Raw genomic sequence first — 230,686 nt, 5'->3', positions numbered from 1 at the left:
TTTACAATCGTTTTTTAGATTTTAAAATTGATTATGATTTGAATGAAACAGTGTTGCATTTCCCTTGTGGACACACGGTGATTCGACTAGAAGGTGAAAGGATATCAGTAGAATCTATAGTGCAAATGGTGCGTCAAATGGGTTTTGAATGTCAGGTCATGCCTGATACCATTTGCGTTAAAAATTAGAAGGTAATATGTTTAAGAAAGGAAATAATTATTCTGGAATAATTTGTATAAATGGAATAATAAAAAAAGCACCTAAAGTGCTTTTTTTATTATTCCATTTCTGTAACCAGTTGGTCCATGGGTCTTCTTACTTTTTTCAAGTTTTCATTCCAATCATTACCACTATCTCTATATCCAATAGGTAATATAACAGCTGTTTTTAAACCTTTTTCTTTCATGCCCAATATTTGATCGTAAGCTTGTGGATCAAAACCTTCCATTGGAGTTGCATCTACTTTTTGCTCAGCAGCAGCAGCAATTGCCATTGAAAAAGAAATATAGGCTTGTTTTGCAGTGTGAATCGCATGCCATTCTATGCCTAAAGGTTCATACATTCCCCATAGAAGCTTTTTATAATCATCCATTTGTGTTAATGGCAAACCTCTTTCTGATAAAATATAGTTAAACTCTTTTTCAATTTTTTCTAAACTGTAACTGTCCCAAGCTGCCCAAACTAATAAATGGGAACATTGTGTTATTTGTTCTTGATTGAAGGAATAGGGTTTTAATTTTTCCAAAAGCGTAGGGTTGCTGATGACAAAAATTTCATAGGGTTGCAAACCAGATGAAGAAGGAGCTAATCGTGCAGCCTCTAGAATATATTCTATTTTATCTTGAGAGACTTTTTCGCCTGTCATTTTTTTGGTGGCATATCGCCAATGTAAATCATTAATTAAACTCATAGTATTGCGATTATTTTTTTCAAAAGTATAGAATGTTTGTTACTTTTAGTAACTTTGTGTCAAAAAGTAATAGTAACAAAGAGGTAACAAAGTAACATCTGATGAAAGAAACAATTGAAAAAGCAACAACAAACGGTACTTGTTTACTCAAGATAAAAGCCGTTCACGATGTAATATATATAATAGGAGGGAAATGGAAAATATCAATTATTACGTCATTGTGCTACGGAAATAAAAGGTATTCTGATCTTTTAAATGAAGTGGAAGGAATTTCAGGTAAAATGTTAAGTAGAGAGTTGAAAGAGTTGGAGATGAATAAGCTTATTGAAAGAAAAGTGTTGGATACAAAACCAATAGGAGTAGAATATTCTCTAACTGAAATAGGATTATCATTAAAAAAAGTTACAGAAACCATAGCAGATTGGGGAATAGAATATAGAACTATGAGAAGGTTAGATGAAGAATAATTTCAGCTACAATATTCAAAGATTTGGCTACTTAAACTCTGGTTAGAGTTCAGAAATTTGTACCATAAATAGTTAATAATAGAAGTACTTATGGAAACAAAAACAAAAATTGCTCTAGTTACAGGAGGTAGCAGAGGGTTAGGTAGAGACATGGTTCTTAGCCTAGCTAAAAAAGGAAACAACATTATTTTTACGTATCATACGAATACAGTTGAAGCGGATAAGGTTGTTGCTGAAGTGTTGGCTTTAGGTCAAAAAGCAATTGCTTATCCACTCGATACAAGCAAGATAGATACTTTTGATGCTTTTGTTGAAAAAGTGAGCCAACATTTACTGGAGCATGAAGGATCACCTAATTTTGATTTTTTAATTAATAATGCAGGAACTGGAGTGTATGGTTCGGTAACCGATACAACTGAAGAAGCTTTCGATAACATGATGAACATTCATTTTAAAGGGGTTTATTTTTTAACACAAAAATTGTTACCAACTTTAAATGATGGAGGACGAATTATAAATATTTCTTCTGGTTTAACGCGTGTTTCTTTTCCAAATGTTTCTGCTTATGCAAGTATGAAAGGCGCTATTGAAACCTATACCAAATGCTTGGCAAAGGAATTAGGACCCAGAAAAATCACGGCTAATTGCGTTGCTCCAGGAGCAATTGCAACCGATTTTGGTGGTGGTTCTAATAAATCGGATGAAGGGAAAAGAAATGCAATAGCTAGTATTACAGCTTTAGGTCGTGTAGGAGAACCAGAAGATATAGGCGGTGTTGTGGCTTTTATTTGTACTCCAGAAGCAGGTTGGATGAATGGTCAACGTATTGAACTTTCTGGTGGTATGATGGTGTAAAATAGTGTAAATTTGAGTTATGAATGAGCCTAATGTACATCGCGTAAAATCTATCGCGGAATTTCATAAAATGAAAGGACTGCCTGCTCCTCAGCATCCTCTAATTAGTCTTTTTGACTATAGCAAAGTGGAGTGCTCTAAAGAAGTGAATCATAAAAATTTTGTTTTCGACTTTTATCATATCTCTTGTAAAAGAAGTGTAGGAACAAAATACAAATATGGACAAGGTAATTATGACTTTGATGAAGGTGTAATGTTTTTCATTGCACCTAATCAAGTCTTTGGGATTGAGCCTATAGCCGAAATAGCTAGCCCTAAAAGCGGTTGGATTTTAATGATTCATCCTGATTTTCTTTGGAATACTCCTTTGGCACAAACCATAAAAAAATATGCGTTTTTTGATTATGCGGTCAATGAAGCCTTATTTTTAACGGAAAAAGAAGAAATTCTTTTAAAAGGAATAGTCGCTAACATTGAATTAGAATATAATGGAAACTTAGACCAATTCAGTCAAAGTATTATTATCTCGCAAATTGAAACCTTATTAAATTATTCCGATCGATTTTATCAACGCCAATTCCTCACAACAAAAGTAAATAATCATAAGATTTTGGATCAGGTTGAAAAAATGATTGAGGATTATTTCAACGATGAAAATAATATTGGTTTACCAACGGTTCAATATATTGCAGATGCGCTACATATTTCATCTACCTATCTTAGTAGTTTGTTGAAATCGCTTACTGGACAAACCACACAACAACACATTCATGAAAAATTAATTGAAAAAGCCAAAGAAAAACTTTCTACTACGACACTTTCTGTAAGTCAAATTGCTTTTGAGTTAGGCTTTGAACACTCGCAATCTTTTAGTAAACTTTTTAAAGCCAAGACGAGTTTAACTCCAATGATGTTTAGAGAACGATTCAATTAAATCACATTATGCCATAAAAAGATGCGATTTTTTCATTTTTTATTCTATATTTTTGTAATATAAACGATATATCAATGAAAAAAATCTACTTTTTATTTGTAACACTTCTATTTCTTTCTTGTAGTAAGGAAGAAGAATTTAAAAAAATTGAAGTTAAAAATTATGCTTTACAGCTTCCAAGTTATCTTTCTAAGACAAATGATTTAAACGATGACGCTTCTTTGCAATATCAAAATCCTTTTAGGGAATTATATATTATTGTTATAGATGAAAGCAAGCAAGAAGTGGAACAAGCAATTACGCTAAACGAACTTGAAGATATCTATTCCAATGATTTTAACGGATATGTTGAATTACTTTCAACAAGTTTAGAAAGCAATATTGCATTTAAAAATAAAAAAGAAAAAGATACAGTTATTAATTCTTTAGAAGCGAAATTATTAAAATTTGAAGGTAAAATTGAAGATTACGATGTTTTCTATGAAATTGCATTTGTTAACGGTGTTACTAATTATTACCAAATCATGACTTGGACCCTTTTAAATAGAAAGTCTGATTATGAAGCAGTAATGGATAAAATGATATATTCTTTTAAAGTTGCAGGTCAAACTAAAGCAAATTTAAAAGGAGCAAAAAAATAAAATACAGTTATAAATTGATTACCACCCCGTTTAAATCATTTTATATTTTGTAATTTCATAGTGTTTTTCATTTGTATTTAAATTACCTTTTTATAATGAAACCAATAAACTTGTTTCTTCTCTTATTCCTACAACTGAGTTTTGGACAAAAAACGATCCCAGATGTAATTCAACAATTTAATAAAAATTCGGTTCCTTACATCACTGTAGAAGAATTGAAAGGTACAGATGATGTAACTCTTCTTGACGCTAGAGAACCAGAAGAATTCAAAGTAAGTCATTTAGATAACGCGATATATGTTGGCTATAAAAAATTCAATGCTGAAAAATTTCTAATTTCTTTTCCAAATAAAAATACGCCATTAGTAGTGTATTGTTCTTTAGGAGTAAGAAGCGAAAACATTGGAGAGAAATTGTTAAAATTAGGATATACAAATGTTAGAAATTTATACGGTGGTATTTTTGAATGGAAGAATAAAGATAATCCAGTTGTAAATATGAATGGTGAAGAAACAGAAGAAGTACATGCTTTTTCAAAAATGTGGGGGAAATATCTTTTAAAGGGAACAAAAATATATAATAAAAATAAAAAATAAACCATGGAAAAAACGTATTACGATCCTGCTGATTTAAAAAAATTTGGAAAAATCGTTGAATGGAGTGAAGAATTAGGAAATAGTTTTTTTGAATATTATGGTAAAGTATTTGAAGAAGGAAGCCTTTCTGCAAGAGAAAAATCATTAATAGCCTTAGCTGTTTCTCATGCTGTTCAGTGTCCCTATTGTATTGATGCTTACACAGGAGACGGTTTGAAAAGAGGAATTACAAAAGAAGAAATGATGGAAGCAGTTCATGTTACCGCTGCGATCAAAAGTGGTGCCGCTTTAGTTCATGGGGTTCAAATGATGAATAAATATAAAAAACTATCCATGTAGTTTTTTCGTATATATGTAAAATAGCTAACATTTCTCTCGCAAATGTTAGTCTATTTTTGTTTAGATTACACAATTAGAAGAAACAAAAAAATATGTTGAAATCACTTCAAGCCAAAGAAAGTCCGTTGTCTAAAACAGAAAAGCAATTGGAAATACTTTCTAATGGGATTTTTAAGGATGGTTCATTGCCTACTTTTGCCGATCAGATTGCTAAAACGAATCAGTTTCCTTTGCTACCAAAGAAAATTGAAATTCTACAAATTAATGTAGGTTATATGTGTAATCAGGTTTGCGCACATTGCCATGTGGACGCTGGTCCTGATCGAAAGGAAATTATGACCCAAGAAACCATGCAACAAATTTTAGAGGTACTAAAAACAACCGCTGTAAATACATTAGACTTAACTGGAGGCGCACCGGAAATGAATCCTCATTTTAGATGGTTTGTTGAAGAAGCTTCTAAAATTGGTGTTAAAGATTTTATTGTTCGTTCTAATTTAACAATCATTCGAGCAAATAAAAAATATTACGATTTACCTGAATTTTTCAAAAAGCACAACATTCATATAGTAAGTTCTATGCCGCATTGGACCAAAGGGAGAACCGATGTTCAAAGAGGGGATGGTGTTTTTGATAAATCAATTAAAGCCTTACAAGAATTAAATGCTGTAGGCTATGGTATGCCTGGGAGTAATCTAAAACTCGATTTGGTATACAATCCTTCAGGAGCTTTTTTACCTGCGAATCAAATGGATATGGAAAAAGATTTTAAAAAAGCATTAAAAGAAGATTTTAATATTGATTTTCATAATTTATTTGCGATTACCAATTTGCCTATTTCTCGATTTTTAGATTACCTAATTGCATCAGATAATTATGAAGATTATATGTATGCTTTAGTTGAAGCATATAATCCGGCAGCTGTGGCTAATGTAATGTGTACCAATACCATTTCGGTAAGTTGGGACGGTTGGTTGTACGATTGTGATTTCAATCAAATGTTAGGGTTGAAAGTCGCTTCAAAATCAAAACATATTTCTGAATTTAACGAAGAAGAATTGCATCGTAGAAATATTATTATTTCACAACATTGTTATGGATGTACTGCTGGAGCAGGAAGTAGTTGTCAAGGTGTAGTTGTTTAAAGAAAGGATATGATGAGAGATTCAAAAACAGCTATTTTAATTTTTGCTCATTCGGCAGCTTATGAAGCAAAAATAAAAACTTTTCAAAATTCAAAAGCAGTTTTTGAATCCTTGCAAGAGCACACTATGCGATTGGTTCACAATACACAATTGCCTTTTTTCTTATTTACAGAAGACAATCAAATTGGAAATTCTTTTGCAGAGCGATTTGTGAACGCAATTCAATCCGTGTACGATTTAGGTTACGAATCCATTATAACTATTGGAAATGATACCCCACAATTAACGTCTCAACTAATTTTAAAAGCTCATACCGAATTAATAACTAACGATTCTGTTATTGGAAAAGCAAAAGATGGTGGATTTTATTTGTTGGGAATAAAAAAACAACATTTTGATGCGAAATCATTTTTGCAACTGCCTTGGCAAAAAAGTAATTTAAGCATAGCCTTACATCATCTTTTTGAAGCTCATAAAGTAAAAGTATCCTTTTTAGAAACATTATCTGATTTAGATACACTACGTGATGTTGTCTTCTTCATTAATAGCTTTAAAAAGGTCTATTTTTCTTTATTACAATTACTAGTAGCGTTAGTCTTATTTGTAAACCAGATTTCCTCATATATAGTTGAAAAAATAAATTATTTTTTTCAATTAAATACATATAACAAAGGTTCTCCAATAGTAGTATAATTTCTTATTTCTGATGATCAGAATACTATTAATTATATACTACTATTTAAATGAAGCAAATTTATATTTTATTACTGCTCACTTTTTCGTGGGCCAGCTACTCTCAAATTACTGTTAAAGGAAAAGTTACTAGTTCAAATGATGGTGCAATACTACCTTATGTAACTATTACTGCTACTTCAATTGAAGGCACAACCACAGATGAAAATGGAAATTATACTATAGATGTCTCTAATGCCGAAGCAAAACTAACTTTTTCCTATTTGGGTTTTAAAACCAAAACCATTGTGGTAGGTAAACAAACACAAATCGATGTTGCATTGGAGGAAGAAAGTGAGAACTTAAAAGAAGTAGTGGTAACAGCTCTTGGTTTAAAAAGAGAGTCAAAAGAACTGGGTTATACTGTTCAAACCCTTCAAGCCAAAGAATTAGAAGAAGTAAAAACAGTCAACTTTTTAGATAATTTAGCTGGGAAAGTTGCTGGTGTTACCATTACACAAGGACCTACAGGTGTGGGGTCTTCTTCTAAAATAACGATTAGAGGAGAAGCTTCTTTTTCTAATAATAATCCTTTGTTTGTTGTTGATGGAATTCCAATAAATAATGAAACGGTTTTTAATTTTACGAATGAAGCAGCAGCTGGTTTTCAAGAAATTGATTATGGTAACGGAGCAATGGAAGTAAATCCTGATGATATTGAATCGGTTTCTGTTTTAAAAGGACCAAGTGCTGCTGCTTTGTATGGTACACGAGCATCTAATGGCGTCATTGTAATTAAAACAAAAGAAGGTCATAAAAAGAATGGATTTAGTGTTCGTTTTAATTCTTCTTTAATGGTAGATTCTGCTTTTCAATTGCCTGCTTTTCAAAATGAATACGGACAAGGAAATTCAGGGCAATTTGCCTTTGTAGATGGATTAGGAGGAGGGACCAATGATTTAATTAGTTATTCTTGGGGACCAAGATTAGACCAAGGTTTGCTCATTCCTCAGTTCGATAGTCCAGTTCAATTATCAGATGGAAATTTTGTTCGTGGAGGTGATACTTCTTTATATGACGGTTTATCTATTACACCTACACCTTTTATTTCGCATCCAAATAATTTAAAAGATTTTTACAGAACTGGTAACACCACCATTAATAATATCGCTTTATCTAATGGATTTGATAAAGGAAATTACCGCTTGTCTTTTACCGATTTGAGGAGTGAAGCTATTATACCAGGTGTGAATTTAGACCGTCAAACAGTTGCGGCTAAACTAAATTTTAATCCGTCTGATAAAACCACTGTTTCCTCTTCTATAAATTATGTGCATTCTAGTAGTGATAATAGACCTTCTAATGGATACGGAAGTGAAAACGTTAACTACGCATTGGTGGGTTGGGGACCAAGATCTTTAGACATTCACAGTTTAAAAAAGTATTGGCAACCTGGTCTAGAAGGGATTCAGCAATATTCCTTCAATTATACCTATTTTGATAATCCTTATTTTACGTTGTTAGAAAACAGAAACTCTTTTGAAAGAGATCGAGTTTTTGGTAATCTTTTGGTGCAACAACAAATTGTAGATAAACTTACTGTCACGGTTAGAACTGGGATGGATTATAGTGCAGAAACAAGACAAATGAGGCGTAATTTTAGTAGTAATCGATTTAAAAATGGAGGCTATGCAGAACATGATGTAAAGTACAGAGAAGTCAATACAGATTTTTTATTCAATTACTCTAATTTATTTAGAGATTTTTCTTTTGATTTTTCTTTCGGAGGAAACCGTATGGATAGAACAGCAGTAACAAAACAATCACAAACAGTTAATTTAGCGCAACCTGGAATTTTTAATTTAAATAATGCAGCATCACCTGTTGAGGTATTTCAGTTTGAAAGTAAAAAAAGAATTAACTCTCTGTATGGGTTAGTAAAATTAGGCTACAAAGATTATCTATATCTCGATATTACAGGGAGAAATGACTGGTCTAGTGCGTTAGCAACTCCTTTTTCCGTAAGTGGAACTTCCTTTTTTTATCCCTCAATATCTTCAAGTTTTGTGTTGTCTAATGTAATCGATTTACCCAAAAGTATTTCTTTTACAAAATTGAGAGCGAGTGTTGCTCAAGTTGGGAATGATACAAGTCCGTACCAAACTTCTGGAGCATTTGTGTCACAAACACCTTATAACAGTCAACCCACTTTTAGTAATCAGAATTTTATTCCCAATGCTAATTTGAAACCAGAGCAAACCACTTCCTATGAATTGGGTACAGATATACGTTTCTTTAAAGATCGATTCAATTTTGATATTACTTATTATAATGCCATTACGAAAGATCAAATTATTTCTTTACCCATTGCCATTTCTTCTGGTTACAATCAACAAGTGGTTAATGGAGGAAAAGTAAATACCGAAGGAGTTGAAATAATTTTAAATGCGATACCTGTTCAAACTGAACATTTTAAATGGAGTACAACTTTTAATTTTGCTCAGAGTCGTTCTGTTATCAAAAGTTTGCCACAAGAAGGAGGGCGTTTAACTTTGGCTTACAGTAGAATTTACGATAGTGCCAATCAAACGGTTTGGTTTCAAGTAGAAGAGGGAGGAAGAATTGGTGATTTTTATGGAACAGGTTATTTGAAAAATGAGCAAGGTCAATTTATTATCGACGACAATGGGCGTTACATTGCAGATAATAATTTACAAAAATTAGGTAATTATAATCCAGATTTTACTTTGGGATGGTCCAATAATTTAAACTATAAAAACTGGAATGTTAGCTTTCTTTTCGATTGGAGACAAGGCGGTGAACTAGTTTCAAGAACAAAAGCATTAGGAAATGTAGGCGGTCAATTAGCAGAAACGGTATACAGACCTTCCGATGGGATTGTTGCTCAAGGTGTAACTTCTTCAGGTCAACCTAATTCAGTTGCTGTTTCAGCGGAAAGTTATTACCGTCAATATTATGACAGAAATCACGAGGAAAATAATATTTATGATGCTTCATTTTTAAAACTAAGACAATTTTCAGTAGGCTATACTTTTAAGGTTAAAGAAGGTTTTATGGGCTTAAAAGATGAGGGACAAATAAGCATGTCAATTATTGGTAACAATATATTTGCTATTACAGAAAATCCTCATTTTGACCCAGAACAATTGGCTGTTCAGGGAAGTGGTTTTGTAAGTGGAGTAGAAGATATGAGTTATGCAACTACAAGAAGTATTGGTTTTAAACTTGGATTTAACTTCTAAAAACGAATTAAGATGAAAAAAACGATATATACTATAAATCTATTTTTGTTACTTCTGTTGAATAGTTGTACCAAAGATTTCGAAGAAATAAACACGAACCCAAATGCACCGAATTCCGTACAACCGAATTTGTTATTACGTCAAGTTATATATGATTTTGGTGAAAACATGAGTTATGAAGGTTTTGTAGCTGGAGATTTATTAGCCCAACATAGAACTGCGCTTGATTTTAATCTGTTTGATAGACATGCTTTAAAATCACCTCAATTAGGAGGAAATCCATGGCCCGTTTTTTATAAGAATTTAAGAGATAATGAAATTATTATAAAACTGTCAAGACAAAGTACTACTTTGAAAGTATACGAAGGCCCTGCTTTAATTTTAAAAGCCTATATGGCTGCAGGTTTAACCGATTTATTCGGCGACGTACCTTATTTTGATGCTTTTAATGGAACTGAAGGGGAAGTTACACCCGCATACAATTCTCAAGAGAGTATTTATTTAAACGCTGGTGGTATTTTAGATAATTTAGATAAAGGGATTGAAAAAATAGAAAGTTATTCAGATGCTATTCCTTTGCAAGGTGATATTCTATTTAATGGAAATTTAGAATCGTGGATTAGATTTGCAAAATCTTTGAAAATAAAATATTTATTGCGCATTTCTGCAAAAGTTGATGTAAGTCAAGAGTTGCAAACGTTATTTGACGAAGGAAATTATATAATGATAAATTCTCAAAATGCTATTTTTAATTTTACGAATACAGCTCCCAATAGTTTTAGGTTGGCTCAATTAAGAGTGGGTGATTTTAACAATTTTGTATTGTCGGAAACGATGGAAGATATATTGAACAATTTAAACGACTCAAGAATTGAAAAATTATTTCGCCCTTTTGCAAATTCCACATCTGGAGAGTTTAACGGTTTATTGAATGGAATCGATGCATCAAGTACTTCAGTTGCCTTATCGAATTATTCTTTAGCAGGAACTGTATTTAGAGAAGATACGTCGACATTAGATGCTAATTTTTTAACAGCTTGGGAAGTGCAATTTGCATTAGCGGAAGCCGCTGAAAGAGGTTTAATTACAGCTGATGCACAACTCTTATACGAAAATGGAGTGGCTTTAGCTTTTGAATATTGGAACACACCTTTACCAACAAATTATTTAACAGGTCCAGCTGCTTACAATGCTGTAGGAACTACTCCAATACAACAAATCATAACTCAGAAATGGATTGCTAACATTATTAACGGTTATGAAAGTTGGATAGAATATAGAAGAACAGGTTTTCCTGAACTAAGAACGATAGCTGCCAGTTTAAATAATAATCTTTTGCCAATACGAATGCCTTATCCCGCTGAAGAAGAAGCGTTAAATAGAGAAAATTATATTCTGGCTGCAAATGCAACAAATAATAATAGTATTAATTTCCCAGTTTGGTGGGATGAATAATTGGACGAATGGGAATAATGGATGGGCAATGGATAATTATGATAGTGTCTAGTTTGATACTTTTTTTTCTTTCTCCATTTGCTAAAACAACTGATCAATTTTATAAAGCGATACAAAACCGTAAAGCACCAAATACGATGGTGCTTACTGGGAGCTTAATTATTTCTTGGATTTTTGCCAAAAGCATTACTAATGCTGCCAATCTCGGATTGGAATTTGGAATTCTTGGAGGGTTAGCTTACGCTGCCTATTACTTGTCATTTGCGGTAGCAGGAATTCTAATTTATCAATTGCGTACCAAAGGAAATTACACAAGTATTCATCAATTTTTAATACATAAATTTGGTAAGAAAGCAATGCTGTTATTTTCAATCTTAATTGCTATTCGACTTTTTAATGAAGTATGGAGTAATACTATGGTAATTGGTAGTTATTTTGGGACGCAAGGAAGTTGGAGTTATTATATTGCTATAATTGTATTTACTTTTTTAATATTGGCTTATTCATTAAAAGGAGGATTAAGTAGTTCTATTTTTACAGATGTAATTCAAATGGTGTTGTTCTCTGTATTACTTATTATTATTTTATGGAAAGTTTTTTCAATGGAATCATTTACCGTTACTACAGTAATTCATTCCAGTACTTGGAATTTTGAATTGGGATTGAATCTTTTTTTTGCAGCAATTCTGCAGTCTTTTAGTTATCCTTTTCATGATCCTGTTTTGACCGATAGGGCTTTTATTAGTTCACCTAAAGTAACTCGGAAAAGTTTTATTTGGGCCAGTTTTCTAGGTGGTTTGTGTATCGTTCTTTTTAGTATCATAGGCGTGTATGCTAAAATGCAAGGGATGGTTGGGGATGCCGCTATTGCTGTAGGAAAAGCTTTTGGAGTTCTTGTTTTATTGGTGATTAATTTTATTATGATTACTTCTGCTGCTTCTACTATCGATTCTACATTTTCTTCTTTTTCAAAATTAGCCGCTATCGATTTAAAATTAGGTAAAACAATAACTTTTGGAAGACTTTCAATGGTGGTTTTAGCTGTTCTTGGGACCATTCCTGTATTTCTAAATGCTGAAATTTTATCAGCAACGACCATTTCAGGAACTATGGTAATAGGATTAACACCTGTCTTTTTATTTTGGAAGATGAAAGTCCCATACATTAGTTTCTATCTGAGCGTACTTACGGGTTTGTTGTTTGGCTTTTTATTAGTTTTTAATTGGTTTCCCAATGAATTGCAGTTTACCAATGGCAAATATGCCGATTTATTATGGGTAAACGTATGGGGAATTACTACTTGTATCATTTTATACTGTTTGCCAAAATGGATAAAAAAATAGAAAACATAGGGTTGCTAAAAGGAAAAATATTGCTTTTTGGTGGCGTTTATAGTAATCTTCAAGCTTTAGAAGCGATTGCTGAAATAGCAAAAATTGAGAATATTGCTCCTGAAAATTGTATTTCAACAGGTGATATTATTGGTTATTGCGCCCAACCAGAAGAAACGATTCAGTTCTTTAAGCAATGGAAGGCTAAAAGTATTGCGGGTAATGTAGAACTTCAATTAAGTGAAAATGCCGATGATTGTGGGTGCGATTTTACACAAGGCTCTAGATGTGATAATTTTTCCCAACTTTGGTATCCTTATGCTAAAAGTAAACTCACATATTCTTCTTTGGAATTCATAAAGAAACTACCCGAATTTATTCATTTTAGTTTTGCTAATAAACGAATTACTGTGGTGCATGGCTCTTTTTTTAATACTTCAGAATTTATTTTTAAATCGACTTCTTGGGAAAAGAAACAAGCTAATTTTGATGTAACTCAGAGTGATATTATTGTTGCTGGACATTGTGGTTTACCCTTTCATCAAGAAAAAAATAAGTTGCTATGGCTAAATCCAGGGGTTATTGGTATGCCAGCTAATGACGGGAATACGGCAGTTTGGTATGTTATTTTAGAAGAAAAGAATAATTTAGTAACTTTCGAACATAAATCACTGACTTATAACCATAATTTAACGAATGCATTAATGTTGGAAAACGGTTTGCCAAAGGAATACGCGAAAACCATTTTAACAGGTATTTGGGACAATACCGAAATTTTACCTGAAACAGAAACAAAAATGCAGGGAAACCCCATTACATTTTAAAATGAACGAAAATCTAATTTTAATTTTTACCAGAAATCCCGAACTTGGAAAAGTAAAAACACGTTTGGCCGCTTCAATTGGTCAAGAAAATGCGTTACAAGTGTATATTGAATTGCTACAGCATACCAAAAATGTAGTTTTGGAAACCGATTATGACAAACGAGTTTTATATTCAGATGCCATCAACACCAATGACATGTGGAACAATCATTTGTTTCAAAAAAAAGAACAATTTGGGAAAGATTTAGGAGTGCGAATGTATAATGCTTTTAGAGAAGGGTTTGAAGAGGGCTATCAAAAAATTGTAATTATTGGCTCGGATTTAATCACTTTAGAAGCTAATGATTTGAAAAATGCATTTGTAGCTTTAGATACAAATGATGTGGTTATTGGTCCTGCTGAAGATGGTGGTTATTATTTATTAGGATTAAAAAGCATCCCAGAAAATATTTTTAAAAATAAAGAATGGGGTACGAATACCGTTTTAAAAGAGACCTTAAAAAATATTAAAAATTTAAAATACAGTTTGCTGGAAGAGAAGAATGATATCGATACTTTTGATGATATTAAAGCGATTCCAGTTTTTAAAAAATATATAGAGTAATGACACAAACAATTTTAGACACTGCCACCGCCTTTTTAAAAGAAAAAGGTTTTTTAGAACCTCAAATAGGTATTGTTTTAGGAACTGGTTTAGGCCAATTAGTATCTCATTTAAGCGTTGAGGTTATAATTAATTATAACGATATTCCTCATTTTCCAGTTAGTACAGTTGAGTTTCATTCGGGTAAATTAGTATACGGAACTTTAGAAGGCAAAAAAGTGATAGTAATGCAAGGTCGTTTTCATTTGTATGAAGGGTATGACTTACAAGAAATAACATTTCCAGTTCGAGTAATGAAAGCATTAGGAATTTCAAGTTTATTAATTTCAAACGCGGCAGGTGCTATTAATTTAAATTATAAAAAAGGCGATTTGATGTTGTTAGATGATCATATCAATTTGCAAGGCGGTTCCCCATTAGCTTTTAAAAATGTTTCCGATTTTGGGGAACGTTTTACCGATATGTGCGCTCCTTATGATGCTACTTTAAACGAAAAGATATTGGCAATAGCCAAAGAAAACAACATTGTTTTGCACAAAGGAGTATATGCAGCTGTGGTTGGGCCGCAATTAGAAACGAGAGCTGAATATCGTTATTTAAAAATTATTGGTTCAGATGCAGTGGGTATGAGTACCGTTCCAGAAGTAATTGTTGCGAATCATTTGAATTTACCCGTTATTGCCGTTTCTGTTTTAACTGATGAATGTAATCCAGATGATTTAAAACCGGTTAATATACCTGAAATTATTGCAGTAGCAGGTGAGGCTGAACCCAAAATGATTACACTCTTTAAAACTTTAATTGGTCGAATTTAAAACTAAAGACAAACTAAATAAACACACTATGAGCTATCTAAATGCAACCAACGATTTGTATAAAAATGCAGCATTAACACCAGATGTAGGACTATGTTGTACCACAACTCCTATTTGGAAATTTCCAGGACTTGAAATTCCAAAAATCATGCAAGAAATGAATTATGGATGTGGAAGTACTATTTCTGCTCAGGATTTAATTAATAATCCCAAAGTTTTGTATGTAGGTGTAGGTGGTGGAATGGAATTGTTACAATTTGCTTATTTTTCTCGTCAAAAAGGAGGCGTAATTGGTGTGGATGTGGTTGATGAAATGCTGGAAGCAGCTCGCCATAATTGTAAAATTGCAGAAGAACAAAATGATTGGTTCCATAGTGATTTTATTGAATTGAGAAAAGGAGATGCATTACAGCTACCTATAGAAGATGAAAGTATTGATGTAGCTGCTCAAAATTGCCTTTTTAATATCTTTAAAGCGGAAGATTTAAAAAAAGCCTTGCAAGAAATGTATCGTGTGCTAAAACCTCATGGAAGGTTAGTTATGAGTGATCCTACTTGCGAGCAAGAAATGAATGAAACTCTTAGGAATGACGATCATTTGAGAGCCTTGTGTTTGAGTGGTAGTATACCTATTAAAGACTATATTAAAGCATTAACTGATGTGGGTTTTGGAACAATTGAAATCCGAGGGAGACGTCCTTATCGTATATTAGATACAGTTAATTATCCAACAGATGAATTAATTTATATTGAAAGTATTGAAGTGTGCGCGATTAAGGATCCAATGCCAACTGACGGGCCTTGTGTTTTTACTGGTAAAGCAGCTATTTACTTTGGTAAAGAGGATTATTTTGATGATAAAAAAGGACATATTTTGTTAAAAAACCAACCTTTGTCTGTTTGTGATAAAACGGCTAAAGCTTTAGAAGGTTTAAATCGAGAAGATATTTTTATAAGCGAAAGTACCTATCATTATAACGGAGGAGGCTGTTGTTAATTCATTTTTGAAAGGGGTCTAAATTAAGTTATGTCAGATAGCTAACTTTTTATTTTATTGTTGTATCTTACTTTTATCCCATTCAATAACAAAACTATGAAAGAAACAGCTATTTTATTATTTTTTTGTGTCTTTGGTTGGCACATATTGCAGGCACAAAGTCCTTGGACAAGGGAAAAAGGAAAAGCCTATGTTCAATTGGGATTTACAACCTTGTCTTATGATGCAGTTCAATATGACGGGGAAAAATTAGAAAACATTGGTGATTATTCGGATATTACATTACAAGTATATGCGGAATATGGTATTAGTAATACATTAGAGGCACAAGTTATTTTGCCTTACAAAACGGCAAGCTATGAAAATGTAGGTGTTTCCCAAAGTATATCAGGAATTGGTAATGTTTGGTTAGGATTAAAATACAAACTGTCAGATGCTAATTGGAAAATAAGTTCTGGGTTACTTTATTCGGCTAATTCAATTAAAAAGGATGAAACCTTATTTGTAAGTTCAACAGGAATAAATGCGTCTACTTTTTTACCTTATGTAAGTATTGGTGCCAGTCATAATAAATGGTATTACTTTGGGAATATTGGGTATGGTTATATGGATAATAACTATTCCGATTATCTTAAAGCAACTATAGAAGTGGGTTATAGTATTATTCCTAAAGGACATTTAATGTTTGTTTTAGACACAAGAAATCCTGTCACGAAAGAGGATGCTTATGAAAATGATTCCGTACAATGGGCTTCTCATTTAGACAGACAAACGTATAATGCAATTGGGTTAAAAGCAAATTATGAATTTATAGAAAATAAATGGGGTGCTAATGCTTCTGTTTTTGGCGCTTTTGGAATTGATAATGCACCTTTGGCACCTACCATAAATATTGGTGTTTATACAAAATTATAAAAAATGAATAAGTACAAAGAAGTTGTAATTCAATCGTATTCCGATTATTTCAATTATTTAAAAAATGAATTGATAACCTTACACATAGAAAATTATTTCTATGGGTTAATTATAATTTCTTTACTGGTTTTTATTTTGGAGGTTTTATTTCCTTGGAGAAAAAACCAACCGATTATTCGTAAAGATTTTTGGCTAGATACATTTTATATGTTCTTTAATTTTTTTCTTCTAAATCTCATCGTTTTAATAGCTTTAAATAATGTGACGGCTCAATTGTTCAATGATTTTTTAGGTTTATTTGGTATGAATTTAGAATCCTTGCATTTAATTGACTTGTCTCATGTGCCAAAACCTGTCGCTTTATTAATTTTCTTTGTGGTAGCCGATTTTGTACAATGGAATACTCATCGATTACTGCATCGAGTTGATTTCTTTTGGAATTTTCATAAGGTACATCATTCGGTGAAACAAATGGGATTTGCGGCTCATTTGAGATACCATTGGATGGAACCAGTTGTGTATAAAACCCTATTATATGTGCCTATGGCCATCATAGGTGGTTTTTCTATTCAAGAGGTGTTTATTGTTCATTTTATTGCGATTACTATTGGTCACCTAAATCATGCTAATATTGGTTGGGATTACGGACCTTTAAAATATATTTTTAATAACCCTAAAATGCACATTTGGCATCATAGTAAAGAAATGCCAAGAAAGTATGGAGCTAATTTTGGAATATCGTTAAGTATTTGGGATTATTTATTTGGAAGTAATTATATTCCAAAAGATGGCAAGGATATTGAATTAGGATTTAATGAAGACGAAAATTTTCCAGATTCTTTTATTGAACAAGAATTGTACCCCTTAAAATTAAAAAAAGAAGTATGAAAAAAATATTAGTTATACTGCTAATCAGTATTCAAGGTTTTAGTCAAAATTTTGATTACAAAAATTATGGAAGTCTATTGAATAAATATGTAAGTTCTAATGGGAACGTAAACTATGAATTATTAAAAAAGAATACAGCCGAATTGGATCAAGTCATTAGTGGTTTTGAAAGTAATTATCCTACTAAAAGTTGGTCTAAAGAGGAAATTTTAGCGTATTATATTAATGCATATAATGTGTATACACTAAAGAAAGTTGTAGATAATTATCCAACTAAGAGTATTAAAAATATTAGCAATGCTTGGGATGATAAATTTATTGTTTTAGGGAAAAAGAAAGTATCTCTTTCCTATATTGAACATGGCATTCTTAGAAAAATGAACGAACCTAGAATTCATTTTGCCATCAATTGTGCTTCTTTTTCTTGTCCGCAATTAACGAATGTTCCTTACTTGCCTGCAACATTAGATGCTCAATTGGATAAAGCAGCTAGAAATTTTATCAATGATAGTTCTAAAAATAGTATTACTACAGATGAAATTAAAATATCAGAAATTTTCAACTGGTTTTCTAGTGATTTTAAAACAAACGCATCAGATATAATAGATTATATTAATAAATACGCTACCGTAAAAGTAGAGGCAAATGCTAAAGTACGGTATCTAAAATACAACTGGAGTTTAAATGAGTAAGTAATGATTTCAATTATTATCCCTATATTCAATGAAGAAAAAAATATAGGTAAAGTAATTACTTATTTACTTGAAAATACCAATCCCAAAAATTGTAAAGAAATACTTGTTGTAGATGGAGGTAGTACCGATCAAACAATTCGAATTTTGGAAGAATATAAATCGGTCACTATTTTACATAGTAGTAAAGGAAGAGCAAAACAATTAAATCATGGAGCTTCTTATGCTACTGGAAAAGTATTGTATTTTTTGCATTGTGATTCCATTCCACCAAGAGGATTTGATGAATTAATTTTAGAATCCATTCATAAAGGTAAACTATCAGGCTGTTTTAAAATGAGTTTTGAATCGAGTCATGTGCTTTTAAAAGTGTCCGAATGGTTTACACAATTTAATTTAAAATACTTTAGAGGAGGAGATCAGTCTTTGTTTATTCAAAAAGAGTTATTTGACAAATTAGGAGGTTTTAATACTAATTTTATAGTGTATGAAGACAATGAGTTTATCCATAGATTGTATAAGCAAGCAAGCTTTCATGTAATACAAAAACCAATTATAACTTCAAGTAGAAGATACCAAGAAAATGGATTTTGGAAATTGCAATTTCATTTCATGATGATTCATCTTTTATATCATGTAAAAGTCTGCAATCACCAAGGAATTTACCGGTACTATAAAAAACACATAAAATAAGAAGCTATGGAATTCAAAGGTGAAAACGGAGAATTTTTTCTTCTCTCAACAATAACAAAAGAAACAATTTCAGAAGTAACTCAAGATCAAGAAAGTTATCTTTCTATTTTTTGGAATGCAAAATCAAGTTCTACTTTAATTATAGACAACGTTTCCTATGAATTGAAACCCAATCAAATTCTTTTTTTAACAGAATTGCATTCGGTGGATTTATCTTCAATTGATACTTTAAATGTCATTCGTTTTAACCGTTCTTTTTATTGTTTGGATAACCACGACAGTGAAATAGGATGTAAAGGGCTTTTGTTTTTTGGCGCTTCCCAAGTCCCTATGATTACCTTACAGGAAGAAAATAAGAAAGCCATTCAAATTCTTTGGAACGTTTTTCATAACGAATTCAAAACTACAGATGAAATGCAGGGTGAGATGTTACAAATGCTACTTAAACGCTTTCTAATTTTATGTACCAGAATATTCAAATGCCAGCATAAAATTACAACTGTTCAAGAGACTAAAATGGATGTGATTAGAAATTTCAGTTTTTTGGTAGAAGTACATTTCAAAAAAAAGCACTTGGTTGCTGACTATGCCGATTTAATGAATAAACCAGCAAAATCGCTTACCAATCTTTTCTCTTCACATAGTAATCGGTCTCCTTTACAAATTATTCAAGATCGCATTCTTTTGGAAGCTAAAAGGATGTTAATTAGTACCGAAATTCCTATAAAAGAGATTACTTTTGAATTAGGCTTTGAAGATATGCCTTCTTTTAGTCGCTTTTTTAAAAATAAAATAGGGATTTCTCCCAAAGCGTATCGCGATGTGAAAAATATACAATCAATCTAAATATAATTAAAGAAAACAATTATGAAAAAAATCGTACTTACACTGCTACTAGGAGCAAGCACACTATTAACTAATGCTCAAGAATTTCCTAAAATGGATAAAAGTGTTATGGATGCCTCTTATTTTCCAGATAACGCAACTAAAAGAGCTTTCATTAAAGACAAAGAGAAACAGTTAGAAGCAGAACCTAAAATAAGAGTTTTATACTCGCGTCCTTTAAAAAAAGGGAGAACTATTTTTGGTGATGTCGTAAAATTTGGTGAAGCATGGAGAATTGGAGCCAATGAATCAACTGAAGTTTTATTTTTAACGGATGCTGTTTTTGGCGGAACCAATGTTAAAGCAGGTCGCTATACTTTAATTGCTATTCCAACTGAAAAAGAATGGACTATCAAATTAAATACCGTAAACGATGGCTGGGGAAATTACTCTTATGATCCTGCTTTTGATATTGCAAGTGTAACCGTTCCAACTTCAACTTCGGATGCAGAAATAGAAGCTTTATCCATCGTATTATATGAAAAAAGTAAAAATGTAGTACACATTAAAATAGGTTGGGATAAAACCGTTGCTGAAATACCAGTAACCTTAAAATAAATAGTTTTTAGAAAATTAGAATAAAACTGATAGTGCTTTTTACTATCAGTTTTATTTTTTTAAAAGTTAAAGAAATAAAAGAAGAATAGATTTGAAGTAAAACTTTCGTTTATGATTTATACAGGTCAAATAAATGAATTCATTCGACTAGAAGAAATTACACCACAGAATTGTGAGCTGTTAAAAGAAAAAATAAAAGAAGGCCTCAGTATTATTTGGGCTATCGAAGAAGTACATCTTCTAGTAGATGGTGTTAGTACCGTTTTAAAAGAAAATGAAATCATTTTTGTAACGGAATATCATAACGTAACCCTAATTGAGGTTCAAAAAGTAAGGTTGGTTCGTTTTAACAGAGCTTTCTATTGTATTTTAGACCATGATAGTGAAGTGGGTTGTAAAGGGGTTTTGTTTTTTGGCGCTTCCCATTTGGCTAAAATTCAAATTCCGACTCTTGAGGTGGAGAAATTTGAAGCACTTTGGAAAATGTTTATCATTGAAATGCATTCCAAAGATGAACTTAAAAGTGAAATGCTGCAAATGATGTTGAAACGACTTCTTATTCTATGTATTAGAATTTATAAAGAGCAAACGGAATTAATTGCTTTTGACAAACAACAATTTGATTTGGTTAGAGAATACAATTATTTAGTGGAAGTTCATTTTAGAACCAAACATCAAGTTGCGGATTATGCTACTTTATTACATAAAAGCCCCAAAACCTTATCCAATGTGTTTAAGAAAGTTGGTAAGAAAACACCTTTACAAATCATCCAAGACCGAATTATGCTAGAAGCAATTCGGCTATTGCGATATACTGACAAGTCTATTAAAGAAATTACCTACGATGTAGGTTATGAAGATATACAAACCTTTAGTCGTTTTTTTAAAAAAATAAAAGGCGTTTCTCCTTCTGAATTTAAGAAAAAAGCCTAAAGGGAAAAATAGACAAAACTCAAGGAAATATGGTCTAACCCTTTTTGATAACCTTCAAAAAGGATTAGGATTTGTTCCAAATTTATATGCTTACTTTGCTAAGAATGAAACTGCTTTAGGCGATTATTTAGCGCTACAAAACAGAAAGAGTACATTAAAAGCAAAAGAAAGAGAAGTAATCAACTTAGTGACAAGTCAAATCAACAATTGTCTATATTGTCAATCTGCTCACACCTTAATTGGGAAAATGAATGGTTTTTCTGAGGAACAAATCATCGAATTAAGAAAAGGAACTGCCACTTTTGATTCTAAATTAGATGCCTTAGTGAAATTTGCTGCTTCTGTAGTGGCAAATAAAGGTAAAGCTGCTGTTTCAGCAAAAGAAGCTTTTTTTCAAGCAGGTTATAATGAAGCGAATATGATTGATGTTGTACTAGTAATAGGCGATAAAATCATTAGTAATTACATCCATAATTTGACTGATTTCGCTATCGATTTTCCAATTGCAACTCCGATTGAACAAGAATTAGTCTAAATCATTTAGTTCCATTTGTTTTTTATTTAAAATCCCTACAGCATTCTATTGTTGTAGGGATTTTAGGTATTCTGCTTTTTTTAGAAATTATTTATAAAAACGCTTAACTACATCTAAAGATGGTTTGTTTTGAACCGTATAATCGCTGTCGTTTTCTCCACCTACTTGCTCATTGGCATCAAACCATTTCCATAAAAAACCGCCAGCAAACCAATCTTCATTCCAAAACTCATTATATAAAGCGGTTAAAGCATTGGTTTGAGCTACTAAATTGACTTTTTTTTCTTTAGAAAAATTCCAAGGTTCATGTGTGGTATAATCTGTGCTTTGGTAGCCATATTCAGTAAACAAAACTTTTTTCTTTAGTTTTTCAGCAAAAGATTGCATGCTGCTTTTATGTCTATTCCATTCTTTTTCAAGTAATTCAACTGATGGCGTTTGCTCATTTGCTAAAGGAAAATAGGCGTCTATTCCAATATAATCCAATTTGGTAAAAAAAGGAACATTTTGATACGTATCCCAATTTTCAGCATAAGTAAGTTGCCCTTTGTAAATTTTTCGAATGCGTTGAATCAATTGATTCCAAAATTGAGGTCTTTGGGAAACAAATGAATTTAATTCTGTACCAATACAGAGCAATTCGATATTCTGTTCTTGTGCAATTGCCGCATAAAAAAGAATAAATTGAGCATAGTTTTCTTCAAAAGTTTGCCAATCTTTTTCTGTTTTCATTTCAATATGACCCGTAAAACCTCTGTGAATCCAGATTTGAGGTTTTAGCATGATTTTTATCTTATTGTTATGAAAAATACCACTTGCATGTTCTATGCCTTCTTTTCTTTCACCAATCCATTGCCTTTTAGAGTTAAAATGAATGGTGGTGTCTTGTAAAGATTTCATGAAAGCAAAAGGCATGAGTGTTACCCAATTGGCATTTGTTTCTAAGACAGGAATCACTTCTTTTTGACTCGTTAAGGTATTGGAAGCAACAAAACTAATACCATTGATTTTGTTTTCTTGTGATGCACAAAAAGTAAAAAGAAGAAAGACTAAATAGTATGTTTTTTTCATTTTTAAAAATATTGACCAATACCAAAAACCAATCCTTTAGCTCCATTTTCATTAATGCCAATCCCATAATCGATACGAAAAATGGCATTAAAAATGGTTTTATGTATAAAACGTAATCCAACACCTGGAAAAATTCTAAAATTTTCAGAAGCCACAAAATCATTCCAATTGCCTCCTGGTTTTCTCCATGAACCTAAATCTATAAAAGTGTTGCTTTGGAGCACAAACCATTTTTTTTCATAGAGCGTATACCGATATTCGTTATTCATTACAAAAGAGCCGGTACCTCTATCAATGATATTTCCTACACCTCTTAAATTAATATTATTATCTAAAGCAAAGGGCGCAAAGGGTGAAACATCATTGGAAGCTAATCCTAATCGTATTCGTGTTCCAAAATTTCCAGTTTTTCCAAAACGTTTTAAATATACAAAATCATTCCAACCTATTAAAAATTCATTTTGAAAAGAATTGGTTTGAGTCACAAATTGAAAGTAACTGCTGTTTTTAATACCCTCTACTAAATAAAATTCGTATTTCAAATTGTCATATTGATTGTTCACTTTAAACAGTACTTTGTCAATTGTGAAATCTTGTGGAATTTCGGGACTTGTGGCTCCGTTTATATAGGTATATTTTTCATTAAATAAGGAACTACCAAATTTAATGGTGTTTTTAAAATTAGTTCGATAGACACCTAATAATTCAAACGCTTTATTCGTATATTCATATTTAGCAGAAGCACTATTAAAAAAAACAGGTTCAATACTGCCAATTTGTTGTAAACTGGTTTCTAAACCCCAATTTTCATTAAAAAGATACGGAGCTGCGAATTGTAAGCCAAAGGAATTGATACCATTAAACTGATAAAACCCACCTATGCTTATGTTTTTACCTAATAAATTGAATTCATAAAGTCCTACTCTATAGGCAGCCGGAGCATCATCTGTGGTCCATAAGCTTAAATTGGGAATCAAAGTGTAATTTTCGATGAGAAAAAAAGTAACCTCATACGTTTCATTCTCTTTTTGTTTATCAACCGTGTAGGTTACTTTGGTTATTCCATTCAATCGTGTTAATGCTTGAATATCAGAATTCAACTTTATACTATCTAAAGCTTCTCCAACTTTACTTTGAATAAAACGAGTCATGAAAATTACATCCATTTTTTTTTGTCCTGACCAGTTAATTTTATGAATGCTATTTTCTTGAGAATGTAAAGTAGAGCACCATAAAAGAAGAAGTATATAAAGGTTTTTTTTCATAGTTTTTTTTCAAATATCAATAAAAAAGTGAATCAACTAATACTTTGAGGTAAAATTGCCAACTATATAGGAAAAATAGAAAATTTGTCTCTAAATTTTTAATGTGAAATTTGTTAAAAATGAAAAAGAACAATTAATAAACATAAAAAAAATGCTATGAAAAAACTTTTTTTAACACTTTTTGCTTTAAATCTAGTTCTGATTTCTTGCAATAATGATGATGAGGTAACTACAACATCAGAATTAAAACTAAATCTATCTGGTCTTGAAAATTTGGGTGCCAATTACAAATACGAAGGCTGGATTATTGTAGATGGTAGCCCAGTTTCTACAGGTGTTTTTACAGTAGATGCTACTGGAATGCTTTCTCAAACTTCTTTTATTGTAGATGCTTCCAATTTAGCTAAAGCAACCAAATTTGTTTTAAGTATTGAACCTACCATCGATCCAAGTACAGCTCCTTCTAATACAAAATACTTAGTAGGAGATTTTTCTGGAAAGACAGCAACCGTTTCTACTGCTATTGTAGGAGATTTTAGTAGTACATCTGGGAACTATTTTTTAGGCACACCTACAAATGGCAATGCGAATCCAGAATCGGGAATTTGGTTTTTAGATGATACGAGTGGTTCTGCTATGGCTGGCTTAAATTTGCCTGATTTAGATGCTGGTTGGAAATATGAAGGTTGGATAGTAACTAATGGTACGGTATTAAGTACGGGGCGTTTTTCTTCTCCAAATGGTTCGGATGAAGCGGCTCCTTATTCAGGAAATCAAATGGCTCCTCCATTTCCAGGTGAAGATTTTCTAATGAATGCTCCAGCTGGATTAACGTTTCCTGGAAATTTAAGTGGTTCTACAGTAGTAATCTCTGTTGAGCCAGAACCCGATAATTCTCCCATGCCTTTTGCTTTAAAACCACTAGTACATACTATTGCTAATCCTGCAGTAACGGGTCAAACCATTAGTATGATGACAAATTTAAATACTTTCTCTTCAGGAACAGTAAGTAGATAATTAATCCACTATTGACTTAATTTTAGTTTATTTTTTTACGAAGGGGAATTTGTTTCCCCTTTGTTATACTAATTAATTTTTGTCTCATACAAATGGTGAGACTATTAATATTTACTTGTTATGATAAAAAATGTCCTTATACTTAGTTTTATTTTGTTATTTAATCCTTTGTTTTTGTTTGCACAAGAAGAAGAGGAACTATTCGAAGGAGCAACTAATATTCAAAATTATACACCTTCCAAATTGTTAGAAAAAGGAAAATGGGATATCAAATGGTTTAATAATCTATATACCCAAACAAGAGCTAATGCGAATGGAATAAATTTAGAAGTGCCTCGGTCTACCTTTTTCAATACTTCATTAGAAGTTTTTACAGGAGTAAGTCAGAATAAAAAATGGAATACAGGAGTTATTCTTGAATTTCGTTCCAATACCTTTACTAATCAAAAAGCCATAAGTGTATTTTCTTTTCAAAACGAAAGGGGGAAATCTAGAAGTGGAGTAGCACATATTGCACCTTCCGTTAAAGTAGCTCCATTTTATCGGCTACCTAGATTTTCGATACAGAGTTCATTGTATTTTCCCGTTTTCGACAAAGAAACGAATGAAAATGGATATTTAGCTCAGAAGAGTTTTATTTGGCAAAATCGATTTTTTTATGACTATACGTTTCCTGGTGAGAAGTTTCAATTGTTCTCAGAATTAGGAACGCGTTTATTCTTAGGAAAAAAAAATAAAAATGAAGACGGATCTTTTAATCCGAATGGTGGTTTTGCTAATACTAGCTTAGAAGTAGCTCCAGGTATTTTCTTAAGTTATTTTCCAACTTCTAAATTTACTGTTTTAGGATATGTGCAACATGCACAATTAATAGATTTAGGAAATGAATTTTCTCAAAATTATTCCGCCATAGGTGCTGGAGCCAAATATCAATTATCTCAGATACTAAATATAGAATTATTGTATTCTAAATTCGTTAGAGGTTACGAAAGTGGTCTTGGACAATCTTTTAATATGGGTTTAAGAGCTATTTTTTAAATAAAAGTAAGATTTCTAACTTTAATTAGTAACTTAATAGTCTATTTTTACCCAGTTAAATTTTTGATATGGAACACGTCGTTATAATTGGAAACGGAATTTCTGGTGTTACGCTGGCAAGGCATATTCGTAAAAACTCAGACAAAAGGATTACTATAATTTCTGAAGAATCAGAATATTTTTTCTCAAGAACAGCTTTAATGTATGTTTACATGGGACACATGAAATTTGAACATACACAGCCCTATGAAGCTAATTTTTGGAAAAAAAACAAGATTGAGCTATTGTTTAAAAAAGTAACTCAAGTACTGCCAGAAGAAAATAGTTTGCGATTAAATGATAATACCCTTTTTAAATATGATCGTTTGGTCATTGCTACGGGTTCAAAACCAAATAAGTTTGGCTGGCCAGGACAAGATGCTACAGGAGTATTAGGATTGTATCATAAACAAGACTTAGAAAAATTAGAGTCTTTATCTAAAGATGCAACAGGAGCTGTGATAGTTGGTGGAGGATTAATAGGTATAGAATTAGCGGAAATGCTAGTTTCCCGAAAAATACCCGTTACTTTTTTAGTCAGAGAAACTCATTTTTGGGGTAGTGTTTTGCCTGAAGGAGAAGCAAAATTAATAGGAAGGCATATTAAAGAACATCATATTGATTTGCGTTTAGCAACGAATTTAAAAGAAATTGTTGTTGATGAAACAGGAAGGGCAAAAGCCGTAATTACAGAAGATGGTGAAGAAATACCTTGTAATATAGTAGGTTTAACCGTTGGAGTATCACCTAATATTGATTTCTTAAAAGATTCAGGTATTGAGACTAACAAAGGGGTTTTGGTAAATCGTTATTTGGAAACAAATTATCCGAATGTCTATGCTATTGGAGATTGTGCTGAACAAAGAGAAGCTATTGGTTATAGAAGACCAGTAGAAGCGGTTTGGTATACGGGAAGAATGATGGGAGAAGTATTAGCACAAACCATTTGTGGAAATAAAATGCCTTATACTCCTGGTCATTGGTTTAATTCTGCTAAATTTTTGGATATTGAATATCAAACGTATGGTTGGGTTTGGGCGAAACCTAAAGAATATGAACAACATTTGTATTGGGAACACCCATCTGGTAAAAAAGCTGTTCGTATTGCTTATCATAAGGAAACACATGTTTTTTTAGGTATAAATACTTTTGGAATTCGAATGCGACATGAATTCTTTGATGCCATTTTAACCACTCAAAAAAGTGTTACGTATGTAATTGAAAATTTAAAGAAAGCCAATTTTGATCCTGAATTTTATAAGCATTACGAGAAAGATATTGCGCTTCAATTTAAAAATGATTTATCCACTTTAAAAACAGTCTCATGAAAATATTGAAAACACTACGATTATTAGGATTAGTTGTCTTTATAGCTTCGGTACTTATTTTTATAGGGACTTTATTTATTGGTGGATACACTTTAACTGAAAAAACAATAGAGACTGTTTTTTCTAGTAAAACTGCTTTTGTAGCTACTACTTTAAAAGAAGTTGCTCAAGAAAAAGGAATTTTAAATAAGGAAATTGGCAATGCTTTTGTTTTTACGAACGAAATAGAATCATTGTTACAAAACTATAATACTCAAGTTACTGCTGCAATAGCAAAAGAAAAAGGATTGTCAGAAGAGGAAATAAATCAAATATTTAAACAAAGTATTCAAGGTAATGCAATACTATATTCTAAAGAAATTTTACAAAATGTATTTCCAAATGATGCTGCGAAAGTGAAATTAGTAGATGAAGCAACGAATTGGATGTATGTTGGTACTAAAAAATATGAAAAACCAGCCGATTTTAAAAATGATTTTACTTCTAAAATTTCTGATATTAATAGAAGCAATGCGCAAGAATATTTACTATATCCAAACAAATATACCAAGTTTGACTTAGTGAAAGCTTCGATTGTAGGGCCTTTACAAGAGCATAATTCCTTGTATTTATTTTTAACGTTCGGTTTAGGAATAATAGGTTCTTTAATGTTTATTCTTACGGGTTTGTTTCTAGAACCTATTCCTGGAATAAAAAATAATGGGATTTATCTTTCAGAAGCTACTAATAGAGGTTGGGTTGCATTATTTGTTTTTACTTTTTTAGTTTCTTTTTATATTTTGCTGTATTTCTATCCCTTTTATATCGTTAATTGGACTCGGATTGTAGATCCATTAAAAGGTATTTTTATAAAAGGAGCTAGCGCATCACAATGGTTTCTTTATGGAATTTTATACTGTGTTTCAATGATTGTTATGGGGGTACGAATGTTTATCAAATACAGGCATAATAATTATCAAATTGTACGAACGGCAAGTGTATTATTTTTTCAAATCATTTTTGCATTTCTATTGGTTGAGATCTTACCATTATTTGATTTACCAGGTGTCGATTTGAAGAACGCATGGCCTTTAGATTATAATTTTGTAACCGATTGGAATGTGAAACAACATTTAGAAGCAGGTCATTTAGGGAAATTTATGTTGGTTTGGGGTATTGTTTTAAGTTTGATTGTGGTTCCGGTTATGGTTTATTTTTACGGAAAACGTTGGTATTGTTCTTGGGTTTGTGGTTGTGGAGGGTTGGCAGAAACTTTAGGAGATCCTTACAGACAACTTTCGGATAAACGATTAATAGCATGGAAAATAGAAAGATGGACCATTTATCCTATTTTAGTTTTTGCAGTAATAATGACATTAGTTGTGGGCTACAACACCTATAATATTGTTTACAATCCTTCCAATGTTGGCGATAGTACTTTATTTGGAATTAATGCTTACAAAATTAACGAAATATATGGCTTTTTAATAGGTTCCATATTTGCGGGTGTAATAGGGACTGGTTTTTATCCTATTCTGGGAAATCGTTCATGGTGTCGTTTTGGATGTCCCTTAGCGGCTTACATGGGAATTATTCAACGTTTTAAGTCACGATTTAGAATTACTACTAATGGGGGTCAATGTATTTCATGTGGTAATTGTTCTACGTATTGTGAACAAGGAATTGATGTAAGGGCGTATGCACAAAAAGGAGAAAATATAGTAAGAGCCTCTTGTGTAGGTTGTGGTGTTTGTGCTGCTGTGTGCCCACGTGGTGTTTTAAAATTGGAAAATAGTACAGAGAAAGGTAGAATTAACCCAAATGAAATTTTGTTAGGGAACGATTTGGATTTAATGGATTTGGTAAATCAAAAGTAATTTCCAAAACCAAGGGTGCTTTTTTACCGTATATCCTTATATCTACTTTATTTCTTAGAATACAACTCTAGAATTTATAAAGTAAAATAGAATTCATGCGAACGTTAAATTATAAACCTATGAAAAAACAACTATTATTCTTTATTTTTTTCTTATCTATGTCTTTTGTGTTCGGTCAAAAATCGTACGTTAAGAATTACTATGAAAATGGTCATTTAAAAGAAGAAGGTTGGGTAGAAGGAAATCAAAAAGTAGATTATTGGTTTTTTTATAATGCGAATGGTACTAAAAAAGAGGAAGGTCATTATCTAAATAATCAAAGAGTGAAGTGGTGGATATTTTATGACGGTAAAGGAAAAATTCTTAAGAAAAGTGAATTTGAAAATAATAAACTGAATGGATTTACTATAGTGTATGATAAAAATAAAATAATACGAGCCGAAGAATATACGATGAATAAAAAAACCAACCAATGGGAAAGTGTTGAAGCTTTCAAAAAAGATAATCCGTTTTTATTTTTATGATGACACCTTTAGTTAAAGTAATAATTCCTGCCTACAATGAAGAAAAGGCAATTGTAAATGTTATTCATGAAATTCCTAATCTTGTTTCTGAGATAATAGTAGTTGATAATAATTCTTCAGACGCCACTTCCGCTGTATCTAAAGCTGCTGGTGCAACAGTGCTTTTTGAATCCAGAAAAGGGTATGGATATGCTTGTTTAAAAGGAATGGAATATATAGAGAAACAAAATGTGAAACCAGATATTATTGTTTTCTTAGATGGTGATTATTCTGATTATCCAGAAGAATTATTAAAAATAATTGATCCTATTTGGCATCATAATTACGATATGGTTATAGGTTCACGTGTGAAGGCGTTACGAGAAAAAGGAGCGATGACCCCTCAGCAAATTTTCGGGAATGCTTTGGCAACTTTTTTGATGAAATTATTTTTTAATTCAAAGTTTACCGATTTAGGTCCATTTAGGGCTATTAAGTATGAAAAATTGATAGCTTTGCAGATGGAAGATAAGACTTATGGCTGGACGGTTGAAATGCAACTAAAAGCACTAAAACAAAAATTGTCTTACATTGAAATTCCAGTTCGTTATAAAAATAGAATAGGTGTTTCAAAAGTTTCTGGAACCGTAAAAGGAACCATCATGGCGGGAGTAAAAATTATAGGTTGGATCCTAAAATATAGTTTAAAAAAATAATGGCATACTTACTACTTTCTTATATTATCTTGTTTTTTTATAGCTTAGCCATAGTTTTAATTTTCTTCTATAGTTTAGCTCAATTTAATTTATTACTCAATTACTTAAAGAGTAAAAAAACGAGTATTAGTAGAGAAAAATTCGATTTTAACAATCCTTCTGAAATACCATTTGTAACGATTCAACTCCCTATTTTTAACGAGAAATATGTGGTAGAACGCTTATTACTAACCGTTTCACAATTGGATTATCCAAAAGACAAATTTGAGATACAAGTGTTAGACGATTCAATTGATGACTCTGTTTTAGAAACACAAAATATTATTGCAAAAATTGCCCAAAAGGGAATATATATACAGCATATTAGAAGAGTAAATAGAGTTGGTTTTAAAGCTGGAGCATTGAAAGAAGGATTGAAAACAGCAAAAGGAGATTTTATTGTTATTTTCGATGCAGATTTTGTGCCAAAAAGAGATTGGTTACTACAAACCATACCGTATTTTAAAGATGAAAACGTAGGAGTTGTACAAACACGTTGGGGACATATTAACAGAGATTTTTCTTTATTGACTAGAATTCAGGCTTTTGCACTTGATGCTCATTTTACTTTAGAACAAGTGGGACGTAATTCCAAACAACACTTTATAAATTTTAATGGAACAGCTGGAGTTTGGAGAAAATCATGCATCATTGATGCGGGGAATTGGGAAAGTGATACCTTAACTGAAGATTTAGACTTAAGTTATCGGGCCCAATTAAAAAACTGGAAGTTTGTTTATTTAGAAGATATAGAAACACCCGCTGAACTTCCTGCAGTATTGAGTGCTGCCCGTTCACAACAGTTTCGATGGAATAAAGGAGGTGCGGAAAACTTTAAAAAGATGTCAAAAAAAGTACTTGAAGCACATCATATAAAAGCAAAGACTAAATTTCATGGTTTATTGCATCTTTTAAATAGTTCTATGTTCTTGTGTATTTTTGCAATGGCAGTTTTAAGCGTTCCAGCCTTGTATATTAAGAATGAATTTCCTCAATTAAAAATACTTTTTAATGTTGCCGCTTTTTTTGTAATTACTTCAATCATTTTTTTTATTTGTTATTGGTTTACCTATAAAAAAATAAATGGAGGAGGAGTAGCTAATTTTTTGAGGTATATAAGTATGTTCTTTACATTTTATACGATTGCTATGGGATTTTCATTTCAAAATTCTATTGCGGTTTTAGAAGGTCTTATTGGTAAGAAAAGTGAGTTTGTGAGAACACCAAAATTTAATATTGAAGCTTTGAAAGAAAAGTGGAAAGAAAACATTTATATTTCTCATAAAATTTCTAAGAATACTATTGTTGAAGGTGTTTTAGTGTTGTATTTTTTATTTGGGATTTACAGTGGTTACCATTTGAATGATTTTGGTTTGCTGCCATTTCATTTAATGTTATTAATTGGATATGGTTATGTCTTTATTAAATCTTTTAAATCAACTTAATTTTGAATTTGTCTGATAAAAGATATCATGTTCTTTTTTTTGTAGCCTTATCCCTTTTGGCTTATTGGTTTTTAGGTTATTTGGTGCCAAGAGAAAACTTTTTCTTACTATTCGGATTCTATTCTATAGCTTTTATATCTTTTTATTATTTATATAATGCCTCAAGCATATCGGAAAAGGAACTTTTTGGTTATGGTGTTTTTTTTAGAGGAATACTTCTTTTTTGTTTGCCATTTTGGTCACAAGATGTGTATCGCTTTATTTGGGATGGAAGAGTAGTGTATTCGGGTTTAAGTCCCTACGAATTTAAACCGGATGCCATTATCCATTCAGTGCATTTTTTTCAGTCTCATGAATTATATGAGAAAATGGGGAGTTTGAGTGCATCCCATTTTTCAAATTATCCGCCCGTAAACCAATTTATTTTTCTTATTGCGGCCTTGTTCGCTTCAAAATCCATTTTTTTATCCGTCTTTATTTTTAAAAGTATACTTTTTTTTGCTGATATTGGAATTTATCATTATGGAAAAAAAATGATGGTTGAATTAGGTTTTAGTACTAAAAATATATTTTTATATTTTTTAAACCCATTAATAATAGTTGAATTAGTTGGAAATGCTCACTTTGAAGGAGTAATGCTTTTTTTGCTAGTATTAGGAGTGTATTGTTTTTTTACCAATAAACTGATGTGGTCTGCTTTGTTTATTGCGCTATCCATATCTACTAAATTGCTACCTTTATTATTATTGCCTTTTTTTTATCAAAAATTAGGATTTAAAAAGAGTGTGGTATTTTATGTTTTTATTTTACTAATCAATTACCTGCTTTTTTTACCTTTTGTTTCCGAATCTTTAGTGCAAAATTATTCTCAAACAATTGCTTTGTGGTTTATTAATTTTGAATTCAATGCCAGTTTTTATTATGTATTTAGAGCTATAGGGTATTGGTTTGTAGGGTATAATGTAATAGGAGTTATAGGGAAAATTATTCCTGTTTTTTCTGTTTTAATACTTCTTTATTATGCTTTATTTAGGAATAATGTTTTGCCTCAAATGTTTTTTAAAAATGCTTTATTTGGATTGTTGATTTATTTTTTGGTCTCGACTACCATCCATCCTTGGTATATTGTCAATTTGCTTTTTCTTTCTATGTTTACCAAATATAAATTTATATTGGTTTGGACATTAACAGTAATTTTAAGTTATTTTACCTACAGTCAGGATTCTTTTCAAGAAAATATGGTTCTTATTTTCTTAGAATATACTGCTTTTCTAGGTTTTTTAGTATACGAAATTTATAGAATAAAAAAAGCAGAAAGACCTTTTAAACAAGCAGAATCAATTTAAAAGGTCTTTTATCTATAGTAGTTCTAGTGTTCTTTCTAGAGCCATTCCTCTAGACCCTTTTATTAAAAGGAGGGCATTTTGAGGTTTTTTAGTTGAGAATACATTAGAAAAATCTTCAAAAGTCTTAAAAAATGAAAAATTACTTTGTTTTATTTTATTTTGGTAAAATTCATTTCCTACGAAATAACATTGAATTTGAACTTCATTTTGTAAAGACAAAATTAGCTTTTGATGTTCGATAGCGCTTTCTGCTCCTAATTCAAACATATCTCCAAATACAATTATTTTATTGGAATGTTCTAATTGAATAAAGTTTTCTACAGCAACAGCCATACTGCTAGGATTTGCGTTATAAGCGTCTAAAATAATTTCATTGGAATCTTTTTTTAGTAACTGAGATCTATTGTTAGTTGGAATATAATTTTCAATTGCTTGTTTAATTAAATCAGGAGTAATCGAAAAATAATTACCTATAGTGATTGCGATATTTATGTTGTTAGCGTTATAAATACCGATGAGATGAGATTGAATTACTAGATTTTCATAGGTAACAGAAACCATTGGGTTTGCTGAGATATTTGTGATTTTTACATCACTGTCTTTGTCAGTTGAGAAAGTAAATCTTTTTATATGTCTTGTTTTTTCATTTTGGATAGGGTCCTCTAAATTAACAAAACAAATTTTTTGATTGTTTTCAATGTATTTGTATAATTCACTTTTGCCTTGAATGACTCCTTCAACACCCCCAAAACCTTCCAAATGAGCTTTCCCAAAATTAGTAATATAACCAAAATCAGGTTCTGCTAATTCACATAAAAATTCAATTTCCTTTTTGTGATTTGCCCCCATTTCAACAATTCCAATTTCTGTGTCTTTTGTTAAAGACAAAAGAGTTAAAGGTACGCCTATATGATTGTTTAAATTACCAATAGTTGCAGTAGTCTTATATTTTTTAGAGAGAACAGAATTTATCAATTCTTTTGTGGTTGTTTTTCCGTTACTTCCAGTTAAAGCAATTATTTTTGTGTTTAAAACTTTTCTGTGATAATTTGCTAAAGATTGTAAGGCTTTTAAAGTATCAGGTACTAAAATTGTTTTGTTTTCAATAAAAAAATCTTTATTATCAATGACTACATATTTAGCTCCTTTTTCAAGGGCTTCTTTTGCAAATTGGTTGGCGTCAAAATTAGTTCCTTTTAAAGCAAAAAATAAATCATTTTGCACAATTTTACGAGTGTCAGTTGTAACTGTATTACACTCGAGAAATTTGATGTATAGTTCTTGAATATTCATAAAGCGAATATAATAAAAAAGCCCATTATTTAAAATGGGCTTTTATAGATATGAAAATTATTTTTTTTTAGAATTTAGGATTACCTCTAGGTGTTTTCTTGTTAGATTTTGGTCCAACTTTAGACATTGCATTTCTAAATCCAATGTAATCAGTAGCCATATCTTGTGGGAAATACCTTCTAGATGCAGGGTCTAACCAATATGCTCTATCTCTCCAAGAACCTCCTTTGTAAACACGTACTTCATTATCTACTAAAGTTGTTCTTTTGTCTGATTTATCATATTTTTTTGTCAATTCACCAGATGCACTATCAACAGATATAGAGTGTTTAGGTGATTCATACATTCTTTTAGCATTATCTTCTCCATCCTCTTCAGAGCCAAAGTCAAAGAATCTAGTTGAAGGCTTGTCACCATCTCTATAGTCTCTGTTGTCAGAAGTTGAGAAGTTTTGTCTTAAGTAAGTCTCATTGTCATCAACTGGAACTTGAGCAACTTGTCCAGGGAAATTTCTTGCTAAAATTTTACCATTACTTAAAGTATCATATTTGATATTTTCAGCTGTTACAACTTCTACGATACCGTCTTCACCTATTTTGTTTTTCATGTAAACGTTACCTCTATAATAGTTGAAATCATTTGCTTCATCGTCTACTACAGGTCTGTAAACGTCTGCAACCCATTCAGCAACGTTACCCGCCATGTCATAAAGACCAAAGTCATTAGCAGGATAGCTTTTTACTTTGTTAGTAATATCTGCCCCGTCATCACTCCATCCAGCGATACCTCCATAATCTCCTCTTCCTTGTTTGAAATTAGCCAATTGATCACCTCTTTGTTGTCTTGAACCAGAACGTGTGTATTGACCATTCCATGGATATTTTTTCTGACCTTTATAGATGTTGAACTCTCTGTTTCCTACTAAAGCACTAGCAGCATATTCCCACTCTGCTTCAGTTGGAAGTCTATATTCTGGAAGAATGATACCTGAGTTAATTTGTGCATATACATTTTTAGCTGTATCCGCAACTTCTCTTCTTCCTCCATTCATTTCTCTTTTTAAAAGAATATCTTCATTACCACCATAAGTTTTTGTTGGAGCAGATAAGTATGTATCTGTACTAAAAGTTGATTCAGCTGTTACTTCAGAACCTAATTTAACTTTAGAGTCTTTTTTAAGATATCCATTTTTTTCAAGCATGTTTTCGTTAACACGATCCGTTCTCCATTTACTAAATTCTACTGCTTGAATCCAGTTTACACCAACTACTGGGTATTCAGCATAAGCTGGATGTCTTAAGTAATTGTTGGTCATAGTTTCGTTATAACCTAAACGGTTTCTCCAAACTAATGTGTCAGGAATAGCTCCTGTGTAAATGTTTTTGTAATTTTCTTCTGTTGGAGGGAAAACTGTTTTTAACCAAAATAAGTACTCAGTATACATTAAATTAGTTACCTCAGTTTCATCCATATAAAAAGATTGAATGTGTTGTTGACTCGGAGAATTGTTCCAGTCATGCATTACATCATCTTGTACTTTACCCATAGTAAAAGTTCCACCTTCAATCGGGACCATTCCAGGAGGGGTCTCTTGTTTGGTAAACTTAGAATTGTGTTGGAAGCCACCATTTTTGTCATTAATCTTCCATCCAGTAGCTCTTGAGGCTCCTTTTGTGTTAGAACTTTTGCTACAACTGCTCAAACCAATAGTTATTGACAACATCAATAACGCCTTCAAAGTCATAATTTGCTTAATTTTCATACTCTAGTAGGTAATAAATTTAGTGTCGCAAGATAGTAATTATGTGTTAATTTGCAACATGATTTTTAAAAAATGTAAAAAAAAATTAATTTTATGTTAAAATTGCTCAATTACAACGAATAATTTCTTTTTTTATTGTGCATTAGTCGATATTTAATTTTTTTTATTTCTCTTTGTAATATTAAATTACAAATTACGTTATTCTTCTAATGAAAAAGAAAATTATATATTTTTTTCTGTTGATTAGCACAGTATTACCTGCGCAAAATACAAATTCTATCATTTTAAATTGGAAAGAAGAAGGAATGTTCTCAAATGAGAATTTGGTTTTTAAATATCCAACTTTTGATGGACTTTATTTTTCTTTAGATTTAGGAGCAGAACAAATTTTCTTTAAAAAAGAAACTTTTGTTGCTCAACTTATTGATGAAAACTCGTTAAAAATTACAAACATTTCTTTTCAAACGATAGCTGAACAAGATTTATTGAATTTAAATAAGGATAAAATACCTACTTCTATTCAGGCAAGGATTGAGTCTTTTTATGCTAAAGATCAAGTTGTTTCTTTGTTTACATTTTCTCCAATTATCAAAGATGCCAATGGTTATAAAAAAGTTGTTTCGTTAAACTATAGCTATACTTATAAAGTAAATAATAGTCGCTACACCAATAGAAGAAATATTACAAACTCTGCTTTTGCTTCTGGAAATTGGTTTCGTTTTTATGTAGAAAATTCCGGGGTTTATAAAGTGTCTAAAACTTTTCTTCAAAGTTTAGGTGTTGATGTATCTGTTGATCCAAGGACAATTAAGATTTATGGAAATGGTGGTAGAATGCTGCCTTTATTAAACAGTATACCTTATCCAGATGATATTGTTGAGAATGCGATTCAGTTTGTAGGAGAAGAAGACGGCGTTTTTAATGATAATGATTATATTTTGTTTTATGCCGAAGGTGTGGATACATGGAATACTGAAAGTTTAACTAAAAATAATCTTTTCTCTGATAAATCGTATTATTATGTTACCACTGGTGGAGGTCAAGGTAAAAGAATTCTACCAGCAATTGAACCTACAGATTCCCCTTCGTTAAGCTTTACAAATTATGATGATACAATAGTGTATGAAAAAGATTTAGTTAATGTAGCAAAAGTGGGTAGAAGATGGTTTGGAGAACAATTTAATATTAATAACACTCAGACTTTTGATTTTGCACTACCAAATATTGACACTACTGTTCCAATCGCTATAAAAATTAATATGGCTTCTGTTTCTTTTGGAAATACTTCTTTTGAAATCAGAGCTAATAATCAATCTTTAGGTAATGTTGCTTTTCCTTCTTTGCAATCGAGTAGTACGGCTGAGGGTTTTGAAAATGTTTTGAATACAACGACGCAAGCCTCATCTGCTTTGTCAATAAGTTTAACTTATAACAATGGAGGTGTGCCTTCTTCTAATGGGTATCTGGATTTTATTATGCTAAAATCTAAACGAAATTTACAAGGATTTGGTAAACAATTTGTTTTTTATAATAAAGAGCAAGAAAATAATATTGGTACAGGTCAATACACTATTTCTAATGCTAACTCTATAAGTCAAGTTTGGGATGTTTCTGATATTTATAACGCAGTGAGTTACGTAAATCCGAGTGAGTCTAATTTTTCATTTAAAGTGTATCTTGGAACTGAAAAAAAATATGTTGCTGTTCACGATTCTGATCTTTATACTCCTCTTAAAGAAACAATTACTACAGTTTATAATCAAAATTTAAAAGGTGGCATCTTTAAGGATAATCAAGGGAATTTTCAAGATATCGATTATTTAATTATTGCGCCTGGTTTTTTGGTAAATCAAGCGGAACGGTTAGCTAATTTTCACAGAAATTATTCTGGTTTAGTGGTTAAGGTGGTTAGTTTGGAATCCATTTATCAAGAATTTAGTTCTGGCAAACAAGATGTAGCAGCGATTCGCAATTTTATAAAATATGTGTATTGGAATGCATCAGATCCTTCAAGAAGAGTTAAATATGTGAATCTTTTTGGAGATGCTTCTTATGATTATAAGGATAGAATTTCGAATAATACCAATATTGTTCCTACTTTTCATGGATTTAATCCTAATGCATCTGAAGTTAATAATTCTTCTAATATGTCTCTTTTTACAGCATTTATATCAGATGATTTTTATGGTTTGATGGATGATACTGAAGGGCCAATGACTAGTGGTGTTGACGGTATTGATATTGCCGTAGGAAGAATGATTGTTTCGTCAGTTCAACAAGCACAACAGATGGTGAATAAAGTAATTGATTATCATGACGAGGCTTCTTTCGGGAAATGGCGAAATAATTATATAATTTATTCTGATGATGCTGATTCACAGGGAGATGCGCAATTGCAGTTTGCTTTAGATAAGCTAGCAGATGATTTAACAACAGCTAAGCCCTTTGTAAATGTAAAAAAAATACATACTGATTCTTATGTTCAGCAAGTAGCTGCAGGGGGTGAGCGCTATCCAGATGCAAAAAATGATTTTTTAGATGCCTTACAATTGGGGGCTTTAGTAATAAATTATTTAGGACATGGAAACGAAGAGTCGTTAGCTAGAGAGCGTTTATTTGAAAAATTAGATGCTCAAAATTTATATAATCCTTATCGATACCCGCTTTTTATAACAATTACTTGTGATTTTACAAGGTTCGACGATCCTAATCGTTTTTCAGGTGGAGAGTATTTATATTGGAATGAGCAAGGAGGTGCGGTGAGTTTGATTGCAACAACGAGATTGATTGGAGTGACTACGGGTTTGGTGATGAATGATTTATTGAATGAAAGACTTTACGCTTTTGGTTCCAATGAGTACCCCACTATAGCTGAAGCGCTTCGATTGGCGAAGCTTCAACCTGGGACTTCGAGTAATAGAAGAGTTGTTTTTTATATTGGTGATCCGGCTTTAAAATTAGCTATTCCAAAACCTAAAGTTGTATTGACTGAAGTTAATGATACGCCAATTGACCAATTTACTGGCAGTTTTCAAGCTTTAAGTCTGATGAAAATAAAAGGACAAATTCAAGATCAAAATGATGTTTTATTATCTAATTATAATGGAGATTTAGCAGTTCAGATCTTTGATAAAGATATTAATAGGAGTACCTTAGGGAATAATGGTGTAGTCTCTCCGTCTCCCAGTGGTACAACAATAGAAGGGGTTTATTTTCCTCCTGGTCAAATAATTACGATGAATTTTACTACTTTAGGTGAGACTATTTTTAGAGGTAATGCTTCTGTTGTTAATGGGGGGTTTGAATTGAGTTTTGTGGTGCCTCAAGATATTAAAATTCCAGTCGGTAATGGAAAGATTAGCTTTTATGCAAAACGAAATACACCAGTTTTGGAAGATCAAACTGGATTTAATAGAGCTATCTTAGTTGGTGGTGTGAATACAAATGCTCCAGCTGATAATACACCCCCAACAGTTAGGTTGTATTTAAATGATGAAAGTTTTGTTTCGGGAAGCATTTCTAATTGTTCTCCTATTTTATTAGCCTTTTTAGAAGACGAAAATGGAATTAATACAGCAAGTGGAATTGGACACGATATTGTAGCGATATTAGATGGTGATGAAACCAATCCTTATATTTTAAATGATTATTATGAGACCGAGAACGATGATTTTACGAAAGGTAAAATTCGTTATCAATTTCGAGATTTGTCTCCAGGTATGCATACTATTGTTTTTAAAGCGTGGGATGTCTATAATAATTTAGTCACAGCAGAAATTCAGTTTAATTCTGTTTGTGGAAGTGAGAATATTACTTTAGAAAGAGTGCTCAATTATCCAAATCCATTTGTTAGTTATACCGAATTTTGGTTTACCCATAATAGACCTTTCGAGCCTTTAGATGTTCAAGTTCAAATACTAACAATAACAGGTAAGCTTATAAAAACCATCAATCAACAGGTAATAACAGATGGTTTTTTGTGTAGAGATTTAAAATGGGATGGAAAAGATGATTTTGGTGATAAAATTGGTAAAGGAGTCTATGTATATAAACTAACGGTTCGATCTGCAACTAATGGTAGTTCGGCAGAAAAATACGAGAAACTTGTAATACTATAATAAAATATTATATTTGTCTAATTAATTTACAATAAGAATGAAGAAAATAGCAGTTTTGTTAACTATATTAGTAACGAGCCAATATGTAAAAGCCCAAGAAAGAGTAATTACTACAGGAGTTCCCTTTTTATTGATTGCTGCGGATGCTAGATCTGCTGGTATGGGTGATATGGGAGTAGCGACTTCTACCGATGCTTTTTCTCAACAACACAATCCTGCCAAATATGCTTTCTCTTTAGATAAGCAAGGTTTTTCATTAAGTTATACACCCTATTTGACTAGTATTGCAAACGATATTTCATTAGGTCAAGTTACTTACTTTAATAGAATTAATGAAAGAAGTGCTTTTGCAGGATCTCTGCGTTATTTTGGATTGGGTGATATTCAGTTAACAAATGCACAAGGAGAATTACAAAATACAGTTTCACCTAATGAATTGGCATTAGATGGGTCTTATGCTTTAAAATTAAGTGAGCGCTTTTCTATGGCTGTTGGGGGAAGGTTTATTCGTTCGAATTTAAAAATCGCGACTGAGGGTAATGATGCTACTGCAGCTACCACTTTTGCGGTTGATATTGCAGGTTATTACCAATCAGAAGAAATTGCCTATAATGATTTTAATGGAAGATGGAGAGCTGGATTTAATTTTCAAAATTTAGGACCAAAAATTAATTATGATAATGATAAGTTAGAAGAGAATTCTAACTTTATTCCTTCTAATATGCGATTAGGTGCTGGTTTTGATTTTATCTTTGATGAATACAATAAAGTAGCTGTTTCTGCAGAAATTACAAAATTATTGGTGCCAACACCTCCTGCTAGAGTTCAAGCTTTGGATGCAAATAATGATGGGGATTTCGATGATGATGGTGATATTTCTCAAGCAGATGCTGATACTGCTAATAGTAATGCTATAATTGATTATAGAAAGACAGGATGGGTTAGTGGAATATTCAAATCTTTTGGAGATGCTCCTGATGGATTTAGTGAAGAATTAAAAGAATTTACGTATGCATTAGGTGCTGAATATGCCTACCAAGATTCATTTTCTTTGAGAACAGGTTATTTTCATGAAAGTGAAACTAAAGGAGCTAGGAAATATTTTACTTTAGGAGCAGGATTTAAATACAATGCTGTTAAAATTGATGTTTCTTATTTGTTCTCTGCATCAAAAGTTAGAAATCCATTAGAAAACACACTTCGATTTTCACTATCGTTTAATTTTGGTGATGGTTATGATGAATTATAATAATAAAAAATAAAAAATTAAGTATCCAAATTCTATTCGAGTTTGGATTTTTTTTCCTTATATATGAAGCAAATTACATTTACAACTACATTTTCTGTTTATGATTCTTTAGAAGAGCTTAAAGATCAAGATCAACAATTGATGTTAAAGGCAATAGAAGCTAGAAAAAAAGCGTATGCCCCTTACTCAAAGTTCAGTGTTGGAACGGCTTTGTTACTAGAAAATGATGAAATTATTTTAGGATCTAACCAAGAAAATGCGGCATATCCTTCTGGATTATGTGCAGAAAGGGTAGCTATCTTTTATGCAGGTGCAAATTTTCCTAATACTAAAGTTTTAAAACTATTTATATCGGCAACACCGCAAGATAGAGAGCTGGAAGAGCCCATACCACCCTGTGGTTCTTGTAGGCAATCTATCGCTGAATATGAAATGAAACAGGATGCTAATATTGAAATTTATTTTATGGGTTCCAAAGGAAAAGTATATCATTCTAATTCTTTAAAAAACTTACTACCTTTTCTATTTGAGAAAAAGCATCTATAACGATTTCGTTGATAAAAAATAACATATTCATAATAAATAAAAGAAAATTGATAAGAATTAATTTTTTCAATAAGCTTCTATGTAGTATTTTTGCTTTTTGTAAAATTTTTCAAATTAAGTTTTTATCTTTTTTTGTAAAAAATCCAATTTAATTCATAAACAAATGAAACCAATAACAAAAGAAGTGTACCTGCAATGGTATGAAGATATGCAATTTTGGAGAAAGTTTGAAGATAAACTTGCTGCGCTTTACATTCAACAAAAAGTAAGAGGATTTCTACATTTATATAATGGACAAGAAGCTGTTTTAGCGGGGGCATTACATGCTATGGATTTGTCTAAAGATAAAATGATTACAGCTTATCGTAATCACGTTCAGCCTATTGGTATGGGGGTTGATCCAAGAAAAGTCATGGCTGAACTTTTAGGTAAAGCGACAGGAACTTCTCAAGGTTTAGGAGGTTCCATGCATATTTTTTCTAAGGAACATGGCTTTTATGGAGGTCATGGAATTGTAGGAGGTCAAATTCCTTTAGGTGCAGGTTTAGCTTTCGCAGATAAATACTTTGAAACAGGTGGTGTTACGATGACTTATTTTGGAGATGGTGCAGCACGTCAAGGCTCTTTACATGAAACGTTTAATATGGCTATGAATTGGAAATTGCCCGTTGTTTTTATTGTTGAAAATAATGGTTATGCCATGGGTACCTCAGTAGAGAGAACTGCCAATCATACGGATATTTGGAAATTAGGTTTAGGATACGAAATGCCATGTGGTCCTGTAGATGGAATGAATCCAATTAAGGTAGCTGAAGCAATGCATGAAGCGATTGAAAGAGCAAGAAGAGGTGATGGTCCTACCTTTTTAGAAATGAAAACGTATCGTTACAGAGGACACTCAATGTCTGATGCGCAGCATTATAGAACTAAAGAAGAAGTAGAAGAATACAAAAAGATAGACCCTATAACGCAAGTTTTAGATATTATTAAAGAAAATAATTATGCTACTGAAGCGGAGATTGAAGCTATTGATAACCGAGTAAGAGATTTGGTTAACGAATGTGAGCAATTCGCAGAAGACTCACCGTATCCAGACTTGAATGTAATGTATGATGTAGTATACGAACAAGAAAATTATCCATTTTTACCTCATAAATTATAAGCACTATGGCAACAGTAATAACAATGCCTCGTTTAAGCGATACAATGACAGAAGGAACCGTGGCAAAATGGCTTAAAAAAGTCGGTGATAAAATTGAAGAAGGAGATATTTTAGCTGAAATTGAAACGGATAAAGCTACTATGGAATTCGAATCCTTTAATGCAGGAACACTATTGCATATTGGTATTAATGAAGGAGAAACAGCAGCTGTTGATTCTCTTTTAGCGGTTATTGGTAATGAAGGTGAAGATATATCTAAGGTTTTAAATAATACAAACGAATCAAAATCTGAAGTAGCATCAAACGATGTTAATAAAGAAGAAGTGGCTCCTACTAATGAATCGAAAGGTGAGGCTACTTTGCCAGAAGGTGTCGTTGTAGTTACTATGCCAAGACTAAGCGATACTATGACGGAAGGAACGGTAGCTACTTGGTTGAAAAAAGTGGGTGATAAAATTGAAGAAGGAGATATTTTAGCTGAAATCGAAACTGATAAAGCTACTATGGAGTTTGAATCTTTCAACTCGGGAACCTTATTACATATTGGAGTTCAGGAAGGAGAATCAGCACCAGTTGATAGCGTTTTAGCAATTCTTGGACCTGCAGGAACTGATGTTTCTGGTGTAGTTGCTAATCCTAAAGCTACTGATTCTAGTAGTCCTAAAAAAGAAGAGGTTAAAGAGGAGCCTAAAAACACAACTGTTTCAGAAACCACAACTTTACAAACAACTTCAACTACTTCGAATGGTAGAATTTTTGCATCACCTTTAGCTAAAAAAATTGCGGAAGAAAAAGGAATTAATTTATCTGATGTTAAGGGTTCAGGAGAAAACGGTAGAATTGTGAAGTCAGATGTAGAAAACTTTACTCCAAGTGCAGCTCATTCATCTGTTAGTGCAATTACTTCTTCAGATGCAGTTAAAGAAGCTTCAAGTACAGTAGCTGCTGTAAAACCATTTGTGCCTGCTGGAGAAGTGTACCAAGAAGAAGTTAAAAATTCGCAAATGCGTAAAGTCATCGCGAAGAGATTAGCAGAGTCTAAGTTTACAGCACCGCATTATTATTTAACTATTGAGTTAGATATGGATAATGCAATCGCGTCACGTGAGATGATTAATCGTATTCCAGATACAAAAGTATCTTTTAATGATATGGTTATTAAAGCAAGTGCTATGGCATTAAAGAAACATCCTCAAGTAAATTCTCAATGGAAAGAAGATGCTATGATTTTAAATCACCATGTAAACATTGGTGTTGCTGTAGCTGTTGAGGATGGTTTGGTAGTTCCAGTATTGAAATTTACAGATCAAATGACATTGACTCAAATTGGTGCCAATGTAAAAGATATGGCAGGAAGAGCACGTGTGAAAAAAATTCAACCAGCTGAAATGGAAGGAAGTACTTTTACTATTTCTAATTTAGGTATGTTTGGTATTCAGTCTTTTACATCGATTATTAATCAGCCTAATTCAGCCATTTTATCGGTTGGAGCTATTGTAGAAAAACCAGTGGTTAAAAATGGGCAAATTGTTGTAGGAAATACCATGACAGTTACTTTAGCATGTGATCATAGAACAGTTGATGGAGCAACTGGAGCACAATTTTTGCAAACGTTTAAAGCGTTTATGGAGAACCCAGTAACTATGTTGGCTTAATAAAGCTAAAGTAACTACGTTTATAATTAATATACAAAAGGCGCTGAAAAATTCAGCGCCTTTTGTATATCTAAAATTTAGATAAGTTGTATAACTAACACTTCATGAGGAGTTCTGAGTTTATCTTTGAAGTATTAAATACTACTATTATGAAAAAAAAACTTTTTATTTGGATTCTTAAATTAGTTGCTGTTATCATTTTACTACAAACGTTATATTTCAAATTTTCGGCTGCTCCAGAAAGTGTCTATATTTTCTCAACTCTAAATGCGGAACCTTTTGGAAGAATTGCATCAGGAATTATTGAACTCATTGCTTCTGTTTTAATCTTAATACCAAGGACTACTTTTTTAGGAGCAGTTTTAGGTGCGTTAACCATGTTTGGAGCTATTCTTTCTCATTTAACTCTTTTGGGTATTGAAGTGCAAAATGATGGAGGAGCTTTATTTGTCTTAGCAGTACTTACTTTTATTGCTTGTATGTTGCTTGTATATTTTTACAAAAATGACTTTGTTAAGCTGCGACAATTTAGGATATAATTTTTTCAATTCTTATACTTTAAAATCCTAGTTTTACTGGGATTTTATTATTTTTACGAAAATAAAAATAGGAATGAAAAAAATATGCTTTATTGTCAGCTTAGTCTTATTAGCTTGTAATGGTACAAAGTCAACAGTTTCTAATGAATCCAATAACATTTCTGAAGGTTCAACGGTTGCAAAAACGGATGTTGCTAATCAAGAAGATGTTGCTAAAACACTTCAGTTTTTAACTTCAGATGATTTAGAAGGTCGTAATACAGGAAGTTCTGGAATCGAAAAAGCAAGTTATTTTCTTGAGGACATCTTTAAAAAAAATGGAGTACAGCCTTATTTTAAAACTTACAGAGATACATTGAGTAACTACGATTTGCCAGCATATAATATAGTGGGTTATCTAGAAGGAAATGATCCAAAATTAAAGAATGAATTTGTTGTAATTGGAGCGCATTATGACCATATTGGAAGAATACAAGCTGTAAATGGAGATGATATTGGAAATGGAGCCAATGATAATGCTTCAGGAACAACGGCTGTTACAGAAGTAGTTAAATATTTTGCCAAACATAAAACGAATAGAAGAAGTGTCATTTTTGCCTTCTTTTCTGCTGAAGAAAAAGGATTATTAGGATCTAAACATTTAGCAAAAAAATTAAAGGAGCAACAAATAGATCTATATTTTATGTTCAATTATGAAATGATTGGCGTTAAAATGAATAGAGAGGATATGTTGTTGTACTTAACAGGTTTTGGTAAAAGTAACATGGCAAAAAAGATGAATGAGTACGCAGGAGAAAATTTGATAGGCTATATTCCAGCTGAAACGCAATATCAGTTATTTAGAGCTTCGGATAATTATCCTTTCTATACTGAATTTGAAATACCTGCTCAAACAGTATCTACTTTCGATTTTGAGAATTTTCAATTTTATCACCAGCCAGATGATGAATTTGAGTTAATGAACACTGCACATATGACCAATGTGATTAATAAAACCATTCCTGTTCTAGAGAAAATGATGAATGCGGCTACTAAAGAAATCCAAATGAATAAATAATGAAAAAAGTTATTATTACGGGAACATCCCGTGGAATTGGATATGAAATGGCTTTGCAATTCGCCCAAAATGGACATGAAGTACTAGCGGTTTCTAGGAAAACACCTAAAGTATTTCTAGAAAATCAAAATATAACTTGTTTAAGTATTGATATTGCAAATGAAGAGGAATTACTTCAAGTTAAAGCATTTGTAGAGCATTCTTGGAATAATCAGGTTGATATTCTAATTCATAATGCAGGATTGTTAATTGGAAAACCTTTTGCAGAATTAACCTCAGCAGATTTTGAACAAGTTTACAAAGTAAATGTTTTTGCTGTAGCGGCTTTAACACGTATTTGTATTCCTTATTTAACTAAAGGAAGCCATGTAGTTACAATTAGTTCTATGGGAGGAATTCAAGGAAGTATGAAGTTTCCTAGTTTAGCAGCTTACAGTTCCAGTAAAGGGGCTGTAATTACACTTTCTGAATTATTAGCAGAAGAATATAAAGAGAAAGGTATTGCTTTTAATGTGTTGGCTTTAGGAGCTGTTAATACTGAGATGCTTCAAGAAGCTTTTCCTGGTTATCAAGCACCGCTTTCAGCAGAAGAAATGGCAGATTATGTTTATAATTTTGCCTTAACGGGTAATAAATACTATAACGGAAAAGTATTGCAAGTTTCATCAACTACTCCTTAAAAATTGAGTGACGTTTTACAAAAATATTTACCAGAACACGCAGTTCAACCTTGTTTTGAGTTAATCAAAAACAATCACGTTCATTTGAAAATTGTGAATGAACGGGTAACTCGTCATGGTGATTATAGAAAAGATACGAATGGTTATCATCAAATTACAGTGAATGCGAGTCTGAATAAATACCGCTTTTTGATTACTCTAATTCATGAAATTGCGCATTTAGTTGCCTTTGAAAAATATGGAAGGTATATTAAACCGCATGGGGATGAGTGGAAACTCACTTTTAGACAATTAATGTTGCCTTATATACGACCAGAAATTTTTCCAAATCAACTATTACCATTGTTAGCACGTCATTTTAAAAATCCAAAAGCAAGTAGTGATACCGATGCTACTTTGTCATTGGCATTAAAACAATACGATGAAAAAGAAACTGATAAGAATTATATTTTTGAAATTCCATATGGTGCTTATTTTAGAATTCACAACGGTCGTGTTTTTAAAAAAATTGCACTGCGAGTAAAACGGTATGAATGTATAGAATTACAAACCGGAAGAATTTTCTTGTTTCAACCCAATGCGGAAGTAGAATTAGTAACCAATTAACACTATAAATGAATCTAAAGTTTTGATTTTACTATTTTAATTTCAATTTTTGCAAGAATTTATTTAATTACAGTGTTGCTATTTTTTGGCATTATATTTTTAAGTATATTTAAAGTTATAAAAAGAACCCTTTTTAGGTACATATGAAAAACAACAATTATTACGCAATAATAATGGCAGGTGGAGTAGGTTCGCGTTTTTGGCCAGTAAGTACAACCAATTTTCCAAAGCAGTTTCACGACATGTTAGGAACTGGCGAAACCTTAATTCAAAAAACTTTTTCAAGATTAAGTAAACTTATTCCAGTTGAAAATATTTTGGTTTTAACCAATGAAAAATATAATGATTTAGTTTTAGAACAATTACCCACGATACAACCCGAACAAGTTGTTTTGGAACCAGCAATGCGAAATACAGCCCCTTGTATTTTATATGCTTCTATGAAAATTAAGAAGGAAAATCCAGAGGCTTTACTTATTGTAGCTCCTTCTGATCATTGGATTGAAGATGAAAACGCTTTTGTACAAAACGTGAAACAATCGTTTGATTATTGCGAAACCAATAATGCACTTATGACTCTTGGAATTCAACCTACTTTCCCTAATACAGGTTTTGGTTATATAGAATTTGATAAAACAACAACAACACCCGTTAAAAAAGTCTCTCAATTTAGGGAAAAACCAGATTATGAAACGGCTAAAGCATTTTTAGCAGCTGGAAACTTTTTGTGGAATGGTGGTATTTTTATATGGAGTGTGTCTTCCATTATCGAGGCTTTTGAAAAATTTCAACCCGAAATGAATGCGCTTTTTTTGTCGGGATTTGAAAGTTATAATTCATCAAGCGAAAAAGAATTCATTGCACAGAATTATCCTTTGGCAGAAAATATTTCAATTGATTATGCTATATTAGAAAAAGCGTCTAACGTGTATGTGTTGCCAGCTACTTTTGATTGGAATGATTTGGGAACATGGGGCTCTTTACACGAGAAATTAGGGAAAGATGAAAATAATAATGCAGTTGTAAATGCAACTGTGGTTTTGGAAAATGCATCAAATAATATAATTCGTACTGAAGGGAAAAAACTAGTGGTTATTGACGGTTTAGATGATTATATAATCGTGGATAAAAATGATACTTTGCTTATTTATCCTAAAAGCAAAGAACAAGAAATTAAAAGTATTGTAAGTAAACTACAATAAAACCAATATGGAAAATAATACGTCGTTAAATTTCTCAGAAATAGTAAAACAAATCAAACAATTTGTAGCTAGTATTTTCGATATCTCCAGAGATTCCGATAAAACCAATACTATTGACGATATCAAGGCAGGAATTTACATGAAGGGCGCTGCGGCTTGGGTACTTATTTTTTCAATTCTAATTGCTTCCGTAGGTTTAAATACAAGTTCTACTGCTGTAGTTATTGGAGCCATGTTGATTTCACCTTTAATGGGACCCATTTTAGGTATTGGTCTTTCCTTAGGAATTAATAATATTGATTTATTGAAAAAAGCATTGAACAATTTTGCTGTCATGGTGATTTTAAGTTTACTGACTTCTTTTCTGTTTTTTAGTATTCCTATTTTCCAAAATGAAACTCAAGAATTAATCGCACGAACTTTTCCAGATGTACGGGATGTAATTATTGCTCTTTCGGGTGGTTTATCCCTTATAATAGCCATTAGTCAACGCAATAAATTATTCAATGCAATTGCAGGTGTAGCTATTGCTACTGCCTTAATGCCTCCTTTATGTACGGCAGGCTATGGTTTGGCAACTGGTAAATGGAATTTTTTCGGTGGGGCTTTATTCTTGTTTTCAATTAATACCATTTTTATTGCTTCTGCAACCTTTGTAGTTGTTCGTTTTTTGAAATTCCCTTACGAAGAATATGCTAACTCGAAACGTAGAAAATTGCTTTCAAGAGCAATATCTTTAACCGCTTTAGCAATTCTTATACCAAGTGTATATATGTTTTATCAACTGTATAAACGTTCTGATTTTGATCAGAAAGTAGACACTTTAATTGAAGAATTAAAATCTGAAAAAGGGGTTTTAATTTTAGATGTGAAAAAGGATTATTCAAAAAGACAAATCAATTTTGCCGTCATTGGTAAAAGTCTGTCAAAGAATGAAGTTAAAGAATTTGAACAAAAAATGAGCCAATTAGGATATGCTAATTGTGAATTTAAAGTTTTTCAAGACAATGGGAGTATCGAAACCATGACAAAAATGAAAGATATTGAGCAGTCTTTTTTGTCAAACCAACAATTATTAGTCAAGAAAGATGCTGATTTATTAGATAAAGACCGACAAATATTTGACTTAAAAAATCAATTAACGACTAAAAAAGCAACTATAATGTCTTTTGAACAAATTGCAAAAGAAATGAAAGCTTTAGATACTAATATAGAGGAAGTAAGTTATGCTGAAAAACTAGTAACCAACTTTAGTAAAGTCGATACGATTCCTACTTTTGAAATTAAATGGAATACTAAAGTAGGAGCAAAAACCAAATCAGAAACCGCTCAAAAATTAGAGAATTGGTTAAAGACAAAATTGAAAGTGAAAAAAATGGAAGTTAAAGTCGATTAATTATATATCGTCTTCTAAATACATTCTTCTTACTTTTTTGAATAATTCTGATGAGTATACAAAATCAGTTACCGCTTCATTGTCTGTTTTGAAAATCTCTTTGTTAGAGCCTTCCCATTCTAAGAGCCCATTTTTTAAGAAGACAATTTTATCTCCAATTTCCATTACCGAGTTCATATCATGTGTATTAATGATCGTTGTAATATCATATTCTTCAGTGATCTCTTTAATTAAATTGTCGATTACAATGGCAGTTTTTGGATCTAAACCCGAGTTAGGTTCGTCACAAAATAAATATTTAGGGTTATTCACTATCGCTCTAGCAATAGCCACCCTTTTTTGCATTCCTCCAGAAATTTCTGAGGGCTTTTTCGTATTGGCGTTAATTAATTTTACACGATCAATTACAAAATTGACACGTTCTTTAATTTCTGCAGCTGTTTTTTTGGTAAACATTTTTAGAGGAAAACCAATATTTTCCTCAACTGTCATACTGTCAAATAACGCACTTCCTTGAAAGACCATGCCTATTTCTGTACGAAGCTCTCGTTTCTCGTCGTCTGTTAAATTCGAATATACACGACCATCAAATTCAATCGTTCCTGCTTCAGGAGTATGAATGCCTAATAACGATTTTAAAAACACTGTTTTTCCTGAACCACTTTGTCCAATAATCAAATTCGTCATTCCTGAATCGAAAGTGGTTGTAATTCCTTTTAGTACTTTTTGATCCCCAAAAGTTTTTTCTAAATTCTTTACTTCTATCATGAGCTTAAAAGGAGTTGTGTTAAAATATAATTCATTAAAATGATAACCACCGAAGTCCATACAAAGGCAACTGTACTTGCTTTCCCTACTTCAAGTGCTCCACCTTTCATGTAAAAGCCGTGAAACGAAGGTATAGTAGCTAATATTAAGGCAAAAACAATCGTTTTTATAAAAGCATAGGTAATGTGAAAAGGAATGAATTCCGTTTGAATTCCTTGAATAAATTCGGCACTAGAAGTAAAACCACCATAAACACCCGCAATATAACCTCCAAAAACACCTAAAAACATACTTAATCCAATTACAAATGGATACAATAACAAAGCAATTATTTTTGGGAAAACCAAATAATTTAAAGAATTCACTCCCATTACTTCTAAGGCATCAATTTGTTCCGTAACACGCATGGTTCCAATACTTGATGTAATAAAGGAACCCATTTTTCCAGCCATAATTACCGAAATAAAGGTTGGTGCAAACTCTAAAATTACTGATTGTCTGGTGGCAAAACCAATTAAATATTTTGGAATTAAAGGATTGGTTAAGTTCAGTGCTGTTTGAATGGCTACAACACCACCTACGAAAAATGAGATAAAGGAAACAATTCCAAGAGAATCTATAATTAAGTCATCAATCTCTTTAAATATCAATTGTTTCATCATGCTCCATTTGGTAGGTTTGTTAAAAACCTCTTTTAGCATAATAAAATACCTACCTATTTGGGATAAATAACGAATTAACATCATGGTTTGTAAATATCTGCTAAAATAATAAGAAGTTGCGAGTTGTACGTGATAAGTTGTAAGTTTTTTTGGGCGTTCCCTTTTAGGTCGTGCTGTACACTGTATCTTTTGCTCCATTTCATGTTGCAAAAGGATGTCGTTTCCATCACTAACGCAATCTCTTACATCAATCAAAAATTTTTTCTTTCATTTTTTTCCAGCGATAGTTTCTAATAAATTGCGCTTGATCTGGAGTTACTAATAATTCTTTTTTAGCTGTTTTCGCTTTCCAAAAACCTTTCAAATAATCAATAAATAAAAACGGTTTGCCTTTTCGTAAAGCCAGTTTTAAGGATGCAATAGCAGTTATTAAAAAACCATAACCTAAACTGTAAAATGCTTCTCCTTGTTTGTAACGAGATGCTTTGTTGTAATTGGCTCCGGTAGGTTTTAAATGTTTTACATGTAATGTTTTATCGGTTACTACTTTCCAATTGTAATATTTACAAAGTAATTCGTCAACGGTATCCCAACCCATAGCGGGTTTTAAACCTCCAATTTCTTTAAAGGTGTTTTTTTGATAGGCTTTAAAAGCACCTCTAATGTGGTCTTTATCAGTTAAGTTTTCCAAAATCCATTTTCCATTACGTTCAATATAAGCAAAACCGCCCGCCATGCCAACCGTGTCATCTGCTTCAAAATGTTGAATTATAGTTTCAAAATAATGAGGAGGAAAAATCAAATCAGCATCTGCTTTAACTAAGATATCGTAGTCATCTGAAATAAATTGCAATCCAAAATTAAACGCATTAATTACTTTGCTGCCGGGTAAGTGAATCGCTTCTGATTGTATGGTAACAGACGAAATGATATCCGGATAAGTAAAACAAAATTGATCAATAATTTTTTGTGTACCATCTGTAGAAGTATCATTCACCACCAAAATATTTTTTGGAAGGTGTGTTTGTTGTACTAAAGAATCTAAGGTTAAACCTATAAACTGTTCTTCATTGTGTGCCGGAATAATAATTTGATACTTCATCTCAATTAGATTATATTATTTCACTCTTTCGGCATATACTAAATAATATCTTGGTGTAAAAAAACGTAATATAGGTCTAAAACCTATTTTTTTTACAGGATGCGTAAATTGAATGCGGTCTATAATTTTAAATCCTGTTTTTTCAAGCAACCAATCGAGTTGCCAGTCTTCAAATTCATGATAGTGTCTGTCCCAAGGATCCGTTTTGCTTCTGTATGCTGCTGAAAACCATAATCGCATTGGAATCGAAATTAAAATCTTGTTACAAGTTACATTTTCTAGAACGGTATATGGGTTTAGTAAATGTTCAAAAATTTCAAAAGCGGTAAAAACACTGTATGTTTCATTTTGTAAGGTACTATGATCTTTATCCACATCTTCACCTTTGGTATTGATAACGGTATATCCATTGGCTTGCATAATTTTAGAAAAAGGATTGGGTACTCCTAAATCCAATATGGTTTCAGAAGTAGCGATATGTTTTTTTAGAAATTCTAAAGTAAGTTTAAAACGTTTATTGGGATAGGTTTTCTCGTACATAATTTTATAGGAAACAGTTTTATTCCGTTTTTGAATTTAAAATATTTGTTGTAAAGTTACAAAGAAATCAATGCTTTTAAAATGATTATTATAGCAACTTCTTTTTTTGTATTTTTAAACCTATCAAATACTTCAAAAATGAAAAATATAATTTCTGTTATCTTGCTTTTGACTGTCTCTATTGCATTGGCACAAAATAAAACAATTATACGCTGTGGAAAATTTGTGGATGTGAAAAAAGGTGCAATTTTAAATAATATAAATATTGTTATAGTGGGTGATCGAATTGAAAGTGTAACCGATAAAAATGTAACAGTTGGTAAGAACGACACTTTTTTAGATTTGTCTACGAAAACAGTTATGCCAGGTTTAATGGACATGCACGTGCATTTGGAGCATGAAACGAATCCTAAGCAATATTTAGAAGAATTTACATTGAACGAAGCGGATATTGCGTATCGTTCCGTAGGATATGCAGAGAAAACTTTATTAACCGGTTTTACTAGTGTAAGAGATTTAGGTGGAACCAATGTTAATATTGCACTTAGAAGAGCGATCAATGCAGATTTAGTAAAAGGGCCAAGAGTGTTTACAGCAGGAAAATCAATAGCTTCAACAGGTGGACATGCCGATCCTACGAATGGTTATCGAAGTAATTTAATGGGAAATCCAGGGCCAGAATCAGGAGTAGCTAATGGGGTTGACGAATGTGTAAAGGCAGTAAGACAACGCTATAAAGATGGAAGTGATTTAATTAAAATAACGGCTTCAGGAGGTGTTTTAAGTGTAGCAAAAAGTGGAGAAAATTCTCAATTTACGATTGAAGAGATTCAATCTATCGTTAGCACGGCTAATGATTATGGATTTAAAGTAGCTGCACATTGTCATGGAGAAGAAGCTATGAAAAGAGCAGTTATTGGAGGTGTTCATTCTATTGAGCACGGTACTTATATGAGTGAAGAAGTCATGCAATTGATGAAAGAGCATGGAACATATTTAGTGCCTACCGTAACTGCTGGAAAAGCGGTAGGACAATTTGCTAAAATTCCGAATTATTATCCAGAAATAGTAGTTCCAAAAGCGTTAGCCATTGGTCCAAAAATTCAAAATACTTTTGAACGTGCCTACAAATATGGTGTAAAAATAGCGTTTGGAACCGATGCAGGAGTGTTTGCTCATGGAGACAATTGGAGAGAATTTATTTACATGCATGAAGTTGGGATGCCTTTTATGGAAATTTTAAAAACCGCAACTTTAAATGCATCCGATTTGTTAGGACAATCAGAAAATTTAGGAGCTATAGAAAAAGGAAAATTTGCTGATATTATTGCAGTTGATGGTGATCCCTCTAAAAATATCGAAGTAATGGGAAAGGTTACTTTTGTTATGAAAGGTGGAAAAGTGTATAAAAATGAATAATCAAAAGGGGTTGTAACTAGCAACCCCTTTTTTATTTTTACATTCGATATACAATGGCATTAATATTCATTCCTGCACCTACTGATGCAAAAATAATAACATCTCCTTTTTTTAGTTCATGTCCTTCTAACTGTCCTTTAATAAGTAAATCATATAAAGTAGGTACTGTAGCTACACTTGAATTACCTAATTTATGAATACTCATAGGCATTACTCCTTCAGGAGGTGTTTTTTTATATAATTTGTAAAAACGGTGAATAATGGCTTCATCCATTTTTTCATTGGCTTGATGAATCAATACTTTTTTTACTTCATCAATAGCAATTCCACTTGCCTCTAAACAAGCAGCCATTGCTTTTGGGACATTACTTAAGGCAAATTCATAAATTTTACGACCGTGCATTTTAATGTAACGTACATCAGGATTATGTGTCTTATTAAATGAATTTCCAAAAAATAAATAATACGCTTCGTCATAGGTAAAACTAGCAGTTTCATGTGCTAAAACACCTCCTTCATCCTCTGTGGCTTCAATAATAGTTGCTCCAGCGCCATCGGAATAAATCATTGAATCTCTATCATGTAAATCTACGACTCGTGATAGCGTTTCTGCTCCAATGACTAAACATCGTTTTGCCATTCCCGATTGAATAAAAGCATTCGCCTGAATAACACCCTCAATCCATCCAGGACATCCAAAAAGCATATCATAAGCAACACATTTCGGGTTTTTAATTCGCAAATCAAATTTTACTCTTGTCGCTAAACTAGGTAAGGTGTCAGCTTGTATGGCTCCATTTTTTACATTGCCAAAATTGTGTGCAAAGATGATGTAATCTAAAGTTTCAGGATCTATTTGAGCATCTTCTATTGCTTTTCTTGCCGCAATCGTTGCAATATCGGATGTGTTTAAATCTGTAGTTACATAACGTCTTTCCTGAATTCCAGTAATTTCTAAAAACTTTTGAGCAACCACATCATTGGGGTGTGGAAAAGGAGTTCCGTCGTCATTTAGGAAAACGTGCTTTGCAAAATCAATATTGGATACTATTTCTGTAGGAATATAACTTCCAGATCCAGTTATTTTTATATTCATGGTGATCTATTGGGTTAACAGTACGAAATTATAGATTATTTCTTAAAAAGTATCTAAAACGTTATAGTTATTGTAATAAATTATGAAATTATCAAAATAGGCTTTAAAAATTATGATATTGTTATTGTCATATGGTTTAATAGGTCTATTGTCGGAAAATATATAATTCGTAATGGAACAAAACTTTGGATTTCAGAAACTCAAAACGCATTTTTAAAAGTTTATAGTTAAAAGTAATTCGTCAAAACTGTATTTTTGAAGTAATAAATCGATGAATGAAAAATAAACTACTTTTTTTTCTATTACTAACATATGTCTGCTTTGCACAACAACCTTCCCATATTATAATTGGTGAAGAAGAGTTAGCTGGTGTGAATATATATAGTATCATTCAAGATGAGGATAATACTGTTTGGTTATCTACTAATAATGGTTTGTATCACTATGATGGCTTGCATTTTAATGTTGTTTCAAGTGCAATTGTTAAAGATTTGTCGCTTTTTGGTTTAACCAAAGACAATAATGGAATGATTTATTGTTATAATCTCAGTGGGCAAATTTTTAGAATAGTTAAAGGAAAGTTAGAATTGTATTGGCAAATTCCAAAGGAATATATTTCCAGTGTTATTTACATAAATTTTGATACTGATAATGCGCTTTTAGTGTCTGTGAATGCTTTGTTAAAGGTTAAAAAAGACAAACAAGTGGAACTGATTTATAAGTATCAAAAAGAAAGCGCTTGTCAAATTGCAAAGGATGACAAAGGACAATTGTTTTTTTCAGAAAATGAAAAGCTTTTTCAGTATTCTAATAATCAACTAAAAGTAATTAAAACAGAATTGCCTCAAATATCTAATAACCTATTAAAACCTGAAATTACCTATACGAATGATATCGCGCTATTTGTAAATTTAGAACCGAGAGCATTGGTTCAGCAACAAAAAAACTTTACTCTTGTCAATTTTAATGTTATCAATGATAAGTCAATACATTACTCGGCTATACTTTCTAAAAAGAAGGATTTGGTTTGGCTAACGAGTTCTAAAAACGGGGCATATTGTTTTAATTTAAACGGAAATCCATTATATAACAACAAACTTTTATTTAAAGATTATTTTATATCCTCCTATTTGGAAGATACGGAAGGGAATTTTTGGTTGTGTACATTTGGAAAAGGAGTTGTATTAATTCCAAATTTAAATGTAATCGATTATACAAACAATGATTTGTTAGAAAAAGATGATTTAAAGAAAATCACAAAAAAAGGAAACAACATTTATTTTGGAGGTACTAAAGGAACGATATATCAGCTAAATAAAGATGACATTAAAATTGAACTCAAAAATCAGAAAAAGATTGAGTTTTTAAAATATGTACCCAAGTCAAATTTGTTTTTTGTAAATGGTCAAATTTACGATGGAACGCATCTTAATTTTTTAGCGAGTAATAATTATAATAAATATGATTTTTTTCAAAATCAGCTTTCCGATTCCATTTATTTTGTGACTCGTTCCGGGTTGTATTACTTAGATGAAAAATTAGATGGGAAAAATTTAAATTACAGTGTACGAAGTTATGCAGTATTCAATGATGAAAAAAATAGAATCCTTTGGATAGGTTCTTCTACAGGATTGGAAATTTTTAAAAATAAAGCGTTTTCTAAACTTAAAGTAGATGGACAAACGATTTTTGCATCTCACATAATAGGTGTCGAGAATCAAGTTTGGGTGGCCTCTTCTAGTGGGATTTTAATATTTGAAAATGAACAATTAATAAGGAAAATTACAACTAAAGATCAGCTTTTGTCTAATAATGTATTAAAACTAATCTATGATAAAGATTGGGTTTATGTATCTACTAATGAAGGATTACAGAGATATGATCTGAAAAAAAAGACTTTTAAAAATTTCACTAAATCAGAAGGGTTATTGTCGAATGCTATTTTTGATTTTGAAATTTTGGATAACCAAATCTATGTAATTACTTCTAAAGGAATTCAGAAATTTAATTTTGATGCTATTAGTGTTTCCCGAAATTTACCATCTCTTAAGATTGATAATGTAATTGTAAACGGATTTAAAAAAATTGGAACCAATGAATTTTTGTCTTCTTCTGAAAATACCATAGAATTTAGCTTATTTTCAGTAACACATAAGGATAAAAGAAATTTAAAATATGTATATCAATTGAAAGGATATGATGAAAATTGGTACACAACCGATTATTATAACAATACCATTAAATTTACCAAACTACCTGCTGGGAAATATGAGTTTAGAGTAAAACTTAAAGATGATTCGCAAATTTCCAACCAAATGGAAACCTTTTGTTTTGAAGTGGAAACGGTCTTTTGGAAAAAATGGCAATTTATTGTGGGTGCAATTCTAGTAATCACTTGTAGTGTTGTCATGTACTATAGGTCGCGAATTCGCTATTTGATGCGAAAAAAAAATGAGGAAATTGAGAAAGAAAAATACATACAAGAATTAAATAAATCCAAACTTACAGCATTAAAATCACAGATGAATCCACATTTTATGTTTAATGCCTTAAATAGTATTCAAGAGTTTATTCTGCAAAACAAAAAAGAGTTGGCATCCAATTATTTAGGAGATTTTGCCGATTTAATGCGAAGCTATTTGCAGTACAGTCAAGAAGATTATATTACGCTTAGAGATGAAATAGAAACCTTAGAGCTGTATTTGAAATTAGAAAAAGTGCGTTTTGAAAATGAGTTTGATTATAAGGTTACTTATAAGGAGAGTTTGGATATCGATAGCATACAAATCCCTTCTTTTTTAATTCAACCTTTTGTGGAAAATGCTATTAAACATGGCTTGTTACATAAAGAAGGTGCTAAGCAGATAGATGTTCAGTTTTTATTAGAAAAAGAAGCCGTTTTAAAATGCATTATTACCGATAATGGAATTGGAAGAAAAGCCAGTCAAGAAATTAATAAAAATAGAAAACATAAATCATTTGCAACTGAAGCCAGTCATAACAGATTGCAATTGTTAAATCAAAATATTGGTCAAAAAATAGGACTTGAGATTGAAGATGTATTAGACGAAAAGAGTCAGTCTTTGGGAACAAGAGTTGTTGTGACCATTCCAATTTTAAATTAAAAATAGATTAAAATAAAAGCATAATGAAAGTTGTAATTATTGATGATGAAAGCAAAGCAAGATCGCTTTTGCATACTATTATAAGTGAATATTGCAGTGAAATTGAAGAAATCTTTCAGGCAGAAAATCTATTAAAAGGTATTGAAATCATTAAGAAAGAAGAAATAAGTATTGTTTTTTTGGATATTGAAATGCCCCAACATTCAGGACTTCAGTTGTTTGAGTTTTTAGATATTAATGATATTACTTTTGAAGTTATTTTTACAACAGCATATAGTAATTATGCCATTCAAGCGTTTGAATTTTCGGCAATCGATTATTTATTAAAACCACTTCGTCCTAATAAAGTGAAAGAAGCGGTTGAAAAAGCCAAGAAAGCACTAGAACAAAATCAAGTGCAACAACGTTTAACAGAGCTAAAGAAAGCACTTTCTTCTGAGAAATTTAACAAATTGGCGTTGCCGGTGGAAGATGGAGTATTGTTTGTGAAACTAGAAGATATTTTCCTTTTAGAAGCAGATAGTATGTATACCCAGTTTTATCTTAAAAATGAAAAGAAAATGCTCATTAGTAAACCTTTAAAGTATTTTACAGATTTGTTGGAGAGCAAAGACATGTTCTATAAACCCCATCGTTCTTATTTAGTCAATTTACAATATTTGCAAAAATTAGTTAAGAAAGAAGGAACTTACATTGAACTAGAAAATAAATTTTTAGTGCCAGTGTCTAAAGATAAAAAAGACGAACTTTTAAAAATTATTAGCGAACTAAATTAACCTTACATGAAACACTTTTTTGAGAATAACCGACTTGAAATAACCTTGTTTGTTTTATATACTTGCATCGCTATATTTTTGTTTTCCATTATGTTCTGATGTTTTAGAAGTTGATATACTCCATTCAGAAGTTGACGCTTTTGACAGCATTCATAAGAGATTATTTTTGATGTAAAATTAAATTTACTCGATTATGAAAAAAAGTTTACTATTTGCATTATTCATTACCGTTCAAGTATTTGCTCAAACGCCTTCTTTTGAGTGGGGAAAACATTTGGGAGGGTTAAACGATATTAAAGTTTGGGATAATGCTTTTGATTCTAGTGGAAACGTTTACCTTGTTGGTGAATTTGTTGGGACTATCGATTTTGATCCAGACGCAACAGGCGTTGAAAATAGAACTGCAGCTGGGCAAAATGATGCTTTTGTTTTGAAATTAAATGCACAAGGAAATTTTATTTGGGTTAAAACATTTGGAGGAACAGGAATGGATCTAATCTCTAGAGTGGTTGTAGATGATTTTCAGAATGTATATGTTGGAGGAAGATATCAAAGTGCATCCATTTCATTTGCTCCTGTTGGTACAGCGACAAATTCTGGAGATTATGACGGGTTTTTATTAAAAATGGATACGACAGGAACACCAGTTTGGTATAAACGAGTAGCTAGTGCTAGTACAGATTTTTTTGTGGGTCTGGATGTGGATAGTAATGGTAATGTGTATGCAACGGCTAGTTATAAAGGAGGTGTTGCTGAATTAGGTCCAGGAACCGTATCTAATTATGGAAATGCAGCGCAAGGATTTTATGATTTTTTATTGATGAAGTTGTCTAGTACTGGTGCTACTTTGTGGGCCTATAAATTTGGTGATAATTCTAATGATATTGGTTATAGTGTAACGCTTTCTGATGATGAAACAAAGGTGGCTGTAACAGGTTATTTTAGAGGAATAATTGATTTTGATACGGCTGGAGCTTCAATTTATAATTTAAGTTCTGTAGGCAATGCAGATTCAGGTCTTTTATATGTGGTTGATTCTTCTGCGGGATTTATTTTTGCTAAAGCGTTTGGAAATTCCACAGCTGCTTGTGCTTCTTATGATGCTGCTTTCGATAGTGCAAACAATATCTATGTTACAGGAAGATTTGCAGGAACTTCTGCAAATTTTAGCCCTGGAGTTATCGCGAATTCTAATGGAGGTTCTGGTTTTGATGCCTTTGTAGCAAAATATGATATTGCTGGGAATTATCAATGGGTGAAATCTTTCCAAGGTGTGGGTTCTGGAACAAATGAACAAGGAAGTGGTATCGATGTAGATAATTTAGGGAATATTTATGTTATTGGAACGTATAATAGTTTTGGTGGATTGGATTTAGATCCTTCAGCCAATTCAGTCAATGTGCCAAACTATGGTAGTACTGCAGGAACCAGCGATATTTTTCTAGCAAGATTAGATGCTAATGGTGATTATAGTTGGGGTGCTTCCTTTACCAATAGTAATAATAATGACGATGCTTGGGGTGTACATGTGGATGATAACTATAATATTTTAATTGCAGGACACTTTACAGCTACTCAGTTCGATTTAAATCCGCTTCCGTATGCTGGAGATCAATTGGTAATGGGTAATGTTAACGGAAGTAGTGATGTTTTTATCACAAAATTAGCCCAACCTACCTTGTCTACTGCTTCTTTTGATACTACAGCTTCTTTTGTTTTGTATCCTAATCCTGTAAAAAATAATTTGACTATTGAATCAGTTGAAGCTCTAGATGAAGTTACCATTTATACCCTTACAGGACAAATAATAGTGGCTCCTCAAGTGAATAATACAATCGATATGTCTGAATTACCTAAAGGATACTATTTCGTAAAAGCTACAACCGTAACAGGTAAGATAATGGCTAGTAAGGTAATGAAAGAATAATTTGTTTTTTTAAGTTTAATTTGAAAGCGACTCTTGAGTCGCTTTTCTATTTAGAAGCCCATATAAATCATTCAGAAGTTGGTGCTTTATTTTATTGTTTACCAAAGCTACTTTTGACTTAAAATTCTAAAAACACTTTATTATGAAAAAAATACTACTGTTCCTTTCTTTAGTTGCTTTTTATTTTGCAAATGCACAAACGCCTAATTATGCTTGGGGAAGAATGTTTGGAAACAACCAAAATTTATATGTCTATGATAATGCTACCGATGCCAATGGGAATGTCTATTTAACAGGAGAATATTCTGGTACAGTTGATTTTGATCCAGGAGCTGGAACTTCAAATCAAACGGCTAATGCTACAGGAGGTAGAGATATTTTTATTTTAAAATTAGATGCTTCAGGTGCATTAAGTTGGGTAAAAACCTATGGTGGAACAGGAATTGATTTTGGGCAAAGAATTGCAGTTGATAATTCGGGAAATATTTATGTAGGTGGACGTTTTCAAAATGCCGTAACGTTTACTGGTTTTGGTGGCTTTAGTAGTAATGGTGGTTATGATGGTTTTTTATTGAAAATGGATACAGCAGGAACGCTACAATGGGTGCTAGATCTTTCTGGTGGTGGAACTGAAGGTTTTTTAGGTATTACCACTGATGCTTCAGGTAATCTTTATACAGCTGGCTTCTTTAACACCGCTTCTGCAACTCTTGGAGGATTGAATAGCACATTTACTACCTTAACAAGAGCAGGTGCTTCAGCAAATTATGATTTTTTTGTAGCCAAATACAATGCGAATGGAGAAAGAATGTGGTCAAATACTACAGGAGCTGGTTATGATGAAATTCCTTATGGTATTGCTCTTACAGATGATGATAAAGTAGTAACAGTGGGTAGTTTTATAGGTACCTCAGTAGATTTTAATCCAGGTGCTGCAAGCAATTTATTGTATAGTAACAGTAATTCAACATCAACTGGATTTATTCAGGTATTAGAAGCAGGGAATGGTAATTTTTCTTGGGCAAGATCATTGGGTTCTTCATCAAATGATACTGTTTTAGATGTAGCTTCTGCCAATAATAACATTTATGTAACAGGTTATTTTGCAGGACCTCAAGCTGATTTTAATACAACTGGTTCCGGTGGTGGAGATATATTGAACCGAACTGGAAGTATCGATTCTTTTGTGGCTAAATATACTTCTACTTCCACATTTGTTTGGGTGAAACAAATTAGAGGCACAACGGGTTCCGATAATAGGGGTTCAAGTATTGCCGTAAAAGGGAATCCAGAGCGTGTATACACTACAGGAACGTTTACGAGTTTAGTATATCTAAACCCTACCTCAAGTGCTTCTATTTCTAGTTTTGGAGCGAAGGACTCTTATATTGCGAGTTATGATGATGCGGGAACTTATTTATGGGGTGGTAGTGTAAAATCGATGGATAACGATGATGCTTGGGGAATATCTGTAGACGATAATTATAATGTATATATGTCTGGTTATACGGCTAGTGGAAACTTTGCGATAAATCCTTTTTCAAATAGTACAGTGCCTAATAACAGTACAACAGGGAATGACGTTTATGTTATTAAATTAGAACAACCCAATGCTTGTATTGTAACTATTCCAGATGCCAATTTTAAAAATTATTTAGTTAACAATACAGCCATTAATACCAATGGAGATACTGAAATTCAATGTGGTGAAGCAAGTGCATTTACTGGCACAATTGATTGTTCTTCTAGTTCAATTTCTGACATGACAGGTATTGAAGCATTTACCTCATTAACAAGCTTGCTATGCCACAATAATTCTATTGGAACTTTAAATGTGAGTACGCTTACCGCATTGACTAATTTGGAATGTTTTCAAAATTCTTTAACAACTATTGACTTATCTAATAATACCGCATTAACAACACTTAATATTCGATATAATCAACTTACCAGTTTAAACGTATCAAATAATGCAAACCTAACCTATATTGGTTGTCATTATAACCAACTTACTTCTTTGGATGTAAGTAATAATACGCAATTGACTGAGCTATATTGTAACGATAACAACCTTTCAACATTAAATATAAAGAATACAAACAATAGTAATCTTGTAGGATTTTATGCAAATAATAACCCTAGTCTAACTTGTATTCAAATTGATGATGCTTTTACACCACCATCCAATGGAACTTGGGTTAAAGATGTAACAGCAAGTTATAGTGATAATTGTGCGGCATTAAGTAGTGATGATTTCGAAATTACTACTCCAATTTCGGTGTATCCCAATCCGGTACAAAATAGAGTAACAATTTTGTCTAAGAAAGAATTAGCAAAAATTGAATTGTACACTCTTTCGGGACAAAAAATACCAATGAATGTAATTGATAACAATATGGATATGTCTGGTTTATCAGCTGGTTTGTATGTGTTACAGGTAATAACAATTGACGGTGACGCTATTGTAAAGAAAATAATAAAACAATAATAAGTGATTCATTAAAAACAAGTTTAATTTAAAAATAAATAAAAATGAAAAAAATAATTTTTGTATGGTTTCTTTTGGGATTAATTTTAGTGTCATGTTCTAAAGATGATGATACAGCAACTACTGCTGAAGATTTTTCAAAATACCATGCTACATGGATATTAAGTTCCAAAAAAGATGCAGACGATAATGCAATAGCAATCTCATTATGCGAAAATGGGCGAAATAATATAGTGTTAGATGCGAATGGAAATGGCTCTATTACTCTAGGAAATATGATTTATAATGGAAATGGTTTTATTTGTGGAGAAAACACAGAGACCTATCAATATACTATTGCAAATTCAAAAATAGAATTCAAAAATTCAGATGAGACCTATAAAATGGCCTATGAAATCATAAGTATAAATGAGACAACTCTTGTGGTAAAAAAGATTTCAGTTACAACTAATGGAACAGAAACTACAATTACAAATATCATAACTGAAACGTATACCAAACTAAATCTTTCAAATATATAAATCGAAACGGAAGAATTGTATTGTGTTTATTTTATAGATATGTTTTGAAAAGCAACTCCAATTGGGGTTGTTTTTTTATCCACAAATTGCGATTAGTAATTTCTAAATAATGAAACCATTACAATAAAACTATGTTCTTAGTTAAATTTTATTTTTTTTAAAAATAGTAAACAACAATAAACCAGTTGTTTGATTAAATATAGTTCATTAAAAATGTTAAAACAAGACGATATCGTTAGTTAAAGGTGTTTTTTGGTACATAAATTGTGAAGTTTTGGAGTTATAAACTATAAATTTTAAAAACATGAATTCAAAAAATCAAATTAGTATCGAAATTCCACAGGCGGTAATTGATACAGTAACTCAAAAACTACAAGAGTGTAAAACCGCGTTGTCTCCTTATTTACAAGGTTTAACTATGGAAGAGCGTATTTCTTTATTTAAAATGGGAGACAAAACAGTTGCTACTGTTCAAAAAACAAAATCTTATATAGATACCAATCCAGAATTTGTTCCTTCTTATATGGATAAAGATGAATTTCTAAAAGATGAAGCAGTTGTAACAGTTTTAAATCCTATTGTTAATTTAGCCAATCAATTAGCTGCTGATGTGAATGATACCATGATGTTAGCAGGAAGTGAAGCTTTACAAGCAGCCATGTTGTACTATGGTCAGGTTAAAGAAGCCAATAGCAAAGGGATTGTTACTGCAAAACCTATTTATGAAGACCTAAGTCAACGATTTATTAAACGAGGTAAAAAAGTGAATACGAATAAGGTGGAATAAACATGGCAATTATTCCAAAATAAAGAAGACTCCAATAATTGGGGTCTTTTTTTATGCTTGTCGTAAAAAGCTGTTGTATAAAGTCTAAAAGGTAGTATTGCTAAACTTTTGCTTCATTGAAAGAAGCTAAAAGCTATTCGTTAAAACCTAAAAGCTTTAAAAAATAACTTTTATAATATTCTTTAGAACCCAAAAGGTATTAAAAAGAAGCTTTTTGCTCTAAATTATAATCAAAAAGGTAGTGTGAAGAAGCTAAAAGCTGTTACTTATAACCCTAAAGCTTATAATGATATCCTTTTTGCTAGTAGGTAAAAGCGAAAAGCTATTCCAAAGAAGCGTTGCGGTATTTATGAGGCTACAGGAGCTGCTTTTTTATTACAATTTAATTTGCATTACCGTTGCCATACTTAAAGCATTGGTCTTCATTTGTTCGGCTATTTTTCCTTTAAAATGAGCATCGATAGTTGCATAAAAATGATGCAACCAAATGTCGAAATGGGCTTTTGTAAAGGCCTTTTTCTGATGCACTTCTTTATGTATTTGGAACATGTTGTTTGTATAACCACCTTTCATAAAGAGGGATTGTTCCCAAAAAGTGGCTAAGACTTCAAAATGATGGGGTAAATGTTGGTCAGTGTCTGTTATTTTGGTAAAGAAAAAATTTATTTCATCATCCGATAAAAGCTTGTCATAAAATTGTTGCATAAGGAAGAGAAGATCTTCTCTAGTGGCTATGTCTTTCATATTCATAGTGTAAAAATAAAAAAGGGTAGGGCTAAAAAAAAGTCATTTCGAAGAAAAAGAGTTTCTTATTGGATAAAGAGAACTCAACTTCGTTCGAAATGACAATTATAAGGTTGGATTACTGCCTCTTTAGAAGACAGCAATCCTTAATTACTATATTACATATACGCTTCAATAGGAGCACAGCTACAGATTAAATTTCGATCGCCATACGTTTCGTCTACACGACGTACACTTGGCCAAAATTTATTTTCAGCAATGTATTCCAATGGATAAGCTGCTTTTTCTCTGGTATAAGGTAAACTCCAAGTATCAGCTGTTAACATCGCTAAGGTATGCGGTGCATTTTTTAGAACATTATTAGGTTCTTCAGCTGTTGCTTCTTCAATTTCTTGACGAATGGCAATCATGGCATCACAAAAACGGTCTAATTCCGCTACATCTTCTGATTCTGTTGGTTCTACCATTAAAGTGCCTGCTACTGGGAAAGAAACCGTTGGAGCATGGAAACCATAATCCATTAAACGTTTCGCAATATCTGTAACTTCTATGCCTTTTGCTTTAAATGCTCTACAATCTAAAATCATTTCGTGAGCGGCTCTTCCTTTTTCACCTGAATATAAAATAGGATAGTGTGCTTCTAAACGCGCTTTCATGTAGTTTGCATTTAAAATAGCATATTTAGTAGCATTGGTTACCCCTTCAGCTCCTAACATACAAATGTAACCATAGGAAATTAAACACACTAAAGCAGAACCATAAGGCGCTCCAGAAATAGCAGTAATTGCCTGTTCTCCACCTACCGCTACAAACGGATTGCTTGGTAAGAATGGTAATAGTTTTTCGTTTACACAAATTGGACCTACTCCAGGACCTCCTCCGCCATGAGGAATAGCAAAAGTTTTATGAAGGTTTAAGTGACAAACATCGGCACCAATAGTAGCAGGATTGGTTAATCCAACTTGGGCATTCATGTTAGCCCCATCCATATATACTAAACCACCATTGTCATGGATAATTTGAGTAATTTCTTTAATAGCACTTTCAAATACACCATGTGTAGAAGGATAGGTTACCATTAAACACGATAACTGATCTTTATATTGAATTGCTTTTTCTCTTACATCTTCTATATCTATATTACCGTTTTCCATCGTTTTGGTTACGATAATTTGCATCCCTGCCATAGCAGCAGAAGCAGGATTCGTTCCGTGAGCAGAAGCTGGAATTAAGCATACATTTCTTTCTTTGTCTCCTCGTGAAAGATGGTACGCACGAATTGCCATTAAACCGGCATATTCACCTTGAGCACCCGAATTAGGTTGTAAAGTGGTACCTGCAAATCCAGTGATTACACTTAATTGATGTTCTAATTTTTTAAGCATTTTAGTATACCCTTCCACTTGATCTAATGGAGCAAATGGATGAATAGTATTCCAGTAAGGCATACTTAAAGGTAACATTTCAGCAGCTGCATTCAATTTCATGGTACAAGAACCTAAGGAAATCATTGAATGATTTAAAGCTAAATCTTTACGTTCTAATTTTTTAATATAACGCATTAAACTCGTTTCAGAGTGGTATTTATTAAATACTTCATGTGTTAAAAACGCTGATTTACGGTTCAAATGCATTGGGTAATTATTTTCTAAAGCATATTCGCTCACTTCAAACGCTTCTTTACCAAGTGCTTCAGCAAAAACGGCAATCACTTCATTCACATCTGTAAATAAAATCGTTTCGTTTAATGAAATAGAAATCGTTTCTTCATCTATATAATAGAAATTGATTTCATGTTTTTCAGCAATCGCTTTAACTTTTTTAGCATCTGCTTTAACCACTAAAGTATCAAAGAAAGCAGTATTCGTTTGATAAACACCTAATTTATTTAAGGCTTCTGCTAAAGTAGAAGCCATGCCATGCACTTTGTCTGCAATGTATTGTAATCCTTTAGGACCATGATATACTGCAAACATTCCGGCCATAACAGACAATAATACTTGAGCGGTACAAATATTTGAAGTCGCTTTTTCTCTTTTGATATGTTGCTCACGAGTTTGTAAAGCCATTCTTAAAGCTCTATTTCCATTTGCATCTTGAGAAACACCAATTATTCTACCTGGCATCGAACGTTTGTATTCTTCTTTAGTAGCAAAATAAGCAGCATGTGGACCACCATAACCCATTGGTATACCAAAACGTTGTGTCGTTCCTACTACTACATCTGCACCCATTTCTCCTGGAGGTGTTAATTTTACTAAAGATAAGATATCAGCAGCTACGGCAACTTTTATTTCTTTTTCATTGGCTTTCGTAATGAAATCAGCATAATCATACACCTGTCCATATTTTCCTGGATATTGTAAAATAGCACCAAAGAAATCATTAGAAAAATCAAATTCTTGATGATTACCTACCACTAATTCTACACCAATTGGAGTAGAACGTGTTTGTAAAACAGATAAGGTTTGCGGTAAAATTTCTTCAGAAACAAAGAATTTACACACATTATTTTTCTTTTGGTCACGAGAGCGTACATCAAATAACAAAGCCATTGCTTCTGCTGCAGCTGTACTTTCATCTAATAAAGAGGCATTTGCAATTTCCATTCCGGTAAGTTCAATCACCATCGTTTGGAAATTCAAGATAGCTTCTAATCTTCCTTGAGCAATTTCTGCTTGATAAGGAGTATAAGCGGTGTACCAACCTGGGTTTTCAAAAATGTTTCTTTGAATAGCTGGAGGAACAATTGTGGGGTGGTATCCTAACCCAATATACGATTTAAAAACTTTGTTTGTTCTACCTAATTGACGAATATGATTGGCGTATTCATATTCCGTCATAATGTGTTCCAATTGTAAAGGCTCTTTTAAGCGAATATCATCTGGAATGGTTTCATAAATTAATTGATCTAAGGTTTCAACACCTATGGTTTCTAACATTTTAGGTAAATCTGTCTCTCTTGGACCTAAGTGTCTTAAAGCAAATGAGTCTGTTTTCATTTATCCAAATATAAAGTATGTGAGTTGTGTTTTAATAATAATAATACCTTTAAATACAATTAAAAAAGGAGTATCATTATTTCCTGCAAAAGTAATTATTAATGTTGTAATTTTTTCCTAAATTAAATTGAAAATTTGTGATTTTTTGAACAAATGACCTATCTTATTAACACATTCGTTATTTTTGTTCTATGAAGTATTTTAAAAACCTTCTCGATTTTTATATAGAAAGCAGTCTGCATGTGGCTTTGGCAGTGTATGCTTTGATACGCATTACTTTTTTAAAGTTAAACATACCTTATAACGAAAATGTTGCCTATTTTGGATTTTTTGGAACTATAGTAGGATACAATTTTGTCAAGTATGATGATTTAGCTAGAGTTAAAAAAGTGAAGTTGAATGCTATGTTTAAAGCTATTATTGCATTAAGTTTTGTGTCTTTTTTGGGAGCTTTGTATTTCTTCTTGCAATTAAAAACAAAAACAAAGTTTGTTGGCTTCATAGCTTTAGGTCTTACTATATTATACACGTTACCTTTTTTTCCTAAAAAATCTAATTTGCGAAATTGGAGTGGTGTAAAAATTTATTTGGTAGCTATTGTTTGGGTTGCCGTAACTGTTTTTTTACCTGTTTTAAATGGAAATTATAGTTTTGATAATCTTGTGCTTTTGAAAAGTATACAACGGTTTCTATTTGTTTTTGTATTGATGTTAATTTTTGAAATAATAGATTTGCAAGTAGATGCTAAAAATTTACAAACTATTCCGCAACAAATCGGTATTAAAAAAACTAAGGCATTGGCCTATTTTTTGCTGTTATTATTCCTAGCTTTAGATTTCTTAAAAGAGAATGCTACCCAAAAACATATACTTGCCACATTTTTAATTGCTGCTTTAATTTCGGGTTTTACTTGGTTTGCCAACTCCAAAAGAAATTCCTATTACACCAGTTTTTGGGTAGAAAGTGTGCCTATAATATGGTTGTTAGTATTGCTTTTTCTTTAATTTTTTTGCTATATATCTAAACTATTTTTGTAACAAGATTTGTAGGTATTCGTCTTTGAGGTATAAAAAAAATATTCTTATGAGATTTTTTGGTACTGTATTTCTTTTGTTTTTTGTATATACTGTTTTTTCACAAAATGATGACTCCGATTTCATAGAAAAAGATAGTTTGATTTATATTAAACAACAGCCTAGTAAAGGTTTTTATAATGATTATATTTTATTCATACCTAAAGAAACACCTTTAAATAAAAAAATAGTTTTAATAATAGAGCCAAATAATACAGGAAAAACTTCAGATAGTATTGAAGTACATAAAAAATCTGCCATAGACTTAGCTACAAAGAGTTCTGTTGGAAACAACATAGCAACGTTATTGAAAATTCCTTTATTGGTTCCTGTTTTTCCAAGACCAGCGGCTCAACCAATGTTGTACACTCATGCCTTGGATCGTGATGTTATTTTAGAAGAGGAAGCTACTTATAAAAGATTAGACTTGCAACTGATAGCTATGATAAAAGACGCTAAAAAGCTTTTGAATAATAAAAATATAGTTGTAGATGAAAAAGTATTCATGAGTGGTTTTTCTGCATCTGGGACATTTGTGAATCGTTTTTCATTCATTCATCCAGAAATGATAAAAGCTTTAGCAATTGGAGGATTTAATGGCGAATTAATGTTACCATTAAATAAAATCAATGCCATTACATTAAATTATCCAATTGGAATTTCAGATTTTGAAAAATTATTTACTAAACCCTTTAATTTACATTCTTACGCTAAATTGCAACAATTTGTATACATGGGTAAATTAGATGAAAATGATGCGGTTCAATTTGATGATGCATACAGTAAATCTGAACAAAAAATAATAAATGAAAATATAGGTTATAACGTATATCCAAGATATCTAAAATGTCAAGAAGTTTATAAAAAGCAAGGGGTTAATCCAATTTTTAAATCGTATGATGATGTGGGTCATTGGACTACCTCTGAAATGAATCTTGAAATAGCAAAATTCTTTTTTAAAATTCTTCATTCTGAAATAATAGAGAAGTAATACATTATAACTATGTTTTTTAAAAAAAGAGAATCGAAATTATACAATAAATTTTTAGTTTCAATTTGATTCTTATGATTCGTCTTTAGTAGTTCGAATTAAACTGATTCCAGAACTAAAAAAGACCAACCCTAAAACCGAATAAATAATTAGTGTTCTGATAGCTTGATTGCTATTTCCTCCTGTATTGCTGAATACAACTGCAGCATAAATTAACGCTCCAATCCCTAGTGTGGTTAACACCGCTCCAAAAATTCTTTTTAAGTTCATAACTTTTGAATTTAAGTTAAAAAAATGTTTGAAACAAAATTAAGAACTCTTAAAAAAAAATGGCTTATATTATTTTCAAATTGTGTTGCAATTTTACCATTTCTTGTATGACATTACGTTATAAAACTTTGGAAGAAAAAATATACTATTTTTAACTTAAAATTGCAGATTTGTAAGAAAGTGTACGTATTTATACGTAGGAATTATGTAAAAAATACGTGTAATTACGTATTACAAACCACTATAAATTTTAGTATCTTTATAGATATCATACATGCATACTAATTATAGTATAGTATAATGTTTTGGTAATTAATAATTTATAGTCGCTTATGATGAAAAAAATACTTTTAATAATTGGTTTAGTTGTACTGTCTTCTTGTGCCTCTAAAAAAGAAAAACTAACCTTTTCAAAATTTATAATTAGTGATGTTTCAGGACATACTGAGATTAAAGTGGAAGAGAATGGCACTATATATATTGGTGAAAATTTAATTGGTGTAATTGATAAAGAAGGCATGATAAGTACAAAAAACGGTACTGTTTTAGCTGAGGTGTTGGAAGATGATGTGATTTTAGATGGAGACGGTAAAATGCTAGTTTCTATCGATAAGAAAGGATCTGTAGAAAATAGTGATGGTGAATTTATAACTTGGTCTAATGATGGCGAATTATTAAAAAACGATGAGCCTTTAGGTCTAAGCATTTTTCCTGCTGATGAAAATTCGTATCAAACCGCATCCTTATTACTTTATTTGCACCTAGCTATCAAATAAAGCATATAATTAAAAAGTTTAGATAGATAGAATCAAGTAAGAAGAAAATAACCATTAAGAGAAAGAAAAATGAAAAAAATGAGTTGTATAATTGTATTTGTTATAATGGGAATTGCTTGTGAAGAGAATGAGTCGGATAAGTTGAGCTTTACTAAATTTAAAATAACGGATGCAAACGGTCAGTCTATATTAAAAGTGGATGAAAAAGGTACTCTTACAAAAAATGGAGTGCATGTTGGTTTTATAAAAAAAAGTGGCATTATAGAAGATAAAAAAGAGAGGACCGTTTTACAATTAGCGGAAGGAGGTTCTTTATTTGTGGATGGTGAAGGGAAAGAAGTAATTGAAATTGATAAAGATGGAACTTTTTTATCGTCTTCGGGAGAAGTTATTCACTGGAACGATGCTGGAGAGTTAATGAGAGGTGAAGAAAATACTGGAATTTCCATTTACCCTGTTCAAAAAGAGCTCTTGCAATTTGCATCTGTATTATTGTATATTCATTACGTCATTTAATAAAAGATAAGGTATGATAAAAATGTTTTTTAAACGGTTACTTAATTGGTAATCAAAATTTTAAAAAATATTTTTTCTTCATTTTGAACATAAAAATTTTTTTATAAAAAACGATTTTGTATTTTAGCAGTCCCAAATCTAACAAAATACACCTATGAAAAAAAATCTACTAGCCCTACTTGGGTTTGTTTTCATTTTCTATGTACAAGCTCAAGAATCTGATGTTTCCATTAAATTAAAACAAATTACTAGTATTGAAACCAATACGAAAACGGGAGAATATATTACAAAAAAATATACTTTTCAGGATGGTAAATTAGCTTCTATTAAAACTTCAGATATTATTCAATCGTTTTTTTATAATTCAAATGGATATTTAGAAAGAACAGTACGAGAAAACGAAATGAGCGGTTGGAAAGAAGTAGCGACTTATGAGTATGACAATAGACATAATTTAATTAAATATGTTAATGAATACGAAGAAGGCGGTAAAAGTGTAACCAAAACCATTACCTATAAGTATGACGGTAATAAAATTAGAGCCATTACCAAAAAAAGCAATAGTCCTCTAAAATTTGTACAATGGATTGATTATACTTTGGAAAACGGAAGAATAGTCAATGAATCGGAACGCGATATTAACGAAAAAGTTATTAGTAATAAAAGAATTGATTATATCGAAGGTGATTTAATTGCTTACAAAGGTGTTTTTGGTGACCGCTCTACAGATAGTTATGATTATGACGATAAGCAATCGGCAATGCGATTAGTTGTCCAAAATGTGTTTGGTAAAAATTACAAGACCATCGTTACTTTAATTGCTCCTCACGAGAAAGAATTTCCGTTAGAAAGTATTTCGTATCATAATTTTTTAAAATTTTCATCTACGACACCTTCTAAAAAGGAATATCAATATACCTATACGTATAATGAAATGGATTATCCTAAAACGCATGTGGAACATACTGGACTTCTAAAAACCATAGTAAGTTATGAGTATGAATAATAAAAAAAGCGTCATTTTGAAAATGGCGCTTTTTTAATGGAACTACTTTTAATTTTATATTTTATAAAAGATTCAGCTATTTTTACTACAAATAAAAGACAGGTATTTTTATCTAACTATAGGTGGATTGTACTTATTTGTAAATCAGTTATTTGTACGCTAGTGGTTTCCTGTGTTTAAAAGTAATTTTACCATGTAATATTACAAATGCATAGGTGAAGTTCAGAAATCACATTAAAAAACGAGGCGTAACCTGAAAAGCCTTACGAGTAAGGAAACAAATAAGCAATAATCATGACTGCACAATTTGAATGGAAATTAGAAGCCTACCAAAAACAAGGTAATTTATGGCTGAGATGGAGTACTAATGCTCCTTTTAGAGCTCAACAAGGAAGAATATATGTTTATAAAGGAGGTTTTCCTGCTAACCCAACGGATAACGATAAAAAATGGACTTGGGATACCGATCATAATCATGATTGGGACACGGGTTTAGTTTGGGGAACAGGTTGGAACTGTGCTTATATAGCAGAAGCTCCTAAAAACGGACCTTATGTCTATTTTATGAAATTAACTACGGATGCGAAAATGGGACCAGATGTGGCTAAAGTAGTTGAAGCTAGTGAAGTAAATTAATTTTTTAAAAAGATTTACATTTTAAAATTCCCATGAAATTAAATATTTTATGGGAATTTTTTTAAAACAGGAATAAATGAATAATTATTCTTTTTCTGAAATTCTTTTTAAGATTGTATTTCTATGGATAAGAAAGTTTTTTAAATGTTTTTTTAAAAATAATTTGTCAAATAATTTTCCAAAAATGCCATAAGGGGTTTCATATTCTAAAATATCTTGCATTATTGTTACTCCATTTTGTTCTTCAAACAAATGCGTATGTTTAAAAGTTTTAAAATGTCCTTTTAGTTGTTCATCCACAAATAAAGAAGGATATTTCATTTTACTTATAATACTTTGATGTTTTATATAAAAACCAAAATGTTTCCCTTTCCAGGTTACTGTCTCTCCTAACTCGATTAATCCTGAAGTTTTACCTGCAATGGCTTTCTCTTTTGTATTGGTTGCCGATTGTTGATGAATATCAATATTTCTTGCTATATCAAAAACAATATGGCAAGGTGCTTTAATTCTGGTTGTAAGATGTAAGGTTGTCATATTTATTTTCACTTCTGGATTTAATCACTTTTAAGATGTTATTTTGAATGTCTTTCATAATCCAATTTCCCCAAATGCTAGCATAGGAATTGAATGTGGTCTTCATAGAAAAGTTACTATACAAAATTAATTTATATTGATTTTTTCCTGTCATTTTCAATTCATATGTTCCGTTTAACATATCAAAATATGCACCTCCTATCAAAATATGTTCGTCTAAAGTAGTGGATGGAATTTCGAATGTATTGGCTTTAATTTGAAATGTCATTAATTTTTGATCTTCATATTGAGTTACGGTTTCATTAAAAATTAAACCTCTTTCAAAAATTGCTTTTCTAAAGCCTCCAATGGCTAAAGTGTCTAACTCTGCTTTTACAGGTTTTGGGAAGCCTAATAAAGGAATTAATTGTGAATGGTCTTCATTTTTTTGTATTTCTCGAACCGACGTTACGTTTTGCCAAATTGTTTCTGCATCACTATTTATAATGATTGAAGTGTGTGTAGTATAAATTTCAGGTTTTGTTGTAATACTGTTTTCCAGTGGACCTATTAAAAAGGGTAATACAACAAGAATAGAAATGTTTAAATTCTCCTGTTTTTTCGATTTTCTAATTTTAAAATATCTACCTACACCTCCTCCCATTGAGGAGAAAATAAAGAATAATGGTGAAATCATTAACCAGCAACCCCAACCTTCAAGTTCTATTAAGATAGTAATAGCAATTACGGCAAGAACAAGTAACCATGGGGCAAATAGAGCATATCCTAATAGCTTTGCTTGTTTTAAAGGAGATAAATAAACCATTAATGCACCTAAACCCATTGGAACTGTTATAAAGAAAGTCCATGACATTACTGATACAAAATCGTCAAATATACTAGCTCCAAATAGGATTCTAATGAGTATTACGAATAGAATAGGGATGACTACAATTTTTAGTTTTTTCATTTTTTATTTTTTTAGCCCTGACTGTAATGGAAAGCCTTGAATCTACAAAAGCTATTTTTTCTTAGGATACAAGAGCGACTTAAGAGAAGCTCCTTGTATACTTTTGAAAGAAAGCTTTTGTAGGGAAAGCTTTTAAAGAAAGGCAGGAGTTGCTTTTAATAAAAATTAACCATTAACTACAAAAGTTTGGGTTTTTTGACTTGCTTTTGCTTTTCTTTTTCCTCTAAAAAATAAATATAAGTTTAAAAATAACATGATACCTAAATAAATTGAAAAACCACCTATTTTATGACTTAAGTTTTCTATTAAAGATTGATAGGAATTGTCACTAATGCTCATTTCTAAAATACGAAACGCAAAACCAATATTTAGGAGATAAAAGCCAGTTTCGAAAAGTTTATTAGTTGCTAAAGCAATTTCTTCACGCCCATTAAAGATATCGAGCATATAAATTTTACTGTTTTTGAAAAGGGTTTTCGAAACATAAAAGGTTAAAAACATAACTACTGGGATATAAATAGCGTAGCCAATTAAAATTTTTGAAGTTTCCATAATGTGTAATTTAAATTAAATTTTTAATGAATTTAGTGAGTAAATAAATGTTGAGGTAATGCATTAAAGCAATGGTAATAATGATAATAGCCGATTTTGATGCAATAATTTCAATTAAGTTTTCAAATGAAATTATTTTTTGCCATGAAATAATTGTCATAGCACAATAACCAATATTTAATAGATAATATCCAATGAGCAACATTTGATTGATTCTTTGACAAAGGGCTTCATGATTAGGAATTAATTGGGAAACGTAAATATTTCCGTTATCGTAACATACTTTTCCAACTTTTAGGATAATGAAACATGTAATGCTAAAATAAATTAGGTAGCCAATGATATTGAGATTCATGATGCTAAATCTGAAATTGTTTTTTCTAAGGTATCAAATTGAAATTGAAACCCTTCTTGGAGTAATCGATCCGGAATCACATTTCTACTTTTTAAAACCAATTCCGTTTCGGTACCAATAATTTTGGCACCTAATTTTAATAAGGGAGTTGGGGTAGGAAGGCCAATGGGTATGCCAATACCTTTTTGCAATTGCTTCATGAAGATTTTATTGGGTATCGGTTGTGGACTGACAATATTAATAACACCAGTTAATTGATGTTCCAAAATAAATGCTATAGCGCTAGCAAAATCTTCCTCGTGAATCCAACTAATAAATTGGTTACCTTTTCCTTGCTTTCCTCCTAAACCCAATAAAGCCAATCGTTTTAAAGGTACAAATGCTCCTCCTTTTTTGCCTAAGACAATAGAAGTTCGTAAAGCAGTTTTTAAAGTATTTTTAGTAGGTACTTCAAAAAAAGTTTGTTCCCAAGTCTTGGCCACAGTCATCGAAAAATCATCGCCTATTTCTCCATTACGTTCTGTCATTTGTTTGTCTTCCGAATGTCTATAAATAGTGGCTGTTGACGAATTTAACCAATGTTGAGGTGGGTTTTTGCAACTTAAAACTGCAATATTTAAAATAGCAGTACTATCAATTCGAGAATCTAAAATTTCTTTTTTATTGGCTTCAGTATAACAACAATTTACCGATTTCCCTGCTAAATTAATTAAAGCGGTTGCATTTTCTAATTCGGTTTCCCAACCGGTAAGCGTTTTTGCGTTCCAGTGTACATATTTTATGCTATTTTTAATTCCAGATTTTCCACGCGTTAACACCACAATTTCATCACATTTATGTTTGAAATAGCGAATTAAAACGTTGCCTAAAAATCCAGTTCCAGCTGCTATAACTATTTTTTTCATTTTTTAAAAATTTAATAAGAAGGGTAACGCTAAGATGCGATACAAAATCCAGGTTAATGTTAGGTGTTTTGGTAATTGTAACAGGTTAATTCTTTTGTAATGCTCAAGTATCATGAGATTTACCGTTATTGCAAACCAACCTAGAGCGATGTATTCATGGAGAACTACAAATTGATTTAGAATAAGTATTGGAAGTAAAAGCAAACTTCCCATTACAGAAACAGTAATTAAATTTCCAATATAATGGAGTTGGTCTTGTTTGTTTATCTTACGAATGAAGAGATATTGGAAACCAATTTGCCCTAGAGCTAATGCTAGTTCTTTACCAAAATGAGCATTTGATAAGAAGGGTACTAATTTGGCATAATGGAACAGTATAATGGCTGTAAATAAAGTGGCTAAAACAATGTATAAAATGCGATAAGGAATATTGAAATCAGGGGTGCATTCTAGTTTATTTGAATCGTTTTTTTTACTTGGTGCAATTACTTTTCGATTGTAAGAAATGAATTTGTATAATTTTTTTAAGGAGAAATTGATAGGTTTCCAATTGCCTACTTTTTGAATCCAAGGAAAAGAAGTACCAATTATTTGCAATAAACTATCTATTCCATAGTAAACGGTTTTATTCGTAGTATCTACTAATGCAATTTCATTTTTAGCTTTATCTACATCAATATAGGCTTGTTCATTATCTGTTAGAGTAACAAATGCTTTCCGCCCGTTTTGATCGAGCATCTTGGCTTTGATGAAACCAGCAGTGTATAAGTTGCACATGGGACAATCTTCATCATAAAGCAAAATATGGTTGGCTAAGGTTTTCATGGTTCTTGTTTTTTTAAAACTTTCAGAAAAAATTGAAAGTTTAGATTAAATTTTTTTAAATTATTTTTTCATTATTTTAACTACTAGTCTTGCTAACCAATTGTCTTTGTATTCAGTAATTTTATCTAACACATTATCGGCTTTTAACACAAAGTCATAAAGTTTAGTGGTTTGCTCTACAAAATGTTTTTCTGCTTCATTTTGACTAGCTTCAATAGAAGAGACTTCTTTTAAAACTTTTAGAGCGGGTTTGATTTCTCTTTTGCTTCTTTCTTTAGAAATTTTGACGGCTAATTCATCCAAATCTTTTTCGGCTGTAAAAAACTCTCTTCTTTCTCCAGCTTTAAATTCTTTATAAACAATACCCCAATCCATTAAAGCACGAATATTCATACTGGCATTACCGCGAGAAATTTGGAGTTCTTCCATAATATCTTCCATAGAAACAGGTTCGTTGCTTACCATTAATAAAGCATGTATTTGAGCCATGGTTTTATTAATACCCCATTGTGAACCTAAGGCTCCCCAAGTTTGAACGAATTTATTTTTTGCTTCTTTGAATTCCATTTGTATGAACTAAACTGTTTGATGAAGCAAAGATATATAAAAGTTTTTAAACTTTCAAAAAAAAATGAAAGTTTGTTTTGGCACAGTATTTGGTTTTGTACTTATACTAACAAATAAAATAATGTATTATGAAAGCGATTAGTATAAAAATGGAGACGAGTAGTATTACTAAATTGACAGCAATTTTATTTTTAATTTTTGCCTCATTATTTACACTGAAAAGTAATGCACAAATAAGCATAGGAGTGAGTATTAACGCGAATACCAATCGCGCTTACACACCACAATATAGACATGTACATACTGCAAACTGTGGACATTATGAACCAGTAGAATATTATTATTATCCAGAAATTGAAGCTTATTTTGATAGTAACGCATCGGTTTATATTTATTACACTTCAAATGGATGGGTTAGATCTAGATATTTGCCAAGTTATTGCAATCATTATGATGTAAGAAGAGGATATAGAGTTGCTTTAGATTATCATGGGAATAGACCTTACAGATATTTTGAGGATCACAAAAGAAAATATAAAGTAAAAAAACACTATCATTCTAACGGAAAACATAAAGGACATAAAAAGCATTAAAATTAACTCTTGAACATGTTTTTTTGAAAACGAATCGTCTTAATTGATGGTTCGTTTTTGTTTTTAGGAATTTGCTTTTGATTCTCGTTTTAATTTTTTTCTGAGTATTTCTTTACGTTCTTTATAACGCATGTGGGTGTAATGATGCTGAATGGTATTGATAAAACTCAAGATCATTCCAATACCTATTATAATATACAATACGGTAAATAATTTGCCTCCATCCGTTTTGGGGGCAAAATCTCCATAACCTATGGTAGTTAAAGTTACAACAGAAAAATAAAGGGAGTCTACAATACTCCAACCTTCTAAATAATGATAGGTAAGCGTACCTACTAAAACAATCATTATCGTAGTGATGAGTAAATCTCTGTATTCATCATCTTGCAAAAATGAAATTAAGGTTCTGTAGAAAAACATAGTCTGGTTTGTTTAGATTTCTAAAGTACAAAATTTTATTAATATTTATGATTTGTTTAAGAAGATTAGGAGGCCAAAAAACGTAATTTTGATATAAAAATAAAAGTATGAAAAAGTTTTTAATTTTCTGCGTTATGGTTTTTTTAGTGCAACATAGTGTTTTTGCGCAAAAAAAATCCAATTCATCTAATGATAATAAGCAAACTATGAAAGAAAATATTTATCAATTTAAAGTAGAGGATATTGAAGGCAATACCTTTGATTTTACTTCTTTAAAAGGGAAAAAAATTATGATTGTGAATACTGCTTCAAAATGTGGGTTAACTCCTCAATATAAAGATTTGCAAGCATTATACGATAAATATAAAGATCAAAATTTTGTTATTGTAGGGTTTCCAGCCAATAATTTCGCTTCTCAAGAACCAGGTAATAATGAAGAAATTGCCACTTTTTGTGAAAGAAATTATGGAGTTACCTTTCCTATGATGAGTAAAATTTCAGTTAAAGGTCATGACATGCACCCTTTGTATGTTTTTTTAACTCAAAAGGCTAAAAACGGATTTGAAGATAGTGAAGTGTCTTGGAACTTTCAAAAATATTTAATCAATGAAAATGGGGAAGTAGAAAAAGTAATTTCTCCTAGAACGTTGCCAACTGATGCTAGTGTTGTAGACTGGATAGAAAATAAAGGGTAATTTAAGGTTTTAATGTGAGTTGCATGATAACGGTATGTAGCCAACGATCAAATTTATTTCCTGATTGTTCTATAATTCCTACTGTTCTAAAGCCTGCTTTTTGATGGAATAAAACACTGTTTTGATTTTCGGAATCAATGACTGCAATTATGGTTTTTTTATCTTGTTTTTGCGCCAATTGAATTAATTCTGTGAGTAGTATTTTTCCTATTCCTTTATGTTGGTGTTGATTGGAAACATATACAGAATGTTCAATTGTAAATTGATAGGCGGGTCGTGTTCTAAATTCGCTATAATAACCAAATCCGACTAATTCATTGTTTATTTCTGCAATCAGTATAGGAAAATCTTTTTTAAGCTTATCTTCAAACTGTTGTATTTGTTCCTCAAGGGTTCTTGGAAGATACTCATATATATTAGTAGTGTGATTAATATTGTAATTCACAATTTCCAAAATGGAAGGACAATCTTTGATTTGATAAGGTCTTACGTTAACTTGCATACTTGAAATAAATTATTGAAGTAAAATTATTAAAAAAACACACTAACTCTTTACCTTTGTCAATCAATTTATCTGTTCTACAAAAGAACTTTACTGTAAAGATTTGATGTCACAAATAAAATATCCTAAAATTCCTTTAGCTCAAAGTCTAATAGCAATTTGTAAAGCTAAAGGACTAAAACATGTTGTAATTTCTCCAGGTTCAAGAAATGCACCTTTAACCATTGGTTTTGCGAGTAATCCATTTTTTACTTGTTATAGTATAGCTGATGAACGTTGCGCTGCTTTTTTTGCATTAGGAATCGCGCAACAATTAGAAGAACCCGTTGCAGTTGTTTGTACTTCAGGTTCAGCTGTTTTAAATTATTATCCTGCGGTAGCAGAAGCTTTTTATAGCCAAATTCCGTTAGTAATAATTAGTGCAGACAGGCCACATGATAAAATAGATATAGGCGATGGGCAAACCATTCGTCAAGAAAATGTTTTTTCCAATCATATTATAACTAGTGCTAACTTGACTGAGGAGGTTTCAACTGAAAACGATTTAGCCATACAAAACGCACTGCACTTAGCGGTTATTGAAAAAGGCCCTGTACATATTAATATTCCTTTTGAAGAACCTTTGTATGAAACAGTTGATGCCTTAACTGTTGAAACAAAATGGATTTCCTTTGATAGTGAAAATAGTCCAACTTTTGAGCTAGATAGTCTATTTATTAACCAATGGAAAACCAGTAAAAAGAAATTGATAGTAATTGGGGAAAATAAACCCGATGTAATTCAAAATGAAATTTTGGAGCAATTAGCAGCCGATTCGTCTGTGGTGGTAATGACTGAAAAAACATCTAACCTCTATCATACAAAGTTTGTTCATAATATTGATACTATCATTACACCATTTACTGATGTAGATTTTGCTTTTTTTCAACCCGACATCTTAATTACTTTTGGAGGTATGGTTGTCTCTAAACGAATCAAAGCTTTTTTAAGAAAATACAAACCTGTTGCACATTGGCATATAGATGAAAGAAGGGCATACAATACTTATGGGTGTTTGACAGAGCATTTTAAAACCAAGCCGCAGCATTTTTTTGAAGAACTTTTAAAAAATTTTACAGAAACAAAGAGTGAGTATGATTTAAAAATGCAAGAAATTATCTCTTTAAGAAAAGTTAGAACTGCAGAATATTTGAAAAATATTCCTTTTTCAGATTTTAAGGTTTTTGATTTTATCAGTAAAAACTTGCCTCCTAATATACAATTACAAATTAGTAATAGCTCAGCTGTTCGCTATCTACAATTAGTGAATATAGAACCTTCTATAACTGTTTTTTGTAATCGTGGTACAAGTGGTATTGATGGAAGCACTTCTACTGCTATAGGTGCGGCTATTGTTCAAGATAAACCAACTTTTTTTATTACTGGTGATATCAGTTTTTTTTATGATAGTAATGCGCTTTGGAACAATTACATTCCTAAAAATTTCAAGATTATTTTGATTAATAATGGAGGTGGAGGTATATTTAGAATTTTACCTGGACACGAAGAAAATAATGTATTTACTACTTTTTTTGAAACCTCTCATCGATTGAATGCTAAATATTTAGCAGCTATGTTTCACTTTAATTATCATTGGGTTGATAATGAAGCAGATTTGGAAGAAACATGGTCTCTATTTATAACTTCAAATGAGCAGCCTTGTTTGTTGGAAATTAATACTCCAGAAAAATTAAACAACAAAATTTTATTGGATTATTTTAAAAATCTAAAATAAAATTATATTTTTATGAGTGAATTAAGTGTTTTTTTATAAAAATCGTTTAATTTAAATAATCTACAAACAAATTTAAACAACAGAGTTATGAGCAAAAGAGATGAATTAATTACGAAGTACGCAGGCGATTTAAAAGAAAAATGCGGTGTTACGCCAGACATGGATTTATTAACCAAAGTAACTATTGGTTGCGGACCATCTATTTACAATGCAGATTCTTCAACAGTTTCTGGGTCAGATGATAAAGAGTTGGCAACCGTTAAAAATAATTTTTTAATCAAAAAATTAGGTTTAAAAGAAGGTCCAGAATTAGATAAAGCTATTGCAGCAGTAATTGACCAATATGGGAAATCCAATAAAAACAAATATAGAGCTGTCTTTTATTATTTGTTAACGAAACATTTTAAAAAAGAAGCTGTTTATAAATAAAACGCAACCTTTTAACACATTCCCGATTCAATCGGGATTTTTTTTGCAATTATGTTAAAATTAAAAATTTTGTAAAATCGAATTCTTACTTTAGCAATTCAAATTTTAAAAAATGATTTCAGAAGAACAATTTCAAAAAGAATTAAATATAATTATTGAGAATGCGATAAGGGAAGACGTGGGTGATGGAGATCATAGTTCGTTGGCGTGTATTCCCAAAGAGGCAAAAGGAAAAGCAAAGCTATTAGTTAAAGATAAAGGGGTTATTGCGGGAGTAGCTTTTGCTGAAAAAGTATTTGCTTATGTGGATCCTGAATTAGAAATCCAAACTTTTATTAAGGATGGTGAAAAGGTTTCTCATGGAGATGTCGTGTTTCATGTTATGGGACGTTCTCAATCCATTCTCAAAGCAGAGCGATTGGTTTTAAATGCGATGCAACGAATGAGTGCTATAGCTACTAAAACCAATTATTTCGTAAATTTATTAGAAGGAACCTCTACCAAAATTTTAGATACTAGAAAAACAACACCAGGTTTACGAGCTGCTGAAAAATGGGCCGTAAAAATTGGAGGAGGAGAAAATCATCGTTTTGCGCTTTATGATATGATTATGTTGAAAGACAATCATATTGATTTTGCTGGAGGAATTACACCTGCTATTCAAAAAACGAAAAAATATTTAGAAGAAAACAAAAAAGATTTAAAAATAATTGTTGAAGCTAGAGACTTAGCTGAGGTAAAAGAAATTTTGCAAAGTACTGGAGTATATAGAATTTTATTGGATAATTTTACTTTTGAAATGACAAAAGAAGCGGTAGCTTTAATTGGAAGCACTTGCTTAACAGAATCTTCAGGTAATATTAATGAAAATACAATAAAGCAATATGCTGAGTGCGGAGTAAATTATATATCTTCCGGAGCGTTAACACATTCTGTTTATAATATGGATTTAAGCCTAAAAGCCTTTTAATGTCTGAAGCAATCGAACATAAATTAGATAAAATTCCAATTATTAAGCAGTTAGTTGCTTTTGGAAAGAAAATTACTTTTTCTTCTTTGGAAGGTTTGTCTTTGTACGATATTGTTGAATTATATCTTCTAGGAATATTAAAAGGAGCCTTTTCCTATAGGGCAAGTGCAGTAGCTTTTAGTTTTTTTATGGCATTATTTCCCTTTGCATTATTTATTTTAAATTTAATTCCTTATATTCCCATTGAAAATTTTCAAGATGATTTTTTATTCTTTGTAGAGAAAGGAGTTCCACCGAATACCTACGAAGCTATTGAGTTAATCATTAAAGATATTATGAATACCAGTTATAAAAGTTTGTTATCATCTGGTTTTATTTTATCTATTTTTTTAATGACCAATGGAGTAAATGCGATTTTAGGGGGTTTTGAAATGTCTACACACATAACCATAACAAGAGGTTTTTTTAGACAATATTTCATTGCTTTGGCTATTTCAATTGCCTTGTCGTTAATTTTAATTATTACTGTGGCTTCTATTGTAATATTTGAAGTAATTATTCAAAAAATAAAGTCACAAGGATTAATAAGTAATGATGTGCATTTGATTGAATGGGGTAGGTATTTATTTGTTATTTTAATGATTTTAATTACGACTTCCATTTTATATAAATTTGGTACAACGGAAACAAAACATATATCATTTATTAGTTATGGAGCTGTGTTTACGACCTTGCTTATAGTGCTAACTTCCTTTATATTTGGAATTTATGTAGAAAAATTTGCAAGATATAATGAGCTGTATGGATCAATTGGCACGCTTCTTGTTTTAATGTTTTATATCTGGATAAATTGTATGGTTCTTTTACTCGGTTTCGAATTAAATGCAACTATTAACAAATTAAAAAGAAAAAATTTATATATTTAACAATTATTTAATGAATTTAAACTATGAGAAAACTTTACCTACTGCTAACTTTAACATTATTACCCCTTGTTTATACAAGTGCTCAATCAAAGCTGTCTGGTGTTAGTGTTTATGAAACTTTATCTTTTGGAGGTAACCGTTTAGTACTTAATGGTGCTGGTGTCAAAGAAAGAATGTGGATTGATATGTATGTAGCATCTTTGTATGTGCCTACAAAAACGACCAATGCGGATCAAATCATTAATAGTACAGAACCAGCAATTATAAAAATTAATGTGGTTTCTGGATTATTAAAAGCAGAACGAATGAAAGAAATGTTTGATGAAGGATTTCAAAACTCCATGAATGGTAGTACTGCTGCGTTAAAAGCGGAAATAGATAAGTTTATTTCCTTTTTTGATAGTACTATGAAAGAAAATGATGAATTTATGATTGTTTATAATCCTAAAACAGGTATCACGGTTTTTAAAAACAGTGTGAAACGTGGTGTGATTGAAGGTCATGATTTCAAGAAAGCTTTGTTTGGAGTTTGGTTATGTGTAAAACCAGCAGATGAAAAGCTTAAAAAGGCAATGTTAGGTTTATAATTTAATGGTTGAAATTTTTTGTATCCAAAAAAATAAAATTCATAATTATTTCAACAAAAAAATATAAATTAGCAAAAAAAAACAATAAACAAGTTATGAAAAAGCATTTAGTTACATTTATTATTATTTTAATTACATCGATTTCGTCAGCTCAAACAACAGTATCTGGAGTTAAGTTGGATGAAACTATTACTGTAGAAGGTAAAAAATTAGTTTTAAACGGAGCTGGTATTCGTGAAAAATGGTGGATTGATTTGTATGTAGGTTCTCTGTATTTGCCAAAGAAAAGTACAAATGGAACTGAAGTGGTAAATAGCACCGAAACTGCAGCTATAAAATTAGATGTAGTGTCTGGAATGGTATCTTCTGAAAAAATGATGGGTGCTTTAGATGAAGGTTTTATTAAATCGACTAATAATAATGTGGCTCCTTTGAAAGATAGAATTGAAAAATTTAAATCTTTCTTTACAGAAAAATTTACTAAAGGAGATTCTTTTACTTTTGCTCACGTTGCAGGAACGGGTATAGTTGTGTATAAAAATGGTGTTAAAAAAGGATTTGTTGAAGGACAAGATTTTAAAAAGGCATTATTTGGAATTTGGTTGTCTAATAATCCTGCCGATAAAGATTTGAAAAAATCTATGTTAGGAATGTAAAATAAATCGATTTTCTTACATAAAAAAATAAAAAAACACTTCATATGAAGTGTTTTTTTATTGCTTAAAAAAAATGAATTATAGTTTCTATGACTTTTTCATTTCCTAATATTTTTCGATGTCCTAATTTTTCTGTTAATAGTAATGTGCTATTTTTTAAATTTTTGTGTATGTTTTCAGAAGCTGTGTAAGGAACATCCTCATCATTTACATCGTGAATAATCAAAATTGGAATGGGACACTTTTTTGCTGCAATATAGGCAGAATAACTTTCCATGTCTATCTGATATTTCTTTTCAAAAAGAGCTCTCATCTTAGTTGCAATATTAGGTTTTAATTTTAAATTAGAAACAAAATCCTTTAAAATATCATTCACGCTATCTCCACTTCCAATGATAACTGCTTTTTTAATTTGTAACCCTTCTTTAATAGCATTTAAGATAGACATGCTACCTAAGGAATGTCCTACTGCATAATCAAATGGGCCATATTTTTTTTCAAGTTCAAGTATACTTTCTATGAATTCTGGCATTAAAGTAGTGTTGCCAGGAGATTTGCCATGGGCAGGTGCATCAAAACTAATTGTTGAATACCCTTGGTCTACTAATTTATCTGCAATTTTAACGAGTTGAGTGCCTCTTCCAGACCAGCCATGAACTAATAATATCTTTTTTGAACCTTCTCCATATACATATGTCATTATCTGTTTTTCAATCTTAGGAATGTAAACTAGTTTCTGTTTGCTTTTTTGATCCATCAAAAATTCTCTTTTAGGAGTTTTATATTTTATGGGAGTCTTAAAAAGCCTACTTGCTAACTTTACAGTTAGTGAAGTTGAGAGTCTTTGTAATATAGAAAAAAAAAGTAGTATTGATTTTGGAATGGAGTTACCTGTTATTGGTTTTTTTCTTTTCGGCATTATAGAATCGATTTTAAACTATTTATGCAAAAATACTATTAAATTTTGTAGGAATATTTGAAATGATTTTTTAAAAATACTAACTTTGTTAAAAACAATTAAAAAATGAGCTATAAAATAAAAATCGTATTCGTATTGTTAATTGCATTGGCAATGTCTTGTGCAACTAACCCTTTCACTGGAGAAAAAACAATGGCTTTGGTTCCAAATAGTCAAATTTTTCCTTCTGCTTTCCAACAATATAATCAATTTTTATCAGAAAATAAGGTTATAAAAGGAACTCCTGAGGCTAAGAAAATTGAAATCATTGGTATGAAAATTAAAACCGCAGCAGAAAGATGGTTAAACGCAAATGGTAAATCGGATTATTTAAATGGTTATGCTTGGGAGTATAATTTAGTCGATAGTAAAGAATTGAATGCTTGGTGTATGCCTGGCGGTAAAATTGTTTTTTATACAGGTATTCTTCCGGTTTGTAAAGATGATGCGGGTATTGCTGCTGTAATGGGACATGAGGTGGCTCATGCTTTGGCTAATCATGGACAACAAAGGATGAGTGCTGGTTTAATTCAGCAATTAGGTGCAGTAGGTGCACAAGTTGCAGTTGGTAATAAAAGTGAAGAAACACAGCAATTGGTTATGCAAGCGTATGGAGTAGGAACACAAGTGGGAGGTATGTTGCCTTTTAGTAGAAGTCATGAAAGTGAGGCAGATATGATAGGTTTAACACTAATGGCGATTGCAGGTTATGATCCAGTAAATGCAGTTAAATTGTGGGAAAGAATGTCAGCTCTTTCTTCAGGTTCAGCACCTCCAGAGATATTAAGTACACATCCAAGTAATGAAACTAGAATTAAAGATTTAACGAATTTAATTCCTCAAGCTAAAAAAGAGGCAGCAAAATTTGGAGTGACATTTAAATAATATAAAAAAAAGAACTATATTCAATCCCGATTTCAAAATCGGGATTTTTTATTTCAAATTATTATGGAAAAATTAAAAAAAGGGGAAAAGAAATTATTAAATGCTTGGGCGTTTTATGATTGGGCTAATTCAGTATATTCATTAGTTATTTCTTCTAGTATATTCCCTTTGTATTTTGGTTTTCTTTACTCAAAAGACAGTCCTTTCATATCTTTTTTGGGACATGATTTTAAAAGTACGGCTCTAATAAGTTATGTTACTGCATTTGCCTTTTTAACAGTTGCTGTTTTATCACCTTTGCTTTCTGGTATAGCTGATTTTGTTGGTAATAAGAAGCGATTTATGCAATTTTTCTGTTATTTAGGAGCGCTGTCTTGTGTGGGCTTGTATTGGTTTACACCCGAAAATGTATATTGGGGTATTAGTTGTTTCTATTTTGGGTTAATAGGTTTTTGGGGAAGTATTGTGTATTACAATTCTTATCTTCCAGATATTGCTTATGAAGATCAGCAAGACGCATTAAGTGCTAGAGGTTTTTCTTTTGGTTACATTGGGAGTGTAATTTTATTAATAATTTGTTTAGGATTGATTATGACAAGAGATACTAATGCTGATTCTTTGCTTGCGATGCGATTGTCTTTTGTTTTAACAGGGGGTTGGTGGTTACTATTTAGTCAATATACATTTTATTATTTGCCAAAAGGGAATAAAACAAATAACAAAATGTCAAGTCATGTGTTGTTTAATGGTTTTAAAGAATTGTTAAAAGTACAAAAGCAACTTTTTCATAATTTAGCACTTAAGCGTTATTTAGCTGCTTTCTTTGTTTATAGTATGGCGGTTCAAACGGTAATGTTGGTAGCTACTTATTTTGGAGAGCAAGAAATCAATTGGGCTTCAGATAGTGAAAAGACTCAAGGTTTAATAGTGAGTATTTTGGTTATTCAATTAGTTGCTGTTTTAGGAGCTTATCTAACTTCTAGATTGGCTTTTAAAATTGGAAATATTAAAGCCTTATTAATTATAAATATTATTTGGGCGATAATATGTGTTTTTGCTTTTTTTGTGACTGAACCCATTCATTTTTATGTAACTGCTGGTTTTGTAGGCTTGGTAATGGGAGGAATTCAATCTTTATCGCGTTCTACATATTCAAAATTTTTACCTGTAACAGATGATACTACTTCTTTTTTTAGTTTCTACGATGTTGCTGAAAAAATAGGAATTGTTATTGGTATGGGAATTTTTGCAACGATTGATCAAATTTCGGGTTCCATGCGAAATGCTATTGTTTTTTTAACCGCCTTTTTTATAATCGGAATATTTTTACTAATCCGAGTACCAAAAAAATAAGATTATTTTTTGGAAAACTCAATAATTTCTGCATAATGAGAAAAATCAACAATTTATTTGTTTTTATGATGTTAATAGTGGCTTTTGCTTCTTGTAGTGAAGTGGAGCCTTTAGATCCAGTTTTATCAGGACAAGTTAATTCAGGAAGTGATAATGGATCCGGTTCGGGTTCAAGTGGAGGTAATTCTGGAGGAGCTTCCTCTGGTGATTATTGGCCAACAGCAATCAATAATGAATGGACTTATAATTCAAACGGAACACCTTCTACAATGAAAATTATTGCAACAGAAACGGTTAACGGACAATTGTATTATAAATTTGCGCCTCAAAATGGCAATGGTAGTATTAGTTCTGGAGTTGTTAATACTAGTGTGAATAAAAATGCTGGTGTTTATAAATTAAAGACAGACGACGTTGTTATCGATGCTGGTGGAATTAGTGGGACACAAACAGGATATGAATATATTGTGTTGAAAGATAACATACCAGTTAACGGAACTTGGAACGGAAGTTATACTCAAACTACAACTTACACAGGGATACCACCTATTACTTTTACAACAAACTATGTAGGTACTATTTTAGAAAAAGGGGTCTCTGAAACGGTAAATAATGAAGTGTTTACAGATGTAATTAAGGTAAAAATTGATCAAACGAGTAATGTTCCAGGAAATCCTGCTACAACAATAATTTCAGAATATTGGTACGCAAAAAACGTTGGGATTATTAAAGCAACTAACATTGGAAGTGGTTTAAATTATGAAAATATACTAGTGGATTACATGTTGTATTGATTTTTCACAAGTTTTAAAAATCCCGAAAGTAATTCTTCGGGATTTTTTTATGGCACAAATCTTGACTTTATATTATACTTGTAATGAGTAAATTTGTGTATTATTGTTGATAATCAATGTTTTAATGTTAATTTTGTAATTCAATGATAACAAATTTTAAAAGTTATTAATGACAAAATGACCCTTTTATAATTATGCCAAATCAAAAAATACTAACATTTGACAACTTGTCACTTCAAGAGATCAATTCAGATGCGGAATTAATTCCATTATTAACACCTGAAGATGAAGAAGAAATGAACAATGAGCAGTTGCCAAATGACTTACCAATTCTTTCTTTAAGAAATACTGTTTTATTCCCTGGAGTGGTTATTCCTATAACTGCTGGTAGAGATAAATCTATAAAATTAATTAATGATGCTAATGCAGGTGGAAAAGTAATTGGAGTAGTTGCTCAAATTGATGAAGAGGTTGAAGAACCAACTCCAAATGATGTACATCATATAGGTACTGTAGCGCGAATTATTCGTGTTTTAAAAATGCCAGATGGAAATACTACGGTAATTCTTCAAGGAAAAAAGCGCTTTGAAATTGATGCATTTACTCAAGAAGAGCCTTATTTAAAAGCGACTATTAAAGAAGTAAGTGAAGAAAGGCCTAAAGCGGATGATGTTGAATTTAATACTATAGTAGATTCGATAAAAGATTTGGCTATTCAAATTATAAAAGAAAGTCCAAACATTCCTACTGAGGCTACGTTTGCTATTAAAAATATTGAGAGTAATCCTTTTTTAATCAATTTTGTTTCTTCAAATATGAATCTATCAGTTTCAGAAAAACAAAATTTACTTTCTATTCATAATTTAAAAGACAGGGCTTTAGAAACCTTACGCTTTATGAATTTAGAGTTGCAAAAACTGGAATTGAAAAACGATATTCAATCAAAGGTTCGATTTGATTTAGATCAACAACAAAGAGAATATTTCTTGCACCAACAAATGAAAACTATTCAAGAAGAGTTAGGTGGCGTTTCTTATGAGGCAGAAATTGAAGAGATGAGGGAGAAGGCTAAGGCTAAAAAATGGGACGAGAAGGTAGCGGCTCATTTCGAAAAAGAAGTTTCTAAATTGCAACGATCTAATCCAAATTCGCCAGAATTTGGAATTCAAAGAAACTATTTGGAATTGTTTTTAGATTTGCCTTGGAACGTGTATTCCAAAGACAATTTTGATTTAAAAAGAGCTCAGAAAATTCTAGACAGAGATCATTTTGGTTTAGAAGAAGTAAAGCAGCGTATTATAGAGCATTTAGCGGTTTTGAAATTACGAAATGATATGAAATCGCCAATTTTATGCCTTTTTGGTCCTCCAGGAGTTGGTAAAACATCTATAGGAAAATCTATAGCAGAAGCTTTAGGTAGAGAATATGTTCGTGTTTCATTAGGGGGAATGCGTGATGAAGCTGAAATTAGAGGGCATCGAAAAACCTATATTGGTGCCATGCCAGGGCGAATTATTCAAAGTATTAAGAAGGCGAAAACCTCTAATCCAGTTTTTGTTTTAGATGAAATTGATAAATTGTCAACGAGTTTTAATGGCGATCCTTCTTCCGCATTATTGGAAGTGTTAGATCCTGAGCAAAATGGAGAATTTCATGATAATTTTTTAGAATTAGGTTATGACCTATCTAAAGTAATGTTCATTGCCACATCTAATAATATGGCTACCATTCAACCGGCTTTAAAAGATAGGATGGAAATCATCAAAATGTCGGGTTATACTATAGAAGAAAAAGTTGAAATTGCTAAAAAACATTTGTTACCAAAACAATTGAAAGAACATGGTTTAAGTGCTGATGATTTGCAAATTGGTAAAAAGCAATTGGAAAAAATAGTAGTAGGTTATACTAGAGAATCAGGAGTAAGAGGTTTGGAAAAGAAAATTGCTCAAGTGGTGCGTCATGCAGCAAAATCTATAGCACTGGAAGAAGATTACAATAAAACTTTGACAGATGAAGATATTCTTACAGTATTAAAAGCGCCTCGTTTAGAGCGAGATAAATACGAAAATAATGATACGGCTGGTGTGGTAACTGGTTTGGCTTGGACTTCTGTGGGAGGTGATATTTTGTTTATTGAATCTACTATTTCTAAAGGGAAAGGAGCAATGACGATGACAGGAAATTTAGGTACGGTAATGAAAGAATCGGTAACTATTGCTTTAGAGTATATTAAATCCAATAATGAAATATTGGGTATTCCAACGGAAGTAATAAACAATAATAATATTCATATTCATGTTCCTGAAGGCGCTACTCCAAAAGACGGGCCAAGTGCAGGTATAGCAATGTTAACTTCTATGGTTTCAACTTATACCCAAAGAAAAGTAAAGAAAAGTATCGCCATGACGGGTGAAATTACTTTAAGAGGGAAAGTGTTGCCAGTAGGTGGAATTAAAGAGAAAATACTAGCTGCTAAAAGAGCGAATATCAAAGAAATTATTCTTTGTCATGAAAATAAAAGAGATATAGATGAAATTAAACCCGACTATTTAAAAGGACTTACGTTTCATTATGTAGATCGAATGAGCGAAGTGGTCGATATTGCAATAACCAATCAAAAAGTTAAAAATGCAAAGAAGTTGCAAGAATAGTACACAGTATAAATAAAAATGAAATGCATTCCGATTTAGAAATAAGTCGGAATTTATTTTTATTATATCTATATATAATTTTATATTCGCAACAGCGTTTATAGCTTATACATATTAAGTATGGTTTCAAAAAAAATACTGCTTTTCTTCTTATTAGCCACTAGTGTTCATTATGGACAAATAGGAGGTAAATATGTATATCAATTTTTAAACTTAGCCCAATCACCAAGACAAGCTGCTTTAGGAGGAAAAACGGTAACAGTTGTAGACTTTGATGTAAATCAAGCGTTTTATAATCCAGCTACAATTAATCAAAAAATGAGTAATCGTTTGGCAGTGAATTATGGAAATTACTATGGGGAAGTTTCGTATGGAACAGCTGCTTATGCGTATACTTGGGACCAACATGTGCAAACCTTTCATGCGGGAATTAATTACATTAACTACGGAACGTTTGAAGGAAGAGATGAATTAGGAAACACTACTTCTGATTTTACAGGAAGTGAAGCGGCTCTGTCTTTAGGGTATGCGTATAATATTCCTTGGACTACTATGTATGTTGGTACTAATGTGAAGTTAATTTCGTCTACTTTGGAGTCGTATAATTCTTGGGGTGTTGCTACCGATTTAGGTTTTTTATATGTAGATGAGAAAAACGATATCAATTATGGTTTGTCGGTTCGTAATTTAGGATTTCAAATTACACCGTATCAAGATGTAAGAGAAAAATTACCCTTGTCTATAGATGCTGGAATTTCGCAATTATTAGAGAATGTACCTATTCGTTGGCATTTAACTTTGGAAAATTTGCAACAATGGAATATTGCATTTTCCAATCCAAATAGAGCAGAAACTACTTTGGATGGAGAAACCAATGAAGAAAAAGTATCCTTTTTTAATAATGCGTTGCGACATGTGATTATGGGTGCCGAATTATTTCCCGAGAAAGGATTTAATATTCGTTTGGGATATAATTTTAGAAGAGGTCAGGAATTGAAAATTTTGGACCAACGTAGTTTTGCTGGAATATCTGCTGGTTTTGGTTTGCGATTTGGCAAAATAAAGTTTGATTATTCTTATTCAAGATATACATTAGCAGCCAGTACAAACTTGTTTGGTTTAATGATAAATTTGGAATAACAAATATTGGTTACAAAAAAATAAAGCATTTTGAAAAAAATTACAATAGCAATTGATGGGTTTTCGTCTACAGGAAAAAGTACTTTAGCAAAGCAAGTGGCGAAAGAATTAGGATATGTGTATGTAGATACTGGTGCCATGTACAGAGCAGTTACGTATTATGCCATGCTAAATAATTTGGTTTCGGAAGATTTTCTAGACAAAGAGAATTTGGTTTCCCAATTATCAAAGATTCAATTGCAATTTCAATTTAATCCTGCTTTGGGTTTTGCGGAAATGTATTTGAATGGAGAAAATGTAGAGCAGGCAATTCGTACTATTGAAGTTTCAAGAAATGTAAGTCGCATTGCTGAAATATCTCAAGTTAGAGCTAAATTGGTAGAACAACAACAAGCGATGGGAAAAAACAAAGCTATCGTAATGGATGGAAGGGATATTGGAACGGTAGTATTTCCTGATGCAGAATTAAAACTGTTTATGAATGCTTCTGCCGAAACAAGAGCACAAAGGCGATTTGATGAGTTGCTGGAAAAAGGGCAGAGCGTTACTTTTGAAGAAGTGCTTCAAAATGTGCAACAACGCGATTATATTGATACACATAGAGAAGATTCGCCATTAGTAAAAGCAAATGATGCTATTGAGATTGATAACTCGGCTATGACTAAAAAAGAACAGTTTGAATTAGTGATGCGATTGGTAAATGAAAAATTATCCGTTTAGATAGAATTTGGTTCAATCAAATCCCATTTATTGCCATATAAATCTTCGAAAACTACAACAGTTCCGTATGGTTCTTCTCTGGGTTCTTCTAAAAAATGAATTTCATTGGCTTTCATTTGTTGGTAATCCTTCCAAAAGGTATTGGTATACAAAAATAAAAATACACGACCACCTGTTTGGTTACCGATGTATTGCTTTTGCGTTTCATTGGCTGCTTTAGCAAGTAAAAGACAGCAGTTCTTACTATTTTTTGGAGCTACAAGAACCCATCTTTTTTCTGGACTGATATAGCTATCTTGTATAACTTCAAAATGTAGCTTTTTTGTGTAAAAAGCAAGCGCTTCATCGTAATCCTTTACGACTAATGTAACATGAGCAATATGTTGATGCATATGATTTTTTACATATAAAAATACATTTTTATCCTATATTTTTTATTGGTTTCCTATGAAATAATTTTTTCATATCAATCACCTGTGTTTTTCTTATTCTAAATGTTTGTTAATTAATAAATTATTTGTAATTTTGCACACCTTTTGACAGAATTGGGTTTTCATTAGGAATCAATAATTTATACAAACACTGTTGTTGTTTTTAATCTGTATAAAAAACCCATAAGAGCACAACATACAAATTTTTAAATCAGCATATGTCTGAAATTAACAAAACACAAGAAGAGTTTTTAGCAAATTTTAACTGGCACAACTACCAAGAAGGTATTGATGTAGTAGATGAGAAAAACTTACAAGAATTTGAAGACCTAGTATCTAAAACTTTTATCGATACTAAGGATGAGGAAGTAGTAGTAGGTACTGTAGTTAGAATTACTGATAGAGACGCTATTGTTGATATCAATGCTAAATCTGAAGGTGTTATCTCTTTAAACGAATTTCGTTACAATCCTAACTTAAAAGTTGGTGATAAAGTAGAAGTGCTTATTGATATTCGTGAGGATAAAACAGGTCAATTAGTATTGTCTCACAGAAAAGCAAGAACTATCAAAGCTTGGGATAGAGTTATTGCTGCTCATGAGTCTGGAGAAATCGTGAATGGTTTTGTAAAATGCAGAACTAAAGGTGGTATGATTGTAGATGTTTTCGGAATTGAAGCATTCTTACCAGGTTCTCAAATTGACGTAAAACCAATCCGTGATTACGATCAGTATGTGAACAAAACTATGGAATTCAAAGTGGTAAAAATTAACCATGAGTTCAAAAATGTAGTTGTTTCTCACAAAGCGCTTATCGAGGCAGATATCGAAGAGCAAAAGAAAGAAATTATTGGTCAATTAGAAAAAGGACAAGTTTTAGAAGGTGTGGTTAAAAACATTACTTCTTACGGTGTGTTCATTGACTTAGGTGGTGTAGACGGATTAATCCATATTACCGACTTATCTTGGTCTAGAATCAATCACCCAAGCGAAGTTCTTGAGTTAGATCAAAAATTAAACGTTGTAATCCTTGATTTCGATGATGAGAAAACAAGAATTCAATTAGGTTTAAAACAATTAAACGCGCACCCTTGGGATGCTTTAAGTGCTGATTTAAATGTTGGTGATAAAGTTAAAGGTAAAGTTGTTGTTTTAGCTGATTACGGTGCTTTCATTGAAGTAGCTGAAGGTGTTGAAGGTTTAATCCACGTTTCTGAAATGTCTTGGTCAACTCACTTAAGAAGTGCACAAGATTTCATGAAAATTGGTGATGAAGTAGAAGCAGTTATCTTAACTTTAGATAGAGAAGAAAGAAAAATGTCTTTAGGTATCAAACAAATGACGCAAGATCCTTGGACTGATATCACTGCTAAATACCCAGTAGGTTCTAAACATACAGGTATCGTTAGAAACTTCACAAACTTTGGTATTTTCGTAGAGTTAGAAGAAGGAATTGATGGTTTAGTATATATCTCTGATTTATCTTGGACTAAGAAAATTAAACACCCATCTGAATTTGTAAACGTAGGTGACAAAATGGAAGTGGTTGTTTTAGAGTTGGATGTTGAAGGACGTAAATTATCTTTAGGTCACAAACAAACTACTGAAAATCCATGGGATAAACACGAAGATGCTTACGCTGTAGGTACAGTTCATAATGGAACTATCGGAGAAATCGTTGACAAAGGTGCAACTGTAGATTTCGGTGATGATGTAGTGGCTTTCATTCCAACTCGTCATTTAGAGAAAGAAGATGGAAAAAAATTGAAAAAAGGAGATACTGCTGACTTTAAAGTAATTGAGTTCAATAAAGAATTCAAAAGAGTAGTAGCTTCTCATACAGCTATCTTCCGTGAAGAAGAAGAAAAAGCGGCTAAAGCTGTTGAAACTAATGTTTCTTCATCAAATAACGTTGAGAAATCAACTTTAGGTGATATTGATGCATTAGCTGAATTAAAAGCTAAAATGGAAAAAGGAGAAAAATAATAATTCATTTTTCTTGCTAATAATTAAAACTCCCAATTGAATAATTGGGAGTTTTTTTATGGCTATTATTTGGTCATAAAATCATAAATGCCATGATAATTTTGATGCGTGGTAACCGTGTTTAATAAAAAGCTAGGATAAGGAGTTATGCAGGGTTTTATGTTAGTATTGTTAGATAAAATAGCTTGAGCACTGCCTACAACACATCCTTTACCGTAGCAAAAATCAAAATGAAGTCCCAATTCTTTCATAGTGTAACTGGCTACAGAAGATTTATAAGAATATTTGTTTATGTAGTCACCTCCAGTTAATTCGTATTCAAAAATATCGCCTCTTCTGGTTGGGCAAATAAAACTAGTATTTCCAGATATAGCATACAATTTTCCTCTAGCAATGGTTAAACCATTGTATTGAGAAGGAAATCCACTTGGAGCAAAAGGGGAGCAGGCACCTGAGGATAGGTCTAATTTTAAGATTTGGGAGCTATCTTCTTTTATACCTACTAAAGTCGTTGCATCCAAATTTTCAATATCTTGAAGGTAGTCGGTGGTAGTGTAAACGATGCTTGAATTACCTGTAGGTATATGAACCTTTAATAATTTTTTGGGGAAATTGGAATTGATTCCTGTTACTGCCCAAGCAAAATCGGTTGTGCCAGTCATATCTGTAATTCCTGTGACACAAGTTACAGGTGTTCCTCCGATTTTTATCTGAGAGACAAATGTGTAACCTACAGGACTTGTGCCTAAATCTATTTTAAAAATAAATGATTGGATGTTTGGCAAAATGGGACTGCCAGTTCCATTTGCGGGTAATACTAATGCAAATAACGATGGACATGCTGACGGTCTTTCTTCTAATGTAGCTTTCTTTGCTTCTTTTTGTGTAGTTTCAATTTCCTTGAAATCATCTTGACAAGATAGTGTTAGCAAGCAAAATAAGCTGCTAATACAAAGGCTTAATTTTTTCATATTTTTTGTTTTAAATGTTTGAATAGTAAAATTAGAGTATTGTTTTTCAAAACCTGCCTATGCATGTAACAACTCCTTGTAATTATGTATCTTAGATGTTAAAATTTATATATTTTTTGTTTCATATATTATTATATCGTAATATTGTAATATAATAATTGATAATAATTATGAAAACGTCAATTCGAGTGATTTTATAAAGTTAAAATGCTAATTTTTACTTTATAAAATTGTATCGAGAATCGTTTTTAAATTATACCAAACAAATAAATTTAAATACTCATGGGAGTTTCTAAATCAGAATTTTTTACCGAACAGCAAAATCAATTGGCTTCGCTTTTTAAAGCGATGTCACATCCAGCAAGGATTGCAATTATTCAGTATTTGTTACAGGTAGATACTTGTATTTGTGGCGATATTGTGAACGAATTGCCTTTGGCTCAACCCACTGTTTCGCAACATCTAAAAGAATTGAAAAATGCCAACATTATAAAAGGAACAATAGAAGGTACGGCCATTTGTTATTGCTTAAATCCAGATACATTAAAAATGATTGAAGTCTACTTTAAAGGACTTACCAATCAGTTGCAAAATAAATGCTGCTAAAAAATATTAATTAAACAACATTTTTATGAAATTATCCGAAATAAAAAATGCTTTAAAAGACTTATCTGTTATAGCTTTTCAATTACCCAATGGTCAATTAGTGCCTTCTCATTTTCATGTTACGGAAGTGGGTAAAGTATCGAAACATTTTATCGATTGTGGGGGAACGGTTCGAAAAGAAGAGGTAGTAAATTTCCAATTATGGGAAGCGAATGATTATGATCATCGTTTGCATCCTGAAAAGTTGATTCATATCATAGAATTATCAGAAAAAATAATTGGTATGGAAGATTTAGAAATTGAAGTAGAATATCAAATGCCAGATACTATTGGGAAATTTAACCTAGATTTTGATGGAAAAAACTTCTTGTTAACCTCTAAGTTGACCACTTGTTTAGCAAGTGACTCTTGTGGAATTCCACAGAAAAAAACGAAAGTAAAATTAGGAGAATGGAAAGCAAAAGAAAATTCCTGTGCTCCTGGTTCGGGTTGTTGTTAAGTATAAGTAGCTCATCCAGCCTTTTGTACTATCTTTCTGGTTTCAAACTATTTTTATCTTTTTTAAAAAGCGACAACAGAAGCTTTTTAAAAAAGATAAAATTACGTTTTCAACTGCAAAAGGATAGTTACTCCAGTCTGGGCTAATTAAAAAAAATATGTTTGATAAATTAGAAAAAACAATAAGTACTATAATGGTTGATGTGCTTTCAAAGGATCGAAAAGAAGTGTTGCAGCCTTTGATTGATTATATTCAAGAGAAAGTGAATCATCAGGAAAAAATTAGACTTAATTTTATCTGTACTCATAATTCACGTAGAAGTCACTTGTCTCAAATTTGGGCACAAACTATGGCTTTTTATTATGAAATACCTAATGTCACTTGTTATTCTGCTGGTACAGAAGCTACGGCATTGTTCTATATGGTGGCAGAAACGCTTAAAAAACAAGGTTTTGAATATGAAAAACTAGAGGAAGGAACAAATCCTATTTATGCCATAAAATTTGATGTTAATGAACCAGCTGTTATTGCTTTTTCAAAAACCTTACAACATACATTCAATCCCATTTCAAATTTCGCGGCTATCATGACATGTTCTTCTGCTAATGAGGCTTGTCCTTTTGTGTCGGGTGCTGAAAAACGCTTTTTTGTTCAATATGAAGATCCTAAAAAAATTGATAATACAGACAAAATGGAACAGGGGTATTGGGACAAAAGTATTGAAATAGCAACTGAAATGGCGTATGTGTTTTCAAAGATTCAAAATGGAAAATAAACATTATTGGGCTGAGTTTTTGGGTACATTTTTATTGGTTTTTTTTGGAACTGGTGCTATCATTATTAGTGAAGAATATAATGGTATTCTTCAGGCTTTTGGTATCGGTGTCGTTTTTGGTATAACCGTTTGGCTTTTGGTTCAGTTTTTAGGCAAGTTTTCGGATTGCCATATTAATCCTGCTGTAACAATAACGTTCTGTTTTAATAAAACAATAGAAATTAAAAAAGCGTTATTTTATATTTTTTTTCAATTGTTAGGAGCAGTATTAGCTAGTTTGTTGCTTCATTATATTTTTCCATCCAATCAAAAATTAGGAAATACCATCCCAAGTGGAAGTGTTTGGGAATCTTTTTTTCTTGAATTGGGTCTAAGCTTTATTTTAATGGGAGTTATTGTGGTGTCTAATGCTGTTTTATCTTTAAAAAAATGGGCGCCCTTTTTAATTGGATTTACTGTTTTTTTAGAAGCCTGGTTGGCGGGTCCTATTTGTGGGGCTTCTATGAATCCAGCAAGAAGTTTTGGCCCGTCTATTATTTCTGGTACAACCGATTTTTTATGGATCTATTTTTTAGCTCCTATCTTAGGGATGTTGTTTTTTTTGTTAATTTCTCATTTTTGTAATTCAAAAAAGTAAATTTCCTTTTGATGAGTTTTTTTATGAATAGATTATTACTCAACATTACCTATACAATTTTAGTTTTAAAAGCGAAAAAACGTAATTTAAAATAGTTGTTAATTGTCTATTTTTCTTTTAAGTGTTTAAAAAATCCGACGAATTACCTATTATTTTAACATTTGCCAAGATAATACCTATTATGTAGGTATTGTATATTTTTTATAGCCTTTGTTTTGTTTAATACTTATTTTTTTAACATTATTTTTGGAATATCATAAAAATTAAAGCTATTTTTTTTTGATACTGTAATTTAGGTATTGTTAATAGCGATTAAGATTATTTTTTATGATTGCAAACAAAACAAACACTATACATTATGAAAAAAAATGATTTTTATTTCTTTTTAGAGAAAGGAGTTTTATCAATCTTGAAAAAATCCAAAATAAAATTCGGTTTATTTATGACTGGATTTTTATTGATAACCGCCTCTTCTTTCTCCCAAATAGGTCCCGTTATTTGGGAAGATAATTTCAATACTTTTAATACGGCACAATGGACTAAAGATATTGGTGATGGTTGTAATATTGGATTGTGTGGTTGGGGAAATCAAGAATTACAGTCTTATGAAGCGAACAATGTTTATATTGGAGATGTACCTGGTGAAGCAGGAAATAAAGCATTAGTATTAGAAGCTAAAAATCAAGTGTCAGGATCTAGAGCATTTACTTCTGGTAAAATCAATAGCGATAATAAAGTTGCCATTCATTATGGTATGGTTGAAGTTCGTGTACGTGTACCTAACTTAAATCAAGGTTTATGGCCGGCTGTATGGATGCTTGGAACTTCTAATTTAGCTTGGCCAGCAAAAGGTGAAATTGATATGATGGAAATGGGATTCAGCCAGGCAGCAAGAAATGAGCAAGGCGCAACTTCTTCTACTGTAAATACCTATGTGGGAGCGAATACTTTTTTTCCAGTTCCTGGTGGTGTTGGAAATATTGCTTCAGACGTAAATTATAATAAACCCTATGTGGCAGCTGCGCCTTTAAACGATCGATTTGTAAAATATAGAATTTATTGGGAGCCAACACAAATTCGTTTTACGGTTGTGGATGGTGCCAATGAATATGATTTATATGAAAATCCTTTCCCAATTGATGCTAATAATTCTGTAACAGCCCCTTTTACGAGACCTTTTTATATGTTATTGAATTTGGCAGTGGGAGGAACTTTGCCTGGTGTTTCTTCGAATGGAGCAGTAACGGCTCCACTTCCAGGTAAAATGTATGTGGACTATGTGCGTGTACACAAATGGAATGGATATGGAAGTGTTGAACTTTCGGATGGAACTATTCCAGCAGAAAATGGAACTTTTGGTGTTTTTACGGATACTACACCTTCAACTAAAAAATTAACTTTTGGTTCAGATTCAGAGTTTTATATTTTTGGTGAAACCTTAATTGAAAATAATGCCATAGCACCAGCTGAAGGTACAAATGTATTATCGTTTACAAATGATAGTTCTAAAGGTTGGTTTGGAGCCGGAATTACTACTTTATTTGGTAAAAATATGTCTAACTATACGCAGAATGGTTCTTTGAAATTTAAAATAAAAATACCTGCGAATGTGTCTTTTTTCATTGGAGTGAATGATAATTATACCAATGCAGCCCAAGTGAATTTTCCTGCAGGGCAAACTAAATATGGCTTAGTTCGGAATGGAGAATGGGGTCAAGTGACAATTCCAATAAGTGATTTGGGGGGTTTGGTTGCTTTTCAAGATATGTCCTATATGTTTAGAATAGGAAATGACGGAGCAATTCCTACATCTAATTTTCAGTTCGCTATTGATGATATTGTTTGGGTTGACGGTAATACTACTGTTTGCCAACCTACACCAGTTACACCTTATTATGCTATTAATGGACAAAATTGGACATCAAATACTGCTGTTTCTTTGCAGTCTGGTAATAGTGTTACATTTGGTCCACAGCCTACTACTGGCGGAAGTTGGTCATGGACAGGACCAAATAATTTTGCTGCAACAACCAGAGAAATAACAATTTCAAATATTCAATCAAATCAAGCGGGAAATTATATAGCTACCTTTAGAAATGCTTGTGGGACTTCAACTAGTGTGACTTTTAATGTAACGGTCACTACAGTTTCAACTTTTGTTCCAGATCCAAATAAAACATACTACATAGCAAATCCGTTTCATAATAAAAGAATCGGTGCTAGTGGTTCAGAAGATCCTTTTAGTACTGCTATAACGACCACAGGAGCAACGGTAGAGTGGAAGTTTACAGCGGCTCCAAATAATAGTTATTATATTGATTGTGTAGGTGGTCAAGGAAACCCGAGATTGCGTTCTGATAATACCGATTTTACCGACATGCAGCCTAGTAGTTATGCAGGTACTTGGGAAAGATGGCAAATTACACCAGCTGGTAATGGTAAATTTTATTTGACTACCTTAGAAAGTAATTTAAGAAGGTTGCAATTGAATAGTGCTGGTATTTTAAAACAAGTTGGCACTGATTCACAAGATACTTGGGAGCAATTTACATTTACAGAAGCTTCTCAAACACCTCCGCCACCTCCAGTAGGATCTTGTACAAGAGTAGCGGCGAATGGAGATTTTAACGTTACCATTACCAATAATTCAGAAGGTTCTTTCTTAACTTTTGTTCCTAATAGAACAGGAATAGGTAATGCAACCCTTATTTTATATTACAGCACTGCTTTAAATGCTACGTATCCAGGTTATTTAGCACAACCGAATGTACCTTTTAAGATTAATGCTAATTCAGGTCAAACGATTTATTTCTATTACACGTATAGTTTGCCAACTGGTGGTGAAAATAATACTGCTAATAACAAAATGAATTTTGTAATGGGTAGTTGTAATGCTTCTTCATCGAGAATGATAAATGATGTAGCGAAAAATGATATGATTTTGAATGCATTATATACAGTGTATCCGAATCCTATTGCTAATGAAGCGACTATAGAAATGGAAGCTATCGATAGTTTTGAGAAAGTTTCTGTAATGAATAATACAGGGCAAATTCTAATGGAAGAAAAATTTAATAACCAGAAAAAAATAACAATAAATACATCTCATTTAAGTTCAGGTATTTATTTTATTCAATTATCTGGTAAAAAAGGAATAAGCAATTGTAAAATTGTGAAACAATAAAGATTGTTGAGTTAATTTGAAGTGATTAGTTTTTATGCAAAATACAGTGTTGGAATTCATTTCGACGCTGTATTTTTTTTGACAAAAGTGTAAAAAAATAGGAAAGCTTTTAGCATTTCCTATTCTTTGTCAATTGAGCCTAGAACACGCTTCATAAAATCATTTAAAGCAGTCTTTTTATCTTTGCCTTCTTTGATTGATTTATGTACTTCCAGAGCTCCGTATAAATTGGATATTAATTCACCAATAACGTCTAATTCTTCGTCTTTTAAAGAAGAAACTTCAGTTAGGTTTTCTAAAACTTCAATAGTTTCAACTAAATAGTCAGCATCATTATCTTCAATAAACTGAGTAAGTTGTTTAATAACGGGTAATTTCATGTTCTATAATTTTGAATGGATTATTTAAAAAAAAGTTTTAATTATTCCAATGTTTATCAACTTGTTTAAATTACTTCGTTAACTAATTCAGTTAATACTTCTGCTTTATTGGTTTGTGTTTGGTTTACCAATATGCCATTTTTAAAAGTTGCAAATGTGGGTAAATTATCTACTTTAGCTAATTTTCTTGATTCTGGGAACTTTTCAGCATCAACAACTAAAAAAGGGATAGTTTCATTTTCTGATGCTAATTTTTTAAATTTTGGCTTCATGATTCTGCAATTTCCACACCATGATGCAGAATATTGAACGACAACAATGTTGTTAGAGTTAATGATTTCTGCTAAATTATCTTGTTCTATTTCTGTAAACATTTCATTTCAATTTTAATAATCTCATCAAATTCAATAGCAATTTAAAACATTGCTATTGAAAATGATAAGATAAATTTTGATTTTTAGTTTTGGCTTAAATAAGCTGCGGTGCTTAAACGATCTGCATTCATTGCTTCTTTTCCTTCTTCCCAGTTTGCAGGACATACTTCGCCTTTAGTTTGAACGTGAGTGTATGCGTCAATTAAGCGTAAATATTCATTTACATTTCTTCCTAACGGCATATCATTTACACTTTCATGGAAAATTTTACCGTCTTCATCCACTAAATAAGTAGCTCTAAACGTTACATTTGATCCTGCTAAGATTTCTTCGTCTAAATTTTCGTCATATACCCATTCTGCATCTAAAATATCTAAAGCTGCAGCTAAATTTCTTGTTGTGTCTGCTAATAAAGGATACGTAACACCTTCAATTCCTCCGTTGTTTTTAGGAGTGTTTAACCAAGCAAAGTGAACTTCATTAGTGTCGCAAGAAGCACCAATTACGATAGTGTTTCTTTTTTCAAACTCTCCTAAAGCTGCTTGAAAAGCGTGCAATTCTGTTGGACATACAAAAGTAAAATCTTTTGGATACCAAAATAATAAAACTTTTTTGTTGTTTTTTGTAGCTTCTTCTAATACGTTGATTCTTAAGTTGTCACCCATTTCTGAGATAGCATCAACTGTAATGTTTGGGAATTTTTTTCCTACTAATGACATAATTAACTTATTTTTTTGAGTTATTTTAATGATGCAAAATTACTAATTCCACTACTATTTTAAGAAGCTTTTTATGGTTTGTTCTTATTGAATAATAGAGAATAATTATGTTAATATTTCTTACAAAAAATTAACTTTATTTTTATTGAATTCATATTTTGTGATGATTTATTTTATTAAAAAAATAAAAAAAACACTATCTGTAATTGATAGTGTTTTTAAATTTTTATTGGATTAAAATTTTATTGATCAAATCGATCGGCATTCATTACTTTAACCCATGCTTTAATAAAATCTTTAACAAATTTTTCTTTGGAATCGTCTTGAGCATATACCTCGGCATACGCTCTTAAAATAGAGTTGGAGCCAAAAACTAAATCTACTCTTGTTGCGGTCCAATGTGTTACTCCTGTTTTCCTATTTACAATGGCATAAGCGTTTTTTCCAGTAGGTTTCCAACTGTAATTCATGTCTGTTAAATTTACAAAAAAGTCATTAGTTAATACACCAATCTTATCTGTAAAAACGCCGTCTTTAGTATTGCCATAATTGGTTCCTAAAACACGCATTCCACCTAATAAGACCGTCATCTCAGGAGCTGTTAATCCCATCAGTTGAGCCCTGTCAAGCATTAACTCTTCAGGTTTTACGGCATAATCCTTTTTTAACCAGTTTCTAAAAGCATCGTGTGTTGGTTCAAGGTCTGCAAAAGATTCTGCATCTGTCATTTCTGCTGTTGCATCACCTCTACCAGGTAAGAAAGGAACAATTACATCGAATCCAGCTTCTTGAGCTGCTTTTTCAACAGCTGCACTTCCACCTAAAACAATAAGGTCAGCCATGCTAATTTTTTTAGAGGATTGCGCTTGAACTTCTGCTAGTTTTTCCAATACTTTTTGCAATCTTTCGGGTTCATTACCCATCCAATCTTTTTGTGGAGCCAAGCGAATACGAGCACCGTTAGCACCTCCTCTAAAATCGGAACCTCTAAAAGTTCTAGCACTGTCCCAAGCCGTTGTAATTAAATCAGATTTCGATAAACCACTATTTAATAATTGTTCTTTCAATTCTTTAACTTCTAAATCACTTAGAGTATAATCTACTTTTGGAACTGGGTCTTGCCAAATTAAATCTTCTTTAGGAACATCAGGACCTAAATAGCGGTCTTTTGGTCCTAAATCTCTATGGGTTAATTTAAACCATGCTCTGGCAAAAACTTCTGTGAAATAATCAGGATTTTTATAGAATTTTTCAGAAATTGCTCTATAAATAGGGTCCATTTTCATAGCCATATCTGCATCCGTCATAATAGGATTGTTTCTTTTTGTTGGATCGAATGCATCAATAGGTTTGTCTTCTTCTTTAATATTGATAGGTTCCCATTGCCATGCTCCAGCAGGACTTTTCTTTAATTCCCAATCGTATGTAAAGAGCAAATAGAAATAACCATTATCCCATTGTGTAGGATGTGTTGTCCATGCACCTTCAATACCACTCGTTACAGCATCAGTACCCACACCTGTTCTAGTTGGGTTACCCCAACCAAAACCTTGGTTTTCAATTTCACCTGCTTCTGGTTCTTTTCCTAATATCGATGCGTCTCCATTTCCATGAGCTTTCCCTACAGTATGGCCACCAGCTGTCAAAGCAACCGTTTCTTCATCATTCATCGCCATACGTTTAAAAGTGGTACGTACGTCAATTGCAGTTCGTAAAGGGTCTGGTTTACCATCAACACCTTCTGGATTCACATAGATTAATCCCATTTGAACGGCTGCTAAAGGATTGTCTAATGATTCTCGATTCTCATCGTTATCATAACGCTCTTTAGTAGCTGCTAGCCATTCTTTTTCAGAACCCCAATAGACATCTTTTTCAGGATGCCATATGTCTTTTCTTCCGCCTGCAAACCCAAAAGTCTTAAGTCCCATAGATTCATAGGCCATGTTACCTGCTAAAATCATAAGGTCAGCCCAAGAGATTTTATTTCCGTATTTTTTCTTAATAGGCCACAACAAGCGTCTACCTTTGTCTAAACTTACATTGTCTGGCCAACTATTTAGTGGGGCAAATCTTTGATTTCCGGTGTTACTACCACCTCTACCATCAGAAATTCTATAGGTTCCAGCAGAATGCCAAGCCAAACGAATCATTAAACCACCATAATGACCCCAATCCGCTGGCCACCAATCCTGACTTTCCGTCATTAGGTTTTTTAAATCTGTTTTTACAGCTTCTAAATCTAATTTTTTAAACTCTTCTGCATAATCAAAATCTTCTCCTAAAGGATTAGTTTTGGTGTCATGCTGATGTAAAATATCAAGGTTAAGTGTTTCGGGCCACCAATACTGATTGTTAGTTGCTTTTTTAGTTACATCTTCTTTACTGTGAAAAGGACATTTACTTAAATCATTAGAATGTTCCATAGTTTTAGTGATTTTGTATTAATATTGAGAAATTTGCATCAAATTGTTTGTTATAAATTGATTGTATCTCAAATTTACAAATAAAAAAACCATTACTCTTTTTAAGTAATGGTTAATTTTTATTTTAAAATAGATTTAAACTATAGCTTTGTTAGTTTTTTATAGTTGAAACTAATTGTCTTATTTTGATGTTAAATGCTGCAAAAAGTAAAGTCATAAATGGACTTAATAAATTAAAGAAAGCATACGGAAGATAATCAAATGTTTCTACACCTAATGTTCCTGATTGATATGCACCACACGTATTCCAAGGAATTAATACAGAAGTAACAGTACCAGAATCTTCTAAAGTTCTACTTAAATTTTCCGGAGCTAGTCCTTTATCTGCATAAGCTTTGGCAAACATTTTTCCAGGAACAACAATAGCTAAATATTGATCGGATGCTGTAATGTTTAAGGCCAAACAACTTCCTACGGTTGAAGCAAAGAGTCCAAAAGTTGATTTGGCAAGATTTAATAATGCTTGACTTATTCTGGATAAGGCTCCAATGGCATCCATTATACCTCCAAAAACCATAGCACAAAGAATTAGCCAAATGGTGCCTAGCATTTTTTGCATTCCTCCTGATTTGAATAGGTCAGTTAGAGTGCTGTTTTCTGTAGGTATGACAGATTCAGTTGTGATTGCGTTTAAAACACCTTTATAAGCATTTGCAAAATTTAATGTTTTGCCACCTGAAAGCATTAAAACAATTTCTGGTTGAAATAGTATAGCAAAAACACCAGCTAATAATGTGCCTATTAGTAATGCGATTAAAGGTTCTGTTTTCTTAACAATTAAACCAATTACAATGATGGGGACAATAAATAACCAGGGAGTAATATGAAAGGCCTTTTGAATGTCTGCTAACAATGCAGATGAATCTGCCATTCCAGTAGTGTCTACTGTTAACCCTAGTATAATAAAAAGAATTAAAGAAACAATATAGGTTGGAACGGTTGTGAGCGACATGTATTTGATGTGTGTAAATAAATCAGTTCCTGCCATTGCTGGAGCTAAATTTGTTGTGTCTGACATTGGCGAAAGCTTATCACCAAAATAAGCTCCAGAAATTACAGCTCCAGCAACCATGCCTAATGGAAATCCTAAAGTACCACCAATTCCAATTAATGCAATACCTACTGTTGCTGAAGTAGTCCAAGAGCTTCCAGTTGCAATTGAGATGACGGAACAAATGATTAAGGTGGCTGGTAAAAAAATAGCTGGGCTTAAAATTTGTAACCCATAATAAATCATAGATGGTATGATACCACTAATTAGCCAAGTACCCGCCAAAGCACCTACCATTAGTAATATCAGAATAGCACCAGCTGTAGATTTAATGTTTTCGGCTACTTCATCAATCATTTTTTGATACGTAACTTTGTTGAAAAAACCTACTATTGCTGCTACTGCTGCACCAAGTAATAAAATAAATTGATTGCTTCCGCCTAAAGCACTGTCTCCAAATACATATACATTATAACCAAGCATTACTACTAATGCTACTACAGGGATTAAAGCTTCCCAAATATTTAATTCTTTGTTTTTTATAATTTTTGTGTCCATTTATTTTTTTTGAAGCCGCAATATAGCCAAAGTGTTACGATTAGCAAAAGATTATCGTTAAAACTATAGTGAGTTGTTGTTTTTTAGATATCTGTTTTTTTTTGAGATAAAGATTATCTTTTTCTGAAAGTTTCTTTGATGATATCATTTGGAAAAACCACGAGACTTTCGTTGCCATTTTTGCCAACAGTTGCAACACCAAAATAATAATTATCAATAACAATGCCTTCTAGTTCAAAATTATCTGTTTTTCCTACAAATCGGCTAAATTCCCATTGAGAAGAAGTAGTTAGTCGCCAATATATTTTATATCCAAAAATGTTGTCATCTTCTATTTTATCCCATTTTAATTTTACATTCGCTTGTACAATTCCTCCAATTTGAACATTTTTTGGAGCTGGAGGCGCCCAAGCTAAAGAAGCTAAATTTATAGCATTTACAGTAGTTAATTTTTTAGCGTATTCGAAATTAACACCTTCTAAGACATCACCATATTTAATGTCGTTTTCAGTTCTAATATTCTGATGTTGTCTATTGTAATTTTCATGTGCTTCCATAATTCTAACGCCTGCAAATCCTAAATCATTAAAGGGACGATGATGACCGCCTCTTCCAAAACGATCTAAACGATAGATCATCATAGGATTCATTTCTGGCATATAGGTTTTGGTAGTTTTTTCGATATAACGTGCCAATTGTCTTGAATTTCCGTCAACCTCTCCTCCATAAAAGCGTCTTAAGTTGCGCTCTTTTTCCGTTTCATTTGCGGGTGTAGGCTCTGAAAAAATACGAAAGGTTCTGTTGTCTATTACACCATCCACACCTTCAATATTTCCAATCATATCGTTATTGAGTACACCTATAATTTCCCATCCTTTTTTTTGGGCATAATTGGCTAATCCTTTACCTCCAAATAATCCTTGTTCTTCACCAGAAAGGCCAACATAAATAATACTATTTTCAAATTGATATTTAGAAAGAACTCTTGCAGCTTCCATCGTTCCAGCCATTCCTGAAGCATTATCATTCGCTCCAGGAGCATCGTTAGTGTAGTCCATAGTGTCAGAATTTCGACTATCAATATCGCCACTCATAATAATATATCGATTCGGATATTTTGTTCCTTTTTGTATGGCTACAACATTTACAATCCAAGTGTCTTTTGGAACGCGTTCACCATCATTTGTAGTTACAAAATCTTTTTGGTAAAACACCTCTAAACAATTTTTGCAATCTTTAGAGATGCTTTCAAATTCCGATTTGATCCATCTACGTGCTGCACCAATACCTCTTTTATTGGAAACCGTATCACTAAAGGTGTTTCTAGTGCCAAATTCGGTTAATTTAGTAATGTCGTTTTTAATTCGTTCTGCTGATACCTTATTAATAATGTCGTAGATTCTAGTGTCTTGTCCGTAGAAATATAAAGGAATTTGCAAACAAAAAAAGAATAATATTTTTTTCATTGTAGTTACTTTCTTTCAAAGATAAAAAAAATCCAACTACTGTATTTGTAATTGGATTTTATAACATATTCGTTGAGATTTATTATAAAACGTTTAGTTCTTTCATGCATTCTTTCATCATTTGATACGTTCTTTCGATATCATTATCTAAACCAATAGAAAAACGGATTAAACCATCTGTTAGACCCATTTCTTTTTGTTCTTCTAATGGGATTTCCGATGAAGTTGAGGTTCCTGGAGCACTGAATAGAGTTTTGTAAAAACCTAAACTTACTGCTAAATATCCTAAATTTCTTTCCTGCATTAACTCCATTAATTCATTTGCTTTTTCAAGAGAGCCAACATCTATCGTCATCATACCTCCAAAACCATATTCAGGATTAATCATGTTTTTATAGATTTCATGACTTGGATGACTTTTTAACCCCGGATAAACTGTTTTTAAGCCATCTTGTTCAAATTTTTCAGCTAAGTAAGCAGCATTATAGCTGTGTTGTTTGATTCGTAAATGTAATGTTCTAAGGTTTTTCATTACACTAGCACTCCTCATGCTGTCCATCGTTGGTCCTAAAAGCATGCTAGCGCCCGTATTTACATTTTTTAAATCATTGATGAATTCTTGTGAAGCACAAACGACACCACCAACAGTATCACTACTACCGTTAATATATTTAGTAAGAGAATGAATAACTATATCTGCTCCTAATTGAATTGGAGAAACTGAAAGCGGTGAAAAAGTATTGTCAACCACTAATTTTAAATTGTGTTTTTTTGCAATTTTTGATAAACTTGATAAATCTGCAACTTCTAATAGTGGATTACTCACTGTTTCACAATAGATTACTTTTGTGTTTGGTGTAATGGCAGCTTCTACGCTTTCTAATTTTGTGATGTCCACAAAAGTAGTTTGAACTCCCATTCTAGGAGCAAAATTCTTTAAAAAAGCATAGGTGCCACCGTAAATAGTTCGGCTAGAAACGATGTGATCACCATTTCCGCATAATTGTAAAAGAGTGGGAGTAATGGCACCCATTCCGGAAGCAGCTACGTTTGCTGATTCTGTTCCTTCCATAGCCGCCAAGGCTTTGTCTAAATATAAATTACTCGGGGAAGAGTGTCTAGAATATAAGTAACAACCTTCTGCATTCCCTTCAAAAGTATCAAACATGGTTTTTGCAGAAAGGAAAGTATATGTTGAACTATCAGAGATAGATGGATTAACACCGCCAAATTCCCCGAAATATTGTAGGTCTTGAATTTTGTCAGCAGGATTGAATGTGCTCATAAGGAATGTTTTTTAATTTGATTCAAAATTGAGTAAATCAAATTAAATTTTCAATATAAATTATTTTTTTTAGAATTAAACACTATTTAATCTTTTAAAAATAGTTTTTTATACTATAATTTTGTATTTTTGATTAAAATTGTAAAAAATGAAACTAGATGCTATAGATAAGAAGCTACTTGAATTGTTACAAACTGATACTAAAAAGACCACTAAAGAACTGTCTTTAAAATTAAATTTATCAGTTACAGCTGTTTATGAGCGAATTAAGAAGCTTGAAAGGGAGCAAGTAATTCAAAAATATGTAGCTCTTTTAGATAAGTCAAAAATAGAGAAAAATTTTGTGGTTTTTTGCCATGTAAAATTAATTCAGCATAATATCGATTTGATTGCTCAATTTGAAAAAGAAGTAGTTAAACTTGACGAAGTGTTAGAGTGTTTTCATGTGAGTGGAGATTATGATTACATTTTGAAAATTTATGTTAAAGATATGGAAGCGTATCGTGAATTTATGGTTACTAAACTCACAACGATTCAACATATTGGAAGTACACATAGTACTTTTATGATTGGCGAGGTAAAAAATACTACTGTTTTTAGATTGCAAAATAATTAGTTTTTTGTATTTTAGCTACCCTAACAAATAAACATTATTTAAACATGAAAAGTAAATTTTTAAACATTGAAGGAGCACAAGTTCTAACTAAAGAAAACCAAAAAAATATTTTTGGAGGAATTAGCGGAAATTATGATTTATCAAAATGTGGATGTTCTTGTAGTGGTGCAGTAACAGGTCCATATTACTGTCAAAAGTTCATTGCTTGTCCACAAGTATATACTTGTCAAGATGAAATTTAATTCATTTTGAATTTTAAAATAATAGAAGTCTGTCATCATTGGCAGACTTTTTTATTTTTAAATATCTCTAAATAATGCAGAAAAAGGATTAATATTTCATAATTTTGTACTTTTAAATTAAATCAAAGAAATAATATATTATGAGTCAATTTGATGTTACCATTATAGGTTCTGGTCCAGGTGGGTACGTATCAGCAATACGATGTGCTCAGTTAGGATTCAAAACCGCAATTATTGAAAAATATGCTACTTTAGGTGGAACTTGCTTGAATGTAGGATGTATTCCGTCTAAAGCTTTGTTAGCCTCTTCACATCATTATGAGGAATTACAACATTTTGCAGACCATGGAATTGAGGTTTCGGGAGATGTTAAGATTAATCTGGAAAAAATGATTGCGCGCAAACAAGCGGTTGTGGATCAAACGTGTAGTGGTGTTAAATTCTTAATGGACAAAAATAAAATTACTGTATTTGAAGGTGTGGGGTCATTTGAAGATGCTACCCATATAAAAATTTCAAAGAAGGATGGTTCTTCTGAAGTAATTGAGTCAAAAAATACCATTATTGCAACAGGTTCTAAACCATCTAATTTACCTTTTATACAAATTGATAAAGAAAGAGTAATTACTTCAACTGAAGCTTTAAAGTTACCAGAAGTTCCTAAGCATTTAGTGATTATTGGAGGTGGAGTAATTGGTATTGAGTTAGGTCAAGTATATTTACGTTTGGGAGCTCAAGTTTCTGTAGTAGAATATATGGATCGAATTATTCCTGGTATGGACGGTGCTTTGTCTAAAGAATTGACAAAAGTATTGAAAAAGCAAGGAATGAAATTTTACACATCTCATAAAGTAAAAGAAGTTTCACGAAATGGAAACAATGTGACAGTTAAGGCAGATGATGCGAAAGGTAAAGAATTGGTTTTAGAAGGAGATTACTGTTTGGTAGCGGTAGGGCGTCGTCCTTATACTGATGGTTTACATGCTGATAAAGCAGGGGTGAAAATTTCTGAAAGAGGTTTAGTTGAAGTAAATGATCACTTACAAACCAATGTTTCTAATATTTTTGCCATTGGTGATGTAATTCGTGGCGCTATGTTAGCTCATAAAGCGGAAGAAGAAGGTGTTTTAGTGGCAGAATATTTAGCAGGACAAAAGCCACATATTGATTATAACTTAATTCCTGGTGTGGTCTATACATGGCCTGAAGTAGCAGCTGTTGGTAAAACAGAAGAGCAATTAAAAGAAGCTGGTCTGGCTTATAAAGCAGGTAACTTTCCATTTAAGGCGTTAGGAAGAGCAAGAGCTGGTGGTGATACCGATGGATTTGTTAAAATTTTAGCAGATGCCAAAACGGATGAAGTTTTAGGTATTCATATGATTGGTGCTCGTTGTGCTGATTTAATTGCAGAAGCGGTTACGGCGATGGAATTTAGAGCTAGTGCTGAGGATATTTCGAGAATGTCTCATGCGCATCCAACATTTGCAGAAGCGGTAAAAGAAGCGGCTTTAGCAGCAACGGATAATAGAGCTTTACATGTGTAAGTTAAAAAAAAATCATAGTGCAAAAAAGCCAAATTCATTGAATTTGGCTTTTTTGTTTTTAAAAGGATTAGGCTTTTAAAATATCTTTATAACTGTTCCAATGCGAATAAATTAGAAATAAATTTCCTAAAAATAAGACTAATGCAATTGGTAGAGCTTCTTTTGTTGGGAATATATTTAAAAGTAAAATGTTGAGTGAAACAGGAAGTAAAACCAAATTGAAAAGACGTACAAATTTTCCAGACACATAAGAAAGGCCAACTAGTAATTCTACAGATTTGGCTAAAGGCATTAAGTATTTCGTTGCCATAAATCCGGCAAAAACTGTTGCCATATCACCAGTAGGAGTAGGTTGTTCTCCCATTGGAAAAAAATAAGTAATGGAAGCAAAAAGTAAAAATAATCCCAAAAGGATACGAATAATAATCGTTGCAATTCTCATATAAATAGTTTTAAGGTTAGTATATCAAATATAGCTAAATTAAGTATTCGTTTTATTTACGTAGTGCAATTTATATTAATAAAAAAAGTCGCAACATTTGTTGCGACTTTTTTATAATTTTCAGAAAATGAAAGATTAACCTCTTCTTTTTTCTTTAATTTTTGCTTTTTTACCAGTAAGTTCTCTGAAGTAGAAAATACGAGCTCTACGAACTTTACCTCTTTGGTTTACTTCAATTTTTTGTAATGCTGGCATATTAACTGGGAAGATACGCTCTACACCAACAGCACCAGACATTTTACGAATTGTAAAAGTTTCAGTTAAACCAGAACCTCTTCTTTGGATTACAACACCTTTGAAGAACTGAGTTCTTGTTTTTTCACCCTCTTTAATTTCATAATACACAGTGATTGTGTCTCCAGAATTAAAATCTGGGAAATCTTTTTTTGCAACGAATTCGTTATTTACGAAATCAACTAAATTAGCCATTTTGTATAAAATAAATGTTTGATTCAGAGCAACATACACGTCCTTCGCTAGAGGTTGGTCCAAATGTGGGTGCAAAGATAATTAAAAAAAACAATTTTCAAATTCGAAAGCCTAATATTTTTAGTTGAAATGCCTCTTTTTGAAAACTTTATTTTTGAGTTAAGTTTTTGAAAATTATTCTTTTAATAAATCAGGACGTCTGTTTTTAGTATGTTCATAGGCTTTTTGTTCTCTCCATTCTTCTATTTTTGGAAAATTTCCGCTTAGTAAAATGTCTGGAACTTTCCAACCTTTATATTCTGCGGGTCGAGTATAAACGGGAGGCGCTAACAAATTGTCTTGAAAACTATCAGTCAAAGCTGAAGTTTCATTGCTTAAAACCCCTGGAATTAATCGTATAATACTGTCGCATAAAACGGCTGCTCCTAATTCACCACCTGATAATACATAATCTCCAATTGAAATTTCTCGGGTTATGAATTGATCACGAACTCTTTGATCTACACCTTTATAATGGCCGCAAAGGATGATAATGTTTTTTAAAAGCGACATGCTGTTAGCCATTCCTTGATGTAATGTTTCACCATCTGGAGTCATGTATATTACTTCATCGTATGCGCGTTCCCTTTTTAATTTTGAAATACAATCATCAATAGGTTGAATACTCATTACCATTCCTGCCCCACCGCCAAATTGATAGTCGTCCACACTTTTTTGTTTGTTAGTCGTGTAGTCTCTTAAATTGTGAAAATGAACTTCAACCAATCCTTTTTCAATAGCTCTCTTAAGAATAGAGGCTTCAAAGGGACTTTTAATCAATTCAGGTAAAACAGTAATAATATCGATGCGCATGGTACTTCTTTATTTCAAGTGCAAATTTTCAAAAACAAGTGTGCAAAGGTAAGTAACTTAAAATGGATACAAAAAAGAATTAAACTCCAAATTGTCTTAAATGATGATCTAAATGTTTCCATTGAAGATTGTTCCAATCTTTTTCTGTGAGTTTACCCCAAAAAGGATGCGTTTCTAATTGTACTACTTGAAAGCCTTTACTTAATTTTTCAACACTTTTTATTAATTCGTTCCTTGTGGCTTCAAAATCATAGGTTTCCTTACGAATGAATTCTTTAGCTGTAGGAGTATTTTTTTTAAATTCTGGAGCATCTAACCATGATTTTTTCATCAATCTTCCCATAATTCTTAGTGGAATAGGAACATTTATTTTCTCGGTTCCCAAGGCTACATTAATAGGAGCTATACAATGAGAGACCATTTGATCTACACTCATTTTACCCCAGAGTGCTTTAGACTCAGGGGTTAGATTGTGAATTCTTGCTATGATTTCTTGATTGTCTTTTGGATCAAAAATGTTTTTCATAGGTCTAACTATTTAGCATTAGAAAAATAATAATAGATATGTCTTTTTTAATTTTGAATGTATTTTATCCTGTTTTTATAGTATAGAAAAGCGTTCATTGGTTAATTTGATAAATTTTTGATTGGGGTCGAAGTATAAATATACTGGTTTTTTCTCTAAAATAATTTTAATTGATTTATTAAATTTAAAAAAAGCGGATTCTATTATTTTGCTAGTTCCATCAGAAAACTCGATGGCAATTTCAACACCATCATTAAAAAGAACGTTTGTTTTTTTTCCTTTTCCATTTTCATAATATTTATGAGCTATTAAATCAAAGTATAATTCGAAAGTGTTTTTGTTTTCTTTTACAACCATGTTTTTTGCTTGAAAATTATAGAGAGTAATTTTTTTAAATAAGTCATCAATTTTAGGGTGTTTTTTCTTCTCTGTAATGGCATATAATTCATTTAAAAAATCAGTAGTAATAGGGTTTTTATTAGGATACTTGTATTTGTTTAGAAAGTTTTTCAATGCTTCATTTGTTTTTGCTTCACCTATTTGTTCACTCAGTTGATACAGTACAACCATACCTTTTGAATAGTTAAGGTGTGTTTGGTTATGATTGACTTTGTATAATGGTTTTTCAGTTTCAAAATTTCGTTCGTTTAAATAAATTCCAGTATGAAGATTCACGTTTTCCAATACTCTTTTTTGTCCGTACATTTTTTTTGCTAGCATAAGTTCGGTGTACATGGCAAAACTTTCAGTAAGCATTGTATAACCTTCTCTGTCATCTGGATTAATTTGGTTGTTTCCCCACCAAATATGTGATAATTCATGACCAGCTAATTCATTAATAACATCTTGTTGTTTATCCGCTTTGATATTGCTGTGAAATAGGGTGTTTTCGGTCATGAAAATAGTATTGGGATAAGCAGTAGCTGCAAAACCTTTGGTAAAAGAAGAAATTTCAGCAAAACGGATGGTTTTAAAAGGATATTCACTAAAATTTTGTTCACAATAATCGAGGGTGTTTTTAACGTTTTTGATTAAATGCTCTACATTTTCACTATGTTTAGGATGATAATAAACTTCAATTTTTTTTCCTTTATAAAGCGTTTCTGTTAAGGAATAACGAGCGGAAGAAATGGCAAAACGGAAAGGAATAAGATTTGAGGTCTCATAAACAAAATAGTTTCTATTCTTCTCTTTCCATTGATTTGTTAATTCACCTACACTAATGGCGGTTTGATCATTTTCAGTTGAGATTGTCATTTTTAGATATATAAAATCATCTGTTTTTGTTTTTGGAGTTTCTAGTTTTTTTATAGAAGTAGCATCACCAAGCTGAAAATTTGCTCTTTGTTCTTTTTTCTCTATTTCTCTATCTGCTTGGTAACCAAATTGAGGATAATACCTGCTAATTCTCATGAAAGAACCATTAGTTACAATTGCATTGAAGGATTGATGACCATTTACAGGAAACCATTGGTACTCTAAAACAAAATTAAAAACAGCCTCTTCTTGCGGTAATAAATCTTTTTGTAAGTTGATGATTTCGTATTGATTGGTTACTGTATAAGAAGTATTGTGTACTTGTAAAATAGCTTTTTTTATGTTGAAATCATCACTAAAATTTACTAAAATTTCTGTAATAGGTTTGTTGGTTTTGTTTTGAATGTGATATTCACCTGTAATACGATATCTATTTTGGCTAGGGAATAAAGCAACATTAGTAATAACATTCGTAATTGAGGGTTGTGGTTTGTTTTGAAATTTTCGAAATTGTTTTTCATAGAAGGCTTGATTTTTCAATATTTCTTGTGCATTTTTAAATTGAAAATCCTTAGAAAAGAGAAATCCACTGACTCCAATCATAAAAACCAATACAACTATAATAGTAACTTGAAGATGTTTTTTTTGTTTTCGTAGCATTTGTGTGGCCATATATAATAGTAATCCAACAAAAGAAAAACCAAAGAGTAGTAGCCAAACATAAGAATACCCATATACTCCGAAACCATTCATGTCGCTATAAACTGCTTTTAATGGGATTTGAAAACGCAGTAAAGGATGAATTAGAAAACTTTTCCCTATAGCAGTTGCTGTTAATAAAACAAAAATAGAAGAAATGGTTAATCCAGCATATTTGTTTGGAATCCAATGTTGAATCAGGCAAATAAGTCCTGCACTTAGTAATAAAGGACAATTTGCAAAAAGATAGATGCCAAAATAGGCTTTCCAGTCAATGAAAGTATAATGGTAAGTAACCTGAAATAGTATGCCTAAAAGTAATAGTAGAGTGCTTAACCCAATACTAATGATGGATAAACTTAGCCATTTTGAAACTAGCTTTACCAATTCGTTCTGCGGTGTGGCATTTTCAATGAGATGAAAACGATTTGTTTTACTTCGCCAAATAATTTCATGTCCATAAAAAAGAATAATTATAAGTCCAAGAATTGGAAAAGTATCTATAATAGTATTGGTTACTACTCCTGAAGTTGCATATTTTTGAGGTAACCTGATTCCTTTTTCGATAGCGCCATAAATTTCCATACCTACACTAAAAAGTAGTCCTAAACAAATTAAAATAAAAGGGATACTTTTTACAATATATTTTAAATGTAAGCGAGTTGAAGATAATAACATTTTGAATGCAGTATACCAATTAAAAACAGGAATGACTTTTTTTATTGGTGCATGCCTATTCTTTTTGATTGTAGATATTGGGTTCTTTTTAAGTGATTTTCTGCTTTTAATTTGAAAAGAAAAAAAATGATACGTACTGCCTAAAAAACAGATAGAAAGTAATAAAACGACAACTCTGTTGATAAGGAAATAACCTTCTGGAAATATAATCTCGGTGTTTTTTTGAGTGATGGAATAAGTATTGGTTTGCATGAAAAAACCAGAAAGACCAAATGGATCAATAAGTGCAGCTATTTTTCTTGCTTCTTCCGATTGAGGCATCGATTGTGCCATAAACGGGGAATTGGAAAATAGTAAGGCAACCATATATAAAATGTAGATAAACAAACCTGAAATATAAGTCATTAGTTTGTTTTGAGTTAACCAACTAATGCTACAAATAAGCGCACTACAAAAAAAAGTATTAATCCCACCTAATAAAATGACTGGTATAAGGTAATTTAATATGTCAAAATGAATATAATCGTTAGTATTCCATTTTATTTGTTGACCAATAAGATAGCCTAAGACAAGAAGAGTAAAAAATAGAAAACTAATCCCAAATACTAAGATAAACCGATTTTTTAAATATACTTTTTTAGTAATTGGTGTAGCATAAAGGATGAGATTAAAGTGTGCTTCTTCCTCTTTAAAGAGTATTTGTGAAGCTAAAAGTGTGGTGAAAAGAATACTTAAAAGGCTTAGAAAGCCAATCATATAAAATAAGGTATAAGGTGCGTTTTTGTAGATTTCAGAACCTACAGAAATGGAAAATTTAGTACCGGCAAAAACCCCTATGCTTACAATGAAAACCATAAGGAGATGGAATCTTATTTTTTTAAAATAAGACTGCAATTCAAATTGTAATAAAGCATTCATGGTCGTTTATTTTTGGTTAAGAATAGAGAAATATACATCTTCAAGGTTAGGGAGTATGGGTCTAAAAGAAGTGTCTGGTTGTGCGTCCGATTGTACATGAATCGTTACGGTTCCCATATTTAATTGAGTTAGGACAACATTGTATTCTTTTTCATACTGTATAAGTTGTTTTTTGTCTATGGTTTTTTGCCAAAGTTTTCCAGTAAGTTCGTCAATAAAATCAGTTGGTTTTCCTTTTACTAAAAGTGTTCCGTTGTGAATGATGGCCATTTCTTTGCATAGATTTTTTACATCTTCGACCAAATGAGTAGAAAGAATAATAATGATGTCTTCGCTTATTTCATTAAGTAGGTTATTAAACCGGTTTCTTTCTTCAGGATCTAAACCTGCTGTGGGTTCGTCTACTATAACTAATTGTGGATTACCTAATAACGCTTGCGCAATACCAAAGCGTTGTCGCATACCACCAGAAAAAGTATGTACTTCTTTATTACTATGTTGCTGTAGATTTACTTTTTCCAATAAGAAATCAACTTGTTCTTTACGCTCTTTTGTGTTGGTAATACCTTTAAGTATGGCAATGTGAGTTAGTAAATTATAAGCCGAAATTTTTGGGTATACACCAAAATCTTGAGGTAAAAAGCCAAGTTGTTTTTTTATAAAAAGAGGGTTTTTAATGCACTCTATTCCATTAAAGAATATTGTACCGCTATCCGGTTGCTGTAAACCAGCAATGGTTTTCATTAAAGATGATTTTCCAGCACCATTGGGCCCTAAAAGACCAAACATGCCATTTTTAATTTCTAGCGAAATATCATTTATGGCTACGACTCCATTTTTATACGTCTTTTGGAGATTTTTAATTGTTAAACTGTTCATTTTGAGATTGATTTTGATGATTATTATTTTTGTTTTTAGACAATAGACTTGCTCTCAACTATATTTTAGCTGAAAAAAAGAGTAGTATTTGAAAAGATGTTATTCCGTAACGTATTCTAGAATGTCACCTGGTTGACATTCTAAAGCGTCACAAATTGCTTCTAAAGTTTCGAAACGAATACCTTTGGCTTTACCTGTTTTTAGTATGGATAAATTGGCTTGAGTTATACCTAACTTTTCAGCCAATTCTTTACTTTGCATTTTACGTTTGGCAAGCATAACATCTATGTTAACAATAATTGGCATATTTAAATGATTAAGTCTTGATCGGTTTGTAAATGTAACCCTTGTTGAAATATAGCTGCTATAAAGAATGCGAATATACCAATAATTGCGTGTCCGACAATCATTGCGAAATAGGGAAAATCTTCTGTGGGATTAATACTAATGCAACTAAAAATAATGGGTGCCATAAGTAGATTTGTTATGTAAAAAATTTTTAAATGAAATACCCCACGAGCGGTAAATAATTTCGTTTGTTTAAACGTTTGAAATACATTACTCAAACCAAAGAAAAACAAACTATAAAAAGCCAAAGTAACTAACATTTCTGTGATGTAATGAAAAGTATAGGCACTACCCAAGATAAAATTTTTATCTGTGAAAGGATAACACACCGCAAAACGATTATGTTCTAGTACTCTCAGCGCATTAGTTTTAAAAATTGTTACTATGGCTACATAAACTGTAGTTAGACCATATAAGAACGCAATTATTCTTACAAAATAAAATAATAGGGTTGAAATGATTCTGGTTGTCTTCATAAAACAAATATATTATCATTGCAAATATATAAATAATTATTGTTTTACGATAAATTATTATAAAAATTGAATAATTTATTTTTACTGCTACTAGATGCAAAAAAAAGCATAATAGATTTTTACCTCCATTATGCTTTTTTAAATTATAATCATTAAGGGTTTGTAGACCAAAGTGAGGCTCCTTTCAACATGGCTCTTCTGGGTAATTTTAATCCTGCAACAATTAATGCTGCAAAATCCTCTGGTTGTAACACAGAATCTGGAGTATCATTACTTGCAATACCTAAGTCAATTGACATATCGGAAACGATTGTGCTTGGTGTTAAAGTGCAAACTCTGATATTGTTTTTACGAACTTCTTTCATTAAGGATTCTGACAGTCCTATTACTGCAAATTTGGATGCAGAATAAGCAGAAGTATTTGGACTTCCATTTAAACCTGCAGTTGAAGAAACGTTAATAATATCACCTTCATTTTTTTCTATTAAAAAGGGAAGTACTTCTTTGGTTACATAATACATGCCTAAGACATTGGTTTGGATAATTTCTTCCCATTGTTTGACTTCCATGTCATTAAAAGATCCAAATGCAGCCATACCAGCATTATTAACCAAGATATCTACTGCACCTATGGTGGCAATGATTCTTTTAATACCGTTTTTTACTTCGTCATAGTTACCTACGTCAAAAACAGCATAACTAGCTTTTACACCAAATTGTTGTAATTCCTCAACGGTTTCTTGTAATCTTTTTTCGTTTCTTCCGGTAATGGCAACGTCTATTCCTTCTTTTGCAAAAGCAATTGCAGTTGCCTTGCCTAAACCTCTGCTTCCTCCAGTAATAATCGCTTTTTTACCTTTTAAATGCGCCATGTTTATTTGTTTTAATTGGATAACAAAATTAGGGGTTTGTAAGCTAAGATTTTACCAATTTTGTATGAAATTTAGGTAAATTTAATTTGAATAAACGGAGATTTATAATGTTGAATTATAACTTTAGTTCCATTTGAATGTCTGCTCTAGTGTAATCGTTTTCTTTCATGGGAACTTCAATAAATCCATATTTTTCATATAAATGTAATGCATTTTGTAACTTTCGATTAGATAAAAGCATAATTGTTTCCACATTCTTTGCTTTAGCAAAAGCAATGCAACTATCCATTAATAAGTTACTTAATTTAAGACCTTGGAATTTTTTTGCTACTGCCAATTTGGCTAATTCATAAGTGGTGGTGTTGACTTTTTGCATGGCAACTGTTCCTGCTACTTCATTGTTAATCAAACAAAAGAAAATCATTCCGCCAGGCTCTAAAATATAACTTTCAATATTATCAAAGACCTCATTATCATGTGGTTCTACAACAAAAAATTCTTCTAACCAAGCTTTGTTTAAATTGATAAAGTGATTTTTATACTCGGGTTGATAGGTAATGATAAGCGGTTTCATTTGCAATAAATTAGAGCTGTAAAATTAGATAAAGGAGAAGACATTTTATTGTTTATTTATAAATCTTTTAGATATAATATTAGTAAATTTGTAGCTTAAAATTTAAATAAACACGAAATGCAAGACGGAATTTATGCAAAATTTACTACTCCTAAAGGTAGTATATTAGTAAAATTAACACATGATAAAACACCAGGAACTGTTGGGAACTTTGTAGGATTGGCTGAAGGTCAGTTAGATAACAAAGCAAAAGCAATGGGAACACCATATTATAACGGATTAAAATTTCACCGTGTTATTACAGATTTTATGATTCAAGGTGGTTGTCCTTTAGGAACTGGTACTGGAGATGGAGGATATAAATTTGATGATGAATTTCATCCCGAATTAAAACATGACAAACCAGGAGTTTTGTCTATGGCAAATGCTGGACCAGGAACTAATGGTTCTCAATTTTTTATCACACATGTGCCAACACCATGGTTAGATGGAAAACACTCTGTTTTTGGTCATGTGGTAGAAGGACAAGATGTAGTGGATGCTATTGCTCAAGGTGATGTAATGGAATCTGTAGAAATAATTAGAGTAGGTGAAGAAGCTAAAAACTGGAATGCAATTGAAGCTTTTAGAACATTTGAAGGTTCTCGAGAGAAAAGATTAGCAGAACAAAAAAGACTAGCGGAAGAAGCATTAGAGAAATTAGCTGCTGGTTTTCAAAAAACGGAAAGTGGTTTACGTTATCAAATTATTCAAAAAGGTAATGGAAAACAAGCTGAAAAAGGTAAAAAAGTTTCAGTACACTATCAAGGAGCTTTAGATAATGGACAAGTTTTTGATTCTTCTTACAAAAGAAAGCAACCTATCGATTTTCAATTAGGCGTTGGTCAAGTTATTGAAGGTTGGGATGAAGGAATTGCATTGTTACAAGTTGGTGATAAAGCTCGATTTGTAATTCCTTCTTATTTAGGGTATGGATCGAGAGGTGCTGGAGGGGTTATCCCACCTGATGCTACTTTAGTATTTGATGTAGAATTAATGGATGTAAGATAATCCTTAATTTTAAAAAATATTTATTGAAATAAATTATACTAAAATCCCGGAATATTTTTCGGGATTTTTTAATTAAAGGAATATGGAAACTCAGAAAGAATCTATTTTGTATCATCATTTTGAAAAGTTTATTCCTGTTAGCGAATCTTTAAAAAAAGAATTGTTCAACAGAATAGAATATCAAGAATTTAAAAAAGGGGAACTCTTACATGAAAGTAATAAAGTATGTACCAAAAGTTATTTTATACAAAAAGGAATTGTAAGAAGTTTTTTTCTAAAAGAGGGAAAAGAAATTACGGAGTTTTTTTGCAGTGAAAACGAATGGGTAAATTCTCCTAAAAGCTTTATGCTAAAGCAAGTAGATATTTATGCTATAGATGCTATTGAAGATATACAGGCGTTTTGTTTAGATATAAATGATTTGGGATATTTGTTTGACCATTTTCCAGAGATGGAACGATATGCGAGACTTTCTATGGGAACCATATTTGGACATTTATTAGAACGTATAACAGTTTTGAGATTTACCACTGCAAAAGAAAAATACGAACATTTTTGTGAAGTCTATAAAGATATTTACCATAGAATTCCTCTTGGAATGGTTGCTTCCTATTTAGGAATAACTCAAGAAACACTCAGTAGAATTAGAAGATGATTTTTTGATATAAGTCAAATTTTTTGTTGTTTTTTAAGGTTTTCTTTGATGTAAATAAAATGAATCAAAAATGAAAAAACTTTTAAAAATAGCAGCAATGCTTTTGTTACTTATGTTAGGGATTTATATTTTTTTAGAATATTACAGACCACCATTAGATAAAAATCATGGAAAAATAAGATGTACATTATATGTGGGTAAATCTGAAAACCAACCTTTAATAGTGGGTTTTGGAGGTTCAGAAGGAGGTAATCCATGGGAAAGTAATTATTGGAAACCAACAAGGGATGAATTTTTAAAAAGAGGATATGCTTTTTTAGCCGTTGAATATTTTGGAGGTAAAACAACTGCTTCAAATTTGGATCGAATTTCTTTGAATGCCATTCATGACGCTATTATTAATGCTGCAAAACACGCACAAATTGACGCTTCCAAAATTGCAATTATTGGAGGGTCAAAAGGAGGTGAATTAGTACTTAATTTAGCAAGTTTGTATTCAGATATTGATGCAGTAGTAGCTATTGTGGCTAGTAATGTTACTTTTCCTGCGTTAACTGTAATGAATAATACTTCTTCTTGGACTTACAATGATACAGAAGTTCCATTTATTTTGCCTTCGTATGCAATTATACCTTATTTGTTAAAAGGAGATCGATTAGGTGCTTTTCAATTGATGTTACTTGAAGAGGAATCTGTTAAAAAAGCGGTAATTCCTGTTGAAAAAATGAATGCCTCCGTTTTATTGCTATCCGCAACTCAAGATGAAGAATGGCCTTCTATGAAAATGAGCGAGTTGGTCGTAAAGAGATTAAGAGAAAATAATTATAAAAAATATTATAATCATATAGCTATTTCTGGTGGTCATACAGAGCCTTTGAAACATTTTGATATAGTGTTTGATTTTTTGGATAATCATTTTATAAACGAATAGATTTTTATTTATTAATTCGATGTTTTGAAAATTTTTTCAGAATAGATTTTATATTTTCTTCATTTTTGTATTTTTACCCAAATACTAATTTAGATTATGAAAATAAAAGTAGGTACAGGACTTATTTTGGGGTTACTTTTAATGGGTTGCTCGTCAAGTAAAAAAACAATTGAAACTACTGAAGTGTTGGAAAAGAAACAGGTTGTTCTTTCTTCAGAACAAGCAGAAGGGAAAATGTTATATGAAAATAATTGTGGAAAGTGTCATGCTTTATTCAGTGCAGATAAGTTTTCAAAAGAGCAATGGGAACCTATTGTGTTAAGAATGCAAAAAAAAGCGAGAATTACTGATGAGCAACGTGACTTAGTCTTTAATTATTTGGTAATGAATAAATAAATAATCTTTTGGCTCGTTTTTTGCTTTTTTAAGTAAATAACGAGCCGTTTTTTTAATATGAAATCGCATTTTTCTTTTCTCTTTTTCTTTTTTTCTTTTTTTGCTATTTGTCAAATTCAGCATTGTGGATATGATTTCACATCGTACATTGTAGTTAATGCTCATGAAAATGGAGTAATCGATAATCCTAAAGGCTTAAAAATTACAATAGTAACGGGAAGTGGGAAAGAAGTTATTAATGTAAATAATATGTACAGTTGGAACAAAGGGAATGAACCTTTGGTTTTTAGTCAAAACTACTTAGTGAGTAAAGAAGGTGAAAAAGAACGCTATTTTTTTCCTTATGCAAAGGATACTTATTTTATTTCAGTTACCAATACCTTTCCTGCTGATGAGTTTAGTATTAAAATAGAAGATCAAAAAGGACTTTATAAAACACAAATTATTCCCTTGCAAAGTTTTAACTTGTATGTATTGTGTTCATCTGAAAATGAGAAAGCGAAGATGTTTGGTAAAAGAACAAATAATCCAGTAGAAGTTATCTTAGAAAAATAAGAAAAATTTTATTTCTTATTCATTAGGTTCCACATGAATTAATACATGACCCAATTCAAAAATTTCATTTCTTAAAACATCTTTCAATTGATGTGCTAAATCATGCCCTTCTTTAACGGTGATGTTTGCATCTACTATAGCATGTAAATCGACATGGTACTTCATTCCTGCTTTTCTTATAAAACATTTTTCAGTTCCTAAAATACCGTCCACTTTTAAAGAAATAGTTCTTATGTTTTGTTCCAAATCCTGATAGCGATGTTCGTCCATAATTTCTCCCAAAGCAGGTCTGAAAATTAAATAACTGTTGTATAATATGAAAAATGAAGCAAGTAATGCAGCCCAATCATCAGCAGATTCGTACCCTTTTCCAAAAAATAAAGCAATAGAAATTCCTAAAAAGGCAGCAATTGAAGTAACGGCGTCGCTACGATGATGCCAAGCATCTGCTTTTAGGGAAGAACTATTGGTTTGAATCGCTTTTTTCATTACTTTTTGAAACGAATATTCCTTCCAAATAATAATAATAGCGAGTACAAGTAAAGTCCAAGATTTTGGTAATTGATGCGGTGTGCCAATATTTTGAATGCTCTCGTAAGCGATTATAGTTGCAGAAGTAATTAAAAAGCCCACCACGATAAAAGTAATTAATGGCTCGGCTCTTCCATGTCCATAAGGATGGTTTTTATCTGCGGGTCTATTAGCATATTTTATTCCAAACAAGACTAAAAATGATGAAAAAATATCGGCTGTAGATTCAATAGCATCAGCAATAAGTGCATATGAATTTCCAAAAAATCCAGCTAATCCTTTTATAGTTGCTAATCCGATATTGCCTAAGATACTAAAATAGGTAGCTTTAATGGCAGTTTCTTGATTCGTCATTTTTAAATATTTCGTGGTTTAATAAGTGTTGTAGCAAAGATACGTATTCTAAAAACGCACGTTCATCGTTTTTATATAAAAAGCTACAATTTATTTCCACTTAATCCCACAACCCATACTCGGTTTTTGTAATTCATTTAAATGTCTATTGTAAATAATGCTGTCAATAGCATTTCTCAAATCGCTTCCACTAACTGGGATGCCGTTTCCAGGACGAGAATCATCCAGTTGACCTCTATAAATTAATCGGTCTTCAGCATTAAAAAGATAAAAATCGGGTGTGCAAGCGGCATCATATGCTTTGGCAACGGCTTGACTTTCGTCAAATAAATAAGGAAAGTCTATTTTATTTTCTAGCGCAAAATCAGCCATTTTTTCTGGACTGTCTTGCGGATATTTTACAATGTCGTTACTTGAAATAGCGACTATACCAATACCTTGTACGCGATAGTCATTGGCAATCATCACGATTTCATCAATAACATGTAAAACAAACGGACAATGATTACAAATAAAAAGTACTACAGTGCCTTTATGTCCTTTGCATTCGGCAAAATTAAAGTTGGTGTTAAAGTTAGTTGCAGGTAATAAAAAATCAGGAGCTTTTGTTCCTAAAGCTAACATATTGGAAGGAGTTTGTGCCATTATAAAGATTGAAATTAAAAGTTTAGAAAGAATACCATCCTTCTTTAATTATTATACGTATTAATTTGTGAATTAGTTACAAAATAAGTAGTTTTATGTAGAATCTTTAGTGCTTAAAAACATGAAAACGTTATCTGAGTGGTTTGAAGAATATAGTATTAGTCATCAAAATATGACAAACAAAAAAATTCATTATATATGTGTGCCTGCCATCTTTTTTTCTGTTGTAGGCTTAGTGTTCTGTATTCCTAATGATTCTCTATTGACTACTACAGGGTTTCATCCTCTTTTAGCCAATTGGGCATTTGTGATTTTAGTATTGGTATTGCTTTTTTATTACAGATTGTCATTCACTATGGGTTTGAAAATGACAGTTTTTGCTGCTTTTTGTTTGATAGGTAATTATATGATGGCTAAAGAAGTATCCTTATTATGGTTTTCTGTTGGCGTTTTTATAATAGCTTGGATAGGACAGTTTTATGGGCATAAAATAGAAGGGAAAAAACCTTCTTTTTTTAAAGATTTGCAATTTTTATTAATAGGCCCAGCTTGGGTAATACATTCTTTATTTAATGGAAAATAATTTAATTTCTTGGAATGATTTTGAGAAAATAGACATCCGAGTAGGTACAATTATAACTGTAAAGGATTTTCCTGAAGCTAGAAAACCAGCGTATCAATTGCAAATTGATTTTGGTATAGAAATAGGGATTAGAAAATCTTCTGCTCAAATTACTACCTATTATCAAAAAGAAGATTTAATTGGAAAACAAATTATTGCGGTTGTGAATTTTCCTAAAAAGCAAATTGGTAACTTCATGAGTGAATGCCTTGTCTTAGGATTGGTTGGAGAAGGAAATGGAGTGGTTTTGTTATCTCCAAATTTTCCTGTAAGCAACGGTTTAAGGATGGCATAAAAAAAGTCCGAAACAATCGGACTCTTCTATTTTTCTAAAGAAAATGATTAAATATCATCAAAATCTATATTAGTGAAACTGTCTGTAGAAGGGTTATCAGCAATTGCTTCTGAGTAAACTTCTTTTTTGAAATCTTTTTGATGTCTTTCTGAGATAACTTCTTCTCCTTTTTGAGAGACAACAAATTCGGTCATTTCGTCTAAAATTTCTTTAAAAGCTACAAAATCTTCTTTGTATAAATAGATTTTATGTTTTTTAAAGTGATACGAACCATCTTCTTCTGTAAATTTTTTACTTTCAGTAATGGTAATGTAATAATCATCAGCTTTAGTAGCTCTTACATCGAAGAAATATGTTCTTCTTCCGGCTCTTAATACCTTAGAAAAGATATCTTCTTTTTCTAACATGTCATTTTCTCTCATAATCCTAACTGTCAATTTTTAGTTTTATCGTTTTCCAAAAGTCTAAAAAAAAATTGTATAAAGCAATATTTTATACAATTTCTTTTTCTGATAGCTGTTTATTATATAATTCTTTATAATATCCCTCAGTATTTATTAATTGATTATGAGAGCCTTGTTGAATGATTTTGCCATCTTCTAATATGATTATGATATCTGCATTTTTAGCAGAAGAAACTCGGTGACTTACTAATAAGGTAGTTTTGTTTTTACAAAAATCCATTAAATTATTTAAAATTGCTTCTTCGGTTTCTGTGTCTACAGCACTTAAGCAATCATCTAATAATAAGATAGATGCATCTTTAATTAAAGCTCTTGCAATTGATACACGTTGTTTTTGTCCTCCAGATAAAGTAATACCTCTTTCACCTAAAATAGTATCATACTTATTAGTGAAATTTTCAATATTATGGTGTACATATGCTTTTTTGGAAGCTTCAATTACTTCTTCATCAGTTGCATTTTCTTTACCAAATTTTATGTTGTTTTTTATAGAATCTGAAAATAAGAAAGCATCTTGTGGAACAACGCCTATATTATTTCGAAGATCATCCAAATTTACTTCTTGAATCGGTTTATTGTCAATCAATACAGTCCCAGAAGTTACATCGTAGAGTCTACTAATTAATGATAAAATTGTTGATTTTCCAGAACCAGTTTTTCCAAGAATTGCCAACGTTTGTCCCGACTTTACAGTAAAACTAATGTTTTCTAATGCCTGTATATTAGTGTCTTCATATACAAAAGAAACATTTTCAAAGCGAATTTCTCCTTCTATCTGAGTATTTTCAGTAACCGAATTGTAAATATCTGGTTTTGTTTTTAAAAATTCATTAATCCTTTTTTGTGATGCTTCGGCTTCTTGAACTAAAGAAGAAACCCATCCTAAAGAGGCAACTGGCCAAGTAAGCATGTTGATATATAAAATAAATTGGGCGATAACACCAATATCTGGAATAGTTCCATTAATATACATCATGCCGCCCACATAGATTACAACTAAGTTACTCAATCCAATTAATAAAATCATTAGTGGACCAAATAAGGAGTTGGTTTTTGCTAAACTCATTGCTTTTTCATTACTGTCTTTTGTAAGGGATGTGAATTCTTTTGTTTTTTGGTCCTCAATAGCATAGGCTTTAATAACCCGAATTCCTGAGAACATTTCTTGAACAAAAGAAGATAAAGTGGATAGATTTTGTTGAAATAAGCCACTTTTTTCATGAATTTTGGAACTTATTTTAAAAACACCATAGGATAACAAAGGAAGAGGGATTAATGAATAAAAAGTGAGTTTTGGCGAAATTAAAGCCATTTGTATAATTACCACGATAAAAATAATAAGCGTGTTAACAGAATACATTACCGAAGGGCCTACATACATTCTTACTTTACTCACATCTTCACTTATTCGATTCATTAAATCACCAGTTCTATTTTGCTTGTAGAATTTTTGACTTAATGCTTGGTAATGTTTGTAGATTTCATTTTTTAAATCGAATTCGATATGTCTAGACATTACAATTAAAGTTTGACGCATTAAAAATGTCAAAAAACCACCAATTAAAGCAGCTCCTAAAGTATATATAAAATTGTCTACCAAAATACTGTAAGCGAGCTCTTTAGAAATAGAGTCGTTGTCAAGTGCACGTAAGGAATCACCAAAGAATTTTGGGATAAATAATTTGAAAATTTGAGCCGCTATAGTAATTGCAATTCCTAGCAAAAAGCGGTATTTGTATTTTATAAAATATTTATTTAAATATTGTAATTCTTTCATATATATATTAAGACTTGAGTTTTTTTTATTAAAAAGTCATTTTTTTATGAATTATTCTTCATAAAATAAAATTTAAAAATCGACAAAAAAATTATCATATCCCTAAAAATAAGATAATATATTGAATTATTTTAAAATATTTCGTAATATTGTCTTTAATTATTGAATAATTTTCAACACATTTATCATATGTCAACAGAACTATTACAAGCAAACGAGCTACATAAAGTTGATCCAGTTTTTGGTCAAGTTTCATTTGACGGACATGAACAAGTTGTTTTTTGCCATGACAAAGATACAGGATTAAAAGCAATTATAGGAATACATAATACAGTTTTAGGACCTGCTTTAGGAGGTACTAGAATGTGGAATTATTCTAACGAATGGGAAGCATTAAATGATGTTTTACGTTTGTCAAGAGGAATGACCTTTAAAAACTCTATTTCAGGACTAAATTTGGGTGGTGGAAAAGCCGTTATTATTGGGGATGCAAAAACTCAAAAAACTCCAGAATTAATGAGACGTTTTGGTCAATTTGTCGATTCTTTATCGGGTAAATATATTACTGCAGAAGATGTGGGTATGGAAACTAAAGATATGGACACGGTAAGAGAAGTAACTCAATATGTTTCTGGTATTTCTGAAAGTAAAGGTGGTTCAGGAAACCCTTCGCCAATTACTGCGTATGGGGTTTTTATGGGAATTAAAGCTGCAACAAAATATCAATTTGGTAGCGATAACTTAGAAGGTAAGAAAGTATTGGTACAAGGTATTGGTCATGTTGGTGAGGTTTTAGTTGATCATTTAACAAAAGCGGGTGCTTTAGTAACCATTTCGGATATTAATGAAGATAGATTGCATGAAGTTGGAGCAAAATATGGCGCTAAAATTTTTACTGGAGATGATTTATATGGTTCTGAAGTAGATATTTATGCACCTTGTGCTTTAGGCGCTACTATTAATGATGATACCATTGTAAAATTAAAAGCTAAAATTATTGCTGGTGCAGCTAATAATCAATTAGCAAACGAAGTGGTGCACGGTCAAATTTTAAAAGAAAAAGGAATTTTATATGCTCCTGATTTCTTAATCAATGCAGGTGGAGTTATTAATGTGTATTCTGAATTAGCGCATTTAACAAAAGCACAAGTAATGGAGAAAACAGAAAATATTTATAATACAGCACTTGAAATTTTTGACTTTTCTTCTAAGAATAATATCACAACGCATCAGGCAGCTTTATCAATTGCACAAAAGCGTATTGATGATCGAAAAAAAGAGTTACAGAATAAATAATATTTAAATAATATTGTATTTTTGCAAAGCGAAAGAGTTTCTTTCGCTTTCTTAATTTTAAAAAGTTCTTAAATTAGTATGTTAAATAGAAGACATATCCGCGTTAAAGTGATGCAAAGCATTTACGCCATGCATCAACATCAAGGAGAAAACCTTGATAAAGAAGAGAAATTCTTGTTTCAAAGCATAGATAATATGTTTGATTTATATCTTTTAATGCTTTCTGCATTGATAGAAATTCGCGAAAAAGAAGAGTCCTATTTAGAAGTAGCATCTAAAAAACATTTAGCAACTAAAGAAGAACGTAATCCCAGTAAAAAATTTGTAGATAATAAAGTTCTAAAGCTGCTTGCAGAAAGTAGGTCTTTGAATAATGCCATTGATGATAGAAAAATTACTAATTGGAAACGCAATGATGATATTGTTTTGTTTTTGCTAGAGGCAATCAAAGAAAGTTCTTACTTTGAAAAATACATGCAAAACGCAGCAAAGAACGATTTTGTTGATGATAGAGATTTTATTGCTGCTTTATTTACAGAAGTTATTGCCCCTAATGATAAATTATACGATTATTTAGAAGAGCATAAATTAACATGGTTGGATGATTTGCCTGCTGTAAATACTTTAATTTTAAAACAATTAAAGCAAATTAATGAGCAGGATGAAGATTTTACAATATCTAAATTATATAAAGATATTGATGATAAAGAATATGTAAAAAATTTATTTAGAAAAACAGTTCTAAATGAAATGGAATTATCCAAAGAATATATTGACAAAACCCCAAATTGGGACGCAGAACGAATTGCTGAAATTGACACTATTATTTTAAAAATGGCCATTTGTGAATTGTTGAAATTTCCTTCGATTCCTGTAAAAGTGACTATTAACGAATATTTAGAGATAGCAAAAGAGTATTCTACCCCAAAAAGTAGTATTTTTATCAACGGAATTCTTGATAACCTAGTTAAAGATTTTCAAAAAGAGAACCGTTTAAATAAAGCGGGAAGAGGATTATTATAAACAATTAATTTTTTTTAGTTATGTTAAAAAAAACAGTAAGCCTATTCGTGGTAGCCTTAGTATTATCTGTTACAGCTTGTAAAGATAATGGTAGCGCAAAAATTACAGAGGAAGATATGAAATCTTTTGAATCTGAAAAAGTAAGTGCAACTACTGAACAACCAATGACTCAAGGTGAAAACGTTAGTGAAAACCAACCTTCAACACCAGTTGATGGTAAATATCCTAAAATCCAATTTAATAAATTAGAGCATGATTTTGGTACCATTAAAGCAGGTGAAAAAGTAGAAACTGAGTTTATTGTAAAAAATATTGGTGAGAGCGATTTAATTATTTTAGATGCGCAAGGTAGTTGTGGATGTACAGTTCCAAACCCTCCAAAAGAACCAATAAAACCAGGAAATTCTGCACCTATAAAAGTTAGTTTTGACTCAACTGGTAAAACAGGACAACAAAGTAAAACAGTTACTTTAACAACAAATACAGAAACAGGTAAAGAAATGTTTACTATAAAAGCCAATGTACTTCCAAAAGAAGGAAGTGGTATAACACAATAAGTACAAAAATATGAATCCAATAATTATACAGGTAGTAGCTATCATAGCCATTTTTTATTTCTTTATCATCTTACCAGGTCAAAGAAGAGTAAAAAAAGAAAAAGCTTTTGAATCAGGTTTGAAAGTAGGTGATAAAATCATCACTAAAGCAGGAATTCATGGTAAAATAGCGGAATTATCTGAAACTGCAGTTGTTGTAGAAACAATGGCAGGAAAAATCAAAATGGAAAAATCGGCTATTTCTTTAGAAATGAGTGCTAAACTTACAGAAAAAGAGAAAAAATAGTCTTTATTTTTATAAAAGTAAAAACCCAAATTACATCATGTAATTTGGTTTTTTTTATGATAGAGATACTGTTTTATCGATACTTATCATTAAGACCGATATTTGCTAATATCATGGGTTTTATTTTTTCTAGACGGGCTAGTTTCGTTTTTTCTTGTTTCGCAGTAGCTATATATTCTGTGAATTCATTTTGTTTGTATGGAGTAAACAAATGAAATGCTTTTTTTAATTCTGGGTTGGCTTCTAATTCTTTTTCTAAGGCTTCCGATTGGAAATTTTGCTTCTCTGGTTTTATACTTAATCCTTTGTCCTCAATTGCAATAGCTTCTTTTATATAACTTAGAATTGTTTTTTCATCTATGTCTTCTTTGGATTGAAAACGCATTTGTCTTTGCGATTTTGTTTTGCCTTCTTGAGCATTCACCAGTATTTTCTTGTCATCTTTTAAAAATACACCATTAAAAAACCACAAACCAAAATAGGATTTAAAACCACCAATCCCAATAATGTTTTTGTTATTATGAGTATAAACGGCTGTTCCCCATTTTGTTGTTTCAACTAAATCGGCTTTTTCGATAATGGTTTTTAAGATTTCTAGTTCTTCCGTCCATTGATTGGTCTTGTCCCAAACCTTTTTTTCTGACATAAGTTTTTGTATAAAAAAAGAGGAAGTAGGCTTCCTCTTGTATTATTATTGTTGAGCAGTCAATTCTGCAATTTTAACGATAACTTCTGTAGCTTTTATCATACTTTCTACAGGAACATATTCATATTTACCATGAAAATTGTGTCCGCCTGCAAATATATTTGGGCAAGGCAATCCTTTATAGGATAATTGTGAACCGTCTGTTCCTCCACGAATGGGTTTAATAATTGGGGTAATCCCAACTTCTTTCATCGCTTTTTCTGCAATTTCAACAATATGGAAAACAGGTTCTACTTTTTCACGCATATTATAATATTGGTCCTTTACCTCTGCGATACAAATGTCTTCTCCAAATTGCTTTGCATATTGGTTGTTTATTTTGGTAGCAATGGTATGAATTAATTCTTTTCTAGCTTCAAAAAGATCTTTATCATGATCTCTGATAATCAGTTGTAAAACGGTTTCTTCTATACTTCCATTTAAATGATGCACGTGAAAAAAGCCTTCATAATCACTAGTTCTTTCAGGAACTTCATTTTCAGGAAGCGCTGAGATAAATTCGTTAGCTAAAAGCATGGAATTAATCATCTTCCCTTTTGCATAACCTGGATGTACGCTTTTTCCTTTAAAAGTAATTTTGGCTCCAGCTGCATTAAAATTTTCATATTCTAATTCGCCTATTTGACTTCCATCCATAGTGTAAGCCCAATCACATCCAAATTTTTCTACATCAAATTTATGAGCACCACGACCAATTTCTTCGTCTGGTGTAAAACCAACACGAATTTTACCATGTTTAATTTCAGGATGTTGGATTAAATATTCCATAGCACTTACTATTTCTGTAATTCCTGCTTTATCATCAGCACCTAAAAGCGTTGTACCATCTGTAGTAATAAGTGTTTGTCCTTTATAAAGTAGCAAATCTTCAAAGTAAGTTGGAGATAAAATAATGTTTTGCGCTGCATTTAACATAATGTCTTTACCGTCGTAATTTTCTATAATTTGAGGTTTAACATTGGCACCTGTAAAATCTGGAGTGGTGTCAAAATGCGAAACAAATCCAATCGTTGGTACTTCATAATCTACATTACTAGGTAAAGTAGCCATTATGTAAGCATTTTCGTCAATGGTTACCTCTTGTAGCCCAATTTGCTTTAATTCTTCTACTAATTGATTGGCTAAATCCCATTGTTTTGCTGTACTTGGTGTGGTGTTCGAATTTGGATCTGATTCAGTATCAACCGTTACATAACTGATAAAACGATCTATTATATGTTGCATTTCTTTTTTAATTTTGATGTAAATATACTTTTTTACTCTCTTTTATTCAATAAGACCGGCTCTTTTTAACAAAGCATCTGGTTTTGGTTCTTGACCTCTAAATCTTTTATATAACGTCATAGGATGCTCTGTTCCTCCTTTAGATAAAACATTTTCTTTGAATTTTGTAGCTACTTCTTTGTCGAAAATGCCTTTTTCTTGAAAATAAGCAAATGCATCTGCATCTAATACTTCAGCCCATTTGTAACTATAATATCCCGAAGAATAGCCTCCTTGAAAAATGTGAGAAAAAGAGGTGCTCATACAATTTTCTGCAACATCTGGATATAATTTGGTGCTTTCAAAAGCTTTTTCTTCAAAACTTTTTACATTATCTATAGGAGTAACTTTACCGTGGTAAGCCATGTCTAATAAACCAAAACTTAATTGTCTCATAGTAGCCATTCCTTCAAGAAAACTTGCACTTTCTTTAATTTTCTCAACATATTCTTGAGGAATTATTGCTCCTGTTTCATAATGTTTTGCAAATAAAGCTAATGCTTCAGGTTCGTAACACCAATTTTCCATAATTTGACTGGGCAATTCTACAAAATCCCAATAAACAGAGGTTCCAGATAGACTAGGATACGTTGTATTCGCTAACATACCATGTAATCCATGCCCAAATTCATGAAACAAAGTCGTTACTTCGTTAAAAGTTAGTAAAGAAGGTTTGGTTGGAGTAGGTGGTGTAAAATTGCAAACATTCGAAATATGAGGGCGTTCGTTTACTCCATCTTTTATATATTGCGATTTAAAAGAGGTCATCCATGCGCCATTTCTTTTTCCTTTTCTTGGAAAGAAATCGGTGTAAAATAAAGCGACTACATTATTTTCAAAATCCAATACTTCAAAAGTTCGTACATCTTGATGATATTTATCGATATCGAAAACCTCTTTAAAAGTGATACCATATAATTTTTCGGCAATGGTAAAAGCACCTTGTAATACATTTTCTAATTTAAAATAAGGTTTTAATTTTTCGTCATCGAGATTGAATAATTTTTGCTTTAACTTTTCTGAATAGTAAGCACCATCCCATTTTTCTAAGTGATCAATTCCATCTAACTCTTTGGCAAATTGAGTAAGTTCTTCAAATTCTTTCCTTGCTGCTGGTTTTGCTTTTTCTAACATGTCGTTCAAAAAAGCAGTTACTTTTTCTGGATTTTGAGCCATTCTTTCTTCCAATACAAAATGGGCATGAGTTGCATATCCTAAAAGATTTGCTCTCTCGTGTCTTAAACGAACAATTTCTTTTATGTTGTTTTGATTATTATAAGAATTGTCTTGAAAAGCTTTTTTACCGGCTGCAATACTGATTTCTTTACGTAACTCACGATTTTCGACATAGGTTACAAAAGGTAAATAGCTTGGAAAATCTAAAGTAAAAACCCAACCTTCTAGTGATTTTGATTGTGCTAATGCAGCCGCAGCTTCTTTGGCTCCTTCTGGTAAGCCTTTTAAATCAGATTCGTTAGTAATATGTAGTTGATAATTATTTGTTTCAGCTAAAACATTTTCACCAAAAGTCAATTTAAGTTTAGCTAATTGGGTGTCAATTTCTCTTAATTTGGTCTTTTGTTGTGCATCAAGTAAAGCGCCATTTCTTACAAAACCTTTGTATTTTTTATCCAACAACGTTTGTTGTTCTAACGTTAAATTAGCTTGGTCTTGAGCATCATAAACTAACTTTATTTTTTTAAATAAATTCTCATTCAACGTGATGTCGTTACTGAATTCTGTTAATAAAGGAGAAACTTCTTGTGCTATTTTTTGCATTTCTTCTGAAGTTTCTGCCGAATTTAAATTAAAAAAAATACTCGAAACACGATCCAATTGACTTCCTGAAAAATCTAAAGCAGCAACGGTATTTTCAAAAGTAGGTGGTTCGGGGTTATTTATTATTGCATTGATTTCTTCTTTAGCATCCTTAATAAGTTTAATAAAAGCATCTTTATACTCTTTATTTTCAATTTTAGAAAAAGGCGCTGTGCTGTATTTGGTTGTAAAAGGAGTGGTTAAAATACTCATTATAAGTTAATTTTTTAAGTTTAAAATATTGATTATCAATATTTTGTAAAATATTTTTGTTTTGTTTTATTTTTTATCGTTAAAATGATTGTTTTATTCGATAAAGTGTATATATTTGTATAAGCATGAGTTTAAAATTAGTAAACGTATTGCTTTCAAAATAGAATTTTTTTTATAGTTGTCACTTAATTGTGAATAGATTTTTATCCCGATGTTATTGTTTGCGTCGGGATTTTTTTTATTTCAGTCCTTTTGAGGCTTTAAGAACGGCTTCTTTTAACCCTTCTTTATAAGAAATTATAGTTTGTAAAACGTCAGAATTAGAACTGCCTATAATTTGAGCAGCCAAAATTCCAGCGTTTTTGGCTCCATTTAAAGCTACAGTTGCAACTGGGACACCGCCAGGCATTTGTAAAATAGATAAAACAGAATCCCAGCCATCGATTGAATTACTAGATTTCACGGGAACTCCAATTACTGGTAGCGGTGACATAGAAGCTACCATGCCTGGCAAATGAGCAGCACCACCAGCTCCTGCAATTATAACTGCTATACCTCTTTTGTGTGCGTTTTGACTAAAATCGAAAAGCTTCTCAGGAGTTCTATGCGCAGATACAATATCAACTTCGGTTTCGATATTAAATTCTTTTAAAATATCAATTGCATCTTGCATAACAGGCATATCGGAAATGCTTCCCATAATTATGGCTACTTTACTCATTGTTTATTTTAGTTTTATGTTGTTTAAAATGGTTAAAGGGTTTAAAAGTTTTAAAATTGATTCCTTATATATAAATACGTAAAAGGAAAGTTTAAAAAAATTGAAAAATTAATAATATTAGCTTTTAATCTACTAACTGAGACAGAATACTATTTACTCAACAGCAATCACTCGAATACTATTTTTTACTTCCTCTGCAATCTTTCGAGCTTCTTCCATATTTTCATTCACAATAGTAACGTGTCCCATTTTTCTAAAAGGTCTGGTTTCTCTTTTACCATAAATATGAGGGGTTACTCCGTCAATAGCCATAATTTTATCAATATTTTCATAGTACACTTGACCCGTGTGTCCTTCTTCTCCTACCAAGTTTACCATAATACCTGCAACTTTGCTTTCGGTATTCCCTAAAGGTAAGTTTAAAATGGCACGGATATGATTTTCAAATTGAGAAGTATAGCTCGCTTCAATACTGTAATGACCAGAATTGTGAGGTCTTGGAGCCACTTCATTGACTAATATTTCATCTGTTTCTGTTTGAAACATTTCTACCGCTAATAAGCCAACATGGTTGAAGGTCTCTGAAACTTTTAAAGCTACTTCTCTAGCTTTTTGGGCAACGGCATCATTTATTCGCGCAGGACAAATCACATATTCAACCTGATTGGCTTCTGGATGAAATTCCATTTCAACAACAGGATAAGTCTTAATTTCCCCAGAAAAGCTTCGGGCAACAATAACAGCCAATTCATTTTTAAAAGGAACTAAATCTTCTGCCAAACATTCAACATCGGGTAATTTCATCAAATCTAGAGCAGAACGACAAATTTTCACCCCATTACCATCATAACCAAATTGGGCACTCTTCCAAACAAAAGGAAAATCCAATTCATCTTTGGCAATGCTTTCTCGCAAATCATCTAACCCTACAAAACGTAAATGTTTAGATGTTGGGATTTCATTCTTTACATATAAATCTTTTTGTTTTCCTTTATTTTGAATCAAACGGAGCGTTTTTGGAGAAGGAAAAATAGGTAATCCTTCTTCTTCTAATTTGTCTAAGGCATCTAAATTAACGTTTTCAATTTCGATAGTTAATAAATCCACTAGTTTTCCAAATTGATATACGGTATCAAAATCCATTAAGCTGCCTCGGTAGAAGTTATTACAACCGAAGCGTGAAGGTGCTTCTTCGCTTGGATCTAAAACAAAAGTTTGAATGTCAAATTTTCGGGTGTCATATAGCATCATTTTTCCTAATTGACCACCACCTAAAATACCTAGTTTAAAGTCTGATGAGAAATAATTCATTGTTGTGTGTGAACCCATTTTTTAGGTTTCCTTTTTTGTTGTTTGTAGTTAGTTGTGCAAAGATACTTAGACAATTACTATTACACAATTGCTTACTTATTAATTTTTTTTAAAACCTCTTTAGCAACGACTTTATAAGCAGCAGAGTGCAAACTGTAATCTTGCTCTAAAATAGAGCGTAACTCTTCTTTTATCCATGGTTTGTTTTTGCTAAAATTATACAAAGCTCTTATAGCATATGCTTTCGTTGCAACTTTTTCTTCTTGAATCAACCAGTCCAAACAGGCTTCAACAAGCACTTGTTCTTGGTCATCGTTTAACCTTATTTTTTTACTTTTGGATACAAACAAACAAATTTTTGAAATGGATCGTAAAGCAGAATCATGGTGGTATAATTTCACTTTGCTTATAAAAGTATCGAGATGAGGAAGCAATAAAGTGATATCTTTTTCAAGAACCAGTTCTAAAGACCAACAGGCTTTAAAATGATTTTTATTCGCTAGATCAAATGCAAATAAAAAAAGTTCTTTAAGCGCTTCTTTGTTAGATAAAGCCCTTTCGCAAAGTTCGTCTCTAGAATGCCTATGAGCGGTACTGTTTTCTATTTGTAAATAAAAGGAAGATTTCATTTCATAAAAATAGTAAAAATTAAAAAAAACATTTCAATTGGTAATGGTTAATACTGATTACTTTCTTAAATTTGTTCCTTCATTTTTAAAACTAAATCCTGTGATTCAACTACATGATAAACATTTTGAACCGTTCATTTCTTCAGATGAAATTGATTTTGCGATTCAAAATATGGCCAAACAAATGGATGACGATTTTTTTGACGAAATCCCTGTTTTTATTGGTGTTTTAAATGGTTCTTTTAAAGTTATTTCCGATTTAATGAAATACTATAGAGGCATGTGTGAAGTAAGTTTTGTAAAACTAGCTTCTTATGATGGGACACAGTCTACGAATCAAGTAAAACAATTGATTGGACTCAATGAAGATTTAGAAGGCAAAACGGTTGTAATTGTTGAAGATATTGTAGATACCGGTAATACAGTGGAAGAATTGAAAGCCATTTTTAAGGAGAAAAAGGTAAAACATTTAAAGATTGCGACCCTGTTTTTTAAACCAGATGCTTACAAAAAAGACATCAAATTAGATTATGTAGGGATTCGTATTCCAGATCGCTTTATAGTAGGTTTTGGATTGGATTATGATGGTTTAGGAAGAAACTTACCCGATGTATATCAATTAGCTAAAGAAAATATAAACACACAAATGATTAATATAGTTTTATTCGGAAAACCAGGAGCTGGAAAAGGTACTCAAGCCGATTTTTTAAAAGAAAAATACAACTTAGTGCACCTTTCAACTGGAGATATTTTTAGATATAATATAAAAAATGATACTGATTTAGGAAGATTGGCTAAAACCTATATGGATAAAGGCGATTTAGTTCCTGATGCAGTTACTATTCAAATGTTACAAAGTGAAGTGGATAAAAATCCTCAGGCCAAAGGCTTTTTATTTGATGGGTTCCCAAGAACCATTGCTCAGGCTGAAGCTTTAGATGCATTTTTAAGTTCAAAAGGACAAGAAGTAACGGCAACTGTTGCTTTAGAGGCTGATGATGAAATTTTAGTGCAACGCTTATTAGAAAGAGGAAAAACTTCTGGTAGACCAGACGATCAAGACGAAGAAAAAATTAGAAATCGTTATGAGGAGTACAACCAAAAAACAGCTCCTTTAATGGATTATTATAAAAAGCAAAATAAATTCAAACCAGTAGATGGAATTGGTCAAATTGCTGAGGTAACTGAAAGATTATCTGTTGTTATCGACGGGTTATTGTAAGATTTTTGGTTGGAGCATTTTCCAGCTGTTCACTACAAGGTATGGCTACACTTAAAAGGCATGCCAAGCATAAAAAAAGGAGCTTCTTACCAGTTGCTCTTTTTTTATGAGCCTGCTCTTTTAGTTGTAGCCTACGCTTTTCATTTCCATCTGGGCTATGAAAACCAGCAATAAATTCAATTTTAAGTTATACATTTGCAAAAAATAAATAAAGGATGCTTTTTTTACAATGAATTAATTTTCAAGTAAAAAACACATATAATTAATAGAAATAGTTGTTATGACGGAAGGAAATTTTGTAGATTATGTAAAAATTTATTTGGCTTCTGGTAAAGGAGGTAAAGGTTCTACACATTTACATAGAGAGAAATTTATTGAAAAAGGAGGTCCAGATGGTGGAGACGGAGGTCGAGGCGGGCACGTAATTTTAGTGGGTAACAAAGGGTTATGGACACTATTTCATTTAAAATTTTTACGTCATGTAAAAGCTGGTCATGGTGGAGATGGAGGAAGTTCTAGAAGTACAGGAGCAGATGGCGAAGACAAAATAATTGAAGTGCCTTTAGGAACCGTAGTTAAAGATAAAGAAACAGGCGAAGTATTATTTGAAATTACGGAACATGGAGAATCTAAAATCATAGCAAAAGGAGGTAAAGGAGGTTTAGGTAACTGGCATTTTAGAAGTGCAACGAATCAAACGCCTCGTTATTCGCAACCAGGTATTCCAGGTGAAGAACTAGATATTATTCTGGAGTTAAAAGTATTAGCTGATGTTGGTTTAGTAGGATTTCCAAATGCAGGAAAATCCACTTTATTATCGGTTTTAACAGCAGCTAAGCCTAAAATTGCGGATTATCCTTTTACGACATTAAAACCCAATTTAGGTATTGTAGCGTATCGCGATTTCCAATCATTTGTAATTGCAGATATTCCTGGAATTATAGAAGGAGCAGCAGAGGGAAAAGGATTAGGTCATTATTTTTTACGACATATTGAGAGAAACTCTACGTTATTGTTTTTAATTCCTGCTGATACAGATGATATTAAAAAGGAATATGAAATATTATTAGACGAATTAAGAAGGTATAATCCTGAAATGTTAGATAAAGACCGATTGGTAGTAGTTTCAAAATCAGATATGTTAGACGAGGAACTTAAATCGGAAATGAAAATGCAATTGGATAAAGAATTTAAAGGAGTTGAATATATGTTTATTTCTTCGGTAGCCCAACAAGGTCTGCAAGAATTAAAAGATAAGTTGTGGAAAATGTTGAACACAACCAATGAAAAAGAATAAATACCATAAAAAAAGGAATGATTTTTATCATTCCTTTTTTTATGGTAGCATCATTTTAAATTTTTCCAATAATATCTTGTTTGTATTTATTTAAAAGGGCTTTAGTCATTCCTAAATTCACTTTGTTAGCATCTACAGCAAGATAGATGAAATAATCTCCTGCATCAGAAATGTCAATAATGTGAATTTGAGATGATAAATTAATCATTATATTTTCAATTTTTTGATCCAATCCTAAAGCTTTAATGGCATTTAATTTAGCCTTAACAACTTCTAGATTGTAAGCAGAAGCTAATTCAGGATCAAAAGATGAGTTTGCAGATAATGAATAATAGGAAATTCCTGTTTTAACTTCTGTAATACTTACAGCGATAAAACCAGAAACATTGTTTTTTAAGTCCTCACCGAACTTAGATAAGAAATCTGACATGGTTAATAGTTAAAAATTATAATTTAGTTTTCGAAATTTTCTAAGACTTTCATTAAAAGTCCCAGTTTTGTTACGTCTCTTGTAACAGCTATTAAAAGTTGATCTTCTTTTGTAGTATTAGCAATAATTAGTAACGATTCACTTTTTAAAATAATTTGACTTAAATCTCTTTGGTCTAATTCTTCAATTAATCCTTGGCACATTTCTACAATAATTGCAGACATGGCGGAAAGGGTTTCAGGATTGTCTAAATTTTCAGAATCTATTAAGGTACCTTTTTTATCGAAGAGTAAAGCCGCATCTATAGCAGTTTTTGAGATTAATTTTTGTAACATATTTGTTATCACGGGTTTATTTTAAACAAATATAATCCGTTTTTTTATGTTAACGTTAAAATTATTACACTTTTTCTGTAATATGTGTTAAAATATTTTGTAGCTTTGATTAAAATTATCAGTGATGGAAAACCAAAAAGATTTAGAAGCTCTTAGACATTCCTTGAGCTTAAAGTTAGAGGCTTTTAATAAGATTCGTTTTGGATATGCGGATGAATCATTTAAAAATCAACAAATTAAAAGAGAAGAGATTGTTTTTAATACTATTGAAGCCGAAGAAGGTGAGTTAGTTGGAGTAGAAAGCGATTTTGATTCTCTTTCTCAATCCTTTAGAAAGCCAGAATATAAATCGGCTATGAATTTAACAAATTTAGGAACGAGTTATTTCGGTAGAAGAAGAAGATAAAAAAAGCGACTTATAGAAGTCGCTTTTTTTATGAATCAATTTTTGGAATTCGAAGTACTTGTCCAGGATAAATTTTATCTGGATGGTCTAACATAGGTTGGTTCGCTTCAAAAATAATATTGTATTTGTTTGCATCACCATAATATTTTTTTGCAATCTTAGATAACCATTCTCCTTTTTCAACAGTGTGGAATTGTGCTTCTGGTTTGGGCTCAGGTGCAATAACTTTCATTTGGTTATCTACAGTGTCTACACCTTCTACATTCCCAATAGCCAAGATAATTCTTTCTGCATCTTCTTGCTGCTCTACATCGCCTTCTACTACTACATCGTCACCTCTTAGGCTAATTTTAATATTTTTATACTTTAGTCCAAGCGCTTTTACATGTTCTAATAATGCACTCGCCTTTAAAACGGCCTTTTCCTCTACTGGAGCTTCTTCTTCTTTTTTACCAAAAAGTTTAGCACCTGCGTTCTTTACAAATGAAAATAATCCCATAATTCAAAGTTGTTTATTGTTATATCTCAAATATACTAAAAATGAAGTAATTATTTAGGAGTATCAGTTTATTATTTTGTAATGTTTACCTTATTGTTTTTTGAATGTGCACTAAATTCAGGAGCATACATACTTTGAATAGTAGCAATTCCATCATTAAAATTTCCAGAATGATTTATTCTAACATCATATTCTATGCTATAATTTCCTTTGTAAATTCTATCAAAAAAGAAATGAGTAGCCACATCTTTTGTACTCTTATAATAATGTAAATTTTCTTCCCATTCGTGTTTAGAAAGTACATCTAATGGCTCAAAACAAGAAGCTCTTAAATCTTTTAAATGTACAAATTCTAGATCTTCGGTAACTTTTAAATACAAACGTATCGTTACTATATCGCCTATTTTTAGATCTTCTTGTTCAATATTACTTAAAATGGGTCCGGTTTTAGTATTCTCTTTTTTAAATAATTTTTTTGTGATTTGTAAAACATTATTAGAACTTTCTTGGATCGCTTCTAAATCTTCAAAATATTGCCAATAAATACCACCAAAACTCGGTACTTCAGATTGATTTTCGATAGAAATGTTTGCCATTTCATTTGAAATATCATCTTCTTTCCAATTTAATTTAAAATATCCTGTTTCAGCTTCTTTTTCTTGTTCGCTTAGTTTTTTTGTTGCAATCTTTTTATTTCCTATTTTAATAATGGCCTTGTCTTTTACAGAAGTCCAATTTGTTCCTTGTAATAAAAGAGCGTAAATAGCTTCAGTAGTTGCTTTTGTATTGTTCCAGTTTTTATTTTGTTTATTTTTTAATAACCAAACCTTCATTAAATCTATAGATTTTTTATCTTGAGCTATTTCGTTAAAGGCTTCTACTAACAAGGCTTGTGTTTCAATTTGTGATTGATACCAATACCAGCTCCCTGAGTTTTCAATCCAATACATACCTATTTCATCATTTAAAGAGGCTGTTTCTTTTAAATTTTTGAGTATTTTTTTAGCCATATTGGTATCCCCAAATCGATGATAAATTAAAGCCAATTGCCCTTTTTGGTACAAAGAATAGTTGAGCCAATTTTGTTTCACTTCTTCTAATTGGAATTGAATCATTGAATTTAATTTCGCGTTTAATGGAAAATCATTCAAAAAGAAACTTCTGGTGTATAAATAATGAATATCGGTAAAGGAATAATTTTTAAATTGAATTTTGTTGGTTTCAAAACGTTCTAAAAATTGATAATCTACAAAAGGAATGCTTTTTGAAACTATAGTACTGTGGTTGCTTTTGTAATCAGGAAATAATTGATTCATATGACCTATTCCTGCTAGGATATGTTGTGTAATAAAGAGATTCACTTCACCACCATCAAACCATGAAAAACCGCCACTATTTAATACTTTGTCATTTAATTTTTGCAAAGTTGTTTCTCTATTTTCTTCTAGTGAACGAATATCAAATAAAAGAGCCAGTTGTTGTTTTTTTACAGTTTCATTTTCCGAGTCAAAGAACCAAGGTGTTTCCGCTAATAGAATTGATTTTAATGCTTCATTCATTTTTAATTTAACCTCTGGCTTTTTTTCCTTTCGATACGATTCAAATAAAGTAGCAATTTTTGGATTCTTAGTTATAATTTCTGCTGCAATAGCGTTAGCATAATAGCGTGCAAATGTTTGTTCGGCACATTCATGTTCAAATTCTATTAAATAAGGAAGCGCTTGTACTGCTAGCCAAACTGGGTTTGAAGTATATTCCAATGTAAAACTATAATTCTGAAGAGTAGGAGAGGTATTGGTTTTTAAATTTTCAAGTACATATTCTTTTTTACTGTTTTCTCTCACCCATAGCGGTATAGTTTCAGTAATTGCTATTTTATTACTTAAAACTGGTAGTATGTTTTCTTCACCATCTGAATGATTTCCAGATTGCGCTACAATTTTATATTGTAACCCTTGTAGCTGTTCGGGAATAGTTATCGTCCATGAAACAGCAACGCTTTCTTTAGGTTTGCAACTAAAGTTTTTCTGATTGTTAAGGTTAAGAGAAATACTATCAACTGCTTTTCCATTTGTAGCATCAAATAATAAAAGCATGGCAATTCCTGACTTTGTTTCATGTGTGAGGTTTACCACTTTTGAGACAAGTGTTATTGTATCTTTTTCTCTAACAAAGCGAGGTAAATTAGGCATTACCATAAGTTCTTTCTGTGAAACAATATCCGTTTGAAAATAACCTGTTTCAAAATTTTTAGTATGTCCAAGTAATCTTAATTTCCATCGGGTTAAAGATTCTGGTGTGGTAAAACCAAAACTTATTTTTCCTTCTTTATCTGTTTTTAATTCTGGATAGAAGAAAGCAGTTTCGTTAAAGTTAGTACGGGTTTTTACTTGAGTAACTTCTTTGAGGGCTTTTTTTGTTGTGACAATAATAGCGCCTCCAGCTGCACTGCTACCGTATAAAGCAGTGGCAGAAGCATCTTTTAATAGCGTATAATTACCAATATCACCAACCGTTAATTTTGAAAATTCTTCAGCCGTAACGGGAACACCATCAACTATATATAAAGGCCCTTTTGAATTGGTTACAGATCCAAATCCTCTAATTCTAATTGTAGTTGCGCTTCCAGGGTTTTCTTGTACTTCAACTCCAGCAACTACTCCGCTTAAATAACTAAGAAATTTAGAGTCTTGAGGAATTGTATCGTGAATAACGGTTACTGCATATCCAAGCGCTTTTTTCTCTCTTTTAATACCATATGCTACAACCACAACTTCTTTTAAATCGGTTTCGTCGTTTTCTAAAGTAATAGTAATATTGTCATTTTTCTTTTTTACAGTATAATAAGAATCTATCATTCCGATATAGGAAATGGTTAAGATTTCTCCGGGTTCTGCGGCTATACTAAAATTGCCATCGAAATCACTGGTCGTGCCTCTACGAGTACCTTGTACGGTAATAGTTGCACCAGCTAATGGACCCAAGGCATCTTTAACGTTTCCGGTCAAATAGGTAGCATTTTTTGGGATGGTAACCAAAGGTTCAACCGTTTGTAAATATTTTTGGTTGCTGTTTTTACTGTAAGAAGTAGTAAAGTGAAAGCCAAACTGATTCAGCTCTGGATTTTTAATATAATACTTATAATATTGATAGTTTTGATAGAATTTATTGAAATAAATAGATTTTGTGTCCTTTTTGTAAAAGGAAGGATAATTTGGAGCATTATATTCTCTGTCAAAATTTAAATACGTGTCCCAATCTCCCATTTTAAATTGGTCTAAAGAGCTATCATACATACTTGCCAAAACTTCAGTTTCAAGTTGTGTATTCCTAATTTTAAAAGACCAACTTTCGTTACTATTAGGTTCTATTTTATTTCTTAAACTAATAATTTCAAAATCTAGTTTTTTATCTACTAATTCTTTAGGGATAGCGTATGTTTTTACAAAGGTTGTGTTGTCATAATGAGTAGAAAAATGAAAATAGAAATCTGCCTGATTATTCGAATTTTTTTCTTTCTTTATTTTTAAAAAGCCTTTGTTGTTTTTTAGTGCTATAACCTGTTCTTGATTTAGGTTTTCACCCACATAAAATCTAGAGAAAATAAATAGATCAGGAATAACCGATTGAAATTCAAATTCAAAATAATCGCTTAGTGGATCAGTGATATCCTTAAAAGTAAAAAGAACACTTTCGTCAAAATTGTTTTTTCTAGAGTTGAGTTCAAAATACGTACTTGTAATAATTTCATTTTTGTTCGCATCCAATGCTTTGGCAACAATTTTATAATTGCCATTTTCTAACTCATTTAGAAAATCTAATGCAACTTTTTTGTTTTCTTTAGTATCAAAAGAAATTGTTTTAACTACTTTTTCTTCAATGTTCAAATCCTTTTCTTGATAAGGTTCGTTTGGAAAAAGAGTTTCGAATTCTTTTTTAGAAATAGTTTGTATTTCAGGTGTTGGGAATTGACGTTCTTTAAAATACTTTTGCTTTGCAAGATAGGATACATACAATGTTCCTTTAGCATTAATAGTATAATTGTTTAATGTGGTTGCTTGAATTGAAACGGAGTTTGTATCTTCCTTATACAATTGACCTTTGTTCAGGTAAAGTTGTAGTTGGAGCATTTTCTTTCCAACGACTACGCTTTTCTTTGCAACTCTTGTTTCTCCATTGCTATCTGTAACTTCAACATCAATATTAAATATAATTTTTTCGATTCTATCGGATGCTAAAATGGTATCATTTGCGACAATTGAAATTGTGAAATTACCATTTCCATCTGTGGTTACTTGTCCAATTGTATTATCTCTATTTGAATTTGTATTGTAATCTTCAGTATAAACATTTTTAGTTATAGTATACTTTACATTCACATTCGTAAGATTACTTCCTGCTAAGGTTTTTGCATTGCCTTTAATTTTTAAAGTATCTCCAAGCGTGTAGTTTTCTTTAATTTCATCAAAAACAACTTCAAATGTTGGACGTTTATATTCTTCTACTTGGAAGCTAAATTCGTTATCATAATCAAAATCTACAATATCCCAAAAGGAATGTTCGTCTTCTTTTTTATTATAATATTTTTTGTCGTTTTCATAATGATCAGGTTCGTCAATTGTAAGCGTAAATTGACCTGTTAAGCAATTCTTAGGAAGTTCAAATTCACCTGTAAAAGAGCCAAATTCATTGGTTTGTACTTCATATTCTTTTAAAGTATTAAAATCGGAATCTTCAATAATTACTAAAACAGTTACGTAAGGGACAATACTTTTATTATTTTTCTTATTTTGAATAAGGATACCTTTATAATAAACTTTTTGACCTGGACGATATATTGCTCTGTCAAAATAGACCTTTGCTTTTGCTTCAAATTCTTCCTCATCTTCTTTCTTGTCTTTTGAGTTAGATTCAAAATACCATCCCTTATGGTATGAGCTTATTAAGGTGTCTTTACGATTGATAAAATAGACTGGACTTAAACTTATATTAGTTTTATCTTTTTCGAATTTCTTTTTCTTAAAACTGGCTTTACCTTGTGCGTCTGTTTTTTGAGTTTCTTCATTATTTTTAACGATAATATTTTCTAGTGGTTTACCACTGTTCCTGTCAGAAGCATAGAAGTAATCGTATTTAGCATCGCTATCATTTACAAATGCAATATTAGAAACTGTAAAAATCGTATATTCAAAGTTGTCTTTAAGTAATGGCTGAGTGTTTGGTTGTACAATTAAGAGATAGTCGCCAATTGTTGCAGGTTCTAATAGTACTTCTGTTGAAAATTGGAAGTATTTTTTAGGATTGGGTAAAATCCTACTAAAAGTGGTAACAGGATTGTTTTTACTTATATAATCGTAAATAATGGAGTCTTTCTTTTTAGTATTTGAATTTAAAAAAGTCTTAGGAATTTTAAAATAGTGAAGGGTAATGGTGTCAATATTTTTATATTTTAGATAGGCTCTTGATGATTCTTTGTTGTATAAAATCTCTTTTACTTCAATGGTTAAATCTTTATTTAAAATTCGGTTTTTGATTCTTTCTGCTTCTGCTAATGCATTGATGTTGTTTTTAATTTGTAGAACAGAATCACATAGTTTAAGCACTTCATCATAATGATTTTCTGCTGTATTTTTTTCTGTAATTTCATATAAATACTGGGCTTTACAAATTCTAATTTCTTGTTGTAAATGAGTGTTTTTATTATTTTTTTCTAGTTGTTTTAAACTTTGAAGATAAAGCGAATTGTCGCTTACTAAAGAATGGATGTAATTAAGACGTTTTAAATAAATAGATGGTTTGTCTTTAGTTGCATGTTTTTCATATTCCACAAGCAATTCAATAATTTTTTTACTATCAGGATTTATTATTTTGGAAGTAGATAAATTGGTAAATAATGCTGATTCGGCATAGAGAGTGATTATTGTTTCAGGTTCTAAATTACTTTTATTAAATTGCCATTGCGATACATCTTTTTTAAAATATTCAAAACATTTATTCCACAAAAAAGCATACAGGCTGTAATTTTTAGCATCTATGTCTGGAGAAATTATAAAAATATCTTTGTACTCCAATATGTTTTTTTGATTTAGTAGTGTAATGTTATCCCTAGAGTAATCATAATGATTGGAAATTTCTTTTTCTAATCTTGAAACGCTCCAAAAAAGAAAATTATCTTCTACAGTATCAGAAGTATCTGTCCTGTTTTTGATTTTATACCTATTTTCGTTTAAATAGTCTGTTAATAACTGAGCAAAAATAAAATGATAAATAGATTTAATGGGTTCGTCTGCTTCATTTAATTCTTTGGTAAGATTTGTTATTATTTTTAGTTGTGCCTCTTCTTCTAATTGTTGTATAAACTTAGATGTATAGAAAAAAGTTTTAATAATTTGAACCTCTTCTTGTTTCTTTTTTGCTTTTTTATAAATATGTTGTACTTTTTCATAAGCAGATTGTATTTGACCATCTAATTCAAATTGATATACTTCTCTCCAATCTTTATCATAGTTGTTTTGAGAAAATATCCAAATTGCTATAAAAAAGAAAGTGAGTGTTAAATATTTTTTCATGGAAGTAGTTTTCTATTGTAGAGCGTTAAAATTATAAAAAGGTTGGATGGGTTAAAATAAAATTTATCTAATATAAATAAATTTTGATTCTATTAGTATGCTTCAATTTTCTTATTTTTGAAACATAAATTTTGATATGTATAAGTTTGTAGTGCTTTTTTTACCCTGGATTGTTTTTTCTCAAAGTAATTTTGAGAAAGGAGAAACGTTATTCAATCAAAAAAAATATGATGAAGCGAATGTTTATTTTGAAGCTTATCTAAAGGTGAAACCTAATGATTCTAAAACCATTGAGTATTTAGGAGATATTGCAGGTTATTATAAAAAATGGGATGAAGCTATGGTCAAATATAAATCGCTTAGAGACCGATTTCCAAATAATGCTAATTACCATTATAAATATGGAGGCGCGATGGGAATGAAAGCCAAAGGGAGTAATAAGTTCAAAGCACTCGGAATGATTGATGAGATTGAAGATTCCTTTAAAACAGCTGCTAAATTGGATCCAAAGCATACCGATACACGATGGGCACTTGTTATTTTGTATTTGGAACTTCCTGCCATTGTGGGTGGAAGTGAAAAAAAGGCACAACTGTATGCGGATGAATTAATGGCTATTTCTAAAATAGATGGTTATATGGCGAAAGGACATATCGATGAATATTTTGAACGGTATGCATCCGCTGAAAAATATTATTTAAAAGGAGTGCATTTAACACGTTCTAAAATGGCATACCAGCGATTGATCAATTTATATAAAAAGATGAATCTTCCTGAAAAAGTTAAAGTAGCTCAGGAAGAATCGGATACATACAATAACTAAAACTAGTGGCAACTAATCTCTAATCTTTTATTTTACATGAATACACATTTTATAGCCATTGGCGGTGCGGCAATGCATAACCTTGCTTTAGCTTTACATGAAAAAGGATACCAAGTAACTGGTAGTGATGATGCAATATTTGAGCCATCTAAATCTAGATTAGAGCGAAAAGGTTTATTGCCTGTTGAAATGGGTTGGTTTCCAGAAAAGATTACTTCAAAAATTGATGCCATTATCTTAGGAATGCATGCAAAAGCAGATAATCCAGAATTATTAAAAGCTAAAGAATTAGGATTAAAAATTTATTCCTATCCCGAATTTCTATACGAGCAATCTAAGAATAAAACGAGAGTTGTAATTGGTGGCTCACATGGAAAAACCACAATAACTTCTATGATTTTGCATGTGATGCATTTTCATGATATTGAAGTGGATTATATGGTTGGTGCTCAATTAGAAGGTTTTGATACTATGGTGCATTTAACCGAAAAGAATGACTTCATTGTTTTAGAAGGTGATGAATACTTGTCTTCTCCCATCGATTTGCGTCCGAAGTTTCATTTGTATCAACCAAATATAGCTTTGTTATCTGGAATTGCTTGGGATCATATTAATGTTTTTCCGACTTTTGAAAATTATGTAGACCAATTTAAAATTTTCACCAACCAGATTACCAATGGAGGTATTTTGGTATACAATGAAGAAGATGCAACTGTTAAACAGGTAGCGGAAGAAGCACAGAGCCCTATTCGTAAAATTCCATATCAAACCCCTGATTACGTAGTTGAAAATGGAATGACGTTATTGAATACACCAGAAGGGCCTATGCCAATTGAAGTATTTGGAGCTCATAATTTAAGTAATTTAGCTGGTGCAAAATGGATTTGCCAATGCATGGGAGTGGACGAAGCGGAATTTTATGAAGCCATAGCTACTTTCAAAGGAGCGAGCAAACGATTAGAAAAAATTGCTGAAAGTAAAGAGAAAGTTGCTTATAAAGATTTTGCACATTCGCCAAGTAAAGTGGCAGCAACCACAAAAGCAGTTAAAAATCAATATCCTGATAGAAAATTAATCGCTTGTTTGGAATTGCACACTTATAGTAGTTTGAATGCTACATTTTTAAAAGAATATCAAGGTGCTTTAGATAGTGCAGATGTAGCAGTTGTTTTTTATTCACCAGATGCAGTAAAAATTAAAAAATTGGAAGCAGTTTCGTATGATCAAATTGCGAATTCATTTAATAGAAAAGATTTAATAATTTATACAAATCCTACTGAGTTTAAAGATTTTCTTTTTTCTCAAAACTTAACAAATTCCGCTTTACTTTTAATGAGTTCGGGTAATTATGGTGGACTGAATTTTGATGAGGTAAAAGGATTGATTCAATAAAAATTTGATGGGATATTATAGATATTATTTTTAATTTGTTTCATTTTTTTGATGTTTTTCCATCCGTTGAGAAGCATTGGAATACATTTAAGGATAATAATTCAAATTCTATTAAAAGAATTTGGAGTTTTATAATTCTTCTTTTTTTGTTTTTGTTCTTTACTACAACTCTTTTATTTACTGGGTTTATTCTATATAAGTTTTTATTGAAATAGAATTATTTTTCGTACGTAAAATGACCTACAATGGTATAACTAAACAAACAATCTTGTAATACTTGACCACTACCTACATTGTGTACAATCATGGGGCGTTTTCCATCTGTCGATTTTAAATGGGTTATGATACCTATATGAGGTAATTCATCTCCTATCATCCAAGTTACAAGATCACCTGTTTTATAGTCTTTTGGGTTTTGGCTAATGGCTAATTTTTTACCTTTTCTTTCAAAGAAAACTTCTAAATTAGGTACGCGTCGATGATCAATATTCTTGTCGGTTGTTTTCAATCCCCAAATTTTAGGATATTTAGAAAAGTTAGCTTTCATGTCTTCATGAACTTCTTTTTGTAAATCAATGCTTAATTTTCTGTAAGCACGAATTATAACATCAGTACAAACCCCAGTTTTGTGTGGAACATCTCCATTTGGATAGGATAAACGAACATAACTAGGTGTGTAAATTACTTCTGGATCTATGATTGAAATAGCGGCTTGAGATAGTTTTTCAGCAAAAGAAAGTGTATTTTGTTTGGAGTTGTCTTTGAGTGTTGTAAGCTTTGGCTTAGTGGCAAGCAATGGTCTTGATTGTTCTTTTTTTTGACACGAAAAAAAGCAAAAAAATAAAAAGAGAAATAGCTTTTTCATAAACAAACATTTTAATTGAAACGAAATATTCTATTTAATAGTATAAAAAAAGACCAATCAACGATTGGTCTTTTAGATTTAATTATCCTTCAATAAATTGGTCAAAGGTCTTTAATTTATAATCTGGATTTAATTTTTTATACGTATCTAAAATTTTTGGAAAGATATTTTTTTCTAGCTTTTTAAACTCCATTTCGGCTTTATTAAATAAATCTAATACCGATTCGATATTCGCTTTTTGCGATGGAGAAGGAGCGTCATATTGTGAAGCAATCGAAGCATAAATCGCACTTAATTTTTCTCTTAGTTGTTTTTCAGCAGAACCTACATAATTGTCTCCAGTTGTTATTACTAAAGTCTTTTTTAAATCATTTAGTTGTGATTCGTATTTTGTAGCCGTTTTTTTATATCCTTTGTCTTTTTCAGCAAGGGTATTATTTATTTGCAGCATTTCATCAATTTGATACACCATGTAAGCTAAATCTTGAACTTTATTGAAAAGCAATTGAGTTGTTTTTCTTTGTTCTTGTCTTGAAGCTAAAGAAATCGGACTTTTTGGGTCATTTACCACTTCAAATTCATGAACATACTTTTCCTTACCTTTTGTTAAAACAGCTTTGTAGGTGCCTTCAGGTACTAATGGAGTAGTAAAACCACTGTAGTCTAATGTTTTTCCTGCCGCTACTTTAGGACCTTTTTCATTAAAATTCCAAGTTACAATATTGATTCCTTTTTGGTTACTAACTGGAAGTAATACAATTTTCTTTCCATCTTTGTCTTGGATTTCCATTTCTAGCTTCCCAAATGTATTTCTTTTTTTAAGATAGTAAATAATTTGTACTGCTGTAGTTGGATTTGGACCGACGAACTCTAATTCAGTAGCTGTACCGCCAAAAGAAGATTTTTCTACTTTTACAAATGGTTTGGTTTTGAAGAAATGCACATCAGTTGCAATGACATCATTGGTAATTTGTCTTAAAATATCAATATTATCTAAAATAATAATACCTCTTCCATGTGTTGCCATTACTAAGTCATTCGTTTTTTTATGCAAATCCAAATGCATTACCGAAACAGCAGGCATGTTGTTTTCAAATTTTGACCAATTTTTGCCGCCATCAATAGTTATATATAAGCCTTTTTCGGTTCCTAAAAACAATAAGTTTTCATTAATATAATCTTCTTGAATACAACGAGCAAATCCGTCAATTTCATTGGTAACAATAGATGTCCAAGTGGTACCAAAGTCAGTAGTTTTGTATACATACGTATTGCTGTCATTATTCGTATGACCATCAAAAACAGCATATGCACTGCCTTCTTTGAAATTACTTGTTTCAATATGATAGCACCATGTATTTTTGGGTAAACCCATAAAATTTTGCGTTACATTTTTCCAAGTTTTACCACCATCTTGTGTTACTTGAATATTCCCATCGTCTGCACCTACCCAAATGATATTTTTATTCAATGGTGATTCAGCAATTGTAAATAGGGTACAATGGTTTTCTGCTCCTGAATTATCCTTTGAAAGACCTCCTGAGTTTTCTTGGTTGAGTTTGTTTTTATCATTAGTAGTTAAGTCTGGTGAAATGATTTTCCAACTTGCTCCCATATCATCAGAAACATGTAAAAACTGACTTCCTGCATAAATACGGTCTTCATTATGTAAACTTGTTAGGATAGGGGCATTCCAATTGAATCGCAATTTTTCAACTCCTTTTTCTTGTAAAGGCTGTATGGTTTTTAATTCTTTGGTTTTGGTATTGTAACGCCAAATATTTTCAGCTCCTTGCATCTCACTGTAAATGATATCTTTTGTAGGGTGTTTTAATACTCTAAAACCATCGCCATAACCTACACGTTCCCAGTCTTTTGCTTCAATACCGCCATCGCTTTGACTTGGACCATACCAAGACCCATTGTCTTGAAGTCCACCATAAATATTATAAGGTTCTTTATTATCTAAAGTAATATGATAATATTGTGAAATGGGTAAATTACTAACGATCTCAAGGGTACTACCGTTATTCCAACTTCTGTATAAGCCTCCGTCTGTACCAACATAAATTCTGCTAGGATCATATGGGTCAATTACAATGTCATGAATATCAGAATGCATGCTTCCTAAATCTTTAAATGTTTTTCCGCCGTCTCTGGAAATGGAACCACTTAATCCTGCTTTGTATACAATATCTGGATTCTTTGGATCCACTGTAATTCTTGAAAAATAAAAAGGGCGTACGACTAATCCAAAATCATTATTCAAGTGTTTCCAAGTTTGACCAGCATCTTCTGATTTGTATAACCCTTTTTGAGTATCTTTTTCGCATTCAATAACTGCATATAAAATAGAGGTATTCGATGGGGCTACTGCAATTGCAATTCTTCCTAATTGTCCTGAAGGGAAACCATTATGAATTTTATTCCAAGTTTTACCTCCATCTGTAGTTTTGAATAGAGCAGAAGCTGTTCCTCCTGAATTAAACGACCAAGCTGTTCTTCTAAACTCCCAAAAACTAGCATACATGATATCGGGATTTGTTGGGTCAATTACTAAATCAGAGCAACCAGTTTTGGCGTTAATATAAAATTGTTTGTTCCATGTTTTACCACCATCTGTTGAATTATAAATACCTCTTTCTTCACTATCACCCCAAAGCGCTCCAAGTACACCAACCCAAATATTATTTGAATTTCTTGGATCAACAATTATGGAAGCTATGTGTTCGGATTTTGGTAATCCCATGTTGGTCCAATTTAAACCCCCATCGGTAGATTTGTAAATACCGTCCCCTACAGAAACACTATTCCTAGTCCATGTTTCTCCTGTTCCAACCCATAGAACATTGTCGGGATTATTTGGGTCGAATGTAACCGTACCAATAGATTGAATGTGTTTGTCAAAAAGAGAAACAAATGATGCGCCTCCGTCTGAACTTTTCCAAACACCACCTCCAGCTGCACCCAGTAATAAAACTTGATTGTTTTTTGGATGAAGCGCAAGATCAGATACTCTTCCGCTCATGATAGCTGGCCCAATTTGTCTTGCTTTTAAATCCCCAAATAACTCTTTCCCTTTAAGTGAAATTTCTTGGGCGTGAATTGTATAACAAGAGAGGATACATGCGGTTAGAAAAATATAGTATTTTTTCATAATTATTCAGTTGGCATTTCAAAAACTTTAGTATCCACAGTTGGATTTATTTCAATTTTTTTAACCGCCATGGCTTGTCCACCTTGATTAATGCTAAATGGAAAGTACATTCCTTCAACTTCTTGATAATCTCCCATCGTACTTTTAGACATTTGTCCTTTCATTGGGCCTTGTTGAATTTCAGTTTCAGTCATGATGGGTACATAATTTTCAGTTTCAAAATAATAAAAGGTAACATTGTCAACCATTTTACCATCTATTTTTACTGGTTTTTTTGTTAATTTTATTTTAAAACACTCAGTTCCCTCTTTGGTTTCTTTTCCTAGCATTTCAACGGTATATCCTTTCGCTTTATAATTTAAGAATGGATCGGGAAAATCTGAAATTTGCGACAACATGTTTTCAGATGTTTCTGAATCCATTTCTTCTGCTTTCATTGTCATGAAATTTGTTGACCAGCCTTTCTTACCGTCAAAAGCTAATTGTGTGATGTCTTTACCTTGAAAATTAATTTTTACATACATTTTTCCAGCTTTATTGTTGTATACTTCAACTGGAATTTCCATACCATTATAATTGGTAGTCATGTTCATTTTAAACCCATCAATTTTTGCTAATTTTTCTTTGCCTCCAATGTTGGTAAAATAGGTGTCAATTATTTCATCGGCTGTTTGCGCATTAGTAACTAATGTTGCTAAGAATAAAAAACTTACAGAGAGTACTTTTTTAATAGTTTTCATAATTTTATGATTTTTGTTTTATTAATTAGTTTCTGTTATTGCTTTCTTGTTACATTTTTTACTGTTTTTTTTGAATTTTAAAAAAAATCAATTTATTTTGTTTGTGTATAAGCCAAAAAAAACAATTATGTATATGCCAATCAATCAGTGGGCTGAGGACGATCGCCCACGTGAAAAATTTTTATTAAAAGGAAAGGCGACTTTGTCTGATTCTGAATTGCTAGCGATTCTAATTGGTTCCGGATCTCGAAATGAAAGTGCTGTTCAATTGTGTCAACGTATTTTAGCCTCTTCAAATTATAATCTAGCCGTTTTAAGTAAACTTTCTATTGCTCAATTAACTCAATTTAAAGGTATAGGTGTAGCAAAAGCAATTACAATTGCGGCTGCTTTAGAATTAGGTAGAAGACGAAGAGTAGAAGAAGCGATAGTTTTAGAGCAAATTACTTCGAGTAAAGCTGTTTTTGAATTGATGCAACCTATAATTGGTGAATTACCTCATGAAGAATTTTGGGTTCTTTATTTGAATAATGCCAATAAAATAATTTATAAATCTCAAATTAGCAAGGGTGGAATTACAGGAACACTTGTAGATTCGAGAATAATTTTCAAAATAGCTTTTGAATATAATGCTACTGCAATTATTTTATTACACAATCATCCTTCTGGTAAATTAAAACCCAGTCAAGCAGATCTTAACTTAACAAAGAATTTACAGCAGGCAAGTAAAAGTTTGGAAATTCAAATTTTGGACCATATTATAATTACCGAAAATCATTATTTTAGTTTTGCAGATGAAGGTGTCCTATAATAAATTTGTTTTATTGAGACAAATGTCGTATTTTTACAGACAAATGACATTATTATGACAAAGTTAGTAGCCAATTCTGATGTAAAAATTGATAAAGCAGTACGAATGTATGTTTCTAAAGTTGAAAAGGAAGCCGATTTGAGTTTGGTTGACAAAGATATTACCTATAAAAAATTTCTTTCAAACAGAATGCTTATTGTGCATTCTATTAGAAGAGGTTTGCCATATGAAATTTATGATTTAATTAAAGAGCGTACTCCTTTTAATGAAGAAGATTGGGCTCAGTTTTTAGGAGTTTCTCTTCGAACTTTACAACGTAATAAATCAAAAAAGGATTTTGTTTTTGATCCCATTCCCACTGAAAAAATTTTAGAATTAGCTGAAGTAACTGCTTTAGGAAAAGAAGTTTTTGACTCGAAAGAACAATTTTATCTTTGGTTAAACACGCCAAACTTTGCTTTAGGTAATTTACAACCTTTTGAATTGCTTAAAGATTCCTATGGAAAGGAAATGGTAATGAATGAATTGAATAAAATTCAATACGGAATATTTGTATAATGGAAGTATTTCGGTTAGCTAATAAAAAATATCCAATTGAACTTTCTGGTGTAGGGGCATCTGTAACAGGGGCAAGATGGAACTCTAAAGGTATTGAAGTGGTATATACGGCACAAAGTAGAGCTTTGGCTATGGCTGAAGTAGTCGTGCATGTAACACTAGCTACATTGCCAGCTGGATTTGTAATGTTAACTGTTTTTATTCCGGATGATATAGCTATAGAAACTATTGATGTAAAAAAACTTCCCTTAGGATGGAATAGTTTTCCTGAACTTATAGAAACTCAAAAAATTGGTGATGAATTTTTGAGAAGTAAAAGAGCTGCTGTTTTGAAAGTACCCTCTGCGGTTGTTCAAGGTGATTATAATTATTTGCTAAATCCTTTTCATGATGATTTTAAGCGAATAAAAATCATTTACCAAGAAGATTTTCCCTTTGACAAACGAATTTTTAAATAAAGATTAAGAAATAGTTCTTTTCAATTTTGTTATCTTGCAACTCATAAAAAAACAGCATATCGCAGATGATAAGCACAAAAAACATTACATTTTCCTATACTAAGGAACAGACTTTTATTTTTCCAGACTTGCATTGTGATGCTGGAAGTACCATACTAATTACAGGAGATTCTGGAAAAGGAAAAACTACGTATTTGCATATTTTAGGAGGCTTGTTAAAACCTAAAACAGGAAGTATATTAATTGATTCTACAGACATTCTTACGCTTTCAGAACGTCAAAATGATGCTTTTCGAGGGAAGAATATTGGTGTAGTTTTTCAAAAATCTCATTTTGTAAGCGCTTTAACGGTTATAGAAAATCTAGAAATGGCCAGTTGGTTAGCTACAGGAAAAAAAAATTCTGAAAGAGCAAAAAAATTATTGGAACAATTAAATATTGTAAACCAAAGTAATAAATTGCCAAACCAACTAAGTATTGGACAGCAACAAAGAGTCTCTATTGCAAGAGCTTTAATGAATGAACCGAAAGTGCTATTAGCAGATGAGCCTACTTCAAGCTTGGATGATAAAAATGCTGAGAAAGTAATTTCGCTATTAACTTCTTTGTCTAAAGAATATAAGGCTGCATTGCTTATTGTTACACATGATAGTCGTATTAAAGAAAAATTTAGTAACCGAATAACCCTAATATAAATGATTACAAAATTAGCATGGAGAAATATTTGGTTTAAACCTTTGAATACTATTTTGAGTATTATTTTGCTTACAGCAAGTGTGGCTATAATTACTGTTCTAGTGCTATTAGAAAAACAGTTTGAAGAAAAATTTAATTCTAATATAGATGGGGTTGATTTAGTATTGGGAGCTCAAGGAAGTCCGTTGCAGTTAATTCTATCTTCAGTATATCAAGTGGATGCTCCCACAGGAAACATAAGTTATGATTCTGCTAAAGTTTGGATGCAACACCCATTTGTAAAGAAAGCCATTCCGTTAGCATTCGGTGATAATTATAGAGGTTTTAAAATTTTAGGGACTACGCCCGATTATTTAGAAAAGTATGGAGCTATCATTGCCCAAGGAAGACCATTTGAAAAGAATTTTGAAGTAGTTGTTGGATCAGAAATAGCAACAAAATTGAAGTTAAAAATAGGGGATACATTTTTTGGTTCCCATGGTGATGCAGCTGAAGGAGAAGTTCATGATCATTATGATTATACTGTAGTTGGAATTGCTGCTGCAACTGGGAAAGTTGTTGATAATTTGATTTTGTGTACCATTCCAAGTGTTTGGCAAATGCATGATACTCATGTTGAAGAGCACAATAAAGAAGAACATAATGAAGAAGAAATGCATAACCCTATTCATGGTGAAGACGGGCATGTGCATGTAGAAGGTGATGAACATTATCAACATGAACACGATCCAGATGAACATAATCATGGTGAAGAATTACATCTTGAAGATAAAAGCTCAATGAATGAAGAAGGTATGGAAATTACTGCTGTTTTGCTGCAATTTAGAAATAAAATGGGAATAGTAACTTGGCCCAGAATAATTGCTCAAAATACAAAGATGCAAGCAGTTTCTCCTGCAATCGAAGTCAATCGTTTAGTTTCTATGTTCGGAATAGGAATAAATGCGCTCCGTTATCTTGCTTATGGAATAATGTTAATATCGGGAATATCTATTTTTATTGCCTTATTTACTACTTTAAAAGAACGAAAAAACGAGTTTGCTTTACTTAGAGTAAATGGAGCGAAAAGAATACAACTTTTAGGATTAGTAATGATTGAAAGTTTACTTTTGTGTGTAGTTGGATTTATTTTTGGTACAGTTTTGGGTAGAGTAGCATTAATGCTTATCTCTTCCTCTGCGGAAGAAGATTTTAAATTGAGCTTTAATCCTTATGAGTTTATTTGGGAGAAAGAAGGCATTTTATTTTTATTAACCATTTTGGTAGGTTTTTTAGCAGCTTTAATTCCTGCAGTTAAAGCCTATTATTTAAATATTTCAAAAACATTAACACATGCGTAATTATTTAAAATTTGCAACAGCCTTAGTTGTATTTATTGCTTTATTTAGTTTTAATAAAAAGAATAATCACATTGCTACTTCTTATACTAATAAAAAAGAAATGGTAACCGATACTTTAACTTGGAGTTTGTTAGGTAAAATTGACTATCTTAAAAAAGCCGATAAAGTTTATGGAGAAATTATGTTCCCGGTGATTAACCCAAAATTAAAATCTTTACAAGGAAAAGAAGTTACTATAAGTGGTTTTATTATTCCAATTGATAACAAGAACTATGCGGTTAGTAAAAATGTTTTTGCAGCCTGTTTTTTTTGTGGTAAATCTGGACCTGAGACATTGATGGGAATTCAGTTTAAAGGAGATTTACCAAAATTAAAAACGGATCAATTTGTAACTTTAAAAGGAAAATTCAGGTATAATGATAGTGATGTTGAAGACTGGATTTATCATATAGAAAATGCAGTTATCACTTCAGGAAATTAAATCTAAGCCTATTTTTTAGGCTTTTTTTAATTTTTTGATTTAAGTAAATTAAATGTAAATTGTAAATAAAAATTGAATAACACCTTACTGAAATATGATTTTTAAAAATAAAAAACATCTTTTTTTTGATTTAGATCACACACTTTGGGATTTTGATAAAAACTCAGAAGTTGCATTTGATATTATTTTAAAAAAGTATGATTTTGGATTTAGTTTACAAGATTTTTTAGAACATTATATTCCTAAGAATCAATATTATTGGTCACTTTATCAGATAAATCAAATTTCCCAAGAAGATTTGAGATTCAGACGCTTGAATGATGTTTTCGAAATTTTAAATACTCCAATTGCAAAAGAATTAGTAAATCAAATTTCTGAAGAATATATTGAACTCTTACCTAACAGCAATCATCTTTTTGAGGGTACTATTGAAATTTTAGAATATTTAAAGCCTAAATATCATTTACATATTGTAACCAATGGATTTCATTATGTTCAAGATAAAAAAATGAAAAATGCCAATATTTTTCACTACTTTAGTACAATTACTAATTCTGAATTAGCAGGTGTTAAAAAACCGCACCCAACCATTTTTGAATATGCTTTATCACTAGCAAAAGCAACTAAACAAGATAGTGTAATGATTGGTGATAGTATAGAGGCAGATATTAAAGGTGCGCTAGATTTTGGAATTGATGCTATTTTTTTTAATGAAAAGAATATAAAAATTAATAAAAATATTCCCCAAATAAACCGATTAGTCGAACTTAAAAAACTTTTATAATTATGAAAAGATTATTACTTATTGCAACTCTTTTTGTTTCTTTTTTTAGTATTGCTAAAGAGAAATATAAATATGTTATTGTTCCTGAACAGTTTTCGTTTTTTAAAGAATCCAATCAATATAATCTAAATGCTTTAACTAAATCTTTTTTTGAAACCGAAGGTTTTACCGTTTTTTATGATACGGATACCTTACCAGATGAATTGTTGAAAAATCGATGCTTGGCATTATATGTAACTGCTGTTGTAAATAAATCGATGTTTGTTACTAAGGTAGCCATCAATATTAGAGATTGTAGAAACGAAGTGTTACTTGTAAGTGAAGAGGGTAGTAGTAGAGAAAAAAGCTATGAAAAAGCGTATAATCAATCCTTTCGTACTGCATTAACTTCACTTAAAGGTAAAATAAATTCTTTTGAGATGCCAGCTAATGATAAATCTTCTGATACTGAGATTATTATTGAAAAACCGAGTGTTTTAGAAGATTTAATTCCAACAGGTACAGAATTAGGGAATAAAAATATTTTGTATGCTTTACCTACTGATACAGGTTATAAATTAGTTAATGCTGTTCCAAATGTTATATTTGAATTGAATAGAACAACAATCCCTGATTTATATTTGGCTGAAAGAGGTATGATGGATGCTGGTATTTTTTATAAAAAAGAAGGAGTTTGGAACTATGAATTTTACAAAAAAGGGAAACTTGTTATCGAAAAAGTGGAAGTTAAATTTTAGAAATAAACGAACTTATATAAAAAATGTAGGACTTATTGCCTACTTTTTTTATATAAATCAGAATCATTTTTTTTAAAAGTACTATTGTTGTTAGTAATCATATTTGTCTTTCCATCTATTTTTAAGGAATATTCTTAATTCTTTTTCTCGACTATTCTCGCCAGGTTCAAAAAATTTAGTCTCAATTATTTCTTGAGGAAGAAATTCTTGGTTTGCAAAATTATTAGGGAAATCATGAGAGTATTTGTATTCTTCTCCATAACCTAATTCTTTCATTAGTTTAGTTGGTGCGTTTCTTAAATGTAATGGAACAGATAAATCACCAGTTTGCTTTACTATTTGTTGCGCTTTATTAATCGCCATATAACTTGCATTGCTTTTAGCTGAAGTTGCTAAATAAATGGCGCATTGGCTTAAAATTATTCTACTTTCTGGATAACCAATAGTTGTAACAGCTTGAAAAGTGTTGTTTGCCATTATTAGTGCTGTGGGGTTTGCATTACCAATATCTTCACTGGCTAAGATAAGCATTCTTCGGGCAATAAATTTCACGTCTTCACCACCTTCTATCATTCTAGCAAGCCAATATACAGCTCCATTAGGATCACTTCCTCGAATAGATTTAATAAAAGCAGAAACTATATCATAATGTTGTTCTCCAGTTTTATCATAGAGGACTGTGTTTTTTTGGACTAAATGGGAAACTTTGTCATTAGTTATAACAATATTATTTGTTTCAGATGCATTTACAACTAGTTCAAAGATGTTTAATAATTTTCTGCCATCACCACCAGATAATCGTATCAAAGCCTCCGTTTCTTTTAACTCTATTGTTTTATTTTTTAATTGTGCATCAATACTTATGGCGCGCTTTAGTAATGCTTCTAAATCTTCTTTAGTAAAAGCATTTAAAATATACACTTGACATCTAGATAGTAATGCAGGAATAACTTCAAAACTTGGGTTTTCTGTAGTTGCACCAATTAAAGTAACCCAACCTTTTTCTACAGCAGCGAGTAAAGAATCTTGCTGTGATTTACTAAAGCGATGAATCTCATCAATAAATAAAATAGGGTTTTTAGAGGTAAATAAACCACCACTATGTTTGGCTTTGTCTATTACTTCCCTTATGTCTTTAACCCCCGAATGTATGGCGCTTAATTGGTAAAAAGGACGTTTGCTTTCCTGTGCCATGATTTGTGCTAATGTTGTCTTTCCAGTTCCAGGTGGCCCCCAAAGGATAAGACTGGGTATGATACCCTTGCTTATTTGTTGGGTCAATGAACCTTGTTCTCCAACTAAATGTAATTGGCTTATATATTCACTTAATTGTTGTGGGCGAATGCGTTCTGCTAGTGGTGCTTCCATACTGTAAAATTACATTTTTTAGAATTTTGTAAAAAGAAAAGAGGTTGAAATTTAATTCAACCTCTAATTTATTTAACAGTTGGAATTTATAAATTAATTGGAGTCTTTATCTATTTTAGAACTAATTAACATATCTCTTGTGTTTTTCTGAACTGTAATCGCTGCAAATAAACTTAATAAAAAAGACATCCCATAAAATCCTTTTTCACTCAACAAAAGTGTTGCATTCCATAGGCCTATAATTAAAAGTAATATTGAAGTGATGGTTGTGAACCAACTAATGCCATAATACATGTCGGTTACAGGTATTCCTTCTAAACGATCTCTAACCGATTTTTGTACAGAAATCACTGAAAAAAGGCCAAATAATAAGATGCTAAAATAGTATCCTTTTTCATTTAGTTGCATTTCAGCATTCCAAAGACCAATACAATAGGAAACCATTCCTGTTATAAGTGCTATCCATGAAGCACCTATGAAAGCAGTAGTAGGTTTGTATGTGTTTGCATTTTCTAGTGATTTTTCCTTTATTTTTTGAGTTTCTTTTTCGGAATAATTAAATTGATTTGTTTCCATAATTTTTTATTTAAAGTATAGGACAAAGAAAGTCAGTTAGTGTATTTGAAACAATGAACTTGGGTTAATAAATTAAATTCATTTTAAATTTTTCCTCTAATTCTGCTTAATGCCTGTGGTGTAATCCCAATATAGGAAGCTACATATTTTTGTGGAATTTTAAGTATTAATTGAGGTTGTTCTTTTACTAGATTTAAATAGCGTTCAGTGGGTGACTCCATCATGAAACTCAATTCTCTTTTTGATTTATATCTGAAAAATTCTTCGGCAAATAATCTACCAATAGCTTCTCCAGCAGTAGTTTCTTTGTAAATGTCATATAAATCATTTCTTGCGATAAAAATTACTTTTGAAGTGGTTAAACTTTGAATACAAGAAACACTAGGTTGTTGCATTAGAAAAGAGGAATAACTACTTAAAAATTTATTTGGGAAACCAAAATCTATAGTAACGTCTTTTTCAGGTAACTCTATAAATAATCGGAAAACTCCTTCTAAAATAAAATAAACTTTGTTTTCAATTGCACTTGTTGAAGTAAGAAAATCTTTTTTTTTAATTTCTTGGTATTGAAGCTTTGATAAAATAATTTCCCAATCACTTTCTGAAATATCTATTTTTTCTTCTATTATTTTTCGTAATCTTTCCATGTTTTAAAAATAAGCATTTTATCAATTTTTATAGCGTTAAAAATTCATGATAATTACATGACAGAAAGCATGTTTTTATGACAATATTGCGGTTTTTTTCTTTTGGTGTTATATTTGAATTGAATAAGAATTAAGAATTACAACTTTATGAAAAGAATTATTACAGAGTATCAATTTAAGTTTACTAATTCGGTAATTCTTTTGCCTTTTATATTTGTTCTTTTTTTATGGGTTGTATTTTGGATTGAAACCAAATTCCATATAAACTTTCATCATTATGGTATTTATCCTAGAGAAAATTTTGGTATAAAAGGGATTTTTTTAAGTTGGGCATTACATGGCAATCTTTCCCATTTGATAAATAATTCGCTAGCTTTATTTGTATTGTTGTCTTTTTTGCGATTTTTTTATAGGAATCAAACTCTAAAGATTATCGTTTTTGGAATTGTATTTTCAGGTTTGGGTACTTGGTTGTTAGGTAGGTCGAGTTACCACATTGGAGCCAGTGGTTTAATTTATGTTTTAGTAAGCTTTATTTTTTTTAAAGGAATTTTCACAAAATATTATCGTTTAATGGCCGTATCATTTGTAGTAGTACTTTTATATGGAGGAATGTTTTGGTATATGTTCCCAAATATTGAAAAAGGGATTTCTTGGGAAGGTCATCTGAGTGGTTTTGTTACCGGACTTTTCTTTGCGCTTTTAATTAAAACACCTCAATTTGGTAAACCGGTTATTTACGAGTGGGAGCAACCTGGTTTTGATCCTAATCAGGATTCTTTTATGAAGAATTTTGATGAAAAAGGTAATTTTAATCCAACACCTAAACCAGAAGAGACTATTAAAGATTATTTTACTTCTTCTTTAAAAGTAATTTATGATTTTATAGGTATACATAAAAAGTAGCTATTTCTAATTAGAAATAGCTACTTTTTATTGTTCTATTCTACAGTATAATAATTAAATTAAACGTTGTCTAACTGTTTCGTAAAGAAATGCTCCACAGGCTACAGAAACATTTAATGACTCTATAGTTCCATACATTGGTAATTTTGCTTTATGATCTACAATTTTTAAGACTGAAGGATTTACACCTCTATCCTCACTTCCCATTATTATGGCAGTTGGTTCTGTGAAATTAATATCATAAATGGTATTGTCAGTCTTTTCGGTAGCTGCTACTGTTTGAATGCCACTTGCTTGAAGAAAGTAAATCGCATCTTTGATGTGTTCTACTTTACAAATAGGAACATTAAAAACCGCACCTGCACTTGTTTTAACTGTGTCACCATTCACAGGAGCTGAGCCTTGTTTTTGAATAATAATACCATGCACACCTGTACATTCTGCAGTTCGAATAATTGCTCCAAAATTTCTAGCATCAGATAACTGATCCAATATAAGGAAAAGAGGTTTTTTTTCTGACTCAATAGTACTTGTAATTAAAGTTTCTAAATCATAAAATGAAACAGGTGAAATTGTTGCTACAGCACCTTGATGATTCTTTGGTGTTAAACGATTTAGTTTTTCTACGGGAACATATGAAAAATTGACATTGTTTTTTTTCAATGTTTTCATCAACTCTAGCATTAATTCACCTTGATTTTCTTTCTGTATGAATACTTTATCAATTTCTTTTTTAGCTTGAATTGCCTCAATGATTGCTCTAATTCCAAATATTTGATTCTCTTTTTCCATGATGCAAATGTATAAAAAAAAACCACCTCATTAGAGGTGGTTTAATTTAATTATAAGAGATAATTAGTTAACATCCCAGAAAATAGGTGTAGCTAATTCATCACCACCAATAGCACTAGCTGCTGCGGTGTAATTTGTTAAATTTAATGTTTGCTCACTTAATGGGTAAGTGTAACGTTTTGGTACTGGAAGTAAAGATACTGCAGCAGTATTCATTACTGGAGCATCGTACTTTCTGTAAATACACCATCCTTCAAAACCTCTGTTATACATAGCTAACCAGAATTGGAAACCAATTTTTTCTCTCCAAGTCCCTGTTGCAGTAGAATAAGCAACAGCAGGGTTTGCTAAATAAGTTGTGATATCACCAGAAGCAACACCCCAATCTTCCATAGAAGCTGTTATACCATTGTTGTAGTGAGTTTCAGCAGTACCTCCTACAGCATAACCTCTTTCTACGGCTTCAGCTAAAAGGAATTCAACTTCTGCATAATCTAAAATCACACCTCTAAAGTCTGGCTCTTGAATCATTGGTCCAATGTGAGTATAACTTGGGAATGAATTGTTGTCTCCATAAGGACCTCCAACATAAGTACCAGCTCCTAAATTGTCATCAAAGTAAAATGCTCTTCTTGGATCTGATAAAGTGTTCATGTAATCTACAATCGTATTAGCAATAACAAAATCACTTCTTCCACTTTGTACTAAATCTACCCATAACGGATTTGTATTAGGAGGTGAAGTTTCATATGCAATTGTAGCGTTGTCTGCATTAGATGTAAATACACCTGCAGTTACTGCTGCAACAGCATTAGTTTGAGCTAAAGTGCTTAATGCAGGAACATCAGCAACCCTCATAGCTAATTTTAATTTAACAGAGTTAGCAAATTTAATCCATTGATTAATATCACCACCATAGATAATATCTGCTGATGAAAATCCTGAAGCTCCTGAAACTGAGAACATTCCTATTGCCTCATTAATTCTTCCAAATAAATCTTCATAAATAGTTTGTGCATCATCGTAAACAGGTGTAGGAGACTCTGATCCTTTTAAACCTTCAGAATATGGAATGTTTCCAAAGGTGTCTACTAATTGCTGCCAAGTGTAAACTTCTAAAACAGAAATCATAGCTTTCTTGTTATCTGTATCTGCTTTTAATTTTGCATCTTTTAAATCATATAAAACATCTCTGTACATTTCAGAAAAATGACTTGCAGGAATGTTTCTTGTATTTAAATCATAATTAGATTCGTCAATATAAGTGGTTTCTGTCCAGTACTGAGCGAATAAACGGTAAACATTTGTGTTTACGTTAGTACTTTCCATTTGATCAAAAAGACTCTTTGCAGAAGCTGTAAATAATGCATCGGCAGATACCTGCGTAGGATTATTTGGGTCTCTGTTTAAATCTTCATATCTTTCATCAGATGCACAGCTGATTACTAGTACTGATGATAATAAAATTAAGTATTTTTTCATAGTTTTTTTGTATTAGAATTCTAATTTTAAGCTAGCACCAATCTCTCTAACAGCAGGATAAGCCCCAGATTGATATCCTTGAATATTTCCTGCACTTAAACCAGCTTCAGGGTCAGAATATGGAGTGTTTTTGTCAATAATCCATAAATTTCTTCCTATAATTGAGAAAGTTAAGTTTTGTAACATTAAACTTTCTGAAATTTTACTTGGAAGTTTATATCCAAAAGTAACTTCTCTTAATTTTACGAATGAAGCATCGTAAACGTGAGCAGCATTTGGAGTTCTTGCGTATCCCCATGGGTTAACATAAGTTGTAGCATCTGCTACGGTTGTGTTAGTGTCACCGTTTGCATTAACTCCTGGTAAAATTACACCTCCACCAGCAGAAAGAGGGTCACGAACTGGATTGCCTAAATGGTTAGTGCCAGCAGTAAAGTCATAAAGACCAGTTGCATAACCATACCAAGTATCAAGTGAGAATACATCTCCACCTTTTTGAATGTCAATTAAGAAACTAAAGTTGAAGTTTTTGTATTTAAGAATGTTTTTAACACCTCCTGTCCAATCAGGGTTAATGTTACCAATAACGTTATTTGTTGAACTAGTTCTTGCATATTTACCTACCCATGAACCTGATGGTGCATCAGCAGATGTATATACTAATGGTTGCCCATTTACATATACATAATCACTACCTCTAATAACTCCAAAAGGTTCGCCTAATGTAGCTCCTAATGAAATACCTCCTTGTACAGCTGCTAATGGAATATATTCTGTTCCAGCAGCTAATTTAACTACTTCACTTCTGTTTTGAGCAAAGTTAACTTTGATGTCCCATGAGAAGTTGTCTGTTTTAACTGGAGTACCGTTAACAATGAATTCAATACCTTTATTTTCGATATCTCCTGCATTCAAGAATAAGTTAGTTGCACCTGAACTTGGAGAAACTGTTAATGGTGTAATTAAATCAATAGTTTTTCTGTTATAGTAAGAAAAGTCAAATCCAAATCTATTGTTGAATAATTGCATTTCCATACCTAACTCAATATCTTTAGTTTTTTCTGGTTTTAGGTTTGGATTATTAAACGTTGATGGGTTAGAAGCACTTGCTGCGCCACCAAAACCTGGATTAACTACATAGGTATTAAATACATTGTAAGGATCTGTATCATTACCTACTTCTGCATAGTTAGCTCTAATTTTACCAAAATTTAACCAATCTTGCTTAACGATATTTGAAAACACAATACTTGAGGATACAGATGGGTAGTAATAAACGTTATTGTCTATCGGAAGAGCAGAAGATCTATCTCTACGAATTGTTGCGTCTAAATAGTATGTTCCTTTATATCCAAAACCAGCTTTAGCAAAAACACCGTCGACTTTTTTAGTATAGTCTACTTTAGCATAGTCTGATGAAGTTAATGGGTTAGCACTGTTCGAAAGTGTAAATAATCCTGGTGTAACTAAACCTCCATTAGTTCCAACTGTAAGAATGTTAGCTTTGTTAACACGTATATTAAGACCAACTAATCCGTCAATACTAAAGTCTTCTGAAAAACTATGGTTGAAAGTACCAAATAAATCATAGTTAACTTCAGATATTTTTCTATTAGAAACTGCATAAGATGATACATCTACAGATCCTACTTCGATTCTCTCTTCTCTTATTTCTGAATAAGAATCAAATGCAAAACGTCCCATTAAGCTAAACCATTTTGTAACTTCTTGATTTAAAGTGAAGTTTCCTACATAACGATCTCTTTTGTCATTTTGGAAGTTTTTGTATAATGTCCAATAAACGTTATCAGTATAAATTGGAGTTCTGTTATCATATGAATTTACGTTCCAAGTGATATTTTGTCCAGTACTGAAAAAAGCATCTTTTTGTTCTTGAATGTCAACATTCGTTTGGAACCATTCACGGAATGCTTGCATTGGATTTCTAGAGTCATAACCTGTACCATTTCTTCCTTTTCCACTATTATTAATGTAAGAGAAATCTATAGAACCTTTTAACTTATCAGTAAAATTGTGCGAACCTGCAAAAGTTAGAGTGTTTCTTTTAAGTTCACTGTTTGGCATTACACCATTTTGGATTTTGTTTGTAAAACCAATTCTAAAATCACCTTGATCTGTACTTTTTCCAAAAGAAACTGAATTTGTATATGTTAATGCAGTTTGGAATACAGAGTTAGGAGTGTTTTTTGCTGCTACCCATGGAGTTGCTTGTAAATATCCAGGTAATTCAGGATAAATAGAATTCCATTGATAAACATTTAAGTTTGGATCAAAAGCTGCTCCATAAGATGCATCTTCTGTAAAAGGTACAACCAAATCGTCAACGCTATCTCCATTGATATCAAAATAGCTAAAGTAACCACTTGGGTCATCGTAATAAGGGCCATAACCAGCACCATACTTATCTTGGTACTTTGGTAATGTTTCTTTATCTACTGTACCAGCAGTAATTGAGCTGGAGAAACTTACTCCAATACCTTTACCTTTTTTACCTTTTTTAGTGGTAATAATGATGGCACCATTACTTGCTCTAGAACCGTATAATGCTGTTGCAGCAGCACCTTTTAATACGTTTAAAGATTCAATGTCATCTGGATTGATATCCATTGCAGCATTACCATAATCGTATCCACCACGACCAGTTCTTTGATTGCCACTATTTCCAGTGTCATTGTTAACAGGAGTACCGTCAATTACAATTAATGCTTGATTGGATCCTGTAATAGAGTTGTAACCTCTAATGATAATGTTTGAAGAACCTCCCATATTACCAGATGATTGAATATCTAAACCTGCAACTTCACCTGATAATGCGTCAGCGAAATTGGTTACTGGAGTGTCAGCAACATCTTCACCTTTTACTTCTTGAGTAGCATATCCAAGAGCTTTTTTCTCTCTTTTGATACCTAAAGCAGTAACAACGACACCTTCTAATGTTGTTACGTCTTCTTCCATGGTTACTCTTATTGTAGTTGAGTTTACAACTACTTCTTGAGTCTTCATGCTCACATAACTAAAAACAAGTGTAGAACCTTGTCTTACATCAATTTTAAAATTACCATCAAAATCGGTTTGTGTACCATTACCTGAGCCTTTCTCTTGGATGGCTACACTTGGTAACGGAAGTCCGTTTTGATCTACAACTGTTCCCGAAACAGTTTTTACTTGAGCAAAAATCATTTGCCCTAACATCACTACTAATACGGTTAGTAATACGTTAAATTTAGATCTCATATATGTTAATTTGAATTAGTTGCCCAAAATTCAAAAAAAAAAGTTTGTAATCCTAATATTATTTAATCTTTTTTTAACATTTAACATTACTTATCTTAAAAATTTGTTTTAAAACTAATTTGAATTATTGAATTTGAAAGTTTAATGGTTTCGTTGTTAGTAGAACCGTTTGCGTAAATAAAATGGAATAATCCATTTTCACTTAAGAGCTCAAAGCCAATCCCAAAGCCTAAAAGTTTGTTGGTTTTAGAGATGGTTTTGTCTTCCATATAAGCATAGTCTAGTATGGAGTGAACAATTAAATTGTTGGTTAAATTATATCTGTATTCTGTGAAAAATCCAGAAGTTAAGTTGGCTTGAAGAGTGTTTTCTCTAAATCCTCTAATCGAATTAATTCCTCCAAAACGATATAATTCGTTTGTTAAATAATCTTTGCTTTTTAGATAAAATGAATGATTTTTAAGTAAAATTTGATTTTTTGAATTAATTTCAAATAGATGATTGATTTCTAAATGTGTAAAAAATTGATCGTTTTTGTTTTGAATATCTTTTCTTTGGCCGTAACCAAATTTTATTAATAAATTAGTTTTTTCTGGTAATAAATAATGATAGAAATTATTTTTTAGGTATTCAAATGATAAGGTGTAAAATTGGTTGGTAAAGTTTTTTATATTTTGTATGTTGTTGTTTTGGATGTCAATAGAAGATGTTTTTTGGTAACCAAGGAATATTTTTTGACTAAATGAAAAATGATATCCAATATTAGTGTCTATTTTAGTGTTCTGAAAAGTACTGTCTTGTTTAAATATATTCAATTCAGTTTTTATTCCTAGTGGTGTTTTAAATAGATATGGAATTTCAGTTTTTAGGTCAAATTGAGTTTGATTTTCTCCATTGTTTTTCCAAAAGAGTTTAAATTTTTCACCATAATTTAGGGTGTTTATAAGTTGTAAGTCTAAGTAGCCATTGAAAACAAGTTTGTTTTGATCAGTATTGGAGAATCCGATGAAACCATCAAATTTATTAGGTTTTGATTTGTTTACATAAGCAAATATGTTTGTTTTATCTTTAGTAAATAATATTTCAGGATATTTTACTTGGGTGATGAATGATAAATTGTTTACGTTGTTGTTTACTTTTTTTACAAGTTCTTGGTTGAAGGTTTTGTTTTTTACGCTTTTATTTAATTGATGGTGTATGTTTTTTGGAAATTTTTCATATCCTAATATTATGATTTCATCTGTCTTTCTATATTGTCCTAAATTAATATTCAATTCACAATATAAATATGAATTGCTTATTTTTTGATTGATGAGCTGTATATTGGCTTGTGAGAACCCTTTTTTTTCTAGAATTTGAAGTTGACTTTTTATCCATATTTCTGTTTCCGAAAATGGCATATTAATGGTGTCTTTGGGTATTGATAAAATTTCTTTAACACTTTGATTAGTTTGAGTGGTTGTGATTTTGGTGTTTAAAATTGGATTTCCTAGAAAGTAGGTATAATTAAAAGTGCTGTCATTTGTTTTCTTTTGCTCAATTATGTAGTGGTTAATATATCCTGATTTGTATAATAAATAATCAAGAGTTTTAACTTCATTTAAAATAGAGCTTACTTTGTCATGGTTTTTTTGATAACCAATACTGTCTATTAGTTTTTGTTCTTTATTGGAAGTGCCGTTTATAACTAGGAGAAAGGATTGTCCTTGAATTTGTAAACTAGCTAAAATGAATAATATGGAACAAATGAATTTCATGATGGTAAAGTAACGTAAAAATGAGCAATAAATTTTAATTTAAACTATTTGGGTTTTTGGGTTATTGTGGTTTAGATTGTAAGTAAGTGTGGTGTAAAAGGTTGATTAGATGTTTGATTAGGGTTAAGAAAAAATTAATTCACTTGAAAATAAACAATTTAGATTTGTTTTGTAAAAAATAATAATTACATTTGCACCCCCTAAATAGTGTTAGGGAGTTAAATTATAAGTAATTATTATAAACAATTATGCCAACAATTCAACAATTAGTAAGAACTGGAAGAGCCAAAATAACTAAGAAGAGTAAATCGGCTGCTTTAGATTCTTGTCCTCAAAGAAGAGGGGTTTGTACGCGTGTTTATACTACAACACCAAAAAAACCAAACTCGGCAATGCGTAAAGTTGCCCGTGTTCGTTTAACAAATGGTAATGAAGTAAATGCTTACATCCCTGGAGAAGGACATAATTTACAAGAGCACTCGATAGTATTAGTTAGAGGTGGAAGAGTAAAAGATTTACCAGGTGTACGTTACCACATCGTTCGTGGTGCATTAGATACTGCTGGAGTAGCAGGTAGAACACAACGTAGATCTAAGTATGGAGCAAAACGTCCAAAACCAGGACAAGCTGCAGCAACAACTGGAAAGAAAAAGTAATTTAAATCTTTTAAAGAAAAGACATGAGAAAAAGACAGGCCAAAAAAAGACCTCTTTTACCAGATCCAAAATTTAATGATCAGTTAGTGACACGTTTTGTAAACAACTTAATGTGGGATGGTAAAAAATCAACAGCTTTTAAAGTGTTTTATGATGCATTAGATATCGTAGAGGCTAAAAAGCAAGATGCAGAGAAAACTGCTTTAGAAATATGGAAAGATGCATTAACTAATGTTATGCCTCATGTGGAAGTTCGCTCAAGAAGAGTGGGTGGAGCTACTTTCCAAATTCCTATGCAAATTCGTCCAGATAGAAAGATATCTTATTCTATGAAATGGATGATTTTATATGCAAGAAGAAGAAATGAAAAATCAATGGCTAACAAGTTGGCTTCTGAAATTTTAGCTGCTGCTAAAGAAGAAGGTGCTGCTGTTAAGAAAAGAATGGATACTCATAAAATGGCAGAGGCTAATAAAGCTTTCTCTCACTTTAGATTTTAATTCATAAAACAAAAGAAATGGCTAGAGATTTAAAATTTACAAGAAATATAGGAATTGCGGCTCATATTGATGCTGGTAAAACAACAACAACTGAGCGTATTCTTTTTTATACTGGAAAGTCGCATAAAATTGGAGAAGTGCACGATGGTGCTGCTACAATGGACTGGATGGCTCAAGAACAAGAAAGAGGTATTACTATTACTTCTGCAGCAACAACATGTGAGTGGAATTTTCCAACTCAACAAGGAAAATTGTTGCCAGAATCACAAGCGTATCACTTTAATATTATCGACACTCCTGGTCACGTTGATTTTACTGTAGAGGTAAACAGATCATTACGTGTTTTAGATGGATTGGTATTTTTATTTAGTGCAGTTGATGGTGTTGAGCCACAATCTGAAACTAACTGGAGATTAGCGGATCAATATAGAGTTCCTCGTATGGGATTTGTTAATAAGATGGACCGTCAAGGATCTAACTTTTTAGCAGTATGTCAACAAGTGAAAGAAATGTTGAAATCAAATGCAGTTGCAATTACATTGCCAATTGGAGAAGAGAGTGATTTCAAAGGAGTGGTTGATTTAGTTAAAAATCAAGCTATTGTATGGCATGATGAAACTCAAGGAGCTACTTTTGATATTATTGATATTCCTGCTGATATGGTGGATGATGTTAAAAAATATCGTTCTATCCTTATTGAGGAGATTGCAACTTATGATGAAAATCTTCTTGATAAATATATGGAAGATGAAAACTCTATAACAGAAGAAGAAATCAATACAGCATTACGCGCTGCTACTATTGATATGGCTATTATTCCTATGATTGCTGGTTCTTCTTTTAAAAATAAAGGAGTTCAATTCATGTTAGATGCAGTTTGTAAATATTTACCATCTCCTTTAGATAAAGAAGGTATTGAAGGAATTCATCCTGATGATGCTGATTTATTAGAAGAAGATCAAAAGAAAATATTACGTCGTCCTGATCCAAAAGAGCCTTTTGCTGCTCTTGCATTTAAAATTGCTACAGATCCTTATGTAGGTCGTTTAGCATTCTTCCGTGCTTATTCAGGAAGATTAGATGCTGGTTCGTATATTTTAAATACTCGTTCAGGTAATAAAGAACGTATTTCTCGTATTTATCAAATGCATGCTAATAAGCAAAATCCAATTGAATTTATTGAAGCTGGAGATATTGGTGCTGCTGTTGGATTTAAAGATATCAAGACTGGAGATACAATGTGTGATGAAAAACACCCAATCATCCTTGAGTCAATGAAATTCCCTGATCCAGTAATTGGTATTGCTATTGAGCCAAAAACTAAAGCAGATGTTGATAAAATGGGTATGGCTTTGGCAAAATTAGCTGAGGAAGATCCAACCTTTACTGTTAGAACAGATGAAGCTTCAGGTCAAACTATTATTTCTGGTATGGGTGAGCTTCACTTAGATATCTTGGTGGATCGTATGAAACGTGAATTTAAAGTGGAAGTAAACCAAGGTGAGCCTCAAGTAGAGTATAAAGAAGCATTTACTAAGTCTGCTCAACATAGAGAGGTTTATAAAAAGCAATCTGGTGGACGTGGTAAATTTGGAGATATTGTTTTCAGATTAGAGCCTGCTGATGATGTGGATGGTAAGCCAGCAATGGGATTACAATTTATCAACGAAGTTAAAGGTGGTAACGTTCCTAAAGAATATATACCTGCTGTTGAAAAAGGATTTAGAGAAGCAATGAAAACAGGTCCGTTAGCAGGTTATGCTGTGGATAGTTTAAAAGTTACTTTATTGGATGGGTCTTTCCACCCTGTGGATTCTGATGCTTTATCATTCGAATTGGCTGCTAAATTAGGTTATAAAGAAGTGGCTAAAGCTGCTGGTGCTGTAATCTTAGAGCCAATTATGAAAATTGAGGTTATTACTCCAGAAGAAAATATGGGTGATATTGTTGGTGACTTGAACAGAAGAAGAGGTCAAGTTAATAACATGGGAGATAGATCAGGAGCAAAAACTATTAAAGCGGATGTTCCTTTATCAGAAATGTTTGGATATGTTACAACTTTGAGAACATTATCGTCAGGTAGAGCTACTTCTACTATGGAATTTTCTCACTATGCTGAAACTCCATCTAATATTTCAGAAGAGGTAATCAAAAAAGCAAAAGGTAACGCTTAATTTTTAAGAAAATGAGTCAAAAAATCAGAATAAAATTAAAATCATACGATCATAATTTAGTAGATAAATCTGCTGAAAAAATCGTTAAGACTGTAAAAAGTACAGGAGCTGTAGTTACTGGGCCTATTCCATTACCTACTAATAAAAAAATCTTTACTGTTTTACGTTCACCACACGTTAATAAGAAGTCTAGAGAGCAATTTGAATTAAGTTCGTACAAGAGATTGTTGGATATTTATAGCTCTTCTTCTAAAACTATTGATGCTTTAATGAAGTTAGAATTACCTAGTGGAGTTGAAGTAGAGATAAAAGTATAGTTTTTTTACTGTCATTTAACAGTATAAATAATATGAAAAACCGTTAGTATGTGAGTACTACGGTTTTTTTCATGAAGAAAATAAAGGCCTTTTTTTTAAAAAAAATAGGTAACTAATTATTTTTGCGATAATTAAAAAATAATTATATATTTGCACCCTCAAAAAGAGGATGTGCATATATATTATATGTATAAGTATTAAAAATAGTTTAATTAATTAATTAGTTTTATATGTCTGGGTTAATCGGAAGAAAAATTGGCATGACTAGTATCTTTGACGAAAACGGGAAAAATATTCCTTGTACTGTTATTGAAGCTGGTCCATGTGTTATTACCCAAGTCAGAACCAATGAGGTTGACGGGTATAGTGCTCTTCAACTTGGTTTCGATGACAAAACTGAAAAGCATTCAGTAAAAGCTGAAGAAGGTCACTTCAAAAAAGCGGGTACTGTTGCTAAGAAGAAAGTTGTTGAATTCAAGTTTTTTGAAGAAGAACACAAATTAGGTGAAGTTCTTACAGTTGATTTATTCAACGAAGGGGAATTTGTAGATGTTCAAGGTGTTTCTAAAGGGAAAGGCTTTCAAGGGGTTGTGAAGCGTCACGGTTTTGGTGGTGTTGGTCAATCAACTCACGGTCAGCATAACCGTTTAAGAGCTCCAGGATCTGTTGGTGCTTCTTCTTATCCATCTAGAGTATTCAAAGGCATGAGAATGGCTGGAAGAATGGGTGGTGAGAATGTTACAGTTCAAAATCTTAAAGTTTTAAAAGTTGTTGCTGATAAAAATCTTTTAGTAGTTAAAGGATGTGTTCCAGGACATAAAAACTCTTATGTAATCATTCAGAAATAATGGAAGTAAAAGTATTAGATTTCAACGGAAAAGATACTGGAAGAAAAGTTCAACTTTCTGATTCAGTATTCGCAATAGAGCCAAACAATCATGCTGTATATCTTGATGTGAAACAATATCTTGCTAATCAAAGACAAGGTACTCACAAATCAAAAGAAAGAGCTGAAGTAGCTGGAAGTACTCGTAAAATTAAAAAACAAAAAGGGACTGGTACTGCTCGTGCAGGTAGTGCAAAGAATCCATTGTTTAAAGGTGGGGGAACAGTTTTTGGACCTAGACCTAGAAGTTATTCTTTCAAATTGAATAAAAATTTGAAGAGATTGGCTAGAAAATCTGCGCTTTCATTAAAAGCAAAAGAGTCTAGTTTAATAGTTCTGGAAGATTTTACATTTGAAACACCAAACACTAAAAATTTCATTAACGTATTGAAAGCTTTAGGGTTAGATAATAAAAAATCTTTATTTGTGTTGGGTGATTCAAATAAAAATGTATATTTGTCGTCACGAAATTTAAAGACGTCTTCAGTAGTAACTTCTTCAGAATTAAGCACTTACAGTATATTAAACGCTAATAGTTTAGTTGTTTTAGAGGGAGCTTTAAGCGGAATAGAAGATAATTTAAGTAAATAAGAAAGGTTATGAGTATCATTATTAAGCCTATTATAACTGAAAAAATAACTAAAGATGGTGAAGTTTTTAACCGTTTTGGTTTTGTAGTAGATAAAAAAGCTAATAAAATTCAAATCAAAAATGCAGTTGAAGCTGCTTATGGTGTGAATGTGGTTGGTGTAAATACAATGAATTACAGAGCTGATAGATCGGTTAAATACACTAAAAGTGGTTTAATCAGTGGAAAAACAAATGCTTACAAAAAAGCAGTTGTTCAAGTTCAAGAAGGAGAAACAATAGATTTTTATAATAATATCTAATAGAAAATGTCAGTTAGAAAATTAAAACCTATTACCCCGGGTCAGCGTTTTAGAGTTGTGAATAGCTTTGACACTATTACAACTGATAAGCCGGAGCGTTCATTACTTGCTCCGAAAAAAAACTCAGGAGGTAGAAATAGTCAAGGAAAAATGACCATGCGCTACATTGGTGGTGGTCATAAACAAAAGTATCGTATTATTGATTTTAAAAGAACTAAAGTGGGAGTTCCTGCTGTAGTTAAAACAATCGAATACGATCCAAATCGTTCTGCTTTTATATCTTTATTGGCTTATGCTGATGGAGCTAAAACTTATGTAATTGCTCAGAATGGTTTACAAGTTGGACAAACTGTAGTTTCTGGTCCAGATGCGTCTCCTGAAATTGGAAACACATTGCCTTTAAGTAAAATTCCTTTAGGTACAGTTATTTCATGTATCGAATTAAGACCAGGTCAAGGAGCTGTTATTGCTCGTTCTGCAGGTACTTTTGCACAATTAATGGCAAGAGATGGTAAGTATGCTACAATTAAAATGCCTTCAGGTGAAACAAGATTAATCTTGTTGACTTGTTCAGCTACGATTGGAGCTGTATCAAATTCTGATCATCAATTGGTTGTTTCAGGTAAGGCTGGTAGATCAAGATGGTTAGGTAGAAGACCTAGAACAAGACCTGTTGCAATGAACCCTGTTGATCACCCAATGGGAGGTGGTGAAGGCCGTTCGTCAGGAGGTCACCCTCGTTCAAGAAAAGGTTTACCTGCTAAGGGTTATAGAACTCGTTCTAAAGTTAACCCAAGTAATAAGTATATTGTAGAACGTAGAAAGAAATAATTAGATAAACATGGCACGTTCATTAAAAAAAGGACCTTATGTTCACTATAAATTAGAGAAAAAAGTTCAAGAAAATATAGAGAAAGATAATAAAGCTGTTATCAAAACTTGGTCAAGAGCTTCTATGATTACTCCAGATTTTGTTGGTCAAACTATCGCAGTGCATAATGGTCGTCAATTTGTACCAGTTTACGTTACAGAAAACATGGTAGGACATAAATTAGGGGAATTTTCGCCAACGAGATCTTTTAGAGGTCATGCTGGTGCAAAAAATAAAGGTAAAAAATAATAAGAAGCTATGGGAGTTCGTAAAAGAGAAAGAGCAGAGCAGATTAAAGAAGCAAAAACGCAAGTAGCTTTTGCTAAATTAAATAACTGCCCTACTTCGCCAAGAAAAATGCGCATTGTAGCAGATTTAGTTAGAGGTCAGAAAGTAGAATTAGCTCTTAATATATTAAGATTTAATAGTAAAGAAGCTTCAAGAAAATTAGAGAAGTTATTATTGTCTGCTATCAATAATTATGAGCAGAAAAATACAGAAACTAGTGTTGAAGAAGCAGGCTTATTTGTTAAGGAGATCAGAGTAGATGGTGGAATGATGTTAAAAAGATTGCGTCCAGCACCTCAAGGTCGAGCACACAGAATTAGAAAACGCTCAAATCACGTAACTATCGTGTTGGGTTCAAATAATAACACACAAAGCAATTAATAAACAGTATGGGACAAAAGACAAATCCAATCGGAAATAGACTTGGTATCATCAGAGGATGGGACTCAAACTGGTATGGAGGAAATGATTATGGTGATAAAATCGCTGAAGATTTTAAAATCAGAAAGTATATCCATGCGCGTTTATCAAAAGCTAGTGTATCTAAAGTAATTATTGAGAGAACTTTAAAACTTGTAACCGTTACTATCACTACTGCTAGACCTGGTATTATTATCGGTAAAGGTGGACAAGAGGTAGACAAGTTAAAAGAAGAGCTTAAGAAAATTACTGACAAAGAAATCCAAATCAATATCTTTGAAATCAAAAGACCTGAGATTGATGCGTATTTAGTGGCAAACAGTATTGCGCGTCAAATCGAAAGCAGAATTTCTTACAGAAGAGCTATCAAAATGGCTATTGCGGCTGCTATGAGGATGAATGCTGAAGGAATTAAAGTTTTAATTTCTGGTCGTTTGAATGGAGCTGAAATGGCTCGTTCAGAAGGTTTTAAAGATGGTAGAATTCCTTTGTCAACTTTCAGAGCTGATATTGATTATGCATTAGCTGAAGCTCATACTACATATGGTAGAATGGGAATCAAAGTATGGATAATGAAAGGTGAGGTTTATGGAAAAAGAGATCTTTCTCCGTTAGTAGGTATGGATAAACAAAAATCTAAATCTACAGGATCTACTGGAAAAGGTAAACCGAATGCTAATTCACGCAAAAGAAAGTAATTTTTTAAATTAAAGAAAAATGTTACAGCCTAAAAGAACAAAATACCGCAAGGTACAGAAAGGTAAAATGAAAGGTGTTTCTCAAAGAGGACATGAACTTTCTAATGGTATGTTTGGAATAAAATCTTTAGACTCAACTTTTATCACATCACGTCAAATTGAAGCAGCTCGTATTGCGGCAACACGTTTTATGAAAAGAGAGGGGCAATTATGGATTAAAATTTTTCCAGATAAGCCAATCACCAAGAAACCTCTTGAAGTACGTATGGGTAAAGGTAAAGGTGCAGTTGAATATTGGGCTGCAGTTGTAAAACCTGGAAGAATCATGTTTGAAGTTGGAGGAGTGCCTCTATCTGTTGCAAAAGAGGCGTTACGTCTTGCTGCGCAAAAACTTCCAGTTAAAACTAAGTTTGTCGTTGCTAGAGATTTCGAAGCATAATCAAAAAATATTATGAAACAATCAGAAATAAATAATCTATCTGCAGCTGAGTTACAACAAAAACTTAGTGAGTTAAAGAGAAAGTATGCTGAATTAAAAGCAGCTCATACTATTTCTCCAATCGAAAATCCTCTTCAAATAAGAACTATTAGAAGAGCAGTTGCTAGAGTTGCAACTGAATTAACTAAAAGAGAGTTACAATAATTGTATTCTGCTGAAAGATGGAAAAAAGAAATTTAAGAAAAGAAAGAGTTGGTGTTGTTACTAGTAACAAAATGGAGAAATCTATTGTTGTTTCTGAAACAAGAAAAGTAAAACACCCTTTATACGGTAAGTTCGTGTTAAAGACAAAAAAATATGTTGCACACGACGAAACAAATGACTGTAACATTGGTGATACAGTAAGGATCATGGAAACAAGACCTTTAAGTAAATCTAAATGTTGGAGATTAGTTGAAATCATTGAAAGAGCTAAGTAACCATGGTACAACAAGAATCAAGATTAAAAGTAGCAGATAACACGGGAGCTAAAGAAGTTTTAACTATTCGTGTTTTAGGAGGGACGAAACGTCGTTATGCCTCTGTTGGAGATAAGATTGTAGTTTCAATAAAAGATGCAACACCTAACGGAAACGTGAAAAAAGGTGCTGTTTCAACTGCAGTTGTTGTACGTACTAAAAAAGAAGTGAGAAGAGCTGATGGATCTTATATCCGTTTTGACGATAACGCATGTGTATTGTTAAACGCTGCAGGTGAAATGAGAGGTACTCGTGTTTTTGGTCCGGTTGCAAGAGAACTTCGTGAAAAACAATTCATGAAAATTGTATCATTAGCACCAGAGGTGCTTTAATTCTAAAAATGATGACAAAGCTAAAAATTAAATCAGGAGACGTAGTAAAAGTGATTGCTGGTGACCACAAAGGTTCAGAAGGTACTGTGTTACGTGTAATCCGTGACAAAAATAAAGCGGTAGTTGAAGGAGTGAACATGGTTTCTAAACACACAAAGCCAAGTGCAAAAAATCCTCAAGGTGGTATCGTTAAGAAAGAAGCTCCTATTCATATTTCTAATTTATCTTTAATTGATCCAAAATCAAAATCAGTTACTAAGGTAGGTTTTAAAGTTGAAGGAGATAAGAAAGTAAGAGTTTCAAAAAAATCTAATCAAGTATTATAGTAATGGCTTATATACCTAGATTAAAAGAAGAATATAAGAGTAGAGTAATCTCTGCTCTTACTGAAGAGTTCGGTTACAAAAATGTTATGCAAGTTCCAAAACTTGAAAAAATTATTGTAAGCCGTGGAGTTGGTGCTGCAGTTTCTGATAAGAAATTAGTTGATTATGCAGTAGAAGAAATAACAAAAATTACAGGTCAAAAAGCAGTAGCTACAATTTCTAAAAAAGACGTTGCGTCTTTTAAATTAAGAAAAGGTATGCCTATTGGTGCTAAAGTAACTTTAAGAGGAGAAAGAATGTATGAGTTCTTAGATAGATTGATTACTTCTTCTTTACCTCGTGTAAGAGATTTTGGTGGAATTAAATCAACTGGTTTTGATGGTAGAGGTAATTATAACTTAGGAGTTTTAGAGCAAATCATTTTCCCAGAAATTGATATTGATAAAGTAAATAAAATTGCTGGTTTCGATATTACTTTTGTTACTTCTGCAAACACAGATAAAGAAGCAAAATCATTATTGTCAGAACTAGGTTTACCTTTTAAAAAGAATTAAGACATGGCAAAAGAATCAATGAAAGCCCGTGAGGCGAAAAGAGAAGCTTTAGTAGCTAAATATGCAGAAAAAAGAAAAGCTTTGAAAGAAGCTGGAGATTATGAAGCATTACAAAAATTACCTAAAAACGCTTCTCCTGTTCGTTTACACAATCGTTGTAAGTTAACTGGAAGACCAAGAGGGTATATGCGTCAATTTGGTATTTCACGTGTAACTTTCCGTGAAATGGCAAATCAAGGATTAATTCCAGGAGTTAAAAAAGCTTCTTGGTAATATCGCAATTATTTTATACTTTTGCAATCCAAAAAATAATTTTAATTGGTTAAAGGTTCATTTGGTGAGTACCCTATGAAAACCGTAACCGCAAATTTATACATATGTATACAGATCCAATTGCAGATTTTCTTACGAGAATTAGAAATGCTGTTAGAGCGAATCACAAAATTGTTGAGATTCCAGCTTCTAAATTGAAAAAAGAAATCACAAAAATTTTATTCGATCAAGGATATATTTTAAGTTACAAATTTGATGATAGTTCAGTTCAAGGAACTATTAAAATTGCACTTAAATATGATAAAGAGACTAAAGAGTCTGTTATTAAAGATATCCAAAGAATTAGTAAACCAGGTTTACGTAAATATGCTGGCTCAACTAAGTTACCAAGAATTTTAAACGGTTTAGGTGTTGCTATTGTTTCAACTTCTAAAGGTGTTATGACAGGTAAACAAGCTAAACAGCTTAATGTTGGTGGGGAAGTAATTTGTTACGTATATTAATAATAAAGACGAAAGAATGTCAAGAATAGGTAAAAATCCAGTTGCAATTCCAGCAGGAGTAACCGTAGAGGTTAAAGATGCTGTAATTACAGTAAAAGGAAAATTAGGCGAGCTTTCTCAGGAATTTTCTGATGTTACAGTGAAAGTTGAAGATAACCAAGTTATCGTTGAGCGTTCATCAGATCAAAAGAATGAAAGAGCGAAACATGGACTTTATCGTGCTCTTATAAACAATATGATTGTAGGAGTTTCAGAAGGTTTTACAAAACAATTAGAACTAGTTGGAGTTGGATATAGAGCTTCTAATCAAGGTCAAAAACTTGATTTAGCTGTAGGTTTTTCTCACAACATAGTTATGGAGATTGTTCCAGAAGTTACCGTTGAAACTATATCTGAAAAAGGTAAAAATCCAATAGTAAAATTATCATCATTTGACAAACAATTATTAGGTCAAGTATCTGCTAAAATCAGAGCTTTCCGTAAACCAGAACCTTATAAAGGAAAAGGAATTAAGTTTGTAGGTGAAGTATTAAGAAGAAAAGCAGGAAAATCAGCTTAAAAATTAAGACTATGTCATTAACAAAAACTGAAAGAAGACAAAGAATAAAATTCAGAATTAGAAAAGTTGTTAGCGGAACTGCTTCTCAACCTAGACTTTCTGTATTTAGATCTAATAAAGAAATCTATGCACAAATCATAGATGATGTTAACGGTGTTACACTAGTTGCTGCATCTTCTCGCGATAAGGGAGTAACTAAAGGTACAAATGTTGAAACTGCTAATGCAGTTGGGAAATTAGTAGCTGAAAAAGCTCTTAAAGCTGGTATTTTAAGTATTACTTTTGATAGAGGTGGATATTTATACCATGGTCGTGTTAAATCATTAGCTGAAGGAGCAAGAGAAGCTGGACTTAAATTCTAAGAAATTATGTATCAAAAATATAAAAATGTAGAGCTAGTAAAACCAGGTGGTCTTGAATTAAAAGATCGTTTGGTTAGTGTAAACCGTGTAACTAAAGTTACTAAAGGAGGTAGAGCATTTGGATTTTCTGCTATTGTTGTAGTAGGAGATGAAAATGGAGTTGTTGGACACGGATTAGGTAAATCTAAAGATGTATCTGAAGCTATTGCTAAAGCAGTTGAAGATGCAAAGAAGAATTTAGTTAGAATACCTTTGAATAGTGCAACTGTGCCTCATGAACAAAAAGGTAAATTTGGTGGAGCAAGAGTGTTTTTAATGCCTGCTTCTCATGGTACTGGAGTTATTGCTGGTGGTGCTGTGCGTGCGGTATTAGAGTCAGTTGGTGTACACGATGTATTATCAAAATCTCAAGGTTCATCAAACCCTCATAACGTTGTTAAAGCTACTTTTGATGCTTTATTACAAATGAGAAGTGCTTTAACTGTTGCTAAGCAAAGAGGAATTTCTCTAGAAAAAGTATTTAAAAGTTAAAAATTCAAGGAAAATGGCAAAAATTTTAGTAAAACAAGTTAAAAGCAAAATCAACTGTCCTGAAACTCAAAAAAGAACTTTAGAATCTTTAGGGTTAAGAAAATTAGGGCAAGTTGTTGAGCATGACGCAAGTCCTGCTGTCCTTGGAATGGTAAATAAAGTTAAACACTTAGTTTCTGTTGAAGAAACTAAATAATAATATTCGTTATGAATTTAAGTAACTTACAACCAGCTGAAGGTTCAGTTCACAACCAAAATAAAAGAGTAGGTAGAGGAGAAGGTTCTGGTAAAGGTGGTACCGCTGCAAGAGGTCACAAAGGAGCAAAATCTCGTTCTGGATATTCAAAAAAGATTGGTTTTGAAGGTGGTCAAATGCCGCTTCAAAGACGTGTACCAAAGTTTGGTTTTAAAAATATTAATAGAGTTGAATATCAAGGAATTAATCTTGATACTATTCAATCTTTAGTTGATAATGGTGTTATTACTGACACTTTAGATTTATCAGTAATAGTTGATAGTCGTTTGGCTACAAAAAATAGCTTAGTAAAGATTTTAGGAAGAGGTGAGCTAAAAGCTAAACTTAAAGTAAGTGCTCACAAATTTACTGCTACTGCAAAAGCTGCAATTGAAGCTGCTGGTGGAGAAGCTGTAACTTTATAATCCTTTTAGTAAAATGAAGAAATTTATAGATTCATTAATCAACGCTTGGAAAATAGAAGAGTTAAAAAATAGAATTTTATTAACCCTTGGAATGTTATTAGTTTACCGTTTCGGTGCGCAAGTAACACTTCCAGGTATTGATGCTACTAAATTAGGAAATCTTACTAATCAAACCGATCAAGGTATAGGATGGTTAATCAATGTATTTACAGGGGGCGCGTTTTCGCAAGCCTCTGTATTTGCATTAGGTATCATGCCTTATATTTCAGCTTCAATTGTAGTTCAGTTAATGGGTATTGCAATACCATATTTACAGAAATTACAAAAAGATGGTGAAAGTGGAAGAAAGAAAATCAATCAAATTACTAGATGGTTAACAATCTTAATCACATTGGTACAAGGTCCTGGTTATATATATAATCTATATACAACGCTACCTGCAGATGCCTTTTTATTAGGATTTGCCTCTTTTTCATTCTTGTTTTCATCTGTTTTGATTCTTGTTACAGGTACTATATTTGCTATGTGGCTTGGTGAAAAAATTACAGATAAAGGAATAGGAAATGGAATTTCTTTGTTAATTATGGTTGGTATTATTGCAAGAATGCCTCAAGCATTTATTCAAGAAATTAGCTCTAGAACAATTCAAGCAAATGGAGGAATTATGATGATTGTACTTGAAATTGTTTTGTGGTTTGTAATTATTATTGCTTGTATTTTACTTGTAATGGCTGTTAGAAAAATACCTGTTCAATATGCAAGAAGAACTGTATCAGGTGATTTTGAGCAAGATATGATGGGTTCAAGACAATTTATACCTTTAAAGTTAAATGCTTCAGGTGTAATGCCAATTATCTTTGCTCAAGCTATTATGTTTATTCCCGCAGCTGTTTCTGGACTTTCTAAATCAGATACTGCACAATCAGTAGCAGGAATGTTTAGTAATCCATTCGGATTGGTATATAATATAGTATTTGCTTTGTTAATTATTATTTTTACGTATTTTTACACCGCAATTACTGTACCAACTAATAAAATGGCTGATGATTTGAAAAGAAGTGGCGGTTTTATTCCTGGAATTAGACCAGGTGTTGAAACTGGAGACTACTTAGATAGAATAATGTCTTTAATCACCTTTCCAGGTTCTTTATTCTTAGCATTAATAGCAGTTTTTCCTGCTGTCGTGGTGAGTTTATTGAAAGTGCAAGGTGCATGGGGTTATTTTTATGGTGGTACTTCTTTATTAATTATGGTAGGAGTTGCAATTGATACTATTCAACAAATAAATTCTTATTTATTGAATAAACACTATGATGGATTGATGAAAACTGGTAAAAATAGAAAAGCAGTAGCTTAAATTATTTTTTATGGCAAAACAATCAGCAATAGAACAAGACGGAACAATAGTAGAGGCATTGTCTAATGCTATGTTTCGTGTAGAATTAGAAAATGGACATGTTGTAATTGCTCATATTTCTGGTAAAATGCGAATGCATTATATTAAATTATTACCAGGAGATAAGGTAAAACTTGAAATGAGCCCTTACGATTTAACAAAAGCAAGAATTACATATAGATACTAAAGCTAGTAAAATGAAAGTAAGAGCATCAGTAAAAAAGAGAAGTGCCGAGTGCATTATAGTGCGTAGAAAAGGAAGATTATACGTGATTAATAAAAAGAATCCTAGATTTAAACAAAGACAAGGATAATTATGGCAAGAATTGCAGGGGTAGATATACCTAAACAGAAAAGAGGAGTTATTGCTTTAACATACATATTTGGTATTGGCAGTAGCAGAGCTAAAGAGATTTTAGCTAAAGCTCAAGTTAGCGAAGATAAAAAAGTTCAAGATTGGAATGACGATGAAATCAGTGCGATTCGTGACGCTGTTTCTTATTTCAAAATTGAAGGAGAATTGCGTTCAGAAATTCAATTAAACATCAAACGTTTAATGGATATCGGATGTCAAAGAGGTATTCGTCATAGAGCTGGACTTCCATTAAGAGGTCAAAGAACTAAAAATAACTCTAGAACTAGAAAAGGTAAAAGAAAAACTGTTGCTAATAAGAAAAAAGCAACTAAATAATAAGTAAGTAATATGGCTAAGGCAACAACAAAAAAACGTAAAGTTATCGTTGAATCTACAGGAGAAGCACATATTAATGCTACTTTTAATAACATTATTATTTCTTTAACGAATAAGAAAGGTGAAGTTATTTCTTGGTCTTCAGCTGGTAAAATGGGCTTTAGAGGTTCTAAAAAGAACACTCCATACGCAGCTCAAATGGCAGCAGAAGATTGCACTAAAGTAGCACTAGAGGCTGGACTTAAAAAAGTAAAAGTTTACGTTAAAGGTCCTGGAAACGGAAGAGAGTCAGCAATTCGTTCAATTCACAATGGTGGAATTGAAGTTTCAGAAATTATTGACGTTACTCCAATGCCTCACAATGGATGTAGACCTCCAAAAAGAAGAAGAGTATAATTATAAGTATAACCAAGATAGAATAACGATTATCGAAGGATTATTTGACCTGAATTCATAATCACTATCTTAATTAATTTTTAAAAATGGCAAGATATACTGGTCCAAAAACTAAAATTGCTCGTAAATTTGGCGAAGCAATATTCGGAGAAGATAAAGCCTTCGAAAAAAGAAATTACCCTCCAGGGCAACACGGTTTAGCAAAAAAGAGAGGTAAAAAATCTGAATATGCTGTTCAGTTAATGGAAAAGCAAAAAGCGAAATATACATATGGTATTTTAGAGCGTCAATTCAGAAATTTATTTGAAAAAGCTTCTGCTGCATCAGGTGTAACTGGTGAAATTTTATTACAATTATGTGAATCTCGTTTAGATAACGTAGTGTATAGAATGGGTATCGCTCCTTCTCGTAGAGCAGCTCGTCAAATTGTATCTCATAGACATATTACTGTAAATGGTGAGTTGGTAAATGTACCTTCTTATCATTTAAAAGCTGGAGACAAAGTAGCTGTTCGTGAAAAATCAAAATCTCTTGAAGCTATTGAAAGATCTTTATCTAATTCTTCTCAAGTATATGAGTGGATTACTTGGAATAATGATACAAAAGAAGGTACTTTTGTTTCTGTTCCTCAAAGACTTCAGATTCCAGAAAATATTAAAGAGCAACTAATCGTTGAGTTGTATAACAAATAAAAACTGACTTTAGTCGAAATATGGCATTATTTAATTTTCAAAAGCCCGATAAAGTTATCATGATCGATTCAACCGATTTTGAAGGTAAATTTGAATTTAGACCTTTAGAACCTGGTTACGGATTGACTGTTGGTAATGCATTAAGAAGAGTTTTACTTTCTTCTCTAGAAGGATACGCTATTACATCTGTAAGAATTGAAGGAGTTGAGCATGAATTTTCAACTATTTCTGGTGTAGTAGAAGATGTTACAGAAATTATCTTAAACTTAAAACAAGTACGTTTCAAACGTCAAATTGAAGATGTAGATAATGAATCTGTTTCTATTTCTATCTCTGGAAAAGAGCAAATAACTGCAGGTGACTTCCAAAAATTCATTTCAGGTTTTCAAGTTTTAAATCCTGATTTTGTAATTTGTAATTTAGATAGTAAAACTACTATCAATATGGAATTATCTATCGAAAAAGGTAGAGGATATGTTCCTGCTGAAGAAAACAAAAAAGCGAACGCTCCTATTGGAACTATTTTTACAGATTCAATTTACACTCCAGTAAAAAATGTAAAATATAGTATTGAGAATTTCCGTGTGGAACAAAAAACTGACTATGAAAAATTAGTTTTTGAAATCATTACAGATGGCTCAATTAATCCTAAGGATGCATTAACTGAAGCAGCTAAAACGTTGATTCACCACTTTATGTTGTTTTCTGACGAAAGAATTACACTTGAGGCTGATGAAATTGCTCAAACAGAATCTTACGATGAAGAATCTTTACACATGAGACAGTTGTTAAAAACGAAACTTGTGGATATGGATTTGTCAGTTAGAGCTTTAAATTGTTTAAAAGCGGCTGAAGTTGATACACTTGGAGACTTAGTTTCTTTCAATAAAAATGACTTAATGAAATTCCGTAATTTCGGTAAAAAATCATTAACTGAGCTAGATGAATTAGTTGCAGCTAAGGGTTTGAACTTTGGAATGGATTTAGGTAAGTACAAATTAGATAAAGAATAAATTACTTCATATTTTGCTCTCCAAGGTGGATTGTAGCAAGATGAAGGTTAAATAGTAAGGTCATGAGACACGGAAAAAAATTCAATCACTTAAGCAGACAAAAAGGACATAGAACTGCTATGTTAGCAAATATGGCTTGTTCTTTAATTGAGCATAAGCGTATTAACACTACAGTTGCTAAAGCAAAAGCTTTAAAACAATTTGTGGAGCCTTTAGTTACAAAGTCAAAAGAAGATACAACTCACAACAGACGTATTGTATTTTCTTATTTAAGAAATAAATATGCAGTAACTGAATTATTCAGAGAAGTTTCAGCTAAAGTTGGTGATCGTCCAGGAGGATATACACGTATCATTAAAATGGGTAACCGTTTAGGTGATAACGCTGATATGGCGATGATCGAATTAGTAGATTTCAATGAATTATACAAAGGTGGTAAAAAAGAAGAGAAAAAAGCAACTACACGTCGTAGTAGAGCTAAAAAATCAGATGCTAAACCAGCTACTGAAGCTCCTGCTGCTGAAACTTCTGAAAACACTGAAGCTACTGAATAATCATGAAAAGATGATTAAAAATAAAAAAAGGATAAACTATTATAGTTTATCCTTTTTTTATATCTTTTTCTTAAATCATTATTTTGCATTAAATTTGCACAAACAACACACAAATGAAATATAATAATAGACCACAAGCTATCTTATTGTTGAAAGATGGCACCATTTTTTATGGAAAATCAATTGGTATTGAAGGAACTACTTTTGGAGAAGTAGCTTTTAATACAGGAACAACTGGATATCAGGAAATTTTCACAGATCCTTCTTATTTTGGACAAATAATGGTTACCACTAATGCTCATATTGGTAATTATGGTGTAAATTCTGATGAAGTGGAGTCAAACGGTGTTAAAATTTCTGGCTTAGTTTGTAAAAACTTTAGTTTCAACTATTCAAGAGATAATGCTTCTGAAAGTTTATTCGATTATTTACAAAAACAAAATTTAATTGTTATTTCTGATGTTGATACTAGAGCACTAGTAAGTTATATTAGAGATAATGGTGCCATGAATGCAATCATTTCTACTGATGGAACAGCAATAGAAATCTTAAAAGAAAAGCTAAAGCAAGCACCTGAAATGAATGGTCTTGAATTAGCATCTAAGGTTTCTACTAAAGAGCCTTATTTTTTTGGGAATAAAGATGCAAAATATAAAATATCTGCTTTAGATTTAGGTATTAAAACGAATATCCTTAGAAATTTAGCCGCTAGAGATTGTTATATTAAAGTATTTCCTTATAACGCAGGTTTTGAAGATTTGAAGTCCTTTGAGCCAGATGGATACTTTTTGTCTAATGGGCCTGGAGATCCTGAACCATTGCATAGTGCACAACAAGTTGCAAAAGATATTCTTCAAGAAAACAAACCTCTTTTTGGAATTTGTTTAGGTCATCAAGTAATTGCTTTAGCAAATGGGATTTCTACTTATAAAATGTTTAACGGTCATAGAGGAATTAATCACCCTGTTAAGAATTTAATTACTGGTAAAGGGGAAATTACCTCTCAAAATCATGGGTTTGCAGTTGTTAAAGAAGAACTAGATCAACATCCCGAATTAGAATTAACGCACCAACACTTAAATGATGGTACTGTGGCTGGAATGCGTATGAAAAATAAAAACTGTTTTTCAGTTCAATATCACCCTGAAGCAAGCCCTGGACCTCATGATTCTTCTTATTTATTTGATCAATTTATTGAAAATATAAAATCTTCAAAGAACTAAAACGTTATCGTTTATAAGTTTTTTGAATTTGACAATTTTATTACGTTTTTAGTTTTAAATTTGTTAGTATTCGTAAAAAATATTAATTAAAAATATAAAGAATGAGCATAATTATTAAAGTTCACGCAAGACAAATTTTAGATTCTAGAGGTAATCCTACAGTTGAAGTAGATGTAATTACTGAAAACGGAATTTTAGGTAGGGCAGCAGTTCCAAGTGGGGCTTCAACAGGAGAACATGAAGCAGTTGAGTTGCGTGATGGTGGTAAAGCTTTTATGGGTAAAGGGGTTCTGAAAGCTGTTGAAAATGTGAACACAACAATAGCTGCTGAGATTGTGGGGATGTCTGTTTTTGAGCAAAATGCAATCGACAAGACCATGATTGAATTAGATGGAACTTCAAATAAATCAAAATTAGGAGCAAATGCTATTCTAGGAGTCTCTTTAGCAGTTGCTAAGGCGGCTGCAAATGAATTAGGCTTGCCTTTGTATCGATATGTGGGTGGTGTTTCAGGTAATACATTACCTGTTCCAATGATGAATATTATAAATGGGGGTTCTCATTCTGATGCTCCAATTGCTTTTCAAGAATTTATGATTATGCCTGTTAAAGCAACTTCTTTTACTCAAGCCATGCAAATGGGTACCGAAATTTTTCATAATTTAAAGAAAGTATTACACGACAGAAACTTATCTACTGCTGTGGGTGATGAAGGAGGTTTTGCACCAAATTTAGCAGGTGGAACTGAAGATGCTTTGGATTCTATTAAATTAGCGGTTACCAATGCAGGTTATGTTTTTGGAGAGGATATTAAAATAGCTTTAGATTGTGCTTCTGCAGAATTTTATGTAAACGGGAACTATGATTATTCTAAATTTGAAGGTCCAACAGGTAAAGTAAGAACATCTGCAGAGCAAGTAGATTATTTAGCAGAATTAGTAGCTAAATATCCAATTGTTTCTATTGAAGATGGTATGGACGAAAATGATTGGGACGGTTGGAAATTATTAACTGAAAAAATCGGAGATAAAGTACAATTAGTTGGGGATGATTTATTTGTTACCAATGTGGAAAGATTATCCAAAGGTATTGAGAAAGGAATTGCCAACTCAATCTTAATTAAAGTGAATCAAATTGGTACACTTTCTGAAACAATAGCTGCAGTAAATATGGCACATAATGCAGGTTACACCTCTGTAATGTCGCATCGTTCTGGAGAAACAGAAGATAACACCATTGCAGATTTAGCAGTTGCTTTAAATTGTGGGCAAATTAAAACAGGTTCTGCTTCACGTTCTGATCGTATGGCTAAATACAATCAACTATTACGTATTGAGGAAGAATTAGCAGATGTAGCTTATTTTCCAGGAGAAAAAGCATTCAAGCAAAAATAAAATTACTTGTAAATACAATTTTAAAAACCCGATGCTGTAAAAAAGGCATCGGGTTTTTTTGTAAATTATGGTTTGTTAAATCATAAAGTTAAAGCTATCAAACTATAACGATATATTATTGTTAATTCCTTTAAAATTACATTAGAATTCGTTAAATTCGCAGAATACTTTACAAATTTTCAAAAACACATAATATAAGATGTCGAAAACTGCAATATTAGAAATTGATGGCAAAAAGTATGAGTTTCCTGTAATAGTTGGAACTGAAAATGAGGTTGCTATCGATATAGAGAAGTTGCGTGGTGCAACTGGTGCTATTACATTGGATCCTGGATATAAAAATTCAGGTTCTTGCAAAAGTGAAATTACTTTCTTAGATGGTGAAGAAGGAATTTTACGTTATAGAGGATATTCAATCGAAGATCTAGCTGATAAAGCTGATTTCTTAGAGGTTGCTTACCTTTTAATTTTTGGTGAATTACCAAACCAAGCTCAATTAGATAAATTTGAGAACGATATTAGAAAGCACACTTTGGTAAATGAAGAAATGAAATCTATTCTAGAAGGTTTCCCAAAAACAGCTCATCCAATGGGGGTTTTATCTTCTCTTACAAGTGCTTTAACAGCTTTTAATCCAAAGTCTGTTAATGTTGAAAATGAAAAAGAAATGTATGACGCTGTTTGTAAAACAATGGGTAAATTCCTTGTAATTGCAACTTGGACATACAGAAGAAGAATGGGCTTCCCTTTAAATTATTATGATAATACAAAGGGATATGTTGAGAATTTTATGCGTTTAATGTTTGAAATTCCTACACAACCCTACAAAATGGATCAAAAAATTGTAGATGCTTTGGATAAATTATTTATTCTACATGCTGATCACGAGCAAAACTGTTCTACGTCTACAGTAAGAATTGTAGGTTCTTCTCATGCTGGTTTATTTGCTTCTATTTCTGCTGGTGTTTCTGCTTTATGGGGACCTTTACATGGAGGTGCTAATCAAGCGGTTTTGGAAATGTTAGAGGAAATCAACAATAATGGAGGCGATGTTGCTAAATATGTATTAAAAGCAAAAGATAAGGATGATCCATTCCGTTTAATGGGATTCGGTCACAGAGTGTATAAAAACTTTGATCCTAGAGCAACCATTATTAAAAAAGCGGCTGATGATGTATTGGATGCCTTAGGAGTAGATGATCCATTATTAGATATTGCAAAACAATTAGAAAAAGTTGCGTTAGAAGACGAATATTTCAAATCAAGAAACTTATATCCAAACGTAGATTTCTATTCTGGAATTATCTATCGTGCTATGGGTATCCCAGTTGAAATGTTTACGGTGTTATTTGCTATTGGTCGTTTACCAGGTTGGATTGCACAATGGAAAGAAATGCGTACCAACAAAGAACCAATTGGTCGTCCTAGACAAGTATATACAGGTAGTCCTTCTAGACCTTTTAAAGAAGTAAATCAAAGATAATAAATAAAAAATCCGAGTAGAACTCGGATTTTTTTATGTTTTTTATTCAGGATTTTGGTTGGACTCTTCTGTACTTGAAATATCAGTTGCTTCTTTTTTATCCTTTTTTAATTCTTCAATTTTTTCTTCTACTTTTTTAATAATGTCTTCGAAGGCTTCTCTAGCTTGATGCGATTTTTCATCTGCCCATTCACTGGCTTCATCTAGTTTCACTTTAGTAGTTTGAATAAAATCTTCCGTTTTCTCTGAAAGTTGTAATTCCTCAATCTTTTGTGAAGCAGAAGCGGCTAATTCTTCTAAAGATACTTTTGCTTCAGCTGCGAATTCAGCTGCTTTGTCTAAAGTTTCGTCGGCAGTAACTTTGGCTTTGCCAAATAAGCTGTTAAAAAAATTTGAAAGTCCCATAATGTGTGTTGTTTTTTATCAAATGTATACAATTTATGTTTACAAATATTTATTTTTTTAGAATTATGCAATTACATTCCTTTTTCTATCTTTGCCGTATGAGCGCTATGAAAAGGCGAATTAATAGTCAATCACTATGTTGCAATTAAATATAAAGAACGAGTCTTCAAGACTTAGAGCTGTAGTTTTAGGAACTGCAGTAAGTAACGGACCAACTCCAAAAGTGGAAGAGGCTTATGATCCCAAGTCATTAGAACATTTATTAGCAGGTACTTATCCCATTGAAGCAGATATGATTCAAGAAATGGAAGCTTTTAATGCGGTGTTTGAAAAATATGAGGTTCAAGTATTTCGACCAGAAATTATCGAAAATTACAATCAAATCTTTTCAAGAGATATCGGTTTTGTAATTGATGATATTTTTATAAAAGCAAATATCCTTCCAGATAGAGAAAGAGAATTAGACGCCATTCAATATGTTTTAGATCAAATTGATCCTACCAAAATTGTGAGACCACCAGAAGAAGTACATATTGAAGGTGGAGACGTTATGGTTTGGAACGATTATATTTTTATTGGTACGTATAAAGGTTCGGATTATAAAGATTATATTACAGCAAGAACCAATATGCATGGGGTAAATTATATTAAAGAGTTGTTCCCACATAAAATTGTAAAAGAATTTGATTTGGTAAAGTCTAAAATAGAACCTCGTGATAATGCGTTACATTTAGACTGTTGTTTTCAACCTTTGGGAACCAATTTAGGTATTATCTATAAAAGTGGTTTTAGAGAAGAAGCCGATTATATGTACTTAGTAAATCTTTTTGGAAAAGATAATTTATTCCACATCGATAGAGAAGAAATGTATCATATGAATTCGAATATTTTTTCAATTGCTCCCGATGTAGTGGTTTCTGAAAGAAATTTTACTCGTTTAAATAACTGGATGAGAAGCAAAGGAATCACCGTAGAAGAGATTCCGTATGCTGAAATATCAAAGCAAGAAGGACTTCTAAGATGTTCGACTTTGCCTTTAATTAGAGATTAATTTTGTATGGCTTTAAGGGTAAAGTTTGTGCAACTTTTAGCCTAAAACTTACAACACACAACTTATAACGATAAATAAAATGAATCAAACAACAAATACCATACTAATGATTCGTCCGGTAGCTTTCCGAATGAATGAACAAACGGCTGTAAATAATTATTATCAAAAAGTATTGGATGATTTATTGCCAGCGACCGTTAACGCAAAAGCACAAGCTGAATTTGATGCGTATGTTGAAAAGTTACGAGCAGTAGGAATACAAGTTATTGTAGTTGATGATACCCTAAATCCAGATACACCGGATAGTATTTTTCCAAACAATTGGGTTTCTTTCCATGAAACAGGTGATGTGGTTTTGTATCCCATGTTTGCTGAAAATAGAAGATTAGAACGTAGAGAAGATATTCTAGATATCATTGAAGATAACGGTTTTGTGATTAACGAAATCATGGATTATACCGAAGCTGAGGAAGATGGGTATTATTTAGAAGGAACAGGAAGTATTGTTTTGGATAGAGCCAATCAAATTGCATATTGTGCGTTATCTCCAAGAGCCGATGAAGAATTGTTTATCGAGTTTTGCGAAGATTTTGAATACGATCCTGTTATTTTTGAAGCTTTTCAAACCGTAAATGGAGAACGCAAGCATATTTATCATACGAATGTGATTATGTGTGTGGCTGAAACCTTTGCTGTTATTTGTGCGGATTGTATTGATGATAAAGCGGAAAGAAAAATGGTGCTTTCTAAACTGAAAGAATCAGGAAAAGAAGTTATTGTAATCAGTGAAGAACAAGTTAATAATTTCGCTGGAAATATGTTGCAAGTAAGAGGCACAAATGACGAACGCTTCTTAATTATGAGTAATGCAGCTTACGAAAGTTTAACACCGTCTCAAATTGAAAAAATTGAAAAACATTGCAAAATCGTGCATGCTAGTTTGGATATTATTGAGGCTTGTGGTGGAGGAAGTGCACGTTGTATGATGGCAGAAGTATTTTTACCAAAAGCAGAATAAATGTTATCAAGAAAAACAAAATATGGGATTAAGGCATTAATTTATATTGCAAAGCAAGATGATTTAATGCCTGTCCTTATTTCTGAAATTTCAGAAAAAGAGAATATTTCTAAAAAGTTTTTAGAAGCAATTCTTTTAGATTTAAAGAAAATTGGACTAGTTGGTTCTAAAAAAGGAAAAGGAGGCGGGTATTATTTATTAAAAAACCCTAAAGAAATTACAGTGGCTACCATTATCCGTTTTTTAGACGGACCAATAGCTTTATTGCCTTGTGTAAGCCTTAATTTCTATGAAAAATGCGACGATTGTCCGAGTGAAGAAACGTGTTCCTTAAATAAATTGATGATTCAGGTGCGTGATAACGCGCTTAATGTATTGGAAAAGAAGACTTTATACGATTTGGCAAATTTTTAAAAAAATTTTTTCAAAATACCCTAGTAAATCGATAGACTAATAGTATATTTGAAAAATGAAATAAATTTAAAAGTTATGTTATTAGATTTGATTAGACCCAAGAAGTCTTTTGAGCTAGGAAAAGAGGTTAAAGTCTCTGCATATAAGGCAATTACGTGGCGTATTGTAGGTACAATCGATACGATGGTGGTGTCTTATTTTATGACAGGTAGCTTTAAAGTCGCTTTCTCAATTGGAGGATTTGAGGTGTTTTCAAAAATGATATTGTACTTTTTTCACGAAAGAGCTTGGGCAAAATGGACAAAATAAAAGAAAGGTTAACCCAACTTAATGCAGTTTTACAAGGATTAAGTTTAGAAGAAAGTTTGGCTTTTGTAAATGAGAATTTAGAAGGTAAGAAAGTATTCTCCACTTCATTCGGAATTGAAGATCAGGTATTGACTCATTTTTTGTATCCTCTTAAAAATGATTTTTCATTTTTTACTTTGGATACGGGCCGAATGTTTAACGAAACCTATGAGGTGTTCCAAAAGACACAAACAAAATACAAAGGATTAGCAATAAAAACCTATTTGCCGAATCAACAAGATATTCAAGAGTATATTGATTCAGATGGTATTAATGGGTTTTATGATAGTATTGAAAGCCGAAAAAAATGTTGCTTTGTGCGAAAAGTAATTCCTTTGCGTAAAGCTTTAGAAGGAGCTTCGGTTTGGGTAACGGGTTTGCGAGCAGAACAATCTCAAAATAGAGAAAGTATGGCTTTTTTAGAATGGGATGAGGACAACCAATTAATTAAATTCAATCCGTTGTTGTCTTATACATTAGAGCAGTTAGAAACATTGGTTAACCAAAACAATATTCCTTTAAACAGTTTGTATAAAAAGGGGTATTTAAGCATTGGTTGTGCTCCATGTACCAGAGCTTTAGCTGAAGGAGAAGATTTTAGAGCCGGTAGATGGTGGTGGGAAAACGGAAAAAAAGAATGCGGATTACACATCCATATAGCGAACAATAATTAATTTTTAAAAGTAAGTATAATGCGAAATTATTTAGAAGAATTAGAAAACGAGAGCATTTATATCTTAAGGGAAGTAGCAGCTCAATTTCAAAAGCCTGTGCTTTTATTTTCGGGTGGTAAAGATTCAATAACAGTAGCACGATTAGCGCAAAAAGCGTTTTATCCTGCTAAAATTCCGTTTGTCTTTATGCATATCGATACCGGTCATAATTTTCCAGAGACCATTACTTTTAGAGATCAATTAATTAAAGAATTGGGTGTGGAATTAGTCGTGCGTTATGTACAAGATAGTATCAATTCCAATAAAGCTCAGGAAGAAACTGGTAAATATGCAAGTCGGAATTCGTTGCAAACCGTAACACTTTTAGATGCCATTGAAGAATTTGGCTTTGATGCATGTATAGGTGGTGCCCGTAGAGACGAAGAAAAGTCGAGAGCTAAAGAACGTATCTTCTCAGTACGTGATGATTTCGGACAATGGGATGCCAAAAAGCAACGTCCAGAAATGTTTACTATCTTAAATGGGAAAATTAATTTTGGTGAAAACGTACGAGCATTCCCAATTAGCAACTGGACAGAAGAAGACGTTTGGAGTTATATCAAGCAAGAAAATTTAGCGTTGCCTTCTATTTATTTTGCGCACGAAAGAAAATTAGTCAAAAGAGACGGTGCCTTTTTAGCGCATTCCGAGTATTTGAATTTAGTAGATACCGACGAAATTGTAAACGATGTTGTTCGTTTTAGAACCGTGGGAGACATGACGTGTACCGCTGCGTTACTTTCTAATGCTGCCACTATTGAAGAAGTGATGTATGAAAACAAAGCTTCAAAGTCGTCTGAAAGAGGAGCGCGAATCGATGATAAACGTTCGGAAGCCGCATTGGAACAAAGAAAAAAAGGAGGGTATTTTTAATGACAGGATTATTAGATTTTTAGATTATTTGATTTTTTGAAGCATAGAATCTTCGAACTACTCCATAATCCAACAATCGAACCGTCCAATAATCAAACTATCGAATAAAACAAATGGAATTACTAAAAATAAATACAGCAGGAAGTGTAGATGATGGAAAAAGTACCTTAATAGGGCGCTTTCTTTACGATAATAATGCGCTAACCATTGAACAAGAAGAGTTGGTGCGCAAGAAAACAAAAGAAAAAGGATTAGAAGATTTAGATTTTTCGGTGATTACCGATGGATTAATTGCCGAGCGTGAGCAAGGTATTACCATAGATGTGGCACATATCTATTTTTCTTCAGCAGTGAGAAAGTTTATTATTGCTGATAGTCCTGGACATATCGAATATACCCGTAACATGGTAACGGGTGCGTCCAATTCCGATTTGTCGATTATCTTGATTGATGCTCGTAAGGGCTTATTGGAACAAACCCATCGTCATTATTTTATCAGTCGCTTGTTGCGTTTGCAATCGGTGGTGTTTTGTATTAATAAAATGGATTTGGTCGATTATAGTGAAGACGTGTATTTGAACATTGCTTCCGATATTGACAAAATGATACGTCAGTTAGAGCCATTGGAACAAGAGATTGCGATTATTCCTATAAGTTCTTTAAAAGGGGATAATGTGGTGCATTTTTCTAAGCAAATGGATTGGTACAAAGGAGAAACCTTGTCTACTGTATTGCATGGTTTTAACAAAAAAGAAGAAGATACAAAACCGTTCCGTATGGATGTACAACAAGTATATCATGTACAAAATGAAAATTTTGTCGATTATAGAGCTTATGCAGGAAGAATTAGTTCGGGTAGTGTAAAAGTAGGCGAAACGTTGACGATTTTACCTTCTGGAAAAGCTTCTGAAGTAGTAGAAGTACGCAAGTTTACCAACACTTTAGACGAAGCACACACTGGAGATTCAATTCAAGTGCGTTTGAAAGACGATATCGATATCAGTCGCGGCATGTTATTCGTAAAAGAAAGTCAGGAGCATCTTTTTGCCAAAGAGTTGAAAGCCCGCTTGGTTTGGTTAGACGAAAAAGCTGCGAATACTTCAGCGAAATATCATATCCAAACCGGTTCGCGCACGGGAGTGTGTAAGATTCAAGAGATTGAGTATTTAATCCAACCCGAAAATCCATTAGAGCATGTAGCTTCACACGAATTGAAATTAAACGATATTGCATTGGTACAATTAAAATTGGCCAACCCTATGTATTTGGATGCTTTTGCTGCCAACAAATCGAATGGGGCTTTTATTTTAATTGATGCACAAACGAATAACACGGTTGCTGTTGGCTTTGTTCAATAGTTGAGTGTCATTTATAATTTGGTGGTAATCCCTAAGGTATTTTACTTTAGGGATTTTTTTTGTTTTATAGTGTTGACCCAATTTGCAGTAGTGGAAAGCTGTTTTAAATGCTATTTTTCTGGTTCTCGATACAATTTTCTTCCCAAGGTTTTGGTCGAAAATCACTCGAACTGACGAAAAATAGAGTTTAGAGGTAAAGTGCTTTATAGGAGGTTTTTATAATTCTATTGTATTAAAATTTGTATGGATGCAGTTATTAAAAACGTCAGTTCGAGTGTTCCGATGCTAATCGGAATGTATCGAGAACCGTTTTTAATTTTATTTTTCTTCCCAAAGTATTGGTCGAAAATCACTCGAACTGACGCAAAATAGAAGTGGTGCTTGCAACCGACCGTTTGAGTGTTCCGATGCGAATCGGAAGATTTTGAGACCCTTTTTTACTTTTAATTTTATTTATAAAGTGCTGTAAAATAGCGCTTTAACTTACTAAGATAGCCTTTTTAGGACTTATTTTTTACTAAATACCACGCTTTTTTACAATACCCCTCTAAAAATAGAGGTATAAACTCGTTTAAATCCTATTTTTTATGATGTAGTGTTGTATTTGAATGGGTTAAAACCTCATTAGAGTTCGAGCAACGCCATCTGAGTAAGTGGAAACACCATCTGAGTACGAGCAACGCCGTCTGAGTAGGTGAAAACGCCATCTGAGTAAGTGGAAAGACCATCTGAGTAGGAGCAACGCCATCTGAGTAGGTGGAAAGACCATCTGAGTAGGTGGAAAGACCATCTGAGTAGGAGCAACGCTGTCTGAGTAGGTGAAAACGCTATCTGAGTAGGTGAGTAGACCGTCTGAGTAGGAGTTAGGCTGTCTGAGTAGTAGCATTTTTAAACAGAGTAGGTTGTGGAACGTTTTTATACGGTGCTGGTCGATTCGTACTCTTTTTGCCTGTTTCTTTTTTATATAGTAAACTAAATTTCTTACTAAAATGCTTTTTTGTACGTATAAATACGTATAAAAAAGGGTGAAAAATACGTATAAATACGTATTGTGGTTAGCTGTTGAAAAAGTTATATTTGGAACTACTAAAAGTGAAACTAACCTTCGCATATACAGCCTAAAAAGGTAGAGTGGTGCTATTGAGTAGGGGGTATGTTTAAGTAACCTGCAATTTTAAAATCATCATGTCGATAAAAAAAGTTAAGTTTAATTTAAAAATATTTCAAATTGATAGGAGTCATTTTGAATTAAGAGACAAGTCTACCGAGGAAATAGTTGAGATTATTAGAGAAAATCATAAAAAACATTTATTAGCCGATGAACAAGATTTCTCAATTGTTAAACCAAAACTTGAAAAACATACTGAAGAAGATTTTACTTTCTATACATATTGTTACAATCATCCCAAAGATCAGAATTATTGGAAACTTTTTTTGCCAGATGAATTAGTTAAAGATCAAAATTTTGATTTAATCGAATTTTCTTTCGTTTTATTTATTGTTTATAAAGACAAAATATATTGTGTTTTAGGTGGTAATGGAATAAATGTTATTAAAAAATTCATTAATGATTATTTTGGTATTGATTTGTATCAACATTTTGCAAGTCCAAATGATGATATTACTATAGTTGTGAATACCAGAGGTGTTACAGGTAATTTATCACAAAGGTCTAATACGTACAATAATTCTCAATCTATAAAAGATTCATTAGTATATTCTGAAATACCAAAAAAATTAAAAATAATTATTCGAGATGAATTAATTAAGGGAATATTTAAAAAATACAAAATCGATAGCGATAATGCATTAATGGAAATTGGTTCGTACTTCAGTTTACGTAAAAAATTGAATTTTGATGAGCTAAAAGAATTAGTAAAAGATATAAATAACATAATGTCTGATAAATCAAATTATAAAAATTTGAGCTTGTTTAATAGAGTTAATTCTCAAGATTTATCAGATGATTTAGACAAAATTTTGAAATCTAAAATAATTGATGATGTAATTTTACACAATACACCTGATAGACTTTCAAGTCAAAATAAAGATATAATTGAAGTAGTAAATTCAAAAAGAATAGAAAAATTCTTTGAATGCAATCAATTCAGATTACATTTCAAAAGAAAGAAATCAGTAAATGATAAAATTATAAACGGTAGAAACGATTTATATACTCAATCAACTGAATATATCTACCAAAACACTGAAAACATCTTAGATCGATTCTCAATTGAACAAAAGCTTTATGAAATGTCAATTATAGGTATGATTGATAATAAGGAAATTACATTTGATACATTCTACAATCATATAGTAGCTGAAATTCCTTATTATAATCACAAATATTTTAGAATTGATAATCAATGGTTTTTCTTAGACGATACGTTTTTACAACAAATTCAAAATGAAGCTATAAATAATTACAAACTCTATGAATTAAAGAAAAATATATTGAAACCTTGGACAACTGGAGATGAAGATTACTACAATAATTCACACACTGATAAAAACTATTATATTTTTGATAAAAGAATTAAAGAAAATATTGAATTATGTGACATTTTATACATTGAAGATGAAAACATATATTTCATTCACGTGAAAGATGGTTTTAATACTCAAATGAGAAGTTTATCAAATCAAATTACATTATCTTCTCAAAGATTATGGAATGATTTGAACAATGTGCATGGTAGTAGCTATTTCAAAGACACTGTTGAATATTATAATAAATTCAATCCTACTAATAAGCTTGATTACAATGATGTTTATAATAAAATTTCAAATAGCGATTTAAAAATAAATTTTGTAATGGCATACCGTTATGAATCTTATAAAGGAAAAACCGCAATAGAAAAAATTGAATTGTGTCAATCTAATATTGCTAAGTTTGCCATAGTTCAAACAGTTCGTGAAATAAGAAATTACAAAAATTTTGATATTCATATTATTGACATATCACAAATAAAATAAAAACTGAAGGTAATAACAGTTTGGCAAAATTGCGGGTTCAGTGCTAAATTCAACGACAGTTTTTCAATTAAACATTCGTAATAAAGCAAGCCTTTGTGCTTCGTTTTACCGCCCGAATGCAAAGCCCGAAACCGTGGTGGATATAAAAAAATGCTATTTATGTATACTAATATAATTATTAATAACTGAGATTGTTGGCAATCATTACTACTCACAATCAGATGGTTTATTCATTAAATAAAAACTAACTAAAACTTAATAAATAAAATTTTGGAAAGCAAAGCCGAACAATATTATCCAACATATACATTTAAATCTGAACACAGAGATATTGTGTTATTAGAGTTTGAAGAAGCACAAAAAATCGCAAATACTCAAACTAAAGTGTATGGACAAGTTGCTAATATATTAATTGCTGTAACAACAATATTAATTCCACTTTTTTTTAATCAAGATACTGACGAAAAAGAAAAAACGCTCACAATTATTCAATCTAACTCCCTTGTGTTTTCATTAATTCTTATTGCATTTGGAGGTATATTATTGCGCTATTTTGTTGAGTTACAAAGACAAATTACAATCAATGCTAGAAAAGTTGTTTCACTTAGAGCTATGTTAGGCTTGGATTATGGTTCCATACACCTTACACTTCCAAATTGGAGAGTTGAAGGCGCTAATAATCCATTTGTTATTAAATATTTCAATGGTTGGTTTTGGTTTCAAACGGTTCCATTTTGGGTTTTAACGATAGGATTAAATGTAATTTGGTGGTTAGCAACTAATCAAAAAGAATCAATTTTAATTCAATATTTGCCCTTTGAAATCAAATGGTTTTATGGAAATATACTTTTGACAATTTGGTATCTTTTTATTTTTAGACATCATTTAAACGAGCAACACGAAACTAACTATTTAAATTTTATAAAATTTTTTTGTAAAATTTTCAGAATAAAATTAATGGATAATTTTGAATATATATTATATCGTGCAAAACTTTCATATATAGAGCTTGAAAGATTAAATGTAAAATACGATGTTTTAAAAAAAATACTAATTGATATTGAAGATAAAGATTTTAAAACTAACTCTGGCATATCTTTTAAATCACTTCTAAGAGGTGCTTTAAGCAGATTTAAATTTCTAAGAAATAAATCAGGTTACATAAAACATGGAGGTTCAACAATTACTATGCAACTTTCTAGGTCATTGTTTATTCCATCAAACCAAAATAAGTACCGTAGAAAAATTACTGAAATTTTTCTTTCATTATGGTTAAATAAGCAGTTCAAAAAAGATGAAATTTTAAAACTTTACATATCATCTGTAAGATTTGAACGTGGAGTTTTAGGTTTGTCTAACGCTATTAAATATTTTTTGGGTGAGCTAAAAGACAAAGAGCTAACAAAAGAAGAATCTTTTTTTCTTGTTGAAAGACTTTCAAATATTACATCAACAGTTAATTGGCAAAGAATAGACCATTTGAAAAACAGAACGAAGTTAGTAATTGATTCAGAAAAATTAACAGAAGTTTATAAAAAGCAGATTGAAAATAGAAAGCTTAAAGAATAACTGCTGATAAAAGACTTTTGGTAAGATTATTAATTTTTTTCTCCTGATAGCGCGGATTTATTATCCGTGCCCGCCCCTAAAAGGTTCATTACTTTGAGAGTTAAAAAAAATAATAAGATTAACAGAGACATCATGCCTGTATTACCAATAAGAAATTCAGCAAAACATCTAAACTAATGAACAGAATAATACTTATAGGAAATGGATTTGATTTAGCTCATGGAATGAGTACCAGTTACAATCATTTTATAAATGATTACTGGGAAAAGATAATTGAAGGAGTTAGAAATAATATTAATGGAAATATTACAACTCGAGATAGTATATTAGAAAATGATGAAATTAAAATTTCTAATATTCCAAGCCATTGGAATATTGGTCGTTGGAATGATGAGTGTACAACATTTGAAGGTTTAATTGATTTTTTAAAACATTTGAATCTAAAGTTAGAATTTAAGAATATTTTTTTAGAGATTCTAACTAGAAAAAAAAGTATACAAAACTGGGTAGATATTGAGAAAGAATACTATTATTTATTAAAAGAATCTTATAAAGATGAAAATTGCTCTTATAAGATTGATGTGTTAAATAATGATTTTGAAAGAATTAAGCAGTTGCTAGAAGATTACTTAAAAGGGATTGAAAATAATTTTCTTAATAATTTTAGTAACAGTGAAAATAGTTTAAAATTAAAAAGTAGTATTGGTAGCAAAATTTATTCAGAATTTAAATTGAAAGATTTTACAGAAAGTTCAATTAATAAAAAGGCTGAAATTGAATTTCAAAATATACAAAATGATATTAAAGGTTTGAAGGATGGTATGATTGAGGAGGCTGAATTAAATGAAGAAAGTAGAAGATTAATTTATAGAATTGGAAAAGAAAAACCTCAAAAAGAGATAAGAAAATTACTGGTTTCTGACTATGCATACAATTTTTTTAATTTGATGCCAGAGGAAATTTTGTTCTTAAATTTTAATTATACTTTTACTGAAAAATTATATTTACACCATAACGAATTTGATTATTTTGATTCAAAAAAAGCACCTAAAAAGCAAATTATTCATATTCATGGAACAACAGATAAACATGATGGAAATAATGTGATTTTTGGATTTGGAGATGAAATTGATGATGATTATAAATCTATTGAAAACTTAAACGATAATATTTATCTTGAAAATATTAAATCGATAAAGTATTTAGAGACTGATAACTATAAAAGACTATTAGAATTTTTAAACAGTGGAGATTATCAAATTTTTATTTTTGGACATTCTTGTGGTATTTCTGATAGAACTTTATTAAATACTTTATTTGAACATAAACATTGTTGTTCAGTAAAACCTTTTTATCATAAAAAAGCAGATGGAACAGATAATTACAGTGATATCGTTAGAAATATTACAAGAAATTTTAATAGTAAATCAGTTTTAAGGGATAAGGTTGTTAATAAAGAATATTGTGAACCTTTGTCTTGATTTCTATCGCCCAAGCTCCGCAAAGTCTCCTGACTTTGAGGTCTAGTTAATAGCACTTTTAGTTAATTTACTAACACAAAAAATCATTTATAAAATAGTTGAATCAATGATTTTTATACTTTAGCGCAAAGTAGGGAGTTCGAAACTTCGGGCTTTGCGCAGCTGAGGCAAAACGCTAAACTATTTTAAAATAACATATTTATCTATGAAACACTATTTGCTGATAGTAATCATTTCCATTACACTTGTAAGTTGTACAAATAACAAAACAACAAAGATTGAACGAGAAGGGGAACCAGAAATTTATGGTTTTGCTGAAAATGATGAAGAGATGAACCAAGCCATAAAAATGGCAAAAGAAACTCTAGACAAGTTTAATGAAGCATTAAAAAGTGGTAATCCAGCATTTGAGTATTTTGCTCTTAAAACAAAATTTAATACTTCAAATGGAAGTGAGCATATTTGGGTAAGTAGTATAACGCTTAAAGAGAATAAGTATTTTGGTGTCGTTGATAATTTGCCAGAATTTACTACAGATGTCAATTTAGGAGATACTATCCAAATTAAAGAAGAAGATATTAGTGATTGGATGTATATTGAGAATCAAAAATTACAGGGTGGATATACAATTAGAGTATTACGAAATAGTATGACTGAAGAGGAGAGAAAACAATTTGATGAAGAATATGGGTTACTTATTGAAGATTAAGAGGCTACTTGTATTTATAAACTATTTGTCTTAGCTTCACAAAGTTAGAAACTTTAGACGTTGCTCAGTTGTTTATAGCTATGCGAAAACAAGAAGTATAAACAAGTTGTATATCATAAAATGAAAGACGTAATTACATATAAACATCCTTGGTATGAAACTGACCAAGACTTAACAAAGCAATTAAAGATTGAAATTGCTTCTCATCACGTTTTGGCTGATAAAAAAGTAAAAACGATAGCTAGACGAGATGATAATGATGATGTGCTTTATGAAATTCTTGACAAGAACCCAACCTATGCAATTGTTCATTTAACATGGAAACAATCAAAACATACTGACACTACTTGGCCAAGAACTAGGATATTTAAAAGCTTGCAAGAAGTTCAAGAGCAAATTAATAGAGATAATCTTAATTGGGAATAAAAAATAGGGGAAGTAGACAAAGTCTGAAACTTTTGACTTTATGTTTGAAACCTGCTTAAGCACAAAGCACAAAACCTTTAGCTGTAATGTTATTTTAAAAAAACAGGAATACATGAAGTTTAGTGATTTAACATATAAAATAGTGGCATTTTCAGAAATCGAAAATTTTAATTCTGATGATTGTATTGATTGGGCTTATGAAATGTTATTGTTAGAATATCATTCTGAAAATTTATTGATTTTGGCTGGAATATCTAAACCTAGTCAATTCTTTGAAGTTAAAGAATATCTAAAAAAAACATTACAGGAATTAAATATTAAAATTTTAGGTAAAGATGATGCGATTTTAAGTTATAGTACTTATTACATAAAGAAAATAGCTGCATCCGAAAATATTGAACAAAATCTAAAATTAATTCATACTTTTTGTCAAGATAATGATAACACTACTATTGTTTTTGATTTTTCAAGGCTTTATTGGGCTTGGGACGATTTTAAAAATGGAGAAGAATATACTCATTATTGGGAAAATGCAAATAGACATACTATTCGTCAGATTATAATAGAATTTGCAAAAGATTGGTTGTCGAAAAATAAAAAAGAAATAGAACATATAACGCTATAGCCTGGATTTACTTCGTCTCTTCGGCTGAAGCCTTGGGTATAATTTGTGTTTCTACTCTTCAAAGTATAAAGTTTAGAACTTTGCGTACCTAAAGAAGTCCAAAAAACAACCCTTTATCTTATATTCTATACACTTCAACGTTTTATTTGTAAATTATGAAAATTTTATGATTTTTGATAAGAAAAGTTCTATGTTTTGGCTTAATTGTTGTGATTATTTTGTTTCATAATTAAACAAATAATTATAAACATGAGTAAAGGTTTTTATTTAAAGATGGAAGAGTATGTGCCTGCGGGTACCTTCCTAAAGGCTAGTTTTGAGCGTGATCGAGAAGAACTAGCAACGCGTTTTAGCGAATTTTCAACTACGTATCTAAATGATTTTGAAGCCCAATTGGCGAAAGTGGCGCGTTTAGAGCAATCCCTCGTAATAACCGAGGAGCAAAAAGGGGTAACGGCTAGTTTGTATACTACGTCGGACCAAATTAACAAAGACCTTAATTTTCTTTCTTTTTATTTTAAACGTGCGGCAATTAGTACGAAAAGTATTACTGCTGTAAAGCGTACTTTAATGGATAGAAACATAGAAGGCGCGATTTTAAAACTGGATGCATTGCTTCAGTTTGTGGAAAGTAAAAGAGCGGTCTTAGAAGCCAAAGGCATGAGTGCGACTTTCCCCGCTGAAATAGAAGCATTAAAAGAAGAGATAAAAATTAAAAACGGTATGCAAAACGTGGTGATGAATATCAAAAAGCAATTGCATAGCGATAACAGACAGGAATATGACGCCTTGTATGCTTACATTAGTACGATTTCCAAAGCGGGTAAGATTATGTATGATGGCTTAACGAAACGGGATGAATATGTTATAACCAGAATAACATCGAGAATGCGACGCGCAAAACGAAATACAGATACAACCAAATTAGTAAATTAAGAAAGAGGGCTTTAAAAGCCCTTTTTTTGTGGGATTTGTTGAGAGGTTTTTTCTAGGTTATTTAAAAAACAAATTTTTCGATACAAGTGCTTCAAACGAAGAAAAAAATCTTCCTCAATGTTACAAGATAAGGGTGTTGTTAAAATTGCTAAAAGTGTTGTTTTTTAACAATTTATATAGTTAAAATGTAATTTTTTAGTGAGATAAAAGGTACGAAAAAAGAGACCGATTTTTTTCATCGATTAAATGATGATTTCATCGATTATATAGATAGGTTGTTTGGAAATTGTTGTTTTTTTGCTTAAAATCTAAACTATCTATGAAAAAAATTATTTTTTCACTAGCCCTTGCTATGGCTAGTTTTTTGGCAATGGGACAAACACCTACCGTTTCTATTTCCGACCATAATGGCAATGTGGACAATGCGTTACTAGATTGTACCTATAATTTTATCCCACCTCAAAGAATTCAACTTACCGCTACGTATCCAAGTTTGCAATCGACTACCGATTATACGGCTGCCGCTGTACCCTATGGATTAATAGGAAATTTGTCTGATGGAAACCCTATTGCAATTGCGGGTGATGATGTTTGGAGTGCCACCGTGCCGATTGGGTTTACCTTTTGTTTTTATGGTAATTCCTATACGTCTTTGAATGTGTCCGATAATGGAATTGTTCGTTTTGGTTACAACCCTGCAACACCAGAAGGGTCGTTTTCCTCGATTACCAATACCACTCCGAGTCCGTCTTTAATTCGAAATGCGATTTTTGGAGGCTTTCAAGATTATATAATGGCGCCAGTTGGCTTTGGTTGTGCTACTGGTGAAGATTGCGGTTCCATAAGTTATTATACAACAGGAACCGCTCCTTTTAGACAAATGGTAGTCAACTTTAACGGGTTGAATTATTTTAATTGTTTGGGAGCCAATGCCATTAAAGCTTATTTTCAAGTGGTGTTGTTTGAAACCACCAATGCGATTGAGATTCATGTACAAGACAAACCGTTACCTTGTTTAGGAAATAGTAGTGCCAATGGAAACGGTAACTCGTTAATTGGTTTAAACAATGCCAATGGAACTTTGGGTGTGGCTGCACCTGGAAGAAATACGTCTGAATTTGCTGTGAACAATGAATCCTATGCTTTTACACCTTCAGGAGCTTCAGCAACGTCGATTGTTTGGACCAATCAATTTGGAGTGAACATTGGGAACAGTAATCCTATTGAAGTAATTCCACCACAAGCCGATACGTTTTATACCGCTACGGTTACTTATAATACCTGTATTCCAAGACAAATTCAAGGTGTTTTTACTGTTACCTATGATCCGAGTTTTCCTGCCTCACCTGATATTGTAAGAAATGTTTGCGATGCAACAGCTCCTTTTCCTAATGAGGTATATGATGTGGAAGCTTTAGTAACCCCAATGGGTACAGAAGTGATTAGTTTTCATGGTTCCCAATTGGAAGCGGACAACAATCTGAACCCGTTGGCCAACATGAATACGTACAATTTAACCACTACAGTTACCACTTTGTATTATCGTAGAACCTTAGGAACTTGTTATTCAACAGGTAGAATTACCATTAATTTATATCAAATCCCCGATCTAAATGATGTCACGTTGTACTACTGTGATGTGAATAATGATAATGTAGAGAATAATATTTATTTGCCGAGTTTAACCAATCAAATTGCAGGATATACCAGTTCTTGGATGTCGGTGCGCTATTTTCAGAATCTAGCCAATGCCACTGCAAATGTCAATCCGATTACCTATATCAACCTGACGAATCCACCTGGTTTTTATGATGTGTATGTACGGGTTTATAATACAGCTCATCCCGAATGTTTTGATATTATTACTGTACGTTTGGAGTTGTTGCCACGTTTGGTTTTAGATGTGCCTACAGTAGCGTGTATACCTGATACGAATTTCGATTTGAATGAAATTTTTGATCTTACGAGTATTCCGATTACAGCTTCGGTAGGACCAATAAATCCTTCGGATTTGCAATTAATGTATTATACGTCTTTGGCGAATGCCAATAGCCAAACCAATGCGATTGGCAATCCTAATGCCTTTAATGTGAGTATTCCACAAGGGCAAACGGAGACCACTATTTATGTGGCAGCCAATGCTTCAGGTTATTGTTTTGGAGTGATTCCAGTAACTTTAACATTCTGTATTGCTGAAGGAGGCGATGGAGGCGGTGGAGGCGGAGGCGGAAACGGCGGTTTTGGAGGTTTAGGTGCTTGTTTGGAAACTGGTGATGTGATACCTACTTTCGATTTGAATGTGGTGTATGCCAATGTGATGCAAGCCGTTCCCGTAAATCCAGTGCCAACGGCTGTTGGTTTTTACACCACTTTAGTAGGAGCGCAAACCGCAGATGCTGCTGTATTTTTAACACCAGCAGAAGTGAGTGCGTATACTCCTGTGGCTCCGTATTCGGAGATTTGGGTGCGATTTATTGATGCCAATGGAATTGTAGGAATCAAAAGAATAATTGTGCCTTTGAAATACAAAAGACATGAAATTATAGAATATGAAATTTGTGATGTTTTTAATGATGATGCGGAATTTATCGATTTAGAAAATAGTCCCGTTCCTGTTTCTTATTTGCAAGCCATACGGAATGATAATCCTGGAGAAACCGTAACTGCTTATGCTTCAATGGCTGATTATCTTACGAATTCTAATCCGATTACGACGATTACGATAAATGGACCTTTAACCACTGTGTATGTAAAAGTATCGTCTTATGGTTGTGATAGTGATTATACCTTGAATTTCAACTTGAAACCCTATGATATTAAAGCCCCAATAGTCACTCAGGTTTGTGATATTGATGCAGATGGTGTTGAGGTTTTTGATTTGACTACGTTGTTACCAACTGTAGCTGTTACGGGTTATACCACTCCTGTTTTAACCTTGCATCCCACCTTGAATGATGCGTATTTGAATACTAATGTCATTGCGAATGCCGCTACATACAATGTAACGACTACCACAACGGTTTTTGTAAGGGTAGAAGAGACAGCGGTTTTACCACCTAATACCCCTGTAGTTTGTCCGGCTATTCAGGAATTTCAATTTGGGTTTTATGATTCTGTAGATGTGAATCCCATTGGTACACAAGAATATTGCGACTTAGATGATGACAACCAAGTTATATTAGGGAATTTAAATAGTTTGGTAGGCGCTATTGTTATCGAAGATCCTTCACAGCCAATTATTAGAAGATTATATACGAGTTTGTTAGCAGCACAAACCAGTGATGCTGTTTATGAGATACTACCCGATTGGGATTTGTTTACCTATGATACGACTATCTTGGGAACTTCAGGGACGATTTATTTGCAACTGACCAATTCAGTTACAGGTTGTACGCGTATTGTGCCGATTGCCATTGAAATTCGAACGTTACCACTATCGGTGACTACTACCGTGAATCAATGTGATTTTGATAATGATAATAACGAAGCGATTGGAGATTTTCAAGTTTTTAATGCGCAAATTATTCCAGTAAATACCGTTTTATATACGTTTCAGTATTTTGAAACTCTTGTCGATGCTACGGCTGGAACTCCAGAATTGCCAGTTGGTTTTACAGTGCAAGATGGAAGTGTGGTTTATGTCCGCATTCAAAGCGGATTGAATCCGGGGTGTTCTCGTGTATTCCCAATTGAAATCGATTTTCAATCAACTCCTTTGGTAACTAGTATTAATCCGTTAGTATGTGATAATTTAGGAAATGGTTCTGAAACGATTAATTTATTCAGTTTCCAAAGCCAGTTGGTCTCCTCGATGACAGGTTTGACTTTTCAATATTATACTAGTTTAGCCAATTTACAAAACAACATTAATGTGTTGTCTAATGCGAATGTGACCAATTTTAATGCGGTTTTTAACAGTTCTAATGTGGCACAAACGGTGTATGTTAAAGTAATTGATAATACCACACAATGTTATTCGGTTGCAACCATTACACCTGAGCGTTTACCACTTATTGAGGCTTATGATGCCGTTCAATTTAGCTGTGATATTTCTACGACCAATCAATTACAAGCGATTTTTGATTTAGAAGCTTCTATACCTCGTGTAGGAACCGAAGGAATGATTAATAATCCAAGTGATTATACGATTTCTTTCCATACGAGTAATGCGAATGCAGTGAATAATGTTGCTGCGATTGTTACTACAACAAATTATACTGTAGTAGCGAATCAAACCACTGCGATATATGTTCGTTTTCAAGATAATATAACTGGATGTTTTACTATAAAAGTGCTCGAATTACAGATTTATAATTTGCCAAAATTCGTTAACAGCGTGTATGATATTTGCGATGGGAATTTAGATGGAATTTATGTTTTAGACTTGGCAGAATTGAATGGTACAGTAGTAGAAGACCCAACGCCATTTACATTTCAATATTTTAATTCCGAAGCGGATGGATTGGCTGGGATAAATCCAATAACCAATACGACCAACTATACGATTCCTTTGGTAGACTTTCCTAAAACCATTTATGTAAAAGGAACTAATATAAATAATTGTAGTAAAGTAAAAGCGGTGATTATAGGTTTAGTTCCTGATGTACCGATGTTAACCAATGCCGTTACGCTTACCGAATGTGATCCTGACAATGATGGTGTAGCTTTTTTTGATTTAACCGATGCAACGAGTTTAATTACCAATGCTACCGGAGTGAGTTTTACTTATTTTACGACTTTGGTAGATATGCAGAATAATACCAATGCATTGACAAATCCAACTAATTATCAAAATGCAACACCTAATCCGAGTGTGGTTTATGTACGATTGAGTCGAACCAATAATTGTGATACGTATGCTACCCTAACGTTAAATCCTTTTTATGAAGCGTATGATTTTCCAGCCTCAACCCAATTTTGTGATAACAATGCGGATGGAACAGAAACGATAGACTTAGGAGCAACAGTTTATGGTATTTTAAATATGTATGCGCCAGCTTCATTGAATTTGCAATTTTATACTTCTTATGCTGATGCAGTAGCCAATACGAATAGTATTCCTTCTGTTTATACATTTACTAATTTTACGACTCCTATTTTTGTAACCATATCTAATGTAGCTACAAGTTGTCCGATTATCAAGCAATTGGAATATGCTTTTTATGCTCCAATTGTATTAACTCCACATACGGTTCAGCTTTGTGATCTTGACCGAAATTCTACAGAAATTATTAATTTGTCTGCTTATTTTTCGAATTTACATGCAAATGCATCCAATTATACAATCACTTCTTATCTTACACAAAATGGTGCTGAAAATGAAGTGGCTGGGGAACTAGTTTCGAATACCAATTATTTGCAAACGGTTGCTAACCAAATCTACTGGATTCGTTTTGAAGATGTAGCAGGTTGTTATTCGGTTACTACAATAGCTATAGAAATTGTACCGTATCCTAATCCGTTGACACAACCTTTAAAAATAGAATTATGTGATACCAATGGGGATCATGATTTAATGGAGACTTTTGATATCACTCAAAATGAAACCTATATTAGAAATGGAAATACTACTTGGAACATAACCTATTATGAAACACAGCAAGATGCAGAATTAGCATTGAATCCAATAGCTAATCCAGTAGCTTATTCTTCAACAACAACCAGTGTTTGGATACGAGTGGTAACCACACCCGTTAGTACTTTAACGAGTTGTGCCGTACTTATTGAGCAAGAGTTAGAAGTGATTCCGTTACCTACGCCAAGAACAGATCCTCCTAAAATTCTTTTGTGTGATGACAATGTAACAGGTGATTTACAAGAATCTTTTGATTTGAGTACTAATATAGATTATATTCGAAATGGAGACGTAACGGCATTGGTTTCCTATCATACTTCTTTGAATGAAGCACAGTTAGGAATAAATCCGATTACTTCAGTGACGAATTATTTTTCTGGAACAACCAGTATTTGGATAAGAGTACAATCTGATGTAGCTACTACTTTACAAAATTGTGCTATAGTAGTAGAGCAAGAAATAGAGGTAGTAGCGAAGCCAACTAATTTGGTTACCAATTTGCCTGCTTTAATTGCCTGCGATGATATCAATTCAGGGAACTTGACAGAAATTTTTGATTTGAGCTTAAATACAGGCATGATGTTGAATGGGAATGCCTATCAAGTGAGTTATCATGAGTCGGCTATTGATGCACAAACAGGACTAAATCCTATTTTAAATTTTACAAATTATGAAACTGGAAGTACAACTGTTTATCTAAGAATCATTACTTTACCTGTAAGTGTTTTATCTACTTGTGCAGTAATAGTTTCTCAAGCCATTATAGTGAATCCATTGCCTAATGTAACAACTGTGACACCTTATTTAAGCTGTATCATCAATACTTCTGGAGAAGCACAATTTGATTTGGAAACGAAGACCGCTGAAGTTTTAAATGGACAAAACCCGAATCAGTTTTTGGTTAGCTATCATTTGACAGAAAATGAAGCCAAACTAAGAACGAATCCCATCAATTCTCCTTATGTAAGTGTTTCTACTACCATTTGGGCAAGTATTTTGAATACTCAAACCAATTGTATTGCCACGGTTTCTATTGCATTGGTAACTGAAAATGCTGTTTTTGCAGTTGCACCAAGTTCCATGTCGATTTGTGATGAAGATGGTGTAAATGACGGTTTTCATGTGTTCGATTTTAATCCTTTGATACCAAATATTTTAGGCTCTCAAAATGGGAATTCTGATATATCCATTCATTTTTATGCATCTGAAATGGATCTTTGGTCAGATCAGCCCATCGCTGATATTTCAAACTATACTAATGTAAGTAGTCCGCAAACTATTTATGTAAAAGTCGTAGATGAATCTACTCAGAACAAATGTATGGCGACTACTAGTTTTGACATTACTGTTCCAATGTTACCTAATCCAACGCCACAAGATGGATTTATTTGTACGGATCCACTAAACAATCAATTACTCGCTACTTTTACTATCGATTCTGGATTAGATAGTAATGCCTATACCTTTCAATGGTATCTAGGGAGTACCTTACTTCCTAATGCAACTGGAGCTACTTTAGAAGTCTCACAAGGCGGAAATTATTTTGTAGTGGCTACAGATGTTGTTACAGGTTGCGTTTCAGAGCCAGCCGGAAGTACGGTTATTGTATCCCAACCTGCAGCAGCATCTGTTAAAGTAGAGTACTCTTTCGAGGATACTATTCGCATTATTGTTACTACAATTGGTAATGGAACTTATGCATATCAATTGAATAATGAACCTGTTCAAACTTCAACTATTTTTCAAAATGTAACTGCTGGAATGTATACTATTACGGTTTATGATACTAATGGTTGTGAGCCAGTAACTTTAGAAGCCATTGTATTGGATTACGATAAATTTTTTACTCCAAATGGGGATGGTTATAATGATACGTGGCACATTAGAGGTATACAAAATCAACCGAATGCAAAAGTATATATATATGATCGATATGGTAAATTTTTAAAAGAATTAGTGCCGGATAAAGAAGGTTGGGATGGTACCTATAATGGATATGATTTGCCTTCTACCGATTATTGGTTTACAGTTTATTACAGAGAAAATAATACAGACAAAGAATTTAAGTCACATTTTAGTATGAAACGATAATTTTAATTTTAAACAAGCAAACATGAAAACAAATTACAATCTATTCATGCTTACGTTGTATGTAAGTATGCTAATGATAAGTGGTGTGTATGCACAAGGTACTGGGAATAATGAGCCTAGATTCGCCACTTATCATACGGGCCAAGCCTTCACATCGATTACGTCCGATGCGAATAAAAATATTTGGGCTGGAACAACGAGTCAAGGTCTTTTCTTTATGGATCAGACGCAACAAACGCCTACTTTTAGTGTACAAGCTTTAGGAACGACTCCAGCAATTGGAAGTACAAGAATGACTTCAATGGCAAAAGATCAATCAGGTAACATTTGGATTGCTCATGAAGGAATTAATACTACTGGAGGTCAAGGCGGCATTGAAAAAATTAATGTAAATACTTTAGCCGTGCAACATTTTGGTCCAGGTATCAATGCTAGAGGTTTTACGGTTTATTCAGAAGGGGAAGGTCTTCCTACAAGAAGAGTACAGCAAATAGTTGTTGACCCATATAATAAGGTATGGGCAGCCCATCGCTACCATGATGTTACAAGTTCTCCTGACTATATTGTTACTCCAGGTTCAATTTGTTCGAGAATGGCAGATGCTAGTGGTCCCTTTGAGAATTATAGTACTTGGAACGATTGGCAGAATAGAACTACAACGGGTATTATGTTGGAAAGATTACCTTATCCTGCTTATACTTATAATCCTCCAGTTAGTGTTTCTCCAGATAGCAGAACGGTAAATGCAATTTCAGTGGATAGTAGTTTTATTTATATTAGTGTATATGGGTATAATGATTCTAATGGTGTTTTTAACTCATCAGGGAATGTAGTGCCTACAACCTATCTAAAACCTCGAATTATAAAATATACTAATGAAGCAGTACCACAATATGTAAGAGAGTATACCACTCAAGACGCTAGATTTGTATCTCAGAATGGAATATTTAATGGTGTCTATGCAAATGACAAAGGGGTTTGGGTAACAACTCCTATAGCAGGAAATGGGTTTTCAGTTTTAAAAAATGGTGTATGGAAAAACATTACAGATAGTAGTATTCTTCCTCCAGGAACTTCATTTAATAGAGCTGCAATTTGGGGAGATTCTGATGGTAGAGTGTATTTAGGTACAAACAAAGGTTTAATAGTTTATGATGGTGTAAGTGATGTTTTTTCTCATAATGCCTATACTCTTTTTTCTAAAACATTTTACGATTCTTATCGATGTGTTCATGATCCAGATATGTTATCTAATACTATCATTGCTGGTTGTGTTGAAAGTGAAGAGTCTAAAAGTTATTCTTGGATTGCAACTCCAGATGGGATTATGAGATGTAATCTTCCTTTAGGAGATTTTTTTGTATATCATGTAGAAGACAAGGAGCAACCTTTCAAAGAAAAAATAAATGGAAATGATAATTATACTAAGTTTGCCATATTAAAATCAACTTCGTTGAGCTATGTGCCAACAAGTGACGGAATTCCGTCATTTGCTGCAGATGGTACAACTTCATCGGTGTTACGTTTAAAAACGGACGATCCAGGAGGTTATTATGCTTCCAACTCATTGTATAGAATTGAACTTAGAAAAAATACTTCTGATGTTTTGCCAGGAGATCCTAATAGTCCAGAGTACATAGCAAGATATGGAAAATTTATGCTTAAACCAATTGAAGATTATGAAGGGCAACCAAATGTTCAAGATTTAGATTATGTAGATTTTATTTTTCAACATCCTACTCATATTCAAGGCAATGATTTTGAACCAAATAAGCATTATACCAAATATGATGTTTTTGTTTTTAAGCAACTCCCTCAACAAACGGATGAATTAATTTTCAGGCATCCGATTAAATTTTCTTTGCCTCCCGTTTTATTTGGACATGGAGTATGGTCTGATGTAAATATTTTACAAAGAATAAAAGAATTTTTTATGAATAAAGGCTATTCGGAAAATGAAATTTCCTTAGCTTGGCGATTAGACAAAGAAGTTGCAGAAAATCATTTTTACAGAGATGCTCATATCATACCCACGTATATTAAATCTTTAATAAAAACATCTTTAGATTCAAAAGTTTCTGCTGGTAAAGTAAATGTGATTGTTCATAGTAGAGGAGGATTATATACAAGAGCTTATATTGAAGAAATTAAACCTGATATAGAATATAATAATGATATAAATGCTTTAGTTACTTTAAATACGCCACATTTTGGTGCGCATGGAGCCAATGGTGCACTTGATGAAAGGGTTATTCTAACAGGATTACAAAAAACATCTTTAATTTCAAGTGTATTGCCTCAACCTTTAGCAAGCTTAAATTTAGCGAATGAGATTTTGTATGGTCCTTCTGATCCAGTGAAAATTAAGGACCTTTTTAGTGGTACAATACCTGAAGCTGATAAGGTGAATAGTTATGGAGCAAAAAATTTAATTGTAGAACACGATTATATTTCTGGAGGTATTAATGCAAGTACTTGGTTTGTGCCAAAATTAAATAGTCTTCCTTATCGTCAAAAAATGAATGGAATTCCCTTTCATGCAGTGGCAACAACTTTTAGTTTTTGTGTTCAAAGACCAGACTTGTGTAATTTAAACTTCGATTCCAACACCTTTTTTGTCATCCCTAAAAGAACCTTGCAAACGTATATTTTGGCAAAATCTATAGAATATATTGGTAGTCAGGCATTCCAAAGTATTGATGACTTTACTACATATTTATACGGAGGCCCGAATGACTTTGTAGTTCCAAGACCAAGTATGAGGGCTAATCTAGATGATCAATTTGTTAGTGCTTTTCCAGGTTATAATATTGCTCATTCCACTTTGGAAGAAAAATTAGAAAACCCTGAAAATGTTGTTATTTTTAGTAGCGCAGTGCACAGTGAAGTTTTTGAAAAATTAAAGCAAAATTTTGATGATTCTAATTCAAATTTTACTAAACAAGGTATACCTAGTTATCAAGGGTTAAATTATACTTTTTTAGCAGGTTTTCAAGGACAAACGAATAGACAGTCTGAAAATCTTACAAATAATTCCAAAATAGTGATACATCCTAATTCTTTTTCATCAGCATTATTGTCAGGAACAACTGTAACATTTGATGTTTATCAGGAGGATATTGATAATATTATCATGGAAATCAATAGTAAAAAGAAATCTGACATCTCCTTTTTCTTACAAAAAAATGACAACTTGTTATTTCAAAACACTTTTACTTTTGAAATTCCAACAGATTTAGATGGAGAAATTGAGATTATTGCTTATGGATTTAAAGAAGGAGCAATGACTGCTATTCATAAACTTGAAAAAGTAGTAGATCTACCTTCTAATATTACTCTTCAATCCATACGTTTTGAAAACCCAGTAATTGAGATTTCTGAAAGAAACCAACATCGTTTTAAGTTATTAGGGATGTTTAGTGATACTGTTGAAAGAGAAATTAATGACTTAACTGGTGTAAATTATGTTATTGAATATCCAATGATTATTTCTCAACCCGATTTGTTTAATATAGCAACAAATATTCCGGGTCAATCGAAATTGACTGCTACTATTGGAACTTTAACTGCTAGTACAGAATATGTAGTTTTAGAAGATGTAGCTTTAAATCAAACTATTATTGCAGATTATTATGCAGATTTCGAATTAACCGGACCAATAGAATTAAAATGGAAATCGTTACTTGAATTTAATTCGAGTGAATTTATTTTAGAAAGCAGCATTGACAATAGTAATTTTACTCAGATTAACCAGCAAAATGCTTTAGGAACAAGTTATAATATGGTTAATTATAATTATATTGATAATACTACAGAAAATATTGTTTATTACAGATTAAAAGCTTTTGATATATTTAATAATGTTGTGTTTGAAGAAACTATAATGGTTGATAGAAATAGTTTGTCACATCAAGATTTTAGCTTATCAAAGGGATTTTTAATTTATCCAAATCCTTTGAATAGTAGCGTTTTTTCAGTAAAACTGAATGCTGCTAGTGATTCTTGTGATTTAAAATTATATGATATTGCTGGAAACTTAATTTTTGAGAAAAAGAATTTAATTACTAATGGGCTAAATGATTTTAAGATAGAACTACCAAATCAATTAAGTGAGGGTATTTACATGGTTCAAATTAAAACAGAGACATTTGTTAAAACGGAAAAACTAATTATTCAAAAATAAAGTATTAGTACTTTTAAAACTAAAACCACATTCTTCCGAATGTGGTTTTTTTATTTATCTTTTTTATGAATCAGAAATAATTTTATTACTTATTTTGTTTTAGCTATATTTCGTATCATACCACCAAAAATAAAAAAGTGGAAAGGGATTAAGATGTACCAATACAATCTGCCTAACCAACCTTTAGGCCTGAAGGTTGCAATTTGATGCAAGATGTTTTCTTCGTCAATGCGAAATTCTAACCAAGCTTCTCCAGGTAAACGCATTTCAGCAAATAATAGCAGTCTCTTTTTTTCTCTGTCAGCCAATAAAACTCTCCAAAAGTCTAATGAATCACCATTATCTATATGTGTAGGATGGGTGCGACCTCTTCGTAAACCAACACCTCCAACTAGTTTGTCCAAAAAACCTCTTATTTTCCACATCCAATTACCATAATACCAACCTTTTGAACCGCCAATTGACCAAATGTTATCTAATGTTTTTTCAATGTTATTTACAGGAATAGTTTGATGATCTGTTAAACAACCGTATTTTGGTATTTGAATGAATTCCGTTAAGTTTTTTCGAAAACGACCACTTACTAAACTGTCTTTCCAACTCGAAATGACTAAGTTTTGTTCAATTTTTAAAAAAGCCAATTCAATTGCTTCAACATAACTAATCGGATGAATATTTAATAATTCTTGTAAGTTATTGGCTTTTGCAATAACTTCAATTTTCATACTGTCTACTAAATTCATTGCTAATTTATAAGAAGTTGAGGTTACAAAATACAACCAATAGGAAGACAATTTTGGCGTCATTACAGGAACAGTAACAATCCAGTTTTTAAAGCCTCTAGTTTTGGCATACAACTGAAGCATTTGTTTATAAGATAATACATCTGGTCCTGCAATATCAAATGATTTATTATAACATTCGTCATGAAATAACACTCCAATTAAATATTGAATAACGTTGCGAATGGCAATTGGTTGGGTTTTCGTTAAAACCCACTTAGGTGTAATCATAAAAGGAAGTTTTTCACATAAATCGCGAATAATCTCAAACGAAGAACTTCCTGAACCAACAATGATTCCCGCTCTTAAAACCGTTAATTTATAATCTCCTTGATATAAAATCTCTTCTACATTTTTTCGAGATTGCAAGTGTTTGGATAAATGATTGTCGTTTACAATGCCACTCAGATAAATAACCTGTTGCGGTTGCATGTGTAACATATAAGTGTTAAAGTTTTCTGCTGTTTTTGATTCCATTTCATCAAAAGCAGTTGTTGAAGAAGTCATGGAATGTATGAGGTAATAGGCAACATCTATATTTTGAGGTAGGTTATCTAGATTCGGTTTTAGTAGAAAGTCTACCTCCCAAATATGAATAAGTTTAAGGGTCTCTTCATCGATACCTAAACGATTTTTGTCTCTTACACAACAAATTACTTCATGACCATTGGCTAGAAGTTCAGGTAATAGACGTCTTCCTACATAACCATTGGCTCCAGTAAGTAGAATTCTCATAAATTGATTTTTCTTTAAAGTTACTAAGAAAAACCATTAAACATTCGTTAAATAGATTGGAAGATATTTACTATAGAGCTACTGATGTATTGAATTCCAATGGCAATTACGATAAAACCAATAATTCTAGAAATAGCAACTAAACCAGATGCTCCTAATATTCTAGATAAATAGTGAGCGCTTCTTAAAATTAAAAAAATGGTAACAGAAACACATAAAATGGCTGCACAAGTTGTTATTTTTTGAAATAATTCTGGCTGTTCTTGATACATAGCAATTAATAAAGACATGGAACCTGGTCCAGCAAGCATTGGCATAGCTAAAGGTGTTAAAGCAATGTCATTTCGTTGCATGGCATCATTAGTTACTTTTTTATTTACACCTCTTCTTTTGCTAACATTACCAGAAAGCAAACTAAAGCCTGAATTTACAATCAGTAAACCTCCAGCAATTCGTAAAGCATTTATGCTAATACCAAAAAATTGAAGCATATATTTACCTATAAAATAGGAAATGATTAGTATGATAGCTACATTAATAGCAGCCCATAATGAAATTCTAGAGCGTTCTTGTTTGCTGTCGTCTTGGGTTAAACCTACAAAAACAGGGACTGCTCCTAAAGGATTTAAAACAGAAAATAAAGCCGCAAAGACATAAATAAATAGTTCCATAGTTTTTTTGCAAAGAAACAGTTGTTTTTAAAACAACGTTTTAAAATAAAGTTATCTCAAAGTTAAAATTAAAATTTTATTTTACTAATTTTATCTAAAATATTACTTTAAAAACAAGTTAAAAAAGTACTATTATACAATTGCAATTCGAATTAATACAAACCATAAACAAATACAAATACAAATGAAAACCTTAGTCATTGGGGCTACCACTAATAAAGAACGTTACTCGTATAAAGCCATTCACAATCTTGTAGGTAAAAGCCATCAGGTAGTTGCTATAGGTGCCAAAAAAGGAATGGCATTGGATATCACTATTGAAACAGAGAAAATACCTTTTAAAGGAGTAGATACCGTTACCTTGTATATCAATCCTACTGTACAAAGAGAATATTATGATTATATCATTTCCTTACAACCAAGACGTGTTATTTTTAATCCTGGAACTGAGAATCCAGAATTTTATACACTTTTAGACGAAAATAATATTCAGTATGAAGTGGCTTGTACTTTAGTTTTGCTTGCTACGAATCAGTATTAAGCCTAAAAAGGTTAATAAGCCATTGATTAATAATAATTCGAATCCAAATTGATAATAATGATTGGATGCGAATGTAGTTGCACAATCCCATTTTGAGGTTTCACAAGTTGAAAAATCAATGGTAAAATAACTGTAAATTACGCCCCCAATACTTATAATGTAAGTTAGGATTGGAGAGGTAATTGCTATTACAGGTACCCATTTATCTTTTACTTTCATTTTGGTAAAAAGTCCAAAGGCATATAAACCCAATAAAGGACCATATGTATAACCAGCAAAAGTGAATAACTTAGAAATAACACTTGCATCTTTAATTAGGTATTTGAATGCGATAATTACAAAAATTAAAAGGAGCGAAATAAGTACATGAATTCTTTTTCTAATTGTAACTTGCTCAGCAGTATTATATTTTTTTTCGATATTTAAGATGTCTATACTAAACGAAGTAGTTAACGAGGTTAATGCGCTGTCAGCACTACTATATGCAGCAGCAATTAGTCCTAAAATGAAGAAAATAAAAATCCCAGAACCTAAATAGTTTTTTGCTAAGACTGGGAATAAATCATCTTTGTGTGCATCAATACCATTTTTTTGAGCGTAAACAGTTAATAAAAGTCCTAGACATAAAAAGATTAAGTTGACTATTGTAAGTACAATGGTAAACCAAAACATGTTTTTTTGAGCATCCTTTAATGATCTACAGGTTAAGTTTTTCTGCATCATATCTTGATCCAAACCTGTCATAACAATAGCGATAAAAGCTCCAGAAATAAATTGCTTCCAAAAATAATTTTTGGATAAAACATCTTCAAAAAAGAAGGTTTTTGATAAACTACTTTCTGAAATAAAACTAGTGATTGTTGTAGCATCTAATCCTAAGGAATCGCTTACAAAATAGATAGTCACTCCTAATGCAATAAGCATGAATAGTGTTTGTAAAGTATCTGTCCAAACTATAGTTTTAATTCCTGATTGAAAGGTATATAACCATATCAAAAGAACGGTAATTGTTACAGTTTGCCAAAATGCAATTCCCAATTCATCAAATAGAATAATTTGTAATACATTGGCCACTAAAAACAATCTAAAACTAGCTCCCACCACTCGCGATACTAAAAATAAGGAAGCTCCTGTTTTATAGGAATGATTCCCAAAACGACCTTCTAAATAGGTGTAAATTGAAGTAAGATTTAATTTGTAATACAAGGGAAGTAAAACCGTTGCAATAACAAAATAACCTACCATATAACCAAGTACCACTTGCATATAACTGAATTGAGAGCTTTCGATCCAGCCTGGAACGGATATAAAAGTTACTCCAGAAAGTGAGGCTCCAATCATTCCAAATGCTACTAAATACCAAGGAGATTGTTTGTTACCTTTAAAAAAAGAATCGTTCGTTTTTTCTTCTTTTCTTCCTATCCAAAAAGAAAAAGCAACTAATACTAAAAAATAAGACAGAATTATTGTGATAATTGTAATTGGTTTCATAATCTAGATTTGAGTAACAAAGATAATAGAATAAATAAATTATTGTAAAGACTAAGTTTTGTATTTTTGCCGTTATGGAATTGCCTTCAAAATTATTAGAAAACGCAGTAAATGAAATTGCTCAATTGCCAGGTATCGGTAAAAGGACTGCCTTGAGATTGGCTTTGCATCTATTAAGACAACCAGTTGAGCAAACCAATCAGTTGAGTTTAGCATTGGATAAAATGAGGAATGAAATACAATATTGCCAATCGTGTTATAATATTTCGGATACCTCAATTTGTTTAATTTGTTCTAACCCTAAAAGAGATATCTCCATAGTGTGTGTTGTGGAAGACGTAAGAGATGTTATGGCTATAGAGGCTACGGGATCTTTTAAAGGTGTGTATCATGTTTTGGGAGGAAAAATCAACCCTATAGAAGGGATTGGGCCTACTCAATTAAATATAAAACCATTAATTGAGAAAGTGAGTAAGGGTGGGATTAATGAGATTATTTTTGCTCTTAGTTCCACTATGGAAGGCGATACCACTAATTTTTACATTTATAAACAATTAAAGGAATTTGGAATAACAACTTCTACTATCGCAAGAGGTATTGGAATAGGAGATGAGTTAGAATATACTGACGAAGTAACTTTAGGAAGAAGCTTAATGCATCGCATTCCATTTGAACAATCAATTAAACAAGTTTAATATAATTTTAAGTACGTATCGTTATAGATTAATTCCTAAAAACTATATTTGCTATTTAAAGTGAGAAAATGAAAATTAAAAATTGTATATATCTATTTGCTTTTGCGTTGCTTTTTACTTCATGTATTCCCAATAAGGATTTAGTATACCTGCAAAAAACTGATAAAAAAGCTACTGATAATGAAGTGAAAGAAGTGGTGGCCAAGCCTTATAGGGTACAAACCAATGATATTTTAACCATAACAATTAAGGCTTTAGATCAGAAGCTAGTTGAGATGTTTAATACTTCAACCGCTCAAAATCAAAGTCAAAATCAAATTACGCCTCAAAATTTATAT

The 230,686-nt window shown here is 31.8% G+C and carries 228 protein-coding genes (2 of these 228 running past the window's edge); 158 read left to right on the top strand and 70 right to left on the bottom strand.

Annotated elements, in window-relative coordinates; translation table 11 throughout:
* On the top strand, window positions 1–188 hold the 3' portion of the coding sequence (locus NHF47_RS16650) for a hypothetical protein (RefSeq protein WP_252765984.1). 64 nt of this gene lie to the left of the window's left edge; only the last 188 of its 252 coding nucleotides appear in the window; its start codon lies off the left edge, out of view; it ends in the stop codon at window positions 186–188.
* A gap of 89 nt (window positions 189–277) precedes the next feature.
* Here NHF47_RS16650 and NHF47_RS16645 read toward each other — a convergent pair whose 3' ends face one another.
* Window positions 278–910: an NAD(P)H-dependent oxidoreductase gene (locus tag NHF47_RS16645; protein ID WP_252765983.1), complete on the bottom strand. Its 633-nt coding sequence runs from the start codon at window positions 908–910 to the stop codon at window positions 278–280.
* 101 nt (window positions 911–1,011) lie between these two features.
* Here NHF47_RS16645 and NHF47_RS16640 point away from each other — a divergent pair, with 101 nt between their 5' ends.
* The 23 genes from NHF47_RS16640 to NHF47_RS16530 all read left to right on the top strand — a co-directional run bounded on the left by NHF47_RS16640 (window position 1,012) and on the right by NHF47_RS16530 (window position 21,947).
* Window positions 1,012–1,377, top strand: coding sequence for a helix-turn-helix domain-containing protein (locus tag NHF47_RS16640; RefSeq protein WP_140996370.1), 366 nt, complete (start codon window positions 1,012–1,014; stop codon window positions 1,375–1,377).
* 90 nt (window positions 1,378–1,467) lie between these two features.
* Complete coding sequence (locus NHF47_RS16635; protein ID WP_252765982.1) at window positions 1,468–2,232, top strand: SDR family NAD(P)-dependent oxidoreductase; 765 nt, start codon at window positions 1,468–1,470, stop codon at window positions 2,230–2,232.
* 19 nt (window positions 2,233–2,251) lie between these two features.
* Window positions 2,252–3,166: an AraC family transcriptional regulator gene (locus NHF47_RS16630; protein WP_252765981.1), complete on the top strand. Its 915-nt coding sequence runs from the start codon at window positions 2,252–2,254 to the stop codon at window positions 3,164–3,166.
* A gap of 74 nt (window positions 3,167–3,240) precedes the next feature.
* Window positions 3,241–3,807, top strand: coding sequence for a hypothetical protein (locus tag NHF47_RS16625; RefSeq protein ID WP_252765980.1), 567 nt, complete (start codon window positions 3,241–3,243; stop codon window positions 3,805–3,807).
* Window positions 3,808–3,902: 95 nt separating this feature from the next.
* Entirely contained in the window at window positions 3,903–4,403 is a 501-nt protein-coding gene (locus NHF47_RS16620) for a rhodanese-like domain-containing protein (RefSeq protein ID WP_252765979.1), read from the top strand.
* Between the two features lie 3 nt (window positions 4,404–4,406).
* Window positions 4,407–4,742 carry an arsenosugar biosynthesis-associated peroxidase-like protein gene (locus tag NHF47_RS16615; protein WP_130734070.1) on the top strand — a complete coding sequence of 112 codons (336 nt, stop codon included), beginning with the start codon at window positions 4,407–4,409 and terminating at the stop codon, window positions 4,740–4,742.
* 92 nt (window positions 4,743–4,834) lie between these two features.
* Entirely contained in the window at window positions 4,835–5,887 is a 1,053-nt protein-coding gene (gene arsS, locus NHF47_RS16610; protein WP_252765978.1) for an arsenosugar biosynthesis radical SAM (seleno)protein ArsS, read from the top strand.
* Window positions 5,888–5,896: 9 nt separating this feature from the next.
* Window positions 5,897–6,580, top strand: a complete 684-nt coding sequence (locus tag NHF47_RS16605) for a DUF2064 domain-containing protein (protein WP_252765977.1) — start codon at window positions 5,897–5,899, stop codon at window positions 6,578–6,580.
* A 50-nt stretch (window positions 6,581–6,630) separates the two neighbouring features.
* Window positions 6,631–9,822 (top strand): SusC/RagA family TonB-linked outer membrane protein, encoded by a 3,192-nt coding sequence (locus tag NHF47_RS16600; protein WP_252765976.1) that lies wholly within the window; start codon window positions 6,631–6,633, stop codon window positions 9,820–9,822.
* Between the two features lie 12 nt (window positions 9,823–9,834).
* Window positions 9,835–11,277 carry a SusD/RagB family nutrient-binding outer membrane lipoprotein gene (locus tag NHF47_RS16595; RefSeq protein ID WP_252765975.1) on the top strand — a complete coding sequence of 481 codons (1,443 nt, stop codon included), beginning with the start codon at window positions 9,835–9,837 and terminating at the stop codon, window positions 11,275–11,277.
* An 8-nt stretch (window positions 11,278–11,285) separates the two neighbouring features.
* Window positions 11,286–12,620: a sodium:solute symporter gene (locus NHF47_RS16590; RefSeq protein WP_252765974.1), complete on the top strand. Its 1,335-nt coding sequence runs from the start codon at window positions 11,286–11,288 to the stop codon at window positions 12,618–12,620.
* Window positions 12,605–13,432, top strand: a complete 828-nt coding sequence (locus NHF47_RS16585) for a metallophosphoesterase (RefSeq protein WP_252765973.1) — start codon at window positions 12,605–12,607, stop codon at window positions 13,430–13,432. Before NHF47_RS16590 ends, NHF47_RS16585 begins: the two co-directional genes overlap by 16 nt.
* A gap of 1 nt (window position 13,433) precedes the next feature.
* On the top strand, window positions 13,434–14,036 hold the full coding sequence (locus tag NHF47_RS16580; protein ID WP_252765972.1) for a TIGR04282 family arsenosugar biosynthesis glycosyltransferase: 603 nt from the start codon (window positions 13,434–13,436) through the stop codon (window positions 14,034–14,036).
* The gene (locus tag NHF47_RS16575) at window positions 14,036–14,851 is read left to right on the top strand and encodes a purine-nucleoside phosphorylase (protein ID WP_252765971.1); all 816 of its coding nucleotides are present in this window, start codon (window positions 14,036–14,038) and stop codon (window positions 14,849–14,851) included. The genes NHF47_RS16580 and NHF47_RS16575 overlap by 1 nt, the downstream gene beginning before the upstream one ends.
* Window positions 14,852–14,879: 28 nt before the next feature.
* Window positions 14,880–15,848, top strand: a complete 969-nt coding sequence (arsM, locus tag NHF47_RS16570; protein WP_252765970.1) for an arsenosugar biosynthesis arsenite methyltransferase ArsM — start codon at window positions 14,880–14,882, stop codon at window positions 15,846–15,848.
* Window positions 15,849–15,944: 96 nt separating this feature from the next.
* On the top strand, window positions 15,945–16,763 hold the full coding sequence (locus NHF47_RS16565) for a hypothetical protein (protein ID WP_252765969.1): 819 nt from the start codon (window positions 15,945–15,947) through the stop codon (window positions 16,761–16,763).
* A gap of 3 nt (window positions 16,764–16,766) precedes the next feature.
* On the top strand, window positions 16,767–17,651 hold the full coding sequence (locus NHF47_RS16560) for a sterol desaturase family protein (protein WP_252765968.1): 885 nt from the start codon (window positions 16,767–16,769) through the stop codon (window positions 17,649–17,651).
* Entirely contained in the window at window positions 17,648–18,343 is a 696-nt protein-coding gene (locus NHF47_RS16555) for a DUF547 domain-containing protein (RefSeq protein ID WP_252765967.1), read from the top strand. Before NHF47_RS16560 ends, NHF47_RS16555 begins: the two co-directional genes overlap by 4 nt.
* Before the next feature lie 3 nt (window positions 18,344–18,346).
* Window positions 18,347–19,036: a TIGR04283 family arsenosugar biosynthesis glycosyltransferase gene (locus NHF47_RS16550; RefSeq protein ID WP_252765966.1), complete on the top strand. Its 690-nt coding sequence runs from the start codon at window positions 18,347–18,349 to the stop codon at window positions 19,034–19,036.
* 6 nt (window positions 19,037–19,042) lie between these two features.
* Entirely contained in the window at window positions 19,043–19,882 is an 840-nt protein-coding gene (locus NHF47_RS16545) for a helix-turn-helix domain-containing protein (RefSeq protein WP_252765965.1), read from the top strand.
* 21 nt (window positions 19,883–19,903) lie between these two features.
* Window positions 19,904–20,479, top strand: a complete 576-nt coding sequence (locus NHF47_RS16540) for a DUF2911 domain-containing protein (protein ID WP_252765964.1) — start codon at window positions 19,904–19,906, stop codon at window positions 20,477–20,479.
* Between the two features lie 111 nt (window positions 20,480–20,590).
* A complete protein-coding gene (locus tag NHF47_RS16535) occupies window positions 20,591–21,412 on the top strand; it encodes an AraC family transcriptional regulator (RefSeq protein ID WP_252765963.1) in 822 nt (273 codons plus the stop codon).
* Window positions 21,390–21,947: a carboxymuconolactone decarboxylase family protein gene (locus NHF47_RS16530; RefSeq protein ID WP_252766115.1), complete on the top strand. Its 558-nt coding sequence runs from the start codon at window positions 21,390–21,392 to the stop codon at window positions 21,945–21,947. Before NHF47_RS16535 ends, NHF47_RS16530 begins: the two co-directional genes overlap by 23 nt.
* An 87-nt stretch (window positions 21,948–22,034) precedes the next feature.
* On the opposite strand, the gene NHF47_RS16525 is transcribed toward NHF47_RS16530, so the two are convergent.
* Together NHF47_RS16525 and NHF47_RS16520 are read right to left on the bottom strand one after the other, a co-directional pair.
* Window positions 22,035–23,018 carry a glycoside hydrolase gene (locus NHF47_RS16525; RefSeq protein ID WP_252765962.1) on the bottom strand — a complete coding sequence of 328 codons (984 nt, stop codon included), beginning with the start codon at window positions 23,016–23,018 and terminating at the stop codon, window positions 22,035–22,037.
* Between the two features lie 2 nt (window positions 23,019–23,020).
* On the bottom strand, window positions 23,021–24,283 hold the full coding sequence (locus tag NHF47_RS16520; RefSeq protein WP_252765961.1) for an outer membrane protein assembly factor: 1,263 nt from the start codon (window positions 24,281–24,283) through the stop codon (window positions 23,021–23,023).
* 156 nt (window positions 24,284–24,439) lie between these two features.
* Here NHF47_RS16520 and NHF47_RS16515 point away from each other — a divergent pair, with 156 nt between their 5' ends.
* From NHF47_RS16515 to mptB, 8 genes are all read left to right on the top strand, one after another.
* Window positions 24,440–25,300, top strand: coding sequence for an anti-sigma factor (locus NHF47_RS16515; RefSeq protein ID WP_252765960.1), 861 nt, complete (start codon window positions 24,440–24,442; stop codon window positions 25,298–25,300).
* A 120-nt stretch (window positions 25,301–25,420) separates the two neighbouring features.
* Window positions 25,421–26,338, top strand: coding sequence for a hypothetical protein (locus NHF47_RS16510; RefSeq protein ID WP_252765959.1), 918 nt, complete (start codon window positions 25,421–25,423; stop codon window positions 26,336–26,338).
* 68 nt (window positions 26,339–26,406) lie between these two features.
* The gene (locus NHF47_RS16505) at window positions 26,407–27,705 is read left to right on the top strand and encodes an NAD(P)/FAD-dependent oxidoreductase (protein WP_252765958.1); all 1,299 of its coding nucleotides are present in this window, start codon (window positions 26,407–26,409) and stop codon (window positions 27,703–27,705) included.
* On the top strand, window positions 27,702–29,561 hold the full coding sequence (locus tag NHF47_RS16500; RefSeq protein WP_252765957.1) for a 4Fe-4S dicluster domain-containing protein: 1,860 nt from the start codon (window positions 27,702–27,704) through the stop codon (window positions 29,559–29,561). The genes NHF47_RS16505 and NHF47_RS16500 overlap by 4 nt, the downstream gene beginning before the upstream one ends.
* Before the next feature lie 119 nt (window positions 29,562–29,680).
* On the top strand, window positions 29,681–30,085 hold the full coding sequence (locus NHF47_RS16495) for a toxin-antitoxin system YwqK family antitoxin (RefSeq protein ID WP_252765956.1): 405 nt from the start codon (window positions 29,681–29,683) through the stop codon (window positions 30,083–30,085).
* Window positions 30,082–30,780, top strand: a complete 699-nt coding sequence (locus tag NHF47_RS16490; protein WP_374670173.1) for a glycosyltransferase family 2 protein — start codon at window positions 30,082–30,084, stop codon at window positions 30,778–30,780. The genes NHF47_RS16495 and NHF47_RS16490 overlap by 4 nt, the downstream gene beginning before the upstream one ends.
* Complete coding sequence (locus NHF47_RS16485; RefSeq protein WP_252765955.1) at window positions 30,780–32,264, top strand: cellulose synthase family protein; 1,485 nt, start codon at window positions 30,780–30,782, stop codon at window positions 32,262–32,264. Before NHF47_RS16490 ends, NHF47_RS16485 begins: the two co-directional genes overlap by 1 nt.
* Before the next feature lie 8 nt (window positions 32,265–32,272).
* Window positions 32,273–33,610: a polyprenol phosphomannose-dependent alpha 1,6 mannosyltransferase MptB gene (gene mptB, locus NHF47_RS16480; RefSeq protein ID WP_252765954.1), complete on the top strand. Its 1,338-nt coding sequence runs from the start codon at window positions 32,273–32,275 to the stop codon at window positions 33,608–33,610.
* A gap of 12 nt (window positions 33,611–33,622) precedes the next feature.
* On the opposite strand, the gene murF is transcribed toward mptB, so the two are convergent.
* A complete protein-coding gene (gene murF, locus NHF47_RS16475; protein ID WP_252765953.1) occupies window positions 33,623–34,903 on the bottom strand; it encodes a UDP-N-acetylmuramoyl-tripeptide--D-alanyl-D-alanine ligase in 1,281 nt (426 codons plus the stop codon).
* Between the two features lie 67 nt (window positions 34,904–34,970).
* Window positions 34,971–36,665, bottom strand: a complete 1,695-nt coding sequence (gldJ, locus tag NHF47_RS16470) for a gliding motility lipoprotein GldJ (protein WP_252765952.1) — start codon at window positions 36,663–36,665, stop codon at window positions 34,971–34,973.
* Between the two features lie 209 nt (window positions 36,666–36,874).
* Between gldJ and porU the strand changes: the two genes are divergently transcribed.
* The 11 genes from porU to NHF47_RS16415 all read left to right on the top strand — a co-directional run bounded on the left by porU (window position 36,875) and on the right by NHF47_RS16415 (window position 50,875).
* On the top strand, window positions 36,875–40,783 hold the full coding sequence (gene porU / locus NHF47_RS16465) for a type IX secretion system sortase PorU (RefSeq protein WP_252765951.1): 3,909 nt from the start codon (window positions 36,875–36,877) through the stop codon (window positions 40,781–40,783).
* A 37-nt stretch (window positions 40,784–40,820) separates the two neighbouring features.
* Window positions 40,821–42,032, top strand: coding sequence for a type IX secretion system outer membrane channel protein PorV (porV, locus tag NHF47_RS16460; protein ID WP_252765950.1), 1,212 nt, complete (start codon window positions 40,821–40,823; stop codon window positions 42,030–42,032).
* A gap of 63 nt (window positions 42,033–42,095) precedes the next feature.
* Complete coding sequence (gene cdd, locus NHF47_RS16455) at window positions 42,096–42,578, top strand: cytidine deaminase (protein WP_252765949.1); 483 nt, start codon at window positions 42,096–42,098, stop codon at window positions 42,576–42,578.
* Window positions 42,579–42,741: 163 nt separating this feature from the next.
* Entirely contained in the window at window positions 42,742–43,740 is a 999-nt protein-coding gene (gene pdhA / locus NHF47_RS16450) for a pyruvate dehydrogenase (acetyl-transferring) E1 component subunit alpha (protein ID WP_252765948.1), read from the top strand.
* 5 nt (window positions 43,741–43,745) lie between these two features.
* Entirely contained in the window at window positions 43,746–45,395 is a 1,650-nt protein-coding gene (locus tag NHF47_RS16445; RefSeq protein WP_252765947.1) for a pyruvate dehydrogenase complex dihydrolipoamide acetyltransferase, read from the top strand.
* 149 nt (window positions 45,396–45,544) lie between these two features.
* Window positions 45,545–45,934 (top strand): DoxX family protein, encoded by a 390-nt coding sequence (locus NHF47_RS16440; protein WP_252765946.1) that lies wholly within the window; start codon window positions 45,545–45,547, stop codon window positions 45,932–45,934.
* A gap of 73 nt (window positions 45,935–46,007) precedes the next feature.
* A complete protein-coding gene (locus NHF47_RS16435; protein WP_252765945.1) occupies window positions 46,008–46,991 on the top strand; it encodes a M20/M25/M40 family metallo-hydrolase in 984 nt (327 codons plus the stop codon).
* Window positions 46,991–47,671, top strand: a complete 681-nt coding sequence (locus NHF47_RS16430; RefSeq protein ID WP_252765944.1) for an SDR family oxidoreductase — start codon at window positions 46,991–46,993, stop codon at window positions 47,669–47,671. The genes NHF47_RS16435 and NHF47_RS16430 overlap by 1 nt, the downstream gene beginning before the upstream one ends.
* A gap of 3 nt (window positions 47,672–47,674) precedes the next feature.
* Complete coding sequence (locus tag NHF47_RS16425; protein WP_252765943.1) at window positions 47,675–48,277, top strand: SprT-like domain-containing protein; 603 nt, start codon at window positions 47,675–47,677, stop codon at window positions 48,275–48,277.
* Between the two features lie 143 nt (window positions 48,278–48,420).
* Window positions 48,421–49,479 carry a mannose-1-phosphate guanylyltransferase gene (locus tag NHF47_RS16420; protein WP_252765942.1) on the top strand — a complete coding sequence of 353 codons (1,059 nt, stop codon included), beginning with the start codon at window positions 48,421–48,423 and terminating at the stop codon, window positions 49,477–49,479.
* 7 nt (window positions 49,480–49,486) lie between these two features.
* Window positions 49,487–50,875 (top strand): DUF389 domain-containing protein, encoded by a 1,389-nt coding sequence (locus NHF47_RS16415; protein ID WP_252765941.1) that lies wholly within the window; start codon window positions 49,487–49,489, stop codon window positions 50,873–50,875.
* On the opposite strand, the gene NHF47_RS16410 is transcribed toward NHF47_RS16415, so the two are convergent.
* The 4 genes from NHF47_RS16410 to NHF47_RS16395 form a co-directional block, all read right to left on the bottom strand.
* Window positions 50,876–51,643 carry an ABC transporter ATP-binding protein gene (locus NHF47_RS16410; RefSeq protein WP_252765940.1) on the bottom strand — a complete coding sequence of 256 codons (768 nt, stop codon included), beginning with the start codon at window positions 51,641–51,643 and terminating at the stop codon, window positions 50,876–50,878. It lies immediately after the preceding gene.
* On the bottom strand, window positions 51,640–52,389 hold the full coding sequence (locus NHF47_RS16405; RefSeq protein WP_140996326.1) for an ABC transporter permease: 750 nt from the start codon (window positions 52,387–52,389) through the stop codon (window positions 51,640–51,642). Before NHF47_RS16405 ends, NHF47_RS16410 begins: the two co-directional genes overlap by 4 nt.
* Before the next feature lie 163 nt (window positions 52,390–52,552).
* Entirely contained in the window at window positions 52,553–53,407 is an 855-nt protein-coding gene (locus tag NHF47_RS16400) for a glycosyltransferase family 2 protein (protein ID WP_252765939.1), read from the bottom strand.
* A 15-nt stretch (window positions 53,408–53,422) separates the two neighbouring features.
* Window positions 53,423–53,947, bottom strand: a complete 525-nt coding sequence (locus NHF47_RS16395) for a class I SAM-dependent methyltransferase (RefSeq protein ID WP_252765938.1) — start codon at window positions 53,945–53,947, stop codon at window positions 53,423–53,425.
* Window positions 53,948–54,085: 138 nt separating this feature from the next.
* On the opposite strand from NHF47_RS16395, the gene NHF47_RS16390 reads away from it, so the two are divergent.
* Window positions 54,086–55,366, top strand: coding sequence for an amidohydrolase family protein (locus NHF47_RS16390; RefSeq protein ID WP_252765937.1), 1,281 nt, complete (start codon window positions 54,086–54,088; stop codon window positions 55,364–55,366).
* A gap of 37 nt (window positions 55,367–55,403) precedes the next feature.
* On the opposite strand, the gene NHF47_RS16385 is transcribed toward NHF47_RS16390, so the two are convergent.
* On the bottom strand, window positions 55,404–56,462 hold the full coding sequence (locus NHF47_RS16385; RefSeq protein ID WP_252765936.1) for a 3-oxoacyl-ACP synthase III family protein: 1,059 nt from the start codon (window positions 56,460–56,462) through the stop codon (window positions 55,404–55,406).
* 275 nt (window positions 56,463–56,737) lie between these two features.
* Between NHF47_RS16385 and NHF47_RS16380 the strand changes: the two genes are divergently transcribed.
* The 6 genes from NHF47_RS16380 (at window position 56,738) to NHF47_RS16355 (ending at window position 66,086) form a co-directional block, all read left to right on the top strand.
* Entirely contained in the window at window positions 56,738–59,587 is a 2,850-nt protein-coding gene (locus NHF47_RS16380; RefSeq protein WP_252765935.1) for a sensor histidine kinase, read from the top strand.
* A gap of 23 nt (window positions 59,588–59,610) precedes the next feature.
* Window positions 59,611–60,363, top strand: coding sequence for a LytTR family DNA-binding domain-containing protein (locus NHF47_RS16375; RefSeq protein WP_252765934.1), 753 nt, complete (start codon window positions 59,611–59,613; stop codon window positions 60,361–60,363).
* Between the two features lie 193 nt (window positions 60,364–60,556).
* Window positions 60,557–62,290 carry a T9SS type A sorting domain-containing protein gene (locus NHF47_RS16370; RefSeq protein WP_252765933.1) on the top strand — a complete coding sequence of 578 codons (1,734 nt, stop codon included), beginning with the start codon at window positions 60,557–60,559 and terminating at the stop codon, window positions 62,288–62,290.
* Between the two features lie 142 nt (window positions 62,291–62,432).
* Window positions 62,433–64,778 carry a T9SS type A sorting domain-containing protein gene (locus NHF47_RS16365; protein ID WP_252765932.1) on the top strand — a complete coding sequence of 782 codons (2,346 nt, stop codon included), beginning with the start codon at window positions 62,433–62,435 and terminating at the stop codon, window positions 64,776–64,778.
* A gap of 44 nt (window positions 64,779–64,822) precedes the next feature.
* On the top strand, window positions 64,823–65,299 hold the full coding sequence (locus NHF47_RS16360) for a lipocalin family protein (protein ID WP_252765931.1): 477 nt from the start codon (window positions 64,823–64,825) through the stop codon (window positions 65,297–65,299).
* A gap of 304 nt (window positions 65,300–65,603) precedes the next feature.
* A complete protein-coding gene (locus tag NHF47_RS16355) occupies window positions 65,604–66,086 on the top strand; it encodes a hypothetical protein (RefSeq protein ID WP_252765930.1) in 483 nt (160 codons plus the stop codon).
* Window positions 66,087–66,461: 375 nt separating this feature from the next.
* Here NHF47_RS16355 and NHF47_RS16350 read toward each other — a convergent pair whose 3' ends face one another.
* Both NHF47_RS16350 and gcvP read right to left on the bottom strand, forming a co-directional pair.
* On the bottom strand, window positions 66,462–66,830 hold the full coding sequence (locus tag NHF47_RS16350; protein WP_252765929.1) for a group III truncated hemoglobin: 369 nt from the start codon (window positions 66,828–66,830) through the stop codon (window positions 66,462–66,464).
* 158 nt (window positions 66,831–66,988) lie between these two features.
* Window positions 66,989–69,832, bottom strand: a complete 2,844-nt coding sequence (gcvP, locus tag NHF47_RS16345; protein ID WP_252765928.1) for an aminomethyl-transferring glycine dehydrogenase — start codon at window positions 69,830–69,832, stop codon at window positions 66,989–66,991.
* Between the two features lie 191 nt (window positions 69,833–70,023).
* Here gcvP and NHF47_RS16340 point away from each other — a divergent pair, with 191 nt between their 5' ends.
* Window positions 70,024–70,836 (top strand): hypothetical protein, encoded by an 813-nt coding sequence (locus tag NHF47_RS16340; protein ID WP_252765927.1) that lies wholly within the window; start codon window positions 70,024–70,026, stop codon window positions 70,834–70,836.
* A gap of 79 nt (window positions 70,837–70,915) precedes the next feature.
* Window positions 70,916–71,896: a hypothetical protein gene (locus tag NHF47_RS16335; protein WP_252765926.1), complete on the top strand. Its 981-nt coding sequence runs from the start codon at window positions 70,916–70,918 to the stop codon at window positions 71,894–71,896.
* 72 nt (window positions 71,897–71,968) lie between these two features.
* Here the strand turns inward: NHF47_RS16335 and NHF47_RS16330 are convergent, their stop codons facing one another.
* Complete coding sequence (locus tag NHF47_RS16330) at window positions 71,969–72,166, bottom strand: hypothetical protein (protein WP_252765925.1); 198 nt, start codon at window positions 72,164–72,166, stop codon at window positions 71,969–71,971.
* 332 nt (window positions 72,167–72,498) lie between these two features.
* Between NHF47_RS16330 and NHF47_RS16325 the strand changes: the two genes are divergently transcribed.
* The 4 genes from NHF47_RS16325 (at window position 72,499) to NHF47_RS16310 (ending at window position 75,100) form a co-directional block, all read left to right on the top strand.
* Window positions 72,499–72,942: a hypothetical protein gene (locus NHF47_RS16325; RefSeq protein ID WP_252765924.1), complete on the top strand. Its 444-nt coding sequence runs from the start codon at window positions 72,499–72,501 to the stop codon at window positions 72,940–72,942.
* A gap of 78 nt (window positions 72,943–73,020) precedes the next feature.
* On the top strand, window positions 73,021–73,458 hold the full coding sequence (locus NHF47_RS16320; RefSeq protein ID WP_252765923.1) for a hypothetical protein: 438 nt from the start codon (window positions 73,021–73,023) through the stop codon (window positions 73,456–73,458).
* Window positions 73,459–73,612: 154 nt separating this feature from the next.
* Window positions 73,613–74,464, top strand: coding sequence for a hypothetical protein (locus NHF47_RS16315; protein ID WP_252765922.1), 852 nt, complete (start codon window positions 73,613–73,615; stop codon window positions 74,462–74,464).
* Window positions 74,465–74,758: 294 nt separating this feature from the next.
* The gene (locus NHF47_RS16310) at window positions 74,759–75,100 is read left to right on the top strand and encodes a hypothetical protein (RefSeq protein WP_252765921.1); all 342 of its coding nucleotides are present in this window, start codon (window positions 74,759–74,761) and stop codon (window positions 75,098–75,100) included.
* An 84-nt stretch (window positions 75,101–75,184) separates the two neighbouring features.
* Here the strand turns inward: NHF47_RS16310 and NHF47_RS16305 are convergent, their stop codons facing one another.
* From NHF47_RS16305 to NHF47_RS16275, 7 genes are all read right to left on the bottom strand, one after another.
* Window positions 75,185–75,637, bottom strand: coding sequence for an SRPBCC family protein (locus tag NHF47_RS16305; protein ID WP_252765920.1), 453 nt, complete (start codon window positions 75,635–75,637; stop codon window positions 75,185–75,187).
* On the bottom strand, window positions 75,606–76,586 hold the full coding sequence (locus NHF47_RS16300; RefSeq protein WP_252765919.1) for a hypothetical protein: 981 nt from the start codon (window positions 76,584–76,586) through the stop codon (window positions 75,606–75,608). Before NHF47_RS16300 ends, NHF47_RS16305 begins: the two co-directional genes overlap by 32 nt.
* A 165-nt stretch (window positions 76,587–76,751) precedes the next feature.
* The gene (locus NHF47_RS16295) at window positions 76,752–77,138 is read right to left on the bottom strand and encodes a hypothetical protein (RefSeq protein ID WP_252765918.1); all 387 of its coding nucleotides are present in this window, start codon (window positions 77,136–77,138) and stop codon (window positions 76,752–76,754) included.
* A gap of 10 nt (window positions 77,139–77,148) precedes the next feature.
* Window positions 77,149–77,493, bottom strand: coding sequence for a hypothetical protein (locus tag NHF47_RS16290; RefSeq protein WP_252765917.1), 345 nt, complete (start codon window positions 77,491–77,493; stop codon window positions 77,149–77,151).
* Window positions 77,490–78,398 (bottom strand): TIGR01777 family oxidoreductase, encoded by a 909-nt coding sequence (locus NHF47_RS16285; protein WP_252765916.1) that lies wholly within the window; start codon window positions 78,396–78,398, stop codon window positions 77,490–77,492. The genes NHF47_RS16290 and NHF47_RS16285 overlap by 4 nt, the downstream gene beginning before the upstream one ends.
* Before the next feature lie 3 nt (window positions 78,399–78,401).
* Window positions 78,402–79,223: a DCC1-like thiol-disulfide oxidoreductase family protein gene (locus tag NHF47_RS16280; protein ID WP_252765915.1), complete on the bottom strand. Its 822-nt coding sequence runs from the start codon at window positions 79,221–79,223 to the stop codon at window positions 78,402–78,404.
* 60 nt (window positions 79,224–79,283) lie between these two features.
* Entirely contained in the window at window positions 79,284–79,790 is a 507-nt protein-coding gene (locus NHF47_RS16275; protein ID WP_252765914.1) for a GbsR/MarR family transcriptional regulator, read from the bottom strand.
* Window positions 79,791–79,918: 128 nt separating this feature from the next.
* On the opposite strand from NHF47_RS16275, the gene NHF47_RS16270 reads away from it, so the two are divergent.
* On the top strand, window positions 79,919–80,383 hold the full coding sequence (locus NHF47_RS16270) for a hypothetical protein (protein ID WP_252765913.1): 465 nt from the start codon (window positions 79,919–79,921) through the stop codon (window positions 80,381–80,383).
* Between the two features lie 63 nt (window positions 80,384–80,446).
* On the opposite strand, the gene NHF47_RS16265 is transcribed toward NHF47_RS16270, so the two are convergent.
* Window positions 80,447–80,803: a potassium channel family protein gene (locus tag NHF47_RS16265; RefSeq protein ID WP_252765912.1), complete on the bottom strand. Its 357-nt coding sequence runs from the start codon at window positions 80,801–80,803 to the stop codon at window positions 80,447–80,449.
* Window positions 80,804–80,910: 107 nt separating this feature from the next.
* On the opposite strand from NHF47_RS16265, the gene NHF47_RS16260 reads away from it, so the two are divergent.
* Window positions 80,911–81,498, top strand: coding sequence for a glutathione peroxidase (locus NHF47_RS16260; RefSeq protein ID WP_252765911.1), 588 nt, complete (start codon window positions 80,911–80,913; stop codon window positions 81,496–81,498).
* A 1-nt stretch (window position 81,499) separates the two neighbouring features.
* On the opposite strand, the gene NHF47_RS16255 is transcribed toward NHF47_RS16260, so the two are convergent.
* Window positions 81,500–82,000, bottom strand: a complete 501-nt coding sequence (locus tag NHF47_RS16255) for a GNAT family N-acetyltransferase (RefSeq protein WP_252765910.1) — start codon at window positions 81,998–82,000, stop codon at window positions 81,500–81,502.
* Between the two features lie 115 nt (window positions 82,001–82,115).
* On the opposite strand from NHF47_RS16255, the gene menD reads away from it, so the two are divergent.
* The 6 genes from menD to NHF47_RS16225 all read left to right on the top strand — a co-directional run bounded on the left by menD (window position 82,116) and on the right by NHF47_RS16225 (window position 87,342).
* Complete coding sequence (gene menD, locus NHF47_RS16250) at window positions 82,116–83,774, top strand: 2-succinyl-5-enolpyruvyl-6-hydroxy-3-cyclohexene-1-carboxylic-acid synthase (RefSeq protein WP_252766113.1); 1,659 nt, start codon at window positions 82,116–82,118, stop codon at window positions 83,772–83,774.
* Window positions 83,775–83,861: 87 nt separating this feature from the next.
* Entirely contained in the window at window positions 83,862–84,203 is a 342-nt protein-coding gene (locus NHF47_RS16245) for a DUF2853 family protein (protein ID WP_252765909.1), read from the top strand.
* Window positions 84,204–84,315: 112 nt separating this feature from the next.
* Window positions 84,316–85,173, top strand: coding sequence for a carboxylating nicotinate-nucleotide diphosphorylase (gene nadC / locus NHF47_RS16240; RefSeq protein ID WP_252765908.1), 858 nt, complete (start codon window positions 84,316–84,318; stop codon window positions 85,171–85,173).
* Window positions 85,173–86,099, top strand: coding sequence for a YihY/virulence factor BrkB family protein (locus NHF47_RS16235; protein WP_252765907.1), 927 nt, complete (start codon window positions 85,173–85,175; stop codon window positions 86,097–86,099). The genes nadC and NHF47_RS16235 overlap by 1 nt, the downstream gene beginning before the upstream one ends.
* A 23-nt stretch (window positions 86,100–86,122) precedes the next feature.
* Complete coding sequence (locus NHF47_RS16230) at window positions 86,123–86,686, top strand: chalcone isomerase family protein (RefSeq protein WP_252765906.1); 564 nt, start codon at window positions 86,123–86,125, stop codon at window positions 86,684–86,686.
* Between the two features lie 95 nt (window positions 86,687–86,781).
* Window positions 86,782–87,342, top strand: a complete 561-nt coding sequence (locus tag NHF47_RS16225) for a chalcone isomerase family protein (RefSeq protein ID WP_252765905.1) — start codon at window positions 86,782–86,784, stop codon at window positions 87,340–87,342.
* Between the two features lie 64 nt (window positions 87,343–87,406).
* On the opposite strand, the gene NHF47_RS16220 is transcribed toward NHF47_RS16225, so the two are convergent.
* A complete protein-coding gene (locus NHF47_RS16220) occupies window positions 87,407–88,099 on the bottom strand; it encodes an alpha/beta hydrolase (RefSeq protein WP_308219271.1) in 693 nt (230 codons plus the stop codon).
* A gap of 267 nt (window positions 88,100–88,366) precedes the next feature.
* Between NHF47_RS16220 and NHF47_RS16215 the strand changes: the two genes are divergently transcribed.
* The 6 genes from NHF47_RS16215 (at window position 88,367) to cmk (ending at window position 95,843) form a co-directional block, all read left to right on the top strand.
* Window positions 88,367–89,185 carry a M48 family metallopeptidase gene (locus tag NHF47_RS16215; protein WP_252765903.1) on the top strand — a complete coding sequence of 273 codons (819 nt, stop codon included), beginning with the start codon at window positions 88,367–88,369 and terminating at the stop codon, window positions 89,183–89,185.
* A gap of 63 nt (window positions 89,186–89,248) precedes the next feature.
* Entirely contained in the window at window positions 89,249–90,538 is a 1,290-nt protein-coding gene (locus tag NHF47_RS16210) for an MFS transporter (RefSeq protein WP_252765902.1), read from the top strand.
* A gap of 35 nt (window positions 90,539–90,573) precedes the next feature.
* Window positions 90,574–91,332, top strand: coding sequence for a hypothetical protein (locus NHF47_RS16205; protein ID WP_252765901.1), 759 nt, complete (start codon window positions 90,574–90,576; stop codon window positions 91,330–91,332).
* 194 nt (window positions 91,333–91,526) lie between these two features.
* The gene (lon, locus tag NHF47_RS16200; RefSeq protein ID WP_252765900.1) at window positions 91,527–93,983 is read left to right on the top strand and encodes an endopeptidase La; all 2,457 of its coding nucleotides are present in this window, start codon (window positions 91,527–91,529) and stop codon (window positions 93,981–93,983) included.
* A gap of 120 nt (window positions 93,984–94,103) precedes the next feature.
* Window positions 94,104–95,123 (top strand): type IX secretion system protein PorQ, encoded by a 1,020-nt coding sequence (gene porQ, locus NHF47_RS16195; RefSeq protein ID WP_252765899.1) that lies wholly within the window; start codon window positions 94,104–94,106, stop codon window positions 95,121–95,123.
* A 30-nt stretch (window positions 95,124–95,153) separates the two neighbouring features.
* Window positions 95,154–95,843 carry a (d)CMP kinase gene (cmk, locus tag NHF47_RS16190; RefSeq protein WP_252765898.1) on the top strand — a complete coding sequence of 230 codons (690 nt, stop codon included), beginning with the start codon at window positions 95,154–95,156 and terminating at the stop codon, window positions 95,841–95,843.
* Here the strand turns inward: cmk and NHF47_RS16185 are convergent.
* Window positions 95,840–96,235: a VOC family protein gene (locus NHF47_RS16185; RefSeq protein ID WP_252765897.1), complete on the bottom strand. Its 396-nt coding sequence runs from the start codon at window positions 96,233–96,235 to the stop codon at window positions 95,840–95,842. The two genes, cmk and NHF47_RS16185, sit on opposite strands and share 4 nt — an antisense overlap.
* Before the next feature lie 257 nt (window positions 96,236–96,492).
* On the opposite strand from NHF47_RS16185, the gene rpsA reads away from it, so the two are divergent.
* Window positions 96,493–98,259, top strand: a complete 1,767-nt coding sequence (gene rpsA / locus NHF47_RS16180; protein WP_252765896.1) for a 30S ribosomal protein S1 — start codon at window positions 96,493–96,495, stop codon at window positions 98,257–98,259.
* A gap of 65 nt (window positions 98,260–98,324) precedes the next feature.
* Here the strand turns inward: rpsA and NHF47_RS16175 are convergent, their stop codons facing one another.
* A complete protein-coding gene (locus NHF47_RS16175; protein ID WP_252765895.1) occupies window positions 98,325–99,230 on the bottom strand; it encodes a hypothetical protein in 906 nt (301 codons plus the stop codon).
* A gap of 282 nt (window positions 99,231–99,512) precedes the next feature.
* Here NHF47_RS16175 and NHF47_RS16170 point away from each other — a divergent pair, with 282 nt between their 5' ends.
* From NHF47_RS16170 to NHF47_RS16150, 5 genes are all read left to right on the top strand, one after another.
* On the top strand, window positions 99,513–99,836 hold the full coding sequence (locus tag NHF47_RS16170; protein WP_252765894.1) for a helix-turn-helix transcriptional regulator: 324 nt from the start codon (window positions 99,513–99,515) through the stop codon (window positions 99,834–99,836).
* 25 nt (window positions 99,837–99,861) lie between these two features.
* Window positions 99,862–100,335 (top strand): DUF6428 family protein, encoded by a 474-nt coding sequence (locus NHF47_RS16165; RefSeq protein ID WP_252765893.1) that lies wholly within the window; start codon window positions 99,862–99,864, stop codon window positions 100,333–100,335.
* A 157-nt stretch (window positions 100,336–100,492) separates the two neighbouring features.
* Window positions 100,493–101,110 (top strand): low molecular weight phosphatase family protein, encoded by a 618-nt coding sequence (locus NHF47_RS16160; RefSeq protein ID WP_252765892.1) that lies wholly within the window; start codon window positions 100,493–100,495, stop codon window positions 101,108–101,110.
* Window positions 101,100–101,747, top strand: a complete 648-nt coding sequence (locus tag NHF47_RS16155; protein ID WP_252765891.1) for an MIP/aquaporin family protein — start codon at window positions 101,100–101,102, stop codon at window positions 101,745–101,747. The genes NHF47_RS16160 and NHF47_RS16155 overlap by 11 nt, the downstream gene beginning before the upstream one ends.
* A 358-nt stretch (window positions 101,748–102,105) precedes the next feature.
* Window positions 102,106–104,931 carry a T9SS type A sorting domain-containing protein gene (locus NHF47_RS16150; RefSeq protein ID WP_252765890.1) on the top strand — a complete coding sequence of 942 codons (2,826 nt, stop codon included), beginning with the start codon at window positions 102,106–102,108 and terminating at the stop codon, window positions 104,929–104,931.
* Between the two features lie 119 nt (window positions 104,932–105,050).
* On the opposite strand, the gene NHF47_RS16145 is transcribed toward NHF47_RS16150, so the two are convergent.
* The 7 genes from NHF47_RS16145 to NHF47_RS16115 all read right to left on the bottom strand — a co-directional run bounded on the left by NHF47_RS16145 (window position 105,051) and on the right by NHF47_RS16115 (window position 113,190).
* Complete coding sequence (locus tag NHF47_RS16145; RefSeq protein ID WP_252765889.1) at window positions 105,051–105,311, bottom strand: hypothetical protein; 261 nt, start codon at window positions 105,309–105,311, stop codon at window positions 105,051–105,053.
* 65 nt (window positions 105,312–105,376) lie between these two features.
* On the bottom strand, window positions 105,377–105,685 hold the full coding sequence (locus tag NHF47_RS16140; RefSeq protein ID WP_252765888.1) for a co-chaperone YbbN: 309 nt from the start codon (window positions 105,683–105,685) through the stop codon (window positions 105,377–105,379).
* 83 nt (window positions 105,686–105,768) lie between these two features.
* A complete protein-coding gene (locus tag NHF47_RS16135; protein ID WP_252765887.1) occupies window positions 105,769–106,404 on the bottom strand; it encodes a peroxiredoxin in 636 nt (211 codons plus the stop codon).
* Between the two features lie 242 nt (window positions 106,405–106,646).
* The gene (gene katG / locus NHF47_RS16130) at window positions 106,647–108,830 is read right to left on the bottom strand and encodes a catalase/peroxidase HPI (protein WP_252765886.1); all 2,184 of its coding nucleotides are present in this window, start codon (window positions 108,828–108,830) and stop codon (window positions 106,647–106,649) included.
* A 151-nt stretch (window positions 108,831–108,981) separates the two neighbouring features.
* The gene (gene nhaC / locus NHF47_RS16125) at window positions 108,982–110,439 is read right to left on the bottom strand and encodes a Na+/H+ antiporter NhaC (RefSeq protein WP_252765885.1); all 1,458 of its coding nucleotides are present in this window, start codon (window positions 110,437–110,439) and stop codon (window positions 108,982–108,984) included.
* A gap of 113 nt (window positions 110,440–110,552) precedes the next feature.
* Entirely contained in the window at window positions 110,553–111,905 is a 1,353-nt protein-coding gene (locus tag NHF47_RS16120) for a M28 family peptidase (RefSeq protein WP_252765884.1), read from the bottom strand.
* 82 nt (window positions 111,906–111,987) lie between these two features.
* A complete protein-coding gene (locus NHF47_RS16115) occupies window positions 111,988–113,190 on the bottom strand; it encodes an aminotransferase class I/II-fold pyridoxal phosphate-dependent enzyme (RefSeq protein ID WP_252765883.1) in 1,203 nt (400 codons plus the stop codon).
* Between the two features lie 148 nt (window positions 113,191–113,338).
* On the opposite strand from NHF47_RS16115, the gene NHF47_RS16110 reads away from it, so the two are divergent.
* The 3 genes from NHF47_RS16110 to lpdA all read left to right on the top strand — a co-directional run bounded on the left by NHF47_RS16110 (window position 113,339) and on the right by lpdA (window position 115,592).
* Window positions 113,339–113,806 carry an Lrp/AsnC family transcriptional regulator gene (locus tag NHF47_RS16110; RefSeq protein ID WP_252765882.1) on the top strand — a complete coding sequence of 156 codons (468 nt, stop codon included), beginning with the start codon at window positions 113,339–113,341 and terminating at the stop codon, window positions 113,804–113,806.
* A gap of 44 nt (window positions 113,807–113,850) precedes the next feature.
* Window positions 113,851–114,048, top strand: coding sequence for a hypothetical protein (locus NHF47_RS16105; protein ID WP_252765881.1), 198 nt, complete (start codon window positions 113,851–113,853; stop codon window positions 114,046–114,048).
* A 140-nt stretch (window positions 114,049–114,188) separates the two neighbouring features.
* Window positions 114,189–115,592, top strand: a complete 1,404-nt coding sequence (lpdA, locus tag NHF47_RS16100; protein ID WP_252765880.1) for a dihydrolipoyl dehydrogenase — start codon at window positions 114,189–114,191, stop codon at window positions 115,590–115,592.
* Between the two features lie 67 nt (window positions 115,593–115,659).
* On the opposite strand, the gene NHF47_RS16095 is transcribed toward lpdA, so the two are convergent.
* The 10 genes from NHF47_RS16095 to NHF47_RS16050 all read right to left on the bottom strand — a co-directional run bounded on the left by NHF47_RS16095 (window position 115,660) and on the right by NHF47_RS16050 (window position 124,602).
* Window positions 115,660–116,034: a DoxX family protein gene (locus NHF47_RS16095; RefSeq protein WP_252765879.1), complete on the bottom strand. Its 375-nt coding sequence runs from the start codon at window positions 116,032–116,034 to the stop codon at window positions 115,660–115,662.
* A 135-nt stretch (window positions 116,035–116,169) separates the two neighbouring features.
* A complete protein-coding gene (gene rplS / locus NHF47_RS16090) occupies window positions 116,170–116,523 on the bottom strand; it encodes a 50S ribosomal protein L19 (protein ID WP_140996265.1) in 354 nt (117 codons plus the stop codon).
* Between the two features lie 174 nt (window positions 116,524–116,697).
* The gene (gene trmD, locus NHF47_RS16085; RefSeq protein ID WP_252765878.1) at window positions 116,698–117,375 is read right to left on the bottom strand and encodes a tRNA (guanosine(37)-N1)-methyltransferase TrmD; all 678 of its coding nucleotides are present in this window, start codon (window positions 117,373–117,375) and stop codon (window positions 116,698–116,700) included.
* Window positions 117,376–117,454: 79 nt separating this feature from the next.
* On the bottom strand, window positions 117,455–117,901 hold the full coding sequence (locus NHF47_RS16080) for a DUF1569 domain-containing protein (protein ID WP_252765877.1): 447 nt from the start codon (window positions 117,899–117,901) through the stop codon (window positions 117,455–117,457).
* Between the two features lie 75 nt (window positions 117,902–117,976).
* Window positions 117,977–121,453 carry a M1 family aminopeptidase gene (locus NHF47_RS16075; RefSeq protein WP_252765876.1) on the bottom strand — a complete coding sequence of 1,159 codons (3,477 nt, stop codon included), beginning with the start codon at window positions 121,451–121,453 and terminating at the stop codon, window positions 117,977–117,979.
* 6 nt (window positions 121,454–121,459) lie between these two features.
* The gene (locus NHF47_RS16070; protein ID WP_252765875.1) at window positions 121,460–122,332 is read right to left on the bottom strand and encodes an ABC transporter ATP-binding protein; all 873 of its coding nucleotides are present in this window, start codon (window positions 122,330–122,332) and stop codon (window positions 121,460–121,462) included.
* A gap of 99 nt (window positions 122,333–122,431) precedes the next feature.
* Window positions 122,432–122,638 carry a helix-turn-helix transcriptional regulator gene (locus NHF47_RS16065; protein WP_130734181.1) on the bottom strand — a complete coding sequence of 69 codons (207 nt, stop codon included), beginning with the start codon at window positions 122,636–122,638 and terminating at the stop codon, window positions 122,432–122,434.
* Window positions 122,639–122,640: 2 nt separating this feature from the next.
* Window positions 122,641–123,156: a DUF2975 domain-containing protein gene (locus NHF47_RS16060; RefSeq protein ID WP_252765874.1), complete on the bottom strand. Its 516-nt coding sequence runs from the start codon at window positions 123,154–123,156 to the stop codon at window positions 122,641–122,643.
* Between the two features lie 152 nt (window positions 123,157–123,308).
* Complete coding sequence (locus NHF47_RS16055) at window positions 123,309–124,028, bottom strand: 3-ketoacyl-ACP reductase (protein WP_252765873.1); 720 nt, start codon at window positions 124,026–124,028, stop codon at window positions 123,309–123,311.
* A 115-nt stretch (window positions 124,029–124,143) separates the two neighbouring features.
* Complete coding sequence (locus NHF47_RS16050) at window positions 124,144–124,602, bottom strand: GNAT family N-acetyltransferase (RefSeq protein WP_252765872.1); 459 nt, start codon at window positions 124,600–124,602, stop codon at window positions 124,144–124,146.
* 117 nt (window positions 124,603–124,719) lie between these two features.
* Between NHF47_RS16050 and NHF47_RS16045 the strand changes: the two genes are divergently transcribed.
* From NHF47_RS16045 to NHF47_RS16025, 5 genes are all read left to right on the top strand, one after another.
* On the top strand, window positions 124,720–125,652 hold the full coding sequence (locus NHF47_RS16045; protein WP_252765871.1) for a peptidylprolyl isomerase: 933 nt from the start codon (window positions 124,720–124,722) through the stop codon (window positions 125,650–125,652).
* 82 nt (window positions 125,653–125,734) lie between these two features.
* Window positions 125,735–126,307: a Crp/Fnr family transcriptional regulator gene (locus NHF47_RS16040; protein ID WP_252765870.1), complete on the top strand. Its 573-nt coding sequence runs from the start codon at window positions 125,735–125,737 to the stop codon at window positions 126,305–126,307.
* Between the two features lie 70 nt (window positions 126,308–126,377).
* On the top strand, window positions 126,378–127,238 hold the full coding sequence (locus tag NHF47_RS16035) for an acyl-CoA thioester hydrolase/BAAT C-terminal domain-containing protein (RefSeq protein WP_252765869.1): 861 nt from the start codon (window positions 126,378–126,380) through the stop codon (window positions 127,236–127,238).
* 96 nt (window positions 127,239–127,334) lie between these two features.
* Window positions 127,335–127,634 (top strand): cytochrome c, encoded by a 300-nt coding sequence (locus tag NHF47_RS16030; RefSeq protein ID WP_252765868.1) that lies wholly within the window; start codon window positions 127,335–127,337, stop codon window positions 127,632–127,634.
* A 57-nt stretch (window positions 127,635–127,691) separates the two neighbouring features.
* Window positions 127,692–128,189 (top strand): hypothetical protein, encoded by a 498-nt coding sequence (locus NHF47_RS16025; RefSeq protein WP_252765867.1) that lies wholly within the window; start codon window positions 127,692–127,694, stop codon window positions 128,187–128,189.
* 15 nt (window positions 128,190–128,204) lie between these two features.
* Here NHF47_RS16025 and NHF47_RS16020 read toward each other — a convergent pair whose 3' ends face one another.
* Window positions 128,205–129,074 (bottom strand): cation diffusion facilitator family transporter, encoded by an 870-nt coding sequence (locus NHF47_RS16020; protein ID WP_252765866.1) that lies wholly within the window; start codon window positions 129,072–129,074, stop codon window positions 128,205–128,207.
* Between the two features lie 90 nt (window positions 129,075–129,164).
* Window positions 129,165–129,719, bottom strand: coding sequence for a thioredoxin family protein (locus NHF47_RS16015; RefSeq protein WP_252765865.1), 555 nt, complete (start codon window positions 129,717–129,719; stop codon window positions 129,165–129,167).
* A 121-nt stretch (window positions 129,720–129,840) separates the two neighbouring features.
* On the opposite strand from NHF47_RS16015, the gene NHF47_RS16010 reads away from it, so the two are divergent.
* On the top strand, window positions 129,841–130,302 hold the full coding sequence (locus NHF47_RS16010) for a DUF962 domain-containing protein (RefSeq protein WP_252765864.1): 462 nt from the start codon (window positions 129,841–129,843) through the stop codon (window positions 130,300–130,302).
* The gene (locus tag NHF47_RS16005) at window positions 130,292–130,636 is read left to right on the top strand and encodes a tRNA-binding protein (protein WP_252765863.1); all 345 of its coding nucleotides are present in this window, start codon (window positions 130,292–130,294) and stop codon (window positions 130,634–130,636) included. Before NHF47_RS16010 ends, NHF47_RS16005 begins: the two co-directional genes overlap by 11 nt.
* 47 nt (window positions 130,637–130,683) lie before the next feature.
* Here NHF47_RS16005 and NHF47_RS16000 read toward each other — a convergent pair whose 3' ends face one another.
* Window positions 130,684–131,058, bottom strand: a complete 375-nt coding sequence (locus tag NHF47_RS16000) for a PUR family DNA/RNA-binding protein (RefSeq protein ID WP_140996485.1) — start codon at window positions 131,056–131,058, stop codon at window positions 130,684–130,686.
* 70 nt (window positions 131,059–131,128) lie between these two features.
* The gene (locus NHF47_RS15995; RefSeq protein ID WP_252765862.1) at window positions 131,129–132,877 is read right to left on the bottom strand and encodes an ABC transporter ATP-binding protein; all 1,749 of its coding nucleotides are present in this window, start codon (window positions 132,875–132,877) and stop codon (window positions 131,129–131,131) included.
* 189 nt (window positions 132,878–133,066) lie between these two features.
* Between NHF47_RS15995 and NHF47_RS15990 the strand changes: the two genes are divergently transcribed.
* The 4 genes from NHF47_RS15990 to yajC all read left to right on the top strand — a co-directional run bounded on the left by NHF47_RS15990 (window position 133,067) and on the right by yajC (window position 136,039).
* Window positions 133,067–134,173 carry a Glu/Leu/Phe/Val dehydrogenase dimerization domain-containing protein gene (locus NHF47_RS15990; RefSeq protein WP_252765861.1) on the top strand — a complete coding sequence of 369 codons (1,107 nt, stop codon included), beginning with the start codon at window positions 133,067–133,069 and terminating at the stop codon, window positions 134,171–134,173.
* A gap of 78 nt (window positions 134,174–134,251) precedes the next feature.
* Window positions 134,252–135,196, top strand: coding sequence for a transcription antitermination factor NusB (nusB, locus tag NHF47_RS15985; protein ID WP_252765860.1), 945 nt, complete (start codon window positions 134,252–134,254; stop codon window positions 135,194–135,196).
* 20 nt (window positions 135,197–135,216) lie between these two features.
* Window positions 135,217–135,753: a DUF1573 domain-containing protein gene (locus tag NHF47_RS15980; protein ID WP_252765859.1), complete on the top strand. Its 537-nt coding sequence runs from the start codon at window positions 135,217–135,219 to the stop codon at window positions 135,751–135,753.
* Between the two features lie 10 nt (window positions 135,754–135,763).
* Complete coding sequence (gene yajC, locus NHF47_RS15975) at window positions 135,764–136,039, top strand: preprotein translocase subunit YajC (protein ID WP_252765858.1); 276 nt, start codon at window positions 135,764–135,766, stop codon at window positions 136,037–136,039.
* Window positions 136,040–136,112: 73 nt separating this feature from the next.
* On the opposite strand, the gene NHF47_RS15970 is transcribed toward yajC, so the two are convergent.
* From NHF47_RS15970 to NHF47_RS15945, 6 genes are all read right to left on the bottom strand, one after another.
* Entirely contained in the window at window positions 136,113–136,685 is a 573-nt protein-coding gene (locus NHF47_RS15970) for a YdeI family protein (RefSeq protein WP_252765857.1), read from the bottom strand.
* Window positions 136,686–136,730: 45 nt separating this feature from the next.
* Window positions 136,731–137,969 carry a peptidase T gene (pepT, locus tag NHF47_RS15965; protein WP_252765856.1) on the bottom strand — a complete coding sequence of 413 codons (1,239 nt, stop codon included), beginning with the start codon at window positions 137,967–137,969 and terminating at the stop codon, window positions 136,731–136,733.
* A gap of 42 nt (window positions 137,970–138,011) precedes the next feature.
* Window positions 138,012–140,039 carry a M3 family metallopeptidase gene (locus tag NHF47_RS15960; protein ID WP_252765855.1) on the bottom strand — a complete coding sequence of 676 codons (2,028 nt, stop codon included), beginning with the start codon at window positions 140,037–140,039 and terminating at the stop codon, window positions 138,012–138,014.
* A 238-nt stretch (window positions 140,040–140,277) separates the two neighbouring features.
* Complete coding sequence (purE, locus tag NHF47_RS15955) at window positions 140,278–140,760, bottom strand: 5-(carboxyamino)imidazole ribonucleotide mutase (RefSeq protein WP_252765854.1); 483 nt, start codon at window positions 140,758–140,760, stop codon at window positions 140,278–140,280.
* 153 nt (window positions 140,761–140,913) lie between these two features.
* Window positions 140,914–142,071 carry a 5-(carboxyamino)imidazole ribonucleotide synthase gene (locus NHF47_RS15950; RefSeq protein WP_252766112.1) on the bottom strand — a complete coding sequence of 386 codons (1,158 nt, stop codon included), beginning with the start codon at window positions 142,069–142,071 and terminating at the stop codon, window positions 140,914–140,916.
* 92 nt (window positions 142,072–142,163) lie between these two features.
* On the bottom strand, window positions 142,164–142,700 hold the full coding sequence (locus tag NHF47_RS15945; RefSeq protein WP_252765853.1) for a hypothetical protein: 537 nt from the start codon (window positions 142,698–142,700) through the stop codon (window positions 142,164–142,166).
* Window positions 142,701–142,800: 100 nt separating this feature from the next.
* Between NHF47_RS15945 and NHF47_RS15940 the strand changes: the two genes are divergently transcribed.
* The gene (locus NHF47_RS15940) at window positions 142,801–143,922 is read left to right on the top strand and encodes an adenylate kinase (protein WP_374670172.1); all 1,122 of its coding nucleotides are present in this window, start codon (window positions 142,801–142,803) and stop codon (window positions 143,920–143,922) included.
* A 280-nt stretch (window positions 143,923–144,202) separates the two neighbouring features.
* Window positions 144,203–145,219: a GTPase ObgE gene (gene obgE / locus NHF47_RS15935; protein ID WP_252765851.1), complete on the top strand. Its 1,017-nt coding sequence runs from the start codon at window positions 144,203–144,205 to the stop codon at window positions 145,217–145,219.
* 55 nt (window positions 145,220–145,274) lie between these two features.
* Here obgE and NHF47_RS15930 read toward each other — a convergent pair whose 3' ends face one another.
* Together NHF47_RS15930 and NHF47_RS15925 are read right to left on the bottom strand one after the other, a co-directional pair.
* Window positions 145,275–145,649: a hypothetical protein gene (locus NHF47_RS15930; RefSeq protein WP_140996234.1), complete on the bottom strand. Its 375-nt coding sequence runs from the start codon at window positions 145,647–145,649 to the stop codon at window positions 145,275–145,277.
* A 23-nt stretch (window positions 145,650–145,672) separates the two neighbouring features.
* Window positions 145,673–145,984, bottom strand: coding sequence for a roadblock/LC7 domain-containing protein (locus NHF47_RS15925; RefSeq protein ID WP_252765850.1), 312 nt, complete (start codon window positions 145,982–145,984; stop codon window positions 145,673–145,675).
* A gap of 124 nt (window positions 145,985–146,108) precedes the next feature.
* Between NHF47_RS15925 and NHF47_RS15920 the strand changes: the two genes are divergently transcribed.
* Complete coding sequence (locus NHF47_RS15920; protein ID WP_252765849.1) at window positions 146,109–146,390, top strand: hypothetical protein; 282 nt, start codon at window positions 146,109–146,111, stop codon at window positions 146,388–146,390.
* A 28-nt stretch (window positions 146,391–146,418) separates the two neighbouring features.
* On the opposite strand, the gene lysM is transcribed toward NHF47_RS15920, so the two are convergent.
* Window positions 146,419–146,889, bottom strand: a complete 471-nt coding sequence (lysM, locus tag NHF47_RS15915; protein ID WP_252765848.1) for a peptidoglycan-binding protein LysM — start codon at window positions 146,887–146,889, stop codon at window positions 146,419–146,421.
* Between the two features lie 71 nt (window positions 146,890–146,960).
* Window positions 146,961–153,458, bottom strand: a complete 6,498-nt coding sequence (locus tag NHF47_RS15910; RefSeq protein ID WP_252765847.1) for a carboxypeptidase-like regulatory domain-containing protein — start codon at window positions 153,456–153,458, stop codon at window positions 146,961–146,963.
* Between the two features lie 136 nt (window positions 153,459–153,594).
* On the opposite strand from NHF47_RS15910, the gene NHF47_RS15905 reads away from it, so the two are divergent.
* On the top strand, window positions 153,595–154,281 hold the full coding sequence (locus NHF47_RS15905) for a M48 family metallopeptidase (RefSeq protein WP_252765846.1): 687 nt from the start codon (window positions 153,595–153,597) through the stop codon (window positions 154,279–154,281).
* A gap of 36 nt (window positions 154,282–154,317) precedes the next feature.
* Window positions 154,318–155,673, top strand: coding sequence for a UDP-N-acetylmuramate--L-alanine ligase (gene murC, locus NHF47_RS15900; protein WP_252765845.1), 1,356 nt, complete (start codon window positions 154,318–154,320; stop codon window positions 155,671–155,673).
* Window positions 155,674–155,890: 217 nt separating this feature from the next.
* On the opposite strand, the gene NHF47_RS15895 is transcribed toward murC, so the two are convergent.
* The 3 genes from NHF47_RS15895 to NHF47_RS15885 all read right to left on the bottom strand — a co-directional run bounded on the left by NHF47_RS15895 (window position 155,891) and on the right by NHF47_RS15885 (window position 160,435).
* Complete coding sequence (locus NHF47_RS15895; protein WP_252765844.1) at window positions 155,891–156,538, bottom strand: DUF1287 domain-containing protein; 648 nt, start codon at window positions 156,536–156,538, stop codon at window positions 155,891–155,893.
* Between the two features lie 82 nt (window positions 156,539–156,620).
* Window positions 156,621–159,695, bottom strand: a complete 3,075-nt coding sequence (locus tag NHF47_RS15890) for a hypothetical protein (RefSeq protein WP_252765843.1) — start codon at window positions 159,693–159,695, stop codon at window positions 156,621–156,623.
* Window positions 159,696–159,697: 2 nt separating this feature from the next.
* Window positions 159,698–160,435, bottom strand: a complete 738-nt coding sequence (locus NHF47_RS15885) for an outer membrane lipoprotein-sorting protein (RefSeq protein WP_252765842.1) — start codon at window positions 160,433–160,435, stop codon at window positions 159,698–159,700.
* Between the two features lie 127 nt (window positions 160,436–160,562).
* Here NHF47_RS15885 and radC point away from each other — a divergent pair, with 127 nt between their 5' ends.
* The 8 genes from radC to NHF47_RS15845 all read left to right on the top strand — a co-directional run bounded on the left by radC (window position 160,563) and on the right by NHF47_RS15845 (window position 166,300).
* On the top strand, window positions 160,563–161,246 hold the full coding sequence (gene radC / locus NHF47_RS15880; RefSeq protein ID WP_252765841.1) for a DNA repair protein RadC: 684 nt from the start codon (window positions 160,563–160,565) through the stop codon (window positions 161,244–161,246).
* 54 nt (window positions 161,247–161,300) lie between these two features.
* The gene (locus tag NHF47_RS15875; RefSeq protein WP_252765840.1) at window positions 161,301–161,804 is read left to right on the top strand and encodes an antitoxin Xre/MbcA/ParS toxin-binding domain-containing protein; all 504 of its coding nucleotides are present in this window, start codon (window positions 161,301–161,303) and stop codon (window positions 161,802–161,804) included.
* Window positions 161,804–162,262, top strand: a complete 459-nt coding sequence (locus NHF47_RS15870; protein ID WP_252765839.1) for an RES family NAD+ phosphorylase — start codon at window positions 161,804–161,806, stop codon at window positions 162,260–162,262. Before NHF47_RS15875 ends, NHF47_RS15870 begins: the two co-directional genes overlap by 1 nt.
* A gap of 65 nt (window positions 162,263–162,327) precedes the next feature.
* Window positions 162,328–162,957 (top strand): ABC transporter ATP-binding protein, encoded by a 630-nt coding sequence (locus NHF47_RS15865; RefSeq protein WP_252765838.1) that lies wholly within the window; start codon window positions 162,328–162,330, stop codon window positions 162,955–162,957.
* Window positions 162,958–164,298, top strand: coding sequence for an FtsX-like permease family protein (locus NHF47_RS15860; RefSeq protein WP_252765837.1), 1,341 nt, complete (start codon window positions 162,958–162,960; stop codon window positions 164,296–164,298).
* Entirely contained in the window at window positions 164,291–164,779 is a 489-nt protein-coding gene (locus tag NHF47_RS15855) for a hypothetical protein (RefSeq protein WP_252765836.1), read from the top strand. Before NHF47_RS15860 ends, NHF47_RS15855 begins: the two co-directional genes overlap by 8 nt.
* A 94-nt stretch (window positions 164,780–164,873) precedes the next feature.
* A complete protein-coding gene (locus tag NHF47_RS15850) occupies window positions 164,874–165,563 on the top strand; it encodes a YjjG family noncanonical pyrimidine nucleotidase (protein ID WP_252765835.1) in 690 nt (229 codons plus the stop codon).
* A 2-nt stretch (window positions 165,564–165,565) separates the two neighbouring features.
* Window positions 165,566–166,300 carry a hypothetical protein gene (locus NHF47_RS15845; protein WP_252765834.1) on the top strand — a complete coding sequence of 245 codons (735 nt, stop codon included), beginning with the start codon at window positions 165,566–165,568 and terminating at the stop codon, window positions 166,298–166,300.
* Between the two features lie 90 nt (window positions 166,301–166,390).
* Here the strand turns inward: NHF47_RS15845 and NHF47_RS15840 are convergent, their stop codons facing one another.
* From NHF47_RS15840 to NHF47_RS15830, 3 genes are all read right to left on the bottom strand, one after another.
* Window positions 166,391–167,668 carry a replication-associated recombination protein A gene (locus NHF47_RS15840; protein WP_252765833.1) on the bottom strand — a complete coding sequence of 426 codons (1,278 nt, stop codon included), beginning with the start codon at window positions 167,666–167,668 and terminating at the stop codon, window positions 166,391–166,393.
* A 93-nt stretch (window positions 167,669–167,761) separates the two neighbouring features.
* Window positions 167,762–168,244, bottom strand: a complete 483-nt coding sequence (gene yiaA / locus NHF47_RS15835) for an inner membrane protein YiaA (RefSeq protein ID WP_252765832.1) — start codon at window positions 168,242–168,244, stop codon at window positions 167,762–167,764.
* Between the two features lie 83 nt (window positions 168,245–168,327).
* Window positions 168,328–168,891, bottom strand: a complete 564-nt coding sequence (locus tag NHF47_RS15830; protein WP_252765831.1) for a Crp/Fnr family transcriptional regulator — start codon at window positions 168,889–168,891, stop codon at window positions 168,328–168,330.
* 147 nt (window positions 168,892–169,038) lie between these two features.
* Here NHF47_RS15830 and NHF47_RS15825 point away from each other — a divergent pair, with 147 nt between their 5' ends.
* A complete protein-coding gene (locus NHF47_RS15825; protein WP_252765830.1) occupies window positions 169,039–169,797 on the top strand; it encodes a rhomboid family intramembrane serine protease in 759 nt (252 codons plus the stop codon).
* Window positions 169,798–169,851: 54 nt separating this feature from the next.
* Here NHF47_RS15825 and rlmB read toward each other — a convergent pair whose 3' ends face one another.
* The 4 genes from rlmB to NHF47_RS15805 all read right to left on the bottom strand — a co-directional run bounded on the left by rlmB (window position 169,852) and on the right by NHF47_RS15805 (window position 177,083).
* Entirely contained in the window at window positions 169,852–170,589 is a 738-nt protein-coding gene (rlmB, locus tag NHF47_RS15820) for a 23S rRNA (guanosine(2251)-2'-O)-methyltransferase RlmB (protein WP_252765829.1), read from the bottom strand.
* A gap of 63 nt (window positions 170,590–170,652) precedes the next feature.
* Window positions 170,653–172,071 carry a SusD/RagB family nutrient-binding outer membrane lipoprotein gene (locus tag NHF47_RS15815; protein ID WP_252765828.1) on the bottom strand — a complete coding sequence of 473 codons (1,419 nt, stop codon included), beginning with the start codon at window positions 172,069–172,071 and terminating at the stop codon, window positions 170,653–170,655.
* A 12-nt stretch (window positions 172,072–172,083) separates the two neighbouring features.
* Entirely contained in the window at window positions 172,084–175,326 is a 3,243-nt protein-coding gene (locus NHF47_RS15810; protein ID WP_252765827.1) for a SusC/RagA family TonB-linked outer membrane protein, read from the bottom strand.
* A gap of 95 nt (window positions 175,327–175,421) precedes the next feature.
* Window positions 175,422–177,083 (bottom strand): hypothetical protein, encoded by a 1,662-nt coding sequence (locus NHF47_RS15805; RefSeq protein WP_252765826.1) that lies wholly within the window; start codon window positions 177,081–177,083, stop codon window positions 175,422–175,424.
* A 248-nt stretch (window positions 177,084–177,331) separates the two neighbouring features.
* On the opposite strand from NHF47_RS15805, the gene rpsL reads away from it, so the two are divergent.
* The 35 genes from rpsL (at window position 177,332) to NHF47_RS15630 (ending at window position 198,682) form a co-directional block, all read left to right on the top strand.
* Entirely contained in the window at window positions 177,332–177,739 is a 408-nt protein-coding gene (rpsL, locus tag NHF47_RS15800; RefSeq protein WP_045968445.1) for a 30S ribosomal protein S12, read from the top strand.
* Window positions 177,740–177,762: 23 nt separating this feature from the next.
* Entirely contained in the window at window positions 177,763–178,239 is a 477-nt protein-coding gene (gene rpsG, locus NHF47_RS15795) for a 30S ribosomal protein S7 (RefSeq protein ID WP_140996213.1), read from the top strand.
* A 17-nt stretch (window positions 178,240–178,256) separates the two neighbouring features.
* A complete protein-coding gene (gene fusA / locus NHF47_RS15790; RefSeq protein ID WP_140996212.1) occupies window positions 178,257–180,413 on the top strand; it encodes an elongation factor G in 2,157 nt (718 codons plus the stop codon).
* An 11-nt stretch (window positions 180,414–180,424) separates the two neighbouring features.
* On the top strand, window positions 180,425–180,730 hold the full coding sequence (rpsJ, locus tag NHF47_RS15785) for a 30S ribosomal protein S10 (RefSeq protein ID WP_045968439.1): 306 nt from the start codon (window positions 180,425–180,427) through the stop codon (window positions 180,728–180,730).
* A gap of 230 nt (window positions 180,731–180,960) precedes the next feature.
* Complete coding sequence (gene rplC, locus NHF47_RS15780; RefSeq protein WP_252765825.1) at window positions 180,961–181,578, top strand: 50S ribosomal protein L3; 618 nt, start codon at window positions 180,961–180,963, stop codon at window positions 181,576–181,578.
* Window positions 181,578–182,207 (top strand): 50S ribosomal protein L4, encoded by a 630-nt coding sequence (gene rplD / locus NHF47_RS15775; protein ID WP_252765824.1) that lies wholly within the window; start codon window positions 181,578–181,580, stop codon window positions 182,205–182,207. The genes rplC and rplD overlap by 1 nt, the downstream gene beginning before the upstream one ends.
* 8 nt (window positions 182,208–182,215) lie before the next feature.
* Entirely contained in the window at window positions 182,216–182,506 is a 291-nt protein-coding gene (gene rplW, locus NHF47_RS15770; protein ID WP_252765823.1) for a 50S ribosomal protein L23, read from the top strand.
* Between the two features lie 6 nt (window positions 182,507–182,512).
* Complete coding sequence (rplB, locus tag NHF47_RS15765; protein ID WP_140996209.1) at window positions 182,513–183,337, top strand: 50S ribosomal protein L2; 825 nt, start codon at window positions 182,513–182,515, stop codon at window positions 183,335–183,337.
* A gap of 10 nt (window positions 183,338–183,347) precedes the next feature.
* Window positions 183,348–183,626, top strand: coding sequence for a 30S ribosomal protein S19 (rpsS, locus tag NHF47_RS15760; protein WP_045968430.1), 279 nt, complete (start codon window positions 183,348–183,350; stop codon window positions 183,624–183,626).
* A 9-nt stretch (window positions 183,627–183,635) separates the two neighbouring features.
* A complete protein-coding gene (gene rplV / locus NHF47_RS15755; protein WP_140996208.1) occupies window positions 183,636–184,046 on the top strand; it encodes a 50S ribosomal protein L22 in 411 nt (136 codons plus the stop codon).
* An 8-nt stretch (window positions 184,047–184,054) separates the two neighbouring features.
* On the top strand, window positions 184,055–184,783 hold the full coding sequence (gene rpsC / locus NHF47_RS15750; RefSeq protein WP_252765822.1) for a 30S ribosomal protein S3: 729 nt from the start codon (window positions 184,055–184,057) through the stop codon (window positions 184,781–184,783).
* A 19-nt stretch (window positions 184,784–184,802) separates the two neighbouring features.
* Window positions 184,803–185,222 (top strand): 50S ribosomal protein L16, encoded by a 420-nt coding sequence (gene rplP, locus NHF47_RS15745; protein WP_045968424.1) that lies wholly within the window; start codon window positions 184,803–184,805, stop codon window positions 185,220–185,222.
* A gap of 12 nt (window positions 185,223–185,234) precedes the next feature.
* Entirely contained in the window at window positions 185,235–185,426 is a 192-nt protein-coding gene (gene rpmC, locus NHF47_RS15740; RefSeq protein WP_140996206.1) for a 50S ribosomal protein L29, read from the top strand.
* Window positions 185,427–185,443: 17 nt separating this feature from the next.
* Entirely contained in the window at window positions 185,444–185,701 is a 258-nt protein-coding gene (rpsQ, locus tag NHF47_RS15735) for a 30S ribosomal protein S17 (protein ID WP_109568503.1), read from the top strand.
* Between the two features lie 2 nt (window positions 185,702–185,703).
* The gene (gene rplN / locus NHF47_RS15730) at window positions 185,704–186,072 is read left to right on the top strand and encodes a 50S ribosomal protein L14 (RefSeq protein WP_007803649.1); all 369 of its coding nucleotides are present in this window, start codon (window positions 185,704–185,706) and stop codon (window positions 186,070–186,072) included.
* Between the two features lie 11 nt (window positions 186,073–186,083).
* Entirely contained in the window at window positions 186,084–186,398 is a 315-nt protein-coding gene (rplX, locus tag NHF47_RS15725) for a 50S ribosomal protein L24 (protein ID WP_140996480.1), read from the top strand.
* A 2-nt stretch (window positions 186,399–186,400) separates the two neighbouring features.
* Window positions 186,401–186,952 (top strand): 50S ribosomal protein L5, encoded by a 552-nt coding sequence (gene rplE / locus NHF47_RS15720; RefSeq protein ID WP_140996205.1) that lies wholly within the window; start codon window positions 186,401–186,403, stop codon window positions 186,950–186,952.
* Between the two features lie 3 nt (window positions 186,953–186,955).
* Entirely contained in the window at window positions 186,956–187,225 is a 270-nt protein-coding gene (gene rpsN / locus NHF47_RS15715) for a 30S ribosomal protein S14 (RefSeq protein ID WP_130734248.1), read from the top strand.
* A 104-nt stretch (window positions 187,226–187,329) separates the two neighbouring features.
* Window positions 187,330–187,728 (top strand): 30S ribosomal protein S8, encoded by a 399-nt coding sequence (gene rpsH, locus NHF47_RS15710; protein WP_140996204.1) that lies wholly within the window; start codon window positions 187,330–187,332, stop codon window positions 187,726–187,728.
* Window positions 187,729–187,744: 16 nt separating this feature from the next.
* Window positions 187,745–188,287, top strand: coding sequence for a 50S ribosomal protein L6 (gene rplF, locus NHF47_RS15705; protein WP_140996203.1), 543 nt, complete (start codon window positions 187,745–187,747; stop codon window positions 188,285–188,287).
* Window positions 188,288–188,298: 11 nt separating this feature from the next.
* Entirely contained in the window at window positions 188,299–188,649 is a 351-nt protein-coding gene (rplR, locus tag NHF47_RS15700) for a 50S ribosomal protein L18 (protein ID WP_252765821.1), read from the top strand.
* 6 nt (window positions 188,650–188,655) lie between these two features.
* Window positions 188,656–189,180, top strand: coding sequence for a 30S ribosomal protein S5 (gene rpsE, locus NHF47_RS15695; protein ID WP_140996201.1), 525 nt, complete (start codon window positions 188,656–188,658; stop codon window positions 189,178–189,180).
* A gap of 13 nt (window positions 189,181–189,193) precedes the next feature.
* The gene (rpmD, locus tag NHF47_RS15690; RefSeq protein ID WP_045968406.1) at window positions 189,194–189,376 is read left to right on the top strand and encodes a 50S ribosomal protein L30; all 183 of its coding nucleotides are present in this window, start codon (window positions 189,194–189,196) and stop codon (window positions 189,374–189,376) included.
* Between the two features lie 11 nt (window positions 189,377–189,387).
* Window positions 189,388–189,840, top strand: a complete 453-nt coding sequence (rplO, locus tag NHF47_RS15685) for a 50S ribosomal protein L15 (protein ID WP_140996200.1) — start codon at window positions 189,388–189,390, stop codon at window positions 189,838–189,840.
* Between the two features lie 13 nt (window positions 189,841–189,853).
* A complete protein-coding gene (gene secY / locus NHF47_RS15680) occupies window positions 189,854–191,197 on the top strand; it encodes a preprotein translocase subunit SecY (RefSeq protein WP_252765820.1) in 1,344 nt (447 codons plus the stop codon).
* Window positions 191,198–191,207: 10 nt separating this feature from the next.
* On the top strand, window positions 191,208–191,423 hold the full coding sequence (gene infA / locus NHF47_RS15675; RefSeq protein ID WP_045968400.1) for a translation initiation factor IF-1: 216 nt from the start codon (window positions 191,208–191,210) through the stop codon (window positions 191,421–191,423).
* A 10-nt stretch (window positions 191,424–191,433) separates the two neighbouring features.
* The gene (gene ykgO, locus NHF47_RS15670; protein WP_002987490.1) at window positions 191,434–191,550 is read left to right on the top strand and encodes a type B 50S ribosomal protein L36; all 117 of its coding nucleotides are present in this window, start codon (window positions 191,434–191,436) and stop codon (window positions 191,548–191,550) included.
* Window positions 191,551–191,552: 2 nt separating this feature from the next.
* Entirely contained in the window at window positions 191,553–191,927 is a 375-nt protein-coding gene (rpsM, locus tag NHF47_RS15665; RefSeq protein ID WP_140996198.1) for a 30S ribosomal protein S13, read from the top strand.
* Between the two features lie 12 nt (window positions 191,928–191,939).
* Window positions 191,940–192,323 (top strand): 30S ribosomal protein S11, encoded by a 384-nt coding sequence (gene rpsK / locus NHF47_RS15660; RefSeq protein ID WP_130734256.1) that lies wholly within the window; start codon window positions 191,940–191,942, stop codon window positions 192,321–192,323.
* Window positions 192,324–192,409: 86 nt separating this feature from the next.
* Window positions 192,410–193,015 carry a 30S ribosomal protein S4 gene (gene rpsD / locus NHF47_RS15655; RefSeq protein WP_140996197.1) on the top strand — a complete coding sequence of 202 codons (606 nt, stop codon included), beginning with the start codon at window positions 192,410–192,412 and terminating at the stop codon, window positions 193,013–193,015.
* A gap of 20 nt (window positions 193,016–193,035) precedes the next feature.
* Complete coding sequence (locus NHF47_RS15650; protein ID WP_130734258.1) at window positions 193,036–194,028, top strand: DNA-directed RNA polymerase subunit alpha; 993 nt, start codon at window positions 193,036–193,038, stop codon at window positions 194,026–194,028.
* A 62-nt stretch (window positions 194,029–194,090) separates the two neighbouring features.
* Window positions 194,091–194,582, top strand: a complete 492-nt coding sequence (gene rplQ / locus NHF47_RS15645; RefSeq protein WP_140996196.1) for a 50S ribosomal protein L17 — start codon at window positions 194,091–194,093, stop codon at window positions 194,580–194,582.
* 113 nt (window positions 194,583–194,695) lie between these two features.
* Complete coding sequence (gene carA / locus NHF47_RS15640) at window positions 194,696–195,805, top strand: glutamine-hydrolyzing carbamoyl-phosphate synthase small subunit (protein WP_252765819.1); 1,110 nt, start codon at window positions 194,696–194,698, stop codon at window positions 195,803–195,805.
* Between the two features lie 101 nt (window positions 195,806–195,906).
* A complete protein-coding gene (gene eno / locus NHF47_RS15635; protein WP_252765818.1) occupies window positions 195,907–197,199 on the top strand; it encodes a phosphopyruvate hydratase in 1,293 nt (430 codons plus the stop codon).
* 199 nt (window positions 197,200–197,398) lie between these two features.
* Window positions 197,399–198,682 carry a citrate synthase gene (locus NHF47_RS15630; protein WP_252765817.1) on the top strand — a complete coding sequence of 428 codons (1,284 nt, stop codon included), beginning with the start codon at window positions 197,399–197,401 and terminating at the stop codon, window positions 198,680–198,682.
* Between the two features lie 42 nt (window positions 198,683–198,724).
* Here NHF47_RS15630 and NHF47_RS15625 read toward each other — a convergent pair whose 3' ends face one another.
* Entirely contained in the window at window positions 198,725–199,087 is a 363-nt protein-coding gene (locus NHF47_RS15625; protein WP_252765816.1) for a hypothetical protein, read from the bottom strand.
* A gap of 136 nt (window positions 199,088–199,223) precedes the next feature.
* On the opposite strand from NHF47_RS15625, the gene NHF47_RS15620 reads away from it, so the two are divergent.
* The 16 genes from NHF47_RS15620 to NHF47_RS15545 all read left to right on the top strand — a co-directional run bounded on the left by NHF47_RS15620 (window position 199,224) and on the right by NHF47_RS15545 (window position 225,433).
* Window positions 199,224–200,138 (top strand): dimethylarginine dimethylaminohydrolase family protein, encoded by a 915-nt coding sequence (locus NHF47_RS15620; RefSeq protein WP_252765815.1) that lies wholly within the window; start codon window positions 199,224–199,226, stop codon window positions 200,136–200,138.
* A gap of 79 nt (window positions 200,139–200,217) precedes the next feature.
* On the top strand, window positions 200,218–201,156 hold the full coding sequence (gene ctlX, locus NHF47_RS15615; RefSeq protein WP_252765814.1) for a citrulline utilization hydrolase CtlX: 939 nt from the start codon (window positions 200,218–200,220) through the stop codon (window positions 201,154–201,156).
* Window positions 201,157–201,570 carry an Rrf2 family transcriptional regulator gene (locus NHF47_RS15610; protein WP_159778964.1) on the top strand — a complete coding sequence of 138 codons (414 nt, stop codon included), beginning with the start codon at window positions 201,157–201,159 and terminating at the stop codon, window positions 201,568–201,570. It begins immediately after the preceding gene.
* An 87-nt stretch (window positions 201,571–201,657) separates the two neighbouring features.
* Window positions 201,658–201,879, top strand: a complete 222-nt coding sequence (locus NHF47_RS15605) for a DUF2061 domain-containing protein (protein WP_252765813.1) — start codon at window positions 201,658–201,660, stop codon at window positions 201,877–201,879.
* A complete protein-coding gene (locus NHF47_RS15600) occupies window positions 201,867–202,592 on the top strand; it encodes a phosphoadenylyl-sulfate reductase (RefSeq protein ID WP_252765812.1) in 726 nt (241 codons plus the stop codon). The genes NHF47_RS15605 and NHF47_RS15600 overlap by 13 nt, the downstream gene beginning before the upstream one ends.
* An 18-nt stretch (window positions 202,593–202,610) precedes the next feature.
* Entirely contained in the window at window positions 202,611–203,504 is an 894-nt protein-coding gene (gene cysD / locus NHF47_RS15595; RefSeq protein ID WP_140996187.1) for a sulfate adenylyltransferase subunit CysD, read from the top strand.
* Between the two features lie 113 nt (window positions 203,505–203,617).
* Window positions 203,618–204,862, top strand: a complete 1,245-nt coding sequence (locus tag NHF47_RS15590) for a sulfate adenylyltransferase subunit 1 (protein ID WP_252765811.1) — start codon at window positions 203,618–203,620, stop codon at window positions 204,860–204,862.
* A 1,185-nt stretch (window positions 204,863–206,047) separates the two neighbouring features.
* The gene (locus NHF47_RS15585) at window positions 206,048–207,838 is read left to right on the top strand and encodes a DUF6119 family protein (protein ID WP_252765810.1); all 1,791 of its coding nucleotides are present in this window, start codon (window positions 206,048–206,050) and stop codon (window positions 207,836–207,838) included.
* A 270-nt stretch (window positions 207,839–208,108) separates the two neighbouring features.
* Window positions 208,109–209,407 (top strand): biosynthetic peptidoglycan transglycosylase, encoded by a 1,299-nt coding sequence (locus NHF47_RS15580; RefSeq protein WP_252765809.1) that lies wholly within the window; start codon window positions 208,109–208,111, stop codon window positions 209,405–209,407.
* A 176-nt stretch (window positions 209,408–209,583) separates the two neighbouring features.
* Window positions 209,584–210,888, top strand: a complete 1,305-nt coding sequence (locus tag NHF47_RS15575; RefSeq protein WP_252765808.1) for an AbiH family protein — start codon at window positions 209,584–209,586, stop codon at window positions 210,886–210,888.
* Window positions 210,889–211,093: 205 nt separating this feature from the next.
* A complete protein-coding gene (locus NHF47_RS15570; RefSeq protein ID WP_252765807.1) occupies window positions 211,094–211,597 on the top strand; it encodes a YegJ family protein in 504 nt (167 codons plus the stop codon).
* Between the two features lie 120 nt (window positions 211,598–211,717).
* Window positions 211,718–212,023, top strand: coding sequence for a hypothetical protein (locus NHF47_RS15565; protein ID WP_252765806.1), 306 nt, complete (start codon window positions 211,718–211,720; stop codon window positions 212,021–212,023).
* 112 nt (window positions 212,024–212,135) lie between these two features.
* Window positions 212,136–212,648, top strand: coding sequence for a hypothetical protein (locus tag NHF47_RS15560; protein WP_252765805.1), 513 nt, complete (start codon window positions 212,136–212,138; stop codon window positions 212,646–212,648).
* Between the two features lie 285 nt (window positions 212,649–212,933).
* Window positions 212,934–213,584, top strand: a complete 651-nt coding sequence (locus tag NHF47_RS15555; RefSeq protein WP_252765804.1) for a hypothetical protein — start codon at window positions 212,934–212,936, stop codon at window positions 213,582–213,584.
* Between the two features lie 319 nt (window positions 213,585–213,903).
* On the top strand, window positions 213,904–221,250 hold the full coding sequence (locus NHF47_RS15550) for a T9SS type B sorting domain-containing protein (RefSeq protein ID WP_252765803.1): 7,347 nt from the start codon (window positions 213,904–213,906) through the stop codon (window positions 221,248–221,250).
* 22 nt (window positions 221,251–221,272) lie between these two features.
* Window positions 221,273–225,433 (top strand): T9SS type A sorting domain-containing protein, encoded by a 4,161-nt coding sequence (locus tag NHF47_RS15545; RefSeq protein WP_252765802.1) that lies wholly within the window; start codon window positions 221,273–221,275, stop codon window positions 225,431–225,433.
* Window positions 225,434–225,522: 89 nt separating this feature from the next.
* Here NHF47_RS15545 and NHF47_RS15540 read toward each other — a convergent pair whose 3' ends face one another.
* Both NHF47_RS15540 and NHF47_RS15535 read right to left on the bottom strand, forming a co-directional pair.
* On the bottom strand, window positions 225,523–226,950 hold the full coding sequence (locus NHF47_RS15540; RefSeq protein ID WP_252765801.1) for an SDR family oxidoreductase: 1,428 nt from the start codon (window positions 226,948–226,950) through the stop codon (window positions 225,523–225,525).
* A 47-nt stretch (window positions 226,951–226,997) separates the two neighbouring features.
* A complete protein-coding gene (locus tag NHF47_RS15535; protein ID WP_252765800.1) occupies window positions 226,998–227,621 on the bottom strand; it encodes a MarC family NAAT transporter in 624 nt (207 codons plus the stop codon).
* A 184-nt stretch (window positions 227,622–227,805) separates the two neighbouring features.
* Here NHF47_RS15535 and NHF47_RS15530 point away from each other — a divergent pair, with 184 nt between their 5' ends.
* Entirely contained in the window at window positions 227,806–228,162 is a 357-nt protein-coding gene (locus NHF47_RS15530) for a CoA-binding protein (RefSeq protein WP_252765799.1), read from the top strand.
* Here NHF47_RS15530 and NHF47_RS15525 read toward each other — a convergent pair.
* Entirely contained in the window at window positions 228,133–229,653 is a 1,521-nt protein-coding gene (locus NHF47_RS15525; protein WP_252765798.1) for a sodium:solute symporter, read from the bottom strand. The two genes, NHF47_RS15530 and NHF47_RS15525, sit on opposite strands and share 30 nt — an antisense overlap.
* Window positions 229,654–229,727: 74 nt before the next feature.
* On the opposite strand from NHF47_RS15525, the gene recR reads away from it, so the two are divergent.
* Together recR and NHF47_RS15515 are read left to right on the top strand one after the other, a co-directional pair.
* Window positions 229,728–230,348, top strand: a complete 621-nt coding sequence (gene recR / locus NHF47_RS15520; RefSeq protein ID WP_252765797.1) for a recombination mediator RecR — start codon at window positions 229,728–229,730, stop codon at window positions 230,346–230,348.
* Window positions 230,349–230,416: 68 nt separating this feature from the next.
* Window positions 230,417–230,686, top strand: the start of a protein-coding gene (locus NHF47_RS15515; protein WP_252765796.1) for a polysaccharide biosynthesis/export family protein. It continues 531 nt past the right edge of the window; only the first 270 of its 801 coding nucleotides appear in the window; its start codon is at window positions 230,417–230,419; the stop codon falls past the right edge of the window.

The organism is Flavobacterium sp. NRK F7 (genome assembly GCF_024054195.1).
Taxonomy (GTDB): domain Bacteria; phylum Bacteroidota; class Bacteroidia; order Flavobacteriales; family Flavobacteriaceae; genus Flavobacterium.
This window is presented reverse-complemented; position numbering and strand designations above follow the sequence as displayed.

Coding starts and splice junctions, on each gene's coding strand:
- rpsQ (WP_109568503.1), top strand. CDS start 185,444: ATGGAAAAAAGAAATTTAAGAAAAGAAAGAGTTGGTGTTGTTACTAGT.
- rplE (WP_140996205.1), top strand. CDS start 186,401: ATGGCTTATATACCTAGATTAAAAGAAGAATATAAGAGTAGAGTAATC.
- NHF47_RS16495 (WP_252765956.1), top strand. CDS start 29,681: ATGAAAAAACAACTATTATTCTTTATTTTTTTCTTATCTATGTCTTTT.
- NHF47_RS16550 (WP_252765966.1), top strand. CDS start 18,347: ATGATTTCAATTATTATCCCTATATTCAATGAAGAAAAAAATATAGGT.
- NHF47_RS16255 (WP_252765910.1), bottom strand. CDS start 82,000: ATGCAAGTTAACGTAAGACCTTATCAAATCAAAGATTGTCCTTCCATT.
- NHF47_RS16415 (WP_252765941.1), top strand. CDS start 49,487: ATGGAAAATAATACGTCGTTAAATTTCTCAGAAATAGTAAAACAAATC.
- rplD (WP_252765824.1), top strand. CDS start 181,578: ATGGAAGTAAAAGTATTAGATTTCAACGGAAAAGATACTGGAAGAAAA.
- NHF47_RS16355 (WP_252765930.1), top strand. CDS start 65,604: ATGAATTCAAAAAATCAAATTAGTATCGAAATTCCACAGGCGGTAATT.
- NHF47_RS15890 (WP_252765843.1), bottom strand. CDS start 159,695: ATGAAAAAATACTATATTTTTCTAACCGCATGTATCCTCTCTTGTTAT.
- NHF47_RS16010 (WP_252765864.1), top strand. CDS start 129,841: ATGAAAACGTTATCTGAGTGGTTTGAAGAATATAGTATTAGTCATCAA.
- NHF47_RS15600 (WP_252765812.1), top strand. CDS start 201,867: ATGGACAAAATAAAAGAAAGGTTAACCCAACTTAATGCAGTTTTACAA.
- NHF47_RS15570 (WP_252765807.1), top strand. CDS start 211,094: ATGAAACACTATTTGCTGATAGTAATCATTTCCATTACACTTGTAAGT.
- radC (WP_252765841.1), top strand. CDS start 160,563: ATGTATATGCCAATCAATCAGTGGGCTGAGGACGATCGCCCACGTGAA.
- NHF47_RS16445 (WP_252765947.1), top strand. CDS start 43,746: ATGGCAACAGTAATAACAATGCCTCGTTTAAGCGATACAATGACAGAA.
- rplC (WP_252765825.1), top strand. CDS start 180,961: ATGTCTGGGTTAATCGGAAGAAAAATTGGCATGACTAGTATCTTTGAC.
- NHF47_RS16505 (WP_252765958.1), top strand. CDS start 26,407: ATGGAACACGTCGTTATAATTGGAAACGGAATTTCTGGTGTTACGCTG.
- lysM (WP_252765848.1), bottom strand. CDS start 146,889: ATGGGATTATTTTCATTTGTAAAGAACGCAGGTGCTAAACTTTTTGGT.
- NHF47_RS16500 (WP_252765957.1), top strand. CDS start 27,702: ATGAAAATATTGAAAACACTACGATTATTAGGATTAGTTGTCTTTATA.
- lpdA (WP_252765880.1), top strand. CDS start 114,189: ATGAGTCAATTTGATGTTACCATTATAGGTTCTGGTCCAGGTGGGTAC.
- eno (WP_252765818.1), top strand. CDS start 195,907: ATGAGCATAATTATTAAAGTTCACGCAAGACAAATTTTAGATTCTAGA.
- rplP (WP_045968424.1), top strand. CDS start 184,803: ATGTTACAGCCTAAAAGAACAAAATACCGCAAGGTACAGAAAGGTAAA.
- rplX (WP_140996480.1), top strand. CDS start 186,084: ATGACAAAGCTAAAAATTAAATCAGGAGACGTAGTAAAAGTGATTGCT.
- rpsM (WP_140996198.1), top strand. CDS start 191,553: ATGGCAAGAATTGCAGGGGTAGATATACCTAAACAGAAAAGAGGAGTT.
- NHF47_RS16285 (WP_252765916.1), bottom strand. CDS start 78,398: ATGAAAAAAATAGTTATAGCAGCTGGAACTGGATTTTTAGGCAACGTT.
- cdd (WP_252765949.1), top strand. CDS start 42,096: ATGAAGCAAATTACATTTACAACTACATTTTCTGTTTATGATTCTTTA.
- NHF47_RS15650 (WP_130734258.1), top strand. CDS start 193,036: ATGGCATTATTTAATTTTCAAAAGCCCGATAAAGTTATCATGATCGAT.
- NHF47_RS15530 (WP_252765799.1), top strand. CDS start 227,806: ATGAAAACCTTAGTCATTGGGGCTACCACTAATAAAGAACGTTACTCG.
- rpsC (WP_252765822.1), top strand. CDS start 184,055: ATGGGACAAAAGACAAATCCAATCGGAAATAGACTTGGTATCATCAGA.
- nhaC (WP_252765885.1), bottom strand. CDS start 110,439: ATGGACACAAAAATTATAAAAAACAAAGAATTAAATATTTGGGAAGCT.
- NHF47_RS16375 (WP_252765934.1), top strand. CDS start 59,611: ATGAAAGTTGTAATTATTGATGATGAAAGCAAAGCAAGATCGCTTTTG.
- NHF47_RS16430 (WP_252765944.1), top strand. CDS start 46,991: ATGAAAAAAGTTATTATTACGGGAACATCCCGTGGAATTGGATATGAA.
- NHF47_RS16305 (WP_252765920.1), bottom strand. CDS start 75,637: ATGACAACCTTACATCTTACAACCAGAATTAAAGCACCTTGCCATATT.
- NHF47_RS16035 (WP_252765869.1), top strand. CDS start 126,378: ATGAAAAAACTTTTAAAAATAGCAGCAATGCTTTTGTTACTTATGTTA.
- NHF47_RS15995 (WP_252765862.1), bottom strand. CDS start 132,877: ATGAAAGAATTACAATATTTAAATAAATATTTTATAAAATACAAATAC.
- gcvP (WP_252765928.1), bottom strand. CDS start 69,832: ATGAAAACAGACTCATTTGCTTTAAGACACTTAGGTCCAAGAGAGACA.
- NHF47_RS16235 (WP_252765907.1), top strand. CDS start 85,173: ATGTCTGAAGCAATCGAACATAAATTAGATAAAATTCCAATTATTAAG.
- NHF47_RS16595 (WP_252765975.1), top strand. CDS start 9,835: ATGAAAAAAACGATATATACTATAAATCTATTTTTGTTACTTCTGTTG.
- NHF47_RS16210 (WP_252765902.1), top strand. CDS start 89,249: ATGGAAAAATTAAAAAAAGGGGAAAAGAAATTATTAAATGCTTGGGCG.
- rpsL (WP_045968445.1), top strand. CDS start 177,332: ATGCCAACAATTCAACAATTAGTAAGAACTGGAAGAGCCAAAATAACT.
- NHF47_RS16165 (WP_252765893.1), top strand. CDS start 99,862: ATGAAATTATCCGAAATAAAAAATGCTTTAAAAGACTTATCTGTTATA.
- rpsG (WP_140996213.1), top strand. CDS start 177,763: ATGAGAAAAAGACAGGCCAAAAAAAGACCTCTTTTACCAGATCCAAAA.
- NHF47_RS16330 (WP_252765925.1), bottom strand. CDS start 72,166: ATGAACTTAAAAAGAATTTTTGGAGCGGTGTTAACCACACTAGGGATT.
- NHF47_RS15845 (WP_252765834.1), top strand. CDS start 165,566: ATGAAAAGATTATTACTTATTGCAACTCTTTTTGTTTCTTTTTTTAGT.
- NHF47_RS16290 (WP_252765917.1), bottom strand. CDS start 77,493: ATGAATCTCAATATCATTGGCTACCTAATTTATTTTAGCATTACATGT.
- rpsD (WP_140996197.1), top strand. CDS start 192,410: ATGGCAAGATATACTGGTCCAAAAACTAAAATTGCTCGTAAATTTGGC.
- rpsS (WP_045968430.1), top strand. CDS start 183,348: ATGGCACGTTCATTAAAAAAAGGACCTTATGTTCACTATAAATTAGAG.
- NHF47_RS15560 (WP_252765805.1), top strand. CDS start 212,136: ATGAAGTTTAGTGATTTAACATATAAAATAGTGGCATTTTCAGAAATC.
- NHF47_RS16385 (WP_252765936.1), bottom strand. CDS start 56,462: ATGAATATAAAAATAACTGGATCTGGAAGTTATATTCCTACAGAAATA.
- NHF47_RS15575 (WP_252765808.1), top strand. CDS start 209,584: ATGAACAGAATAATACTTATAGGAAATGGATTTGATTTAGCTCATGGA.
- NHF47_RS16265 (WP_252765912.1), bottom strand. CDS start 80,803: ATGTTTTTCTACAGAACCTTAATTTCATTTTTGCAAGATGATGAATAC.
- NHF47_RS16145 (WP_252765889.1), bottom strand. CDS start 105,311: ATGAAATTACCCGTTATTAAACAACTTACTCAGTTTATTGAAGATAAT.
- NHF47_RS16390 (WP_252765937.1), top strand. CDS start 54,086: ATGAAAAATATAATTTCTGTTATCTTGCTTTTGACTGTCTCTATTGCA.
- NHF47_RS16400 (WP_252765939.1), bottom strand. CDS start 53,407: ATGAAGTATCAAATTATTATTCCGGCACACAATGAAGAACAGTTTATA.
- NHF47_RS16205 (WP_252765901.1), top strand. CDS start 90,574: ATGAGAAAAATCAACAATTTATTTGTTTTTATGATGTTAATAGTGGCT.
- NHF47_RS16620 (WP_252765979.1), top strand. CDS start 3,903: ATGAAACCAATAAACTTGTTTCTTCTCTTATTCCTACAACTGAGTTTT.
- purE (WP_252765854.1), bottom strand. CDS start 140,760: ATGAGTAAAGTAGCCATAATTATGGGAAGCATTTCCGATATGCCTGTT.
- pdhA (WP_252765948.1), top strand. CDS start 42,742: ATGAAACCAATAACAAAAGAAGTGTACCTGCAATGGTATGAAGATATG.
- rlmB (WP_252765829.1), bottom strand. CDS start 170,589: ATGGAAAAAGAGAATCAAATATTTGGAATTAGAGCAATCATTGAGGCA.
- rpmD (WP_045968406.1), top strand. CDS start 189,194: ATGGCAAAAATTTTAGTAAAACAAGTTAAAAGCAAAATCAACTGTCCT.
- NHF47_RS16640 (WP_140996370.1), top strand. CDS start 1,012: ATGAAAGAAACAATTGAAAAAGCAACAACAAACGGTACTTGTTTACTC.
- nadC (WP_252765908.1), top strand. CDS start 84,316: ATGATTTCAGAAGAACAATTTCAAAAAGAATTAAATATAATTATTGAG.
- porQ (WP_252765899.1), top strand. CDS start 94,104: ATGGTTTCAAAAAAAATACTGCTTTTCTTCTTATTAGCCACTAGTGTT.
- NHF47_RS16515 (WP_252765960.1), top strand. CDS start 24,440: ATGAAAAAACTTTTTTTAACACTTTTTGCTTTAAATCTAGTTCTGATT.
- NHF47_RS15895 (WP_252765844.1), bottom strand. CDS start 156,538: ATGAAAAAGCTATTTCTCTTTTTATTTTTTTGCTTTTTTTCGTGTCAA.
- NHF47_RS15540 (WP_252765801.1), bottom strand. CDS start 226,950: ATGAGAATTCTACTTACTGGAGCCAATGGTTATGTAGGAAGACGTCTA.
- NHF47_RS15930 (WP_140996234.1), bottom strand. CDS start 145,649: ATGTCAGATTTCTTATCTAAGTTCGGTGAGGACTTAAAAAACAATGTT.
- fusA (WP_140996212.1), top strand. CDS start 178,257: ATGGCTAGAGATTTAAAATTTACAAGAAATATAGGAATTGCGGCTCAT.
- rpsA (WP_252765896.1), top strand. CDS start 96,493: ATGTCTGAAATTAACAAAACACAAGAAGAGTTTTTAGCAAATTTTAAC.
- NHF47_RS15815 (WP_252765828.1), bottom strand. CDS start 172,071: ATGAAAAAATACTTAATTTTATTATCATCAGTACTAGTAATCAGCTGT.
- NHF47_RS16435 (WP_252765945.1), top strand. CDS start 46,008: ATGAAAAAAATATGCTTTATTGTCAGCTTAGTCTTATTAGCTTGTAAT.
- NHF47_RS15545 (WP_252765802.1), top strand. CDS start 221,273: ATGAAAACAAATTACAATCTATTCATGCTTACGTTGTATGTAAGTATG.
- NHF47_RS16075 (WP_252765876.1), bottom strand. CDS start 121,453: ATGAATGCTTTATTACAATTTGAATTGCAGTCTTATTTTAAAAAAATA.
- NHF47_RS16275 (WP_252765914.1), bottom strand. CDS start 79,790: ATGGAATTCAAAGAAGCAAAAAATAAATTCGTTCAAACTTGGGGAGCC.
- gldJ (WP_252765952.1), bottom strand. CDS start 36,665: ATGAAAATTAAGCAAATTATGACTTTGAAGGCGTTATTGATGTTGTCA.
- NHF47_RS16520 (WP_252765961.1), bottom strand. CDS start 24,283: ATGAAAAAAAACCTTTATATACTTCTTCTTTTATGGTGCTCTACTTTA.
- NHF47_RS15980 (WP_252765859.1), top strand. CDS start 135,217: ATGTTAAAAAAAACAGTAAGCCTATTCGTGGTAGCCTTAGTATTATCT.
- ykgO (WP_002987490.1), top strand. CDS start 191,434: ATGAAAGTAAGAGCATCAGTAAAAAAGAGAAGTGCCGAGTGCATTATA.
- NHF47_RS16135 (WP_252765887.1), bottom strand. CDS start 106,404: ATGTCATTAGTAGGAAAAAAATTCCCAAACATTACAGTTGATGCTATC.
- NHF47_RS16060 (WP_252765874.1), bottom strand. CDS start 123,156: ATGAAGACAACCAGAATCATTTCAACCCTATTATTTTATTTTGTAAGA.
- NHF47_RS15825 (WP_252765830.1), top strand. CDS start 169,039: ATGAAAAGAATTATTACAGAGTATCAATTTAAGTTTACTAATTCGGTA.
- NHF47_RS16065 (WP_130734181.1), bottom strand. CDS start 122,638: ATGCCAATTATTGTTAACATAGATGTTATGCTTGCCAAACGTAAAATG.
- NHF47_RS16565 (WP_252765969.1), top strand. CDS start 15,945: ATGAAAGAAACAGCTATTTTATTATTTTTTTGTGTCTTTGGTTGGCAC.
- cysD (WP_140996187.1), top strand. CDS start 202,611: ATGCGAAATTATTTAGAAGAATTAGAAAACGAGAGCATTTATATCTTA.
- ctlX (WP_252765814.1), top strand. CDS start 200,218: ATGAATCAAACAACAAATACCATACTAATGATTCGTCCGGTAGCTTTC.
- katG (WP_252765886.1), bottom strand. CDS start 108,830: ATGGAACATTCTAATGATTTAAGTAAATGTCCTTTTCACAGTAAAGAA.
- NHF47_RS16220 (WP_308219271.1), bottom strand. CDS start 88,099: ATGGATCAAAAAAGCAAACAGAAACTAGTTTACATTCCTAAGATTGAA.
- secY (WP_252765820.1), top strand. CDS start 189,854: ATGAAGAAATTTATAGATTCATTAATCAACGCTTGGAAAATAGAAGAG.
- NHF47_RS15860 (WP_252765837.1), top strand. CDS start 162,958: ATGATTACAAAATTAGCATGGAGAAATATTTGGTTTAAACCTTTGAAT.
- NHF47_RS15850 (WP_252765835.1), top strand. CDS start 164,874: ATGATTTTTAAAAATAAAAAACATCTTTTTTTTGATTTAGATCACACA.
- NHF47_RS16070 (WP_252765875.1), bottom strand. CDS start 122,332: ATGAACAGTTTAACAATTAAAAATCTCCAAAAGACGTATAAAAATGGA.
- yiaA (WP_252765832.1), bottom strand. CDS start 168,244: ATGGAAACAAATCAATTTAATTATTCCGAAAAAGAAACTCAAAAAATA.
- NHF47_RS16230 (WP_252765906.1), top strand. CDS start 86,123: ATGAGAAAACTTTACCTACTGCTAACTTTAACATTATTACCCCTTGTT.
- murC (WP_252765845.1), top strand. CDS start 154,318: ATGAATACACATTTTATAGCCATTGGCGGTGCGGCAATGCATAACCTT.
- NHF47_RS16490 (WP_374670173.1), top strand. CDS start 30,082: ATGATGACACCTTTAGTTAAAGTAATAATTCCTGCCTACAATGAAGAA.
- murF (WP_252765953.1), bottom strand. CDS start 34,903: ATGAATATTCAAGAACTATACATCAAATTTCTCGAGTGTAATACAGTT.
- NHF47_RS16025 (WP_252765867.1), top strand. CDS start 127,692: ATGAAATCGCATTTTTCTTTTCTCTTTTTCTTTTTTTCTTTTTTTGCT.
- arsM (WP_252765970.1), top strand. CDS start 14,880: ATGAGCTATCTAAATGCAACCAACGATTTGTATAAAAATGCAGCATTA.
- rpsJ (WP_045968439.1), top strand. CDS start 180,425: ATGAGTCAAAAAATCAGAATAAAATTAAAATCATACGATCATAATTTA.
- NHF47_RS15550 (WP_252765803.1), top strand. CDS start 213,904: ATGAAAAAAATTATTTTTTCACTAGCCCTTGCTATGGCTAGTTTTTTG.
- NHF47_RS16380 (WP_252765935.1), top strand. CDS start 56,738: ATGAAAAATAAACTACTTTTTTTTCTATTACTAACATATGTCTGCTTT.
- NHF47_RS16625 (WP_252765980.1), top strand. CDS start 3,241: ATGAAAAAAATCTACTTTTTATTTGTAACACTTCTATTTCTTTCTTGT.
- rplF (WP_140996203.1), top strand. CDS start 187,745: ATGTCAAGAATAGGTAAAAATCCAGTTGCAATTCCAGCAGGAGTAACC.
- NHF47_RS15950 (WP_252766112.1), bottom strand. CDS start 142,071: ATGAATTATTTCTCATCAGACTTTAAACTAGGTATTTTAGGTGGTGGT.
- NHF47_RS15840 (WP_252765833.1), bottom strand. CDS start 167,668: ATGGAAGCACCACTAGCAGAACGCATTCGCCCACAACAATTAAGTGAA.
- NHF47_RS15590 (WP_252765811.1), top strand. CDS start 203,618: ATGGAATTACTAAAAATAAATACAGCAGGAAGTGTAGATGATGGAAAA.
- NHF47_RS16115 (WP_252765883.1), bottom strand. CDS start 113,190: ATGAGCACATTCAATCCTGCTGACAAAATTCAAGACCTACAATATTTC.
- NHF47_RS16170 (WP_252765894.1), top strand. CDS start 99,513: ATGGGAGTTTCTAAATCAGAATTTTTTACCGAACAGCAAAATCAATTG.
- NHF47_RS16525 (WP_252765962.1), bottom strand. CDS start 23,018: ATGAAAAAAACATACTATTTAGTCTTTCTTCTTTTTACTTTTTGTGCA.
- NHF47_RS16405 (WP_140996326.1), bottom strand. CDS start 52,389: ATGATGTTAATTCGTTATTTATCCCAAATAGGTAGGTATTTTATTATG.
- NHF47_RS16140 (WP_252765888.1), bottom strand. CDS start 105,685: ATGTTTACAGAAATAGAACAAGATAATTTAGCAGAAATCATTAACTCT.
- NHF47_RS16080 (WP_252765877.1), bottom strand. CDS start 117,901: ATGAAAAACATTTTTGATCCAAAAGACAATCAAGAAATCATAGCAAGA.
- porU (WP_252765951.1), top strand. CDS start 36,875: ATGAAAAAGAAAATTATATATTTTTTTCTGTTGATTAGCACAGTATTA.
- recR (WP_252765797.1), top strand. CDS start 229,728: ATGGAATTGCCTTCAAAATTATTAGAAAACGCAGTAAATGAAATTGCT.
- NHF47_RS16420 (WP_252765942.1), top strand. CDS start 48,421: ATGAAAAACAACAATTATTACGCAATAATAATGGCAGGTGGAGTAGGT.
- NHF47_RS16510 (WP_252765959.1), top strand. CDS start 25,421: ATGATAAAAAATGTCCTTATACTTAGTTTTATTTTGTTATTTAATCCT.
- NHF47_RS16000 (WP_140996485.1), bottom strand. CDS start 131,058: ATGAGAGAAAATGACATGTTAGAAAAAGAAGATATCTTTTCTAAGGTA.
- NHF47_RS15805 (WP_252765826.1), bottom strand. CDS start 177,083: ATGAAATTCATTTGTTCCATATTATTCATTTTAGCTAGTTTACAAATT.
- NHF47_RS15865 (WP_252765838.1), top strand. CDS start 162,328: ATGATAAGCACAAAAAACATTACATTTTCCTATACTAAGGAACAGACT.
- NHF47_RS16410 (WP_252765940.1), bottom strand. CDS start 51,643: ATGATAGAAGTAAAGAATTTAGAAAAAACTTTTGGGGATCAAAAAGTA.
- NHF47_RS16110 (WP_252765882.1), top strand. CDS start 113,339: ATGAAACTAGATGCTATAGATAAGAAGCTACTTGAATTGTTACAAACT.
- NHF47_RS16300 (WP_252765919.1), bottom strand. CDS start 76,586: ATGAAAAAACTAAAAATTGTAGTCATCCCTATTCTATTCGTAATACTC.
- NHF47_RS16545 (WP_252765965.1), top strand. CDS start 19,043: ATGGAATTCAAAGGTGAAAACGGAGAATTTTTTCTTCTCTCAACAATA.
- yajC (WP_252765858.1), top strand. CDS start 135,764: ATGAATCCAATAATTATACAGGTAGTAGCTATCATAGCCATTTTTTAT.
- NHF47_RS15610 (WP_159778964.1), top strand. CDS start 201,157: ATGTTATCAAGAAAAACAAAATATGGGATTAAGGCATTAATTTATATT.
- NHF47_RS15905 (WP_252765846.1), top strand. CDS start 153,595: ATGTATAAGTTTGTAGTGCTTTTTTTACCCTGGATTGTTTTTTCTCAA.
- infA (WP_045968400.1), top strand. CDS start 191,208: ATGGCAAAACAATCAGCAATAGAACAAGACGGAACAATAGTAGAGGCA.
- carA (WP_252765819.1), top strand. CDS start 194,696: ATGAAATATAATAATAGACCACAAGCTATCTTATTGTTGAAAGATGGC.
- NHF47_RS16005 (WP_252765863.1), top strand. CDS start 130,292: ATGGAAAATAATTTAATTTCTTGGAATGATTTTGAGAAAATAGACATC.
- NHF47_RS16270 (WP_252765913.1), top strand. CDS start 79,919: ATGAAAGCGATTAGTATAAAAATGGAGACGAGTAGTATTACTAAATTG.
- NHF47_RS16350 (WP_252765929.1), bottom strand. CDS start 66,830: ATGAAAGACATAGCCACTAGAGAAGATCTTCTCTTCCTTATGCAACAA.
- NHF47_RS16215 (WP_252765903.1), top strand. CDS start 88,367: ATGAGCTATAAAATAAAAATCGTATTCGTATTGTTAATTGCATTGGCA.
- NHF47_RS16630 (WP_252765981.1), top strand. CDS start 2,252: ATGAATGAGCCTAATGTACATCGCGTAAAATCTATCGCGGAATTTCAT.
- NHF47_RS16585 (WP_252765973.1), top strand. CDS start 12,605: ATGGATAAAAAAATAGAAAACATAGGGTTGCTAAAAGGAAAAATATTG.
- rpsK (WP_130734256.1), top strand. CDS start 191,940: ATGGCTAAGGCAACAACAAAAAAACGTAAAGTTATCGTTGAATCTACA.
- NHF47_RS16175 (WP_252765895.1), bottom strand. CDS start 99,230: ATGAAAAAATTAAGCCTTTGTATTAGCAGCTTATTTTGCTTGCTAACA.
- NHF47_RS15945 (WP_252765853.1), bottom strand. CDS start 142,700: ATGAAATCTTCCTTTTATTTACAAATAGAAAACAGTACCGCTCATAGG.
- NHF47_RS15620 (WP_252765815.1), top strand. CDS start 199,224: ATGTTGCAATTAAATATAAAGAACGAGTCTTCAAGACTTAGAGCTGTA.
- NHF47_RS16245 (WP_252765909.1), top strand. CDS start 83,862: ATGAGCAAAAGAGATGAATTAATTACGAAGTACGCAGGCGATTTAAAA.
- NHF47_RS15565 (WP_252765806.1), top strand. CDS start 211,718: ATGAAAGACGTAATTACATATAAACATCCTTGGTATGAAACTGACCAA.
- rplO (WP_140996200.1), top strand. CDS start 189,388: ATGAATTTAAGTAACTTACAACCAGCTGAAGGTTCAGTTCACAACCAA.
- NHF47_RS16185 (WP_252765897.1), bottom strand. CDS start 96,235: ATGCATCAACATATTGCTCATGTTACATTAGTCGTAAAGGATTACGAT.
- NHF47_RS16540 (WP_252765964.1), top strand. CDS start 19,904: ATGAAAAAAATCGTACTTACACTGCTACTAGGAGCAAGCACACTATTA.
- NHF47_RS15525 (WP_252765798.1), bottom strand. CDS start 229,653: ATGAAACCAATTACAATTATCACAATAATTCTGTCTTATTTTTTAGTA.
- NHF47_RS16560 (WP_252765968.1), top strand. CDS start 16,767: ATGAATAAGTACAAAGAAGTTGTAATTCAATCGTATTCCGATTATTTC.
- NHF47_RS16635 (WP_252765982.1), top strand. CDS start 1,468: ATGGAAACAAAAACAAAAATTGCTCTAGTTACAGGAGGTAGCAGAGGG.
- NHF47_RS15870 (WP_252765839.1), top strand. CDS start 161,804: ATGGAAGTATTTCGGTTAGCTAATAAAAAATATCCAATTGAACTTTCT.
- NHF47_RS16295 (WP_252765918.1), bottom strand. CDS start 77,138: ATGGAAACTTCAAAAATTTTAATTGGCTACGCTATTTATATCCCAGTA.
- NHF47_RS16020 (WP_252765866.1), bottom strand. CDS start 129,074: ATGACGAATCAAGAAACTGCCATTAAAGCTACCTATTTTAGTATCTTA.
- arsS (WP_252765978.1), top strand. CDS start 4,835: ATGTTGAAATCACTTCAAGCCAAAGAAAGTCCGTTGTCTAAAACAGAA.
- rplS (WP_140996265.1), bottom strand. CDS start 116,523: ATGGCTAATTTAGTTGATTTCGTAAATAACGAATTCGTTGCAAAAAAA.
- NHF47_RS16485 (WP_252765955.1), top strand. CDS start 30,780: ATGGCATACTTACTACTTTCTTATATTATCTTGTTTTTTTATAGCTTA.
- NHF47_RS16150 (WP_252765890.1), top strand. CDS start 102,106: ATGAAAAAAAATGATTTTTATTTCTTTTTAGAGAAAGGAGTTTTATCA.
- rpmC (WP_140996206.1), top strand. CDS start 185,235: ATGAAACAATCAGAAATAAATAATCTATCTGCAGCTGAGTTACAACAA.
- NHF47_RS16260 (WP_252765911.1), top strand. CDS start 80,911: ATGAAAAAGTTTTTAATTTTCTGCGTTATGGTTTTTTTAGTGCAACAT.
- NHF47_RS16395 (WP_252765938.1), bottom strand. CDS start 53,947: ATGTACGAGAAAACCTATCCCAATAAACGTTTTAAACTTACTTTAGAA.
- NHF47_RS16335 (WP_252765926.1), top strand. CDS start 70,916: ATGAGATTTTTTGGTACTGTATTTCTTTTGTTTTTTGTATATACTGTT.
- NHF47_RS16045 (WP_252765871.1), top strand. CDS start 124,720: ATGCAAGACGGAATTTATGCAAAATTTACTACTCCTAAAGGTAGTATA.
- NHF47_RS15535 (WP_252765800.1), bottom strand. CDS start 227,621: ATGGAACTATTTATTTATGTCTTTGCGGCTTTATTTTCTGTTTTAAAT.
- NHF47_RS16340 (WP_252765927.1), top strand. CDS start 70,024: ATGAAGTATTTTAAAAACCTTCTCGATTTTTATATAGAAAGCAGTCTG.
- NHF47_RS16535 (WP_252765963.1), top strand. CDS start 20,591: ATGATTTATACAGGTCAAATAAATGAATTCATTCGACTAGAAGAAATT.
- rpsH (WP_140996204.1), top strand. CDS start 187,330: ATGTATACAGATCCAATTGCAGATTTTCTTACGAGAATTAGAAATGCT.
- lon (WP_252765900.1), top strand. CDS start 91,527: ATGCCAAATCAAAAAATACTAACATTTGACAACTTGTCACTTCAAGAG.
- trmD (WP_252765878.1), bottom strand. CDS start 117,375: ATGCGCATCGATATTATTACTGTTTTACCTGAATTGATTAAAAGTCCC.
- NHF47_RS15630 (WP_252765817.1), top strand. CDS start 197,399: ATGTCGAAAACTGCAATATTAGAAATTGATGGCAAAAAGTATGAGTTT.
- pepT (WP_252765856.1), bottom strand. CDS start 137,969: ATGCAACATATAATAGATCGTTTTATCAGTTATGTAACGGTTGATACT.
- rplQ (WP_140996196.1), top strand. CDS start 194,091: ATGAGACACGGAAAAAAATTCAATCACTTAAGCAGACAAAAAGGACAT.
- obgE (WP_252765851.1), top strand. CDS start 144,203: ATGACGGAAGGAAATTTTGTAGATTATGTAAAAATTTATTTGGCTTCT.
- rplN (WP_007803649.1), top strand. CDS start 185,704: ATGGTACAACAAGAATCAAGATTAAAAGTAGCAGATAACACGGGAGCT.
- NHF47_RS16040 (WP_252765870.1), top strand. CDS start 125,735: ATGGAAACTCAGAAAGAATCTATTTTGTATCATCATTTTGAAAAGTTT.
- NHF47_RS16320 (WP_252765923.1), top strand. CDS start 73,021: ATGAGTTGTATAATTGTATTTGTTATAATGGGAATTGCTTGTGAAGAG.
- NHF47_RS15990 (WP_252765861.1), top strand. CDS start 133,067: ATGTCAACAGAACTATTACAAGCAAACGAGCTACATAAAGTTGATCCA.
- NHF47_RS16360 (WP_252765931.1), top strand. CDS start 64,823: ATGAAAAAAATAATTTTTGTATGGTTTCTTTTGGGATTAATTTTAGTG.
- NHF47_RS15585 (WP_252765810.1), top strand. CDS start 206,048: ATGTCGATAAAAAAAGTTAAGTTTAATTTAAAAATATTTCAAATTGAT.
- NHF47_RS15810 (WP_252765827.1), bottom strand. CDS start 175,326: ATGAGATCTAAATTTAACGTATTACTAACCGTATTAGTAGTGATGTTA.
- NHF47_RS15830 (WP_252765831.1), bottom strand. CDS start 168,891: ATGGAAAGATTACGAAAAATAATAGAAGAAAAAATAGATATTTCAGAA.
- NHF47_RS16590 (WP_252765974.1), top strand. CDS start 11,286: ATGGGAATAATGGATGGGCAATGGATAATTATGATAGTGTCTAGTTTG.
- NHF47_RS16580 (WP_252765972.1), top strand. CDS start 13,434: ATGAACGAAAATCTAATTTTAATTTTTACCAGAAATCCCGAACTTGGA.
- NHF47_RS16365 (WP_252765932.1), top strand. CDS start 62,433: ATGAAAAAAATACTACTGTTCCTTTCTTTAGTTGCTTTTTATTTTGCA.
- NHF47_RS16050 (WP_252765872.1), bottom strand. CDS start 124,602: ATGAAACCGCTTATCATTACCTATCAACCCGAGTATAAAAATCACTTT.
- NHF47_RS16015 (WP_252765865.1), bottom strand. CDS start 129,719: ATGGCACAAACTCCTTCCAATATGTTAGCTTTAGGAACAAAAGCTCCT.
- NHF47_RS16055 (WP_252765873.1), bottom strand. CDS start 124,028: ATGGCGCATTTAAAAGGTAAAAAAGCGATTATTACTGGAGGAAGCAGA.
- NHF47_RS16310 (WP_252765921.1), top strand. CDS start 74,759: ATGACTGCACAATTTGAATGGAAATTAGAAGCCTACCAAAAACAAGGT.
- NHF47_RS16030 (WP_252765868.1), top strand. CDS start 127,335: ATGAAAATAAAAGTAGGTACAGGACTTATTTTGGGGTTACTTTTAATG.
- NHF47_RS15855 (WP_252765836.1), top strand. CDS start 164,291: ATGCGTAATTATTTAAAATTTGCAACAGCCTTAGTTGTATTTATTGCT.
- NHF47_RS15925 (WP_252765850.1), bottom strand. CDS start 145,984: ATGTTACAAAAATTAATCTCAAAAACTGCTATAGATGCGGCTTTACTC.
- rpsE (WP_140996201.1), top strand. CDS start 188,656: ATGTATCAAAAATATAAAAATGTAGAGCTAGTAAAACCAGGTGGTCTT.
- rplB (WP_140996209.1), top strand. CDS start 182,513: ATGTCAGTTAGAAAATTAAAACCTATTACCCCGGGTCAGCGTTTTAGA.
- NHF47_RS16440 (WP_252765946.1), top strand. CDS start 45,545: ATGAAAAAAAAACTTTTTATTTGGATTCTTAAATTAGTTGCTGTTATC.
- NHF47_RS15625 (WP_252765816.1), bottom strand. CDS start 199,087: ATGGGACTTTCAAATTTTTTTAACAGCTTATTTGGCAAAGCCAAAGTT.
- rpsN (WP_130734248.1), top strand. CDS start 186,956: ATGGCAAAAGAATCAATGAAAGCCCGTGAGGCGAAAAGAGAAGCTTTA.
- nusB (WP_252765860.1), top strand. CDS start 134,252: ATGTTAAATAGAAGACATATCCGCGTTAAAGTGATGCAAAGCATTTAC.
- NHF47_RS16575 (WP_252765971.1), top strand. CDS start 14,036: ATGACACAAACAATTTTAGACACTGCCACCGCCTTTTTAAAAGAAAAA.
- rplR (WP_252765821.1), top strand. CDS start 188,299: ATGTCATTAACAAAAACTGAAAGAAGACAAAGAATAAAATTCAGAATT.
- NHF47_RS16645 (WP_252765983.1), bottom strand. CDS start 910: ATGAGTTTAATTAATGATTTACATTGGCGATATGCCACCAAAAAAATG.
- NHF47_RS16280 (WP_252765915.1), bottom strand. CDS start 79,223: ATGAAAACCTTAGCCAACCATATTTTGCTTTATGATGAAGATTGTCCC.
- porV (WP_252765950.1), top strand. CDS start 40,821: ATGAAGAAAATAGCAGTTTTGTTAACTATATTAGTAACGAGCCAATAT.
- NHF47_RS15885 (WP_252765842.1), bottom strand. CDS start 160,435: ATGAAAACTATTAAAAAAGTACTCTCTGTAAGTTTTTTATTCTTAGCA.
- NHF47_RS16605 (WP_252765977.1), top strand. CDS start 5,897: ATGATGAGAGATTCAAAAACAGCTATTTTAATTTTTGCTCATTCGGCA.
- NHF47_RS15920 (WP_252765849.1), top strand. CDS start 146,109: ATGGAAAACCAAAAAGATTTAGAAGCTCTTAGACATTCCTTGAGCTTA.
- NHF47_RS15970 (WP_252765857.1), bottom strand. CDS start 136,685: ATGTCAGAAAAAAAGGTTTGGGACAAGACCAATCAATGGACGGAAGAA.
- NHF47_RS16615 (WP_130734070.1), top strand. CDS start 4,407: ATGGAAAAAACGTATTACGATCCTGCTGATTTAAAAAAATTTGGAAAA.
- NHF47_RS16555 (WP_252765967.1), top strand. CDS start 17,648: ATGAAAAAAATATTAGTTATACTGCTAATCAGTATTCAAGGTTTTAGT.
- rplV (WP_140996208.1), top strand. CDS start 183,636: ATGGGAGTTCGTAAAAGAGAAAGAGCAGAGCAGATTAAAGAAGCAAAA.
- NHF47_RS16120 (WP_252765884.1), bottom strand. CDS start 111,905: ATGAAAAAAATATTATTCTTTTTTTGTTTGCAAATTCCTTTATATTTC.
- NHF47_RS16315 (WP_252765922.1), top strand. CDS start 73,613: ATGAAAAAAAATCTACTAGCCCTACTTGGGTTTGTTTTCATTTTCTAT.
- NHF47_RS16225 (WP_252765905.1), top strand. CDS start 86,782: ATGAAAAAGCATTTAGTTACATTTATTATTATTTTAATTACATCGATT.
- NHF47_RS16105 (WP_252765881.1), top strand. CDS start 113,851: ATGAAAAGTAAATTTTTAAACATTGAAGGAGCACAAGTTCTAACTAAA.
- NHF47_RS16155 (WP_252765891.1), top strand. CDS start 101,100: ATGGAAAATAAACATTATTGGGCTGAGTTTTTGGGTACATTTTTATTG.
- NHF47_RS16325 (WP_252765924.1), top strand. CDS start 72,499: ATGATGAAAAAAATACTTTTAATAATTGGTTTAGTTGTACTGTCTTCT.
- rplW (WP_252765823.1), top strand. CDS start 182,216: ATGAGTATCATTATTAAGCCTATTATAACTGAAAAAATAACTAAAGAT.
- NHF47_RS16600 (WP_252765976.1), top strand. CDS start 6,631: ATGAAGCAAATTTATATTTTATTACTGCTCACTTTTTCGTGGGCCAGC.
- NHF47_RS16160 (WP_252765892.1), top strand. CDS start 100,493: ATGTTTGATAAATTAGAAAAAACAATAAGTACTATAATGGTTGATGTG.
- NHF47_RS15960 (WP_252765855.1), bottom strand. CDS start 140,039: ATGAGTATTTTAACCACTCCTTTTACAACCAAATACAGCACAGCGCCT.
- NHF47_RS15910 (WP_252765847.1), bottom strand. CDS start 153,458: ATGAAAAAATATTTAACACTCACTTTCTTTTTTATAGCAATTTGGATA.
- NHF47_RS16370 (WP_252765933.1), top strand. CDS start 60,557: ATGAAAAAAAGTTTACTATTTGCATTATTCATTACCGTTCAAGTATTT.
- NHF47_RS16095 (WP_252765879.1), bottom strand. CDS start 116,034: ATGAGAATTGCAACGATTATTATTCGTATCCTTTTGGGATTATTTTTA.
- NHF47_RS15875 (WP_252765840.1), top strand. CDS start 161,301: ATGACAAAGTTAGTAGCCAATTCTGATGTAAAAATTGATAAAGCAGTA.